The 229,280-nt window shown below is 70.3% G+C and carries 200 protein-coding genes, 5 tRNA genes, 2 pseudogenes and 2 riboswitches (1 of these 209 running past the window's edge); of the genes and pseudogenes, 140 read left to right on the forward strand and 67 right to left on the reverse strand.

The window, feature by feature from the left end; translation table 11 throughout:
- The 3 genes from ACWFRU_RS30935 to ACWFRU_RS30945 form a co-directional block, all read right to left on the reverse strand.
- The coding region (locus ACWFRU_RS30935) for an alpha-amylase family glycosyl hydrolase (protein WP_453691412.1) at positions 1-836 on the reverse strand (836 nt) is incomplete at its 3' end.
- Positions 833-3,034, reverse strand: coding sequence for a maltotransferase domain-containing protein (locus ACWFRU_RS30940; protein ID WP_453691413.1), 2,202 nt, complete (start codon positions 3,032-3,034; stop codon positions 833-835). The genes ACWFRU_RS30940 and ACWFRU_RS30935, both read right to left, overlap by 4 nt.
- Positions 3,035-3,385: 351 nt before the next feature.
- Positions 3,386-4,600, reverse strand: a complete 1,215-nt coding sequence (locus ACWFRU_RS30945; RefSeq protein ID WP_453691414.1) for a S8 family peptidase — start codon at positions 4,598-4,600, stop codon at positions 3,386-3,388.
- 405 nt (positions 4,601-5,005) lie between these two features.
- Between ACWFRU_RS30945 and glgP the strand changes: the two genes are divergently transcribed.
- Positions 5,006-7,636 (forward strand): alpha-glucan family phosphorylase, encoded by a 2,631-nt coding sequence (gene glgP, locus ACWFRU_RS30950; RefSeq protein ID WP_453691415.1) that lies wholly within the window; start codon positions 5,006-5,008, stop codon positions 7,634-7,636.
- Between the two features lie 150 nt (positions 7,637-7,786).
- Here glgP and ACWFRU_RS30955 read toward each other — a convergent pair whose 3' ends face one another.
- The 4 genes from ACWFRU_RS30955 to ACWFRU_RS30970 form a co-directional block, all read right to left on the reverse strand.
- On the reverse strand, positions 7,787-9,421 hold the full coding sequence (locus tag ACWFRU_RS30955) for a M4 family metallopeptidase (RefSeq protein WP_453691416.1): 1,635 nt from the start codon (positions 9,419-9,421) through the stop codon (positions 7,787-7,789).
- A gap of 274 nt (positions 9,422-9,695) precedes the next feature.
- A complete protein-coding gene (locus tag ACWFRU_RS30960) occupies positions 9,696-11,753 on the reverse strand; it encodes a M4 family metallopeptidase (RefSeq protein ID WP_453691417.1) in 2,058 nt (685 codons plus the stop codon).
- Between the two features lie 358 nt (positions 11,754-12,111).
- Positions 12,112-13,944 carry an ABC transporter ATP-binding protein gene (locus tag ACWFRU_RS30965; RefSeq protein WP_453691600.1) on the reverse strand — a complete coding sequence of 611 codons (1,833 nt, stop codon included), beginning with the start codon at positions 13,942-13,944 and terminating at the stop codon, positions 12,112-12,114.
- Positions 13,945-14,030: 86 nt separating this feature from the next.
- Positions 14,031-15,995, reverse strand: coding sequence for an ABC transporter ATP-binding protein (locus tag ACWFRU_RS30970; RefSeq protein ID WP_453691418.1), 1,965 nt, complete (start codon positions 15,993-15,995; stop codon positions 14,031-14,033).
- Between the two features lie 230 nt (positions 15,996-16,225).
- Here ACWFRU_RS30970 and ACWFRU_RS30975 point away from each other — a divergent pair, with 230 nt between their 5' ends.
- The 4 genes from ACWFRU_RS30975 (at position 16,226) to ACWFRU_RS30990 (ending at position 19,818) form a co-directional block, all read left to right on the forward strand.
- Positions 16,226-17,128 (forward strand): ABC transporter ATP-binding protein, encoded by a 903-nt coding sequence (locus tag ACWFRU_RS30975; protein WP_453691419.1) that lies wholly within the window; start codon positions 16,226-16,228, stop codon positions 17,126-17,128.
- Positions 17,125-17,859, forward strand: coding sequence for an ABC transporter permease (locus ACWFRU_RS30980; protein ID WP_453691420.1), 735 nt, complete (start codon positions 17,125-17,127; stop codon positions 17,857-17,859). Before ACWFRU_RS30975 ends, ACWFRU_RS30980 begins: the two co-directional genes overlap by 4 nt.
- A gap of 101 nt (positions 17,860-17,960) precedes the next feature.
- Positions 17,961-19,196, forward strand: a complete 1,236-nt coding sequence (locus ACWFRU_RS30985; RefSeq protein WP_453691601.1) for a sensor histidine kinase — start codon at positions 17,961-17,963, stop codon at positions 19,194-19,196.
- Positions 19,189-19,818 carry a response regulator gene (locus tag ACWFRU_RS30990; RefSeq protein ID WP_453691421.1) on the forward strand — a complete coding sequence of 210 codons (630 nt, stop codon included), beginning with the start codon at positions 19,189-19,191 and terminating at the stop codon, positions 19,816-19,818. Before ACWFRU_RS30985 ends, ACWFRU_RS30990 begins: the two co-directional genes overlap by 8 nt.
- 9 nt (positions 19,819-19,827) lie before the next feature.
- On the opposite strand, the gene ACWFRU_RS30995 is transcribed toward ACWFRU_RS30990, so the two are convergent.
- The 3 genes from ACWFRU_RS30995 to glgX all read right to left on the reverse strand — a co-directional run bounded on the left by ACWFRU_RS30995 (position 19,828) and on the right by glgX (position 24,636).
- Positions 19,828-21,192, reverse strand: coding sequence for an alpha-lytic protease prodomain-containing protein (locus ACWFRU_RS30995; protein ID WP_453691422.1), 1,365 nt, complete (start codon positions 21,190-21,192; stop codon positions 19,828-19,830).
- 73 nt (positions 21,193-21,265) lie between these two features.
- The gene (locus tag ACWFRU_RS31000; RefSeq protein WP_453691423.1) at positions 21,266-22,231 is read right to left on the reverse strand and encodes a LysR substrate-binding domain-containing protein; all 966 of its coding nucleotides are present in this window, start codon (positions 22,229-22,231) and stop codon (positions 21,266-21,268) included.
- 68 nt (positions 22,232-22,299) lie between these two features.
- Positions 22,300-24,636: a glycogen debranching protein GlgX gene (glgX, locus tag ACWFRU_RS31005; protein ID WP_453691424.1), complete on the reverse strand. Its 2,337-nt coding sequence runs from the start codon at positions 24,634-24,636 to the stop codon at positions 22,300-22,302.
- Between the two features lie 221 nt (positions 24,637-24,857).
- On the opposite strand from glgX, the gene ACWFRU_RS31010 reads away from it, so the two are divergent.
- From ACWFRU_RS31010 to ACWFRU_RS31035, 6 genes are all read left to right on the forward strand, one after another.
- On the forward strand, positions 24,858-26,057 hold the full coding sequence (locus ACWFRU_RS31010; protein ID WP_453691602.1) for an Ig-like domain-containing protein: 1,200 nt from the start codon (positions 24,858-24,860) through the stop codon (positions 26,055-26,057).
- Between the two features lie 157 nt (positions 26,058-26,214).
- Positions 26,215-27,459, forward strand: a complete 1,245-nt coding sequence (locus tag ACWFRU_RS31015; RefSeq protein WP_453691425.1) for a L,D-transpeptidase — start codon at positions 26,215-26,217, stop codon at positions 27,457-27,459.
- 42 nt (positions 27,460-27,501) lie between these two features.
- Complete coding sequence (locus ACWFRU_RS31020) at positions 27,502-28,272, forward strand: enoyl-CoA hydratase/isomerase family protein (protein ID WP_363212398.1); 771 nt, start codon at positions 27,502-27,504, stop codon at positions 28,270-28,272.
- 169 nt (positions 28,273-28,441) lie between these two features.
- The gene (locus tag ACWFRU_RS31025; RefSeq protein ID WP_453691603.1) at positions 28,442-29,050 is read left to right on the forward strand and encodes an ATP-binding protein; all 609 of its coding nucleotides are present in this window, start codon (positions 28,442-28,444) and stop codon (positions 29,048-29,050) included.
- A 631-nt stretch (positions 29,051-29,681) separates the two neighbouring features.
- The gene (locus ACWFRU_RS31030) at positions 29,682-30,869 is read left to right on the forward strand and encodes a YncE family protein (RefSeq protein WP_453691605.1); all 1,188 of its coding nucleotides are present in this window, start codon (positions 29,682-29,684) and stop codon (positions 30,867-30,869) included.
- Positions 30,870-30,968: 99 nt separating this feature from the next.
- Positions 30,969-31,523, forward strand: coding sequence for a glycoside hydrolase family 25 protein (locus ACWFRU_RS31035; protein ID WP_453691426.1), 555 nt, complete (start codon positions 30,969-30,971; stop codon positions 31,521-31,523).
- A gap of 8 nt (positions 31,524-31,531) precedes the next feature.
- On the opposite strand, the gene ACWFRU_RS31040 is transcribed toward ACWFRU_RS31035, so the two are convergent.
- The 4 genes from ACWFRU_RS31040 to ACWFRU_RS31055 form a co-directional block, all read right to left on the reverse strand.
- Positions 31,532-32,272 (reverse strand): endonuclease domain-containing protein, encoded by a 741-nt coding sequence (locus ACWFRU_RS31040; RefSeq protein ID WP_453691427.1) that lies wholly within the window; start codon positions 32,270-32,272, stop codon positions 31,532-31,534.
- A gap of 76 nt (positions 32,273-32,348) precedes the next feature.
- Entirely contained in the window at positions 32,349-33,008 is a 660-nt protein-coding gene (locus tag ACWFRU_RS31045; protein WP_453691428.1) for an NADPH-dependent F420 reductase, read from the reverse strand.
- 124 nt (positions 33,009-33,132) lie between these two features.
- Positions 33,133-33,405, reverse strand: coding sequence for a hypothetical protein (locus tag ACWFRU_RS31050; protein ID WP_453691429.1), 273 nt, complete (start codon positions 33,403-33,405; stop codon positions 33,133-33,135).
- A gap of 118 nt (positions 33,406-33,523) precedes the next feature.
- A complete protein-coding gene (locus tag ACWFRU_RS31055) occupies positions 33,524-33,739 on the reverse strand; it encodes an EF-hand domain-containing protein (RefSeq protein WP_363212409.1) in 216 nt (71 codons plus the stop codon).
- 81 nt (positions 33,740-33,820) lie between these two features.
- Between ACWFRU_RS31055 and ACWFRU_RS31060 the strand changes: the two genes are divergently transcribed.
- Entirely contained in the window at positions 33,821-34,480 is a 660-nt protein-coding gene (locus tag ACWFRU_RS31060; RefSeq protein WP_453691430.1) for a GNAT family N-acetyltransferase, read from the forward strand.
- Positions 34,481-34,511: 31 nt separating this feature from the next.
- On the opposite strand, the gene ACWFRU_RS31065 is transcribed toward ACWFRU_RS31060, so the two are convergent.
- The 4 genes from ACWFRU_RS31065 to gcvT all read right to left on the reverse strand — a co-directional run bounded on the left by ACWFRU_RS31065 (position 34,512) and on the right by gcvT (position 38,969).
- Positions 34,512-35,882: an L-serine ammonia-lyase gene (locus tag ACWFRU_RS31065; protein ID WP_453691607.1), complete on the reverse strand. Its 1,371-nt coding sequence runs from the start codon at positions 35,880-35,882 to the stop codon at positions 34,512-34,514.
- Between the two features lie 227 nt (positions 35,883-36,109).
- Positions 36,110-37,369 carry a serine hydroxymethyltransferase gene (glyA, locus tag ACWFRU_RS31070; RefSeq protein WP_453691431.1) on the reverse strand — a complete coding sequence of 420 codons (1,260 nt, stop codon included), beginning with the start codon at positions 37,367-37,369 and terminating at the stop codon, positions 36,110-36,112.
- A gap of 30 nt (positions 37,370-37,399) precedes the next feature.
- Positions 37,400-37,777 carry a glycine cleavage system protein GcvH gene (gcvH, locus tag ACWFRU_RS31075; RefSeq protein WP_453691432.1) on the reverse strand — a complete coding sequence of 126 codons (378 nt, stop codon included), beginning with the start codon at positions 37,775-37,777 and terminating at the stop codon, positions 37,400-37,402.
- Positions 37,778-37,835: 58 nt separating this feature from the next.
- A complete protein-coding gene (gcvT, locus tag ACWFRU_RS31080; protein WP_453691433.1) occupies positions 37,836-38,969 on the reverse strand; it encodes a glycine cleavage system aminomethyltransferase GcvT in 1,134 nt (377 codons plus the stop codon).
- A gap of 36 nt (positions 38,970-39,005) precedes the next feature.
- Positions 39,006-39,116, reverse strand: a riboswitch (glycine riboswitch).
- A riboswitch (glycine riboswitch) is annotated at positions 39,117-39,222 on the reverse strand. It abuts the riboswitch before it with no gap.
- 153 nt (positions 39,223-39,375) lie between these two features.
- Here gcvT and ACWFRU_RS31085 point away from each other — a divergent pair.
- From ACWFRU_RS31085 to ACWFRU_RS31135, 11 genes are all read left to right on the forward strand, one after another.
- Positions 39,376-40,050, forward strand: a complete 675-nt coding sequence (locus ACWFRU_RS31085) for an AAA family ATPase (RefSeq protein ID WP_453691609.1) — start codon at positions 39,376-39,378, stop codon at positions 40,048-40,050.
- A 61-nt stretch (positions 40,051-40,111) separates the two neighbouring features.
- Positions 40,112-40,915 (forward strand): enhanced serine sensitivity protein SseB, encoded by an 804-nt coding sequence (locus ACWFRU_RS31090; protein ID WP_453691434.1) that lies wholly within the window; start codon positions 40,112-40,114, stop codon positions 40,913-40,915.
- A gap of 125 nt (positions 40,916-41,040) precedes the next feature.
- On the forward strand, positions 41,041-41,814 hold the full coding sequence (locus tag ACWFRU_RS31095) for an enhanced serine sensitivity protein SseB C-terminal domain-containing protein (RefSeq protein ID WP_453691435.1): 774 nt from the start codon (positions 41,041-41,043) through the stop codon (positions 41,812-41,814).
- A gap of 354 nt (positions 41,815-42,168) precedes the next feature.
- Positions 42,169-43,173, forward strand: a complete 1,005-nt coding sequence (locus ACWFRU_RS31100; protein WP_453691436.1) for an ABC transporter permease — start codon at positions 42,169-42,171, stop codon at positions 43,171-43,173.
- A gap of 102 nt (positions 43,174-43,275) precedes the next feature.
- Positions 43,276-45,045 (forward strand): ABC transporter substrate-binding protein, encoded by a 1,770-nt coding sequence (locus tag ACWFRU_RS31105; RefSeq protein ID WP_453691437.1) that lies wholly within the window; start codon positions 43,276-43,278, stop codon positions 45,043-45,045.
- Between the two features lie 125 nt (positions 45,046-45,170).
- Positions 45,171-46,172, forward strand: a complete 1,002-nt coding sequence (locus tag ACWFRU_RS31110) for an ABC transporter permease (protein ID WP_453691438.1) — start codon at positions 45,171-45,173, stop codon at positions 46,170-46,172.
- Positions 46,169-47,266, forward strand: coding sequence for an ABC transporter ATP-binding protein (locus tag ACWFRU_RS31115; protein WP_453691439.1), 1,098 nt, complete (start codon positions 46,169-46,171; stop codon positions 47,264-47,266). Before ACWFRU_RS31110 ends, ACWFRU_RS31115 begins: the two co-directional genes overlap by 4 nt.
- 35 nt (positions 47,267-47,301) lie before the next feature.
- Complete coding sequence (locus ACWFRU_RS31120) at positions 47,302-48,534, forward strand: ABC transporter ATP-binding protein (RefSeq protein ID WP_453691611.1); 1,233 nt, start codon at positions 47,302-47,304, stop codon at positions 48,532-48,534.
- 108 nt (positions 48,535-48,642) lie between these two features.
- A complete protein-coding gene (locus ACWFRU_RS31125; protein ID WP_453691440.1) occupies positions 48,643-50,034 on the forward strand; it encodes a M1 family metallopeptidase in 1,392 nt (463 codons plus the stop codon).
- Positions 50,035-50,109: 75 nt separating this feature from the next.
- Entirely contained in the window at positions 50,110-50,778 is a 669-nt protein-coding gene (locus ACWFRU_RS31130) for a trimeric intracellular cation channel family protein (protein WP_453691441.1), read from the forward strand.
- Between the two features lie 72 nt (positions 50,779-50,850).
- Positions 50,851-51,720: a thioesterase family protein gene (locus ACWFRU_RS31135; RefSeq protein WP_453691442.1), complete on the forward strand. Its 870-nt coding sequence runs from the start codon at positions 50,851-50,853 to the stop codon at positions 51,718-51,720.
- 180 nt (positions 51,721-51,900) lie between these two features.
- On the opposite strand, the gene ACWFRU_RS31140 is transcribed toward ACWFRU_RS31135, so the two are convergent.
- The 3 genes from ACWFRU_RS31140 to ACWFRU_RS31150 all read right to left on the reverse strand — a co-directional run bounded on the left by ACWFRU_RS31140 (position 51,901) and on the right by ACWFRU_RS31150 (position 54,513).
- A complete protein-coding gene (locus tag ACWFRU_RS31140; RefSeq protein ID WP_453691443.1) occupies positions 51,901-52,947 on the reverse strand; it encodes a YeiH family protein in 1,047 nt (348 codons plus the stop codon).
- On the reverse strand, positions 52,947-53,516 hold the full coding sequence (locus ACWFRU_RS31145) for a cysteine dioxygenase (protein WP_453691444.1): 570 nt from the start codon (positions 53,514-53,516) through the stop codon (positions 52,947-52,949). Before ACWFRU_RS31145 ends, ACWFRU_RS31140 begins: the two co-directional genes overlap by 1 nt.
- Positions 53,517-53,607: 91 nt before the next feature.
- Positions 53,608-54,513, reverse strand: a complete 906-nt coding sequence (locus ACWFRU_RS31150; protein WP_453691445.1) for a LysR substrate-binding domain-containing protein — start codon at positions 54,511-54,513, stop codon at positions 53,608-53,610.
- Between the two features lie 52 nt (positions 54,514-54,565).
- On the opposite strand from ACWFRU_RS31150, the gene ACWFRU_RS31155 reads away from it, so the two are divergent.
- On the forward strand, positions 54,566-55,555 hold the full coding sequence (locus ACWFRU_RS31155; RefSeq protein WP_453691446.1) for a helix-turn-helix transcriptional regulator: 990 nt from the start codon (positions 54,566-54,568) through the stop codon (positions 55,553-55,555).
- Here ACWFRU_RS31155 and ACWFRU_RS31160 read toward each other — a convergent pair.
- Positions 55,515-56,357, reverse strand: a complete 843-nt coding sequence (locus tag ACWFRU_RS31160; RefSeq protein WP_453691447.1) for an alpha/beta fold hydrolase — start codon at positions 56,355-56,357, stop codon at positions 55,515-55,517. The two genes, ACWFRU_RS31155 and ACWFRU_RS31160, sit on opposite strands and share 41 nt — an antisense overlap.
- 111 nt (positions 56,358-56,468) lie before the next feature.
- Entirely contained in the window at positions 56,469-57,110 is a 642-nt protein-coding gene (locus tag ACWFRU_RS31165; RefSeq protein ID WP_453691448.1) for a TetR family transcriptional regulator, read from the reverse strand.
- A 116-nt stretch (positions 57,111-57,226) separates the two neighbouring features.
- On the opposite strand from ACWFRU_RS31165, the gene ACWFRU_RS31170 reads away from it, so the two are divergent.
- The 4 genes from ACWFRU_RS31170 to ACWFRU_RS31185 all read left to right on the forward strand — a co-directional run bounded on the left by ACWFRU_RS31170 (position 57,227) and on the right by ACWFRU_RS31185 (position 60,542).
- Positions 57,227-57,382 carry a hypothetical protein gene (locus ACWFRU_RS31170; protein WP_453691449.1) on the forward strand — a complete coding sequence of 52 codons (156 nt, stop codon included), beginning with the start codon at positions 57,227-57,229 and terminating at the stop codon, positions 57,380-57,382.
- A gap of 53 nt (positions 57,383-57,435) precedes the next feature.
- On the forward strand, positions 57,436-57,753 hold the full coding sequence (locus ACWFRU_RS31175; protein WP_453691450.1) for a hypothetical protein: 318 nt from the start codon (positions 57,436-57,438) through the stop codon (positions 57,751-57,753).
- 48 nt (positions 57,754-57,801) lie between these two features.
- Positions 57,802-58,965: a cysteine desulfurase family protein gene (locus tag ACWFRU_RS31180; RefSeq protein WP_453691451.1), complete on the forward strand. Its 1,164-nt coding sequence runs from the start codon at positions 57,802-57,804 to the stop codon at positions 58,963-58,965.
- A 344-nt stretch (positions 58,966-59,309) separates the two neighbouring features.
- A complete protein-coding gene (locus ACWFRU_RS31185) occupies positions 59,310-60,542 on the forward strand; it encodes a cytochrome P450 (protein ID WP_453691612.1) in 1,233 nt (410 codons plus the stop codon).
- 6 nt (positions 60,543-60,548) lie between these two features.
- Here the strand turns inward: ACWFRU_RS31185 and ACWFRU_RS31190 are convergent, their stop codons facing one another.
- Positions 60,549-61,226 carry an N-acetylmuramoyl-L-alanine amidase gene (locus ACWFRU_RS31190; protein WP_453691452.1) on the reverse strand — a complete coding sequence of 226 codons (678 nt, stop codon included), beginning with the start codon at positions 61,224-61,226 and terminating at the stop codon, positions 60,549-60,551.
- Between the two features lie 61 nt (positions 61,227-61,287).
- Between ACWFRU_RS31190 and mnmA the strand changes: the two genes are divergently transcribed.
- Positions 61,288-62,424, forward strand: a complete 1,137-nt coding sequence (mnmA, locus tag ACWFRU_RS31195; RefSeq protein ID WP_453691453.1) for a tRNA 2-thiouridine(34) synthase MnmA — start codon at positions 61,288-61,290, stop codon at positions 62,422-62,424.
- A gap of 11 nt (positions 62,425-62,435) precedes the next feature.
- Here the strand turns inward: mnmA and ACWFRU_RS31200 are convergent, their stop codons facing one another.
- A complete protein-coding gene (locus ACWFRU_RS31200) occupies positions 62,436-62,771 on the reverse strand; it encodes a DUF427 domain-containing protein (protein ID WP_453691454.1) in 336 nt (111 codons plus the stop codon).
- A 95-nt stretch (positions 62,772-62,866) separates the two neighbouring features.
- Between ACWFRU_RS31200 and ACWFRU_RS31205 the strand changes: the two genes are divergently transcribed.
- The 17 genes from ACWFRU_RS31205 to ACWFRU_RS31285 all read left to right on the forward strand — a co-directional run bounded on the left by ACWFRU_RS31205 (position 62,867) and on the right by ACWFRU_RS31285 (position 84,911).
- A complete protein-coding gene (locus ACWFRU_RS31205) occupies positions 62,867-63,412 on the forward strand; it encodes an LOG family protein (RefSeq protein WP_453691455.1) in 546 nt (181 codons plus the stop codon).
- Between the two features lie 31 nt (positions 63,413-63,443).
- Entirely contained in the window at positions 63,444-64,133 is a 690-nt protein-coding gene (locus ACWFRU_RS31210) for an SDR family oxidoreductase (protein WP_453691456.1), read from the forward strand.
- The gene (locus ACWFRU_RS31215; protein ID WP_453691457.1) at positions 64,130-65,125 is read left to right on the forward strand and encodes a methionine synthase; all 996 of its coding nucleotides are present in this window, start codon (positions 64,130-64,132) and stop codon (positions 65,123-65,125) included. The genes ACWFRU_RS31210 and ACWFRU_RS31215 overlap by 4 nt, the downstream gene beginning before the upstream one ends.
- A gap of 30 nt (positions 65,126-65,155) precedes the next feature.
- Positions 65,156-67,339, forward strand: a complete 2,184-nt coding sequence (gene ligA, locus ACWFRU_RS31220; protein ID WP_453691458.1) for an NAD-dependent DNA ligase LigA — start codon at positions 65,156-65,158, stop codon at positions 67,337-67,339.
- A 249-nt stretch (positions 67,340-67,588) separates the two neighbouring features.
- Positions 67,589-69,985 carry a putative bifunctional diguanylate cyclase/phosphodiesterase gene (locus ACWFRU_RS31225; protein ID WP_453691459.1) on the forward strand — a complete coding sequence of 799 codons (2,397 nt, stop codon included), beginning with the start codon at positions 67,589-67,591 and terminating at the stop codon, positions 69,983-69,985.
- 122 nt (positions 69,986-70,107) lie between these two features.
- Positions 70,108-70,404 (forward strand): Asp-tRNA(Asn)/Glu-tRNA(Gln) amidotransferase subunit GatC, encoded by a 297-nt coding sequence (gene gatC / locus ACWFRU_RS31230; RefSeq protein ID WP_016642027.1) that lies wholly within the window; start codon positions 70,108-70,110, stop codon positions 70,402-70,404.
- A gap of 5 nt (positions 70,405-70,409) precedes the next feature.
- Positions 70,410-71,915, forward strand: a complete 1,506-nt coding sequence (gene gatA, locus ACWFRU_RS31235; protein WP_453691460.1) for an Asp-tRNA(Asn)/Glu-tRNA(Gln) amidotransferase subunit GatA — start codon at positions 70,410-70,412, stop codon at positions 71,913-71,915.
- The gene (locus ACWFRU_RS31240) at positions 71,912-72,154 is read left to right on the forward strand and encodes a hypothetical protein (RefSeq protein ID WP_361838300.1); all 243 of its coding nucleotides are present in this window, start codon (positions 71,912-71,914) and stop codon (positions 72,152-72,154) included. The genes gatA and ACWFRU_RS31240 overlap by 4 nt, the downstream gene beginning before the upstream one ends.
- A gap of 16 nt (positions 72,155-72,170) precedes the next feature.
- Positions 72,171-73,682: an Asp-tRNA(Asn)/Glu-tRNA(Gln) amidotransferase subunit GatB gene (gatB, locus tag ACWFRU_RS31245; protein WP_453691461.1), complete on the forward strand. Its 1,512-nt coding sequence runs from the start codon at positions 72,171-72,173 to the stop codon at positions 73,680-73,682.
- Between the two features lie 95 nt (positions 73,683-73,777).
- Complete coding sequence (locus ACWFRU_RS31250; RefSeq protein WP_453691462.1) at positions 73,778-75,070, forward strand: SLC13 family permease; 1,293 nt, start codon at positions 73,778-73,780, stop codon at positions 75,068-75,070.
- A gap of 128 nt (positions 75,071-75,198) precedes the next feature.
- On the forward strand, positions 75,199-77,304 hold the full coding sequence (locus ACWFRU_RS31255; RefSeq protein WP_453691463.1) for a phosphocholine-specific phospholipase C: 2,106 nt from the start codon (positions 75,199-75,201) through the stop codon (positions 77,302-77,304).
- Positions 77,305-77,518: 214 nt separating this feature from the next.
- Positions 77,519-79,762, forward strand: a complete 2,244-nt coding sequence (locus ACWFRU_RS31260; protein WP_453691464.1) for an MMPL family transporter — start codon at positions 77,519-77,521, stop codon at positions 79,760-79,762.
- Complete coding sequence (locus ACWFRU_RS31265) at positions 79,731-80,321, forward strand: GNAT family N-acetyltransferase (RefSeq protein WP_453691465.1); 591 nt, start codon at positions 79,731-79,733, stop codon at positions 80,319-80,321. Before ACWFRU_RS31260 ends, ACWFRU_RS31265 begins: the two co-directional genes overlap by 32 nt.
- Positions 80,322-80,356: 35 nt before the next feature.
- Entirely contained in the window at positions 80,357-80,950 is a 594-nt protein-coding gene (locus ACWFRU_RS31270) for a hypothetical protein (protein WP_453691466.1), read from the forward strand.
- A gap of 217 nt (positions 80,951-81,167) precedes the next feature.
- The gene (locus ACWFRU_RS31275) at positions 81,168-81,353 is read left to right on the forward strand and encodes a hypothetical protein (RefSeq protein WP_453691467.1); all 186 of its coding nucleotides are present in this window, start codon (positions 81,168-81,170) and stop codon (positions 81,351-81,353) included.
- A gap of 101 nt (positions 81,354-81,454) precedes the next feature.
- Positions 81,455-84,565 carry a helix-turn-helix transcriptional regulator gene (locus tag ACWFRU_RS31280; RefSeq protein WP_453691468.1) on the forward strand — a complete coding sequence of 1,037 codons (3,111 nt, stop codon included), beginning with the start codon at positions 81,455-81,457 and terminating at the stop codon, positions 84,563-84,565.
- A gap of 79 nt (positions 84,566-84,644) precedes the next feature.
- A complete protein-coding gene (locus ACWFRU_RS31285) occupies positions 84,645-84,911 on the forward strand; it encodes a DUF6191 domain-containing protein (RefSeq protein WP_453691469.1) in 267 nt (88 codons plus the stop codon).
- A gap of 19 nt (positions 84,912-84,930) precedes the next feature.
- On the opposite strand, the gene ACWFRU_RS31290 is transcribed toward ACWFRU_RS31285, so the two are convergent.
- Positions 84,931-86,106, reverse strand: a complete 1,176-nt coding sequence (locus ACWFRU_RS31290) for a PQQ-dependent sugar dehydrogenase (protein WP_453691470.1) — start codon at positions 86,104-86,106, stop codon at positions 84,931-84,933.
- A 126-nt stretch (positions 86,107-86,232) separates the two neighbouring features.
- Positions 86,233-87,225 (reverse strand): aldo/keto reductase, encoded by a 993-nt coding sequence (locus ACWFRU_RS31295; protein ID WP_453691471.1) that lies wholly within the window; start codon positions 87,223-87,225, stop codon positions 86,233-86,235.
- A 97-nt stretch (positions 87,226-87,322) separates the two neighbouring features.
- Between ACWFRU_RS31295 and ACWFRU_RS31300 the strand changes: the two genes are divergently transcribed.
- The 6 genes from ACWFRU_RS31300 (at position 87,323) to serA (ending at position 97,088) form a co-directional block, all read left to right on the forward strand.
- Positions 87,323-88,273 carry a 2-hydroxyacid dehydrogenase gene (locus ACWFRU_RS31300; RefSeq protein WP_453691472.1) on the forward strand — a complete coding sequence of 317 codons (951 nt, stop codon included), beginning with the start codon at positions 87,323-87,325 and terminating at the stop codon, positions 88,271-88,273.
- Between the two features lie 301 nt (positions 88,274-88,574).
- Complete coding sequence (locus tag ACWFRU_RS31305) at positions 88,575-91,508, forward strand: putative bifunctional diguanylate cyclase/phosphodiesterase (RefSeq protein WP_453691613.1); 2,934 nt, start codon at positions 88,575-88,577, stop codon at positions 91,506-91,508.
- Between the two features lie 234 nt (positions 91,509-91,742).
- Positions 91,743-93,590 (forward strand): acetolactate synthase large subunit, encoded by a 1,848-nt coding sequence (locus tag ACWFRU_RS31310; protein WP_453691473.1) that lies wholly within the window; start codon positions 91,743-91,745, stop codon positions 93,588-93,590.
- Between the two features lie 29 nt (positions 93,591-93,619).
- The gene (ilvN, locus tag ACWFRU_RS31315) at positions 93,620-94,147 is read left to right on the forward strand and encodes an acetolactate synthase small subunit (protein ID WP_160507374.1); all 528 of its coding nucleotides are present in this window, start codon (positions 93,620-93,622) and stop codon (positions 94,145-94,147) included.
- 110 nt (positions 94,148-94,257) lie between these two features.
- A complete protein-coding gene (gene ilvC / locus ACWFRU_RS31320) occupies positions 94,258-95,256 on the forward strand; it encodes a ketol-acid reductoisomerase (RefSeq protein ID WP_453691474.1) in 999 nt (332 codons plus the stop codon).
- 227 nt (positions 95,257-95,483) lie between these two features.
- Positions 95,484-97,088, forward strand: a complete 1,605-nt coding sequence (gene serA, locus ACWFRU_RS31325) for a phosphoglycerate dehydrogenase (protein WP_365823957.1) — start codon at positions 95,484-95,486, stop codon at positions 97,086-97,088.
- 53 nt (positions 97,089-97,141) lie between these two features.
- Here serA and ACWFRU_RS31330 read toward each other — a convergent pair whose 3' ends face one another.
- Positions 97,142-98,704, reverse strand: a complete 1,563-nt coding sequence (locus ACWFRU_RS31330; RefSeq protein ID WP_453691475.1) for an MFS transporter — start codon at positions 98,702-98,704, stop codon at positions 97,142-97,144.
- Positions 98,705-98,801: 97 nt separating this feature from the next.
- Here ACWFRU_RS31330 and ACWFRU_RS31335 point away from each other — a divergent pair, with 97 nt between their 5' ends.
- Positions 98,802-99,389 (forward strand): TetR/AcrR family transcriptional regulator, encoded by a 588-nt coding sequence (locus ACWFRU_RS31335; protein ID WP_453691476.1) that lies wholly within the window; start codon positions 98,802-98,804, stop codon positions 99,387-99,389.
- An 8-nt stretch (positions 99,390-99,397) separates the two neighbouring features.
- Here ACWFRU_RS31335 and ACWFRU_RS31340 read toward each other — a convergent pair whose 3' ends face one another.
- Positions 99,398-100,606, reverse strand: coding sequence for a PucR family transcriptional regulator (locus ACWFRU_RS31340; protein ID WP_453691477.1), 1,209 nt, complete (start codon positions 100,604-100,606; stop codon positions 99,398-99,400).
- Between the two features lie 180 nt (positions 100,607-100,786).
- Between ACWFRU_RS31340 and ACWFRU_RS31345 the strand changes: the two genes are divergently transcribed.
- Entirely contained in the window at positions 100,787-101,713 is a 927-nt protein-coding gene (locus ACWFRU_RS31345) for a proline dehydrogenase family protein (protein WP_453691478.1), read from the forward strand.
- A 57-nt stretch (positions 101,714-101,770) separates the two neighbouring features.
- Positions 101,771-103,402 (forward strand): L-glutamate gamma-semialdehyde dehydrogenase, encoded by a 1,632-nt coding sequence (pruA, locus tag ACWFRU_RS31350; RefSeq protein ID WP_453691479.1) that lies wholly within the window; start codon positions 101,771-101,773, stop codon positions 103,400-103,402.
- A gap of 94 nt (positions 103,403-103,496) precedes the next feature.
- Here the strand turns inward: pruA and ACWFRU_RS31355 are convergent, their stop codons facing one another.
- Positions 103,497-104,378, reverse strand: a complete 882-nt coding sequence (locus ACWFRU_RS31355) for an alpha/beta fold hydrolase (protein ID WP_453691480.1) — start codon at positions 104,376-104,378, stop codon at positions 103,497-103,499.
- A gap of 86 nt (positions 104,379-104,464) precedes the next feature.
- Positions 104,465-104,833, reverse strand: a complete 369-nt coding sequence (locus ACWFRU_RS31360; RefSeq protein WP_453691481.1) for a MerR family transcriptional regulator — start codon at positions 104,831-104,833, stop codon at positions 104,465-104,467.
- Positions 104,834-104,907: 74 nt separating this feature from the next.
- Between ACWFRU_RS31360 and ACWFRU_RS31365 the strand changes: the two genes are divergently transcribed.
- Complete coding sequence (locus ACWFRU_RS31365; protein ID WP_453691482.1) at positions 104,908-106,035, forward strand: alkene reductase; 1,128 nt, start codon at positions 104,908-104,910, stop codon at positions 106,033-106,035.
- Here the strand turns inward: ACWFRU_RS31365 and ACWFRU_RS31370 are convergent.
- From ACWFRU_RS31370 to ACWFRU_RS31385, 4 genes are read right to left on the reverse strand one after another with little or no spacing between them, the layout of a single operon-like run.
- Positions 106,014-106,721 (reverse strand): nitroreductase family protein, encoded by a 708-nt coding sequence (locus ACWFRU_RS31370; protein ID WP_453691483.1) that lies wholly within the window; start codon positions 106,719-106,721, stop codon positions 106,014-106,016. The two genes, ACWFRU_RS31365 and ACWFRU_RS31370, sit on opposite strands and share 22 nt — an antisense overlap.
- A gap of 19 nt (positions 106,722-106,740) precedes the next feature.
- A complete protein-coding gene (locus ACWFRU_RS31375; protein ID WP_453691484.1) occupies positions 106,741-107,985 on the reverse strand; it encodes a lysophospholipid acyltransferase family protein in 1,245 nt (414 codons plus the stop codon).
- Positions 107,982-108,845, reverse strand: a complete 864-nt coding sequence (locus tag ACWFRU_RS31380) for a phosphatidate cytidylyltransferase (RefSeq protein WP_453691485.1) — start codon at positions 108,843-108,845, stop codon at positions 107,982-107,984. The genes ACWFRU_RS31375 and ACWFRU_RS31380 overlap by 4 nt, the downstream gene beginning before the upstream one ends.
- Positions 108,842-109,438, reverse strand: a complete 597-nt coding sequence (locus tag ACWFRU_RS31385; protein ID WP_453691486.1) for a CDP-alcohol phosphatidyltransferase family protein — start codon at positions 109,436-109,438, stop codon at positions 108,842-108,844. Before ACWFRU_RS31385 ends, ACWFRU_RS31380 begins: the two co-directional genes overlap by 4 nt.
- Between ACWFRU_RS31385 and ACWFRU_RS31390 the strand changes: the two genes are divergently transcribed.
- Complete coding sequence (locus ACWFRU_RS31390) at positions 109,437-110,042, forward strand: GNAT family N-acetyltransferase (RefSeq protein WP_453691487.1); 606 nt, start codon at positions 109,437-109,439, stop codon at positions 110,040-110,042. The genes ACWFRU_RS31385 and ACWFRU_RS31390 overlap by 2 nt on opposite strands.
- Here the strand turns inward: ACWFRU_RS31390 and ACWFRU_RS31395 are convergent.
- Positions 110,039-111,061: an NADP-dependent oxidoreductase gene (locus tag ACWFRU_RS31395; RefSeq protein ID WP_453691488.1), complete on the reverse strand. Its 1,023-nt coding sequence runs from the start codon at positions 111,059-111,061 to the stop codon at positions 110,039-110,041. The two genes, ACWFRU_RS31390 and ACWFRU_RS31395, sit on opposite strands and share 4 nt — an antisense overlap.
- 101 nt (positions 111,062-111,162) lie before the next feature.
- On the opposite strand from ACWFRU_RS31395, the gene ACWFRU_RS31400 reads away from it, so the two are divergent.
- Positions 111,163-112,125: a LysR family transcriptional regulator gene (locus tag ACWFRU_RS31400; protein WP_453691489.1), complete on the forward strand. Its 963-nt coding sequence runs from the start codon at positions 111,163-111,165 to the stop codon at positions 112,123-112,125.
- Between the two features lie 196 nt (positions 112,126-112,321).
- The gene (locus ACWFRU_RS31405) at positions 112,322-112,450 is read left to right on the forward strand and encodes a hypothetical protein (protein WP_268251300.1); all 129 of its coding nucleotides are present in this window, start codon (positions 112,322-112,324) and stop codon (positions 112,448-112,450) included.
- Here ACWFRU_RS31405 and ACWFRU_RS31410 read toward each other — a convergent pair.
- Positions 112,444-114,054, reverse strand: a complete 1,611-nt coding sequence (locus ACWFRU_RS31410) for a purple acid phosphatase family protein (protein ID WP_453691614.1) — start codon at positions 114,052-114,054, stop codon at positions 112,444-112,446. The two genes, ACWFRU_RS31405 and ACWFRU_RS31410, sit on opposite strands and share 7 nt — an antisense overlap.
- A gap of 151 nt (positions 114,055-114,205) precedes the next feature.
- Between ACWFRU_RS31410 and ACWFRU_RS31415 the strand changes: the two genes are divergently transcribed.
- A complete protein-coding gene (locus ACWFRU_RS31415; protein ID WP_453691490.1) occupies positions 114,206-115,246 on the forward strand; it encodes a 3-isopropylmalate dehydrogenase in 1,041 nt (346 codons plus the stop codon).
- Positions 115,247-115,490: 244 nt separating this feature from the next.
- Positions 115,491-116,588, forward strand: coding sequence for a branched-chain amino acid aminotransferase (locus ACWFRU_RS31420; RefSeq protein WP_453691491.1), 1,098 nt, complete (start codon positions 115,491-115,493; stop codon positions 116,586-116,588).
- 65 nt (positions 116,589-116,653) lie between these two features.
- Here the strand turns inward: ACWFRU_RS31420 and ACWFRU_RS31425 are convergent, their stop codons facing one another.
- Positions 116,654-118,078, reverse strand: coding sequence for a cytosine permease (locus tag ACWFRU_RS31425; RefSeq protein WP_453691492.1), 1,425 nt, complete (start codon positions 118,076-118,078; stop codon positions 116,654-116,656).
- Between the two features lie 162 nt (positions 118,079-118,240).
- Here ACWFRU_RS31425 and ureA point away from each other — a divergent pair, with 162 nt between their 5' ends.
- The 9 genes from ureA (at position 118,241) to ACWFRU_RS31470 (ending at position 129,029) form a co-directional block, all read left to right on the forward strand.
- Complete coding sequence (ureA, locus tag ACWFRU_RS31430) at positions 118,241-118,945, forward strand: urease subunit gamma (RefSeq protein ID WP_453691493.1); 705 nt, start codon at positions 118,241-118,243, stop codon at positions 118,943-118,945.
- On the forward strand, positions 118,942-120,663 hold the full coding sequence (locus tag ACWFRU_RS31435; RefSeq protein WP_453691494.1) for an urease subunit alpha: 1,722 nt from the start codon (positions 118,942-118,944) through the stop codon (positions 120,661-120,663). The genes ureA and ACWFRU_RS31435 overlap by 4 nt, the downstream gene beginning before the upstream one ends.
- Before the next feature lie 42 nt (positions 120,664-120,705).
- The gene (locus ACWFRU_RS31440) at positions 120,706-121,719 is read left to right on the forward strand and encodes an agmatine deiminase family protein (protein WP_453691495.1); all 1,014 of its coding nucleotides are present in this window, start codon (positions 120,706-120,708) and stop codon (positions 121,717-121,719) included.
- Between the two features lie 102 nt (positions 121,720-121,821).
- The gene (locus tag ACWFRU_RS31445) at positions 121,822-122,367 is read left to right on the forward strand and encodes a TetR/AcrR family transcriptional regulator (RefSeq protein ID WP_453691616.1); all 546 of its coding nucleotides are present in this window, start codon (positions 121,822-121,824) and stop codon (positions 122,365-122,367) included.
- Positions 122,368-122,537: 170 nt separating this feature from the next.
- Positions 122,538-123,797 (forward strand): TolB family protein, encoded by a 1,260-nt coding sequence (locus tag ACWFRU_RS31450; protein ID WP_453691496.1) that lies wholly within the window; start codon positions 122,538-122,540, stop codon positions 123,795-123,797.
- Positions 123,798-124,178: 381 nt separating this feature from the next.
- On the forward strand, positions 124,179-125,783 hold the full coding sequence (gene cimA, locus ACWFRU_RS31455) for a citramalate synthase (RefSeq protein ID WP_453691497.1): 1,605 nt from the start codon (positions 124,179-124,181) through the stop codon (positions 125,781-125,783).
- A gap of 62 nt (positions 125,784-125,845) precedes the next feature.
- Positions 125,846-127,207 carry a hypothetical protein gene (locus tag ACWFRU_RS31460; protein WP_453691498.1) on the forward strand — a complete coding sequence of 454 codons (1,362 nt, stop codon included), beginning with the start codon at positions 125,846-125,848 and terminating at the stop codon, positions 127,205-127,207.
- 117 nt (positions 127,208-127,324) lie between these two features.
- The gene (locus ACWFRU_RS31465) at positions 127,325-128,221 is read left to right on the forward strand and encodes an alpha/beta fold hydrolase (protein ID WP_453691499.1); all 897 of its coding nucleotides are present in this window, start codon (positions 127,325-127,327) and stop codon (positions 128,219-128,221) included.
- A 202-nt stretch (positions 128,222-128,423) separates the two neighbouring features.
- Entirely contained in the window at positions 128,424-129,029 is a 606-nt protein-coding gene (locus ACWFRU_RS31470; RefSeq protein WP_453691500.1) for a TIGR03086 family metal-binding protein, read from the forward strand.
- Between the two features lie 199 nt (positions 129,030-129,228).
- Here the strand turns inward: ACWFRU_RS31470 and ACWFRU_RS31475 are convergent, their stop codons facing one another.
- Positions 129,229-129,861 carry a YceI family protein gene (locus ACWFRU_RS31475; RefSeq protein ID WP_453691501.1) on the reverse strand — a complete coding sequence of 211 codons (633 nt, stop codon included), beginning with the start codon at positions 129,859-129,861 and terminating at the stop codon, positions 129,229-129,231.
- Positions 129,862-130,205: 344 nt separating this feature from the next.
- Here ACWFRU_RS31475 and ACWFRU_RS31480 point away from each other — a divergent pair, with 344 nt between their 5' ends.
- The gene (locus ACWFRU_RS31480; RefSeq protein WP_365824017.1) at positions 130,206-131,801 is read left to right on the forward strand and encodes an acyl-CoA carboxylase subunit beta; all 1,596 of its coding nucleotides are present in this window, start codon (positions 130,206-130,208) and stop codon (positions 131,799-131,801) included.
- A gap of 33 nt (positions 131,802-131,834) precedes the next feature.
- Positions 131,835-132,032: an acyl-CoA carboxylase subunit epsilon gene (locus ACWFRU_RS31485; RefSeq protein ID WP_367045167.1), complete on the forward strand. Its 198-nt coding sequence runs from the start codon at positions 131,835-131,837 to the stop codon at positions 132,030-132,032.
- Between the two features lie 195 nt (positions 132,033-132,227).
- On the opposite strand, the gene ACWFRU_RS31490 is transcribed toward ACWFRU_RS31485, so the two are convergent.
- From ACWFRU_RS31490 to ACWFRU_RS31525, 8 genes are all read right to left on the reverse strand, one after another.
- On the reverse strand, positions 132,228-132,812 hold the full coding sequence (locus ACWFRU_RS31490) for a GTP-binding protein (protein ID WP_030361923.1): 585 nt from the start codon (positions 132,810-132,812) through the stop codon (positions 132,228-132,230).
- Positions 132,793-133,386, reverse strand: a complete 594-nt coding sequence (locus ACWFRU_RS31495; protein WP_363212490.1) for a DUF742 domain-containing protein — start codon at positions 133,384-133,386, stop codon at positions 132,793-132,795. Before ACWFRU_RS31495 ends, ACWFRU_RS31490 begins: the two co-directional genes overlap by 20 nt.
- Positions 133,387-133,479: 93 nt before the next feature.
- Complete coding sequence (locus tag ACWFRU_RS31500) at positions 133,480-133,893, reverse strand: roadblock/LC7 domain-containing protein (protein WP_135330751.1); 414 nt, start codon at positions 133,891-133,893, stop codon at positions 133,480-133,482.
- A gap of 10 nt (positions 133,894-133,903) precedes the next feature.
- A complete protein-coding gene (locus ACWFRU_RS31505) occupies positions 133,904-137,116 on the reverse strand; it encodes a nitrate- and nitrite sensing domain-containing protein (protein ID WP_453691502.1) in 3,213 nt (1,070 codons plus the stop codon).
- 340 nt (positions 137,117-137,456) lie between these two features.
- Positions 137,457-138,038: an ATP/GTP-binding protein gene (locus ACWFRU_RS31510; RefSeq protein ID WP_160507410.1), complete on the reverse strand. Its 582-nt coding sequence runs from the start codon at positions 138,036-138,038 to the stop codon at positions 137,457-137,459.
- Positions 138,019-138,423, reverse strand: coding sequence for a DUF742 domain-containing protein (locus tag ACWFRU_RS31515; protein ID WP_363212493.1), 405 nt, complete (start codon positions 138,421-138,423; stop codon positions 138,019-138,021). Before ACWFRU_RS31515 ends, ACWFRU_RS31510 begins: the two co-directional genes overlap by 20 nt.
- Before the next feature lie 119 nt (positions 138,424-138,542).
- Positions 138,543-138,962, reverse strand: a complete 420-nt coding sequence (locus ACWFRU_RS31520) for a roadblock/LC7 domain-containing protein (protein WP_098244998.1) — start codon at positions 138,960-138,962, stop codon at positions 138,543-138,545.
- Complete coding sequence (locus ACWFRU_RS31525; protein WP_453691503.1) at positions 138,963-142,739, reverse strand: nitrate- and nitrite sensing domain-containing protein; 3,777 nt, start codon at positions 142,737-142,739, stop codon at positions 138,963-138,965. It abuts the gene before it with no gap.
- Between the two features lie 575 nt (positions 142,740-143,314).
- On the opposite strand from ACWFRU_RS31525, the gene ACWFRU_RS31530 reads away from it, so the two are divergent.
- From ACWFRU_RS31530 to ACWFRU_RS31565, 8 genes are all read left to right on the forward strand, one after another.
- Positions 143,315-143,515, forward strand: a complete 201-nt coding sequence (locus ACWFRU_RS31530; protein WP_453691618.1) for a hypothetical protein — start codon at positions 143,315-143,317, stop codon at positions 143,513-143,515.
- A 72-nt stretch (positions 143,516-143,587) separates the two neighbouring features.
- Complete coding sequence (locus ACWFRU_RS31535) at positions 143,588-144,376, forward strand: fumarylacetoacetate hydrolase family protein (RefSeq protein WP_451216343.1); 789 nt, start codon at positions 143,588-143,590, stop codon at positions 144,374-144,376.
- Positions 144,369-145,850 (forward strand): glutamate--tRNA ligase, encoded by a 1,482-nt coding sequence (gene gltX, locus ACWFRU_RS31540; RefSeq protein ID WP_453691504.1) that lies wholly within the window; start codon positions 144,369-144,371, stop codon positions 145,848-145,850. Before ACWFRU_RS31535 ends, gltX begins: the two co-directional genes overlap by 8 nt.
- Positions 145,851-146,063: 213 nt before the next feature.
- A tRNA-Gln gene (locus ACWFRU_RS31545) sits at positions 146,064-146,135 on the forward strand.
- A gap of 21 nt (positions 146,136-146,156) precedes the next feature.
- Positions 146,157-146,229: transfer RNA gene (locus tag ACWFRU_RS31550), tRNA-Glu, on the forward strand.
- A 62-nt stretch (positions 146,230-146,291) separates the two neighbouring features.
- Positions 146,292-146,364: transfer RNA gene (locus ACWFRU_RS31555), tRNA-Glu, on the forward strand.
- Positions 146,365-146,392: 28 nt separating this feature from the next.
- Positions 146,393-146,464, forward strand: a tRNA-Gln gene (locus ACWFRU_RS31560).
- A 40-nt stretch (positions 146,465-146,504) separates the two neighbouring features.
- Positions 146,505-146,577: transfer RNA gene (locus ACWFRU_RS31565), tRNA-Glu, on the forward strand.
- Positions 146,578-146,620: 43 nt separating this feature from the next.
- Here ACWFRU_RS31565 and ACWFRU_RS31570 read toward each other — a convergent pair.
- Positions 146,621-147,274 carry a MerR family transcriptional regulator gene (locus ACWFRU_RS31570; protein ID WP_453691505.1) on the reverse strand — a complete coding sequence of 218 codons (654 nt, stop codon included), beginning with the start codon at positions 147,272-147,274 and terminating at the stop codon, positions 146,621-146,623.
- A gap of 133 nt (positions 147,275-147,407) precedes the next feature.
- Between ACWFRU_RS31570 and ACWFRU_RS31575 the strand changes: the two genes are divergently transcribed.
- The gene (locus ACWFRU_RS31575; RefSeq protein WP_453691620.1) at positions 147,408-147,866 is read left to right on the forward strand and encodes a DUF4188 domain-containing protein; all 459 of its coding nucleotides are present in this window, start codon (positions 147,408-147,410) and stop codon (positions 147,864-147,866) included.
- Positions 147,867-147,967: 101 nt separating this feature from the next.
- Here ACWFRU_RS31575 and ndgR read toward each other — a convergent pair whose 3' ends face one another.
- Positions 147,968-148,684 (reverse strand): IclR family transcriptional regulator NdgR, encoded by a 717-nt coding sequence (ndgR, locus tag ACWFRU_RS31580; RefSeq protein ID WP_053137572.1) that lies wholly within the window; start codon positions 148,682-148,684, stop codon positions 147,968-147,970.
- Between the two features lie 180 nt (positions 148,685-148,864).
- Between ndgR and leuC the strand changes: the two genes are divergently transcribed.
- The 4 genes from leuC to ACWFRU_RS31600 all read left to right on the forward strand — a co-directional run bounded on the left by leuC (position 148,865) and on the right by ACWFRU_RS31600 (position 152,224).
- Positions 148,865-150,289, forward strand: coding sequence for a 3-isopropylmalate dehydratase large subunit (leuC, locus tag ACWFRU_RS31585; protein WP_453691506.1), 1,425 nt, complete (start codon positions 148,865-148,867; stop codon positions 150,287-150,289).
- A gap of 5 nt (positions 150,290-150,294) precedes the next feature.
- A complete protein-coding gene (gene leuD / locus ACWFRU_RS31590) occupies positions 150,295-150,888 on the forward strand; it encodes a 3-isopropylmalate dehydratase small subunit (protein WP_453691507.1) in 594 nt (197 codons plus the stop codon).
- A gap of 239 nt (positions 150,889-151,127) precedes the next feature.
- Positions 151,128-151,364, forward strand: a complete 237-nt coding sequence (locus tag ACWFRU_RS31595) for an SCO5555 family protein (protein WP_363212500.1) — start codon at positions 151,128-151,130, stop codon at positions 151,362-151,364.
- Between the two features lie 173 nt (positions 151,365-151,537).
- A complete protein-coding gene (locus tag ACWFRU_RS31600) occupies positions 151,538-152,224 on the forward strand; it encodes an HU family DNA-binding protein (protein ID WP_453691508.1) in 687 nt (228 codons plus the stop codon).
- A gap of 106 nt (positions 152,225-152,330) precedes the next feature.
- Here the strand turns inward: ACWFRU_RS31600 and ACWFRU_RS31605 are convergent, their stop codons facing one another.
- Positions 152,331-152,534: a hypothetical protein gene (locus ACWFRU_RS31605; RefSeq protein ID WP_453691509.1), complete on the reverse strand. Its 204-nt coding sequence runs from the start codon at positions 152,532-152,534 to the stop codon at positions 152,331-152,333.
- A 13-nt stretch (positions 152,535-152,547) separates the two neighbouring features.
- Positions 152,548-153,183 carry a 2-phospho-L-lactate guanylyltransferase gene (cofC, locus tag ACWFRU_RS31610; protein WP_453691510.1) on the reverse strand — a complete coding sequence of 212 codons (636 nt, stop codon included), beginning with the start codon at positions 153,181-153,183 and terminating at the stop codon, positions 152,548-152,550.
- A gap of 159 nt (positions 153,184-153,342) precedes the next feature.
- On the opposite strand from cofC, the gene ACWFRU_RS31615 reads away from it, so the two are divergent.
- The 3 genes from ACWFRU_RS31615 to ACWFRU_RS31625 are packed head-to-tail and all read left to right on the forward strand — an operon-like array spanning position 153,343 to position 156,315.
- Entirely contained in the window at positions 153,343-154,134 is a 792-nt protein-coding gene (locus ACWFRU_RS31615; RefSeq protein WP_453691511.1) for a lysophospholipid acyltransferase family protein, read from the forward strand.
- Positions 154,131-155,141 carry an NAD(P)H-dependent glycerol-3-phosphate dehydrogenase gene (locus ACWFRU_RS31620; RefSeq protein ID WP_453691512.1) on the forward strand — a complete coding sequence of 337 codons (1,011 nt, stop codon included), beginning with the start codon at positions 154,131-154,133 and terminating at the stop codon, positions 155,139-155,141. Before ACWFRU_RS31615 ends, ACWFRU_RS31620 begins: the two co-directional genes overlap by 4 nt.
- 34 nt (positions 155,142-155,175) lie before the next feature.
- A complete protein-coding gene (locus tag ACWFRU_RS31625) occupies positions 155,176-156,315 on the forward strand; it encodes a D-alanine--D-alanine ligase family protein (protein ID WP_453691513.1) in 1,140 nt (379 codons plus the stop codon).
- A gap of 26 nt (positions 156,316-156,341) precedes the next feature.
- Here the strand turns inward: ACWFRU_RS31625 and ACWFRU_RS31630 are convergent, their stop codons facing one another.
- On the reverse strand, positions 156,342-156,824 hold the full coding sequence (locus ACWFRU_RS31630) for a DUF3515 domain-containing protein (protein ID WP_453691622.1): 483 nt from the start codon (positions 156,822-156,824) through the stop codon (positions 156,342-156,344).
- A 26-nt stretch (positions 156,825-156,850) separates the two neighbouring features.
- Positions 156,851-157,084, reverse strand: a complete 234-nt coding sequence (locus tag ACWFRU_RS31635) for an Lrp/AsnC family transcriptional regulator (RefSeq protein ID WP_016642988.1) — start codon at positions 157,082-157,084, stop codon at positions 156,851-156,853.
- A gap of 209 nt (positions 157,085-157,293) precedes the next feature.
- On the opposite strand from ACWFRU_RS31635, the gene ACWFRU_RS31640 reads away from it, so the two are divergent.
- On the forward strand, positions 157,294-158,262 hold the full coding sequence (locus ACWFRU_RS31640) for a thiamine-phosphate kinase (protein ID WP_363212506.1): 969 nt from the start codon (positions 157,294-157,296) through the stop codon (positions 158,260-158,262).
- A gap of 84 nt (positions 158,263-158,346) precedes the next feature.
- Here ACWFRU_RS31640 and rpmB read toward each other — a convergent pair whose 3' ends face one another.
- On the reverse strand, positions 158,347-158,532 hold the full coding sequence (rpmB, locus tag ACWFRU_RS31645; RefSeq protein WP_160507429.1) for a 50S ribosomal protein L28: 186 nt from the start codon (positions 158,530-158,532) through the stop codon (positions 158,347-158,349).
- 218 nt (positions 158,533-158,750) lie between these two features.
- On the opposite strand from rpmB, the gene ACWFRU_RS31650 reads away from it, so the two are divergent.
- The 9 genes from ACWFRU_RS31650 (at position 158,751) to mutM (ending at position 167,858) form a co-directional block, all read left to right on the forward strand.
- The gene (locus ACWFRU_RS31650) at positions 158,751-160,418 is read left to right on the forward strand and encodes a DAK2 domain-containing protein (protein WP_453691514.1); all 1,668 of its coding nucleotides are present in this window, start codon (positions 158,751-158,753) and stop codon (positions 160,416-160,418) included.
- A gap of 79 nt (positions 160,419-160,497) precedes the next feature.
- On the forward strand, positions 160,498-162,690 hold the full coding sequence (recG, locus tag ACWFRU_RS31655) for an ATP-dependent DNA helicase RecG (protein ID WP_453691515.1): 2,193 nt from the start codon (positions 160,498-160,500) through the stop codon (positions 162,688-162,690).
- A 70-nt stretch (positions 162,691-162,760) separates the two neighbouring features.
- The gene (gene rsmD / locus ACWFRU_RS31660; protein WP_453691516.1) at positions 162,761-163,354 is read left to right on the forward strand and encodes a 16S rRNA (guanine(966)-N(2))-methyltransferase RsmD; all 594 of its coding nucleotides are present in this window, start codon (positions 162,761-162,763) and stop codon (positions 163,352-163,354) included.
- Positions 163,355-163,380: 26 nt separating this feature from the next.
- Positions 163,381-163,860, forward strand: a complete 480-nt coding sequence (coaD, locus tag ACWFRU_RS31665) for a pantetheine-phosphate adenylyltransferase (RefSeq protein ID WP_453691623.1) — start codon at positions 163,381-163,383, stop codon at positions 163,858-163,860.
- A 111-nt stretch (positions 163,861-163,971) separates the two neighbouring features.
- Positions 163,972-165,048 carry a cell division initiation protein gene (locus tag ACWFRU_RS31670; protein ID WP_453691517.1) on the forward strand — a complete coding sequence of 359 codons (1,077 nt, stop codon included), beginning with the start codon at positions 163,972-163,974 and terminating at the stop codon, positions 165,046-165,048.
- Positions 165,049-165,181: 133 nt separating this feature from the next.
- On the forward strand, positions 165,182-165,859 hold the full coding sequence (locus ACWFRU_RS31675) for a YceD family protein (protein WP_365824057.1): 678 nt from the start codon (positions 165,182-165,184) through the stop codon (positions 165,857-165,859).
- 2 nt (positions 165,860-165,861) lie between these two features.
- Positions 165,862-166,035, forward strand: a complete 174-nt coding sequence (gene rpmF, locus ACWFRU_RS31680) for a 50S ribosomal protein L32 (RefSeq protein WP_003965982.1) — start codon at positions 165,862-165,864, stop codon at positions 166,033-166,035.
- A gap of 7 nt (positions 166,036-166,042) precedes the next feature.
- Positions 166,043-166,882 (forward strand): ribonuclease III, encoded by an 840-nt coding sequence (rnc, locus tag ACWFRU_RS31685; RefSeq protein ID WP_453691518.1) that lies wholly within the window; start codon positions 166,043-166,045, stop codon positions 166,880-166,882.
- A gap of 112 nt (positions 166,883-166,994) precedes the next feature.
- A complete protein-coding gene (mutM, locus tag ACWFRU_RS31690; protein ID WP_453691519.1) occupies positions 166,995-167,858 on the forward strand; it encodes a bifunctional DNA-formamidopyrimidine glycosylase/DNA-(apurinic or apyrimidinic site) lyase in 864 nt (287 codons plus the stop codon).
- Here the strand turns inward: mutM and ACWFRU_RS31695 are convergent.
- Entirely contained in the window at positions 167,828-168,211 is a 384-nt protein-coding gene (locus ACWFRU_RS31695; RefSeq protein ID WP_453691520.1) for a winged helix-turn-helix transcriptional regulator, read from the reverse strand. The genes mutM and ACWFRU_RS31695 overlap by 31 nt on opposite strands.
- Positions 168,212-168,286: 75 nt before the next feature.
- A complete protein-coding gene (locus tag ACWFRU_RS31700; protein WP_453691625.1) occupies positions 168,287-169,225 on the reverse strand; it encodes a CAP domain-containing protein in 939 nt (312 codons plus the stop codon).
- 132 nt (positions 169,226-169,357) lie between these two features.
- On the opposite strand from ACWFRU_RS31700, the gene ACWFRU_RS31705 reads away from it, so the two are divergent.
- The 4 genes from ACWFRU_RS31705 to ACWFRU_RS31720 all read left to right on the forward strand — a co-directional run bounded on the left by ACWFRU_RS31705 (position 169,358) and on the right by ACWFRU_RS31720 (position 175,751).
- Complete coding sequence (locus ACWFRU_RS31705) at positions 169,358-169,639, forward strand: acylphosphatase (protein ID WP_453691521.1); 282 nt, start codon at positions 169,358-169,360, stop codon at positions 169,637-169,639.
- A 383-nt stretch (positions 169,640-170,022) separates the two neighbouring features.
- Positions 170,023-170,226, forward strand: a complete 204-nt coding sequence (locus ACWFRU_RS31710) for a hypothetical protein (protein WP_135333243.1) — start codon at positions 170,023-170,025, stop codon at positions 170,224-170,226.
- A 302-nt stretch (positions 170,227-170,528) separates the two neighbouring features.
- Complete coding sequence (gene smc, locus ACWFRU_RS31715; RefSeq protein WP_453691522.1) at positions 170,529-174,092, forward strand: chromosome segregation protein SMC; 3,564 nt, start codon at positions 170,529-170,531, stop codon at positions 174,090-174,092.
- A 204-nt stretch (positions 174,093-174,296) separates the two neighbouring features.
- A complete protein-coding gene (locus ACWFRU_RS31720; protein WP_453691523.1) occupies positions 174,297-175,751 on the forward strand; it encodes a sugar porter family MFS transporter in 1,455 nt (484 codons plus the stop codon).
- Positions 175,752-175,795: 44 nt separating this feature from the next.
- Here ACWFRU_RS31720 and ACWFRU_RS31725 read toward each other — a convergent pair whose 3' ends face one another.
- Both ACWFRU_RS31725 and ACWFRU_RS31730 read right to left on the reverse strand, forming a co-directional pair.
- Positions 175,796-176,776 (reverse strand): LLM class flavin-dependent oxidoreductase, encoded by a 981-nt coding sequence (locus ACWFRU_RS31725; RefSeq protein ID WP_453691524.1) that lies wholly within the window; start codon positions 176,774-176,776, stop codon positions 175,796-175,798.
- 107 nt (positions 176,777-176,883) lie between these two features.
- Positions 176,884-178,329 (reverse strand): purine-cytosine permease family protein, encoded by a 1,446-nt coding sequence (locus tag ACWFRU_RS31730; RefSeq protein WP_453691525.1) that lies wholly within the window; start codon positions 178,327-178,329, stop codon positions 176,884-176,886.
- 198 nt (positions 178,330-178,527) lie between these two features.
- Here ACWFRU_RS31730 and ftsY point away from each other — a divergent pair, with 198 nt between their 5' ends.
- A complete protein-coding gene (ftsY, locus tag ACWFRU_RS31735) occupies positions 178,528-179,736 on the forward strand; it encodes a signal recognition particle-docking protein FtsY (RefSeq protein WP_453691526.1) in 1,209 nt (402 codons plus the stop codon).
- A gap of 90 nt (positions 179,737-179,826) precedes the next feature.
- Here ftsY and ACWFRU_RS31740 read toward each other — a convergent pair whose 3' ends face one another.
- A complete protein-coding gene (locus tag ACWFRU_RS31740; RefSeq protein ID WP_453691527.1) occupies positions 179,827-180,489 on the reverse strand; it encodes a bifunctional DNA primase/polymerase in 663 nt (220 codons plus the stop codon).
- 422 nt (positions 180,490-180,911) lie between these two features.
- On the opposite strand from ACWFRU_RS31740, the gene nsdA reads away from it, so the two are divergent.
- The 7 genes from nsdA (at position 180,912) to ACWFRU_RS31775 (ending at position 191,206) form a co-directional block, all read left to right on the forward strand.
- Entirely contained in the window at positions 180,912-182,387 is a 1,476-nt protein-coding gene (gene nsdA, locus ACWFRU_RS31745) for a transcriptional repressor NsdA (protein WP_453691528.1), read from the forward strand.
- Between the two features lie 301 nt (positions 182,388-182,688).
- Positions 182,689-184,056 carry an ammonium transporter gene (locus ACWFRU_RS31750; protein ID WP_453691529.1) on the forward strand — a complete coding sequence of 456 codons (1,368 nt, stop codon included), beginning with the start codon at positions 182,689-182,691 and terminating at the stop codon, positions 184,054-184,056.
- Complete coding sequence (locus ACWFRU_RS31755) at positions 184,053-184,391, forward strand: P-II family nitrogen regulator (protein ID WP_150493276.1); 339 nt, start codon at positions 184,053-184,055, stop codon at positions 184,389-184,391. The genes ACWFRU_RS31750 and ACWFRU_RS31755 overlap by 4 nt, the downstream gene beginning before the upstream one ends.
- A 66-nt stretch (positions 184,392-184,457) precedes the next feature.
- The gene (locus tag ACWFRU_RS31760; protein ID WP_453691530.1) at positions 184,458-186,911 is read left to right on the forward strand and encodes a [protein-PII] uridylyltransferase; all 2,454 of its coding nucleotides are present in this window, start codon (positions 184,458-184,460) and stop codon (positions 186,909-186,911) included.
- 370 nt (positions 186,912-187,281) lie between these two features.
- Complete coding sequence (gene ffh, locus ACWFRU_RS31765; RefSeq protein ID WP_453691531.1) at positions 187,282-188,835, forward strand: signal recognition particle protein; 1,554 nt, start codon at positions 187,282-187,284, stop codon at positions 188,833-188,835.
- A 107-nt stretch (positions 188,836-188,942) separates the two neighbouring features.
- Positions 188,943-190,883, forward strand: a complete 1,941-nt coding sequence (gene ftsH, locus ACWFRU_RS31770; protein ID WP_453691532.1) for an ATP-dependent zinc metalloprotease FtsH — start codon at positions 188,943-188,945, stop codon at positions 190,881-190,883.
- Between the two features lie 35 nt (positions 190,884-190,918).
- The gene (locus ACWFRU_RS31775; protein WP_453691533.1) at positions 190,919-191,206 is read left to right on the forward strand and encodes a LysR substrate-binding domain-containing protein; all 288 of its coding nucleotides are present in this window, start codon (positions 190,919-190,921) and stop codon (positions 191,204-191,206) included.
- A 10-nt stretch (positions 191,207-191,216) separates the two neighbouring features.
- Here ACWFRU_RS31775 and ACWFRU_RS31780 read toward each other — a convergent pair whose 3' ends face one another.
- Positions 191,217-192,080 carry an SAM-dependent methyltransferase gene (locus ACWFRU_RS31780; protein WP_453691534.1) on the reverse strand — a complete coding sequence of 288 codons (864 nt, stop codon included), beginning with the start codon at positions 192,078-192,080 and terminating at the stop codon, positions 191,217-191,219.
- Positions 192,081-192,329: 249 nt separating this feature from the next.
- Between ACWFRU_RS31780 and proS the strand changes: the two genes are divergently transcribed.
- From proS to ACWFRU_RS31870, 18 genes are all read left to right on the forward strand, one after another.
- Positions 192,330-193,760, forward strand: a complete 1,431-nt coding sequence (proS, locus tag ACWFRU_RS31785) for a proline--tRNA ligase (protein WP_453691535.1) — start codon at positions 192,330-192,332, stop codon at positions 193,758-193,760.
- A 261-nt stretch (positions 193,761-194,021) separates the two neighbouring features.
- Positions 194,022-194,618 carry a hypothetical protein gene (locus ACWFRU_RS31790; protein WP_351165389.1) on the forward strand — a complete coding sequence of 199 codons (597 nt, stop codon included), beginning with the start codon at positions 194,022-194,024 and terminating at the stop codon, positions 194,616-194,618.
- A gap of 207 nt (positions 194,619-194,825) precedes the next feature.
- On the forward strand, positions 194,826-195,263 hold the full coding sequence (gene rpsP / locus ACWFRU_RS31795; protein WP_453691536.1) for a 30S ribosomal protein S16: 438 nt from the start codon (positions 194,826-194,828) through the stop codon (positions 195,261-195,263).
- Between the two features lie 2 nt (positions 195,264-195,265).
- Complete coding sequence (locus ACWFRU_RS31800; protein ID WP_030361979.1) at positions 195,266-195,505, forward strand: RNA-binding protein; 240 nt, start codon at positions 195,266-195,268, stop codon at positions 195,503-195,505.
- 83 nt (positions 195,506-195,588) lie between these two features.
- Positions 195,589-196,197: a ribosome maturation factor RimM gene (rimM, locus tag ACWFRU_RS31805; protein WP_453691537.1), complete on the forward strand. Its 609-nt coding sequence runs from the start codon at positions 195,589-195,591 to the stop codon at positions 196,195-196,197.
- Positions 196,197-197,018, forward strand: coding sequence for a tRNA (guanosine(37)-N1)-methyltransferase TrmD (trmD, locus tag ACWFRU_RS31810; RefSeq protein ID WP_453691538.1), 822 nt, complete (start codon positions 196,197-196,199; stop codon positions 197,016-197,018). Before rimM ends, trmD begins: the two co-directional genes overlap by 1 nt.
- 132 nt (positions 197,019-197,150) lie before the next feature.
- Complete coding sequence (gene rplS / locus ACWFRU_RS31815) at positions 197,151-197,501, forward strand: 50S ribosomal protein L19 (protein WP_160507458.1); 351 nt, start codon at positions 197,151-197,153, stop codon at positions 197,499-197,501.
- Between the two features lie 45 nt (positions 197,502-197,546).
- The gene (gene lepB, locus ACWFRU_RS31820; RefSeq protein WP_453691539.1) at positions 197,547-198,266 is read left to right on the forward strand and encodes a signal peptidase I; all 720 of its coding nucleotides are present in this window, start codon (positions 197,547-197,549) and stop codon (positions 198,264-198,266) included.
- Complete coding sequence (lepB, locus tag ACWFRU_RS31825; protein ID WP_453691540.1) at positions 198,259-199,338, forward strand: signal peptidase I; 1,080 nt, start codon at positions 198,259-198,261, stop codon at positions 199,336-199,338. The genes lepB (ACWFRU_RS31820) and lepB (ACWFRU_RS31825) overlap by 8 nt, the downstream gene beginning before the upstream one ends.
- A complete protein-coding gene (lepB, locus tag ACWFRU_RS31830) occupies positions 199,229-200,194 on the forward strand; it encodes a signal peptidase I (RefSeq protein WP_453691541.1) in 966 nt (321 codons plus the stop codon). The genes lepB (ACWFRU_RS31825) and lepB (ACWFRU_RS31830) overlap by 110 nt, the downstream gene beginning before the upstream one ends.
- An 80-nt stretch (positions 200,195-200,274) precedes the next feature.
- Entirely contained in the window at positions 200,275-201,042 is a 768-nt protein-coding gene (gene lepB / locus ACWFRU_RS31835) for a signal peptidase I (protein WP_453691542.1), read from the forward strand.
- Positions 201,032-201,538 carry an NUDIX hydrolase gene (locus tag ACWFRU_RS31840; protein WP_453691543.1) on the forward strand — a complete coding sequence of 169 codons (507 nt, stop codon included), beginning with the start codon at positions 201,032-201,034 and terminating at the stop codon, positions 201,536-201,538. Before lepB (ACWFRU_RS31835) ends, ACWFRU_RS31840 begins: the two co-directional genes overlap by 11 nt.
- Positions 201,539-201,593: 55 nt before the next feature.
- Positions 201,594-201,902: a DUF2469 domain-containing protein gene (locus ACWFRU_RS31845; protein ID WP_003965949.1), complete on the forward strand. Its 309-nt coding sequence runs from the start codon at positions 201,594-201,596 to the stop codon at positions 201,900-201,902.
- 166 nt (positions 201,903-202,068) lie between these two features.
- Positions 202,069-202,446: a YraN family protein gene (locus ACWFRU_RS31850; protein WP_453691544.1), complete on the forward strand. Its 378-nt coding sequence runs from the start codon at positions 202,069-202,071 to the stop codon at positions 202,444-202,446.
- On the forward strand, positions 202,446-204,065 hold the full coding sequence (locus ACWFRU_RS31855; protein WP_453691545.1) for a YifB family Mg chelatase-like AAA ATPase: 1,620 nt from the start codon (positions 202,446-202,448) through the stop codon (positions 204,063-204,065). Before ACWFRU_RS31850 ends, ACWFRU_RS31855 begins: the two co-directional genes overlap by 1 nt.
- Positions 204,066-204,073: 8 nt before the next feature.
- Positions 204,074-205,240 (forward strand): DNA-processing protein DprA, encoded by a 1,167-nt coding sequence (gene dprA, locus ACWFRU_RS31860; protein ID WP_453691546.1) that lies wholly within the window; start codon positions 204,074-204,076, stop codon positions 205,238-205,240.
- Between the two features lie 328 nt (positions 205,241-205,568).
- A complete protein-coding gene (gene whiG, locus ACWFRU_RS31865) occupies positions 205,569-206,411 on the forward strand; it encodes an RNA polymerase sigma factor WhiG (protein WP_365824115.1) in 843 nt (280 codons plus the stop codon).
- Between the two features lie 132 nt (positions 206,412-206,543).
- The gene (locus ACWFRU_RS31870; protein WP_453691627.1) at positions 206,544-207,101 is read left to right on the forward strand and encodes a TetR/AcrR family transcriptional regulator; all 558 of its coding nucleotides are present in this window, start codon (positions 206,544-206,546) and stop codon (positions 207,099-207,101) included.
- 115 nt (positions 207,102-207,216) lie between these two features.
- Here the strand turns inward: ACWFRU_RS31870 and ACWFRU_RS31875 are convergent.
- A pseudogene (locus ACWFRU_RS31875) lies at positions 207,217-207,789 on the reverse strand (peptidoglycan DD-metalloendopeptidase family protein); the annotation flags it as partial.
- Between the two features lie 323 nt (positions 207,790-208,112).
- On the opposite strand from ACWFRU_RS31875, the gene rpsB reads away from it, so the two are divergent.
- From rpsB to ACWFRU_RS31925, 10 genes are all read left to right on the forward strand, one after another.
- Positions 208,113-209,033 carry a 30S ribosomal protein S2 gene (rpsB, locus tag ACWFRU_RS31880; protein WP_453691547.1) on the forward strand — a complete coding sequence of 307 codons (921 nt, stop codon included), beginning with the start codon at positions 208,113-208,115 and terminating at the stop codon, positions 209,031-209,033.
- A 93-nt stretch (positions 209,034-209,126) separates the two neighbouring features.
- Complete coding sequence (gene tsf / locus ACWFRU_RS31885) at positions 209,127-209,963, forward strand: translation elongation factor Ts (RefSeq protein WP_365824119.1); 837 nt, start codon at positions 209,127-209,129, stop codon at positions 209,961-209,963.
- A 185-nt stretch (positions 209,964-210,148) separates the two neighbouring features.
- Positions 210,149-210,910, forward strand: a complete 762-nt coding sequence (gene pyrH / locus ACWFRU_RS31890; protein WP_397714914.1) for a UMP kinase — start codon at positions 210,149-210,151, stop codon at positions 210,908-210,910.
- Between the two features lie 159 nt (positions 210,911-211,069).
- Positions 211,070-211,627 (forward strand): ribosome recycling factor, encoded by a 558-nt coding sequence (frr, locus tag ACWFRU_RS31895; protein WP_365824123.1) that lies wholly within the window; start codon positions 211,070-211,072, stop codon positions 211,625-211,627.
- Positions 211,628-211,661: 34 nt separating this feature from the next.
- Positions 211,662-212,735, forward strand: a complete 1,074-nt coding sequence (locus tag ACWFRU_RS31900; RefSeq protein ID WP_453691548.1) for a phosphatidate cytidylyltransferase — start codon at positions 211,662-211,664, stop codon at positions 212,733-212,735.
- 91 nt (positions 212,736-212,826) lie between these two features.
- The gene (rlmN, locus tag ACWFRU_RS31905) at positions 212,827-213,933 is read left to right on the forward strand and encodes a 23S rRNA (adenine(2503)-C(2))-methyltransferase RlmN (protein WP_453691549.1); all 1,107 of its coding nucleotides are present in this window, start codon (positions 212,827-212,829) and stop codon (positions 213,931-213,933) included.
- Between the two features lie 241 nt (positions 213,934-214,174).
- The gene (locus ACWFRU_RS31910) at positions 214,175-215,272 is read left to right on the forward strand and encodes a thiamine ABC transporter substrate-binding protein (protein WP_453691550.1); all 1,098 of its coding nucleotides are present in this window, start codon (positions 214,175-214,177) and stop codon (positions 215,270-215,272) included.
- Positions 215,248-216,942, forward strand: a complete 1,695-nt coding sequence (locus ACWFRU_RS31915; protein ID WP_453691551.1) for an ABC transporter permease — start codon at positions 215,248-215,250, stop codon at positions 216,940-216,942. Before ACWFRU_RS31910 ends, ACWFRU_RS31915 begins: the two co-directional genes overlap by 25 nt.
- A 41-nt stretch (positions 216,943-216,983) precedes the next feature.
- Positions 216,984-218,018, forward strand: coding sequence for an ABC transporter ATP-binding protein (locus ACWFRU_RS31920; protein WP_453691552.1), 1,035 nt, complete (start codon positions 216,984-216,986; stop codon positions 218,016-218,018).
- An 82-nt stretch (positions 218,019-218,100) separates the two neighbouring features.
- Positions 218,101-218,904 carry a maleylpyruvate isomerase N-terminal domain-containing protein gene (locus ACWFRU_RS31925; RefSeq protein WP_453691553.1) on the forward strand — a complete coding sequence of 268 codons (804 nt, stop codon included), beginning with the start codon at positions 218,101-218,103 and terminating at the stop codon, positions 218,902-218,904.
- A gap of 553 nt (positions 218,905-219,457) precedes the next feature.
- Here the strand turns inward: ACWFRU_RS31925 and ACWFRU_RS31930 are convergent.
- The 6 genes and pseudogenes from ACWFRU_RS31930 to ACWFRU_RS31955 form a co-directional block, all read right to left on the reverse strand.
- A complete protein-coding gene (locus ACWFRU_RS31930; RefSeq protein WP_453691554.1) occupies positions 219,458-220,651 on the reverse strand; it encodes an LOG family protein in 1,194 nt (397 codons plus the stop codon).
- Positions 220,652-220,745: 94 nt separating this feature from the next.
- Positions 220,746-221,150, reverse strand: coding sequence for a VOC family protein (locus tag ACWFRU_RS31935; RefSeq protein ID WP_453691555.1), 405 nt, complete (start codon positions 221,148-221,150; stop codon positions 220,746-220,748).
- Positions 221,151-221,416: 266 nt separating this feature from the next.
- Positions 221,417-222,595, reverse strand: a complete 1,179-nt coding sequence (locus tag ACWFRU_RS31940) for a hypothetical protein (RefSeq protein ID WP_453691556.1) — start codon at positions 222,593-222,595, stop codon at positions 221,417-221,419.
- Positions 222,596-222,807: 212 nt separating this feature from the next.
- Positions 222,808-223,509, reverse strand: a pseudogene (locus tag ACWFRU_RS31945) (ABC transporter ATP-binding protein); the annotation flags it as partial.
- Positions 223,510-223,782: 273 nt separating this feature from the next.
- Complete coding sequence (locus tag ACWFRU_RS31950) at positions 223,783-225,162, reverse strand: aspartate aminotransferase family protein (RefSeq protein ID WP_453691557.1); 1,380 nt, start codon at positions 225,160-225,162, stop codon at positions 223,783-223,785.
- The gene (locus ACWFRU_RS31955) at positions 225,147-225,659 is read right to left on the reverse strand and encodes an Lrp/AsnC family transcriptional regulator (protein WP_363212587.1); all 513 of its coding nucleotides are present in this window, start codon (positions 225,657-225,659) and stop codon (positions 225,147-225,149) included. The genes ACWFRU_RS31950 and ACWFRU_RS31955 overlap by 16 nt, the downstream gene beginning before the upstream one ends.
- A 161-nt stretch (positions 225,660-225,820) precedes the next feature.
- Here ACWFRU_RS31955 and ACWFRU_RS31960 point away from each other — a divergent pair, with 161 nt between their 5' ends.
- Both ACWFRU_RS31960 and ACWFRU_RS31965 read left to right on the forward strand, forming a co-directional pair.
- On the forward strand, positions 225,821-227,260 hold the full coding sequence (locus ACWFRU_RS31960) for a gamma-aminobutyraldehyde dehydrogenase (protein ID WP_453691558.1): 1,440 nt from the start codon (positions 225,821-225,823) through the stop codon (positions 227,258-227,260).
- A 191-nt stretch (positions 227,261-227,451) separates the two neighbouring features.
- Positions 227,452-229,280, forward strand: partial view of an MXAN_6230/SCO0854 family RING domain-containing protein gene (locus ACWFRU_RS31965; RefSeq protein ID WP_453691559.1) — the 5' portion only. 775 nt of this gene lie beyond the right edge of the window; only the first 1,829 of its 2,604 coding nucleotides appear in the window; the start codon lies at positions 227,452-227,454; its stop codon lies beyond the right edge, outside the window.

The following is a 229,280-nucleotide window of genomic DNA, read 5'->3' on the forward strand; positions in this document are numbered from 1 at the left end:
CCGCCGTCTTTGAAGTCGCCGAAGTAGTCGACGACGTCTTCGGGCCATTGGTTGGCCTCGGCGAGCAGGACGGTGTCGGGGTAGTGGGCGTCGATCTCGGCGCGGACGCGTTTGAGCAGGCCGTGGGAGCGGGGGAGGTTTTCGCAGTTGGTGCCCTCTTCGGCGAAGAGGTAGGGGACGGCGTCCAGGCGGAAGCCGTCGATGCCCAGGTCGAGCCAGAAGCGCAGGGCGGAGATGATTTCTTCCTGGACGGCGGGGTTTTCGTAGTTGAGGTCGGGCTGGTGGGAGAAGAAGCGGTGCCAGAAGTACTGTTTGCGCACCGGGTCGAAGGTCCAGTTGGAGACCTCGGTGTCGACGAAGATGATGCGGGCGTCCTGGTACTGCTTGTCGTCGTCCGCCCAGACGTAGTAGTCGCCGTAGGGGCCCTCGGGGTCGCTGCGGGACTGCTGGAACCACGGGTGCTGGTCGCTGGTGTGGTTCATCACGAAGTCGATGATCACGCGCATGCCCCGCTGATGCGCGGAGTCCACGAACTCCACGAAGTCGGCGAGATCGCCGAACTCCGGAAGGACCGCGGTGTAGTCCGACACGTCGTAACCGCCGTCCCTGAGCGGCGACTTGAAGAACGGCGGCAGCCACAGGCAGTCGACGCCCAGCCACTGCAGATAGTCCAGCTTGGCGGTGATGCCCTTGAGGTCACCGATGCCGTCGCCGTTGCTGTCCTGGAAGGAGCGGACCAGGACTTCGTAGAAGACCGCGCGCTTGAACCACTCGGGGTCGCGGTCCTTGGCGGGCGTGTCCTCGAATGTGTCCTGGACGGGCTCGTTGATGATCATGGTGTGGGTGACCCTCCGATCAACGGTGAGGACGGTCGCAGGGTCCCGCTGTGCTCATCCGGGGGGAAATCCCCGGGCCCCCGGCCGACGAGCAACACATGCGCGCCGCCCGGACCAAGGCGCACGTAGTTGGCCCTGCCCCAGTGATAGGTGTAGCCGGTGAGCTCGTCGCGCACCGGCACGGACTCGTGCCAGTGGAGGCCGAGTTCCGGCATGTTCAACGAGACCGTGGCCTCCTGGGTGTGGTGGGCGTCGAGGTTCACGACCACCAGAACCGTGTTCGATCCGTCCTTGCCACCGGCCGTCTTCGAGTACGCGATCACCGATTCCTGGTCGGTTTGGTGGAAGTGCAGGCCACGCAGTCGCCGCAGGGCGGGGTTGGAGCGCCGTACGCGGTTCAGCGTGGTGATGAGGGGCGCGATGGTGGAGCCGGTGCGCTCCGCGGATTCCCAGTCACGCGGGCGCAGTTGATACTTCTCCGAGTTCAGATACTCCTCGCTGTCGGCCCGCGCCGGGGCGTTCTCGCAGAGTTCGTAGCCGCTGTAGACGCCCCAGGTCGGCGCGAGGGTCGCGGCGAGCACCGCGCGGGCCTCGAAGGCGGGGCGGCCGCCGTTCTGCAGGTAGGCGTGCAGGATGTCCGGGGTGTTGACGAAGAAGTTCGGCCGGAGGTAGTGGGCGGTCTCGCCCGCCAACTCGCGCGCGTAGTCCGTCAGTTCATTCTTGGCATTGCGCCAGGTGAAGTAGGTGTAGGACTGCTGGAAGCCGATGGCGGCCAGGGTGCGCATCATGGCGGGGCGGGTGAAGGCCTCGGCCAGGAAGATGACGTCGGGGTCGGTTTCGTTGATGGTGCCGAGGACCTGCTCCCAGAAGACGACGGGTTTGGTGTGCGGGTTGTCGACGCGGAAGATACGCACGCCGTGGTCCATCCAGAACCGCAGCAGGCGTACGGTCTCGGTGATCAGGCCGGGCATGTCGCGGTCGAAGGCCAGGGGGTAGATGTCCTGGTACTTCTTCGGGGGGTTCTCGGCGTAGGCGATGCTGCCGTCGGCGCGGTGCTGGAACCACTCGGGGTGCTTGTCCACCCAGGGGTGGTCGGGGGAGCACTGCAGGGCGAAGTCCAGGGCGACTTCCAGGTGAAGGTCGCGGGCGCGGCGCACGAAGGCGTCGAAGTCCTCCAGGGTGCCCAGGTCGGGGTGGATCGCGTCGTGGCCGCCTTCGGGGGAGCCGATGGCCCAGGGCACGCCCACGTCGTGGGGTCCGGGGGACAGCGAGTTGTTGGGCCCCTTGCGAAAGGTCGTGCCGATGGGGTGGATGGGCGGCAGATAGACGACGTCGAAGCCCATCGCGGCGATCGCCGGAAGCCGCTCGGCGGCGGTGTTGAAGGTGCCCGACGTCGGCGGCTGCCCCTCCCGCACGACGGCACCCTCCGAGCGCGGGAAGAACTCGTACCAGGACCCGAACAAGGCCCGCTCCCGCTCCACCAGCAGCGGCAACCGCTCGGATTCCGTGACGAGTTCGCGCAGCGGATGCGCCGCGAGGACCGCGTCCACCTCCGGGGTGAGGGCGGCGGCAAGGCGGGCCGTGGCGGGGCGTGCCGTGTCGCGCAGGGCCTCGACGGCGGCGCTGAGCGTGGGGCGATCGCTCACCGGGGCCGCGGCCGCGGCGCGTTCATGGAGGCGGGCGCCTTCCTCCAGGACCAGTTCGGTGTCGATGCCCGCCGGAATCTTGATGTGCGCGTGGTGGCGCCACTGGGTGAGGGGATCACCCCACGCCTCGACGGTGTACGTCCAGTGCCCCTCCGCGTCCGGGGTGACGTCCGCGCCCCACCGGTCCGTGCCGGGGGCCAGCTCGCGCATCGGCGTCCATGGCCCGGGGCGCCCCCGCGGGTCGCGCAGGACGACGTTGGCGGCGACCGCCTCGTGCCCTTCGCGGAAGACGGTGGCGGTGACCTGGAAGGTCTCACCCACCACGGCCTTGGCGGGCCGCCGCCCGCCGTGGACGAGGGGTGCGATGTCGAGGACGGGTATGCGGCCGGTGAGGGTGCCGGGCCGGGTAGGGGAGGGGGGCGAATCCCGTGGGTCCGGCGGGTTCTGCTGATCCCGCGCGTCCTGCTGTGGTGCCGGGGGTGTGGGCACTCTTGTGGAGGCCTTTCCCGAGGCTTTTCCCGAGGGCGTCGCCGACGGGCGAGTTGAGGGCATTACCGCTCCTGTCCGCGTTACTTGAGTGGGCGGATTCGGGGTTCTGGAGGGGTTCAGCGACTGCGTGCCGCGCTTGTGGCCGTGACTGAGCCGTGACTGCCGTTCCGAGCCATGACTGCCGTACCGCGTCGTGACTGACCGTACTGAGCCGTGTGCGTACCGGGGGAGCCTTCCCGCCAACTTCGGGTGGGCAATCCGGCGCTTTGTTGCCTACTGATGCGTAAGGCCCCATAACAAGACCGGCGTCCTATCGAGGGTGCTTCGGGATCGCTCAGGAGGCAAGGCCGCACCCGCACACACGAAACCGGCCCCGCCATGTGCGGCGGGGCCGGTTCTGTGCTGCGTCGTGCTCTACGGGTTGTTGACCTGCAACAACTTGTTCGGGGAGCCGAGGCCGGCGCCCGTCACCTTGCCCGGCACCGCCTGGTCGGTCAGTGCCTTGCTCACCTCGGCCGGGGTGGCCGCCGGATGCTCGGCGAGGTGGAGGGCCGCCGCGCCCGCCGCGTGCGGCGAGGCCATGGACGTGCCCGAGATGGTGTCCGTGGCGCTGTCGTCCGTGTTCCAGGCGGAGGTGATGCCGACGCCCGGCGCGAACAGGTCAAGGCCGGCGCCCCAGTTGGAGAAGCTCGCCTTGGCGTCCTTGACGTCGGTCGCGCCGACCGTGATCGCCTCCTTCACGCGGGCGGGCGAGAACAGGAACGCGGGAAGCCCGTCGTTGCCCGCCGCGACCGTGTAAGTGACCCCGGACGCGATGGAGTTGCGTACGGCGGCGTCCAGCTGGGCGTTGGCCGTGCCGCCGAGGCTGAGGTTGGCCACGGCGGGCTTCTTCGCGTTCTTCGTCACCCAGTCGATGCCCGCGATGACCTGCGCGGTCGTACCCGACCCCGCGTCGTCGAGCACCCGGACGCCCACGACGTCCGCCTTCTTGGCGACACCGTGGCTCTCGCCCGCGACGGTCGCCGACACATGCGTGCCGTGGCCGTTGCCGTCCTGCGCCGTGGCGTCGTTGTCGATGAAGTCCCAGCCGCTGCTCGCGCGGCCGCCGAAGTCCTCGTGCGAGGCACGGATTCCGGTGTCGATGACGTACGCCGTCACACCCTGCCCCGACGACTCGGGGGAGGTGTAGGACTGGTCGAGCGGCAGGTTCCTCTGGTCGATCCGGTCGAGGCCCCAGGAAGACGGGTCCTCCTGGGTCCGGTCCAGGGACACGGTGCTGTCCTGGAAGACGGAGGCGACCCTGGGGTCACCCGCGAGCTCCTTGGCCTGTGCCGAACCGGCCTGAACGGCATAGCCGTTGAGCGCGGTGCTGTAGGTGTGACGTATCTTCGCCCCGTACTTCGCGGCGAGGCCCTTGCCCGCCTCCGACGGGGCGGTGGTCCCGCCCTTGAGCGTGACGATGTAACTCCCGCTGATGGAACCGGGCTCACCGGCGCCGAGTATCTCCCCGAGCGGGGGATCGGCGGGATCGGCGTGTGCGGGCAGCGTGATGGCCGAAAGTACCACCGCCGTACTGGCGGCGGTGACGGCCCCGGCCCACCGCAGACGCTTCGTTCGCGACAGAGTCATACGCTGGTTTCCCTCCCCAACTTGACATGCGACTCGCGGAGTTGGAGCGGTCTGTGCCGGATTCCCCGTATCCTCCACGAGCGCCACTTGGCAGCCTCTCGTGCGGCGTGAGGGCCTACAAGACCACACGGCGTGGGGGAATCGGCCATACCGCCCGTGGGGGTGCTGTGAGGGTTGCGCCGATTTCCGGACGGATTCGGGATGCCTCCGACAGGTGCGGGACCACGGGGTGACCGCCGGTAGCACGAGGTCCGTTTTCCGCCGGTCCGGCCCTGGTCAGGCCCCGGTCCGATGTCGGCCGCTTTGCCGTGCGCGTCCGTGCGCCGTGGTTGCGAAGGGGCGGGCACCGCTACCGTCTACGCGTAGGTCGATAGGTAACGCATCCCCCGCAGAGGTGGAGTCGCTGTGAAGGCCATCCGTCGATTCACCGTACGTCCCGCCCTTCCCGAACCCCTCATCCCGCTCTCGGAGCTGGCGCGCAATCTGCGCTGGTCCTGGCATTCCGGAACCCGTGATCTGTTCGAGGCCGTCGACCCCGAGCAGTGGGCCGCGGCCGGGTGCGACCCCGTGCGCCTGCTCGGTGGTGTGTCGCCCGCCCGGCTCGCGCAGCTGGCGGGGGACGAGGCTTTCCTGCGGCGTCTCGGCGAGGCCTCGGAGGGGCTTCGGGAGTACGTCACCGGGGAGCGCTGGTATCAGGAGCAGGCCGCCGAGCGCGGGGGTGAGCTTCCGCGCGCCGTGGCCTACTTCTCGCCCGAGTTCGGCATCACCGCCGCCCTGCCGCAGTACTCCGGAGGGCTCGGCATCCTCGCGGGCGACCACCTGAAGGCGGCGAGCGACCTCGGGCTTCCGCTCATCGGGGTCGGGCTGCTCTACCGGCACGGCTACTTCCACCAGTCCCTGTCCCGCGACGGCTGGCAGCAGGAGACCTACCCGGTGCTCGACCCGAACGAGCTGCCGCTCACCCTCCTGCGCGAGGCGGACGGGACCCCGAGCCTGGTCGCGATCGCCCTGCCCGGCGGACGTTCGCTGCGTGCGCACGTATGGCAGGCGAGCGTCGGGCGCGTACCGCTCCTCATGCTCGACTCGGACGTCGAGGAGAACGACGCGGGCGCCCGCGAGGTGACCGACCGGCTCTACGGCGGCGGCAGCGAGCACCGGCTGCTCCAGGAGATGCTGCTCGGCATCGGCGGGGTGCGCGCCATCAGGACGTACTGCCGGCTGAGCGGGCACCCGGAGCCCGAGGTCTTCCACACGAACGAGGGCCACGCGGGCTTCCTCGGACTTGAGCGGATTCACGAACTGGCGCAAGAGGGGGTGGAGTTCGACGCGTCGCTCGAAGCCGTGCGTGCCGGGACCGTCTTCACCACCCATACGCCCGTCCCCGCCGGGATCGACCGCTTCGACCGTGAGCTGGTGGCCCGGCACTTCGGCCCGGACGCCGAACTGCCCCGCATCGACGTCGAGCGGATACTGCGCCTCGGCATGGAGACGTATCCCGGCGGTGAGCCCAACCTCTTCAACATGGCGGTGATGGGCCTGCGGCTCGGGCGCCGCGCCAACGGCGTCTCCACCCTGCACGGCAAGGTGAGCCGCGAGATGTTCGCGGGCCTGTGGCCGGGATTCGACGCCGAGGAGGTGCCGATCGCCTCGGTCACGAACGGCGTGCACGCCCCGACCTGGGTCGCTCCCGAGGTGTTCCGCCTCGGCGCCCGGCAGATCGGCGCGCAGCGCACGGAGGACGCGCTGTCGGTGGGCGGCTCCGACCGGTGGGACGCGGTCGCCGAGATCCAGGACGCGGACATCTGGGAGCTGCGGCGCGAGCTGCGCGGCCAGCTGGTGACGGAGGTCAGGCAGCGGCTGTACGCGTCCTGGCGTCAACGGGGCGCCGCGAGCGCCGAGTTGGGCTGGATCGACGACGTGCTCGACCCGGACGTCCTGACGATCGGCTTCGCGCGCCGCGTCCCCTCGTACAAGCGCCTGACGCTGATGCTGCGGGACCGCGACCGGCTGATGGAGCTGCTCACGCACCCGGAACGGCCGATCCAGATCGTCGTGGCGGGCAAGGCGCACCCGGCGGACGACGGGGGCAAGCGGCTCATCCAGGAGCTGGTGCGCTTCACGGACGATCCGCGGGTCCGCAACCGGATCGTGTTCCTGCCCGACTACGGCATGGCGATGGCGCAGAAGCTCTATCCGGGGTGCGACGTCTGGCTGAACAACCCCCTCCGCCCCCTTGAGGCGTGCGGGACCAGCGGGATGAAGGCCGCGCTGAACGGCTGCCTCAACCTGTCGGTCCTGGACGGCTGGTGGGACGAGTGGTTCGAGCCGGACTTCGGCTGGGCGATCCCCACGGCGGACGGGGCGGCGACGGACGACGACCGCCGGGACGACCTGGAGGCCGCGGCGCTGTACGACCTCCTGGAGCGCAGGATCACGCCCCGCTTCTACGAGCAGGGACCCGGGGGCCTGCCCGACCGGTGGATCGAGATGGTGCGCCGGACCCTGACCCGGCTCGGCCCGAAGGTGCTCGCCGGGCGGATGGTGCGGGACTACGTGGAGCAGTTGTACGTCCCCGCCGCGCGGGCGCACCGCACGCTGGACGCGGACGCCGCGGCGGATCTCGCCGACTGGAAGGCGCGGGTGCGTGCCGCCTGGCCGCGGGTCGTCGTCGACCATGTCGAGGCCTCGGCGACGGGAGCCACCGCCGAACTGGGGGCCACGGTCTCGTTGCGGGTCCGCGTGCATCTGGGCGACCTGACGCCGGACGACGTGGAGGTGCAGACGATCGCGGGGCGCGTCGACCCCGAGGACGTCATCGCGGAGGCGAGTCCGGTTCCGCTGAAGCCGGTGGGCGGACCCGACGCGGAGGGCCGCCGCCTCTACGAGGGGCCGCTGTCCCTGGACCGCACGGGACCGTTCGGCTACACGGTGCGGATTCTCCCGGCCCACCGGCTGCTGGCAAGCGGGGCCGAGTTGGGGCTGGTCGCGGTGCCTTCGGAGGGGACGGGGGAGGCTGCGGGGGTGTTGTTGCGGTAGGGCGGCCCCGCGGGGCTTTCCCCAACCCCGCCCCTTCCCGAAAACCCGCTCTGGCGCGGCGGCCTTGGTTGCCGTTGATCACCGGCTCCGCCGAGTTCGTCCTCAAACGCCGGACGGGCTGACACATCAGCCCGTCCGGCGTCGGGGGAGCTACTTGACGTTCACGCCCGTCCAGGCCGCCGCCACGCCCTTGGCCTCGGCCGAGTCCGCGCCGTACAGGTCCGTCGCCGCCTTCAAGGTGCCCTCGCGGGCCGCCTTGTAGTCCGTCGTCGTCGTGAAGTACGTCGTCAGGGCCTTGAACCAGATCTTCTCGGCCTTGTCGCGCCCGATGCCCTCGACCTTGGAGCCGTCGGCGGTCGGGGAGTCGTACTTGAAGCCGTTGATCTCCTTCGCGCCGCTGCCCTCGGACAGCAGGTAGAAGAAGTGGTTGGCGATGCCCGAGGAGTAGTGGACATCCACGTTGCCCGCCTCGGCGCTCCAGTTGTCCAGGGAGTTGCCGTCCTTGGAGGGCTTGTCCATGTAGCGGAGCGGCGTGCCGTCGCCGTTGATGTCGATCTTCTCGCCGACCATGTAGTCGGGCACGTCCTCGGCGTTCTTGGCGTTGAACTCGACCGCCGCCGCGAAGATGTCGGAGGTGGCCTCGTTCAGGCCGCCCGACTCACCGCTGTACTCCATGTTGGCGGTCGCGGCCGTGACGCCGTGCGTCATCTCGTGCGCCGCTACGTCCATCGAGGTGAGCGGCTTCTTGTCGCCCTCGCCGTCGCCGTACGTCATGCAGAAGCAGCTGTCGTCCCAGAAGGCGTTGACGTACGCGTTGCCGTAGTGGACCCGCGAGGTCGCGCCCTTGCCGTCGCCCTTGATGCCCTCGCGACCGTGCACGCCCTTGTAGTAGTCCCAGGTCAACTGGGCTCCGTAGGCGGCGTCGACGGCGGCGGTCTGGGCGTCCTCCGGCTTTCCGGTGCCCCAGGTGTCGTCGTCGTCCGTGACGAGCTTGCCCTCGCCGCTCTGGCCGTGGGCCAGGTCGTACGTCGAGTGGCCGCCGCGTGAGTCGTCGGTCAGGTCGAAGCCGCTGGAGCCCTTCTTGGAGCCGACCTCGACGTCGCCGCTGTACTGGCTGTGGCCCGCGCCGTTCTCGATGGCCTGGTACTGGAAGAGCTTCTTGCCCGTGGCCGCGTCGGTGATGACGTGCAGCTTGCTGGGCGTGCCGTCCTTCTGGACGCCGGTGACGACGGTCTCGTGGGCGAGGACCGGCTTGCCGGACGCGGCCCAGACGACCTTGCGCGGGGTCTGCGCGTCGGCCTTCTTGGTGTCGCCCGACTTCGCCGCGGTCGACTCGGCGGACTTCGCCGCCGACTTGGCGCCGACCTTCGCGGAGGTGGACGCGACCTTGATGGTGGCCTTGGCCGCCTTGGTCACGCTCTTGACCGAGCCGCTCTTGGCGGTGTGGACGACCAGGTCGCCGCCGAGGACGGGCAGGCCGTCGTAGGTGCGCTCGTAGCGGGTGTGCGTGGTGCCGTCACGGTCCTTGACGACGTCGCGTACGACGAGCTTCTCCTTCCCGCCGAGGCCGATCTTCTCGGCGGTGGCCGCCTTCTCCGCGTTCGCGTCCTGCAGCAGGCCGGCGCGGGCGGTGGAGGAGAGCGCGACGGGCGCGCCGGAAGGGGCCGCGGCCTGGTCGGGCTGTGCGGAGGCTCCGGTGGTCAGACCGCCGGCGAGGAGTGCTCCGGCGGCGACGGCGGTGGCGATGGCCAGCGTGGAGCGCTTCCGGGATATGTGGGGGGTCACGCATGCTCCTTCTGTGGGGGGCCCGGACGGCGTGGGGAGCTGTCCGGGCTGAAAGATGCGGTGCGGGTGTACAGATGTTCTGTTGTGTCGTGCGAGGGAAGAGTGTCAGTTGGGCCAGGCGCATGTCAGGTACCTGACCGCAGGTTGGCCGGAATTCGTCCGTTGAGCGAAGGTCCATGTACGCAATGCGAACGGGGAGTTGCGCGCATGGCTGCGCCGCTCCGGGGAGTCGATCCACCCGGAGCGGCGCAAGTCGGTGTGTGTGCCTACCGGTTTACGGGAACGTCAGCTTCCAGCTGTTGATGCGGCCGACGTCCTGCGCGGCCACGTCCTGGACCTTCAGCTTCCAGGTGCCGTTGGCCACCTCGGACGAGGCGTTGACCGTGTAGGTCTCCTGGATGTTGTCGGCGGAGTCCGACGAACTCGAGTTCTTCAGGCGGTAGGTCGAGCCGTCCGGGGCCACCAGGTCCACGACCAGGTCACCGCGCCAGGTGTGGACGATGTCGACGCCGACCTTCAGGGCGGAGGGCGCGTTGCCCGTCCGGCCGGTGACGTTGATGGACGAGGTCACGGCCGCGCCGCGGTCCGGAATGGCGACATCGGTGGTGTTCTCGAAGTCCGTGCCACCGCCGCCGCCGGGCCGAGCACCGACGTTGACGCCGGCCCACGCGTGGGCCACCGCCGCGTACTCGGCGCTGCTGGTGCCGTACAGCTCACCGGCCACCGCGAGGGTCCCGGTGCGGGCCGCCGCGTAGTTGGTGGTCGTGGTGAACTTCGTCGTCAGCGCCTTGAACCAGATGAGCGACGCCTTGTCACGACCAATTCCGGTCACGGGCAGGCCGTCCGAGGTGGGCGAGTCGTACGAGACGCCGTTGATCACCTTGGCGCCGCTGCCCTCGCTCAGGAGGTAGTAGAAGTGGTTGGCGACACCGGACGAGTAGTGGACGTCGATGCTGCCGATGCCCGAGTACCAGGAGTCCTTGGACGAGCCGTCCTTGCTCGGCTTGTCCATGTAGCGCAGCGGGGTGCCGTTGCCGCGGATGTCGATCTTCTCGCCGACGTTGTAGTCGCCCACGTCCTGCGCGTTGTTGGCGTGGAACTCCACGGCCGCCGCGAAGATGTCGGACGTCGCCTCGTTCAGGCCGCCGGACTCACCGCTGTACGTCATGTTGCCGGTGGCCGCCGTCACGCCGTGCGTCATCTCGTGGGCCGCCACGTCGATGGACGTCAGCGGCTTGGCGTTGTTCGCGCCGTCTCCGTACGTCATGCAGAAGCAGGCGTCGGACCAGAACGCGTTGACGTAGTTGTTGCCGTAGTGGACCCGCGAGGACGCGCCGACGCCGTCACCCCGGATACCGGAACGGCCGTGCACGTTCTTGTAGTAGTCCCAGGTCAGCGCGGCGCCGTAGTGGGCGTCGGCGCCTGCCGTCTCCAGGTTGGAGGGCAGTCCGTTGCCCCACACGTCGTCGGCGCCCGAGAAGAGCGTGCCGGTGCCGGACGTGGCGCGGTTGAGGTTGTACGTCTTGTGGCCGCCGCGAGCGGTGTCGGTCAGGGTGTAGTTGGACCCCGACTGCGCCGTTCCCAGCGTGACCTGACCGCTGTACTGGGTGTTGCCCGTGCCGTTCTCGATGCCCTGCCACTGGAAGAGCTTCTTGCCGGTGGCCGCGTCCGTGATGACGTGCAGCTCGTTCGGGGTGCCGTCGTGCTGCAGCCCGCCGACCACCGTCTCGTACGCCAGGGTCGGCTCACCCTCGGCCATCCAGACGACCTTGCGCGGCTCGCGGTCCGCGTCGGTCTTCTTCGACCCCTCGGCCTTCGCCGCGCTCAGCGCCTGCTTCTCGGCGGTCGCCGCCTTCACCTCGGCGCTGGTGTCGACGCCCTTGAGCTGCGCCTTCGCGGCCTTGGTGACGCCCTCGGTCTTCCCCGACTTCGCCTCGTCGACCACCAGGTCGCCGCCGAGTACGGGCAGTCCGTCGTACGTGCGCTCGTAGCGGGTGTGCGTCGTGCCGTCGCCGTCCTTGGTGACGTCACGTACGACGAGCTTCTCCTTGGCGCCGAGCCCCAGGTCCTTGGCCGTCTCCGCCTTGGTGGCGTTGGCGTCCTTGAGGAGCGCCGCACGCTGGGCGGGGGTGAGTTTCACGGGCAGGGAACCGGGGTCGGCCTTGCCTATCTTCGCGGCGGCCGGGGCTTTGGACTGCGATATCGCGGGGTCGTCGGCGGATGCCGGGCCCGTCTGGAAGGCCACCGCGACGAGTGCGGCGACGGTGGTCAGGGCGCCCGCGGCGGTGGCGCGTCTGTGGGAGGCAGGTCTGTGAGAGGTGCTTCTCAACACGGACTCCTTCTGCGTGGCCGCGGGATACGCGGCCAGGGGGACCGGGCGGCGCGGTCGTGCCGTCCGGGCAGAACAAGGCAGAACGTGGAGCTGGAATTCAGGGGTCGAGCGGGGTGGTTCCAGGTGTCGCTGGGAATCGAGGGGAAGAGTGGCACTGGCGCGCATTGTTTGTCAGGGGTGCGTCAAGAGTTGGCCGGAAATGGTCCGCTGCCCGGTGGTTCACGTTCGATATACGGAGGGGCCGCCCGAGGTGAGGGGCTCCCGATTGTTCGACGAGAGCCCCGCGCCGCCGGGCCGGAGCGGCGTGGCTGATTCCGTACCCTGTGGCCGGACACGGGAGTCGGCCTGAACTGTTCGGCTAGCCCACCACGCTGTCCCGCCACGCCCGGTGCAGGTCCGCGAACGACCCGCTGCCCTCGATCAGCTCGGCCGGGGTGCCGTCCTCCACGATGCGGCCGTGCTCCATCACGAGCACCCGGTCGGCGATCTCCACCGTGGAGAGCCGGTGGGCGATCACCACGGCGGTCCGCCCGCGAAGCACCGTGTGCATGGCGCGCTGCACGGCCCGCTCGCCCGGGATGTCGAGCGAGCTGGTCGCCTCGTCCAGGATCAGCACCGCCGGGTCGGCGAGCAGCGCCCGCGCGAAGGCGACCAACTGGCGCTGACCGGCGGATATACGGCCGCCCCTCTTGCGTACGTCGGTGTCGTAGCCGTCGGGCAGGGACGCGATGAAGTCATGCGCGCCGATGGCCTTCGCGGCCTGCTCGATCTCCTCGCGGGTGGCGTCGGGGCGGCCGATGGCGATGTTCTCGGCGACGGTCCCGGAGAAGAGGAAGGCCTCCTGGGTCACCATGACGACACCGCGCCGCAGCTCGGCGTTGGCGAGGTCGCGCAGGTCGACGCCGTCGAGCAGGACCCGGCCGTCCGTCGGGTCGTAGAAGCGGGCGAGGAGCTTGGCGAGCGTGGACTTGCCCGCGCCGGTGGAGCCGACCACGGCGACGGTCTGCCCGGCGGGCAGCGTCAGGTCGAAGCGGGGCAGGACCTCGCCGCCGGTCCGGTAGGCGAACCGTACGCCGTCGAAGTCGACCTCGCGGCCCGGGTGTTCGGAGGCGAGGGCGGGCAGTGGCCGGGCGCGGCCCGGGAGCGGCTCGGGTACGGAGGGGGTCTGGGCGAGCAGCCCGGCGACCTTTTCGAGCGATGCGGCGGCCGATTGGTAGGAGTTCAGGAACATCCCGAGGCGGTCGATCGGGTCGTACAGGCGCCGCAGGTACAGCACGGCGGCGGCGAGGACGCCGAGCGCGAGGGTGCCGTCGGTGACGCGGTACGCGCCCCACAGGACGATGCCGGCCACGGCGGTGTTGGCGACGAGCCGGGAGCCGACCACGTAACGCGCCATCTCCAGCATGGCGTCGCCGTTGGCCCGCTCGTGGCGCCGGTTCAGTACGCCGAACTCCGCCTCGTTGGCGCGCTCGCGCCGGAACGCGCGGACCGGGCGGATGCCGTTCATCGTCTCGGCGAACTTCACGATGACGGAGGCGATCGCCGTGGACCGCTCCCCGAAGAGGGGGCCCGCGCGGCGCTGATAGCGGCGTACGAGGAGGTAGAGCGGCACGAAGGACGCTACGGCCATGGCGCCGAGGCTCAGGTCGAGCCAGAGCAGCATCGCCGAGATGTAGACGAAGGACAGGATGACGGTGATCAGCTCCTGCAGCCCTTCGCTGAGGAGTTCCCGCAGGGATTCCACGTCGGTGGTGGAGCGGGAGATGAGCCGCCCCGAGGTGTACCGCTCGTGGAAGTCCACGCTGAGGGCCTGCGCGTGCCGGAAGATGCGTCCGCGCAGATCGAGCAGCACGTCCTGGTTGACGCGGGCGGAGGCCACGATGAACGCGTACTGGAAGCCGCCGGAGGCGCCCGCGCACAGCAGATATCCGATGCCGATGGCGACGAGGGGCCCGTAGTCGTCGGCACGGACGGCCGGCACCCCGCTGTCGATGGCATACGCGACGAGCAACGGCCCGCCCTGCACGGCGGCCTGCTGGAGGAGCAGCAGCACGGCCGCGAGGACGACGCGCCCGCGAAGACGCGAGAGCAGGGACCGCAGCAGGGCGGAGGTGGCGCCGGGCGGGGCGGGAAGAGCATCCCGATCGAAGTCATCGAGGGCCCCACCACCTGCGGCGGGCTGCTCGGTCATCTGCTCGCCGGGGCCGGGGCCGGGGCCGGGGCCGGTGTCGGGGGCTCGGTTCGGGTCCGCCGTCCGTGAGGCCGGTGTCGAAGCGGTCATCGGGCAACCTCCCCTTCCGCGGACGCGGGGCCCGCCTCTGTCCGGTCCCCCGGGGGTGCGGACGAGGCGTCCGTCTCTGTCCGGTCTTTCGCAGGCGTGAACGCGGGGCCCGCATCGGTGTGATCCCTCGCGCCCGCGGGCGCAGACCCCGCTTCCCCCGTCGCGGGAGCGGCCTCCGCCCCCGACATCAGCCACGCGTACTCCGCGTTGCTCCGCAGGAGTTCCTGGTGGGTGCCCACCGCGGTGATCCTGCCCGCGGAGAGCAGGGCGACTCGGTCGGCGAGCAGGACCGTGGAGGGGCGGTGGGCCACCACCAGGGCCGTCGTGTCCCGCAGGACGCGGCGCAGGGCCGCTTCCACCAGGGCTTCCGTGTGGACGTCCAGTGCCGAGAGCGGGTCGTCCAGGACCAGGAAGCGGGGGCGGCCCACCACCGCGCGCGCCAGGGCCAGGCGTTGGCGCTGGCCGCCGGAGAGGCTCAGGCCCTGCTCGCCGACCTGAGTGGCCGTACCCTGCGGCAGGGCGTGGGCGAACTCGGCCTGGGCGACATCGAGGGCGCGCGACAACTCCGCCTCGCCCGCCCCCTCGTCCGCCCCCATCAGGACGTTCTCGCCCACCGTCGCGGAGAACAGCGTCGGCTCCTCGAAGGCGACCGCCACCAGCGTGCGCAGCCGCTCGCGGTCCATCTCCGCGATGTCCTCGCCGTCCAGCGTGATGCGGCCCCCGCTCACCTCGTGCAGCCGGGGCACCAGCGCCGTCAGCGTCGTCTTGCCGCTGCCTGTCGCCCCGACGAGCGCGAGCGTCTCGCCGGGGCGGACGTGCAGGTCGATCCGGTCGAGCGCGGGCGGAGCCCCGGCAGGCGCGTCCGGGTAACGGAACTCCACGCCGTGGAAACGCAGTCCGGTCGCGGTGGAGCCACCCGCGGCAGGGCGGCCGGCCTCCGTGGAGGACTCCGGCTCCGCGTCCATCACCTCGAAGTACCGCTCCGTGGCCGTCGCCGACTCCTGGCTCATCGCGAGCAGGAACCCGATCGACTCCACCGGCCAGCGCAGCGCGAGCGCCGTCGAGAGGAACGCGACCAGCGTGCCCGTGGACAGGCCGCCGTCCGCCACCTGCACCGTCCCCAGGACGAGCGCCGCGCCGATCGCGATCTCGGGCAGCGTCACGATCACCGCGTTGATCGCGGCGAGCAGCCGCGCCTTGGTGAGCTCCGTGCCCCGCAGCGTGTGCGACAGCTCGCGGAACGCCCGCGCCTGACTGCGGTGGCGGCCGAAGCCCTTGATGATGCGGATGCCGAGCACGCTCTCCTCGACGACCGTCGTCAGATCACCGACCTGGTCCTGCGCCCGCCGGGCCACGGCCATGTACCGGCCCTCGAAGTACGCGCCGACGATCATCAGCGGCACCAGCGGGGTCAGCAGCACCAGGCCGAGCGCCCAGTCCTGCGCCAGCAGGATCGCCATGCCGACGACGATCGTCGCCCCGTTCACGACCAGGAACGTCAGCGGGAAGGCGAGGAACATCCGCAGCAGCATCAGATCCGTCGTGCCGCGCGACAGCAACTGGCCCGAGGCCCAGCGGTCGTGGAAGGCCACCGGCAGCCTTTGCAGATGGCGGTACAGATCCGCCCGCATCGACGCCTCCACCGACGCGAGCGGCCGAGCCACCAGCCACCGCCGCAGCCCGAAGAGCAGCGCCTCCGCGACACCGAGCAGCAGCAGGAGCAGCGCCCCGAGCCACACCCCCGCGAAGTCCCCGTCCGCCACCGGGCCGTCCACGAGCCACTTCAGCACGAGGGGGAAGACCAGCCCCGTACAGGACGCGACGACGGCCACAAATGCCGCGCTGAACAGGCGAGTTCGGACTGGGCGCACATACGGCCACAGGCGCAGAAGCGTCCGTACGGCTGACTTTCCGCCCGCTGGATCCGCTGATTCCTTGGGCGGTGCATCTGGTTTCGGCATCAGGAGCGAGCCTACGGATGGCCACTGACAGAACCCACCGAGTTTTGGCCCGTCCATGGTCATCCCCTGGTCCTAGGACCGGGCCGCGCGCGCCTCGGGAGTGGGCCGCGCCCCCTGAAAAGAGGGGCCCGCACCAGCGAAGTCGTACCCCTCGGTCAACCGATCGGCTGATGCCCCTTCGAGCGCGATGGGCGATGCCCCGGCCCCTGCCCACCGGCGAGGCTCGACCCATGCCCATCATCGAAGTGCACGACCTGCGCAAGGCCTACGGCGGACGTCTCGTCGTCGACGGCGTGTCCTTCGCCGTCGAGGAGGGCGAGATCTTCGGCGTCCTCGGACCCAACGGCGCCGGCAAGACCACCACCGTGGAATGCGTCGAGGGGCTGCGCGTACCCGACGCCGGAACCGTCCGCGTCGCCGGACTCGACCCCGTCGCCGACCACGACCGCGTCACGCAGATCCTCGGCGCCCAGCTCCAGGAGAGCGAGCTGCAGGCCAAGCTCACCGTGCGCGAGGCGCTCGAACTGTACGCCGCGTTCTACCCGCACCCCGCCGACTGGCGCCCCCTCGCCGAACGCCTGCGCCTGACCGGCAAGCTGGACAGCCGCTTCGGCAAGCTCTCCGGCGGCCAGAAGCAGCGCCTGTTCATCGCGCTCGCCCTGATCGGGAACCCGAGGGTGGTCGTGCTCGACGAGCTGACCACCGGGCTCGACCCGCGCGCCCGCCGCGACACCTGGCAGCTCATCGAGGACGTACGGGACAGCGGCGTCACCGTCCTGCTCGTGACCCACTTCATGGAGGAGGCCCAGCGCCTGTGCGACCGCATCGCGGTCATCGACCAGGGGCGGATCGCCGCGCTCGACAGCCCCGCGGGCCTCATCAGCCGGGCCGCGGGCTCCACCGTCATGTCCTTCACGCCGTCCGCGCCGCTCGACGAGCGGGAACTCGCCGCGCTGCCACAGGTGGTCTCCGTCGGCCACCGCGACGGCCGCTACACCCTGAACGGCACCGACGCGACCGTCGACGCCGCCATCACGCTGCTCGCCAGACACCGCATCACCGCCCACCAACTCCGGGTCTCCGACGCCACGTTGGACGACGCGTTCCTCGACCTCACGGGGGCATCGGCATGAACGCCGCCGTACTCAGGGCCGAGTTCAGGATCTTCCGTCGCGAGCCGGGCTCCCTCTTCTGGATCATGGCGTTCCCTACGGTCCTCCTGCTGATCCTCGGCTCGATCGCCTCCTTCCGGAAACCCGAGGACTCCCTCGGCGGGCTCAGGACGATCGACGTGTACGTCCCCGTGACGGTGCTGCTCTCGCTGATCATGGCGGGCCTGCAGGCCATGCCGCCGCTCCTCACCGGCTACCGCGAACGCGGCATCCTGCGCCGCATGTCGGCCACGCCGGTCCGGCCCTCCGCCGTGCTCGGCGCGCAGATGGGCATCCACGGCGCCGCCGCGCTCGTCTCGGCCCTGCTCTCCCTGGCCGTGGGTCGCCTGGCCTTCGACGTGGTCCTGCCGCGCCAGGTCTTCGGCTACGCGATCGCGCTGCTCCTCGCCGTCCTGTGCGGGCTCGCGCTCGGCGCCGTGGTCTCCGCGATCTCCCGTACGACGAAGGCCGCGACCGCGATCGGCTCCGCCGTCTTCTTCCCGATGATGTTCTGCGCGGGCGTCTGGCTGCCGGTGCAGGCCATGCCGGACGCGCTCGCCCGGGCCGTGGAGATCACCCCGCTCGGTGCCGCCTCCCAGGCGCTCGGCGAGGCCGCCGCCGGGGACTGGCCCGGCTGGGTCCACCTGGGCGTCCTCGCGCTGTGGACGGTGGCCCTGACGGCCGGTGCCTCGCGCTGGTTCCGGTGGGAGTGACCGGGGAGTGACGGGGGAGTGACGGGAGAGCGGGGATGGGCGTGACCTGGACCGTCGAGGACACTGGGGCGGTGAGCACGAGCACGGCGGACGCCACGAGGATGATCGAGCAGCGGTGGGCCCTCTTCCACCGCTGGGGCCCCTATGCCCTGATGGGCTTCGGCGTCGTCATGTCCCTCGCCACGAGCGGCGTCGTCGGCATGAGCCGCGCCGACTGGTACGTGGCGGGGGCCCTGATCGGAGGGGGGCTCGCGCTCCAGCTCGGGTGGGGCGCCCTGGCCGCCTCCCGCCCCGGCCCCTCACCCGCCGGCACCGGCTACTACGCCCTGCGCTGGGCGATCGGCTTCGTCCTCACCTGGATCAACCCGTTCTTCGCGTTCTACGCCGTCGTCGCCTACTTCGACTCCGAGCGGCTGCTCCCCGCGCGCCTGGTCAAGCCCGGCCTGTTCCTCACCGCCGTCACCATGTCGGGCTCCCAGTCCGGTGGCCTCCCGCCGGACGGCGAGCTCGGCTGGGGCGTCTTCGGCGGGCTGCTCGCGGTGAACGTCGCGCTGCTCGCCGTCTTCGCCCACTTCGCGACACAGGAGGACCAGCGGGCCCGCGACGCCGCCGCCACCATCGTCGAACTGGAGCACGCCAACACCGCTCTCCAGGAGGCCATGGACGAGAACGCCGCCCTGCACGCCCAACTCCTCGTCCAGGCGCGGGAAGCAGGCGTCGCGGACGAGCGGCGCAGGCTCGCCGCGGAGATCCACGACACCATCGCGCAGGGCCTGACCGGCATCATCGCCCAGCTCCAGGTCGTGGCGTCCGCGTCCGACGAGACCCTGGCCCGCGAGCACCTGGGCCGCGCGGCGGACCTGGCCAGGCACAGCCTCGGCGAGGCCCGCCGCTCCGTCCACAACCTCTCCCCGACGGCCCTGGAGCACGACGCGCTCCCCGAGGCGCTGAAGAAGACGGTCGCGGAGTGGTCCGAACGCACCGGCGTCCGGGCCGCGCTCACGGTCACCGGCACCGCCGAGCCGCTGCACGAAGAGATCGAGGCGACGCTCCTGCGGATCGTCCAGGAGGCCCTGTCCAACACCTCCCGGCACGCGGCGGCCACCCGCCTCGGCGTCACCCTCTCGTACATGGACGACGAGGTCGCCCTGGACGTACGGGACGACGGCCGCGGCTTCGACCCGCTCACCCTGGTCCAGCGCACCGGCTCCGGCGGCTTCGGCCTCGACGGCATGCGGGTGCGCGCCGAACGCGTCGCGGGCTCGTTCACCGTCGAATCGGAGCCGGGGCACGGGACCGCGCTGTCGGCTCGCGTACCGTTGGTCCGCCATGGCTGATCCGATCACTGTGCTCATCGTCGACGACCATCCCGTCGTACGGGACGGTCTGCGCGGCATGTTCCGCTCGGACCCCTGCTTCGAGGTGCTCGGCGAGGCGGCCGACGGCGTCGAGGCCGTCGCCCTGGCGGACCGCCTGGACCCGGACGTCGTCCTGATGGACCTGCGCATGCCCGGCGGCAACGGCGTCGACGCGATCGCCGAGCTCAACCGGCGCGGCTCCCGGGCCCGGGTGCTCGTCCTGACCACGTACGACACGGACTCGGACACCCTGCCCGCGATCGAGGCGGGCGCGACGGGCTACCTCCTCAAGGACGCGCCCCGCGACGACCTGTTCACCGCGGTCCGCGCGGCGGCGCAGGGCCGCACCGTCCTGTCGCCCGCGGTCGCCTCCCGGCTCGTCTCACGCGTGCGTGCCCCCGGCAACGAAGCGCTGAGCACCCGTGAACGGGAGGTGCTCGCGCTCGTCGCCAAGGGCACGTCGAACCGTGCGATCGCCGCGGAGCTCTTCATCAGCGAGGCCACGGTCAAGACCCATCTCACGCACATCTACGGCAAGTTGGGCGTCAAGGACCGAGCCGCGGCCGTCGCGACGGCGTACGGCCGCGGCATCCTGAGCTGACCCGAGGGGTCAGGCGCGCTGCCAGAGAGCCGGGGTGTTCGGCGGCTCCCAGCCGGTCTGCGCCTGGTGGCCCTGGAGGCAGCGGTAGGTCGAACCGCCATAGGTGACCGTGTCACCGGGCGCGTAGACCTTGCCCGCGGCCCACGTGCCACCGGGCTCGGGGTCACCGGGGCCGGGGTCGCCGCCGCCCGTGGTCTTCAGCGTCAGGCCGAACTGCTGGAGCAGCGGATTGATCGGCTGGTGGTAGGTCGTCCCGCCGCTGGAGCAGTTGCCGGACCCACCCGAGGTGACGCCCTGCGCCTGGCTGCCGGATATGTAGGAGCCGCCCGAGTCGCCGGGCTCCGCGCACACCGTCGTACGCGTCACGCCGCTGATGGTGCCCTCGGGGTAGGTGACGCTGGTGTTGTGCTGCGAGATGGTGCCGCAGTGCCACCCCGTAGTGGAGCCGGAACGGCAGATCGACGCACCCACCGGGGACTGCGTGGAGCCCCCGACGCCGACCCGTTGCCCGCCCTGGCCCTTCACGTACGGGGTGGCGGTCCACTGGGAGTTGGTGGCGACCCAGGCCATGTCCCTGCCGGGGAAGACGGATGCCTGGAACGTGCCCTGGGCCACCTGGTTGTAGCCGCTGGTCGCGGTGCCGGCCCGCCCGCAGTGACCCGCCGTGGCGAAGCCCTGCTGCGTGCCCTTGGTGATCGGGAAGCCGATGGAACACCGGCCGCCCATGTAGTACGCGTCGCCGCCCACGAGGTCGTACAGCGGGCGCGGCCGTTCCTTGGTCTTCACCACGCGCACGAGGGAGGAGTCGACCCCCGCGGCGGCGACGAGGGACTTCGCGGCGGGGGCGTGCACGGCACGCACCACGATCGAGTTGGACCGCACGTCGACGTACCAGACGGGAGCGTCCCGAGTGGCCGCCTTCTTGGCGGCTCGGTCCAGCTTGGCCTTCGCGGCGTCCAGTTGGCCGGCGGAGTGCGGCACGACCTCGGCCCGTGCGCCGCGGGCCTCGATCGCGCGGACGTCGGAGGCGTCGGTGGTGGCCACGGTGAGGCGCGCCGAGGTGGCACCGTGCACCCAGGCGCCCGCGAAGTCACGGCCGAGCGCGGCCCGCAGGGCTCCCGCGACGGCGCCGGCCTCGGCCTCGTTGACCAGACGGGCCTCGGCCTGCGCCGACGTGAGGCCGAGATCCCGCTGCATGGCCTTCAGGACCTCGGGCGATGTCCTGTCGACGGCGGCGGTCTCGGCGGGGGAGGGTGAGGAGGGTGCGGGGGGACCGGCCTGGGCGTGCGCGGTGCCGGGCAGTCCTGCCAGGACCAGGGCACCGGCGGCGGCGAGGGCCGCTGCCGCGGCTCGTCTGCGGTGGATGGGGAGCACGGGGGATCTCCTCGGTGTCGAGGGCGAGCGGATCGCCCACACCGTAGAAGCCTCAACTGCCCACCAGTAGCTGTCAGCTGACCCCTGGCCCTGACGTTATGGAAGGCGCCGCCAGCCATGCCGTGTAGCTCTCGCTGCGGGCAGTCGCCTCCGCGTGGGCCGCGCGGGCCTGGGCGTACACGGCCGGGGCCGTGGTGTCGGCGCCGGTCGCCGGATGCCAGCCCAGGAGATGGCGCCAGTACAACGGCGATCCCGAGAGGGGGCGGGTCACCACGCCCGGTGTCGGCGGGAACGTCGCGCGGCAGAGCCCCACCGCCCGCCCGACCTGCACCAGGTGCACGCAGGACGCCACGTCCGTCTCGTACACGGAGGACGGCGTGAAACCCGCGCGGGCGCACGCCGCCGTGAAGCAGTCCGCGAAGCAGCCGTCGCCCGGCACGTCCGTCCACGCCTCGTCGGAGAGCAGCGCCAGATCGATCACCCGGCGGCCGGCCAGCGGGTGGTCCGTGGGCAGCATGACGAAGACGGGGTCGCGCGCCACCTCCCGCCACACCAGGAGCTCGTTCTCCGGCGGCGCGCTCGCCCCGCACGTGCCCACCAGCGCGAAGTCGAGGCGCCCGTCGGCCGTGCGGGAGGCGATCTCCCGCTCCGACCACGAGATGTAGGTCGTCACCGGCACCCCCGGGTGCGCGGCGGCGAGCCGGTCCACCAGGGCGCCGAGCAACGGCCCGTGCGTCGCGCCGAGCCGGAACCCCGCGTCGCCCTGCCATGCCGTGGAGAACCGCAGCGCCTCCTCCCGGAGGCCGCTGACCGCGGGCAGCACCACCCGGGCGCGGGCCAGCACGAACTCCCCGAGCGCGGTGGCCCGCACCCCGTGCCGTCCCCGCTCGAAGAGCTCCCCGCCCAAGGCGCGCTCGATCCGCTTGAGCTGCGCGCTCAGGGCGGGCTGCGCGAGCCCCAGCACGGTGGCTGCCTTGGTCAGGCTGCCCGCGTCGGCGATCGCCCGGATCGTCTTGAGGTGCCTCAACTCCAGGTCCATGCGCCGAGCCTGCCCGGTGCGGCGGACCGCGGCAATGGGCAGGTGCGGACCAATGCCCTCGCCCGGAGTCACCCGCCCGCGCCCGCCTCCGCGGCCCCCTCCCGTACCCGCAGCAACAGCACCGACCGCCCGGCCACCGTGACCGCCGTGTCGGCGCGCAGGACCGTGCCGGGCGCCTCCCCCTGCTCCTCCAGGGACGTGTCCACCACCACCTCGTACGCCTGTGCCCACGGCGCCCCCGGCAGCACGAAACTCCCGGCCCGGTCCGCCGCGTGCAGGATCGCGAGGAAGCTGTCGTCCACGACCGGCGCGCCCCGGGCGTCACGCCCCGGGATGTCACGGCCGGACAGATACATGCCGAGCGTCGCCGCCGGCGCGTACCAGTCGCCCTCCGTCATCTCCGTCCCGCGCGCCGTGAACCACGCCAGATCCCGCAGCCCGTCCGCCGAATGCGCACGCCCGGAGAAGAACGCCCGCCGCCGCAGCACGGGATGCCGGTGGCGCAGAGCGATCAGACGGGACGTCAGGTCGAAGAGCGCCGCCCACCCCGGCTCGTCGAGCAGCCCCCAGTCCACCCAGCTGACCTCGTTGTCCTGGCAGTACGCGTTGTTGCTGCCCCCCTGCGTACGCCCCATCTCGTCCCCGGCGACCAGCATCGGCACCCCCGTGGAGAGCAGCAGCGTCGTCAGGAGATTGCGCAGCTGGCGCCGCCGCAGCTCCGTCACCCGCTCATCGGCCGTCTCGCCCTCCGCGCCGCAGTTCCAGGCCCGGTTGTCGTCCGACCCGTCCCTGTTCCCCTCCCCGTTCGCCTCGTTGTGCTTCCGCTCGTACGACACCAGGTCCCGCAGCGTGAACCCGTCGTGCGCCGTCACGAAGTTCACCGACGCGTACGGACGGCGCCCGCCCCACGCGTACAGATCGCTCGACCCGGAGAGCCGGTACCCCAGATCCCGCACATCGGGCAGCGCGCCCCGCCAGAAGTCCCGCACCGCACCCCGGTAGCGGTCGTTCCACTCCGTCCACAGCGGAGGGAAGGCCCCCACCTGATAGCCGCCGGAGCCCACGTCCCACGGCTCGGCGATCAGCTTCACCCGCCGGAGCACCGGGTCCTGCGCGATCACCGCGAGGAACGGGGACAGCATGTCGACGTCGTGGAACGAGCGCGCCAGGGCCGCCGCGAGATCGAAGCGGAAACCGTCCACGCCCATCTCCGTCACCCAGTAGCGCAAGGAGTCCGTGATCAGCCGAAGGACGTGCGGCTGCACCACCTGAAGCGTGTTCCCGCAGCCCGTGTAGTCCGCGTACCGCCGCGCGTCGGACGGCTGAAGCCGGTAGTAGCCGCGGTTGTCGATGCCCTTGAGCGAGAACATCGGGCCCAGCTCGCCCGCCTCCGCCGTGTGGTTGTAGACCACGTCCAGGATCACTTCGATCCCGGCCTCGTGCAGCGCCCGCACCATCCGCTTGAACTCCCCGACCTGCTCACCCGTCGTCCCCGACGCCGCGTACGCCGCGTGCGGGGCGAAGTAGCCGATCGAGTTGTAGCCCCAGTAGTTGCGCAGGCCCCTGCGCAGGAGATGGTCCTCGTGGGCGAACTGGTGGACGGGCAGCAGCTCCACCGCCGTCACGCCGAGCCGCACGAGATGGTCGATCGCCGCCGGATGCGCGAGCCCCGCGTACGTACCCCGCAGCTCCTCCGGAATCCCCGGGTGCAGCTTGGTGAAGCCGCGTACATGGACCTCATAGATCACCGAGTCCGCCCACGGCGTCTTCGGGCGCCGGTCGTCCGCCCACTCGTCGTCCGGCGCGTCGTCGTGCACGACCACACCCTTGGGGACGTACGGCGCCGAGTCCCGGTCGTCCCTGACGGTGTCGGCCACGTGCTGCTGCGGCCAGTCCCGCACATGCCCGTACACCTCGGGCGGCAGCCCGTGCGTCGCGAAGTCGCCGTCCACCGCGCGCGCGTACGGGTCCAGGAGCAGCTTCGCCGGGTTCCAGCGCGCGCCCGTCCACGGGTCCCAGCGGCCGTGCACGCGGTAGCCGTAGCGCTGGCCAGGACGGACGCCCGGCACGAAGCCGTGCCATATCTCGTGCGTCAGCTCGGTCAGCGACGCGCGGGTCTCGGCGCCCCGGTCGTCGAAGAGGCAGAGCTCGACGGCCTGAGCGCCTCCCGCCCACAGCGCGAAGTTGGTGCCCGCGACACCGTCGGGCCCCACCCGGAACCGCGCGCCGAGCGGCGTCGGCGCCCCCGGCCACACGGGCACCGCGCGCGCGAGCGAGGCGGCCCGAGGAGCGGCGCGCGACTGCGTGGACGTCCCGTTCACGACAACGGCCTCCCCGTTCACGGCGGCCGCGCCGGTCCCGCGCCGCCCATCCCGGAGTGCTTCCTGTTCGGCTGCGCTGGACACCCATTCGCCTCCTGCGGCTCGACCCCTGCCGCGTCCCGGCGGCGGTGGCGTACCCGACCGGACGGCACGCGCGGACCCGCGGGTCCGTGCCGTCCTCCCCACTGTTCTGCCCAGCGTGTGCGTCGCACTCACGTTTCCCCAGGAGGGGGACGGTCGTTGGGACGGACGTGAGACAGGTAGCGAGGCGCGCTCGGCGCGCAGGGGCCGCGCTGGCCGCCGTGGTGACATGGGCAGGACTGCTCGCCGGTGCCGCGGGATGCAGCGGCGACGGCGACGGCATCGACAGGCTGATGGGCAAGCCACGGTCGCCCGCCGACGCGATCCGGGTGACGCCCGACGACGGCAGCAAGGGGGTCAAGGGAGACGAGAAGCTCCAGGTCGAGGTCCCCGACGGACGCCTCGAATCGGTGAAGGTCGTCCGCGTGCAGGACGCGCGGGAGCAGACCGTGCCCGGCCGCATCGACGAGGACGGCATGACCTGGAAGCCACTGGACGACAGCGGCCTCGCGCTCGCCGCGAAGTACTCGGTGGACGCCGTCGCCCTCGACGGCCACGGCCGCCGCTCGGCCCGGCACACGACGTTCACGACCGCCGTCCCCGACGAACGCTTCATCGCCTACGTCTCGCCGGAGGACCGCTCCACCGTCGGCACCGGCATGATCGTCTCCCTGGAGTTCAACCAGGAGATCGAGAATCTGGAAGCCGTCCAGCGCGCCATCAGCGTCACCGCGAAGCCCGCCGTAGACGTACGGCCGCACTGGTTCGGCAAGACCCGCGTGGACTTCCGCCCCGAGAAGTACTGGAAGCCCGGCACGAAGGTCACCGTCGGCCTGCGGCTGCGCGACGTCGAGGCCGCCCCCGGCGTCTACGGCCTCCAGGACAAGAGCTTCTCGTTCACGGTCGGCCGCAGCCAGACCTCCCTGGTCGACGCCGCCGAGCACACCATGGAGGTACGCCGCGACGGCGAGCTCCTCTCCACCGTCCCGATCACCGCGGGCGCCCCCAAGACCACCACGTACAACGGGAAGATGGTGGTCACGGAGATGCTGGAGGTGACCCGGATGAACAGCCGCACCGTCGGCTTCGGCGGCGAGTACAACATCCCCGACGTCCCCCACGCGGTCCGCCTGACGACCTCCGGCACCTTCCTGCACGGCAACTACTGGGCCCCGGACGCCCCCGGCAACACGAATGTCAGCCACGGCTGCATCGGCCTGCGCGACGTGAAGGGCGGCAGCTCACAGACCCCGGCGGGGTGGTTCTTCGACCGCACCCTGATCGGTGATGTGGTGGAAGTCGTCAACAGCGATGACAAGAAAGTCGCTCCTGACAACGGCCTCGGTGGCTGGAACATGGAGTGGAAGGACTGGACGGCGCGGCCCGCACCGGAGCCGAAGGCCGAGCCCACGGACCGGCGCTGAGGCAGGGTCCGCACCCCATGCGCAGTTGGGACTGAACAGTGACATTGGCGGGGAGTCATCGGTCAGGGCCGTGTGGTTATCTAGCGCAGGCGCGTGTCTGTGCGCGCTGAGGCACTGGGGTGCGGGCCTGACCAGGCCGTGCGAGGGGAGACACATCTTGAACGGGCGACCGATATCGGGGACGTCGGTTCGTGCGCGGGGGAGCGCACGACGACGGGGGACCAAGGGTCTCTTTGCGGTGGCATCGGGTGTGACGCTGCTGTTGGTCACGGCGTGCGGCGGGGGCGGCGGCTCGGACGCGGGCGGCGACGGCAAGGGCAAGGCGGCCGACAAGAACGCGCCGTCGACGGCGGTGGTGACCATAGCCCCGAAGGACGGCGCCGACTCGGTGGCCACCAGCGGCGCGCTGAAGATAGCCGCCGACAAGGGCAAGCTCTCGCAGGTCAAGGTCGAGGACAGCAAGGGCAATCCGGTCCCGGGCAAGATCGCCTCGGACGGCGCCACATGGACGCCGGCGCACCACCTGGCCGCCTCCACGAAGTACAAGGTCCACGCGATAGCCAAGGACTCCGAGGGACGTGAATCGGCCAAGGACACGTCGTTCACGACGCTGACGCCGAAGAACACCTTCATAGGCCAGTTCACGCCGGAGGACGGCTCGAAGGTCGGCGTGGGAATGCCGTTCTCGGTCCACTTCAACCGCGGCATCACCGAGCCCGAGGCCGTCGAGAAGGCCATCCAGATCAAGACCGAGCCGGCCGTGGACGTCGAGCCCCACTGGTTCGGCAACGACCGCATCGACTTCCGCCCCGAGAAGTACTGGAAGGCGGGGACGAAGGTCACCGTCAACCTCAACCTCGACGGTGTCGAGGGCCGGCCCGGGGTCTACGGCGAGCAGGCCAAGACCCTGAAGTTCACCATCGGCCGCAGCCAGGTCTCCACCGTCGACGCCAAGACGCACCAGATGAAGGTCGTCCGGGACGGCAAGCAGATCAAGAAGATCCCGATCACCGCGGGCGCCCCCGGCACGACGACGTACAACGGCCAGATGGTCATCAGCGAGAAGCTCGCGGTCACCCGCATGAACGGCGAGACCGTCGGCTTCGGCGGCGAGTACGACATCAAGGACGTCCCGCACGCGATGCGCCTGTCCACGTCGGGCACGTTCATCCACGGCAACTACTGGTCGGGCGGCGCCTTCGGCAACACCAACGCCAGCCACGGCTGCATCGGCCTGAGCGACGTGCGCGGCGGCTACAGCAAGAAGACGCCCGCGGGCTGGTTCTTCGCCAACTCCCTCATCGGTGACGTCGTGGTCGTGAAGAACTCCGCGGACAAGACGATCCAGCCCGAGAACGGCTACAACGGCTGGAACATGTCCTGGGAGAAGTGGAAGGCCTGACCGGTCGCCACTCCCGTGCGGGGCACGGCTAACGTGCCCCGCATGACATCTGTGCATCTCGAAGTCGCCGAAGGCGTCGGCACGATCCGCCTCGACCGCCCCCCGATGAACGCGCTCGACATCGCCCTCCAGGACCGGCTCAAGGAGCTGGCCGAGGAGGCGACCCGGCGCGACGACGTACGCGCCGTGATCATCTACGGCGGCGAGAAGGTGTTCGCGGCGGGCGCGGACATCAAGGAGATGCAGGCCATGGACCACACGGCGATGGTCGTGCGGTCCAGGGCCCTGCAGGACTCCTTCACCGCGGTCGCCCGCATCCCCAAGCCCGTCGTCGCCGCCGTCACCGGCTACGCGCTCGGCGGCGGCTGCGAGCTGGCCCTCTGCGCCGACTTCCGTATCGCCGCCGACAACGCCAAACTCGGCCAGCCCGAGATCCTGCTCGGCCTGATCCCCGGCGCGGGCGGTACCCAGCGGCTGTCCCGTCTGGTCGGCCCGTCCAAGGCCAAGGACCTCATCTTCACCGGCCGCATGGTCAAGGCCGACGAGGCGCTCACCATCGGTCTGGTGGACCGGGTCGTGCCCGCCGCCGAGGTGTACGAGCAGGCGCACCAGTGGGCCGCGCGGCTCGCACAGGGGCCCGCGCTCGCGCTGCGCGCCGCCAAGGAGGCCGTGGACGCGGGCCTCGAGACGGACATCGACACCGGGCTCGCGATCGAGCGCACCTGGTTCGCCGGTCTCTTCGCCACCGAGGACCGTGAGCGTGGCATGCGCAGCTTCGTCGAAGAGGGTCCCGGCAAGGCGAAGTTCCTCTGAATTTCCGCCTGGGAGCGATCAGTTGAGGCCGCGTCAGCCAAAGAGTCCCCCGAAGGAGCGGTTTATGCGCGACTTAAGGGAACCTTAAGTCCGGGCGCTCCGAGGCCGTAAGTGATCACCCGTAAGCGGGCAGTCATCGCAGGTCAGTGTGGGTGCGACAGGGTCCCCGCTGCCACTGGCATATGCCTACCCGGCCCCCCGGAACGGATGGTTCCGGGGGGCTTATTCCGTCGGAACGGCCCCGGAACGCGCCGTGTGCGGCCATGATGGGGGCATGGCGGGGCTGGAGGGTATCGAACAGCCGCGGCGACACGGGAGTGCGACCGCGGCGCGCTGGTCGCCGGCGGTCGAGGACGAACACGCGCTCAAAGCGCTCGAGTTGTTCGGCAATCCGACGGACGCGGAGGTTCCGCTGCCGTCGCGCCCGGAGTCCGCCGCCATCGCGCGCAGGCTCGCCCAGGTCGTGGTGCTCCGGCACTGGGGGCTCTCCCCGAAGCTGACCGAGGACGCGGTGCTCCTCACCTCCGAGCTCGTCGGCAACGCCGTGCGGCACACCGGCGCCCGTGTCTTCGGGCTGCGGATGATGCGGCGGCGCGGCTGGATCAGGGTCGAGGTGCGCGACCCCTCGCGCGGACTGCCCTGCCTGATGCCCGTCCAGGAGATGGACCTCAGTGGCCGCGGCCTCTTCCTGGTCGACAAGCTCTCCGACCGCTGGGGCGTGGATCTGCTGCCGCGCGGCAAGACGACCTGGTTCGAGATGCGGGTCGCCGACCGCTGACTGCCGACGGCTGACCGCTTGACCGCCGGCCGCTGGACGCTGGCCGCGGATACGCGAAAGCCCCCGGTCGCCGGTTGTGGCGCTGCGGGGGCCTGCGCGGGGCGCCGCGGACAAAGGGGTGTGGTCCACGGACGCCGTTGACGACCTGAGCCCGGGTCAATGGGGGTCGTGCCTCCGACTATGGCAGACGGGGGCCAGCGATCCAAAAGTCCCATTCCGGGCATAGGGCAACAATCCACGACAGTTCAAAGGTGAATCCTTGGTGAGATGGGACACCTGCCTGGTAAACGCTGGTTAAGTTCGAGCTGTGACAGGTGTTCCGCAAGTGTTCCGCAAGGTGCATCGAGGTGGACTCCCGCCTCCCGGTCCCGACCCGCGGCTCTCGCGTGCGCGCAATAAGCGCCTTCTGCCCTCTTTGCCCATTAAATGGTCGGGTGACCGAGACCGACCGCCGTGGAGCCCTGCGTACGGGCGCGTGCGCGAGCGCGAGCGCGGGATCGGGCGCCGGCCCGAGGCCGACGCCGACGCCCCCGAGGAGATCTCCGGCTGCGCCGAGCGTCCGCGCCGCCTCACCGGCTCGACCGGACCGCCGCGACCCGCGCGCGGTGACGACCACGGAGTTGCTGACCTGATGACCCTGCACCTGAACCTCACCCGGCGCACCGGAGCGGTCGTCGCCGCCGGTGCCGTCGTCGCCGCCGCGCTCGCCGGATGCGGCGGCGAGCCCCGCGAGGACGAAGCCCTCGGTACCAAGGGCATCCAGAAACCCACGAAGCCCAAGGCCGAGGACGGTCTGCCGGGGATGCCGCCCGTCCTCGACCCCAAGGACGTCTACGCGGCCGACCGCCCGGGCAAGCTCTCCCCGGTGGTCAAGGACTTCCCCTCCCGGATCTACGTCCCCAACACCAACTCCAACACCGTCTCGGTCATCGACCCCGAGTCGTACGAGGTCATCGACACGATCGACGTCGGGGTCCAGCCGCAGCACGTCGTCCCCTCCTGGGACATGAAGACGCTCTGGGTCAACAACAACCGCGGTCACACGCTCACGCCCATCGATCCCAAGACCGGCAAGGCGGGCAAGCCGGTCGACGTGCACGACCCGTACAACCTCTACTTCACGCCCAACGGCAAGTACGCCATCGTGATGGCCTCCATGGACCGCGAGCTCGTCTTCCGCGACCCGCACACCATGAAGAAGGTCAAGACCGAACCGGTCAGCTGCTACGGCGTCAATCACGCCGACTTCTCCGCCGACGGCCGCTACTTCATCGTCTCCTGCGAGTTCTCGGGTGAACTCCTGAAGGTCGACACGGAGAAAATGAAGGTGGTCGCCCAGCAGAAGCTGCCCTTCAAGGGTGCGATGCCGCAGGACGTGAAGATCTCGCCCGACGGCAAGACCTTCTACGTCGCCGACATGATGGCGGACGGCATGTGGGTCCTGAGCGGCGACAAGTTCGACAAGCCGAAGCTCCTGCCGACCGGCAAGGGCACCCACGGCCTGTACGTCAGCCGGGACTCACGCGAGATGTACGTGTCCAACCGCGGCGAGGGCACCGTCTCCGTCTTCGACTTCCCCAAGAACAAGCTCACCAAGAAGTGGAAGCTCCCCCAGGGCGGCAGCCCCGACATGGGCGGGGTGTCGGCGGACGGCAACACCCTCTGGCTGTCGGGCCGTTACGACTCCGAGGTCTACGCCATCGACACCCGCACAGGAGTCCAGACCGCCCGCATCCCGGTGGGTGGCGGCCCACACGGCCTCGCGGTCTACCCGCAGCCGGGCCGCTACTCGCTCGGACACACGGGGATCTTCCGCTGAGCAATACGCCTGAGTACTACAACGGTTGACCACCACGGCCACCGGGCACCACAAGGGTAGATCCAGCCGACCTCCCCTCTGCCTTCCAGGAGGCTGCCCGTGCTCAAAGGCATCGACGTCAGCTCGTACCAGTCCACCTTCGACACGGACGGCATCTCCTTCGTCATCATAAAAGCGACGGAGGGCCGCTCGTACGTCAACCCAAGGCTGACGGCACAGACGAAGCGGGCACGGGACGGCGGCTGCGTGGTCGGCTTCTACCACTTCCTGTGGCCGGGGAACATCAAGGCACAGGCGGAGTACTTCGTCAGCAAGTCCCCTGAGAAGTCAGGGGACTTGCTAGCGGTGGACTGGGAGTGGACGGGCGAACACACCCGAGCGAGCAACGCGGAGAAGGACCGGTTCATCCGTGAGGTGAAGAGGCTGCGGCCTTCGCACAGGTGCCTGCTCTACTGCAACAGAAATTTCTGGACCACCTACGACAGCACATCATTCGCCGGCGACGGCCTCTGGATCGCCGACTACGTCACGGCGGGCAAGCCCCGCATCCAGGCGAAGTGGCGCATCCACCAGTACACGTCGACGCCGTTGGACAAGAATGTGGCGGACTTCGCCAGCAAGCAGGCAATGCGGGACTGGGCCACGGTCGACTGACCGTTCGTCTAAGGCTCTTCCGCCGCGAGCGGTTCTTCCCGGAACCGCTTCGCGGGTGGCTGGTTGATGTAATCGTTCAGCAGGCCGAATGTGCGCAGGTGGTCCGGCAGGGCCTCGTACCAGGCGAGCCCGTAGGCATTGCAGTTCGAGCAGACGAGGCCACGGACACACATGCCGCAGCTCCTGCCCACCTTGCAACAGGAGTGGTCGTGATCGACATGCGGGGTCCGCATCCCTGCCTCAGTGATTCCACATATCGCGCAACGCTCGCCCTGGAACCGCCAGAGCTGGTCGAGGAATTCCTTGGTCACGTTGTAGTGACTGAGCCGGACGCGCTCGGAATTGCATGGCTTGCAGTAGGGCCGTAGGGCGCCTGCGCGGTTCACCGCTGAATACGCCGATGTCGGCTTGTTCTCGCCGCATCCGAGGCACTCGACGAACCCGCTCTCGACCATCGCCTGGTAGGTCGCGTTGTCCCTCTTCCTCCGTAGAGGAGCTAACGGGCGCCCTGCGGACTGCTGTTGGTAGTGGCCATTGCACAGGCCCTTGGCCAAGGCGGCCCTCTGGCAGTTGTCGAACCGGCAGTTCCGGTGAATGCCGTCAGTCGTAGTGGTGTGTTGAATACGCGAGAGCGCCTTGCCTCTATGGGTCTGTGTGTAGTGGGTCCGACACATCCCTTTCGTGAAGGCATGCCTGTCGGAGGTCCGGTCGCACGCCCACCCGTCTCCCTTGGCCGAACAGATACGCATGGATCGATCAACGAACCGGGTGGAAGCGGGTCACCTCGGTGCCGTGGAGGGACGCCGAGGTGACACGGCAGTTCGATTAGGCGCGCCACTCCGCCGTGCGTTCCGGGGATGCCTCGGACAGGGCCTTGGTGACTGCTTCCGTGTCCTTGGCCAGGCCGTAGACCGGGGTGCCCGGCTGTTGGCGCCAGGAGTTGTCCTGGCCGCCGTTGTCGACGGTGTCGAAGCCGATCTCGTCGATGAGGTCGCGTACGACCTTCTTCGCGGCCTCGTCGTCGCCGGAGACCGGGAGGGCGACGCGGCCGGGGGTGCCCTTGGGCTGGGGCTTGTCGAGGATGTCCTGGGCGTATGTGCCGTTGAATGCCTTGATGACCGGGTGGCCGATCTGGCGCTCGGTCCAGCGGCTCTCGGTCAGGCCCTCCTCGATCTCGGCGATCTTCCCGTCACGCTGCTGGGGGTAGTAGTTGCCGGTGTCGATGACGGCGGCGTTCTCGGCTGCGCCGTCGAGGAAGCCGGACGGCAGGTTCGGGACGGCCTTCAGCGGGATCGTCACGACGACGACCTGGGCGCCGCGCGCGGCTTCCTCGACCGGTACGGCCGTGGCGCCGGTCTCCTCGACGAGGTCGGTGAGGGTGTGCGGGCCACGGGAGTTCGCGACGGACACGTCGTGGCCGAGGGCCGTGAGGCGACGGGTGAGGTTGCCGCCGATGTTGCCCGCGCCGATGATGCCGATCTTCATGACTGACCCCTCCGGGGGTGGTTCGCCGGTGTCGTGAGGTAACTCGTAACTCGTAACGGAGCCAACCTCCGGAATGGGTGGAGTATTCCGGGCCGGTGTTTCCGGTCGGCTGGATCGGCCTCCCTCAGAGTTTCACCACGAGCTTGCCGATGTGCGTATTGGACTCCATCAGGCGGTGCGCGTCCGCGTAGAAGTGGATCTTCAGGGCCGGCAGCCAAAGGAGCTCCGCGGGGCGCGGGTCGAGCCAGCCGTAGGCGACGACGGTGCCGCCCTCCGGGGTGAGCGCCTGCGCCAGGGGGCGGAAGCCGGGGCCGTGCTGCGGGAGGGCCGCGCGCTCGCCTCCGGCGCCGTGGACGACGTACTGACGAGCGACCGGATCAGCAAATGCTTCGACCACCCGGTGCGGCTTGAGCGCACGGAAGGGCGGTGGAGCGTGCGGGCGGCGCGGCGCGCCCGCTGAACACGCGGGAGGGGCCCGGCGCTCTCGCGTACCGGGCCCCTCCTGCGTACGGCCACTACTTCTTGTTCAGGCTCGCCCAGAACTCGTCGAAGGAGAGGCGCTTGTCCTTGTCGGTGTCCTTGGTGCCGATCACGGCCTCGGCCACCGTCTCGGTGACGTAGAAGTCCCCCATCTTGGCCATGGCCGACTTCCACTCCGCCGCTGTGATGAAGCCGTCGCCGTCCGCGTCGAACTGGTCGAACGTCTTACGCGCTTCCTCGATGTCCGCCACCGGATCCACCCCTTCTTCGTGCATTACTGACGAGGGTCAGGGTATCGGCCGTCCGAGCCCGCGATCACAAGGAGTACGCCCATGGCCAGCACCCCTGCGACGCTCGGCACCATCCTCGACGCGGCGGCCCACGGTCGGTTCCCGCCGCCCGACGGCACGACCACCGTCGTCCCGCAGCCCTGCCACCGCGACGCGGGGGTGCTCGCCTTCACCGCGCACTCGGTGGTCTTCACGGACGAGGACCCGCGGTGGGTGCACGCCACCCTCGCCGCGCTCGACTGCGATCCGCTGGCCGCCACGATGAACCCGCTGTTCCTTGCCGCCTTCCTGGAGCGGACGGGCCGCGCGACGGACACCACCGACCTCCTGACCGTGGCCGACACCCTGCCGGGCGCCCCCGAACCGGCCCTGGACCTCCGCGAGATCGACGACCCCGACCACCCCCGGGTGGCCCGTGCCCGCAAGCGCCGCGACGACGTGCGGGTGTGGGCCTCCGCCGGGGGCGGGGTGCTGGTCCTCGGCCGGGGACTCGCCGGGCGCTGGGAGGCGGCGATCGAGGTCGACGAGGACGTACGCCACCGGGGCCTGGGCCGAGCGCTCGCCCTCGCCGCCCGGCACCTGGCGCCCGGCGCGTCCCACGTATGGGCGCAGCAGTCCCCGGGCAACGCGCGCAGCGTGCGGGTCTTCCAGGCGGCGGGGTACCGGCCGGTGGGCGCGGAGGCGCTGTTCGTGGCGCGCTGAGGGCCTCAGTGGCGGACCCCAGCGGCGGGAATCAGCACTCGATGATGTTCACCGCGAGCCCGCCCCGCGCCGTCTCCTTGTACTTGACGCTCATGTCGGCGCCCGTGTCCTTCATGGTCTTGATGACCTTGTCGAGGGACACCTTGTGGCTGCCGTCGCCGCGCATCGCCATCTTCGCCGCGGTCACGGCCTTGACCGCCGCCATGCCGTTGCGCTCGATGCACGGGATCTGGACGAGGCCGCCGACCGGGTCGCAGGTCAGGCCGAGGTTGTGCTCCATGCCGATCTCGGCGGCGTTCTCGACCTGCTCGGGGCTGCCGCCGAGAACCTCGGCGAGGGCGCCCGCGGCCATCGAGCAGGCGGAGCCGACCTCGCCCTGGCAGCCGACCTCGGCGCCGGAGATCGAGGCGTTCTCCTTGAAGAGCATGCCGATCGCGCCCGCCGCGAGGAGGAAGCGGACCACGCCGTCCTCGTCGGCTCCGGGGATGAAGTTCATGTAGTAGTGCAGGACCGCCGGGATGATGCCCGCCGCGCCGTTCGTCGGGGCGGTCACGACGCGGCCGCCCGCCGCGTTCTCCTCGTTCACGGCCATCGCGTAGAGGGTGATCCACTCCATGGCGCGGGCCTGCGGGTCGCCCTCGGCCCGGAGCTGGCGCGCCGAGTTGGCCGCGCGGCGGCGGACCTTGAGGCCGCCCGGCAGGATGCCCTCGCGGGACATGCCGCGGGACACGCAGGACTGCATGACGCCCCAGATGTCCAGGAGGCCCGAGCGGATCTCCTCCTCCGTGCGCCAGGCCTTCTCGTTCTCCAGCATCAGCGCGGAGATGGACAGGCCGGTCTCCTTGGCGAGGCGCAGCAGCTCGTCGCCCGTGCGGAAGGGGTGCTTGAGGACCGTGTCGTCCGGCACGATCGGGTTCTCGCCGGCCACCGCGTCCTCGTCGACCACGAAGCCGCCGCCCACGGAGTAGTACGTCTTCTCCAGGACGAGGCCGCCCTCATGGTCGTACGCGAAGATCGTCATGCCGTTGGCGTGGTACGGCAGGGCCTTGCGGCGGTGCAGGACCAGGTCCTCGTCGAAGTCGAAGTCGATCTCGTGCATGCCGAGGATGTTGATGCGGCCGCTCGACTTGATCTGCTCGACGCGGTCGTCCGCCGACTCCACGTCCACCGAGCGCGGCGACTCGCCCTCCAGGCCGAGCAGCACCGCCTTCGGGGTGCCGTGGCCGTGGCCCGTCGCGCCGAGCGAGCCGTAGAGCTCGGCCCGTATGGCGGTGGTGTGGGCCATCAGGCCCTCGTTCTTGAGGCGGCTCGCGAAGATGCGGGCGGCGCGCATGGGACCGACCGTGTGGGAGCTGGACGGGCCGATGCCGATCGAGAACAGGTCGAAGACCGAGAGGGCCACGAGAAACTCCAAGAGTGGTTGGTAGACGCCGTTGTCTGCCAGAGCATTCAGCGGCGCGACAGCGCCTCGGTTGAGGGTGGTGGCGGGCGACGGGTGGGCGGTGCAGAAAGCAGGGCGTGAGCCGGGGCATGGGCCGGGGCATGGGCCGGGGCACCGCACTCACTGTCCTCACTGTCCAGTGTGCGCGGTGCCCCGAAGGTCCGTACGAAAGAAAGCGTACGAAAATGCTACAGGTTGGGGTACAGCGGGTGCTTTTCCGCCAAGGCGGTGACGCGGGCCTTCAGGGATTCCGCGTCGAAGCCCGGCTTCAGCGCCTCGGCGATGATGTCGGCGACCTCACGGAAGTCGTCCTCCTGGAAGCCGCGGGTCGCGAGCGCGGGCGTACCGATCCGCAGGCCCGAGGTGACCATCGGGGGGCGCGGGTCGTTCGGGATCGCGTTGCGGTTGACCGTGATGCCGACCTCGTGGAGGCGGTCCTCGGCCTGCTGGCCGTCCAGCTCGGAGTTGCGCAGGTCCACCAGGACCAGGTGCACGTCCGTGCCGCCGGACAGGACGTCGACGCCGACGGCCTTCGCGTCGTCCTGCACCAGGCGCTCGGCCAGGATGCGGGCGCCGTCCAGGGTGCGCTGCTGGCGCTCCTTGAACTCCTCGGAGGCCGCGACCTTGAAGGAGACGGCCTTGGCCGCGATCACGTGCTCCAGCGGGCCGCCCTGGAAGCCGGGGAAGACCGCCGAGTTCAGCTTCTTCGCGAACGCCTTGTCGCGGGCCAGGATGACGCCGCCGCGCGGGCCGCCGAGCGTCTTGTGCGTGGTGGAGGTCACCACGTCCGCGTACGGCACCGGGTTCGGGTGCAGACCGGCGGCGACGAGACCGGCGAAGTGCGCCATGTCGACCCACAGCTTCGCGCCGACCTCGTCGGCGATCCGGCGGAACTCCGCGAAGTCCAGCTGACGCGGGTAGGCGGACCAGCCCGCGATGATCACCTTGGGGCTGTTCTCCTTGGCCAGGCGCTCGACCTCGGCCATGTCGACCAGACCGGCCTCGTCCACGTGGTACGCGACCACGTTGAACTGCTTGCCGGAGAAGTTCAGGCGCATGCCGTGGGTGAGGTGGCCGCCGTGCGCCAGGTCGAGGCCGAGGATCGTGTCGCCGGGCTGGGCGATCGCGAAGAGGGCGGCCTGGTTGGCGGAGGCGCCGGAGTGCGGCTGGACGTTGGCGTACTCGGCGCCGAACAGGTCCTTGATCCGGTCGATCGCGATCTGCTCGGTGACGTCGACGTGCTCACAGCCGCCGTAGTACCGGCGGCCGGGGTAGCCCTCGGCGTACTTGTTGGTGAGGACCGTGCCCTGGGCCTCCATGACGGCGACGGGAGCGAAGTTCTCCGAGGCGATCATTTCCAGGGTGGACTGCTGACGGTGGAGCTCGGCGTCGACGGCGGCGGCGACGTCCGGGTCCAGCTCGTGGAGAGGGGTGTTGAGAAGCGACATCAGGTGGTCCCTAAGGGTCTTCGGGGGGCTTCAGCTGCCGGAGAACTCGGTGTACTCGTCCGCGGAGAGCAGGTCCTTCGGCTCCTCCGAGACGCGCACCTTGAAGAGCCAACCACCCTCGAACGGGGCGGAGTTGACGAGCGACGGGTCTTCCACGACGTCCTGGTTCGACTCGACGACCTCGCCGGTGACCGGCGAGTAGAGGTCGCTGACGGACTTGGTCGACTCGAGCTCGCCGCACGTCTCGCCCGCGGTCACCGCGGCACCGGCCTCGGGCAGGTCGGCGTAGACGACGTCACCGAGCGCGTTGGCCGCGTGCTCCGTGATGCCGACGGTCGCCACACCGTCCTCGACGGCCGAGAGCCACTCGTGCTCCTTGCTGTAACGCAGCTGCTGGGGGTTGCTCATGACCTGAATTCTCCTGTACGCGGGGGAGTGCTGATGGACGAGGCTGTTGTGCGGGGTGTCACTTCTGGCGCTTGTAGAACGGCAGCGCCACGACCTCGTACGGCTCGTGCGTGCCCCGGATGTCCACGCCGACACCCTCACTGCCGGGGGTGGCGTGCGCCGCGTCGACATACGCGATGGCGATCGGCTTGCCCAGCGTGGGGGACGGTGCACCCGAGGTGACCTCGCCGATGACCTTGCCGTCGGCGACCACGGAGAAGCCCGCGCGCGGGACGCGGCGGCCTGAAGCGATCAGACCGACCAGCTTGCGCGGGGGAGCGGCCTCGGCGCGCTCCGCGGCGGCCGCGAGCGCCGCGCGCCCCACGAAGGTGTCGGACTGCGAGGTCTTCTCGAACTTGACGACCCGGCCGAGGCCCGCGTCGAAGGGCGTCAGCTCCGCGGTCAGCTCGTGCCCGTACAGCGGCATGCCCGCCTCAAGACGCAGCGTGTCGCGGCAGGAGAGACCGGCGGGGACCAGGCCCGCGGGCTCGCCGGCCTCCATGAGCGCGTTCCACAGCTTCTCGGCGTCGCCGGGCGCGACGAACAGCTCGAAGCCGTCCTCGCCCGTGTAGCCCGTGCGGGCGATCAGCGCGGGCACGCCCGCGACCGTGCCGGGCAGGCCCGCGTAGTACTTGAGGCCGTCCAGGTCGGCATCCGTGAGTGACTTCAGGATGCCGGGGGACTCGGGACCCTGGACGGCGAGCAGGGCGTACGCGTCACGGTCGTCGCGGACCTCGGCGTCGAAGCCCTCGGCGCGGGCGGTCAGCGCGTCGAGCACGACCTGGGCGTTCGAGGCGTTGGCGACCACCATGTACTCGGGGGTCTCGGGCTTGCCGAGCCGGTAGACGATCAGGTCGTCCAGGATGCCGCCGTCCTCGGCACAGATCATCGTGTAGCGGGCGCGGCCGACACCGATGGAGCCGATGTTGCCGACGAGCGCGAAGTTCAGGAGGTCCACGGCCTCGGGCCCCCGGACCGTGATCTCGCCCATGTGGGAGAGGTCGAAGAGACCGGCCTTGGTGCGCACGGCGTTGTGCTCGTCGCGCTCGCTCGCGTACCGCAGCGGCATGTCCCAGCCCGCGAAGTCGGTCATGGTCGCGCCGAGCGCACGATGCACGGCATCGAGTGCGGTCAGACGGGGGGCAGTACTCATTCGTGGAACTCCCAGGGGCATGACGGGCGAGGTCGATCCTCCCCATCTGTCATCGGAACCTGAGAGGTTCACCACGACCCGTACGTATGAGGGTCATGACTTGCACCTTGGGTGGAGCCGCGCAGGCGGCCCGCTTTTCAGATGTGCCTCGCCCGCGCGGTACGGGGCCTGAGAGATTCAAGGGAGGGACTTGCTCCTTCGGCGCCCCGGTGCGTCGTGCGACGGTCACCGGGAACTCTCCCGCGCGGATTCAAACGGCCTGTATGGAGTTTGCGCGCACATCATTGCACGCGCCTGCGTCACAAGGCAGTGCCAGTCCAGTAATGCTGTTGTGCCGCATTACCTTCTCTTTACACTTGCCGGGGAAGCTGCGGGAAGCAGGTACGTGACCGCTAAGGGGAGGCCGATCACGGTGCGCAGGACGAGTGTCTACGCGACCAACACAGGGGTGGCCCTGCCCAAACAGGCCGCCGCCCCCACCAGGGAGAGCTGCGGCCCCCTGCCGGCGGCCGTCGTCCGCGACCTGCGGCAGCGGACCGGCCACAGCCCGTACCGGCTCACGTTCGGCGAGGGCGATCTGATCGTCGTCTCCGGGCTGCCGGGCAGCGGCAAGTCCACGCTGATGCGCAGAGCCGTCGCCGGCCCCCGCATCGACTCGCAGGACACCCGCGACCGCTGGGCCCGGCGCATGCCGAGCCTCCTGCCGTACGCGGTGTACCGCCCGCTGGTCCGCATCGCGCACTACGCGGGCCTGCGCAAGGCCCTGCGCTCCGGCGAGGGCGTCGTGGTGCACGACTGCGGCACCCAGGCCTGGGTGCGCCGCTGGCTGGCCCGCGAGGCCGCGCGGCGCGGCACCACCCTGCACCTGCTGCTGCTCGACGTGCCGCCGGACACCGCCATAGAGGGGCAGCTCGCGCGCGGGCGCGGCGTGTCGCGGTACGCCTTCGCGCGCCACCGCAGGACGGTCGGCCGGCTCGTCGGCGCCGCCGAGCGCGGCGACCTGCCGCGCGGCTGCGGCTCGGCGGTGCTTCTGGACCGGACGGCGGCCGGGGTGCTGCGGGGGATCGGCTTCGGGGACTGAGCCGCCCGCCGCGTTAGGGTCGTGCCGCAGGCAGAGCGGGACCGATCAGGGGTTAGAAGAGATGGACATTCCGGCGCAGGCGCACGCCCATCCCTACGGAGGATGGCCGGGCAACGAACTCGAAGAGGTGCTCGCGGCATCCCTGGGCACCCCCGGAGCGCCCCGGGCGTCCGCGGGGGCCCGCATCGTCGAGGTGCTCGGCCGCAGCCACGTCTGGGTCCCGCTGCCGAACGGCGGGGGCCCGGACAGCGGCACCCTCGACCTGCCCACGCTGGAGATCGACGGCCAGGCCTATGTCCCCGTCTTCAGCTCCGAGCAGCAGTTCCACCAGGCCACCGGCGGGCGCATGGGCTGCACCGTGGCGCCCGCCGTGGAGTTCGCGCGCGGCCTGCCCCCGCAGCTGGGCATCGCGGTCAACCCGGACGGCACGGTCGGTGTGCCGCTGCCGCCGCCCGCCGTCGCCGAACTCTGCCGCGCCGGGCGCACCCCGCTGGACGGCCCCGCGACCGGCGGCCGCGTACGCCTCTTCGAACCGGACTGGCAGGAGGACCCGGTCGACTTCCTGTCCGCCGCCGCCCGCGAGTTCGAGGCCACCGGCGTCGTCCTGAGCGCCCGCCGCTGCCTGGCCAGCGTCGAGGGCGGTGACCCCGCACTGTTCGTCGGCGTCGAACTGACCTCCTGGGAGGGCAACGAGCGCGAGCTCCCGATGGAAGCCCTGGGCCGCGCACTGGGGCAGTCCCCGGTGGCCTGGCCGGTGAACCTGGTGCTGCTCGACGTGGCCCAGGACCCGGTCGCCGACTGGATGCGCGAGCGCGTCAGGACCTTCTTCGTCCGGACACCGGGACACGAGCACGGACATGTGTAAGGACATGTGCAGGTACGTGTGTGAGGGTGCCGTACGTCAAGTCGGTGTCAGGATCGCCGCATAAGCTGGTTTCATGAGCCGGAGTTCCACCGGGTCAGCGGGTCATCGCGAAGGGGCGGTTAAGGGTGAGTGCGTCGGGCACGGCTGCGGCCGGGCAGGTCGAGCACATGCTGCGCCAGGTGACGCCGGGGCGCTATGACGCCTACGAGGCGCTCCTGCGGGCGCTCGCCGCCGACCAGGTGTGGATGCTGCTCTGGCACGGCCAGGCCGGATCCCCCGACGCCCAGTACGGGAACATGGAGGTCGAGGGCCTGGGTTACGCCCCGTGCGTGACCTCGGCCCAGGAGCTCTCCGCCAGTGGCTGGAACCGCTCGTACGAGGTGGTCGGCGGTCTCGACATCGCCCGCACCCTCTTCCCCGACCACTACGGCCTCTGGCTGAACCCCCACGCGCCCGGCGGCGGTGTCGGCATCCCCTGGCTCGACCTGCGGCGCATCGCCTCGGGCCTCGACCTGCTGCCCGCGGGGCCGCTCAGGCTCACCGAACCGGCCATCGAGATCCCCCAGTTCTACGCCCTGCTCACGCAGAACGCCCACCGCACCCCCGCGGTCCGCTCGCTGCGCCGCGCCTGGGTGCAGCCCGCGCTCGGCGCCCCGTATCTGGCCATCGGTCTCGATGTGTACGACACCTCGCCGGCGTCGGTCGACGGGGTGCGCACGATGATGCAGCAGTCGATCGCCGCGGTCCCCGACGGCCTGCCCGTGTCGACGGTCGCGATGTCCGACCAGTACGACCCGGTGGCCATGTGGCTGCGTGCCAACGCGCGCCCCTTCTACGACCGCGAGGCCCAGCCCGCACCGGCGCCCGCGGGCGGTTACGGCTACCCCGCGCAGTACTGAACCGGCGCCGCGCCCCTCCCCGAGAGGGCCTTGAACCGGCCACCGCGGCTCGTATACCTGCCCTGACCGTCACGATGTCCGTTCTGATGGTGGAGGGGGCCTATGGGCTCCCGTGGCACCTTGCGACCCAACTGCCCCGTGTTCGACCCTCGTTCACGTGCGTCCGGATAACGGAACACCTCGATCAGCATCACGGTTGCGCATCCATTCACCGTCAAGGCTGGTAACAGATCGCGACCCCGATGAAGACTCCCGCACCAGGGGCGCTTCGCCCCTGTGTACGACGGACTGATCACGTCGCTACAGCGGCAAGTGCGGGCCGGTCACCACCGGTTGAGAGGGGTCCCTGCCACGATGACGGCACCATTGCATGACACACCTGCGGACGCGGACCCGACAGCGGACGTCGCTCCCGCAGCTGATGCAGGGGTGAAGAAGGTCGAGGGGCGGTCCCTCAAGCAGATCGCCTGGAACCGCTTGAAGCGGGACAGGGTCGCTCTGGCCGGCGGCATCACCGTGCTCGTCCTGGTCTTTGTCGCCGTCTTCGCACCCCTGATCGTCTCCCTGCTGGGCCACCCGCCCAACGAGTTTCATCAGGAAGAGCTGGAAGACCTGACGAACCTGCCCAAGGGCGCGTTCGGCGGCATGAGTTGGGACTTCCTCTTCGGAGTAGAGCCCAACAAGGGCCGCGACGTCTTCAGCCGCATCGTCTACGGAGCCCGCATCTCGCTCCTGGTGGCGTTCCTCGCCGCCGTGGTGGCCGTGGCGCTCGGCACCTTCTTCGGCATCATCGCCGGTTACTTCGGGGGCTGGGTCGACGCGACGATCAGCCGTGTCATGGACGTGCTGCTCGCCTTCCCGCAGTTGCTCTTCGTGATCTCCCTGGTCTCGGTCCTCCCCGACGACCTGCTCGGCCTCACCGGCAGCGGGGTCCGCATCGCCGTCCTGATCCTGGTGATCGGCTTCTTCGGCTGGCCCTACGTCGGGCGCATCGTCCGCGGCCAGACCCTCAGCCTGCGCGAACGCGAGTACGTGGAGGCGGCCCGCAGCCTCGGCGGCGGTCAACGGCACATCCTCTTCCGTGAGTTGCTGCCGAACCTGATCGCACCGATCACGGTGTACGCGACCCTGATGATCCCCACCAACATCCTCACCGAAGCGGCGCTCAGCTTCCTCGGCGCAGGTGTACGGCCGCCGACGGCCTCCTGGGGCGGCATGCTCCGGGACGCCCTCGCGACGTACGAGCACGATCCGATGTTCATGGTCTTCCCCGGCCTGGCGATCTTCGTGACCGTGCTTGCCTTCAACCTCTTCGGTGATGGGCTGCGCGACGCCCTGGACCCCAAGGGAACTCGGTAAACAGCTCCAACTGGCTTGCCCCTGCCGCAGCGTCAGGTGGCTCTTCCCATGGTTCTCAAGGCAGTCAAAGCCTGGGACCGCGAATCTCGGAGGATGCGAGAAATGCCCACAGGTTCCTCTAAACGACGGTTGACCGCAGGCGCGGCCCTCGTCGTGGCGGCGCTGGTGACCACCACGGCGTGCGGCGGCGGCAGCGACGACGACGACAGCAAGGGCGCCGGCTACAACGCGGCGATCGGCAAGGTCGCGAACAAGTCGGCGAAGAAGGGCGGAACGCTCAAGTTCATCGCCAAGCAGGACCTGGACTCGGCCGACCCGCAGCGTGCCTACTACGGCATGACGTGGGACTTCATGCGGTTCTACACCCGCACGCTGATCACGTACGACACCAAGCCGGGTGCCGCGTCCAACAAGCTCGTCCCCGACCTCGCCGAGTCCACGGCGAAGATCAGCGACGACGGCAAGACCTACACGTACAAGCTGCGTGACGGTCTCACCTGGGAGGACGGCTCGGCGCTGACCTCCAAGGACATCAAGTACGGCATCGAGCGCATCTGGGCGACCAAGGTCATCACCGGCGGTCCCGGCTACCTGAAGTCGACGCTTGACCCGAAGGGCGAGTACAAGGGCCCCTACGAGGACAAGTCGAAGGACAAGCTCGGTCTGAAGGCGATCGAGACGCCGGACGACAAGACCATCATCTTCAAGCTGCCCAAGAAGAACGGCGACTTCGAGCAGATGCTCGCGATGCCGTCGGGCACCCCGGTGAAGCAGTCCGAGGACACCGGCGCCAAGTACACCCAGCGCCCGTTCTCCTCCGGCCCGTACAAGTTCCAGAACTACAGCGCCGGCAAGAGCATCACGCTGGTCCGCAACAATAACTGGAAGAAGTCGTCCGACCCGGTCCGTCCCGCGCTGCCGGACAAGATCCAGGTCACCATCTCGGCGAACCTCGAAGAGAACGACAAGCGCCTGATGGAAGGCGACTACGACATCGACATGAATGGCACCGGCATGACCCAGTCGGGTCGTACCACCGCCATTCAGGACCACAAGGGCAACGTCGACAACATGCAGACGGACTTCGTCCGTTACGTCGCCCTGGTGACCAAGACGAAGCCGTTCGACAACGAGGCCTGCCGCAAGGCCGTCTTCTACGCCACGGACTTCGCGGGCCTGCAGAAGACCCGAGGCGGCCCGGTCGCCGCCGGTGAGATCGCCACCAGCGTCTTCCCGAAGGCCATCAAGGGCCACGACGACTACGACCCGTACGGCATCGCCGAGCGCAAGGGCAAGCCGGACGTCGCCAAGGCCAAGGCCGAGCTCAAGAAGTGCGGCAAGCCGGGCGGCTTCTCGACCAAGGTCTCGGCGCGCACCAACCAGCCGGGCGAGGTGGACGCCGCCACGGCGCTCCAGGAGCAGCTGAAGAAGGTCGGCATCAACGCCGAGGTCGACCAGATCGACGGCGCCGACTCCTCCAGCATCACCGGTTCCCCCGCGGTCGTGAAGAAGCGCGGCATCGGCATGACGATGGCGGGCTGGGGTCCTGACTTCCCGACCGGCCAGGGCTACGCCCAGCCGCTGTTCGACAGCCGCTTCATCAACGAGAACGGCAACTACAACGAGTCGCAGATCGACGACCCGAAGATCGACAAGTTCTTCGACGACGCGATCGCCACGGTCGACCCCGACAAGGCCGGTGAGATCTACACCGACCTGGCCCACGAGATCGTCGACAAGGCCTACTGGATGCCGTTCCTCTACGAGAAGAACATCAGCTGGCGTTCCTCGCGAGTGACCAACGTCTACTCGTCCGCCGCGTACAGCGGTCGCTACGACTACGTCTCGCTCGGTGTGAACGACGCGAAGTAGTAGCAGTCAGTCGCCGTAAGGCCGTCCCACCGCCGAATCCCGCCAGTCCGAAGGGCAGGTGATGGCCCCGGGCGGTGGCCGGGACTCCTCACAAGGGGGTCCCGGCCACCGCCGGGCCGCGCACAGTGCTTGCTTATCTCATCCGGCGCCTGATCGCCGTTGTCATCATGGTGCTGGTCGTACTGCTCGCGACCTTCACCGTCTTCTTCATGCTGCCCAAGTGGGCGGGACAGGACATCGCCGTCCTCTTCGCCGGAAAGTCGTCCGGTGCCGAGCAGCTCGCGGGCATCCGGATCAAACTGGGACTCGACGACCCACTGCTCGTCCAGTTCTGGGACTTCGTCAAGGGCATCCCGATGGGGCGTGACTACGCCAACGGGACCGACGTGACCCACTGCCCGGCCCCGTGCTTCGGATACTCCTTCCGTACCGAGGCACCTGTCTGGGAGACCCTCAAGGACGCCCTGCCCGTCACCGCCGCGCTCGCCGCCGGCGCGTGTGTGCTGTGGCTGGTCGCCGGTGTCGCCACCGGTGTGCTCTCCGCGCTCAAGCGCGGCACCATCTGGGACCGCACGGCGATGATCACCGCCCTCGCCGGCGTCTCGCTGCCCGTCTTCTTCACCGGCATGATCGCGATGGGGCTCTTCGTCCACACCCTCGGCTGGGTGGAGATCGAGGACACCCTCACCACGGAAGACCCGATCAACATCTGGTTCGAGACCCTGATCCTTCCGTGGATCGTGCTCGCGTTCCTCAACGCCGCCATGTACGCGCGACTCACCCGCGCCACCATGCTGGAAGTGCTCGGTGAGGACTACATCCGCACCGCGCGCGCCAAGGGGCTCGGCGAGGCCGTCGTCATCAGGAGGCACGCGCTGCGCTCCGCCATGACGCCCATCCTCACCGTCTTCGGTCTGGACCTCGGTGTGCTCATGGGCGGCGCCGTCCTCACCGAATCCACCTTCAACCTGCCGGGGCTCGGTCTGGAGGCGGTCAAGGCCATCAGCAACAAGGACCTGCCGGTGATCCTCGGCGTCACCTTGTGCGCTTCGCTAGCGATCGCCCTCGCCAACCTCGTCGTCGACCTTCTGTACGCCGTCATTGACCCGCGAGTGAGGCTGGGATGACCGAACTGCACAAGACCGGAGCGGCGGTCGGAGAACCCGTCGCCGATTCGGTCGCCCCCACCGCCTTCCTCGAAGTCCGCGACCTCAAGGTGCACTTCCCGACCGACGACGGCCTGGTCAAGTCCGTCGACGGGCTCAGCTTCAAGCTGGAGAAGGGCAAGACCCTCGGCATCGTCGGCGAGTCCGGCTCCGGCAAGTCGGTCACCTCGCTGGGCATCCTCGGCCTGCACACCGCCGGCCAGTACGGCAGCCGCAAGCCGCAGCTCTCCGGTGAGATCTGGCTGAACGGCACGGAACTGCTCGGCGCGGACCCGGACGTGGTGCGCAAGCTGCGTGGCCGCGAGATGGCGATGATCTTCCAGGACCCGCTGTCGGCGCTGCACCCGTACTACTCCATCGGGCAGCAGATCACCGAGGCGTACCGGGTCCACCACAAGGTGGACAAGAAGACCGCCCGCAAGCGCGCCGTCGAGATGCTCGACCGGGTGGGCATCCCCCAGCCGGACAAGCGGGTCGACAGCTACCCGCACGAGTTCTCGGGCGGCATGCGCCAGCGCGCCATGATCGCCATGGCCCTGGTGAACAACCCCGAGCTGCTCATCGCGGACGAGCCGACGACCGCCCTCGACGTCACCGTCCAGGCGCAGATCCTCGACCTCATCCGCGATCTGCAGAAGGAGTTCGGCTCCGCGGTCATCATGATCACGCACGACCTGGGCGTGGTCGCCGAGATGGCGGACGAACTGCTCGTGATGTACGGCGGGCGCTGTGTCGAGCGCGGCACCGCGGAGAAGGTCTTCTACGAGCCCCAGCACCCCTACACCTGGGGCCTGTTGGGGTCGATGCCGCGCATCGACCGCGAGGAGACGGACCGTCTCGTGCCGGTCAAGGGCTCCCCGCCCAGCCTGATCAACCTGCCGACGGGCTGCGCCTTCAACCCGCGCTGCCCCTACGCCGACATCCCCAAGGACCAGATCACCCGCCGTGAGCGCCCCGACCTGCGTGAGGTCGAGCCCGGGCACTTCACCGCCTGCCACATGTCGCAGGACGAGCGCACCAGGATCTGGACCGAAGAGATTGCGCCGAAGCTGTGAAAGACGACACGAAAGACCAGGCGAAGGGCCAGGAGATGACGATCCCGGCGCAGGCGAAGAGCTCGGTCGAGCCGCTGCTCAAGGTCGACGGCCTGGTGAAGCACTTCCCCATCAAGAAGGGGCTGCTGAAGCGCCAGGTGGCGGCCGTCCAGGCGGTCGACGGGCTCAGCTTCGACGTGCGTCCCGGTGAGACGCTGGGCGTCGTGGGCGAGTCGGGCTGCGGCAAGTCGACGATGGGCCGCCTGATCACCCGTCTGCTCGAACCGACCGCGGGCCGCGTGGAGTTCGAGGGCGTGGACATCACGCACCTGGGCACCGGCAAGATGCGGCCGCTGCGCCGCGACGTGCAGATGATCTTCCAGGACCCGTACTCGTCGCTGAACCCGCGGCACACCATCGGCACGATCGTCGGTGCGCCGTTCAAGCTGCAGGGCGTCAAGCCCGAGGGCGGCCTGAAGCAGACCGTGCAGGAGATGCTGGAGCGGGTGGGGCTCAGCCCCGAGCACTACAACCGCTACCCGCACGAGTTCTCCGGCGGTCAGCGTCAGCGCATCGGCATCGCGCGTGCGCTGGCCCTGCGGCCGAAGCTGGTCGTGGCCGACGAGCCCGTCTCCGCCCTGGACGTGTCCATCCAGGCCCAGGTGGTCAACCTCCTGGACGACCTCCAGGACGAGCTCGGTCTCACGTACGTGATCATCGCGCACGACCTCTCGGTCATCCGGCACGTCTCGGACCGCATCGCGGTGATGTACCTCGGCAAGATCGTGGAGCTGGCGGACCGCAAGGACCTCTACTCCACGCCGATGCACCCGTACACCAAGGCGCTGCTCTCCGCGGTGCCCGTGCCCGATCCCAAGCGGCGCGGCGTCAAGAGCGAGCGCATCCTGCTGCGCGGTGACGTCCCCTCGCCGATCGACCCGCCCACCGGCTGCCGTTTCCACACGCGCTGCTGGAAGGCCACGGAGATCTGCGCGAAGACGGAGCCGCCGCTGATCCCCCTCGCCTCCGGCCACCAGGTGGCGTGCCACCACCCGGAGAACGCCGAGGACCAGCAGCCGGGCGACACCAAGCTGCTGCAGGTCGCCACGGAGGCGATCGAGGTGGTGTCGGTGGTGAGCAAGGCGGAGGAGACGGCCGAGGAGGCCGCGGCCCCGAAGAAGACCGTCGCGCCGGAAACCGCCGTGGCCGCCCCGAAGGGCACCGCCGAGACCGCCTCGAAGGACGCTCCGGAAGCGGAGTCCGAGGGTCAGGGGTCAACTGACAAGTAGCGCCTGATGACTTGGTAAAAATCAGTCACCAGGTCATGTACACGCCCATACGGGAGAGTGCAGAGTCTGCGTGTCCGTCTCACCGGAACACGCGCGAAGGGATGACTCATGGCACTCTCCCGTTCGGCACGTCTGGGGGCACTGGCCACAGCCGCCGCCTCCTTCTGCTTGATCGCCGCCGCACCCGCACCGCACCCCGGCTCGCCCGGCGTCGGCGACCCGTACTTCCCGCTGCTCGGCAACGGCGGTTTCGACGTACGCCACTACGGCCTCGACGTGGGGTACAACCCCGACACCGACCGCCTCGACGGCCGCACCACGATCACCGCGCGCGCCACCCAGAACCTCTCCTCCTTCCACCTCGACCTCCAGAAACTGGAGGTGACGAGGATCGAGGTGAACGGCAGACGCGCGAAGTTCACCCGCGACGGCGACGAGATCCGCATCAGCCCCCGCGACCACCTGCGCAAGCACAAGACGTTCACCGTGATCGTCACCTACGGCGGCGTGCCCGAGCCGCTGAGCGGCCCCATCGTCTTCGGCTCCGACTACGGCTGGATGAAGACCACCGACGGCGTCTTCGTCGCCTGCGAGCCCAACGCCGCCTCGACCTGGTTCCCCGCCAGCGACCACCCCTCGGACAAGGCCGCCTTCGACATCCGCATCAAGGCCCCCAGGGGCCTGACCGGCGTCTCCAACGGCCGGCTCGTCGACAGGTACACCAAGGGCGGGCAGACCGTCGCCCACTGGCGCGAGTCCAAGCCCATGGCGACGTATCTCGCGACCGCGACCATCGGCAAGTTCGACGTGAAGAAGGGCAGGACCCCGGGCGGCACCCCGATCTACGTCGCCATCGACCCCGTCCTGGAGAACAGCAACAACGTCGACGTGTACGGCGTCACGGCCGAGGTCACCGACTACTGGTCGAAGATCTTCGGGCCCTACCCCTTCGAGGAGACCGGCGCGATCGTCGACGACATGCCGCAGGCGGGCTTCTCCCTGGAGACCCAGACCAAGCCGGTGTACTCCGCGATCCGCAGCGAGTCGACCATCGCCCACGAGGTCGCCCACCAGTGGTTCGGCGACTCCGTCACGCCCGCGAAGTGGAACGACATCTGGCTCAACGAAGGCTTCGCGACCTACTCCCAGTGGCTGTGGAGCGAGCACAAGGGCACCCAGACCGCCCGCGAGGCCTTTCTCGCCGGCTACAACTCACGCCCCGCCGACGCGCCCTTCTGGCAGATCGTCGTCGGCGATCCGCAGCGCGACACGATGTTCGCCTCCGCCGTCTACCAGCGCGGCGCCATGACGCTGCAGGTGCTGCGTGAGCGCATCGGTGACAAGGCGTTCTTCAAGCTGCTCCCGGCCTGGGCCGCGCAGCAGCGCTACAGCAACGCCACCACCGCCGAGTTCATCCGGCTCGCCGAGAAGATCTCGGGCAAGCAGCTCGACGCGCTGTTCGAGACGTGGCTGTTCACGAAGGGCAAGCCCGCCCTGTAACCGCCGCGGGCGCCGCTGCCGCCGCGCGGCTCCGCCCTGGTGAGGCCCGTGACGGCGGGCAGGTAAGAATGTCGCGTGATCCAGGATCTGTTCAGTCCCTCCGTCCAGCACGCGCTCGACATCGTCGGGATCTTCGTCTTCGCGATCTCCGGCGCCCTGCTCGCCGTACGCAAGAACTTCGACGTCTTCGGGATCGTCGTGCTCGCCGAGGTCACCGCGCTGGGCGGGGGGATCTTCCGGGACGTGGTCATCGGGGCGGTGCCGCCCGCCGCCTTCGTCGACCTCGGCTACTTCATCACGCCGCTGTTCGCGGCCGCCCTGGTGTTCTTCCTGCACCCGGAGGTGGAGCGCACCCAGCTCGCGGTGAACGTCTTCGACGCCGCGGGCCTCGGCCTCTTCTGCGTCACCGGCACGACCAAGGCGTACGACTACGGCCTCGGCCTCACCGCGTCGGCGGCCCTGGGGCTCGCCACCGCGGTGGGCGGCGGCGTGCTGCGCGACATCATCGCCAACGAGGTGCCCTCCCTGGTGCGCTGGGACCGTGACCTGTACGCCGTGCCCGCCATCGTCGGATCCGCGATGGTCGCGCTCTGCATCAACTACGACATGGTGAACGCCTTCACCAGCAGCCTCGCCGTGATCACGACCTTCGTCCTGCGGCTGCTCGCGCTGCGGTACCACTGGCGGGCGCCCCGGGCCTGGCACCGCCGGTCCACCGCGGTCGAGGTGGAGGAGGCGAGCTAGAGGAAGCGGGTCAGGGGAGCGGCCCGACAGAAAAAGCTACCGCTCAGTAATTACTTGTTGTACGTTGCCGGTATGGCAGAGGCAGCATCCATACCGGCAGCGGTGCCCGCGAGCATCGGCGACAGCGAGTTCGACCGCGACACCGCGGTCACCCGGCGGGAGCCCGGTGTCTACGACATCGATCTCTCCGCGGGCTGGACGATCATCAACGCCGTCAACGGCGGTTATCTCCTCGCGGTCCTCGGCCGCGCGCTCGCGGACGCCTTGCCGCACCCGGACCCCTTCACGGTCTCCGCGCACTACCTGACGGCGTCCCACCCCGGGCCCGCCGTGATCCGCACGGACACGGCACGTGCCGGGCGCACCCTGTCGACCGGGCAGGCCTCGCTCTTCCAGTACGACGAGGAGGGGCGCGAGGTCGAACGCATCCGTGTGCTCGCCTCGTACGGAGACCTGGCGGGCCTTCCCGAGGACGTCCGTACGACGGCCAAGCCGCCGGCGCTGCCGCCGCTGGAGCAGTGCTTCGGCCCCCAGGACGCTCCGGACCACCGGCCGGTGCCCGGCAGCTCCGCGATCAGTGACCGGCTCTTCCTGAAGCTGGACCCCTCCACCCTGGGGTGGGCCCTCGGCCAGCCCTCCGGCAAGGGGGAGATGCGCGCCTGGTTCGGCCTCGCGGACGGCCGCGACGCGGATCCGCTGTCGTTGCTGCTCGCGGTGGACGCGTTGCCGCCGACCGCCTTTGAGCTGGGGATCTCCGGCTGGGTGCCGACGGTTGAACTCACGGTCCACGTCCGGGCGAAGCCTGCGCCGGGTCCTCTCCGGGTCTCGATCACCACGCGGAACCTCGCGGGGGGCTTCCTGGAGGAGGACGCGGAGGTCTGGGACGCGGAGGACCGCCTGGTGGCCCAGTCGCGGCAGTTGGCGCGGGTGCGGTTGGGCTGAGGCCGGGGCGGGTCCCTGCGGGGCTCTCCCCAATCCCACCCCTTCCCGAAGCTGGGGCTCCGCCCCAGACCCCGCTCCTCAAACGCCGGAGGGGCTGAATCTTTCAGCCCCTCCGGCGTTTGAGGAGGGCTCCCGCGCCGAGCGGGTTTTCGGGAAGGGGCGGGGTTGGGGACAAATCCCCTACCCCACCAGCCGCACGCCCCCATACGAAACCCCCGCCACCACCACCCACGCACACAACCCAAGCCCCGCCACCCGCCCCCCGGTTCGACTCAGCGACGGCAGGTCCACCGCCGAGCCCAGGCCGAACAGGGCCGCCGCCAGGAGTAGTTCCTGGACGTGGCCCGCCAGGTCCAGTACGGACCCCGGCACCCACCCCGTACTCCGCACCGCCACCATCACCAGGAACCCGGCAACGAACAGCGGCAGCAGAGGGGGACGTCGACGGGCGGTCGCCCCGCCCGAAGCCGCAGCCGCACGCCCCCGCAAGGCGAACGCCACCCCCGCCACCAGTGGCGCAAGCATCGCCACCCGCATCAGCTTCACCAGCACCGCGTCGCCCAGCGCACCAGGCCCGGCAGCCTGCGCCGTGGCCACCACCTGCCCCACGTCGTGCACACCGGCCCCGGCCCACCGGCCGAACTCCGCGTCGCTCAGCCCCAACGGCCCCTGCAGCAGCGGCAGTACGGCGATGGCGAGCGTCCCGCACAGTGTCACGAGCGCCACTGAGACCGCCGCGTCCCGCTCCTCGTTCTCGGTCGCCTCACTGACCGCGCCGATCGCGGACGCCCCGCATATCGAGTACCCGGTGGCGATCAGGAGCGGCTGGTCGCCGGGCAGTCCCATGCGGCGGCCGAGCCACCACGTCCCGAAGAACGTCGCCGCCACCACCCCGAGCACCATCACCACCGTCGCCCAGCCGAGGCCGATGACATCGTCCAGGCTCAGTTTCAGGCCGAGCAGCACGATGCCGAGCCGCATCAGCCGCTTCCCGGCGAGGGAGAGCCCCGCCTTGCCGGGGCCTCGTACGACCGCGCGCACACCCGGCACATGCGCCGCCGCGAGGCCGAGCGCCACCGCCGCCGTCAGCATCGGCACGGCCGGGATCAGGGCATGCGTCGCCCAGGCCACGGCGACCCCGAGTGCGGCAAGGGCGAGGCCCGGCAGCGGGCGGGGCCCGGGAGGCGCGGCCGAAGAGATCTGCTGACGCTGTCCCAGGAGCGCCATCAGTGGTCGGCCGGCAGTTCGTAGATCCGGCGCACGCTGGTGCCCAGGCGGGAGATGTCCGCGCCGTACACATGGAGCGAGACCGCCCGTCCCGTGCCGCCGTTCCAGACCCGGTGGATGTCACCGGGGGGCGCGAAACCGCACACCGTGCCCTGCCGGTTGACCAGGTCCTCGGTGGCGACGAGCCGGGCACGGGTGTCGGGCGACGCCGGGACGAGGCGGTAGCGCCGCTCGTGTTCCACGCCCTCGTGGACGCCGGTCACGCACCACGAGACGTGGTCGTGGACCGGCGTGTGCTGGCCCGGCAGCCAGACGATGCCGACCACCGAGAAGCTGCCGTCGTGCTCGGCGTGCAGCAGATGCTGACGGTAGCGCTCGGGGTCACCGGAGCGTTGCTCGTCGGTGAGGAGGTCGGCGGCGCCCAGGTGCGGCGCGAGTCGTTCGCCGACCAGGTACGCCGTCAGGTCCGGCGGAAGCCCCCGGCCGACGGCCTCGCGTACGCCGGAGACGAGGGCGTCCAGACGCCCGGTGGTGCGGGCCGCTCGGTACGCGGTGGTGGAGGCACTCATAGGGGCAGCGTCCTGCCGCCCTTCCATCACGTCCAACGACAGTTTCTAAGCCACTCCCCAACTTTTCCTTATGGATGGGGAGCGGGTCGCCTCAGCAGCCCACGCGGTTCGCCGCGACCGCCTTCAGCTCATCGAGCACCAGCGCCGTCGCCGGAATCCGCAGATGCTCCCGCAGCGCGTACGCCGAGACCTGCCGCCGTGACGCCGGGTCGAGGGCGCGGCCCGTCACCTGGCGGTGGCGCAGGAAGTCGAGGACGAGCCCCGGCATCATCGCGATGCCGAGGCCCTCGGCGACCAGGCTCTGGATGACGAGGTTGTCGTCCGTGGTGAAGGCGATGTCGGGGGTGAAGCCCTGCTCGGCGCACTCGTGCAGGAAGTTGGCGCGGCAGCGCAGGCAGCCCGCGATCCAGCGCTCGCCCGCCAGGTCGACGAGCCGGACGGAACGGCGCCGGGCCAGTGGGTGCCGGGACGGCATGAGGACCGTCAACTGGTCCTCCATCAACGGGATCTCCACCACCTCGTCCGGTACGTCCTCGTGCAGGCCGGGATAGTGGAAGGCCAGGGTGACGTCGCAGTCGCCGTCCACCAGACGCTGGAGGGATTCCGGCGGTTCGTTCTCCTGGAGTTCGACGCGCACCCCGGGGTGGCTCGCGGCGAGGCGGGAGAGGGCCTCGGGGATGAGGGTGGCGTTGGCGCTGGGGAAGGCGCAGATGCGGACGCGGCCGGTGCGCAGGCCCGTGATGGCGTTCATCTGCTGCTGGGCGGCGTCGATGTTGCCGAGGATGATCCCCGCGTGCCGGGACAGCGCCTCGCCCGCCTCGGTCAGCCGCATCCTGCGGCCGACGCGGGTGAACAGGACCGTGCCGACGGACCGTTCGAGCGCCTTCATCTGCTGGGTGATCGCGGGCTGCGTATAGCCGAGCGAGCGGGCGGCGGCGGAGTAGGAGCCGGTCCGGACCACTTCATGGAATGACCTGATGTGCCGGGAATCGAACACTCCTGAATCATAAGCATGATCCGCGGAGGGCCGACAGGCCATCCTTGACCGGGTGAAATCCGACCGGCTGCTCTCGATCCTGCTGCTGCTCCAGACCCGCGGGCAGGTCCCCGCCCATGAACTAGCCGACCGCCTCGAAGTCTCCGTACGCACCATCTACCGCGACATCGAGGCGCTCTCCGCCTCCGGTGTCCCGGTCTACGCGGAGCGCGGGCGGCACGGCGGCATCGCGCTCCTGCCCGGCTTCCGTACGGACGTCACGGGGCTCACGGCGGACGAGTCGCGCGCGCTGTTCATCCTGGCCGCGCAGGGCGCGCACGCCGCGCTCGGGCTCGACGAGGCGCTCGGCTCCGCGCTGCGCAAGGTCATGGCGGCGCTGCCCGCACCGCACCGCCCGGCCGCCGAGCTGACGAGCCGGCGCATCCTCGTCGACTCGGCGCGCTGGATGCCGGGACCCCACGGATCGGATCCGGTCACCGTCGATCTCGACGTACTGCAGGACGCCGTCTTCAGTGACCGGCGGCTGCGGCTGCGCTACCGGCACAGCGGCGACGCGGAGCCGAGCGCCTACACGGTCGATCCGTACGGCCTCGTCTCCAAGGCGGGCGTCTGGTATCTGGTCGCCGACCGGCGCGGCTCCCCGCGGCTCTTCCGCGCCGACCGGGTGCGGGCCGCGACCCTCACGGACCAGCCCGTCCGGCGCAGACCCGGCGTCGAACTGGCCGATGTCTGGGGCGTCCTGAAGCGCCAGGTCGAGGACCGGCCGGTCGGCGTGGCCGTGACGGCGCGGGTCGCGCGGGACCGTTACGCCCAGTTCCTGCGCCTCAAGGGGCAGTTCCTGAGCGCGCCTCCCGAGGACGACGGGAAGAGCGAGTGGATCACTGTCCGGCTCGGGTTCGGTGACATCGGTGACGCGCGCACGCTGCTCCCGTTCGCCGCGAGTGTGGAAGTCCTGTCGCCGCCCGAGGTCCGCGCCGAGCTGGCGGGCGCCGCGGCCGCCGTCAGTGACCTGTACGCAGGAAGCGGCTCAGCTCGCCGGTGAGTTCGGCGGGCGCGTCCTCCTGTACGAGGTGTCCCGCGCCCTCGATCAGGCGCAGCTCGGCGCCGGGGATCAGCTTGGCGAGTTCATGGCCGCGTTCCACCGGAATCCAGGTGTCGTCCGTGCCCCAGCAGATGAGGACGGGCAGGTCCAACTCCCCGTAGCGTCCCTGGACTTCGTCCGTGTACCGCTGGTCGTTCTGCTCGATCTGCCGGTAGAACGCGGGCCTGCCCTCCTCGGTGCACCAGGGCTCGACCAGGCGGTCGAGCACCGCCGGGTGCAGGCCGCGGTGGCTCGCCGAACCGACGTACTCGCGCACGAGTGCCTCGTGCAGGGCGGGCGGCAGCTGGGCGAAGACGTCGGCGTGCGCGCCGAGCAGGCGGTAGGTGGGGGAGCCCCAGGGGGCGAGGGCCACCGGGTCGACGACCGCGAGACGCTCGTAGCGGGCGCCGTGCAGGAGGTGGGCGCGCAAGCTGACGCAGCCGCCGAAGTCGTGGGCCACGACCGTCGGCCGGTCGAGACCCCAGTGGGCGAGGAGTTCGGTGAGGACGCGGGCCTGCGCGGCGAGGGAGACGTCCTGTCCCGAGCGCATCTCGGAGGCGCCGTAACCCGGTAGGTCCCAGGCGTACACGCGGTGCTCGCGGGAGAGCGCGCGGGCCACGCCCCGCCAGACGTACGAGGAGAAAGGGGTCCCGTGGACCAGGACGACGGGCGGTGCGTCCGTGGGGCCGAGGGCGGTCCAGCGGACGGCGCCGGTCGGTCCCGCGAAGGTCTGGTCGAGTGTCCAGTCGCGATCGGTCGTCATGACCGTAAGGCTAGTAGCTCCTTACGAGGGTGTCGAGACAAGCGTGTCGGGACACGCGTGGCGAGGCAAGGGGGGCGAGGCTCGTGGCCGTCGGCCGTGCCGCGTCCCCGGTCACTGCTCGTCCAGCCAGTGCCGCCGCCCGAGCGCGACCAGGCGCAGTCGCCTGCGCGCGCCCGCCGCCACCTGTTCCTCGGTGCCGGGCGCCGCCTCCAGGAGGGCGGACGCGGTCATCACCATGTGGTCGACGTACATCCTGGCCAGCATCAGGAGATCGTCGTCGTCCCAGCCCGCGGACGTCGGCTCCAGGGCGAACTGGGCCTTCACCTCCTGGGCGAACAGGGTGAGTTGATCGCCTATCGCGGACCGTACGGCCTGTACCCCGCCGTGCTGCTCGCGCGCGATGAAGCGGACGTGCGCCGGATGTGTGCGCACATAGGCGACGATCAACTCGACCGTGGCCGCGATGCGTTCCTCGCCGTCGCTGTCCGCGCCGCTGTCGCCGGTCGCCGCGAGGAGCGAGACGAGTGTGGTGTGCAGGCTGCTCAGCGCCTCCTCGACCAGCGCCACACCCAGGTCGGCCATGTCGTGGAAGTGCCGGTAGAAGGCGGTGGGGGCCACGCCCACGGCACGGGTGACCTCGCGCAGTCCCAGGCTGCTCAGGCTCTGCTCCTCGAGGAGCTGGAGCGCCGCGTCGAGGAGTGCCTGCCGGGTTTTCTGCTTCTGGGCCTGCCGGATGCCGAGAGTGTGACTCATGCCATGCAGTTAACAACTGTTCTCCGGGATTGGAAAGCCGGAGAGGCGGTACTCTCTATGTCAGTGAACAGTTGTTACCACAAGCGTTCACCGAAGTTCCCGACGAGAGGCATCCCATGTTGTTCCTCGTAGCCGCCCTCCTGCTGCTCGGTGTCGCGATGGGCTCCGTGGCCCACGCGCCGCTCCCCGTCAGCCTCGTGGCCGCCGTCGTGATCGGCGTGTGGCTGATGGTGTTCGCGATCCGCGAGCGACGCTCGCGCCGTCACTTCTGAGCGCGCCACCGCGTTCCTGACCGATCCGCACGGCCCCTGAAAGGAGTCGCACCATGGCACTCACGACCACCAGGCCCAAGGCTGCTTCCGACGCCGGCTCCACCTCTCCCGCCTCCGCCCCCGCCCCCACCGGCCGGCGCGACACCGACGGCATGGCCGTCGCCTCGTTCGTCCTCGGGCTGCTCGGGCTGCTCGTCCTGAACCTCTTCCTCGGCCCGATCGCGATCGTCCTCGCGAGCATGGCGCTCCTGCGGGGGACCAGCCGAAAGGGCCGCGCGATGCTCGGGCTCGGGCTCGGTGTGGCCGATCTCGTCGTCCTCGCGGTGCTGATGGCCATGGACAACACCGTGTCCTGGGGTCTCGCGGGCTGACACCGCTTGGACGCGGGGCCCGGCGAGGCTCGTAGAATCGTGCCCACCATGGCCTACCTCGACCACGCAGCGACCACTCCGATGCTCCCGGAGGCGATCGCGGCGATGACCGCCCAGCTCGCCGTCACCGGCAACGCCTCCTCACTGCACGCGGCGGGGCGGCGGGCGCGTCGCACCGTCGAGGAGGCCAGAGAGACGCTCGCCGAGTCGCTCGGCGCGCGCCCCAGCGAGACCGTCTTCACCGCGGGCGGCACCGAGGCCGACAACCTCGCCGTGAAGGGCCTGTACTGGGCGCGGCGCGACGCCGACCCCGCGCGGACCCGCGTCCTCGCCAGCCCCGTCGAGCACCACGCCGTCCTCGACGCCGTGCACTGGCTCGGCGAGCACGAAGGCGCCACCGTCGAATACCTCCCCGTCGACGCGTACGGCCGCGTGCACCCCGAGGCGCTGCGCGAGGCGATCGAGCGCGACCCCGACGACGTCGCCCTCGCCACCGTCATGTGGGCCAACAACGAGATCGGCACCGTCCAGCCGATCCGTGAACTGGCCGACGTGGCGGGGGAGTTCGACATCCCGCTGCACGCCGACGCGGTGCAGGCCTTCGGCCAGCTCCCCGTCGACTTCGGCGCGTCCGGGCTCGCCGCGATGACCGTGTCCGGGCACAAGATCGGCGGCCCCTACGGCATCGGGGCGCTGCTCCTGGGCCGCGAGTACAGCCCCGTGCCCGTGCTGCACGGCGGCGGGCAGGAGCGTCATGTGCGCTCCGGGACGCTCGACGTGCCCGCCATCGCCGCGTTCGCCGTGGCGGGGCAGCACGCCGCCGGGCAGCGTGAGTGGTTCGCCCGGGAGATCGGCGGCCTGCGGGACGACCTGATCACCGCGGTGTGCGCGGAGGTCCCCGGCGCGATCCTGGGCGGCGACCCGGTCGACCGGCTGCCCGCGAACGCGCACTTCACCTTCCCCGGCTGCGAGGGGGACTCCCTGCTGCTGCTGCTCGACGCGCAGGGCATCGAGTGCTCCACCGGCTCGGCCTGCACGGCGGGAGTGGCCCAGCCGAGCCACGTCCTGCTCGCCACCGGCACCGACCCGGACCTGGCCCGCGGCACGCTCCGTTTCTCCCTCGGGCACACCTCGACCAAGGCGGACGTGGCCGCGGTGGCCCAGGCGATCGGTCCGGCGGTGGAACGGGCGCGGACGGCGGGACTGAGCTGAGCCGGGAGCTGCCCGCTGTGAGACCTGCTCGCTGTGAGACCTGCCCGCTTGCAGACCGGCCCGCTTCAAGACCTGCCCGCTTTACGGCAGTACGTGATGAGGCTAACGCCGGACTGCGCTGACCTCCCCCTGAGTTGATGCCGGTTTCGGCCGCTATAGGCCGGACAGGCGCGGGAGCGGGCGACGAGGCCCACAGCCCGTCGATCTATGCTTGCCGCTCGCGAGTCCGCTCCGCGCGTTCGGGGCCGCACGACAACCCCCTCTTCGGGGCTGCACGACCACCCCTCCTGGAGTTCACATTGAAGGCGAACCTCCGCTCTCGCATCGCCGCGCGGCTCGGACGCATGTACCTCTCCCGGATCCAGCGGAACGGGATCAGCGCCTCCACCATCTCGAAGCTGCCGGAGCCCCTGCTCGCGCCGATGCGCCGCGACGGGCTCGACCCGGTCGCAAGCCTCACCGAGCACCAGGCGGAGCAGCCGATATCCAAGGTGCCGCTGCCGTTCGGCATGGACGCCTGGGTGGTCACCGGCTATGACGAGGTGAAGGCGGTCCTCGGCGCGACCGACGGCTTCAGCAACGACTTCATGAACCTCGCGGGCAACGCCGGAGTGGTCGACGACCACCACCCCGGCGGCCTCGGCTTCAGCGACCCCCCGGTCCACACGCATCTGCGCCGCATCCTCACGCCCGAGTTCACGATGCGCAGGCTGCGCCGCCTCACGCCCAGGATCGAGGCCATCGTCGAGGAGCGGCTCGACGCGATGGAGGCCGCGGAAGGGCCCGTCGACCTCGTCCAGGCCTTCGCGCTGCCGATCCCCTCCCTGACGATCTGCGAGCTGCTCGGCGTGCCCTACGAGGACCGCCACGACTTCCAGCAGCTCGCCATGGAGCGCTTCGACCTCTTCGGCGGCGCGACCGCTCCCTTCGGCGCGATATCCGCCTCGCTCTCCTACTTCCGGGACGTCGTCAAGAAGCAGCGCGAGAACCCGGGCGACGGACTGCTCGGCATGATCGTGAAGGAGCACGGCGACACGGTCGGCGACGAGGAGCTCGCCGGACTCGCCGACGGCGTCCTCACCGGCGGCTTCGAGACGACCGCGAGCATGGTGGCCCTCGGCTCCCTGCTCCTCCTGCAGCACCCGGAGACCGCCGCGCGGCTGCGCGAGGACGACGGGGCGGCCGCACCCTTCGTCGAGGAGGCGCTGCGCTACCTCACCGTCGTGCAGGTGGCCTTCCCGCGCTTCGCCCGCGAGGACATCGAAGTGGCCGGCGTACGCATACCCAAGGGCGACCTGGTCCTGTGCTCCCTGAGCGGCGGCAACCGCGACGCCAAGTACACCCCCGACGGCGGCGGTTTCGACCCGCACCGCAAGGCCTCGGGTCACCTCGCCTTCGGCTACGGCATCCACCGCTGCATAGGCGCCGAGCTGGCCCGCATGGAGCTGCGCGCCGCGTACCCGGCCCTCGTGAAGCGCTTCCCCCAGATGCGGCTCGCGGTCGCCCCCGAGGACCTCTCCTTCCGCAAGCTGTCCATCGTGTACGGGGTGGAGTCGCTGCCGGTGCACCTGCGCTAGGTCACCTCATTCGAGGGCCGCGCGGGCCTTGGTGACGAGCTTCAGATAGCGATCCCAGTCCCAGTGCGGCCCCGGGTCCGTGTGGTCCGTGCCCGGCACCTCCACGTGCCCGATGATGTGCTCGCGGTCCACCGGGATGTCGTACCGCTCACAGATGCCCGCCGTCAGGCGCGCCGACGACTCGTACATCGCGTCGGTGAACGAGGACTTCTTGTCGACGAAGCCCTCGTGCTCGATGCCGATGCTCCGTTCGTTGTAGCTCTTGTTCCCCGCGTGGAACGCCACGTCCAGCTCGCGGATCATCTGGGCGACGTGCCCGTCCTTGCGCACCACGTAATGGGCCGCGGCGCCGTGGCCGGGGTCCTTGAACACCCTCAGCGCCGTCGCGTACCCGCCCTGGACGACGTGGATGACGACCATGTCGATGCCGTAGTCGTCGGGGCGGTCCGCGCGGCGCCAGTTGTAGTCGGACGCGGCTATCCACTGCGCGCCCTTGGCGTCGACCTCGCCCTCCTTGCGCTTCTTCACCACGCCGGGCATCCGCCACCACAGGCGCCCCAGCTCGTCCGACGCGAGCACGGCCGTGCCGACGGCCGCCGCGGCGCCGCCGATCAGGAGCGTCCGCCGGTTGACGCCCCGGCGCCTCTGGCCCTGCTCCGCTGTCGAGTCCTGTTCGTCCCCCATGTGATCGTCAACGCTTACTCACGGGCGGCTGGTTCCCGCGGGCCCGTACCCTGTTAGAGCTATGACTGAGAACCGGACCCCGCAGCACCCCCGCCCCCTCCGCGTGCTCGCCGCCATGTCGGGCGGCGTGGACTCCGCCGTCGCCGCCGCGCGCGCCGCCGAAGCCGGGCACGACGTGACCGGAGTGCACCTGGCGCTCTCGGCGAACCCGCAATCGTTCCGCACGGGCGCGCGCGGCTGTTGCACCATCGAGGACTCCCGCGACGCCCGCCGCGCCGCGGACGTCATCGGCATCCCGTTCTACGTCTGGGACCTGGCCGACCGCTTCCGCGAGGACGTGGTCGAGGACTTCATCGCCGAGTACGAGGCGGGGCGCACCCCCAACCCGTGCCTGCGCTGCAACGAGAAGATCAAGTTCGCCGCGCTCCTGGACAAGGCCCTGGCCCTCGGCTTCGACGCGGTCGTCACCGGCCACTACGCCACGGTCGTCGTGAACGAGGACGGCACGCGCGAGCTGCACCGGGCCTCAGACATGGCCAAGGACCAGTCCTACGTCCTGGGAGTCCTGGACGACCGCCAGCTCGCCCACGCGATGTTCCCCCTCGGTGACACGCTCACCACCAAGGAGGAGATCCGCGCGGAGGCCGAGGAGCGTGGCCTCGCCGTCGCGAAGAAGCCCGACAGCCACGACATCTGCTTCATCGCGGACGGCGACACCCAGGGCTTCCTCGCGGACCGCCTGGGCAAGGCGGAGGGCGACATCGTCGACGCCGACGGCAACAAGCTGGGCACCCACGAGGGCGCCTTCGGCTACACCATCGGCCAGCGCAAGGGCCTGCGGATCGGCACCCCCGCCCCCGACGGCAAGCCGCGCTACGTCCTGGACATCTCCCCGGTGCACAACACCGTGACGGTGGGCCCGGCGGACGCGCTGGACGTATCGGCTCTGACCGCCATCAAGCCCCGCTGGTGCGGCGCGGCTCCCACGGGGCCCGGCACGTACACCGCGCAGCTGCGGGCGCACGGCGGCGAGACGCCGGTGCGCGCCGAGCTGGTCGACGGCACGGAGCTGCGCGTCACCTTCGACGAGCCCGTACGCGGCGTGGCCCCCGGCCAGGCGATCGTGCTCTACGACGGCACGCGCGTGGTGGGGTCGGCGACGATCGCGACGACGGAGCGGGTCACGGCCGCGGCCTGACCCCCCGCCTTCTACTTCACTGCTTCTACTTCGTAGAAGCAGAAGTGGTCCTTGATCTCGGCCACCGCGTCCTTCGGCTCCGGGTAGCCCCAGACTGCGTCCTTGCCGTCCTCGGCACCCGGCAGGGACCAGTAGGACGCCGTTCCCTTGAACGGGCAGTACGTGGTCGTGTCCGAGGGGGTGAGGAGGTCGGTGCGTACGTCCTCCGGAGGGAGGTAGTACCGCACCGGGTAGCCCGTCTCGCGCAGGAGCAGCGGGCGGCTGCTCTCGGCCACGACCTGGCCGTCCCGCACCACCCGTACGTGATCGGTGCCCTGCTCGATGGTGATCTTGTGCCCTGCTGTCACCGTGTTCTCCTTCTGTGCTCGATCAGGCTGTGAGCCATCAGGCTCTGTGAACGGCCGCGTCCCGCCCAGTCTGTGCCGGATCGTACGGTGAGGCCATGAACATCTGCGTCTTTCTCTCCGCGGCCGACCTTCCCGAGCGCTACACCCGCCCCGCGCGCGAGTTCGCCGAACTGCTCGGGAAGGGCGGCCACACCCTGGTGTGGGGCGGTTCGGAGAGCGGTCTGATGAAGGTCGTCGCCGACGGGGTGCACGAGGCGGGCGGGGGGCTCGTCGGGGTCTCGGTGGACTTTCTCGCCGCCAAGGCGCGGGCTGTCACCGCGCCCGACGAGATGGTGATCGCGCGTGACCTCGCCGAGCGCAAGGCGCTGCTCCTGGAGAAGTCCGACGCGATCGTGATCATGGTCGGTGGTACCGGCACGCTGGATGAAGCCACCGAGATTCTTGAGCTGAAGAAGCACGGCAAGCACACGAAGCCCGTGGTCCTGCTGAACTCGGCGGGGTTCTACGACGGCCTGAAGGAGCAGTTCCAGCGCATGGAGGACGAGGGCTTCCTGCCGGTTCCGCTGACCGGCCTCGTCTTCTTCGCCGAGGAGCCCGTGGGTGCCCTCGCCTACCTGGAGGAGAGCATGGGCACGCGCTGAGCCGTACCCGCCGGGGTGCGACGATGGGCGCATGGCAACACATGTGATCACCGGGGCCGGCTCCGGCATCGGCGCGGCCGTGGCCCGCCGCCTCCACGCACGCGGCGACGCACTCGTCCTGCACGCACGGGACGCGGGCCGTGCCAAGGAACTCGCGGCGCAGTTCCCCGGGTCGTCCACGCTCGTGGGCGACCTCTCCGACCCGGACAAGCTCTCCTGGGCCTTCGGCCACCAGTCGCTGCCCGAGCGGGTGGACTCGCTGCTGCACATCGCGGGCGTCGTCGACCTGGGCCCGGTCGGCGACCTCACCCCGAAGACCTGGCGCCACCAGCTCAACGTCAACCTCATCGCCCCCGCCGAACTGACCCGGCACTTCCTGCCCCAACTGCGTGCCACCCGGGGCCACGTGGTCTTCGTGAACTCCGGCGCCGGTCTGAGCGCGAGCCCCGCCTGGTCCGCCTACGCCGCCTCCAAGCACGGCCTCAAGGCCCTCGCGGACTCCCTGCGCGGCGAGGAGCACGCGAACGGCGTCCGTGTCACCTCCGTCTACCCGGGCCGCACGGCGAGCGCCATGCAGGCCAAGGTCCACCAGCAGGAGGGCAAGGAGTACGTCCCCTCCCGCTTCATCGACCCGGAGTCCGTCGCCACGACGATCCTGATGGCCATCGACCTGCCGCGCGACGCGGAGGTCAACGACCTGACGGTGCGGCCCGGACAGTGAACGCGATCAGTTGGGGCCCGGCCACCGGCATCGGGTCCATGCCCGGTGGTGACGCCCGCGAGGCCGCGAAGACCGTCACCGGCAGTTTCGAGGACTTCCCGTATCTGGCCGAGCTGCCCGCGCGAGGGCCCGGCGCCGACATGATCGGACGGACCGCCGGACTGCTGGTCGAGCTCTACGCGCGCGTGGAGCCCAGCGGCTGGCGGATCGGCGACCGGCCGGGCCGCGACACGCGCCGAGCGAAGGCCTGGCTCGGCGAGGACCTGGACGCCCTGGAGGAGTTCACCCAGGGGTACGAAGGGCCGGTCAAGGTGCAGGCCGTCGGGCCGTGGACGCTGGCCGCCGCCCTGGAGCTGAAGAACGGCGAGGCCGCGCTCTCCGACCCCGGCGCCTGCCGTGACCTGGCCGGATCGCTCGCCGAAGGCCTGCGCGCCCACCTCGCGGACGTACGCCGCCGCATCCCCGGCGCCCAGGTCGTGCTCCAGCTCGACGAGCCCTCGCTCATCGGCGTACTGCGCGGGCACATCAAGACCGCGAGCGAGTACCGCACCCACCGCGCCGTGGACCGCCAGCTCGTGGAGAGCACCCTGCGGGAGGTGCTCGGTGTGCACGACGGGCCCGCCGTCGTGCACTCCTGCGCGCCGGACGTGCCGTTCGCGCTCCTTCGCCGGGCCGGCGCCGACGCGATCTCGTTCGACTTCTCGCTGCTCACCGAGCGTGACGACGAGGCGATCGGTGAGGCCGTCGAGGGGGGCACGAAGCTCTTCGCCGGTGTCGTGGCGGGCGTGGACGGCCCATTGTCAGACCCTGCCGGTAGCGTCATGGGTGTCAGGACGTTGTGGCGCAGGCTGGGGCTGAATCCGGGTTCTCTCGCGGAGTCGGTCGTGGTCACTCCGTCGTGCGGCCTCGCGGGGGCTTCTCCCGCGTACGCACGCGCGGTGCTCGCCCACTGCGCCCGGGCGGCGAGATCACTCGCGGACAACCCTGAGTAATTGGGTATGACGTAACGGGAGGATGTAACGGTGGCTGTCGAACAGCAAGGCTCTGTGCCCGCCGAGGCACGGGATCAGCATGCCCAGCTGGCCGAACAGATCGAGGAGCACCGCTTCCGGTACTACGTGAACGATCAACCGGTCGTCAGTGACGCCGAGTTCGACAAGCTCCTGCGCTCGCTTGAGGCCCTGGAGGAGGAGTACAGCGAGCTGCGCACGCCCGACTCGCCCACCCAGAAGGTCTCCGGGGCGTACGAGACCGAGTTCACCTCGGTCCAGCACCGCGAGCGCATGCTCTCCCTGGACAACGCCTTCGACGACGCGGAGCTCGCCGCCTGGGCCGACCGCGTCGGCAAGGAGGTCGGCACCGGCGACCACCACTTCCTGTGCGAGCTGAAGGTCGACGGCCTCGCCGTGAACCTCACGTACGAGGACGGCAAGCTCACCCGCGCGGCCACCCGCGGCGACGGCCGCACCGGCGAGGACATCACTCCGAACGTCCGCACGATCGCGGACATCCCGGACCGCCTCAAGGGCGACAAGATCCCCGCCCTGGTCGAGATCCGCGGCGAGGTCTTCTTCCCCATGGAGAAGTTCGAGGAGCTCAACGCCCGCCTGGTGGAGGCCGGTGACAAGCCCTTCGCCAACCCGCGCAACGCGGCGGCGGGTTCACTGCGCCAGAAGGACCCGCGCGTCACCGCCACCCGCCCGCTGCACATGGTGGTGCACGGCATCGGCGCCCGCGAGGGCTTCGACATCGACTGCCTCAGCCACGCCTACGAACTCCTGAAGGCCTGGGGCCTGCCCACCGCCCAGCACAACAAGGTGGTCCAAGGGCTCGACGGCGTACGGGACTTCATCACGTACTTCGGCGAGAACCGCCACTCCGTCGAGCACGAGATCGACGGCGTGGTCGTGAAGCTGGACGAGATCCCGCTCCAGGGCCGCCTCGGCTCGACCTCGCGCGCGCCCCGCTGGGCGATCGCCTGGAAGTACGCCCCCGAGGAGGTCAACACCAAGCTGGTGAACATCCGCGTGGGCGTCGGCCGCACCGGCCGCGTCACGCCGTACGCCCAGGTGGAGCCCGTCACGGTCGCGGGCTCCGAGGTCGAGTTCGCGACCCTGCACAACCAGGACGTGGTGAAGAAGAAGGGCGTCTTCATCGGGGACACGGTCGTCCTGCGCAAGGCGGGCGACGTCATCCCGGAGATCCTCGGCCCGGTGGTGGACCTGCGCGACGGCACCGAGCGCGAGTTTGTGATGCCCGCCGAGTGCCCCGAGTGCGGGACGGCGCTGCGGCCCATGAAGGAGGCCGACATCGACCTCCGCTGCCCCAACGCCAAGTCCTGCCCCGCCCAGTTGCGCGAGCGTCTCTTCTACCTGGCGGGCCGCAAGAGCCTGGACATCGAGAACTTCGGGTATGTCGCGGCGGCGGCGCTGACCAAGCCCCTCGAGCCGTCACAGCCGCCGGTCCTGGACGAGGGCGACATCTTCGACCTCACCATCGAGCGCCTCCTGCCGATCAAGGCGTACGTACTGGATCAGGACAGCGGTCTGCCCAAGCGGGACCCGAAGACGGGCGAGGAGAAGATCGCCACGGTCTTCGCCAACCAGCAGGGCGAGGCCAAGAAGAACGCCCTGGCCATGCTGGAGAACATCGCGGCGGCCAAGGAGCGCCCGCTCGCGCGGATCATCACGGGCCTCTCCATCCGGCATGTGGGCCCGGTCGCCGCCGAGGCGCTGGCCCGCGAGTTCCGGTCCATCGACCGGATCGAGCAGGCCACGGAGGCGGAGCTGGCCGCGGTGGAGGGTGTGGGCCCGACCATCGCCGCCTCCCTGAAGCAGTGGTTCGAGGAGGACTGGCACCGGGAGATCCTGCGCAAGTGGCGGGCCGCCGGGGTCCGCATGGAGGAAGAGGGCGGGGGCCAGGACGAGGGGCCGCGACCGCTCGAAGGCCTCACCGTCGTCGTGACCGGAACGCTGGAGCACCACACGCGGGATGGCGCAAAAGATGCGTTGCAGAGCCGGGGAGCGAAGGTCACCGGTTCCGTTTCGAAGAAGACCGCATTCGTGGTCGTGGGCGACAACCCCGGCTCGAAGTACGACAAGGCGATGCAGCTCAAGGTTCCGGTTCTCAACGAGGAAGGCTTCGCCGTCCTGCTGGAACAGGGACCGGACGCGGCGGCGGAAGTCGCGCTTCCGACCGAGGAGTAGCGGTTGAAGGCCACCCGTTCAGCGCATACCAGATGCATACGGGTGGCCGGGTCGCATTCGGGCAACCGTTGTGGACCGCTGCCCGTGGAAGCCTTCTGCGGCCTACTGTTGAGGTGTGCGCCTGCCGTGCCCCGCTGCGATTGGGGTATCCCCTGCTCATAGGGAGCACGGGGAAGGAGTTTCAGACGCGGCTGACTTCTGGAGCGAGTCCGCGTGGCTTGGGCACCGCCGGCTGTGAGAGGGACGGGAATGGAACCGACCGAGAGCGCCGCACCGGACTCCCGGCTGCGCGCGCGCCTGCGGCGCGGACCGGGCGCGTGGCTCAGCGGACGCAGAGCGGCACGGGAGACGCAGGAAGTCGAGAGAGGACGCTCCGCCGTCCCGAGCACCCCAGTTGAGCGGCGCGAACGCGCATGGAGCACCGTCGGCGGGTACGGCACGCAGGAGCTCGGTGTCGGCGAGAGCGCGGGTGGACGGGACGCGGGGCCCTGCTCCACCCAGACCGGCGTCGAGGGGCGGCGCAGGCCGCTCTGGCGCGGCGCCGAGGCGCACGGCCCGGACGACGGATCGAGCGAGCGGGACCCCTGGCCGGTGCTTCCGGTTGTCGTCGTGACGCTCGCCGCGGTGGTGCTCGGCACGGGCTTCTTCCACGCGTTCACCGGACGGGGCGACCTGTTCCCCTCCGGCACGGTCGGCTGGTCCCTCGCCGTCCTCACGGGCCTCATCGTCGGCCATCTCGTGGCGCTCGGCCGCGACCGCTGGTGGGGCGGCACGGGATCGGGCGGCGCGCTCACGGTCGCCGTCCTCCTGCTGTACGGCTGGGTGCCCGCCGGAATGGTCAGCCTCACCGTCGTCGTCCTCGTCGGCGTCGCCCGCCGCCACCGCTGGCGCCAGGGCATCCTGCACGGCGCGGTCGACATCCTCGGCATCGGCGCGGGCGCGCTCGCCATGGCCGCGTTCGGCACCGCCCCGACGACGGAGTCGCCCTGGCTGCCCGAGACCTGGGACCTGTACTCCGCCCCCGAGGTGGCCCTCGCCGCCGCGGCGTACCTCGTGGTCACCCGTGTCCTGCTCTGGTACGTCCACGCGCCGCGCACCGGCGCCCTGCCCACGGTCACCCGAACGGCCCTGGTCCGCCAGGGACTCGTCGGCGTCGCGCTGCTCGGCATCGCGCCGCTGATCTGCGTGGTCGCCGCCTCGACGCCCATACTGCTGCCGCTGTTCGCCATCCCCCTCGTCGCGCTCGACTCGACGCTGTGGATAGCGCGGGCCAGGGCCGAGGAGCAGCTGCGCGACCCGCTCACCGGCCTGCCCAACCGCCAGTGGCTCCTCGAACGGACCTGGACGGCACTGGACGACGCCGAGCGGATCGGGGCCCGGTCGGCCCTGATGCTGATCGACATGGACCGCTTCCGGTCGGTGAACGACACCCTCGGTCACCTCGCGGGCGACCGTTTACTGCTGCAGATCGCCGACCGGCTGCGGCTCGCCCTGCCGCGCGGTGCGGAGGCCGCGCGGCTCGGCGGTGACGAGTTCGCCGTCCTGCTGCCCGTCGCCGACTCCACGACGTCCGCCACCCGCGTGGCACGGTCCCTGGTCGCCGCCCTCGGCTCACCCCTCGACCTCGACGGCCTGACGCTGGTCCTGGAGGCCAGCGCCGGGCTCGCCGTCTTCCCCGACCACGCCATGGACGCCGAAGGGCTGCTCCGCCGGGCGGACGTCGCGATGTACCAGGCCAAGCGGGACCGCACGGGCGTCGAGGTGTACGAGTCCAAGCGGGACTCCAACACCCCCGACCGCCTCGGCCTGTTGGGCGATCTGCGCCGGGCGCTCGACGCGGGCGACGTGGAGCTCCACTACCAGCCGAAGGTCCAGTTCGACGGACGCGTGGCGGGCCTCGAGGCGCTGGTGCGCTGGGTGCACCCCGAGCGCGGGAAGGTGCCGCCGGACGAGTTCATCGCCATAGCGGAGTCCTCCGGCCTCATGCCTCACCTCACGGAGTACGTCCTGGAGACGGCCCTCTGCCAGGTGGCGAAGTGGCAGGCGATGGGCCTCAAGGTCCCCGTCGCGGTGAACGTCTCGCCGCGTGACGTGCACACGCCCGGCTTCGCGGGCGCCGTCGCCGCGCGCCTGGCCCGCCACGGCGTCCCCGCGGGAGCGCTCCAACTGGAGATAACGGAACACGTCCTCCTGGAGGACCCGCAGCGGGCCGCGGACACCCTGGCCGGACTGACCGGCCACGGCGTCAAGATGTCGCTCGACGACTTCGGCACGGGGTACTCCTCCCTGGTGCACCTGCGGCGGCTGCCGGTGAGCGAACTGAAGATCGACCGCTCGTTCGTCGCGCGCCTGGCCGTCGACAACGAGGACGCGGAGATCGTCCGCTGCACGGTCGACCTCGCGCACTCCCTGGGGCTGCTCGTCGTCGCCGAGGGCGTCGAGGACGACGAGACGTGGGAGCGGTTGCGCGACCTGGGGTGCGACGCGGTGCAGGGGTGGCTGGTCGCCGCCGCGATGCCGCCGGACGAGACCACCGCCTGGCTGCGGGCCAGAGGCTCCCGCGGGTGGCGCCGCCCCGTCGACGTCGCCGCCGAGGAGGCGGCCGCCGCGGCGGAGGCCGAGGCCGGGGCCGACATCGCGAAGTAGGCCGGGCGGGCCCCGCGAGAAGGCGGCCCGGCCCGGCCGGGGCAATCCGTTTCACGGGCACGGGGTGCGGCCCCATAGGATTGGGGCCACAAACCACACACTCACCCCCAGAGGATCGCCGCATGCCTGGCATTACGCGCGAGGAGGTCGCCCACCTCGCCCGCCTAGCACGTCTTGAGCTGAAGGACGAGGAGCTCGACCACTTCGCCGGACAGCTCGACGACATCATCGGCGCGGTCGCCCGCGTCTCCGAGGTCGCCGACCAAGACGTACCGCCGACCTCCCACCCGCTGCCGCTGACGAACGTCATGCGCGCGGACGAGGTCCGTCCGTCGCTCACCCCCGAGCAGGCGCTCTCCGGCGCCCCGGCCCAAGAGCAGCAGCGTTTCAAGGTGCCGCAGATCCTGGGGGAGGACTAACCACCATGACGGACAGCAAGATCGACATCATCAGGCTCACCGCCGCCGAGATCGCCGCGAAGGTCGCCTCCGGCGAGCTGACGGCCGTCGAGGTCACCGAGGCCCACCTCGCGCGCATCGACGCCGTGGACGAGAAGGTGCACGCCTTCCTGCACGTCGACCGCGAGGGTGCGCTCGCGCAGGCCCGCGCCGTCGACGCCAAGCGGGACAGCGGCGAGAAGCTCGGCCCGCTGGCCGGCGTCCCGCTCGCGCTCAAGGACATCTTCACCACCGAGGGCGTACCGACCACGGTCGGCTCCAAGATCCTCGAGGGCTGGATCCCGCCGTACGACGCGACCGTCACGCGCAAGCTGAAGGCCGCCGACGTCGTCATCCTCGGCAAGACCAACATGGACGAGTTCGCCATGGGGTCCTCCACCGAGAACAGCGCGTACGGCCCCACCGGCAACCCCTGGGACCTCACCCGCATCCCCGGCGGCTCCGGCGGCGGCTCGTCCGCCGCCCTCGCGTCGTACGAGGCCCCGCTCGCCATCGGCACGGACACCGGCGGCTCCATCCGCCAGCCCGCGGCCGTCACCGGCACGGTCGGCGTCAAGCCCACCTACGGCGGCGTCTCGCGCTACGGCATGGTGGCGTTCTCGTCCTCCCTCGACCAGGGCGGGCCCTGCGCCCGTACGGTCCTGGACGCGGCCCTCCTGCACGAGGTCATCGCCGGGCACGACGAGCTCGACTCGACGTCCATCGACGCCCCGGTCCCGGCGGTCGTCGAAGCGGCGCGCAACGGCTCCGTACAGGGCATGCGCGTCGGCGTCGTGAAGCAGTTCGCGGGCGAGGGCTACCAGGCCGGTGTCGTCCAGCGCTTCGAGGAGTCGGTCGCCCTGCTCAAGGAGCTCGGCGCCGAGATCGTCGAGCTGGACTGCCCGTCCTTCGACCTGGCGCTCTCCGCGTACTACCTGATCGCGCCCTCCGAGTGCTCCTCGAACCTCGCGCGCTTCGACGCCATGCGGTACGGCCTGCGGGTCGGCGACGACGGCACGAAGTCCGCCGAGGACGTCACCGCGCTCACCCGCGAGGCGGGCTTCGGCGACGAGGTCAAGCGCCGCGTCATCCTGGGCACGTACGCGCTGAGCTCCGGCTACTACGACGCGTACTACGGAAGCGCCCAGAAGGTCCGCACGCTGATCACGAAGGACTTCGAGAAGGCCTTCGAGCAGGTCGACGTCATCGTCTCGCCCGCGACGCCCACCACCGCCTTCCCGATCGGCGAGCGCGCCGACGACCCGATGGCGATGTACCTCGCGGACGTGTGCACCATCCCGTCGAACATGGCGGGCAACGCCGCCATGTCGCTGCCCTGCGGTCTCGCGCCGGAGGACGGCCTGCCCGTCGGACTGCAGATCATCGCCCCGGCCATGAAGGACGACCGGCTTTACAAGGTCGGCGCTGCCGTAGAGGCCGCCTTCGTGGAAAGGTGGGGTCACCCGCTGCTTGAGGAGGCACCGTCACTATGAGTCCTATGACTGCCAAGGCCCAGGGCTTCAAGAAGTCCAAGCCCGGCGCGTACCTGTCGATGGGCACCACCGCCTTCGGCGCGATCTCGGTCGTCAAGCAGGCCAGGCTGGCCCGCAAGGAGAACGACACGCTCCGTCTCATCGACGCCGCTGTCTCCGCCGCCGCCATCGTCACCGGTCTTGCTCTGCTCTATCGCGAGCTGAAGAAGCTCGGCGACGACGACGTCCTGCTGGGTTGAGAGGGAAAGTTTCACCGTGACTGTCACGACTGACCTGGTGTCGTACGAGGATGCCCTCGCGACGTACGACCCCGTCATGGGCCTTGAGGTCCATGTCGAGCTGGGCACCAAGACCAAGATGTTCTGCGGCTGCTCCACCGAGCTGAAGCAGGACGCCAACAGCCAGACCTGCCCGACCTGTCTCGGACTGCCCGGCGCGCTGCCGGTCGTCAACGAGATCGGCGTCGAGTCCGCCATCAAGATCGGTCTCGCGCTGAACTGCGAGATCGCCGAGTGGTGCCGCTTCGCCCGGAAGAACTACTTCTATCCGGACATGCCGAAGAACTTCCAGACCTCCCAGTACGACGAGCCGATCGCCTTCAACGGCTATCTGGACGTCCAGCTGGAGGACGGCGAGGTCTTCCGCGTGGAGATCGAGCGCGCCCACATGGAGGAGGACACCGGCAAGTCCACGCACGTGGGCGGTGCGACGGGCCGTATCCACGGCGCCTCGCACTCGCTCCTGGACTACAACCGCGCCGGCATCCCGCTCATCGAGATCGTCACCAAGCCGATCGAGGGCGCGGGCGAGCGGGCTCCCGAGGTCGCCAAGGCGTACGTCGCGGAGCTGCGCGAGGTCATCAAGGCGCTCGACGTGTCCGAGGCCCGGATGGACAAGGGCCAGATGCGCTGCGACGTGAACCTCTCCCTGCGGCCGCACGGCCGCGAGGAGTTCGGTACGCGCTCGGAGACGAAGAACGTCAACTCGCTCCGTTCCGTGGAGCGTGCGGCGCGCTTCGAGATCCAGCGTCACGCGGCCGTCCTGAACAGCGGCGGAACGATCGTCCAGGAGACCCGTCACTTCCACGAGGAGGACGGCTCCACGACGTCGGGCCGCATCAAGGACAACGCGGAGGACTACCGGTACTTCCCGGAGCCCGACCTCGTGCCGGTGGCCCCGGCCCGTGAGTGGGTCGAGGAACTGCGTGCCGGTCTCCCCGAGATGCCGCGCGTGCGCCGCAACCGGCTCCGCGAGGAGTGGGGCGTCTCGGAGCACGACATGCAGTCGATCCTGAACGCCGGTGCCGTCGACCCCATCGTCGCCACGATCGAGGCGGGCGCCGATTCGGCGGCCGCGCGCAAGTGGTGGATGGGCGAGCTGTCCCGTAACGCCAACGAGACGGGCCGGTCCCTCGACGAGCTGCCGGTCACCCCGGCGCAGGTCGCCAGGGTCGCCGAGCTGGTCACCAAGGGCGACCTGAACGACAAGCTGGCGCGCCAGGTCTTCGAGGGTGTCCTCGCGGGCGAGGGCACGCCGGACGAGGTCGTCGAGAAGCGCGGCCTGAAGGTCGTCTCGGACGAGGGCGCGCTGTCCACTGCCGTGGAGGAAGCGATCGCCGGTAACCCCGGGGTCGCGGACAAGATCCGCAGCGGCAAGGTCGCCGCGGCCGGCGCGCTGGTCGGCGCGGTCATGAAGGCCACCCGGGGCCAGGCGGACGCGGCCCGCGTCAAGGAACTGATCCTTCAGAAGCTGGGCGTGGAGGGCTGAGCCCTCTCGCCGGTACGGCCTGAACCGCCGTTTCGCGGCGGATCTGCCCCGCCCACCCACCCGATTGCCCCGGAGTGATCGAGTGGGTGGGCGGGGTGCTGTTCGCCCCCCCACTGGGCCACGGAGCGTCCCCCCTGAACACCGTCACCGCCGAAATCCTCTCCGTCGGCCTGCTTCTCGCTGTGCTCGCGTTCGCCGTCATACGGCCCAAGAAGTGGCCGGAGGCCGTCGCCGCGCTGCCCGCCGCGGGGATCGTCGTGGGGCTCGGGGCCGTCTCGCCGGAGCACGCGCTCGCCGAGGTCCAGAGTCTGCTGCCCGTGGTCGGGTTTCTCGCCGCTGTGCTCGTGCTCGCGCAACTCTGCGCGGATGACGGGCTCTTCGCCGCCGCCGGGGACCTCGTCGCCCGGATCTGCGGCGGGCGGACCCGGACGCTGCTCGGCGGGGTCTTCGGGGTGGCCGCGGCGGTCACCGCCGTGCTCAGCCTCGACGCCACCGTCGTCCTGCTCACGCCGGTCGTCTTCGCCACCGCGGCCCGCGTCGGGGCGAGGCCGCGCCCGCACGTCTACGCCACCGCCCATCTGGCCAACTCGGCGTCGCTCCTACTGCCCGTCTCCAACCTCACCAACCTCCTCGCCCTCACCGCCAGCGGTCTCACCTTCACCCGGTTCGCGTTCCTGATGGCATTGCCCTGGCTGGTCGCGATCGGCATCGAATACCTCGCCTTCAGGCGGTACTTCGCCGCCGATCTGGACGCGGGCGCCCTTGAGCCCAAGGAGGCCGAGCCGACCCCCCTGCCGGTCTTCACGCTCGTCGTCCTCGGGCTCACGCTCGCCGGGTTCGTCGTCACCTCGCTGGCCGGAGTCGAACCCCTGTGGGCCGCCCTCGCCGGAGCCGCGGTGCTCGCGGTCCGTGCGCTCCTGCGACGACGTACGAGCGCCACCGCTCTCGTCCGCTCCGCGAGCCCGCTGTTCTGCCTGTTCGTGCTCGCGCTCGGCATCGTCGTCAAGGCGGTCGTCGACAACGGCCTCGGCTCCGGGATCGAGTGGATTCTGCCGGACGGCGCCTCGCTGCCCGCCCTCCTCGCCATCGCGGGCCTCGCCGCCGTGCTCGCCAACCTCATCAACAACCTGCCGGCGATCCTGGCGCTGCTGCCCGCCGTCGCGCCCGCGGGCCCCGGCCCCGTCCTCGCCGCCCTGATCGGCGTCAACATCGGCCCGAACCTGACGTACGTCGGCTCGCTGGCCACCCTGCTGTGGCGCCGCATCCTGCACGACCACGGCACGGACGCCGAGTTGGGGACCTTCACCCGCCTCGGCGTGCTGACCGTGCCCCTCACGCTGGCGGCGTCGACCGTCGCGCTGTGGGCGGGGCTGCTGATCGGCGCCTGAGCCCCGGGCATCCGTTCATACCGACTTCGTCCCCAAGTCTTCACACGGATACCGGACTTCACTAGCGTCCCGCCGAGTAGGCCAATGGATCAGCGGAGAACCATTGGCCGTCGACTGGAGGTCGTTACGTGTCCCCCGAGATTTCGCGCAGGCGACTGATGGCGGTCGGCGGTGGCGCGGTCGGCGCCGCCGCCGTCGGATCCTTCCTGCCGCCGTCGTTGCAGCAGGCACTGGCGCAGGACCGGCACAAACCCGGCAGCGGCGGGCTCGACTCGATCGAGCACGTCGTCATCCTGATGCAGGAGAACCGGTCCTTCGACCACTACTTCGGCGCCCTGCGCGGCGTACGCGGCTTCGGCGACCGCAACGCCGTCCGGCTCCCGAGCGGCAAGTCCGTGTTCGAGCAGCCCGGCGCCCTGCGCACCGTCATGCCCTTCCCGGTCCGGGAGGCCGCCGCCGCGCAGAAGAAGGACCTGCAGTACATCGGCGCCCTCGACCACTCCTGGAGCGGCGGCGCCAAGGCCTGGCACGACGGCTGGAACGACGGCTGGATCACCGCCAAGACCGCCGCGACGATGGCGTACTACACGCGCGACGACATCCCGCTGCACTACGAACTCGCCGACACCTTCACCGTCTGCGACGCCTACCACTCCTCCGTCCACACCTCCACGAGCCCCAACCGCAACCACCTGTGGAGCGGCAAGACGGGCTACGAGGCGAACGGCAAGCGCGCCGTCGGCAACGACGCGTACGACGAGGGCAAGCACCCCGGCTACGACTGGGGGACGTACGCCGAGCGGCTCGAAAAGGCGGGCGTGAGCTGGCAGACGTACACGGAGTGGGAGAACTTCACCGACAACCAGATCGAGTTCTTCACCACCTTCAAGGCCATCGCCCGCAAGGTCCTCGCCAAGACCGGCCTCACCTTCATGGAGGCCTTCTACGCCCAGGTGCGCGACGCCAAGGACGAGGCCGAGCGAGCGAAGCTGCTCGCCACCCTGGAGGAGGGCGTCGCCACCCTCACCAAGGCGGAGAGGTCGCTGTTCGAGCGCGGCCTGCGGCGCGTGCCCACCGGCAAGCTCGCCGAGGAGTTCGCCAAGGACGTCGCGGGCGGCAAGCTGGCCAAGGTCAGCTACCTGGTGCCGTCCGCCCTGGACTCCGAGCACCCCAGCGTCTCCTCGCCGATCCACAGCGCGACCATCGTCTACAAGGTCCTGGACGCCCTCGCCTCGCACCCCGAGGTCTGGCGGCGTACCGCCGTCTTCATCAACTACGACGAGAACGACGGCTTCTTCGACCACGTCCCGCCGCCCGTGCCCGGCGGCGACAGCGCCGAGGAGCGGGAGGAGCGCTGGGACGGTAAGCCGACCGGCCTCGGCGTGCGCGTCCCCATGCTCGTCGTCTCGCCGTGGACCGTCGGCGGCTACGTCACCTCCGAGGTCTTCGACCACACCTCCGTCGTGCGCTTCCTGGAGAAGTGGACCGGCGTCAAGGAACCCAACATCGGCGCCTGGCGCCGCAAGGTCACCGGCGACCTCACCGGCGCCTTCGATTTCCGGCGCGGCCACCGGCAGCCCGAGGTCGAGCAGCCCGGCGCCATCCCGGAGTTCAGCGGCCGCTGGTCGCCGCAGCCGCCTCTCAAGCAGTCCATGCCGGTCCAGGAGCCGGGCACCCGCCGCGCACGCCCGCTGCCCTACCAGCCCGACGCGTACGTGAAGCCGGGGCGCGACGGCGCCCTCTCCGTGCGGCTGCGCAACGGCGGCCGCTCCAGCGTGCACTTCGCGCTCTACCCGTACGCCGGTGAGTTCGCGGTCCCGCAGCATCAGGACGTCGTCCGCGAGGGTTCCTGGACCGTGCCGGTGGCCAAGGACGCGTACGCCTTCACGATCACGGGGCCGAACGGCTTCCGGCGCGAGTTCGCGGGAGGCAAGGACGGCGGCGCGCAGCTCGCCTCCGCGATCACCCGCCGCGAGCTCCACGTGACCCTGGCCAACCGGGGCCGCAAGGAGCTCGTCTTCACGGTCAAGCCGCTCGGGTACGTGGACGAGGGCGACGTCAGGAAGCGGACCAGGATCGTCCGGGTGAAGGCGGGCAGCAGCCGCACGATCGCCTGGCAGACGGACGACGAGCACGGCTGGTACGACTTCCAGGTCACGTCCGCGGGCGAGCCCGCCTTTCGGCGCCGTCTGATGGGGCACATAGAGAACGGACGCGCGAGCGTATCGGGCTGAAGCCCTCACTTCTCAGGGTGTGCGAGGTCCCGGTGGGGCCTCGCACACCCTTTGTGCTCTTGTGAGGAAACCCACGAACCGGACCAACGATCTTAAGGCCCTGTCAAAGTGTCTCTGGCGCACATGTCGCCGCTCATACGTTCTTTGCGGGCTGTTCAGTTCATTCACGGCTGTTCCCGATAAAGATCCACGAACCACCCCAGGGAGCAGGTCAGTGGCAGCACTCGCACGGTGGTGTGTGAAGCACCGCCTCCTCGCAGTACTGCTCTGGCTCATCGCCCTCTCCGGTGCCGCGAGCGCCGCGGCGCTCGCCGGTTCCGCGTACTCGAACGACTACGAGGTGCCGGGCACCGAGTCCGGCCGGGCGACCGAGCTCCTGAACGAGGGGTTCGAGGGGCTCGGCGGCGACAGCAACACCGTCGTCTGGCGGACCGAGGCGGGCACCACGGTGCGCGCCGCCGACGTCGAGCAGACGATGACCGGCACCCTTGACCGCATCGAGGGCATGCCGGCTGTCGCCTCCGTCAGCAGCCCGTACGGACAGCACGGCGCCGCGCAGATCAGCGGCGACGCGCGCATCGCGTACGCGACCGTCACCTTCCACGAGCAGGCCGACGCCATCGACAAGGCGGACGCGCAGGCCCTCGTCGACGCCGCGAAGGCCGCCGACTCGGACCACCTGGAGGTGGAGCTCGGCGGCAGCGCCGTCGCGCTCACCGAGTCCAAGAGCGCGCAGACCGCCGAGATCGTCGGCGTCGCCGTCGCCGCCGTGGTGCTCTTCCTCGCCTTCGGGTCGCTCGCCGCCTCGATCCTGCCCATCGCCACGGCGCTGGTGTCGGTCGGCACGGCCTACGCGGGCATCGTGCTGCTCGGGCATGTCATGACCGTCGCGGACTTCGCCCCGATGCTGGGCACCCTGATCGGGCTCGGCGTCGGCATCGACTACGCGCTGTTCATCGTGACCAGACATCGCAAGGGCCTCAAACAGGGCCTTCCGGTGGCCGTCGCCGCCGAGCGGGCGGTCGCCACCACCGGGCGCGCGGTCGTCTTCGCGGGCGCCACCGTGTGCATCGCGCTGCTCGGCATGCTCATCCTGCGGCTCAGCTTCCTCAACGGCGTCGCCATCGCGGGCTCGCTGACCGTGCTCCTCACGGTCGCCGCCTCGGTGACCCTGCTGCCCGCGCTCCTGTCCTGGATCGGGCCGCGCGCGCTCAGCCGCCGCGAACGGCGCGCCCTGGCCGAACACGGCCCGGCCCCGGAGCTGCCCACCGGCCTCGCCGCCCGCTGGTCCGCCTTCGTCGAGCGGCACCCGAAGCTGCTCGGCGGCGTCGCCGTCGCCGTGATGGCGGTGCTCGCCCTGCCCACGCTCTCCCTCCACCTGGGCACCTCCGACCAGGGCAACAACCCGGCGTCCGCCACCACCCGGCAGGCCTACGACCTGCTCGCGGACGGCTTCGGCCCCGGCGTGAACGGCCCCCTCACGCTCGTCACGCACGTCGACGGAGCGGGCGACCGCCTCGCCCTCACCAACCTCGGCGACACGCTCGAATCGACCCAGGGCGTCGCCTCCGTCAGCCCCGTCACGTACGGCGCCGACGGCACGGTCGCCCACGTCACCGTCGTACCGGACTCGTCCCCCCAGTCGCAGCGGACCAGCGATCTCGTCGACCGGCTGCGCGACGACGTGCTGCCGCGGGCCGAGGCCGACACCTCGCTGGACCTGCGGGTCGGCGGTGTCACGGCGAGCTACGACGACTTCGCGGAGATCATCGTCGGCAAGCTGCCGCTCTTCGTGGGCGTGGTCATCGGGCTCGGCTGCGTCCTGCTCCTTCTCGCCTTCCGGTCCATCGGCATCCCCCTGAAAGCCGCCGCGATGAACGTGGCCGCGGTGGCGTCCGCTTTCGGGGTCGTCGTCGCGATCTTCCAGTGGGGCTGGGGGAGTGAGCTGCTCGGCCTCGGCTCGGCCGGACCGATCGAACCCTTCCTGCCCGTGATCATGGTGTCGGTCCTCTTCGGGCTCTCGATGGACTACCAGGTCTTCCTGGTCAGCCGGATGTACGAGGAGTGGCTGGAGACCGGCGACAACCGGCGGGCCGTCCGCGTGGGCCTCGCCGAGACGAGCCGTGTGATCAACTCCGCCGCGGTCATCATGATCTCGGTCTTCCTCGCCTTCGTCCTGAGCGGCGACCGGGTCATCGCGATGTTCGGCATCGGCCTCGCTGCCGCGGTCGCGCTCGACGCCTTCGTCCTGCGCACCCTGCTCGTGCCCGCCCTGATGCACATGCTCGGCGGCGCCAACTGGTGGCTGCCGCGCGGCCTCGACCGCCTGCTGCCGCGCATCAGCATCGAGCCGCCGGAATGTCGTTCGAGTAATTCCGTCCCCGGTGCGAGGATCCCCGTACTGCCGGACGGACTGAAGGAGCGGGATGTTCGCGATATCGCTGGGCGAGGGCGCTGAGCTGCGGCCCATCGAGCCGTGGCAGGCAACGGAGTTCCTGGAGCACGTCGAGCGTGCGCGGGAGTACGCGGGGCCCTGGGTGCCCCTGACCGTGCGGGTGAAGGACCTCGATTCGGCCCGGGAGCTGCTCCAGATGTTCGCCGACCGGCAGGCCGCCGACACGGGCCGCCTGTACGGCATCTGGCTGGACGGCACGCTCGTCGGGGGAGTGCTCTTCCGGATCTTCGACACGGCCATGGAGAGCTGCGAGGTGGGCGTGTGGCTGGAGCCCTCGGCCGCCGGGTGCGGTCTGATCACCAGGGCGAGCCGGGTGCTCATCGACTGGGCCGTGGACGAGCGCGGCATGCACCGCGTGGAGTGGCTCGTGTCCACGGCGAACAACCCCAGCATCGCGGTCGCCAAGCGGCTCGGCATGACCAAGGACGGGGTGCTGCGGGAGAGCTTCCCCTGGCAGGGGGTGCGGCACGACATGGAGGTGTGGTCGGTGCTCGCCTCGGAGTGGCGCACCGCGCGCGAGGCGCGTGAGACGGCGGGTGCCGGGGGCTCGGCGGCTCGTTAAGAAAGCTCTCAGACTCCGTCCGTACGGTGCGGGGCATGGGAACTAAGACAGAGGACGAGACCACGGCCGAGGCGGCCGCGAAGCCCGCGGAGCCGGAGGCCGCGGCCACCGGGGACACGGCGGACACGGCGGACACCAAGGACGCCACGAAGGTGGACGCCACCAAGGCGGACGCCGTCGAGGCCGATGACGCCGACGAGCTCGTCGTGGTGGAAGAGGTCGCCCCGGCCAAGTCCACCGGCGTGTTCCAGGGTGCCGCGGCCGTCGTCTCCGCCGCTCTCGGCGTGATCGGCCTGTCCGGCGGCTGGCTGGGCACGGTCGCCGCGGCGCGCTCGAACATCGTCGGGCAGCTGGAGACCAAGCAGTCGGCGAGCGTCGCCGACCAGATCCAGGCCCTGTACGGCGACTCCTGGCAGGTCACGGCGCTGATCGCCGGCGCCTTCGCGCTCGCCGCGCTGGTCGTCGGGTTCGTCGTCCTGGTCAGGCCCGCGTTCGGTGCGCCCGACCAGGTGCAGGCGCCGTGGATCAAGTCGGTCGCGTGGGCGGGCGTCGCCCTGGGCGTCATCGGCCTGCTCCTTGCCATCGCCAAGTACTCGGACCTGATCTACGGGCTGCCGTCGGCGAGTTGACGGCGGGCTAGGTACTCAGGACGCCGGAGGGGCTGCATCGCAGCCCCTCCGGCTTTTTGCGTGCCTGGGGAACGAGAGCCCTAAGGCCCCTTCCCACCCTCCTAAGGCCCCTTGGCCCCTCAAGATGCGGCACTCTCCCGATGTGCCACCCCTCCCTGGCAGACGAAAGTAGCGGTCAGAAGGAAGACAGCAACCACTCAGAAGCCAGGGAGTTCTCATGTTCGAGTACGAAATGCACCAGCTGCGCGCCGCCGAGCTCGCCCGCGAGGCCGACCGCCGCCGTCTCCTGCGCGAGGCCCGCGAGGCCAAGGCGGCCCGCACCGCCCGCCGTTCCGCCCGCCACGGAACCGAGGGGCGGGTGAGCCCGGCCCCATGGAGAAGCCTCTTCTCCCGGGCCGCGTGATGCGGGCGGCGGGGGCGCGCGGGGCGCCGGCTGGAGCGGCGCCCGGAGCGGCCGTCTCTGCCCTCGGGATATCCGCTGCCACCGAGCACTCACCCTGTGCAATGCTCACCGCTGTGGAGACCAGGTCCGTAAGCCCCGTGTTCGTCGGCCGTTCCGACGAGCTGGGCGTACTGAAAGACGCGCTCGCCCGTGCCAAGGGGACGACCCCCGGCACGGGCGAGCCGCAGGCCTTGCTGCTCGGCGGCGAGGCCGGCGTCGGCAAGACCCGCCTCATCGAGGAGTTCACCGCGGCGGCCTGCGCCGAAGGCGCCGTCGTCGCCCTCGGCGGCTGCGTCGAGATCGGTGCGGACGGCCTGCCCTTCGCCCCCTTCTCCAGCGCCCTGCGCTCCCTGCGCCGCCAACTGCCCGACGAGGTGGACGCCGCTGCCGCCGACCAGGAGGGCGAGCTCGCCCGGCTCCTGCCCGAACTCGGCGAGGCGCCGCAGCGCCGCCGTGGCACCGACGCCCAGCACGACGAGGAGGGCATGGCCCGCCTCTTCGAGCTGACCGTCCGCCTCCTGGAGCGTCTGGCCACCGACCGCACGGTGGTCGTCGCCCTGGAGGACCTGCACTGGGCCGACGCCTCCACCCGCCACCTCCTCGCCTATCTCTTCCGCACGCTGCGCAGCGGCCGCCTCGTCGTCGTCGCGACGTACCGCGCCGACGACATCCACCGCCGCCACCCGCTGCGCCCGCTCCTTGCCGAACTCGACCGCCTGCGCACGGTGCGGCGCATCGAACTGTCCCGCTTCAGCAAGAGCGAGGTCGCCCGCCAGATGGCGGGAATCCTCAGCGCCGAGCCCGCGCAGAAGCTGGTGGACGACATCTTCGAGCGCTCGGACGGCAACGCCTTCTTCGTCGAGGAGCTCGCGGTCGCCACGCACGGCGGCAGCTGCGCCGGCCTCACGGACTCCCTGCGCGATCTCCTGCTCGTACGCGTCGAGGAGCTGCCCGAGAACAGCCAGCGGGTGGCCAGGATCGTCGCCGAAGGCGGCTCGACCGTGGAGTACCCGCTGCTCGCCGCGGTCGCGGGCCTCGCCGAGGACGACCTGATCGAGGCGCTGCGGGCCGCCGTCGGCGCCAACATCCTGCTGCCGTCGCCCGACGGCGACGGCTACCGCTTCCGGCACTCCCTGGTGCGCGAGGCCGTGGGCGACGACCTGCTGCCCGGCGAGCGCTCCCGGATCAGCCGCCGCTTCGCCACGGTCCTGGAGGCCGACCCCTCGCTCGTCGCCGCCGACCAGCGCGCCGCCCGCCTCGCCAGCTACTGGTACCACGCACACGACGCCGCGAAGGCTCTCCCCGCGGTCCTGCGGGCCTCCGTCGAGGCCCGCCGCCGCTACGCGTACTCCGAGCAACTGCGGCTCCTCGAACGGGCGATGGAGCTGTGGGACGACGCACCCGAGGACATCCGCCTCGCCCTGCGCCCCCTCGACTACGCCGAGGTCTACCCTCCCTGCGGCTGCGACCCCGCCACCACCCCCCTGCGCTACCTCGACCTCATGGCGGAGGCAGCCGTCGCGGGCCGCCTCTGCGGGGAGCGGGAACGCGCCCTGAAGATCACCAAGCGCGCGCTGCGGTTCCTGGAGGACGAGCAGGACCCCCTGCGCGCCGCCTGGTTCTGGATCCAGCGCTCCCGGCTCACCTCGACGCTCGCCCGCGGCGACGGCTGGGCGGAGATCGCCACCGCGCAGGACCTGGTCCGCGGCCTCCCGCCGTCCGAGGTGCACGCCGAGGTCCTCACGAACGTCGCCTCCTGGGGCATGCTCCACAACCCCGGCGCCGAGACCCTGGCCGCGGCCCAACGCGCGGTGGAATACGCCCGGATGGTCAAGGCCGAGGAGACCGAACTCAACGCCCGGCTCATCCTCGGCGGCCTCATGGTCGACGCGGGCGACGTCGAACAGGGGCTCGCGGAGATGTACGAGGTGAGGGACCGCTGCATGGCGCCGCCCGGCCTCGTCTCCCGCATCCCGCACATCCACGTCAACCTGCCGTCCGTGCTCGAAGGGGCGGGCCGCTCCCTCGAATCCCTGGAGGTCAGCGAGCAGGGCCTCGCGCTCTGCCGGAAGTACGGCCTCACGGACACCGAGAGCTGGGTCCAGGTCAACAAGGCCGAAACCCTTGTCTCACTGGGGCGTTGGGACGAAGCGGTCGACGCTTCCGAGGCCGCCCGCCGCGGCGCGCTCAGCGTCAAACCGCGGGGCGGCGCGGCCCTGCAGCTCACCTCTGTCGCCCTCGGCCGCGGTGACACGGCCGAAGCCGCCGCCCAACTGGCCACGGCCCGCGCCCACTACGGCTCCCACGACCTGATGCCGCAGTACTCCCTGCCCATGGTCACCGCCGCCATCGGCATCGCCGCCGCCGACCCCGACCGCGCGGCCGGAGTCGCCGAGGCACGCGCCGAGCTCGAACGGGCCCTGGCCGTGGGCTTCCCGCCCGGCACCCAGCGCTACACCTGGCCCCTGCTGCTCGCCGCCGCCACCTCGGAGGCCGATACGCGCGGCCTGCCCGCCGCCGAACCCGGCCGCGCCGAGACCGTCGACAGCATCCGCCGGGTCGCCAAGAACCTCCCCTCGCCCGTGCCGGTCTGGGTCGCCCACGAGAAGTGGGTCCGCGCGGAACTCCTGCGGGCCGAGGACCGCGACACCCCCGCCGACTGGTCCGCCACGGTCACCGCGTTCGAACCCCTCGGCCGCCCCTACGACTTGGCGCGGGTCCGCCTCCGCCTCGCCGAGTCCCTCCTCGCGACCACCGCGGGGACGGGCACCGAAGCGGATCGCGAGCGGGCCGCCGGGCTGCTGCGACAGGCCCTCGAGACCGCCGAAGGACTGAGGGCCCGGCCCCTCGCCGAGGCCGTCGCCGGGCTCGCCCAGCGTGCCCGCCTCGTCCTGAACGACGACGGTCACCCCACCGCGGGCCCCCACCTCACGCCGGTCGACCCCGCCGAGGCACTCGGCCTCACGAGCCGGGAGCGTGACGTGCTCCGCCGCGTCGCCGCGGGCCGCAGCAACCGGCAGATCGCCGAGGAGCTCTTCATCTCCCCGAAGACGGCGAGCGTCCACGTCTCCAACATCCTCGCCAAGCTGGGCGTGGCCGGCCGGGGCGAGGCGGCGGCCCTGGCCCACCGCCTGCGCCTGTTCCCCGCGGACCGCGCACAGTCCCTGGGCTGACCTGCGCTTTCCCGCCCCCGGTGGGTTTCGCGGCCGCTCGCTTACGCTGGAAGGAGGAACCCGGCCGCCAGGAGGCGCAGTGTTCAACCCGATCGAGCTGTTCCAGCCCGGCCGCAAACACACGGACGACGAGCAGAAGCGGCTGGAGCTGAGCCGGGTCGACGTGGCCGACGGCGACCCGAGCCGCGGCCCCATAGACCTGACCTCCGGCAAGGTGGTGGTGAGGGTCCCGCAGCAGCCGACCCAGGAGCCCGCCGACGCAGCCGTCACGCCCCCGGACCCCGTGCCGGGCACTGCGGCGAACCCCGCGTCGGACACCGCGTCGGACACCGCGCACGAGCGCTAGCCCCGCGCCTACATCGCCCCTACTTCACCTTCACCTCAAGAATCTTGTCGTCCCCCTTCTCCGGGGTGCCCCGGGAATCCGTTTCGTTCGTCACCAGCCACAGCTTGTCCTTGCCCGCGGCGACGACCGTGCGCAGGCGGCCGTGCTTGCCCTCCAGGAAGGACTGGGGCTCCACGGTGCCGTCCACACCGCGAACCGGGATGCGCCAGAGGCGCTCACCGCGCAGGCCCGCCATCCAGATCGACCCCTCGGCGTAGGCGATGCCGCTGGGGGAGGCCTCCGAGGTCTTCCACTGGGCCACCGGGTCGTCGTACCCCTCCTCGTCGCCCTTGCCCTCGACCTCCGGCCAGCCGTAATTGCCGCCGGCCTTGATTTCGTTCAGCTCGTCCCAGGTGTCCTGGCCGAACTCCGCCGCCCAGAGCCGCTTCTCCTCGTCCCAGGCCAGCCCCTGCACGTTCCGGTGGCCGTACGAATAGACGGGGGAGTCCTCGAAGGGGTTGTCGGGGGCCGGGTCGCCGTCCGCGGTCAGGCGCAGGATCTTGCCGCCCAGCGACTTCTTGTCCTGGGCCAGACCTGTGTCACCCGTCTCGCCCGTGCCCGCGTACAGCATCTTGTCCGGGCCGAAGGCGATCCGGCCGCCGTTGTGGACCACGCCCTTGGGGATGCCCTTGAACACCGTGTCGGGCGCGCCCAGTTGCTTGCCGGAGGGCTTCTTCTCGTCGTACAGCATGCGGCTGATGCGGTTGTCCGACTCGGTGGTGAAGTACGCGTAGACCATGTGATCCGATGCGTACGAGGGAGAGAGGGCCAGGCCCATCAGGCCGCCCTCGCCTGCGGGGGAGACACCGGGGACCGAGCCCAGCTCCGTCTTCTTGCCCGTCTCGCCGTCGACGCGGGTGATGGTCCCCTCGTCGCGCGAGGACACGAGCAGGTCCCCGCCCGGCAGCGGTGCGAGGCCCCACGGTGACTTCAGGTCCTCGGTGAGTGTCTTGGTGACCGACGCCGAGCCCTTCTTCGGAGGGGCGTCGCCGGCGCGCGGCTTGCCCGAGGGCGTCCCCTCCGGCCCCTTCGACTTCGCAGGGCTCGACTCGGCGCTCTTTCCGTTGTCCGGCGTGTCCGAGCCCCCGGACGAGCAACCGGCCGTGAGCACGAGGGCGGCGGCAGCCAATGCGGCCGTGACAGCAGTCCGTTGCACGATCAGGTTCCCTTCGACGCAGCGCTTCTACTGTTCATACACCGCTCGGGCCCCGCAGGTTCCCAACCTTGCTCCACCGTCTCGCGACCGCAAATGCGGCGAGCGGACGTCATCGCCGAGCGGACGTCACTCCCACGATCCCATCGCCGACGGCAGCGCCGCGATCTCGGCCAGGTCCGCCCCGGTCAGCCGTACCCCCGCCGCCCCCGCGTTCTGCACCGCCCACCGCTCCCGCTTGGCCCCCGGGATCGGCACCACGTCGCGGCCCTGCGCGAGCACCCACGCCAGCGCCACCTGCGCCGGGGTCGCCCCGTGCCGCTCGGCCACCCGGCGCAGACCCACCACCAGCGGCTGGTTGGCGGCCATCATCTCGGCGGTGAACCGCGGATGCCGGGCCCGCAGGTCGTCCGGCTCGAAGCCCTGCCCCGGCGTCAGCGTCCCCGTGAGGAAACCGTTCCCCAACGGCATCGCCGCCAGGAAGCCGATCCCGCGCGCCGCACACCACGGCAGCAGCGCCTCCAGGGCCTCGCGCGACCACACCGAGAGCTCCGCCTCCACCGCGCTGACCGGAAAGACCTGCTGGATCCGCTCCAGCTGCCGGATCGTTCCCTCGTGCAGCCCCCTGCCCTCGCGCCGCGAGGCCCGCGCCCCCACCGCGCACAGCCCGAGCGCCCGCACCTTCCCGGCGGCGACGAGCTCGGCCATCGCGCCCCACGTCTCCTCGACGGGCACCTCGGGGTCGGCGCGGTGCAACTGGTACAGGTCGATCGTCTCGGTCTGCAGGCGCCGCAGCGAAGCGTCGCAGGCCCGCTTCACATAACCGGGGCGGCCGTTGGCCACGATGTGCTGCTCGCCCACGAGCAGCCCGCACTTGGTGGACACGAAGGCCTCGGCCCGCCGCTCCTTCAACGCCCTGCCCACAAGGAGCTCGTTGGTGAACGGCCCGTACATGTCCGCGGTGTCGAGCAGGGGCGAGCCCTGGTCGAGCGCGGCGTGCACGGTGCGCAGCGACTCCTCGCCCCGCTGCCGCGAGCCGGTGTACGCCCAGCTCATCGGCATGCAGCCGAGCCCGACCGCACCCACCTCGAGCGCTGCCGCGCCGATCGTCCTGCGGTCCACCTGGCCGTGCCCTCCCACCTCATGTCCGAGCGGCCCCCAACGTAACCTCTGCCTCCCTCCACGCGGCGTGCGGCCTCCGCGCATTAGCCTCCTGACCATGACGACAGATGTATGGCTCCCCTATGCCGAGGACGAGATCGAAGGCCTGCCCCGGGCGGCCGAAGCGGGGATCAACTACCGCTTCTGGGACGGCGGCCCGGACTTCCCCGCGGACCCGGCCGACTGCGCGTTCTACGTGGTGCCCTATCTGAAGGGTCCGGAGATCGCCGTACGGCCGCTGCCGGAGATGACCTCCGTACGCGTCGTGCAGACCCTCTCCGCGGGCGTCGACCAGATGCGGTCCGGGCTCCAACACCTGGCGCCCGGCGTGCGGTTGTGCAACGCCAAGGGAGTGCACGAGGCCAGCACGGCAGAGCTGACGCTCGCCCTGGTCCTCGCCTCGCTGCGGGGCATCCCCCGGTTCGTGGAAGGGCAGCGGCAGGAGGACTGGCGGTCCGGCTTCTATCCGGCGCTCGCCGACAAGTCCGTGCTGATCGTCGGATACGGATCGATCGGTTCCGCCATCGAGGACAGGCTCACCCCCTTCGAGTGCGCGCGGGTGGCGCGCGTCGCGCGCTCTGCCCGTGCCACGGAGCGCGGCCCCGTGCACCCGCTCGCCGAACTGCCGTCGCTGCTGCCCGACGCCGACGTGGTCATCCTCTCCACGCCCCTCACCGACACCACCCGAGGCCTGGTGGGCGCCGACTTCCTGGCCCGCATGAAGGACGGCGCGCTGCTCGTGAACGTCGCGCGCGGCCCCGTCGTCGACACCAAAGCGCTCCTGGTCGAACTGGAGAGCGGCCGGATCACCGCCGCCCTCGATGTGACCGATCCGGAACCGCTGCCCGCAGGTCACCCCCTGTGGCAGGCTCCTGGAGTGCTCATCAGCCCGCACGTGGGCGGATCGACCTCCGCCTTCCAGCCACGCGCCAAGCGCCTGCTCGTCGCGCAGCTGACCCGTTACGTGGCCGGGGAACCCCTCGGCAACGTCGTCCTCACGACCGAGTAGGCGACCACACCAAGGTCACTCAGGGACCGTTCGAGCACACTCCGCACCTGTTTGTGTGCGCCCCGTGTCCACAACACCTCCGCCAGTCACGGAGCGTAGAGAAGCTATGTCCCTGAGTGACGAGACTGGTGTATCGTCCCGACAGGGGCTGCGCCGTGGAGAGTTCGTCGGCGCCGGGGACGAGACAGCAGACGCGAGGGGGGCGACGGGCGATGGACGGCCAATGGGCGAACCATCCGACGCGGCGAGGCCGCCGACGACGACTCTCACACGCACCGGCTCCACGGATCAGGGCGGCCCGGTGAGCACCCGCCCGTCACCCGCCACCGCTCTGGAGGGCGGCGGAGGGCTGACGGCGCCGATGCCGCCCGGATCGCCGCTGACCCGGCGCCCCGCCTCCGGCGCGGGCCTGGCCTCGCAGATCGCACTCCTCGTGCTCTGCGGCGGGTATGCCACCGGGGCCGCGTTCGGCTGGGGATCACCCCGCGCCGCCCTGATCATGGGCGACTTCGGTCTGAGCATCGCGGCGGCGGCCGCCGCGGTCTCCTGTTTCCGCTACTCACGCACCCGTCGCAGCCGCTTTCGACCCGCATGGCTGCTGTTCGCGCTCTCCTCCGCGATGGCGGCCCTGGGCAACGGCGTATGGGGCTGGTACGAGGTCGTGCTCGAGCAGCCGGTGCCGAGCCCCGGCCTCGCCGACCTGTTCTTCCTCTGCTTCGCGCCGCCCGCCATCATCGGCCTGCTCGTGCTCGCCAAGCGCCCGGTGACCAAGGCCGGTTGGGTCTGCCTGGGCCTTGACGCCTGGCTCATCGGCGGCTCACTGCTCACGCTCTCCTGGAGCCTCGCGCTCGCGCACACGGCACAGTTCGAGGGCCAGAGCGTCGCCCACGCGGCGCTCTCGCTCGCCTATCCGCTTCTCGACATCGCGCTGGTCAGCATGGTCCTCGCGCTGCACTTCAGACGTTCGTCCGCCAACCGCACGGCGGTGAACACGGCGATCGGCGCCCTCGCGCTGACCGTCATGTGCGACGCGATGTTCACCTCGCCCCTCCTGCACGCCAGTTACCGCTCGGGGCAGATGCTGGACGCGGGCTGGTTCGCCGGCTCCCTGCTCCTCGCGTACGCACCCTGGGCGGTGCCCTGGCACAAGCAGGGGGACGACGCGCAACAGCACGCGCGCGTGCGGCGCGACGAAGGCCCCAAGGACGCGCGGTCCGCCCCCACCCGGCCCATCGCCGGCTCGCTGGCGGCGCTGACGCCCTATCTGGCCGCCGCCGTCTGCACGTTGGGAATCCTCTACAACGTGCTCAGCGGCCGCAGCGTGGACGAGGTGGTCCTCTTCACCGCGGGCACGGTCGTGCTCGCCCTGGTCGTGCGCCAGGGCATCATGCTCCTGGACAACATCACCCTCACCCAGGAACTGGCCCAGAAGGAGAACCACTTCCGCTCCCTGGTCCAGGGTTCGAGCGACGTCATCATGATCGCCGCACCGAACGGCATACTCCACTACGTCAGCCCGGCCGCCTCAGGGGTCTACGGCCGCGAGGCCGAGGAACTCGTCGGCTCCGAACTGGCCTCGCTCATGCACCCCGAGGACCTGGGCCGCGTGGTCCACGAAGTCCGCAGATTCCTCACCGCGAACCCCGCCGAAGAGCCCACGACCCGTATCGAGTGCCGCTTCAAGTCCGGCCACGGCGACTGGCTGAACGTGGAGTCCACGGTCAACCGCCACCAGGGCGGACTCCTCTTCAACAGCCGCGACGTCACCGAACGGGTCCGCCTCCAGGCGCAGTTGCAGCACAACGCCGAGCACGACCCGCTCACCGACCTGCCCAACCGCTCCCTGTTCACCCGCCGGGTGGGCCAGGCGCTCACCGGCCGCAGGGTCACCGACCGGGGCACGGCCGTGCTCTTCATCGACCTGGACGGATTCAAGGCGGTCAACGACACCATCGGCCACCAAGCAGGAGACGAACTCCTGATCCAGGCGGCCCGCCGCCTTCAGGAGGCCGTCAGGTCCGGGGATTGCGCGGCCCGGCTTGGCGGCGACGAATTCGCCGCGCTCATCGTGGGTGACGGCACCCGCGACCAGGCCGCACGCGAGCAGCACATCTACGAACTGGCCGACCGTCTCAGAATCACCCTCTCCCAGCCCTACGCGATCGACGGGAACGACGTACGCGTGGCGGCTTCCATCGGCGTGGCCTTCGCCGAACCAGGTATCGGCGCGGGCGAACTCCTGCGCAACGCCGACCTCGCGATGTACCGCGCCAAGGCCGCCGGAAAGGGCCGCGTCGAGCTGTACGCACCCCAGATGCAGGCCGACGTCGTGCGCAAGGCGGAGCTGGCGACCCGGCTGCGCACCGCCCTGCACGACGGCGAGTTCGCGCTGCTCCACCAGCCGGTGGTCTCCCTGGACGACGGACGCATCACCTCCGTCGCCGCCCAGGCGCGCTGGCGCTCGGCGCAGGGCATCCTCTTCACGCCCGCCGAGTTCCTGCGCGTGGCCGACTCCTCGGACGCCCAGGAGGGCGCCCGCACCGCCGAGCTGGGCCGCTGGATGATCGAGGAGGCCGTCCAGCAGGCCGCCGAGCGCGGCCGTACGGGTCATGCGACGCCCGTCGCGGTCCGGATCAGCGCGCGGCGCCTCCTGGACCGCTCCATGCCGATGGGGTCCATCGAAGCGCTCCTCACGCGGTACGGACTGCCCTCCGGGGCGCTCATCATCGAGCTCGCCGACAGCGACCCGCGGGTATCGCTCGACGACCTGGAGCGCAGGCTGACCTCCCTGCGCAGGCTCGGCGTACGGATCGCCCTGGACGGCTTCGGGAGCGGCTATGCCGCCATCACCGCACTGCGGCGGCTCCCCGTCGACGTACTGAAACTGGACCGCAGCCTCATCGAGGGCGTCGTCGAGTCCGCGCGGCTGCACAAGATCACCTCTGGTCTGCTGCGCATCGCCACCGATCTGGGGCTGTGCTCGGTGGCCGACGGGGTCGACCTCCCGGAGCAGGTCATCGCCCTGCGCGCGATGGGCTGCACGCACGGGCAGGGCATGGCGTTCTCCGGTCCGCTCGACGAGTACCGCCTGCGCCGCGCGCTGTCGATCGGGCGGTATCCCGTCCCGCACGGGCCCGCGGAGCCGGTCCTCGCGGGCGGCCCGCCGGTGGCGTACGGAGGAGGTGTCGAGTCCTTCGCCCGCTCACATAATGAGACCCCCGTCCCACCTACTTGACAGGCACAGTGCGCCGGGGAGAGGGTCAATGCCATGCGCACCCGAATTCTCGTACTTGGAAAGCGCGTCGGCTGAAGCTGGGAATCACCGGTCCGAACTCCGGAATCCCCGCAACCCGCTCCGACGCGCTCCCCTCGCTTGCCTCACGGCACGAGGGGTTTTTTGTTGCACAGGCACCTGCCAAATCCCCGCAAACACCCCGCAAAAACCCTCAGCTTCGAGAAGAGAATGCCGATGACCGAGCAGGCCACCGGGGCCCACCATCCGCAGCCGCGGCCCCGATCCTCAGGACAGCAGTCCGCCCCCGTCGAGCACGTCACGGGTGCGAAGTCCCTCATTCGTTCTCTCGAGGAAGTCGGGGCCGACACGGTATTCGGCATTCCCGGCGGCGCCATCCTTCCCGCGTACGACCCGATGATGGACTCCACCCGCGTCCGTCACGTCCTGGTCCGTCACGAGCAGGGCGCGGGCCACGCCGCCACCGGTTACGCGCAGGCCACCGGCAAGGTCGGGGTGTGCATGGCGACGAGCGGCCCCGGTGCCACCAACCTCGTCACCCCCATCGCCGACGCCCACATGGACTCCGTCCCGCTGGTCGCGATCACCGGCCAGGTGGCCTCCAAGGCGATCGGCACGGACGCCTTCCAGGAGGCGGACATCGTCGGCATCACGATGCCGATCACCAAGCACAACTTCCTGGTCACCAAGGCGGAGGACATCCCGGCGACGATCGCGGAGGCCTTCCACATCGCCTCCACGGGCCGCCCCGGCCCTGTCCTGGTCGACATCGCCAAGGACGCGCTCCAGGCGCAGACCACCTTCCAGTGGCCGCCCACCCAGGACCTGCCCGGCTACCGCCCGGTGACCAAGCCGCACGCCAAGCAGATCCGCGAGGCCGCCAAGCTGATCACCACCGCCAAGCGGCCGGTGCTCTACGTCGGCGGCGGCGTCATCAAGGCCCAGGCCACCGCCGAGCTGAAGGTCCTCGCGGAACTGACCGGAGCGCCCGTCACCACCACCCTGATGGCGCTCGGCGCATTCCCCGACAGCCACCCGCTGCACGTGGGAATGCCGGGCATGCACGGTGCGGTCACCGCCGTCACCGCGCTGCAGAAGGCCGACCTGATCGTCGCCCTCGGAGCCCGCTTCGACGACCGCGTCACCGGCAAGCTGGACAGCTTCGCGCCCTTCGCGAAGATCGTCCACGCCGACATCGACCCGGCCGAGATCGGCAAGAACCGCGCCGCCGACGTGCCGATCGTCGGAGACGCCCGTGAGGTCATCGCCGACCTGATCCAGGCGGTCCAGGCCGAGCACACCGCCGGGGTGCAGGGCGACTACTCCGCCTGGTGGGCCGACCTCAGCCGCTGGCGCGACACCTACCCCCTCGGCTACACCCAGCCCGAGGACGGTTCGCTCTCCCCGCAGCACGTCATCGAGCGCGTCGGCCAGCTCGCCCCGGAAGGCACGATCTTCGCGGCGGGCGTCGGCCAGCACCAGATGTGGGCCGCCCACTTCATCCAGTACGAGAAGCCCGCCACCTGGCTCAACTCCGGCGGCGCAGGGACGATGGGGTACGCGGTCCCGGCCGCGATGGGCGCCAAGGCCGGAGCCCCCGACCGCACGGTCTGGGCGATCGACGGCGACGGCTGCTTCCAGATGACCAATCAGGAACTCACCACCTGCGCCCTGAACAACATCCCGATCAAGGTCGCCATCATCAACAACGGCGCCCTCGGCATGGTCCGCCAGTGGCAGACGCTGTTCTACAACCAGCGCTACTCCAACACCGTGCTGCACAGCGGTCCCGAGGACATCGGCCCCAACAAGGGCACCCGCGTCCCGGACTTCGTGAAACTGTCGGAGGCGATGGGCTGCGTGGCGCTGCGCTGCGAGCGCCCCGAGGACCTCGACAAGGTCATCGCCGAGGCCAACGCCATCAACGACCGCCCCGTCGTGGTCGACTTCATCGTCCACGAGGACGCCCAGGTGTGGCCGATGGTCGCCGCCGGCACCTCGAACGACGAGGTCATGGCCGCCCGCGGGGTCCGCCCCGACTTCGGCGACAACGAAGACGACTGAGACCGGACGCGAAAGAGAGACCACGAGTCATGTCCACCAAGCACACGCTCTCCGTCCTGGTCGAGAACAAGCCCGGTGTCCTCGCACGGATCACCGCCCTGTTCTCCCGCCGCGGCTTCAACATCGACTCCCTGGCCGTGGGCGTCACCGAGCACCCCGACATCTCACGCATCACCATCGTCGTGAACGTCGAGGACCTGCCGCTCGAACAGGTCACCAAGCAGCTCAACAAGCTCGTCAACGTCCTGAAGATCGTCGAACTGGAGCCGGCCGGCGCCGTGGCGCGCGAACTGGTCCTCGCCAAGGTCCGCGCCGACAACGAGACGCGCTCGCAGATCGTCGAGATCGTCCAGCTGTTCCGCGCCAAGACCGTGGACGTCTCGCCCGAGGCGGTCACCATCGAGGCCACCGGCTCCAGCGACAAGCTGGAGGCGATGCTCAAGATGCTGGAACCCTTCGGCATCAAGGAACTCGTCCAGTCCGGCACCATCGCCATCGGCCGCGGCTCCCGCTCCATCACGGACCGCAGCCTGCGGGCGCTCGACCGCTCGGCCTGAACCAACCGCCCCGATGCGCCGGTCCCGCCCGTATGGCGAGACCTGAAAACTTTCTTCCCCCCGCCCGCCGTACGGTGGGTCGCAACACCAGCACACATAGGAGATTTCCAGTGGCCGAGCTGTTCTACGACGACGACGCCGACCTGTCCATCATCCAGGGCCGCAAGGTCGCGGTCATCGGATACGGCAGCCAGGGCCACGCCCACGCGCTGTCGCTCCGTGACTCGGGTGTCGACGTCCGCGTCGGTCTGCACGAGGGCTCCAAGTCCAAGGCCAAGGCCGAGGAGCAGGGCCTGCGCGTGGTGACTCCCTCGGAGGCCGCCGCCGAGGCCGACGTCATCATGATCCTGGTCCCGGACCCGATCCAGGCCCAGGTCTACGAGGAGTCCATCAAGGACAACCTCAAGGACGGCGACGCGCTGTTCTTCGGTCACGGCCTGAACATCCGCTTCGGCTTCATCAAGGCCCCCGAGGGCGTCGACGTCTGCATGGTCGCCCCCAAGGGCCCGGGCCACCTGGTGCGCCGTCAGTACGAGGAGGGCCGCGGCGTTCCGTGTATCGCGGCCGTCGAGCAGGACGCGACCGGCAACGGCTTCGCGTTGGCTCTCTCGTACGCCAAGGGCATCGGCGGCACGCGTGCGGGCGTCATCAAGACGACCTTCACCGAGGAGACCGAGACCGACCTGTTCGGCGAGCAGGCCGTGCTCTGCGGTGGCACCGCGGCGCTGGTCAAGGCGGGCTTCGAGACGCTGACCGAGGCCGGTTACCAGCCGGAGATCGCGTACTTCGAGTGCCTCCACGAGCTGAAGCTGATCGTGGACCTCATGTACGAGGGCGGCCTGGAGAAGATGCGCTGGTCGATTTCCGAGACCGCCGAGTGGGGCGACTACGTCACCGGCCCGCGCATCATCACGGACGCCACCAAGGCCGAGATGAAGAAGGTCCTCACCGAGATCCAGGACGGCACGTTCGCCAAGAACTGGATGGACGAGTACCACGGCGGTCTGAAGAAGTACAACGAGTACAAGACCGCGGACTCCGAGCACCTCCTGGAGACCACCGGCAAGGAGCTCCGCAAGCTGATGTCCTGGGTCAACGAAGAGGCCTGAGGCACCCGGAAAACGCCGGAGGGGGCGATCTCCCTCCGGCGTTGTCCACCTCGTCCAGCCACGGACGAGTGATCCTTCCGCGGAGGCGTAAGACGGCCTCCCTCGCGCCACTAGACTGCTTTCAATATTCGCGTCGGGCCCACAGCGTCGTGCGTCTTCCACGCGGCTAAGCGACACCGCATGCGGCCGTCGGGACGGCCGTCCGCATTGGACTTGTGAGGACTCACGTGAGCACTGCTGCCAACGGCAAACCGGTCGTACTCATCGCTGAAGAGCTGTCGCCCGCCACTGTCGACGCCTTGGGCCCGGACTTCGAGATCCGGCAGTGCAACGGCGCGGACCGCGCCGAGCTGCTGCCCGCCATCGCCGACGTCGACGCGATTCTGGTCCGCTCCGCGACCAAGGTCGACGCCGAGGCCATCGCGGCCGCCAAGAAGCTGAAGGTCGTCGCCCGCGCGGGCGTGGGCCTGGACAACGTGGACGTGTCCGCCGCCACCAAGGCCGGCGTCATGGTGGTGAACGCACCCACCTCGAACATCGTCACCGCAGCCGAGCTCGCCTGTGGCCTGCTCATCGCCACCGCCCGCAACATCCCCCAGGGCAGCCAGGCGCTCAAGGCCGGCGAGTGGAAGCGCTCCAAGTACACGGGCGTCGAGCTCGCCGAGAAGACCCTCGGTGTCGTCGGCCTCGGCCGCATCGGTGCTCTTGTCGCCCAGCGCATGAGCGCCTTCGGCATGAAGGTCGTCGCCTACGACCCGTACGTGCAGCCCGCGCGTGCCGCGCAGATGGGCGTCAAGGTCCTCACGCTCGACGAGCTGCTCGAGGTCTCGGACTTCATCACCGTGCACCTGCCCAAGACCCCCGAGACGGTCGGTCTGATCGGCGACGAGGCCCTGCACAAGGTGAAGCCGGCCGTCCGCATCGTCAACGCCGCGCGCGGCGGGATCGTCGACGAGGAGGCGCTGTACTCCGCGCTGAAGGAGGGCCGCGTCGCGGGCGCCGGTCTGGACGTGTACGCGAAGGAGCCCTGCACGGACTCCCCGCTCTTCCAGTTCGACCAGGTCGTCTGCACGCCGCACCTCGGTGCCTCGACGGACGAGGCGCAGGAGAAGGCCGGTATCGCCGTCGCCAAGTCCGTGCGCCTCGCGCTCGCGGGCGAGCTGGTCCCGGACGCCGTGAACGTCCAGGGCGGCGTCATCGCCGAGGACGTGCGTCCCGGCCTGCCGCTCGCCGAGAAGCTCGGCCGCATCTTCACCGCCCTCGCGAGCGAGGTGGCGGCCCGCCTCGACGTCGAGGTGTACGGCGAGATCACCCAGCACGACGTGAAGGTGCTCGAACTGTCCGCGCTCAAGGGCGTGTTCGAGGATGTCGTCGACGAGACCGTGAGTTACGTGAACGCGCCTCTCTTCGCCCAGGAGCGTGGCGTCGAGGTCCGCCTCACCACGAGCTCGGAGTCCCCGGACCACCGCAACGTCGTGACGGTGCGCGGCACGCTCACCGGCGGCGAGGAGATCTCGGTCTCCGGCACGCTGGCCGGCCCGAAGCACCTGCAGAAGATCGTCGCCATCGGCGGGTACGACGTGGACCTGGCGCTCGCCGAGCACATGGTCGTCCTGCGGTACGCGGACCGTCCCGGTGTCGTCGGCACCGTCGGCCGCGTCCTCGGCGAGGCCGGCATCAACATCGGCGGCATGCAGGTCGCTCGCGCCGACGTGGGCGGCGAGGCGCTGGCGGTCCTGACCGTGGACGACACCGTGCCGCAGGCGGTGCTGAACGAGCTGGCCGAGGAGATCGGCGCGGAGTCCGCGCGCGCGGTGAACCTGACCGACTAGGGCACCCCGAAGCATCGGCCGCCGGTACATCACCGGCTCCGCCGCTTTCGTCCTCAGACGCCGGACGGGCTGGACATCTCCAGCTCGTCCGGCGTTTGCCGTGCGGGCTCGGACCGCCGCAGTGCCGCCGACGCCAGTACCGCCGACGCGAGCAGCAGCACCGCCCCCGCGAGTGCCGCGACATGCATCCCGCTCGTGAACGCCTCCCGTGCCGTGTCGAGCAGGGCGGCAGCCGCCTTGTCCGGCATCTCCTGCGCCACGGCCAGCGCGCCGCCGAGCGTCTCGTGCGCTTCGGTTGGGGCCGTTTCCGGGATCTCGTTCCGGTAGACCGCGTTGCCGATGGAGCCGAGCAGGGCCATGCCGAGCGCGCCGCCGAACTCCTGGCCCGTCTCCAGGAGCGACGAGGCGGAGCCCGCCTTCTCCGCCGGGGCCGAACCCAGGGCCAGATCGGTCAGTTGCGAGCCGACGATCACGGCGCCGCAGGCGAGGAGCCCGGCCGCCGTGAGGACCGTCCACATCGAGTCCGTGCCGGTCAGGGTCAACAGGCCGAAGCCGCACGCCGAGACGACGAAGCCGGACGAGACGACGTGGGCGCGGTTGATCCCGCGCTGCACCATGGCCGTGGCGACCGGAGCGGCGAAGCCGATCAGGACCGAGGGGAGCAGGGCCCACAAGGCGGCTTCCATGGCGCTCTTGCCGAGGACCGACTGCAGATACTGGGTGGTGAAGTAGGCCGAACCCATCATCGCCAGCGTGGAGACGAGGTTCAGGAGGACGGCGGGGGCGAAACCGCGGCCCCGGAACAGCGCGGGTGAGATCAGCGGGGACTCCGTCGTGCGCTGGCGGTGCACGAAGAGGGCGGCGAAGACGAGTCCGACGGCGAGCGACGCGACGTACACGGGATCGGGACCCTCGGCGGCGATCTCCTTGACGCCGTAGACGACGGGCAGCACTGCGGCCATGGACAGCGGGACGCTCAGCAGGTCGAACCGGCCCGGCCGCGGGTCCTTGGACTCCGGGATGAGGACCGGGGCGAGGAGCAGGAGCAGCACCATCGCGGGCAGGTTGACCAGGAAGACCGAGCCCCACCAGAAGTGCTCGACGAGGATGCCGCTCATCACGGAGCCGAGCGCCACCCCGGCGACCATCACGCCGGACCAGATGCCGATCGCCTTCGCGCGCTGCCCGGCGTCGCGGAACATGGTGCGGACGAGGGCCATCGTGGACGGCATCAGGGTCGCGCCGCCGATGCCGAGGACCGCGCGGGCCGCGATGAGCAGCTCGGCGCTGTCCGCGTAGGCGGCGGTCAGGGAAGCCGCGCCGAAGGCGAGCGCCCCGAACATGAGCAGCTTGCGGCGGCCGATGCGGTCGCCGAGCGACCCCATGGTCATGAGCAGTCCCGCGAGGACGAACGCGTAGATGTCGAAGATCCACAGCTGCTGGGTGCCGCTCGGCTCCAGGTCGGCGCTGATGGCCGGGATGGCGAAGTAGAGGACCGAGACGTCCATCGAGACCAGGAGCAGCGGCAGCATCAGGACGGCGAGAGCGGTCCATTCCTTGCGGCCCGCGCGCTCGGGGACCGCCGAATTCGTTTGGTCGTGCGTCGAGTTCGTCATGACGAGGACTGTACGAGTGTCTTATACGTCTGTCTAGTACGACTGTATAAAACGTGCGTCTAGTACGGGCGTATGGACGGGCGGTACGCTGGCACGCATGGGACACCGTGAGGATCTGCTCGAAGGCGCCAAGCGCTGCCTGCTGGCGAAGGGCTTCGTGAGTACGACGGCCCGCGACATCGTGAAGGAGTCGGGCACGAACCTGGCGTCGATCGGCTACCACTACGGGTCCAAGGACGCGCTCCTCGTGGAGGCGTTCATCGCCCTGGTCGAGAAGGCCGGCGCCGGCTCGGACGACGTTCCCGCCGGAGAGGTAGCCGGTGCGAAGGGCGGCTCGTTGGAGCGCTTCGAGCAGGTCTGGTCGAACATCCTGCGCGACTTTCCCCAGTCCCGCTCCATCTGGATGCTGACCTTCGAGGTCATCACCCAGGGAGAGCGCCTCGCCGGGGTGCGCGACCTGCTGGTGAAGGCGCAACGGGAGGGCCGGAGCGGGCTCGCCGCGGCCTTCACCGGGATCGAGGAGAGCGGCATCCCCGACGACGTGGTGGAGACCGAAGGGCGCTTCTACACGACCCTGCTCAACGGCCTGATGGTGCAGTGGCTCTTCGACCCGCGGTCGGCGACCACGGCCGAGCAGCTCACCGAGGGAATGCGGCGGGTCATGGGGCGGGCGTCGGAGGACTGACGCGGCCGCTAGAGCCGGGACGCCTTCAAAACCATGTGCAGAAGCAGGCGGTCCTCGCCGTCGTCCAGGTCCAGGGTCGTGAGCTGCTCCACGCGCGAGAGGCGGTAGTAGAGCGTCTGGCGGTGGATTCCCAGCTCCGCCGCCGCTCGGCCCGCCTGGCCCGCGCAGTCCAGGAACACCTCGGCGGTGCGGGCGAGTTCGCGATGGGCGGGGGAGAGCAGGGCGCGGGCCGCCGGGTCCTGTGCCGCCTCCGCGGGCAGGGAGGTCAGGAGGCGGTAGGGGCCCACCTCCGACCACTGGGCCACGGGAGCGAAGCGGGGTTCGGCGCGGGCCGCGCGGGCCGCCGTCGACGCCTCCCACCAGGCCGCGCCCAGCTCGTCCAGGCCGTGGCGGGCGTTCGCGATGCCCGCCGCCGCGTCCTTCGCCCCGTCCAGGAGCCGCATGGCGGCCGACACCGCCGGGGTGGGTACGTCCGCCGAGCGCAGCCGGACCAGGACCGCGAGGCTCTGGCCCGCCGTGCCCCAGGGAACCGTGCACAGGGCCGTCGCCCCCTGCACCGTACGGACGGAAGGGGCGGAGTCCGGGTCGGCATTGGGGTATCCCCTGCTCGAGCGAAGCCGAGAGCTTGGGGAAGGCCAGGGGGCCACGCACACCACCGTGTGCAGGCCCTCGCCGCGCGGGCCGAGTGCCGTGCGTAGGTCTGCCACGGCCATGTCCCGCTGCCAGCCGCGCTCGGCGGTCAGGACGGCCCGGAACTCCCGGGTCAGATCGGCGCCCGCCTGCACCTCGTCGGCCAGCAGCGCGCCGATGCGGGCGGCGACCTCCATGGCGGCGGTCAGCTGGGCGTCCGTGGGCCCCGGATCGTCGTCGAGCAGCCATACGTAACCCAGGGCGAACCCCCGATGCCGTACGGGAAGGCAGATCCGACCGCGGTGGACGCCCGCCTCCGGAGTGGGCGGGATACGGACCGGCCCCGTCGCGCGCGTGATGCCGAAGCTCTCGAACCAGGTGCGGACCCCCGCCGTCGAGCGGCGCGTGAGGATCGAGCGGGTGCGCACCGGGTCGAGCGCCGCCGCGTCGAAGTCGCTGTCGCCGCCGCTGTCGTGCGCGCCGAAGGCGATCAGCTCGAAATCGCGGTTCTCCAGCGTCGCGGGCGCGCCGAGCAGGGCTGAGATCTCGTCGACCAGTTCCTGGTAATCGCCTTTCACGCTGTCCATTCTGACGTAGTTCGCCCCCCGCTTCAGACAGATGTCTGAGATCCAGGGCACGGATGCGTGACAGGTGTCGATGGCCCCGGATCGGAGGGATCCTTAAGTTTCACGGTGGTTCTCCGTGCCGTACCGCTTCGTTCCGCATATCCAGGTACGGCCCCGTTTCTACTCTCCGTGGAGGTGCCCGTGCTGGGTCCCGTGATCCTCGCCGCGTCGCGCAGCGACCAGATGCGCCGCTTCGTCTCTGCGGCCCCGGGCACCAAGCAGGTTGTAAGCCGCTTCATCGCGGGTGAGACCGTGGACCAGGTCGTGCCGATCATCACGGACGCCGCCGACAAGGGCCTCGAGGTCACCCTCGACGTCGTCGGCGAGGACATCACCACGCCCGAGCAGGCCGCCGCCGCGCGCGACGCCTACCTGGAGCTCGTCGAGCGCCTCAAGGACCTCGGCCTCGGCACCAAGGCCGAGATGTCCGTCAAGCTGTCCATGTTCGGCCAGGCGCTGGAAGGCGGCCACGAGCTCGCCCTCGCCAACGTCCGCCCGGTCGTCGAGGCCGCCGCCGCCATCGGCACCACGGTCACCCTGGACGCCGAGGACCACACCACCCTCGACTCGATGTTCGCCATCCACGAGGAGCTGCGGAAGGACTTCCCGCAGACCGGCTGCGTCATCCAGTCCTACCTCTTCCGCACCGAGGACGACGCCCGCCGCCTGGCCGCCGCGGGCAGCCGCGTCCGCATCGTGAAGGGCGCCTACAAGGAGCCCGCCGAGGTCGCGTACCAGGACAAGGCCGAGATCGACAAGGCGTACGTGCGGATCATGCGCATCCTCATGGAGGGCGACGGGTACCCGATGATCGGGTCCCACGACCCGCGTCTGATCTCCATCGCCCAGGAGCTCGGCCGCCGTGCCGGGCGCAAACTGGACGAGTACGAGTTCCAGATGCTGTACGGCATCCGCAGCGACGAGCACCTGCGGCTCGCGGCCGAGGGCCACCGGATGCGCGTCTACACCGCCTACGGCACCGACTGGTACGGATACTTCATGCGCCGCCTCGCGGAGAAGCCGGCCAACCTGCTCTTCTTCGCCCGCTCCATCCTCACCAAGGGCTGATTCCCCACAAGGGCTGAGCTCCCTTTCCCCCGACCCCCCAAAGGAGATACGGAACTCATGGACGCCGTCACCCAGGTCCCCGCGCCGGTCAACGAGCCGGTGCACGGCTACGCGCCCGGTTCGCCGGAGCGTGCCCGCCTCGAGACCAAGCTCAAGGAGCTCTCCGAGAACCCCATCGAGCTGCCGATGACCATCGGTGGCGTCAAGCGCCTCGGTGGCGGTGAGCCCTTCAAGGTCGTGCAGCCGCACAACCACCAGGCCGTCATCGGCACCGGCCGCGGCGCCACGCAGCAGGACGCCCAGGACGCGATCGACGCCGCCCTCGCCGCCGCCCCGGCCTGGCGCGCGATGTCCTTCGACGACCGCGCCGCGATCATCCTGCGCGCCGCCGAGCTGCTCTCCACGACGTGGCGCGAGACGCTCGCCGCCTCGACGATGCTCGGCCAGTCGAAGACCGCCCAGCAGGCCGAGATCGACACGCCCTGTGAGCTCATCGACTTCTGGCGCTTCAACGTCAAGTACGCCCGTGACCTGCTCGCCGAGCAGCCCCCGGCGAACGCGACCGGCGTCTGGAACCGCCTGGACCACCGCCCGCTCGAGGGCTTCGTCTACGCGATCACCCCCTTCAACTTCACCGCCATCGCGGGCAACCTCCCCACCGCCCCGGCCCTCATGGGCAACGTGGTCGTGTGGAAGCCGTCCCCGACGCAGACGCACGCCGCCGTGCTGCTCATGCAGCTCCTGGAAGAGGCCGGTCTGCCCAAGGGCGTCATCAACCTGGTGACCGGTGACGGCAAGGCCGTCTCCGAGGTGGCCCTGACCCACCGCGACCTGGCGGGCATCCACTTCACCGGCTCGACCCCGACCTTCCAGCACCTGTGGAAGACGGTCGGCGAGAACATCGCCAACTACCGCACCTACCCGCGCCTGGTCGGCGAGACCGGCGGCAAGGACTTCGTCGTCGCGCACCCCAGCGCCGACCGCGCGATCCTCAAGACGGCCCTGACCCGCGGCTCCTTCGAGTTCCAGGGCCAGAAGTGCAGCGCCTCGTCGCGTGCGTACGTTCCCGCCTCGATCTGGAACGACGGCTTCAAGGAGGAGTTCGCGGCCGAGGTCGACGGCATCAAGATGGGTGACGTCACCGATCTGTCGAACTTCATCGGCGCCGTCATCGACGAGCGCGCGTTCGCCAAGAACAAGGCGGCCATCGACCGCGCCGCGGCCGACCCGACCTGCACGATCGTCGCGGGCGGCACGTACGACGACTCGGTGGGCTACTTCGTCCGTCCGACGGTCGTCGAGTGCTCGGACCCGGCCAACGAGGTCTTCACGACCGAGTACTTCGGCCCGATCCTGGCGATCCACGTCTACGAGGACGACAAGTACGAGGAGATGCTGACCCAGATGGAGTCGGCGTCGGACTACGCCCTCACCGGCTCGGTCATCGCGGGCGACCGTGCCGCGGCCGCGTACACGATGGAGAAGCTCCGCTACGCGGCGGGCAACTTCTACATCAACGACAAGTCGACCGGCGCCGTCGTCGGCCAGCAGCCCTTCGGCGGCGGTCGCGCGTCCGGCACCAACGACAAGGCCGGCGCCCCGCAGAACCTGCAGCGCTGGACGCTGACCCGCGCCATCAAGGAGACGCTGGTCCCGCCGACGGACTACACGTACCCGCACATGGGCTGACGCCCACCCCGGGGCCTCGGCCCCCCTGAACCCCGCCCCCGACCTGGGCCCCACCCCGGTCGGGGGCGGTGCTGTCTCACCGGGGCGGTGCTGTTCACCGGGCCTGTGCGTCGAGGCGCCGGGTCAGGAAGTCGTCGATCAGTCCGGCGATCTGCGCCGCGTGGGTCTCCAGGGCGAAGTGGCCGGCGGGCAGCAGGTGCACCTCGGCCTCCGGCAGATCGCGGAGGAAGGCGACGGCGCCGCCCCGCACGAAGATCTCGTCGTGGGCGCCCCAGGCCGCGAGCAGCGGGACCTGGGAGGCGCGGAAGTACTCCTGGAACGCGGGGTAGAGCTCGATGTTGCTGCCGTAGTCGCCGATCAGGGAGAGCTGGATCTCGTCCTGGCCCTCGCGCGCCATCAGCGCGGCGTCGTGCAGCCAGGCGTCGGGGCTGACCAGGGTCGGGTCCACGACGCCGTGCGTGTACTGCCACTTGATGCCTTCGAGGGAGCGGATCTCCCGTACGGGCGCGGCGGTCTTCTCGTTCGGGTCCGCGATGTAGGCGAGCACGGGCGCCCAGGCCTCGGTGCCCAGGCCCTCCTCGTACGCGTTGCCGTTCTGCGTGACGATCGCGGTGACGCGCTCGGGGTGCGCGAGGGCCAGGCGCAGGCCGATGGGTGCGCCGTAGTCCTGGACGTAGAGCGCGAAACGCGTCAGGCCCAGCTTCTCGGTGAACTCCGCGGTGAGGTCGGCGAGTTCGGCGAAGGAGTACGTGAAGTCGTCCGCGGACGGGGTGGCGGAGCGGCCGAAGCCGAGGTGGTCGGGGGCGATGACGCGGTAGCGGTGGGCCAGGAGCGGGATGAGGTCGCGGAACATGTGCGAGCTGGAGGGGAAGCCGTGCAGCAGGAGGAGGACGGGGGCGTCGGCGCGGCCGGCCTCCCGGTAGGCGATCTCGTGGCCCCGGACGGTGATGGAGCGGTGATGCGTCCTGTTGCTCATCTCTAACCCCTCAAGCGCGTTTTGATGGTTGCCTCGGAGATGAGTAGAGCACGCGTCGACATAACCAGTCAACGCGCTTTAAAGGGTTAGGCGTTGCTCTTCCCCGCCGCCGCGGTGATCACCTCGTCCAGCACGTCCCTGGCCCGCAGCAGCTCCTCGACCATGCCGTCGATCCGTGCCCGCTCCACCGAGAGCTCCTCCACCAGCCAGGGCGTCGCCTTCTCCGACGGGCCGCCGTCCTGGTCCCGCATGCAGGGCAGCAACTGCACGATCTTCGCGCTGCACAGGCCCGCCGCGAACAGCTCCTGGATGTGGACGACCCGGTCGACCGCGGACTCCGGGTAGTCGCGGTGGCCGCCCGGTGTGCGCTCCGCGTGCAGCAGGCCCTGCTTCTCGTAGTAGCGCAGGGACCGCTCGCTCACAGCGGTACGCTTCGCCAGCTCGCCGATCCTCATGTCACGCGTACCTCCGCACTTGAAGTACCTCCGCACTTGAATCTGACACCGGTGTCAGCTTCTACCGTTCCGGCATGACGAACACCAAGCTCCTCACACCGTATTCCGCCCCCACCGCCCACGGCCTGCGCCTGCCCAATCGCATCGTCATGGCCCCCATGAGCCGCCACCGCGCCACGGAGGACGGCACCCCGCTGCCGGTGGTCGCCGACCACTACGCCCAGCGCGCGAGCGCCGGTCTCATCGTCACCGAGGGCATCTGGCCCAGCAGCCGGGGCCAGAGCGGCTGGCGCTTCCCCGGCCTGGAGACCGCCGCGCACATCGAGGGATGGCGGCGGGTCACCGAGGCCGTGCACGCCGAGGGCGGCCGCATCTACGCCCAGTTGATGCACGGCGGCAGGCACGGACACCCGCTGTCCCGGATCGACGAGGACGTTCCCGCGGCGCCGTCCGCCGTACTCGTCGACCCGAGCCGTGTCCACGTACGCGACGGCGCCAAGGCCGACCCGGTCACCCCGCGCGAGATGAGCGTCGACGAGATCCACACGGCGGTCCGGGACTTCGCCGACGCCGCCCGCAACGCCATCGCGGCGGGCTTCGACGGCGTCGAACTGCACGGCGCCAACAGCTACTTGATCCACCAGTTCCTCGCGGACAACTCCAACCTCCGTGACGACGAGTACGGCAGGAACACGATCGCCGACCGCATCCGCTTCGCCGTGGAGGTCGTCCGCGCGGTCGCCGACGCCATCGGCGCCGAGCGCCTGGGCCTGCGCCTCTCGCCGGGCAACCCGCAGTTCGGCATGGCGGAGGCGGACCCCGGCCCCGTCTACCGCGCGCTGCTCGACGAGATCGACGGCCTGGGCCTCGCCTACCTCCACCTCACCGACAACGACCGCTACCCGGCCCTCACCGACCTGCGCCCCCACTGGCACGGCACCCTCATCGGCAACGTCGGCGAGAACGGCGACCCGACCACGCGGGAGGCGGGCGAGGCGGTCCTGGCCGCGGGCCTGGCGGACCTCGTCTCGTACGGCCGTGCCTTCATCTCCAACCCCGACCTTCCGGAGCGGTTCGCGGTGGGCGCGCCGCTCCAGGAGATCGACGCGAAGCACCTCTACACCCACGGTGCCGAGGGCTACACCGACTACCCGTCCCTCAAGAGCCTGTTGGTCTCCGCTCAGACCTCCACGAGCACCTGATCAAGGGACTTCCGCACGAGGTCGGGGACCCGGCAGTCCGGTGCCGGATAGCCCACGGGGATCACCGCGAACGCCTTCTCGTTCTCCGGCCTGCCGAGCACCTGCGACAGGAACCGCATCGGGCTCGGCGTGTGGATCAGCGCGGCGAGGCCCGACAGATGCAGCGCGGACAGCAGCATCCCCACCGCGATGCCGACCGACTCGTCGACGTAGTAGTGCTTGTGCTTGGTGCCGTCCTCGCCCAGCCAGTAGCGCTGCTGGAAGACGACGACCAGCGCGGGCGCGTCCGTCAGATGCGGCTTCACCTCGTCCGTGCCGAGCGGGCGCAGGGCCGCGAGCCACTCCTCGCCCAGACGCCCGTCGTACGAGACGCGCTCCTCGTGCTCGGCGGCCTCGCGGATACGGCGGCGCACCTCGGGGTCCTGGACGAGGACGAAGGTCCACGGCTGCTGGTGCGCCCCGGACGGCGCGGTCGCCGCGCACGCGATGGCGTCCCGCACGACCTGCGCGGGCACGGGGTCCGGGGCGAACTGCCGCACCGTGCGGCGCTCTCGCATCCGCTCGCGCAACTCGGCGGACCGGGACAGGGACTGGGACTCGGGCATGCGCTCGGGGCGGTACGGAACGGAGCGGTAGGGCTCGCCGTGGATGGGGGTCCAGGGCCGTTCTGCGGTCTCGTCAGCCATGGTCCCGAGTGTGCCCCGGTCAGCTCCATCCCGTCACGATCAATGAGAGCCCCAGCGTGAATCCGCCCCCCAGCAAGGCCAGATACAGCCCGTAGAACCGCCGCAGCCTGTGGACGAGGAACCCGAAGGCCCCGAAGGCGAGGCCCACCGTGAGGGTGCGGGAGCCGCGGGAGAGTGCCGAGTGGGCCAGCCAGTCGTGCGGCGCGATGTCGGCGCGGCCCGCCTCGCGTGCGTACACCTTGAAGGGGATGCCGTTCCAGGGCTGGTGGCGGACGGCCGCCGCGCCTTCGGCGGCGAGTTCGGCGCGTATCTCGGCGCGCATCCGGTCCGTGGTGAGCGGGTGCGGCAACTGTGTCCCGGACGCGGCGAGTTGGAGGGCGAGAAGCCCGCCCGCCAGGCTGCCCGCAAGGGCGGCCAGGGACAGTTTCAGGGCCCGGCGCGGCACTGCCACGCAGGCGATGGCGAGGAACAGCTCCGGCATCAGGGGCCAGCTCAACGCCTCCGCGAAGGCCCAGAGAAAGCCGAGCGCGAGCCCGCCGCGGGAGGCCGCTACCGCCGCGACGCGCTTGCGCGCGGGGGAGTCGGCGAGGGGCTCCTCCGTCGTACGGCGACGCAGTGCGGCCACCGCGTCGCGAGCCTCCTCAGGGGTGGCCGAAGCGGGCAGCGGCTCACCGACGGCGACCCGCACCAGGGCGGGGCGGAGCCTGCCGTGCTTGGGCAGCAGGCGGTCCGTGCCCGCGATGGCGACCGGCACCACGGGCACGTCCGCCTGCCGGGCCAGGACCAGGGCGCCCCTGTGGAAGGCGCCCAGCTCGCCGTCCCTGGCGCGGGTGCCCTCCGGGAAGAGGACCACGGCCGCGCCCGCGCGCAGGGCGTCCGTGTGGTGCAGGAGGTCCTCCATGCCGCCTCCGGTACGGCGCACGGGGAACCCGGCGGCCAGGCGGCTGCAGACGCGGCTGCGCCAGCGGGAGGCGAACCAGTAGTCGGCCGCCGCGCCGATCGCCGGGGCGTGGCGGGCGTCCAGTGCGGCGAGCAGGGCGGCGGTGTCCGCGTGGGAGGTGTGGTTCGCCACGACCACGCAGCCGCCGGGCGGGAGTTGACCGCGCCGCTCCACGCCTCCGGTGAGGGTGAGCAGCGTCCACCAGAGGGCTCGGCGGACGCGGGCCGCGCCACGCTTCGGGCGCCGTCGGTCACCGGCTCCGCCGCGTTCGTCCGCGGCAGCCGGACGGGCCGGACGGGCCGGATGCTTCGTACGGGTCCTCACAGCGTCACCACCATCGTCAGCAACAGCGCGACCAGCAACGAGTCGATCCGGTCGAGCAGGCCGCCGAACCCCGGCAGCCAGCTCCCCGCGTCCTTCACGCCGGCCTCCCGCTTGACCATCGACTCCAGGAGATCCCCGAGCACGCAGCCGACGAGCACCGCGGCCCACAGCACCGGGGAGAACGCGCCGACCGCGACCAGCGCGGCGGCAGTCGCGGCGGCGGCTCCCGCGACGCCCGCCCAGGTCTTGTTGGGGGAGAGGGGCGAGAGCGGCCGGGACAGCAGCCCCCTGCGGCCGAGGGCCGTACCCCCGCACCACGCCCCCACATCCCCGAACGCCACCGCGACGCCCACCGCCACGGCCGTGTCGCCGAGCAGCACGAGACCGCTCAGCGAGACCGGAATCCAGAGCAGCCCGAAGGCCGTACGGCTCGCCCGCGTGAAGCCCTGCGCGCCGTCCCCGGCGAAGAGGGCCACCCCGGCGGCGGCGATCAGCAGCGCGCCCGCCGTCCGCAGGTCGAGGGCGCCGGGCGCGCCCCAGGCGATGCCCGGCACCGCCACGGCCGACACCGTGAGCACGGCCCGCTCGCCCCGGGGGAGCCCCGCCATGCGCGCGTACTCGCCCACGGCGACCACTCCGAGCCCGGCCGCGAGCGCGAACGCCCCCGCCCCGCCGAGGAAGAACGCCCCGAGGAAGAGCGGCGCGGCAAGCGCCCAGGTACGCCACCGCTTGCGCAGCTCGGCCCGCATCCGCACCCGCGAGGGCAGCGCGGCGACGGCCACCCCGCCGACGCCGAGCACCCCGGCCACCACGGGCACCGCACGCCCGGCGGCCTCCCCGGCGATGAACGCGGCGCTCATCGCCGGCCCCCCGCGGGAGCTTGGCCCAACTCCCGCCACAGCCGCGCGAATCGCAGCCCCGCCGTCAGTGCCGAGCCCGCGGCGATCACCACGAGCACCGGCACGAACCACCCGCTGGCCGCCGCGAGGACCACGAGGGCGCAGCGCTCCGTCTTGCCGACCGGGCCGCCGTTCAGGCGGGACGCGCCCGCCGCCGCGCCCGCGAGCGACACCCAGGAAGGGAGCGTCGCAGCCAGACCCGCCGTCGCCATTAGCCACAGCGGGGCCTGCGTCAGGAAGCCCGCGAGCATGACCAGGTCGGCTGCCCGGTCGCCCAGTTCGTTCAGGAGCGCGCCACGCCGCGTCGTGCGGCCCGTGTCACGGGCCAGCGCTCCGTCGAGGTTCGCGAAGGCGAGGCGCGCGGCGAGCAGCACGGCCACCGGGAGCGCCGCGAAAGGCACCGGCAGCCAGGCGAGCGCCGCCGCCGCGCCCGCCGCGCAGAGCACACCCGCCGCGGTGAGGGTGTCGGGCGACACCTCGCGGCGGGCGAGCGCGCCGCGTACGCCGGACAACCGGTCCGCGTACCAGGGCTTGAGAGCGTAGAGGCCGTTCATGGCACTGACTCTGCCGCCGCCCCGCCGCGGGGAAATCGGCGTGCGTACTCAGATATGGCCTGAGTACGGTGGAGAGGTGACCACGCTGCGTACGGCCCACACCTGCGACCTCGACCCGGACGAACTCCGCGCCGCCCGCACCCTGATGGACGAGGCGTTCGACGGGGACTTCAGCGACCAGGACTGGGAGCACGGCCTCGGCGGCATGCACGCCCTGGTGCACGACGACTCCGGCCTCCTCCTCGCGCACGGCTCCGTGGTACAGCGCCGCATCCTGCACGACGGCCGTTCGCTGCGCGTCGGTTACGTCGAGGCGGTCGCCGTCCGCCCGGACCGGCAGCGCCGGGGCCTGGGCGGGCAGGTGATGGGCGCCCTGGAGCGGGTGATCGACCGGGCGTACGTCCTGGGCGCGCTCTCCGCCTCGGACGAGGGGGAGCGGCTCTATCTCGGGCGTGGCTGGCAGCGGTGGAAGGGCGCGGTCGGCACCCTCGGCCCGCAGGGCGTGGTCCCCATGCCGGACGAGGAGCCCCCGTTCCTGTGGGGCGCCGACCTCGACCCGGCGCACGAACTCCTCATCGACTGGCGTGACGGGGACGTCTTCTAGGCGGTTTCCAGGCGCTTTCCAGGCGCCTTCTGGGCTGAGACGATGATCTTGCCGAGGTTCTCGCCCCGCAACATCCCCAGGAACGCGTCCACGATGTTGCCGAAGCCCTCCACCACGGTCTCGTCGAGCCCGACGCGCCCGCTCTGCAGATGCGGCACCACGAACTCGTACAACTCCTCCCGCACCGGGTAGTGGTCGCGGACCAGGAAGCCCTCCATGCGCAGGCTCTTCTCGACGATGTCGGGCAGGTTGCGCAGGGCGTACGGCGTGCCGGTGCTGTTGTACTGGGCGATCGTGCCGATGCGGACGATCCGTCCGAACTCGCGCAGCGAGGAGATCGCCGCTTCCAGGTGTTCGCCGCCGACGTTGTCCATGTAGAGGTCGATCCCGTCGGGCGCCGCCTTCGCGAGCAGCTCGGCCGTCGGGCCCGCGTGGTAGTCGAAGACCTCGTCGTAGCCGACGTGTTCGGTCAGGTACGCCGCCTTCGCCGCCGTGCCCGCGCTGCCGACGAGCCGCCCCGCGCCCATCAGCCGGGCGAGCCGCCCGGTGGCCGTGCCGACGCCGCCGCCCGCCGCCGAGACGAACACGTCCTGGCCCGCGCGGAGTTCGGCGATGCGGGTGAGGCCGACGTACGCCGTGAGGCCCGTGCCGCCGAGGATGCTCAGGTGCGCGGAGAGCGGTACGCCCTCGAAGCGGGGGACGGAGCGTGCCTCCTCGGGGGTGACGACGGTGTGCGTGCGCCAGCCCTGCCGGTGGAGGACGATCTCGCCCTCGGGGAGCGCGGGGTCGCGGGACTCGATGACGCGGCCGAGGGTGCGGCCCTCCATGGGCGCGTTCAGGGCGAAGTCCCCGTCCATCATTTCGCGGTGGTAGGGGTCCACCGACCAGTACAGGTTCTCCACGAGGGCGGTGCCCGGCGTGGGTTGGGGCAGCGCCGACTCGACGAAGGCGAAGTGGTCGCGGGTGGGGAAGCCGTGGGGGCGGGCGGTCTGGTGCACGGTGAGCGCGGTCTCGGTCATGGCGGTGACCGTACGGAGGAATGCGGGGGCCGGGGAGAGGGTTGCGCTCATGGAACGGCCCGAACCATGAAGAGCCCTCATAGAAGCAGGTGGGACCCCCGATGAGCGCTGCCGGAACGCCGAACACCGGACCGCCGTACGCCGGAACGCCGAACGCGACCACCCTCGCCACCGACCTGGCCCCGCACGAGCTGCGCATCCTCGTGGCCGTCGACCGCGAGCGCGGGTTCTCGGCGGCGGCCGAGGCGCTCGGGGTGACCCAGTCCGCCGTCTCGCACTCCATCCGCGGCACGGAACGCAAGATCGGGGCGGTCCTCTTCGAGCGCGGTCGCAAGGGCGCGACCCCGACCCCGGCCGGCGCTGCCGCCGCCGCCCACGCCCGCCGTGTCCTGCGGCTCCTGGACACCCTCGCCGCCGAGGCCCGCGGCGCCGTACGGGGCACGGTCACGGGAGTGCTGCGCATCGCCGCGTTCCGCAGCGTGGCCCTGTATCTGCTGCCGCCCGTCCTGGAGCGGCTCACCGCCCGCCATCCCGGCATCGAGCCACAAGTGCGCGTGGTCCGCGAACTGGGGGCCGGGACCGCGGGCGAGGTCGCTCAGGGGCGGGCCGACGTGGGCATCGCGACGATCGGGGCGACCTCGCCGGTGCCCGCCGGGCTGATCGGTGACGTCCTCATCGAGGAGCCCTACTCGCTGGTGCACCCGGCGGGGCACCCCGACCCGCGCTCCCTGCCCCTCGTGGACTGGCACGAGAACTGCGGCTCCTACACCCGGCAGTGGTGGGCCGGACAGGACTGGATCCCGAAGGCGACGGTGCTGACCGAGGACGACGGAGCGGTGCTCTCGATGGTGAGCAGGGGTCACGGCATGGCGATCATGCCCGCGCTCTCGCTGAACGGAGCACCCGACGGAATCGAGATCACCGATCTCGGTCCGGAGCGCCCGTCGCGTTCCGTGGGCTACGTCACCACGCCTGAGCTGGCCTCCACGCTCGCCGTGCAGGCTCTCATCCGCGAGCTCAGAGCCGCCAAAGGAGGGGCAGGCAAGGAAGGCCGTCTCAGATAGTAGGAAGTCCGAGTAATTGTGGAGACAGACGCTCCGTCCTCGCTTAGCTTTGTAGGAGCCGAACGTCTCGCTCGATCAAGCGAATGGCGGTCGTGAGCCGGAGCCCCGTGCAGGCAACCCCTGTGGCTCCGTCGCTCCCCGCCTCTCCGGCGTCTCGCAGTACCAGTACCCCCTTCCCTCAAGGAGTGGATCTCCCATGGCCGAGACGACCGCACGCCGAGTCCGCCACGCCTCCCGTACCAGCGATTCCGACCGCAGGAAGGCCGCCGCAGCCCTGCAGCGCGCCCTCGACCGCAGGGACAACGGCGGCGAGACGGGTCACTGAGCCCCGCGCATCACCTCGAAGTGGTCCACGCGCTCACCGCTCTCGGCGAGCGCGGAGACCGACAGCTTCGGGCGGGCGCCGGCCGTCACCTCCACCGCGAGGAACGAGAAGCCGGTGTACCGCACCCGTGACCACTCCACCGTGTCCGGGTCCCGCCGGCGCGACCTGGTCCAGTGGAACGTCCGGATCGCGTCCCGGTCGTCTGCGTGGCCCTCGTAGCTGTCCTTCACGCCGTCCGGGAAGTCGTAGAGGTCCTTGCCCGCGCCGCCCGCGGTGACGTACACGATGCCGTCGCGCGTCGGATCGGTCGACGCGCCGACCGGCACGGGCTTGCCGACCTCGCCGCCCTTGACCGCGTCGGTGCGCTCGTAGACGTGGTTGTGGCCGTTGATCACCAGGTCCACCTGGTGCTTGGTGAACAGCTCGAGCCACGCGTCGCGCACCCCGCCGTCGGACCCGTGCCTCGCGGTCGAGTACACGCAGTGGTGGAAGAAGACCACGACGAAGTCGACGGTCCCGTCCGCCCGCAGCTCGCCGAGGCGCTTGTCCAGCCACGCCGTCTGCTTGCCGTCCGTGTAGCCCTTGTTGGCCGGGATCTCGTACGAGACGTCGTTCGCGTCGAGCGCGACGACGCCGACATTGCCGTACGTGAAGGAGTAGACGCCCGGCGCCTTCTCGGGGTCGAAGCCGTTCTCGGGGAGCGACCAGCGGGCGGACTGGCCGCCGTAACCGTTCGGCGAGTACCACGCCTCCATGTCGTGGTTGCCGGTCGTCACCATCCAGGGGACCGACTTCGCCACGGACTCCGTCTGCGCGAGGAAGGTGTCCCACACGCGGGCGTCGTACGTGTCGGACTCCTTGCCGTGCCCGGTGCTGTCCGCGTAGCAGATGTCGCCCGCGTGCAGATGGAAGGACGGATTCTGGCCCAGGATCAACTGGTCGTTGGCGAGCGCGTGATAGCTGACGCCCTGGTCGCCGAAGGCCGTGAACACGAACCTCTCCGCTGTCGCGGGCGCCGTGCGGAAGGAGCCGATCGTCGCCATCCGCTCGGGCGACGCCGGGTCGAAGCCGTCGTGGCCGACGCCGTAGTAGTACGTCGTGCCGGGCCGCAGGCCGTCGAGCGCCGCGTGCAGGTAGTACTGCTCGACCGCGGGCAGCTTCTTCGACAGGGACGGGGTGTGCAGGTCACGCACCTCCGCCTCGATCTTCCGGCTCAGTTCCCAGGGCTGCAATCCCACCCGCAGATAGGGGGACTTGACCGCGAGGGGCACCTGCCAGGAGACCCGCATCTGCGTCTTCGGGTCGGCCCCGAAGGCGAGATGCCGGGCGAAGGGCGCCACCAGCCTGCCGTCGACCTTGACCGGCGCGGACGGCGCGGACGTCGTGGTGAGGGGGCTCGACGCCGACGCGCTCTCGCCGTGGGCGCTGCCCGCGCCGCCCGAGCTGCCCGCGAGCAGGCCGATGCCGCCGGCCGTCCCGGCCGCGGCGAACGAACCGGCGAGGACCTTGCGCCGGGACAGCCTCTTGCGCAGGTACTCGTGCTGCTCCGGCATGCTCATCCCGGCCGCGAGCCGCTCCGGTATGCCGACGTTGGGGGTGTCCATGTCCATACAACTTCCCGGTGACTCCCAACTCCCGCCAGGCCTGCGGGTGAAGGCCGGGTGGCCATGTGGTGACGCACCCATGGCGTGACCAGGGGTGTCCGCATGCCGGACTGCGAGTGTCATCCCGTGGGACGACGCGTACGCTGCTGGCATGTCTCGCAGCATCAATCTCGCAGTGATCCCCGGTGATGGAATCGGCCAGGAAGTCGTGGCCCAGGGGCTCAAGGTCCTCAATGCCGTCCTCCCGCAGGATGTGAAGCTGGAGACCAAGGAGTTCGACTTCGGCGCCAAGCGCTACCACGCGACCGGTGAGACCCTCACCGACGCCGACGTCGAGGCCCTCAAGCAGTACGACGCGATCCTCCTCGGCGCGATCGGCGACCCCTCGGTCCCGTCCGGCGTCCTGGAGCGCGGCTTCCTGCTGAAGCTCCGCTTCCTCTTCGACCACCACGTCAACCTGCGGCCCTCGAAGCTGCTCCCGGGTGTGGCGACCCCGCTCAAGGGCCAGCCCGAGATCGACTTCATCGTCGTACGGGAAGGAACCGAGGGCCCGTACACGGGCAACGGCGGCTCGATCCGCACGGGCACCCCGCACGAGGTCGCCACCGAGGTCTCCGTCAACACCGCCTTCGGTGTGGAGCGCGTGGTCCGTGACGCCTTCGCCCGCGCCCAGGCCCGCCCGCGCAAGAAGCTGACGCTGGTCCACAAGAACAACGTCCTCGCGTACGCCGGTCACCTCTGGACGAACGTCTTCAACGAGGTGGCGAAGGAGTTCCCGGACGTCACCACCGACTACATCCACGTCGACGCCGCGACGATCTACCTCGTCACCGACCCGGGCCGTTTCGACGTGATCGTCACCGACAACCTCTTCGGCGACATCATCACCGACCTCGCGGCCGCCGTCTCCGGCGGCATCGGCGTCGCGGCCTCGGGCAACATCAACCCGAGCCGCGAGTTCCCGTCGATGTTCGAGCCCGTGCACGGCTCCGCGCCGGACATCGCGGGCCAGGGCAAGGCCGACCCGTCGGCCACCGTCCTGTCCGTCGCGCTGCTCCTGCGTCACCTCGGCTACGAGGACCAGGCGGCGCGCATCGAGACCGCGGTCTCCGCGGACCTCGCGGAGCGCGGCGACACGGTCCGCACCACCGAGCAGATCGGCGACGCGCTCGCCGTACGAGTAGCCGGCTGACCCGGCGGCTCACCCTTTTGCACAGAAGCCGCCGGGTCTGGTTCACCACCCGGCGGCTTCTCGTATGCGGCTCCGGGTGCCACCATCGACCCCTGGGCCGCATTCACGCTGTTTCTTCCTCGGCGCCACGCGAGCGATAATCGAACGTGGGGCCGCGGAATGCAGGGTTACTCGGACGTCCTAGTACGACAGGTACTGGCGTGAGCGCGGTCCGTCACCATCACACCGTGAAGGACTAGTACTCATGACGACGACGCCGACACCCACGATCGAGCTCAAGCCCACCTCGAACCCGCTGTCCAAGGCGGAGCGCGAGGCGATCCTGGCCAACCCCGGGTTCGGCCGCCACTTCACCGACCACATGGTGACGATCAAGTGGACGGAGGGGCGCGGCTGGCACGACGGCCAGCTCGTGCCGTACGGCCCGCTCTCCCTCGACCCGGCGACCAACGTCCTGCACTACGCGCAGGAGATCTTCGAGGGCCTGAAGGCCTACCGGCAGCCCGACGGCTCGGTGGCCTCGTTCCGCCCCGACGCCAACGCGCGGCGCTTCCAGCGCTCGGCGCGGCGGCTCGCGATGCCGGAGCTGCCGGTCGAGACGTTCATCGAGGCGTGCGACGCGCTGGTGAAGGCGGACAAGGCGTGGGTGCCGGCGCACGGCGGCGAGGAGTCGCTCTACCTGCGGCCGTTCATGATCGCCAGTGAGGTCGGCCTGGGCGTGAAGCCCGCCAACGAGTACCTCTTCATCGTCATCGCCTCGCCCGCGGGCGCGTACTTCCCCGGTGGCGTCAAGCCCGTCTCCATCTGGCTGTCGGAGGACCGCGTGCGCGCCGTCCCCGGTGGCGTGGGCGACGCCAAGACCGGCGGCAACTACGCGGCTTCCCTGCTCGCGCAGGCCGAGGCCGCGGAGAAGGGCTGCGACCAAGTCGCCTACCTGGACGCCGTGGAGCACAAGTGGGTCGAGGAGCTCGGCGGCATGAACCTGTACTTCGTGTACGGGGACAAGATCGTCACGCCCACCCTGACCGGTTCGCTGCTCGCCGGGATCACCCGCGACTCGCTGCTCACGGTCGCCCAGGACCTCGGCTTCAAGTCCGAGGAGGCGCGGATCTCGATCGACCAGTGGCAGGCGGACACGGCCGAGGGCACGCTGACGGAGGTCTTCGCGTGCGGCACGGCCGCGGTGATCACCCCCGTGGGCACGGTCAAGTGCCGCTCGGGCGAGTGGACCCAGAGCGGCGGCGAGCCGGGCCCGGTCACGATGAAGCTGCGCGAGGCGCTGCTCGACGTGCAGCGCGGCACGTCGGAGGACAAGCACGGCTGGATGCATGACCTCGGCTGAGGGCTTGACCCAGTAGGAGTGGAGGCCGGGCCCGGAAGCAGAACTTCCGAGCCCGGCCTCCCGCGTTACGGCGTCGGCACGCTGATCGCGGGTTCAGCCGCCGGTTCGGGCGCCCCCCGGCGTTCCAGGGCTGCGTACGCCACGCCCCCCATCACCCCCGACAGCAGGAAACTGCAGTCCACCCCGCCGGTGAGGGAGAGCAGCGGCCCCTCGTAGGAGGGGAGCGAGACCGCCGCGAGGCCGACCACCGCGCCCAGCGCCCAGCTCACCGTCGCCGGGATGTTCCAGCCCGCGCGGTACCAGTAGATCCCGCCCCGGGAACGGCGGTTGAATACCTGGAGTGCCTCCGCGTCGTACGCGCCCCCGCAGCGGACGAAGCCGATCAGGGTGATCACCGCCCACGGTGTGCCGATGGCGGTGAGGAGGAGCACGAAGGACGTCATCGCGTCCTGCGCCTCCCACGCGTAGTGCCCCACGAACACGCACCCCGTGGCGACCACCGCCACGGTGTACGTCGCGCGGGCCCGCGACGCCCGCGGCAGGATCGCGTCGAGGTCGAGGCCCATCGAGTACAGCATCAGGCCCGCGTTGCCCACCGAACCCGCGGAGGCGGCCAGGAGGAGCGGGACCAGATACCAGCCGGGGGCCGCCGATACCAGCGGCCCGGCGTAGTCGAGCGCCGCCCCCGCCGCGTACGCCGTGAACGTGCCGAAGAGCTGCGGGACGAGGAGCCCGGCGAGCAGGCCGACCCACGACGCGCGCAGCACCGCGCGGGAGCTGTGGCGGGCGGGGGAGACGTAGCGCGTGTAGTCGCCCAGGAGCGTGATGAACGCGATCGGGCCGCTCAGGCCCGCCGCCACCAGGGCGAGCAGCCACGTCGGCCAGAACGAGCCGAGGAGGTAACCGCCCGCCTCGGGGAGCGGTGACGTCGTGAAGTCGGGGGCGTAGGCCACCGCCCCGAGGATCAGGAGCGCCGTCATGCCGACCGCGAGGAAGCGCGAGAGGCGCAGCAGCACCCGGTAGCCGTAGACCGCGCCCGCCACCGTGGCGGCGGCGAGGAGCGCGTACACGAGCCCGTACGAGAGACCGCTCGCGGGAAGTCCCGTCAGGCGGTGCAGTACGCCCACCATCACGTCGCCGCCGATCCAGAGCGTCAGCGCGGTGTAGCCGAGGGACAGGAGCAGGCCGACGACGGAGCCGACAAGGCGGCCCCGCACGCCGAACTGGGCTCCGGAGGAGGTGGAGAGGTTCGTGCCCGTATTGAGCGAGACCAGGGCCAGGGGCGCGGTCAGGGCCGTGCCGATGACCGTGCCCGCCACCACCGAGGTGACGGACGCCCACCAGCCGAGGCCGAACGACACCGGCAGCCAGCCGAAGACGATCACCCCCAGGCAGAGGTTGGAGCCGAGCAGGATCGAGATGAGATCGCGGGGGCCGCTGTTGCGTTCCCCGTCCGGGATGGTGTCGACTCCGCGCTGTTCTATCGGCATGAGGGTGCCCCTGACGCTCGATCGTGGCCGCCTGCGCACACAGGCTGCCGGACGACTGTTTGAGTGCCGCTCAATGTGACCTGAGTCAAGCTCGCACGTCAATGTTTCCGTCGGATCAATCTCGTGGTTAGAGTGGCGTTCAAATGATGGAGGTGTGGTGGCGTGCGGCTTACCCCCACGGAACGCGACCGGCTGCTGCTCTTCGGGGCCGCCGAGCTGGCCAGGGCCCGCAAGGCGCGCGGCCTCAGACTCAACGTCCCCGAGGCGACCGCGCTGATCGCGGACACGGTGTGCGAGGCGGCCCGCGACGGGGCCAGGCTCGCCGAGGCGATCGAACGGGCCCGCTCGGTCCTCGGGCCCGACGACGTCCTGCCGGGCGTCGCGGATGTGGTGACCGAGGTGCATGTGGAGGCCGTCTTCGACGACGGGTCCCGGCTCGCGGTCGTCTCGCAGCCCATCGGGGCGGGGCTCGGCAGTGAGGCGCCGGGGGCGTTGCTGCCCGGCCCCGAGCACCTGGACCCCGCGCCCGTGGCGACGATCGCCGTGCGCAACACGGCCACCGTGCCCGTCTCCGTGACCTCGCACTTCCACTTCTTCGAGGCCAACCCCCGCCTCGACTTCGACCGTTCGGCCGCCTACGGCATGCGGCTCGCGGTGCCCGCCGGGTCCTCGGTCCGTTTCGGGCCCGGCGAGAGCGCCGAGGTCGGGCTCGTGCCGATCGGCGGCGAACGGATCGCGATCGGATTCGCCGGTCTCGTCGACGGGCCGCTGGACGCGCCGGGCGCCCGCGAAGAGGCCCTGCGCCGTGCCGTCGCCTGCGGCTACCTCGGCATACCGGAAACGACTGAGCAGGAGGTCGAGCGATGAGCCGCCCCGGAGGCCACCCCGCCGAACCGCGCCGCCTCACCCCGTACGAGTACGCCGCCACGCACGGCCCCCGGGCCGGCGACCGCGTCAGGCTCGGCGACTCGGGCCTGACCGTCCGGGTGGAGTCCGACGCGCAGAAGTACGGCGAGGAGTTCCTCGCCGGGTTCGGCAAGACCGCCCGTGACGGGCTGCACCTGAAGGCCGCCGCCGTCCGCGAGACCTGTGACGTCGTGATCAGCAACGTGCTGGTGATCGACGCCGTACAGGGCATCCGCAAGGTGTCGGTCGGCATCCGCGAAGGCCGAATCCACGCCATCGGGCGGGCCGGCAACCCGGACACCCTCGACGGGGTGGACGTCGTGGTCGGCACCGGCACGTCCATCGTGTCGGGCGAGGGGCTCATCGCCACCGCCGGAGCCGTGGACACCCACGTCCACCTGCTCTCGCCGCGCATCATGGAGGCCTCGCTCGCCTCCGGCGTCACCACGCTCATCGGCCAGGAGTTCGGGCCCGTGTGGGGCGTCGGCGTCAACTCGCCCTGGGCGCTGAAGCACGCGTTCAACGCCTTCGACGCCTGGCCGGTCAACATCGGCTTCCTGGGCCGGGGTTCGTCCTCGCACGACGCCCCGCTGATCGAGGCGCTCGCCGAGGGCGGGGCCTCGGGCTTCAAGGTGCACGAGGACATGGGCGCCCATACGCGCGCGCTTGACACCGCGCTGCGGGTCGCCGAAGAGCATGACGTGCAAGTCGCCCTGCACAGCGACGGGTTGAACGAGTGCCTCTCCGTGGAGGACACCCTGAAGGTGTTGGAGGGGCGCACCATCCACGCCTTCCATATCGAGGGCTGCGGCGGCGGGCACGTGCCCAACGTGCTGAAGATGGCGGGTGTGCCGAACGTGATCGGCTCCTCCACCAACCCCACGCTGCCCTTCGGGCGCGACGCCGTTGCCGAGCACTACGGCATGATCGTCTCGGTCCACGACCTGAAGACCGACCTGCCGGGCGACGCGGCCATGGCGCGCGACCGCATCCGCGCCGGGACGATGGGCGCGGAGGACGTGCTGCACGACCTGGGCGCCATCGGCATCACCTCGTCCGACGCGCAGGGCATGGGGCGCGCGGGCGAGACCGTACGCAGGACCTTCGCGATGGCCGGGAAGATGAAGGCCGAGCTCGGCCCCATGGAGGGCGACGGCGACGGCGACGACAACGCGCGCGTCCTGCGCTACATGGCCAAGCTGACCATCAACCCCGCCATCGCCCACGGCCTCGCCCACGAGGTCGGCTCCATCGAGGTCGGCAAGATGGCCGACATCGTCCTGTGGCGGCCCGAATTCTTCGGCGCCAAGCCGCAGTTGGTCCTGAAGTCGGGCTTTCCCGCCTACGGGGTCGTGGGCGACCCGAACGCGGCGACCGACACCTGCGAGCCCCTCGTCCTCGGCCCGCAGTTCGGCGCGTACGGCTCGACGCCCGCCGACATCTCGGTGGCCTTCGTCGCCCAGGCGGCCGTCGACCAGGGCAACGACAAGATGCCGACCCGGCGGCGCCGCGTCGCGGTGCGCGGCACCCGCGGCATCGGGCCCGCCGACCTGCGCCTCAACTCCCGCACCGGCTCCGTCGACGTCGACCAGCGCTCCGGCCTGGTCACGCTCGACGGCGACCCGGTCCGGTCCGAGCCCGCCGACTCGGTCTCCCTCAACCGCCTGTACTTCCTCTAGCCCTTCCGACCCTTCCCGCAGCCCTTTCCAGTAGGGATCACGATGACCTTCCGCATGCCCGCCGAGTGGGCCCCGCACGAGCGCACCTGGATGGCCTGGCCCGGCCCCAACCCCACCTTCACGAACGAGCGCGAGCTCGCCGAGGGGCGGGCCGCCTGGGCGGGCGTCGCCCGTGCCGTACGCCGCTTCGAACCCGTCACGATGGTCGTCGGCACCGGGCAGAGCGAGTCGGCCCGCGCGCTGCTCGGCCCCGGCATCGAACTGGTCGAGCGCGATCTCGACGACGCGTGGATGCGGGACATCGGCCCCACCTTCGTACGCGACGGCGATCAACTGGCCGCCGTGGACTGGACGTTCAACGGCTGGGGCGGCCAGGACTGGGCCCGCTGGGAGCACGACGCGAAGATCGCCCGCCATGTCGCCGACCTGGCCGACGTGCCCGTCCACTCCTCGCCCCTGGTCAACGAAGGTGGCGGCATCCACGTCGACGGCGAGGGCACGGTCCTGCTGACCGACACCGTCCAGCTCGACCCGGGACGCAACCCCGGCCTGACGCGCGAGCAGGCCGAGGAGGCGGTCCACGCCCGCATCGGCACGCACAAGGCGATCTGGCTGCCGCGCGGCCTGACCGGTGACTACGGGCAGTTCGGCACCCGGGGCCACGTCGACATCGTCGCCGCCTTCGCCGCGCCCGGCGTCGTCCTCGTCCACGCGCAGCAGGACCCCGCGCACCCGGACTTCGAGGTCAGCAAGGAGATCATCGGGGTGCTGCGCGGGCAGACCGACGCCCGGGGCCGCGCCCTGCAGATCGTCGAGGTGCCCGCGCCGACCGTCCTGGCCGACGACGAGGGCTGGGTCGACTACTCCTACATCAACCACTACCTCTGCAACGGCGGCGTCGTCCTGTGCGCCTTCGACGACCCGCGCGACGAGATCGCGGCAGGCATCTTCCGCCGACTCTTCCCGGAGCGGACCGTGACGCTCGTGGACGCCCGTACGATCTTTGCCGGGGGTGGTGGCATCCACTGCATCACCCAGCAGCAGCCGAAGATCTAGCTCACAAGAGCTGGCGTCACACGAATCACCGCAGGAGTCCCCGTGGCCGAGGCCGCCCGCCGGAAGAACGCACCACCGCGCGAGGACGTGCTTGCCGCCGCCATGGAGATGATCGCCGAGCGCGGCCTGGAGAAGCTGACCATGGCCGCGCTCGGCCGCGAGGTCGGCATGAGCAGCGGCCACCTCCTCTACTACTTCCGCACCAAGGACGAACTGCTCCTGCGCACCCTGGAGTGGAGCGAGTCCGCGCTCGGCGCCGAGCGCGGCCGGCTGCTCGCCCGGCAGGGCACGGCCCGCGAGCGGCTCGACGCGTACGTCGACCTGTACGTCCCCGACGCCCCCGGCGACCCCCACTGGACGCTCTGGCTGGAGGTCTGGAACCGCTCCCTGAACGCCGACGACGACGAGCGCGACCGGCAGGCCGCCATCGAGAGCGCCTGGCACCGCGACCTGGTGGCGCTGCTCGCCGAAGGCGTGTCCCGGGGCGAGTTCCGCGCCCTGGACCCCGACCGGTTCGCCGCCCGGCTGCGGGCGCTGCTCGACGGCTTCTCCATCCATGTGGCGATCGGGCTGCGCGGCACGGGACGTGACCAGATCCTGGCCCACGTACGGGAGTTCCTGGACGGAGCGCTCGGCCCAGACACGTAAGACCCAGAAACTCCCGTCTAGGTTGTACGCATTTCTGCGGATTGTGTGTTTCCTGGTGGTGCGCTTGTATCCCTGTGGGCCCTCGGTGACGGTCCTGCGCCGACCTCGCACGCACCGAACCGGGGAAGTCCGTCCGCACGGAACTCTGAGCAACCACGGGGGAATCGACCATGCACAGCACCAAGCGCCGCGCCGCCCTGGCCGCCGCCGCACTCGTCGCGGCGGTCACCGCCACGACGCTGCCCGCCGCCTTCGCCGCACCCGCCGCCGACGCGCCCCGCACCGAGGGCATCAGCGTCACGGCCGGGGGCAAGGCCGCCGACGACCGCTCGGCGGGGGCCGTGATCAGCCGGAACGGCAGGTACGCCGCCTTCGACTCCGCCGCCGCCGACCTGGCAGCGGGCGACACAGGCGGCCTGAACGACATCTTCGTACGCGATCTGCGCACCCGGAAGACCGAGCGCATCGCCCTCGAAGGACGCGACGTCAGGAGCCCCTCACTGAGCGCCGACGGGCGGTACGTCGCCATGATCACCAGTCCGGCGGACGCCTACTCGGTGACCGACGTCCGGCTCTACGACCGCAGGACCAAGAGGTTCGAGCGCCTCGACGTCGAACTGCCCGACGGCTACCCCGGGGACAGCGCGGGCGGCGTCTCCCTGAGCGCGAACGGCCGCTACGCCGTGTTCAGCGCGGACGGGCCGCAGTTCGACGGCACTGCGGTCTTCCTGCGCGACCGGAAGACCGGCACCACCGAGAAGGTCAGCCACCCGTACACGGGCGGCGACGGGGAGCGCGACGCCCACTCGCCGACCGTCAGCGACGACGGCCGCCGCGTCGCGTACGCGACCTCCTTCGTCAACGGCCCGCGCGGCGACGACTGGAGCGACCTCTGGGTGCGCGACCGCGAGACCGGCAAGGTGACGCAGGCCGACCGTTCCCACGACGGCTCCACGACCGAGAAGGAGTCCCTCGCCCCGTCCATCAGCGGCGACGGCCGCACCGTCGTCTTCGAGTCCCGTGACACCCACCTCGTCCCGAACGACGACGACGGCGCCTGGAACGTCTTCGTGCACGACCTCGCGTCCGGCGAGAACCAGCGCGTCCACGGCACCCAGGGCGGCCCCGGCCAGGCCTACACCCGCTCGCCCGCCATCAGCGCCGACGGCCGGTATCTGACGTTCACGTCGGAACTCACCGAAGCCGGCGCCGAGTACGGCAAGGAGTGGCCCGTCTACCTGCGCGACCTCAAGAAGGGCGGCACCACGCTCGTCACGCCGGACACCACGGGCGGCACGGCCTCGGCGCAGGTCGCACCCGGCGGCATCTCGGCGGACGCCCGCCGCATCGCCTTCCTCAGCGGCGACGCGACCTTGCTGAGCGGCGACACCAACGACGGCTACGACGCCTTCGTGCGCCACGTGCGCTGACGCCTCACCGTCACGCGGGCGGCGCGCCCCACGCGCCGCCCGCGTCGACGTCGCCCGCGTCGAGGTGTCCTATGACGTCCACGTACGCCCGCATCGTGAGACGGGGCAGCGCGGTGTGTGCGGGCTGTGGCAGGCTGCCACCGTGCTCTCGTTCGCCATGATTATTGGCAGCAGGCGCGCCGGTCCGCAGTGACCGTCTCGTACCACCATGTACGGGCGGACACCGTCGTCTCTCAGACCCGCGCGCAAACCTCTCGTACCCACGAGGGGTTTTTTCGTTTCCTGGCCCAACATCAGCCGGACGCGGAGCGCGGGGGATCATTGAGGCGGTGGAGCCGGTCATTCCGGTAGACCGAGATCCGACACAGGAGCCAGATCAGCATGACGGAAACCAGCACACCCGACGATTCGTTCCACGTCTTTGACACCACGCTGCGCGACGGCGCGCAGCGCGAGGGAATCAACCTGACCGTCGCGGACAAGCTGACCATCGCCCGGCACCTGGACGACTTCGGCGTGGGCTTCATCGAGGGCGGCTGGCCGGGCGCCAACCCCCGCGACACCGAGTTCTTCGCCCGCGCCCGACAAGAGATCACCTTCCGGCACGCCCAGCTCGTCGCCTTCGGCGCCACGCGCCGCGCCGGTGGCTCGGCGGCCACGGACCCGCAGGTCAACGCCCTGCTCGAGTCCGGCGCCCCGGTCATCACGCTTGTCGCCAAGGCCCATGACCGGCACGTCGAGCTCGCCCTGCGCACGACCCTGGAGGAGAACCTGGAGATGGTGCGCGACACCGTTTCCTACCTCCGTGACCAGGGGCGGCGCGTCTTCGTCGACTGCGAGCACTTCTTCGACGGCTACCGCGCCAATCCCGAGTACGCGAAATCCGTCGTCCGCACGGCCTCCGAGGCGGGCGCCGACGTCGTCGTCCTGTGCGACACCAACGGCGGCATGCTCCCCGCCCAGGTCCAGGCGGTCGTCGGCACCGTCATCGCCGACACCGGCGCACGGCTCGGCATCCACGCGCAGGACGACACGGGATGCGCGGTCGCCAACACCCTCGCCGCCGTCGACGCCGGCGCCACCCATGTGCAGTGCACGGCCAACGGCTACGGCGAGCGGGTCGGCAACGCCAACCTCTTCCCCGTGGTCGGCGCCCTTGAGCTCAAGTACGGCAAGCAGGTCCTGCCCGAGGGCGCGCTGCGCGAGATGACCCGCGTCTCGCACGCCATCGCCGAGGTCGTGAACCTCACGCCCTCCACCCACCAGCCGTACGTCGGCGTATCGGCCTTCGCCCACAAGGCGGGCCTGCACGCCTCCGCGATCAAGGTCGACCCGGACCTCTACCAGCACATCGACCCGGACCTGGTGGGCAACCGCATCCGGATGCTCGTCTCGGACATGGCGGGGCGCGCCTCCATCGAGCTCAAGGGCAAGGAGCTCGGGATCGACCTGGGCGACGACCGGGCGCTGGTCGGCCGGGTCGTGGAGCGGGTCAAGGAGCGCGAGCTCAGCGGATACACGTACGAGGCCGCCGACGCGTCCTTCGAGCTGCTGCTGCGCGAGGAGGTCGAGGGCCGGGCGCGCCGCTACTTCCGCGTCGAGTCCTGGCGGGCCATCGTCGAGGACCGCCCCGACGGCACGCACGCGAACGAGGCGACCGTGAAGCTGTGGGCCAAGGGCGAGCGCATCGTCGCCACGGCGGAGGGAAACGGCCCGGTCAACGCCCTCGACCGCTCGCTCCGTGTCGGCCTGGAGCGGATCTACCCCCAGCTCGCCAAGATGGAGCTGGTCGACTACAAGGTCCGCATCCTGGAGGGCAAGCACGGCACGTCGTCCACGACGCGGGTGCTGATCTCCACCAGCGACGGTGACGGCGAGTGGTCCACGGTGGGCGTGGCGGAGAACGTGATCGCGGCGTCGTGGCAGGCGCTGGAGGACGCCTACACCTTCGGTCTGCTGCGGGCGGGCGTCGAGCCGGTGGAGTAGCCGCCGTAAAGGGGGCGTCCCCGGACCGTCCGTCGGGGGCTCGGCTGAGTTAGCTTCGAAGTATGAGCAATGGGACGAAGCGAATAATTGTCGCGCTGTCCGGGATGCTCCTGTCCCTGGGTGCCGTGTCGTTCACGGCGGCGCCCGGGGCCGCGGCCGCCACCGGTGTCCCGGCTGTGGCCGACGCCTGGGAGAAGAGCCCGGTGTACGTGGATCCGGCCGCCTCGGACCAGCTGTCCGGGGCCGAGGCGGATGCCATCGCGGAGAAGATCAAGGACGCCGACAAGCCCGTGTTCGTGGCGGTGCTGCCCGCGGACTTCCCCCAGCAGGACCTCTTCCAGAAGCTGCGCACCGAGACCGGCGTGACCGGTGTGTACGGCATACGGCTCGGCGACGCGTTCGACGCCAAGGCCGATGAGCAGGTGCTGAGCAAGGCGGCCGTCTCGAACCTCGTCACGACGTACGGGGACGAGGGCGACACCAAGACCCAGCTCAACGCCTTCGTCGACCAGGCGGTGAAGGACGCCCGCGGCTCGGCGCCGGCTTCCTGGGACGCCGGCGGCTCCGACGGCGGCACCCCCGTCGGTGCGCTGATCGGCGTCGGCGCGGTGCTCGTCGCGGGCGGCGGCGCCACGTACGCGGTGGTGCGGCGCAACCGGCGGCGCAAGGCCGAGGAACAGCGCGTCGCCCTTGAGAAGTTGCGGGTCGTCGTGGACGAGGACATCACGGCGTACGGCGAGGAACTTGACCGGCTCGACTTCCACCCCGCCGAGGCCGGCGCGGACGACGCGATGCGCACGGACTACGAACGGGCCCTCGACTCGTACGAGAAGGCCAAGTCGTTCATGGCGGCGGCGCGGCGCCCCGAGGAGGTACGGGCCGTCACCCAGTCCCTGGAGGACGGCCGCTTCTCGCTCGCCCTGCTCGCCGCACGCCGTGAGGGCCGCCCCCTGCCGGAGCGCCGCGCCCCCTGCTTCTTCGACCCGCGGCACGGCCCTTCCGTGAAGGACGCCCAGTGGGCGCCGCCGGGCGGCGCCGAGCGGACGGTCCCGGTGTGCCTGGCGGACGCGACGCGCCTCGCGGACGGTGAGGAGCCGATGTCCCGGACGGTGGCCACGGAATCGGGGGAGCGGCGGCCGTACTGGGAGGCGGGCCCGGCGTACGGACCCTGGGCCGGCGGCTACTTCGGCGGCGGCATGCTGCCGGGCCTGCTGGTCGGCACGATGCTGGGCAGCATGATGGCGAGCCCGGCGTACGCGGCGGACTACGGCGGCGGTTACGGCGACTTCGGCGGGGGAGCGGGCGCCGGGTACGAGGGCGGGGACTACTCGGGCTCGGACTTCGACCCCGGCGACTTCGGGGGCGGCTTCGGGGGCGGGGACTTCGGCGGGGGCGGCGGGGACTTCGGGGGCGGAGGGTTCTAGGCGGTTCCGGCGAAGCGGGTCTGGCAGGTCGGACCTGGCGGGTTGACGGCGCAAGGTTGCTGCGAGACGATACGTTTCGTCTTATAGAAACTCCCGTGGTTACGGAAGGTCACCCCCATGAAGCAACAGCGGCAGCAGTACGTCGAAGCGGCCCCCGGCATCCGCCTGTGGACGGAGCGGCGAGGCGAGCCCGACGCCCCCGCGCTGCTCCTGATCATGGGCGCCCAGGCATCAGGCCTCGGCTGGCCCGACGCCCTGGTCGACGAGCTCGCCGAGCGGCATCAGGTCATCCGCTACGACCACCGGGACACAGGACGCTCCACGACCGCCTTCGACGAACACCCCTACCCCATAATCGACTTGGCGCGGGACGCCGTGGCCGTCCTGGACGGCTGGGGAGTGGAGCGTGCGCATGTGGTGGGCATGTCCCTCGGCGGCATGCTGACCCAACTGGTCCTCGCCGACCACCCCGAGCGTGTCCTCAGCGCCACGCTCATCGGAACCTGCGCGCTCAGTGAGACCCCGTACGTGGCACCGGACGGAACCAGCGTCCCCGTGGCCGAACTCCCCGGCATCGCCCCGGAAGTCCTGGAGATGTGGTCCCGCCCGGTCGAGGACAGGGGAGTCGAGGCCGAGCTGGACCGCAGGGTGGAGCACTGGCGCGTCCTGAACGGCCGCCGACTCGACGTGGACGACGCGTACTTCCGCGACCTGGAGCGCCGGATCATCGAGCACACCGGCACCCATGTCGCCTCCACCGCCCACGCCAGGGCCGACGACTCCCACATGCTCCGCACCGGCGAACTGGCCGGCACGAAGGTCCCCACGCTGGTCATCTCCGCCCCGGCCGAGCCGGTGTTCCCGCCCCCGCACCCGCACCATCTGGCCCAGGTCATCGGCGGCGGCAGCGCGCACGTGGTGGAGATCCCGGGCATGGGCCACGCGCTGCCCCCGGCGGTCCAGGGCCCGCTCGCGAAGGCGATCCTGGCCCACACGGAGTCCGTGCGCCCCTAGAGCTCCAGCGGCCGTACCGCCGCTCCGCCGCCGCGTGCCACCAGCCCGGCGGCGAGGGTCCGACCACACGGGAGGGCGGCGGACACGTTATGCCCGAACTGCCAGCCGTTTCACGTGCGCGACGCTGGAAGCTGGACCGCGCTGCAGGGCAAGGTGAGACCTGGCCGGACGGCGGCGCAGTCCACGAAGGGGAGAGGTCGACGTGAGCGAGCACGGCACGACGAACACCAACTGGGCCATCCTCGACGACGCACACGCGGCACTCCGCGCGGCCGTTCGGGGCGTACCGGACGGGGACTGGGAGCGGCCGACGCCCTGCGCGGAGTGGAACGTCACGCAGGTGCTGCAGCACGCCGCGGGGGACCAGCTTGGCTACGCCTCGGCCCTCACAGGAGGCCCCGGCCCCGCGGAAAACCCCTTCGCGCCCTCCGGCAAGCTGACGGATTCCCCCGAGGCCCTGCTCGAACCGGCGCTCGCGGCGGCGGCCGAAGCCTGGGCGGCGGTCGACGAGGGGGCTCAAGAGGTACGGGTGCCGCTTCCGCCCGGCGTCATGACGGCCACCCTCGGGGTCGGCGCCTGCGCACTGGACGCGGCGGTCCACGCCTGGGACATCGCGATGGCCACCGGCCAACGTTCCCCGCTCAACGACGAGTTGGCCCGCCCCCTACTGGACGTGGCCCACCAGATCGTCGAACCACTCCGCGCTTTCGCTTTCGCACCGCCGGTCGAGCCGGATCAAAACACAGCACACAAAGGCGAAGCAGCCGCCCTACTACGCTACTTGGGCCGCAACCCAACGTGTCCCTGACGCCCCCACCCACTCCAGGTCGCAGCCGAACCAGCCCGCCCCACCCACTCCAGGTCGCAGCCGAACCAGCCCGTCCACCCACCCCAAGTCGCGGACGAAACGAACCCACCCACCCATCTCACCCCTGTACTCGGGGTAATCGGGTGGGTGGGTGGGCAAGCATCCGTCGCGAAGCGGCGGCCCAGAACACACCAGAGGCTCAGGAGCCAGAACGAATCGCGGAGATGTCAAAGCTCAGCTTGATCTTGTCCGAGACCAGCACCCCGCCCGTCTCCAGCGCCGCGTTCCACGTCAGGCCCCAGTCCGAGCGCAGGATCTCCGCCTTGCCCTCGAAGCCGACCCGCTCGTTCCCGAAGGGGTCCGTGGCGGAGCCGTTGAACTCCAGGTCGATGGAGAGCGGCTTCGTGGTGCCGAGGATCGTCAGGTCACCGGTGATGCGGTAGTCGTCGCCGCCCAGCGCCTCCGCCTTCGTGGAGCGGAAGGTCATCTCGGGGAACTCGTCGGTCTTGAAGAAGTCCGCGCTCTTCAGGTGGCCGTCACGGTCGGCGCTGCCGGTGTCGATGCTCTCCATCTGTACGTCGATGGAAGCCGTCGACTGGCCCGGGTCCGTGCCGTCCAGGTGCAGCGTGCCGGCGACGTCGGTGAAGGAACCCTTGACGTTCGTGACCATGGCGTGGCGGGCGACGAAGCCGATCGACGTGTGCGAGGGGTCGATCGTGTAGTCGCCGGTCAGCGCGGCCAGCTCCGGGTTGACCGGGGCGACGGCGGTGGCCGTGGCGGAGGAGTTCGCGGAGGAGGTGGCGGTTTCGTTCTTGCGGCCGAAGAGACCCATGACTGCTCCTTGGGGACGAGCTGCGAGCGGGAGGCCCGAGCTGCGAGCTACGGGGGGATGAACCTGTTGAATGTTCAACGAGATTGACTCTAACGCGATTCAGTTCAACATTCAACCTATAGCTTTGAGTGACGCGCCAGTCACCCGCGGCACCCACGCCCCACTCACCCTGTGAGCTGTCTCTCACGCACCCCTTTGTGGAATCCCTACAGCCGCAGACCGCCCTGAGCAGTCACTTCGCGCCCACGGCGAAGGGCTTCTGTTCGGGGGTGCCAGGAAAACGGGCCGGAGACTGTGCAGAGTCGACGGTCCGTTTCTCTAGGTGCACTTCGTAAGGTCACTACATGACCGTTTTGGACGACACCGCTTCTTCTCCCGAAGGCGAGCCCACCGACGCACGCGGCCGCGTGGCCGAGCTGCACGCGATCCGTGCCGAGGCGCTGCGCGGGCCCAGCGAGAAGGCGACGAAGGCCCAGCACGCCAAGGGCAAGCTGACCGCACGCGAGCGGATCGAGCTGCTTCTGGACGCGGGGTCGTTCCAGGAGGTCGAGCAGTTGCGCCGGCACCGGGCGACCGGTTTCGGCCTGGAGGCGAAGAAGCCGTACACCGACGGTGTCATCACCGGCTGGGGCACGGTCGAGGGCCGCACGGTCTTCGTGTACGCCCACGACTTCCGCATCTTCGGCGGCGCGCTCGGCGAGGCCCATGCCACGAAGATCCACAAGATCATGGACATGGCCATCGCGGCTGGTGCCCCGCTGGTCTCCCTGAACGACGGCGCCGGCGCCCGTATCCAGGAGGGCGTCTCCGCGCTCGCCGGATACGGCGGCATCTTCCAGCGCAACACCAAGGCGTCCGGTGTCATCCCGCAGATCAGCGTGATGCTGGGCCCGTGCGCGGGCGGCGCGGCCTACAGCCCGGCCCTGACCGACTTCGTCTTCATGGTCCGCGAGACCTCGCAGATGTTCATCACCGGACCGGACGTGGTCCGCGCGGTGACCGGCGAGGAGATCAGCCAGAACGGCCTGGGCGGTGCGGACGTGCACGCCGAGACGAGCGGCGTCTGCCACTTCGCGTACGACGACGAGGAGACCTGCCTCGCCGAGGTCCGCTACCTCATCGCGATGCTCCCCTCGAACAACCGCGAGAACCCGCCCACCCACGACTCGGACGACCCGGCGGACCGCCGCTCGGACGTCCTGCTCGACCTGGTCCCGGCCGACGGCAACCGCCCCTACGACATGGCCAAGGTCATCGAGGAACTCGTCGACGACGGCGACTTCCTGGAGGTCCACGAGCGCTGGGCGCGCAACATCATCTGCGCCCTGGCCCGCCTGGACGGCAAGGTGGTGGGCATCGTCGCCAACCAGCCGCAGTCCCTGGCCGGTGTCCTGGACATCGAGGCCTCCGAGAAGGCGGCCCGCTTCGTCCAGATGTGCGACGCCTTCAACATCCCGATCGTGACCCTCCTGGACGTCCCCGGCTTCCTGCCGGGCGTCGACCAGGAGCACGGCGGGATCATCCGGCACGGCGCCAAGCTCCTGTACGCGTACTGCAACGCCACCGTGCCGCGCATCTCGCTGATCCTGCGCAAGGCCTACGGCGGCGCCTACATCGTCATGGACTCCCAGTCCATCGGCGCCGACCTGACCTACGCCTGGCCCACCAACGAGATCGCGGTGATGGGCGCCGAGGGTGCCGCCAACGTCATCTTCCGCCGGCAGATCGCGGCGGCCGAGGACCCCGAGGCCATGCGGCAGAAGATGGTCAAGGAGTACAAGGCCGAGCTGATGCACCCCTACTACGCCGCGGAGCGCGGCCTGGTCGACGACGTCATCGACCCTGCCGCCACCCGCGAGGTCCTCATCAGCTCCCTCGCGATGCTCCGCAACAAGCACGCAGACCTGCCGTCGCGCAAGCACGGCAACCCCCCGCAGTAATTCCTGCAGTAGCCCACAAGGAGAACGCTGCACATGAACACTCCCGACATCCGCGTCGAGAAGGGCCACGCCGAGCCCGAGGAGGTCGCCGCCATCACGGCGATCCTGCTGGCCCGTAGCGCCGCCGCCACCGCGCAGGCCCCCACGCCCCGCCGAGGCCGCGACAAGGCCGGCTGGCGCCGCCTGGAGCGCTCGCCCGGCTTCCGCGCCCCGCACAGCTGGCAGGGCTGAGCCCCGGCCGCCTGACACACGCCTGGGCCCCCGCTCCTCCGAGCAGGGGCCCTTTGCGCTGCTGGGCATGGGGTGGGTGGGCGGGAAGACTCGCCGCGAAGCGGCGGCCAGTCCGGGACGCACCCGCAGACAACGGCGAAGGGGCCTCGCACCAACTGGACGGTGCGAGGCCCCTTCACGTACAGGCAAGGACAGCTAACGGAGCCGAGCCATCAATGCGTGCTCCACGAGCGTGATCAGCGCGCTCTTCGCGTCGGCGCGATGCCGCGCGTCCGTCGTGATGATCGGGGTGTCCGGGCCGATCTGCAGCGCCTCGCGCACCTCGTCCGGCGTGTACGGCTGGTGGCCGTCGAAGCCGTTGAGGGCGATGACGAAGGGCAGGCCGGAGTTCTCGAAGTAGTCGACGGCGGGGAAGCAGTCGGCGAGCCTCCTCGTGTCGACCAGGACCACCGCGCCGATGGCGCCGCGCACGAGGTCGTCCCACATGAACCAGAAGCGGTCCTGTCCGGGTGTACCGAAGAGGTACAGGATCAGGTCCTGGTCCAGGGTGATGCGGCCGAAGTCCATGGCCACCGTGGTGGTGGTCTTGTCGCCGGTGTGGGTGAGGTCGTCGATGCCCGCGGAGGCGGACGTCATGACGGCCTCGGTGCGCAGCGGGTTGATCTCAGAGACCGCCCCGACGAACGTGGTCTTGCCCACGCCGAAGCCGCCCGCCACCACGATCTTCGCGGAGGTGGTGGAGCGAGCTGTTGCTCCGCCGCTAGAGCTTGCGAAGTCCACTGAGCACCCTTTCGAGCAGTGTCACGTCTGGCTGGCCGCCGGCGGACTCGTCGCCGCCAGGCTGATGGATGGCGACAAGTCCGGCCTCCGCCAGGTCGGCTACGAGGATTCGGGCGACGCCGAGAGGAATGGTGAGAAGTGCCGAGATCTCAGCGACTGACTTGATCTCGCGGCACAGATTGCAGATCCGCTGATGCTCGGGCAACTGGCCCTGCAACTGGTGCGGTTGCGCGGTGGTGTGCACCAGCGCCTCGATGGCGAGCTGGTACCGGGGCCTGGTGCGGCCGCCCGTCATGGCGTACGGGCGCACCAGGGGGTTGCTCGCAGCGGGCGCCGACTCGGGCGCGCGTCGCTGTGGTTGCACTGGCTGGATCCTGGGGGTGTGAGGCTGCTCGTACGGGCTCTGGCGGGGGCCCGGCTGCTGCGGCTGCTGGTAAGGCCTGCGGTGCTGGCTGGGCGCGGAGGGGAAGTTGTATCGGTTGGGCGCCCCGTCGTGCGGTCCCTGCCCCTGGCCGTGACCAGGCGACCAGTTGGCCGATGACGAACCGTCCGGGGGTGTTCCTGAGCCTGCCACGTACTCCTCCTCCGACTGTGCCGGGCACCATCATTCTGGAGCCGCGTCCCGAAACCTTACGGCCACGGGACGCGAAAACGCACCGTACGTCTACTAGTTGAGAAGGCTCCCCTGCAGCTCCGCACGCAGGTCCGGCGTGAGTACGGTGCCGGCACGGTCGACAAGAAGTGCCATCTCATACCCAATGAGGCCGATGTCCGCATCCGGGTGGGCGAGGACGGCCAGCGAGGAGCCGTCAGAGATGGACATGAGGAAGAGAAATCCTCGCTCCATCTCCACAACGGTCTGGGTCACGGAACCGCCCTCGAAGATCCGGGAGGCCCCGGCGGTGAGGGAGGTCAGACCGGATGCGACGGCCGCGAGCTGGTCGGCCCGGTCGCGGGGGAAGCCTTCGGACATCGCCAGAAGGAGTCCGTCGGCGGAGACCACCACCGTGTGGGACACCCCAGGGGTGTTGTCCACGAAGTTGGTGATCAACCAGTTCAGGTTCTGCGCCGCCTGGCTCATCGGGCTCACACTAACGCTCCTGGTTGTAGGTGCTGTCAGGGCCGAGGCCCTGGCCATTCGTGGTGTCACTGCCTGCGCTGCGTCCCCGCTGGACGCCGCGGCGCAGGTTGCTCAGCCGACCCCGAACGTCCTCGGGGTCGCGGGAGACCTGAGGGCCGCCCTGTGGGGTCTGTTCCGCCGTGCCCTCGACCAGATTGGCCTTGGGCACCCGCTTCGGGAGACCGGACGGGGTGACGCCACCCGCCTTGGGCTCCTTCAGCGACTCGGCGCGCAGCCAGCGGTCGTCGTTGGAGGACGAACGCCAGTTGCTCTCGCTGTTGCCGACATTGTTCCCGAACGCGTCGCCGGTGGTGTTCCCGAACGCGTCACCCATCGGGGCCGATGCGCTGTCGTTGCCCGTCGCACCGGTGGATCCGCGGCGCGGGAGGCCCGCGGCGGTGGTGTCGTGGACAGTGGACGGGACCGGTCCGGGACGCTCGAAGCCTACGCGCTCGGCGCCGTTCGCGGGAGCCGCCGGACCGGATTCCGGTTCCGGGGCGTACTCGGCCTGATAGGCGCCCGTGTTGTTCTCGTATCCGTCGTTCGACGGCCAGTCGTCCTGGTGAGAGCGGTCGGGGTAGGCCGCGAACGGCTCGGAGACGGCACCCGTACGAGCGGCGTGATCGTCGTGACCGGCCTCCGTATAGGGGGCGTCCTGGTAGCCCTCGCGCGCCGGGTAGTACGCGTCGTCGTACGCGGGCTGCGCGGTCTGGCCCTGGTTGTACTCGTCGTACGCCGGGGCCTGCTGGTCGTATCCGGGCTCGTAACCGCCCTGCTGCTGCTCGAAGCCCTGCTGCTGCGGGGATATCTCGTCGCGGAAGAGCGGACGGCCGTCGCCGGACTGCGCCTGCGCCTCCAGAGCGGCACGCCGCTCCTCGCGCATCAGCGAACGGCCTACGGGGTCGAGGTCCGCGGGCTCGACGGCGTCGCCGTTGTACCGGCTGTCGTCGAAGCCCAGTTCGGCCGCCGTGCGCATCGGCTGGTGGTTGAACGCGGGCTGCTCCGGGGCCTGCTGCTCCGGCATGATCGAGGAGACCGTGAACTCGGACTCGGGCTGCTGGTCGCCGCCGCCACCGTGCGTGATCCCGTCGGGGAGCATGACCAGCGAGGTCGTGCCGGCCTGCTCGCCCGAGGGGCGCAGCTGGACGCGGATGCCGTGCCGGTCGGAGAGGCGGCCGACCACGAACAGACCCATGCGCTGGGAGATCGCGGCGTCCACCGTCGGCGGGTTGGCCAGCTTGTGGTTGATGTCCGCGAAGTCCTCGGCGGTGAGGCCGATGCCCTTGTCGTGGATCTCGACCATGATGCGGCCGTCGGGAAGACGGGTCGCGGTGACGCGGACCTTGGTCTGCGGCGAGGAGAACGTGGTGGCGTTCTCCAGGAGCTCGGCGAGCAGGTGCACGAGGTCGGTCACGGCGAGGCCGTGGATCTCGGCCTCCGGGACACCGGAGAGCTCGATGCGCTCGTACTGCTCCACCTCGGAGGAGGCGGCGCGCAGGACGTCGACCAGCGGGACCGGCTGGTCCCAGCGGCGGCCCGGCTCCTCGCCGGAGAGGACCAGGAGGTTCTCGCCGTTGCGTCGCATACGGGTCGCCAGGTGGTCCAGGCGGAAGAGGCTCTCCAGCTGGTCCGGGTCGGCCTCGTTGTTCTCCAGGTCGGTGATGAGGGTCAGCTGGCCCTCGATCAGGGACTGGTTGCGGCGCGAGAGGTTGGTGAAGATCGCGTTGATGTTGCCTCGCAGCAGTGCCTGCTCGGCGGCGAGCCTGACGGCCTCGCGGTGCACCTGGTCGAAGGCGCGGGCGACCTCGCCGATCTCGTCCGTGGAGGAGATCGGGATGGGCTGCACGCGGGTGTCGACGCGTCCGGGGTCGGTGCGCGAGAGCTGGTCGACCAGCATCGGCAGGCGCTGCTCGGCGATGCCGAAGGCGGCCGTACGCAGCTGGCGCATCGCCTTGGACATCTGGCGGGCCATCATCCCGGCCAGGATGAACGCGGCGAGCAGCGCGATCACGACGATGGCGCCGGTGATGTACGCGTTGCGCTGGGCGTCGGCTGCGATGTCCGACGCCTCGGTCACCGCCTTGTCGGCGAGGTCGGACTCGATGGTGCGGTACGCGTCGAACTTGGCGGACGTCGTGGCCCACCAGGCTTCCTTGGTGACGCCCTTTCCGGCGAGGGTGACGCGGGCGCTGGGCTGCGTGCTCGGCAGCGTCGCGATGGCAGAGACCATGTCCTCGGCGGACGGCGGCGGGACGAACGTCTTGCCCTGGGCCTTCGCGTCGGCGGCGGCCTGCTTGGCCTTCTTCTCGCCGTCGGCCTTCAGCTTCTTCTTGGCTGCCTCGAGCTTGGCGACGTCCTCGGGGGTGCCACCGCCCGTGTACTCCTCGATGGCGATGCCCTCGAGGTAGGCGTACGAGGAGAGGGCGACCTTCTGCTTGCCGAAGTTGCTCGCGGAGGGACCCGGCTTGACCAGCAGGTGCATGCCGATGGAGCGCTCCAGGGAGAGCGCGGCCTTGGTCAGCGAGATGGCGTAGACGGTGCGGCCGTAGCTGGTGATGTTTCCGGTGCCCAGACCGAGTTCGTTGGCGAACTCCATCAGCGGGTGCTGGATGCCGACGTAGGCCTCTTCGGTCTGCGCGCCGGGGAGCTTGGAGGTGTACGCGGCCTGGCGCAGGGACTGGAGACCCGGCTCCACCTTGTGGAAGCCGTCGAGGCGGCGCTTGAGGCCTTCCTTCTGCGGCATGTTCTCGGCGGCGGCGTCGAACTCCTCGGCGGCCTTGTCGGTGGCCTTGCGGGCCTTCACGACGGCCGGGGCGTTCTTCTCGCCGCGCAGCAGCGGGGCGGCGGAGATGTCGCGCTCTTCGATGAGGCGGTTGCCGTAGTTCAGCGAGGCCTGCACGAGGCGGGCCGTGTTCTCGGCGTCCTGCGCCTCGCTCCAGGTGTCGATCGAGCCCTTGACCTGGAAGCCGCCCATGACGAGGCCGACGAGCACGGGTATGAGGAGGATCGCGTTCAGGCGGGTCGGCACGCGCCAGTTGCGCGGGGACATTCTGCCGCCGGAGGGTGCCGGCGGTTCCATGCCCTGCACATCGGCGGGGGACGCCGCTGTGCGCGGCGGCGGGGTGAAGTTGCCCCGCGTGTCCCGCGTCTGCGGCGGTGCGGGGCTCGTCTTGCTTCGCCTCACTCGACCAACAACCTCTCGGCGGCGGGACCTACACCGGTCCCGCTGTCGTCTCCAAGGCCCGTGCTACTGGGCAGTTCAGCGCATTCCAGCACGTCAGGGGGTCCTCTACCAAACAGTGGGAAGGGCAAGTTCCGAGTGGTGTAAGCCTCAGATAAAACGGTCAAAAAGAGCGAGCCCCGCCAAAAGGCGGGGCTCTTGTGCGCGCAGCGACACCGAATGACCGCGACGCGTGGCGGCGCCCGGCGAATTCTCTGTCGAAACGTTATGAACAGAGCGGTCATCCGTGTCAAAAGACACAGACCACTCAGTGGAATCTACGGCAACTGCCGTACGCCCTCGTCTACTTGAGGCGGGCCATAAGTGCGTGTTCAACCAGTGTGATCAGGCCACTCTTTGCGTCCGCACGGTGTCGTGCGTCCGTGGTGATGATCGGTGTGTTGGGACCGATCTGGAGAGCTTCGCGCACTTCATCGGGGGTGTACGGCTGGTGGCCGTCGAAGCCGTTGAGGGCGATGACGAAGGGCAGGCCGGAGTTCTCGAAGTAGTCGACGGCCGGAAAGCAGTCGGCGAGACGGCGGGTGTCGACGAGCACGACGGCGCCGATGGCGCCGCGTACGAGGTCGTCCCACATGAACCAGAAGCGGTCCTGTCCGGGTGTACCGAAGAGGTACAGGATCAGGTCCTGGTCCAGGGTGATGCGGCCGAAGTCCATGGCCACCGTGGTGGTGGTCTTGTCGCCGGTGTGGGTGAGGTCGTCGATGCCCGCGGAGGCGGACGTCATGACGGCCTCGGTGCGCAGCGGGTTGATCTCAGAGACCGCCCCGACGAACGTGGTCTTGCCCACGCCGAAGCCGCCCGCCACCACGATCTTCGCGCTGGTGGTGGAGCGGCCTCCGCCGCTGCTAGAGCTTGCGAAGTCCACTGAGCACCCTTTCGAGCAGTGTCACGTCTGGCTGGCCGCCGGCGTTCTCGTCGCCGCCGGGCTGGTGAATGGCGACGAGCCCGGCCTCGGCCAGGTCGGCCACGAGGATTCTGGCCACGCCGAGCGGCATGGAGAGCAGAGCGGAGACCTCGGCCACCGACTTGACCTCGCGGCACAGGTGGCAGATGCGCTGGTGCTCCGGGAGCAGCCCCATCAGCTGCGCCGGGTCGGCCGTCGTGCTCACCAGCGCCTCTATCGCGAGCTGGTAGCGGGGCCTTGTCCGGCCGCCGGTCATCGCGTAAGGACGCACCAGCGGCTGGTCGCCTTCATAGCCGTACGACGCCTGAGAGCCGTACGGTTCGTGAGAGGCGTTGGGCGGGGTCATGGATCCTCCGGGCGGGACAGCAGGTGGTCTGCGTGCCGTCTGATAGAGCCGGTGGGGGGCACCAGGTTGGCCGGACGGTGGTCAGTACGTTCGGTCGGTGGGGCGGCCGATGAAGAGAGCTAGTGCAACAGGCTGCCCTGCAGTTCGGCGCGGAGGTCCGGGGTCAGGACGGCGCCCGCGCGGTCCACGAGGAGCGCCATCTCGTAGCCGACGAGGCCGATGTCGCACTCGGGGTGCGCGAGCACGGCGAGGGACGAACCGTCGGAGACCGACATGAGGAAGAGGAACCCCCGCTCCATCTCCACCACGGTCTGGGTGACGGCGCCGCCCTCGAAGATCCGCGAGGCCCCGGCGGTGAGGGAGGTCAGCCCGGAAGCGACCGCGGCCAGCTGGTCGGCGCGGTCACGCGGGAAGCCCTCGGACATCGCCAGAAGGAGGCCGTCGGCGGAGACCACGACGGTGTGGGACACCCCGGGGGTGTTGTCCACGAAGTTCGTGATCAACCAGTTCAGATTCTGTGCCGCCTGGCTCGGACTCAACTAACGCTCCTGCTGGTGAGTGGGGAAGCTGCCGGTCTGGCCGGTACCGGCCTGGCGACCCTGCTGGATGCCCCGACGGAGATTCGTCAGCCGGCCGCGCACGTCGTCGGGCGCACGCGAGACCTGCGGACCTGTGCTGTCCTGCTGCTGCTGAGCGGTGCCCGCGACGAGGTTGGCTCGCGGGACGCGGCGCGGCAGGCCGGATGTGGTGACGCCACCGGCGGACGGCTGCCGGACGCGCTCGGCCTGGCGGCCCAGCTCGTCGTTGGGCGAGGTGCGCCAGGAGGCGGCACTGCCGTTCGTGACGTGGCCGCCATTCCCGCCACCGGTTCCGGCCGAGCGCTGCGGCGCGGCCGGGTTGCCCGGCTGCTGCGCCTGCGGCCTCGACGGAAGGGGCGACGAGGACGACGACGGCTGCTGCCGCTGCGGACGCTGGGGCTGCTGCTGCTCGGGAGCGCCGCCCTGGGGCTGCTGCTGCCCTTGCTGCTGCTGTTGCTGCTGGAACCAGTTGGTCTCCAGCGTGTCGAACAGCGGGGTACGGCCGTCACCGGGACCGGCGGGCGGCAGCTCGTCCGGCTGCGAGGGCCGTACGGGCTGCTGGGGCTGCTGGGGCTGCGGCGGCACCGGCGGAATGCCGAGCTGGTCGCCCTGGCCCTGGCCGGGGTTCTGCCCGCGCCGGGGCGCCCCGCCGTTGTAGCCGGGAGCGCTGGTGCCCGGACGCTGGAACTGGTTCGTGCTCGGCTGGTTCGTGCTCGGCTGGTTCGTGCCCGAGGAGGAGTCCTGGCCACCGAAGACGTCCGGACGGACGAACTGACCGGTGCCCTGCTGGCTCTGACCCTGCAGCCCCTGCTGGCCCGCGTTCTGCGGCGAACCCGTGCCGGGCGGCGGCCCGTTGAAGTCCGGTCGCGCGAACTCGGCGGTCGAACCGGGGCCTTGCGCGGCACCGGCCGAGGGGTGCGGGAACTGTCCGGTGGACTCCGGCTCCTCATGCCCGCGCGGGGTGTCGAACGGCTCGCGCGCTATCTGCGGCTGCGCGTTCTCGTCGCTCCAACTGGGCACGCGCGGCTGCGGGTTGCCCCCGGGAAGCTCGGCACGCGGACCACCGCGCGGCGGGAGCTGCGGCCTGCGGCCCTGGTTCCCGGCGTCGTTCGCGGAGGGGTTGGCCGGAGCCGCGGGGTTCGCGGGCCCCGCGGGGTTCACCGGGTTCGTACGCTGCTGGGGCACCGGAGGCTGCGGCGCGGAGGCCGGACCGCGGCCACCGCCCTGCCCGCCACCGAAGAGGCTGCCACCGGTCGAGGCCGGGGCACCGGCGCCCTGTCCGGGCGGCCCCTGGCGGGGAGGCTGCTGACCGGACGGCGGGCCCGCCGGAGCGGACGGCGAACCGTTGCGCGGACCCGGTCCCGCGTCACGCGAGGGCAGCGCCGCACGCGGCCCCGCACCCGTGACCTGACCACGGGGCGGACCGGCACCGAGCCTGCCCTGGGATCCCGCCGAGCCAGGAGCACCGTTCCCGGGGGCGCCGTTGCCGGCACCGACTCCGCGGCGCGCTGCCGCGGCACCCGCGGACGCCTGCGCGGCGACGGGGCCACCGCCCTGGCCGGGGCCGGGCGCACCGGGCTTGTTCGGCGCCTTCTTGCCGCCCTGGGCGACATCGATGGGCAGCATGACGAGCGCGGTCGTGCCGCCGGAGTCCGAGGGACGGAGCTGGATGCGGATGCCGTGGCGCTGCGACAGACGGCCGACCACGAACAGACCCATGCGGCGCGAGACCGAGACGTCCACGGTGGGCGGCGAGGCGAGCCGCTCGTTGATCGCGGCGAGGTCCTCGGGCGACAGGCCGATGCCGGTGTCGTGGATCTCGATCAGCACACGGCCGTCGGGCAGCGCGTGACCGGTCACCTTGACCTTGGTCTGCGGCGAGGAGAACGACGTCGCGTTCTCGAGCAGCTCGGCGAGCAGGTGCACGAGGTCGTTGACCACGCGTCCGGCGACCTCGGTCGTCGGGACCGCGGAGAGCTCGATGCGCTCGTACTGCTCCACCTCGGACGCGGCGGCACGCAGCACGTCGACGAGCGGGACGGGCCGGGTCCAGCGACGGCCGGGCTCTTCACCGGCGAGGACGAGGAGGTTCTCGCCGTTACGGCGCATGCGGGTCGCGAGGTGGTCGAGCTTGAAGAGCGAGGAGAGCTGGTCGGGGTCGGCCTCACGCGACTCCAGCTCGGAAATAAGGGACAGCTGGCGCTGGATGAGGCCCTGCGAACGGCGCGAGAGGTTGGTGAACATCGCGTTGACGTTGCCCCGGAGGAGCGCCTGCTCGGCGGCGAGGCGGACGGCCTCGCGGTGCACGTCGTCGAAGGCCGCGGCCACCTGGCCGATCTCATCCCGGGAGTGCACACCGACGGACTCGACGGAGGTGTCGACGTCCTGCGGGTCGGCCTCGGAGAGCTGCTTGACGAGCTCGGGCAGCCGGTCCTGGGCGACCTTGGTCGCGGTGTCCTGAAGGCGCCGCAGCGAGCGGATCATGGACCGGGCCACGACGAAGGCGCCGACGAGCGAGACACCGAGGACGAGCAGGATCAGCGCACCGTTGAGGATGGCGGCCTGCTCGGACTCGTTGCGCAGCTCGCGGGCCTTCTGCTCCATCTCGTTGAGCAGCGTGAGCTCGATCTTGGACATCGCGTCGATCTTGGTGGTGTCGGCGTCGACCCAGTCCTTGTACGACCGCTTGTCCTGGAGCTTGATGCCGCCCTCCTGCTCAAGCACACGCTTGGCGTAGGAGTCGGCCTCCTTGATGGAGGAGTTGCCGCCGTCGATGGGCTTGGTCAGCTCGTCGGGATTGCCCGAGTAGATGCCCTTGAAGGCATCCAGTTCGGAGTTCTCCTTGTCGAGCGCGGACCAGCCGTAACGCCGGTCGGTCTCGGAGATCTTGCCGAACGTGCTGTCGCTCGCCGGGAGCGAGGCGGCGATCACGGCGCGCTGCACCGAGGCGTACTCCTTGGCGGAGGAGAAGGCCGTCAGGGCGCGGGTGCGCTGGATCATGTCCGGGTTGCTGGTCGCCTGCGCCATGTCCGAGGACAGGGTGAGGAGCTGCTCGATGAGCTGGCTGTAGGCGTCGACCGTCTGCGACGTGGAGTTCTCGTCGTCGTAGGCGTTCTTGCGTACGTCATTGATCTTCTGGAGCTGCTGGGTGATCTCGACGGTGTTCGCGCGGACGCCGAGGAGGCCCTTGTCGCCGTCGGTGTTGTCGAGGTCCTGCGTCTCCTGCAAGAAGCGGTTGTAGGCACGGTCGGTCTTCTGCCGGGCGCCCTTGACCACGTAGTCCGAGGAGTTCGCGCCGTGCGCGAGGGGGCCTGCCGAGCGGTCGCGCTCCTCCTGGAGCGCGGAGGCCAGCTCGGTGGCGCGCTTGGTCATGTCGGTCAGCAGCTTCATGTTGTTGAGCTGCTCGATCTCGTCCATGGACTCGTTGATGCGCAGCGCGCCGAGGGAGGTCGCCGTGATCACGGGGAGCGCGAGCAGCGAGACCAGTCGGGTGGAGATGCGCCAGTTGCGCAGGGCTATTCGCGAGCCGGGCCCGGTGGGCGACTTCACGGTGCCCGTCGTGCCGCCCGATGACGCGGTGGCCGTGGGCAGGCTCACGCCGCCGGCTCCGCGGCCGGTCTCGCCGGACGGTACCTGTCCGGGGTTCTGGGCGTGCTGGGCCGAGGAGCCGCGGTCGGTCCCGCCGCGCTCCGGCTCTGCCGCAGCGCTGCTGCCATCCCTCTTGAAACGTCCCTGCACTAGCGTCGCAACCTCTGGACCAGGCGTCCCTCCGCACAAACGGCGGGACGGTGTCGGCGTCGTGGGGCGCAGAACGCCCCATGGTGGTCGTGAGTGACCGGCGCTGGCTCCCCTTTCCCGCCGCCACTCGGCGCTGCGTTGCGCCCCTGCGCGCCGGTTCGATCCCGCGGCGGTCCCGGGAATTCCAGCACAGTGCAGGATCTCCAACAAGGCCCGTGTGCCGCGCCGCGACCTCCGTGACTGGGCGTGAGTGGCGCGTCACGAGACGTAGAAAGTGATCTGGGGCAAAACGGACCATAAGACCCAGTAAAGCTCTGGCCGACGGGTGTCCCAGTGTTCATGATCGGGAGCGGAATGATGGCTTCAGTGGCGCAATGTCCGATTCCAACAAGGCCTTCACGGGCCTGAATTGACCCTTTTGCCCGCTACCTCGTGAGCAAACTCACATGAAGATCAAGGCCTCATCCAGGCTTTGGGCGGGAATTGGATGTTTAGCCTGACGCTTTACAGGGATGGCGAATCCGACAACCGGCGTCCACCACGTGGCGCCTCAACTGACAGGGCACGAACAGCAGATGAAGACCGTCAAGTCGGCGATGTTCCGCAACATAGCCAACCCGCGCCGCACCACCCTCGCCCACCTCACGGACGCACAGGAGGTCGCCCCGGCCGCCGAGCAGCCGGACCACGCGACGGAGCTCCCGGCGGTGACGGCCAACCCGAAGCGCACGATCCTGATGGACGCGCCGGAGCAGCCCGTCCCGGCAGCGGGTTAATACGGGAGGCCGGCCCCCCTTGCCGCGTTAGCCTGGGGTGTCAGTTTTTCCCTCCAGCAAAGGGCACCGCTCTTGCGCATCGCCAGGTTCTCCATCGACGGCAACGTCGCCTTCGGCGCGGTCGAGGGCGAAAGTCCCCCCGGAACGACCGACGGGCTCGTCCTCGACATCATCAAGGGCATCCCGTTCGCGGACTTCGAGCTCTCCGGCACCAAGGTCCCGCTGAGCAAGGTCAGGCTGCTGCCTCCGGTGCTCCCCAACAAGGTCGTGGGCATCGGCCGCAACTACGCGGACCACGCCAAGGAACTCGGCAACGAGGTCCCCGACGTCCCGGTCGCCTTCTTCAAGCCGTCCACCTCGGTGATCGGCCCCGGTGACGCCATCGCGTACCCCTCCTTCTCACAGGAGGTGCACTACGAGGCCGAGCTCGCCGTGGTCATCGGCCGCATGTGCCGCGAGGTCCCGCGCGAGCGCGCCCGTGACGTCATCCTCGGCTACACCTGCGCAAACGACGTCACCGCGCGTGACGTGCAGCAGCGCGAGAAGCAGTGGGCCAGGGCCAAGGGCTTCGACAGCTCCTGCCCGCTCGGCCCCTGGGTGGAGACCGACCTCGACCCCTCCGACCTCACCATCCAGTGCACGGTCAACGGCGAGCAGCGCCAGCTGGGGCGTACGACCGACATGGTCCGCTCCGTCGAGGACCTGATCGTGCACATCTCCGAGGCCATGACGCTGCTCCCCGGCGACGTCATCCTCACGGGCACCCCGGCAGGGGTCGGCCCCCTGAACGTCGGCGACGAGGTCGCCGTCACCATCGAAGGCATCGGCACTCTCACCAACAAGGTGATCAAGCGTGGCTAACGCGACCCCCGTACGCGTACGGTTCTGTCCCTCGCCGACCGGCAACCCCCACGTGGGCCTGGTCCGCACCGCTCTCTTCAACTGGGCCTACGCCCGGCACAACGAGGGCTCCCTGGTCTTCCGCATCGAGGACACCGACGCGGCCCGCGACTCGGAGGAGTCGTACGAGCAGCTCCTGGAAGCGATGCGCTGGCTGGGCTTCGACTGGGACGAGGGCCCCGAGGTCGGCGGCCCGCACGCGCCGTACCGCCAGTCGCAGCGGATGGACATCTACCAGGACGTCGCCGCCAAGCTCCTGGACTCCGGCCGCGCGTACTACTGCTACTGCTCCACGGAGGAGCTCGACGCCCGCCGCGAGGCCGCCCGCGCCGCCGGCAAGCCGTCCGGTTACGACGGCCACTGCCGCGACCTGACCGCCGAGCAGCGTGCCGCGTACGAGACGGAGGGCCGCAAGCCCATCGTCCGCTTCCGCATGCCCGACGAGGCGATCACGTTCACGGACCTGGTCCGCGGCGAGATCACCGTCCAGCCGGAGAACCTCCCGGACTACGGCATCGTCCGCGCCAACGGAGCACCGCTCTACACCCTGGTGAACCCGGTCGACGACGCCCTGATGGAGATCACCCACGTCCTGCGCGGCGAGGACCTGCTCTCCTCGACCCCGCGCCAGATCGCCCTCTACAAGGCGCTCGCGGACCTGGGCGTCGCCAAGGAGACCCCGGCCTTCGGCCACCTCCCGTACGTCATGGGCGAGGGCAACAAGAAGCTGAGCAAGCGCGACCCCCAGGCCTCGCTCAACCTCTACCGGGAGCGCGGTTTCCTCCCGGAGGGCCTCCTTAACTACCTGTCCCTCCTGGGCTGGTCGTTCTCCGCGGACCAGGACGTCTTCTCGATCGAGGACATGGTCGCCAAGTTCGACCTCGCGGACGTGAACGCCAACCCGGCCCGCTTCGACCTGAAGAAGGCCGAGGCGATCAACGCCGACCACATCCGCATGCTGGACGTGAAGGCGTTCGCGGCGGCCTGCGAGCCGTGGCTGCGGGCCCCGCACGCCAACTGGGCCCCCGAGGCCTTCGACCAGGCCGCGTGGGAGGCCATCGCCCCCCACGCGCAGACCCGCATCAAGGTCCTCTCCGAGATCACGGAGAACGTGGACTTCCTCTTCCTGGAGGAGCCCGTCGAGGACGAGGCGTCCTGGACGAAGGCCATGGGCAAGGGCGACCCTGCCGCCCTCCTGACCACGGCCCGCGCCAAGCTCGACGCCGCCGACTGGTCGGACCCGGAGTCCCTCAAGAACGCGGTCCTGGCCGCCGGCGAGGAGCACGGCCTCAAGCTCGGCAAGGCCCAGGCCCCGGTCCGCGTCGCCGTCACCGGGCGCACGGTCGGCCTGCCCCTCTTCGAGTCCCTGGAGATCCTGGGCAAGGAGAAGTCGCTGACCCGCATCGACGCTGCCCTGGCGAAGCTGGCCGCGTAAGCAGGCACGTACAGCAGCGGGAAGGGCCCGGAAGTCGCCACGACTCCCGGGCCCTTCCCGCTGTGCCGGCTGCCCCCGAAGCTCCACGGCGATACCCGTTTTGGAGCGCCGTCCACCTTCGGGTAATGTTCTTTCTGCGCCGCCCGAGAAGGCCGAAAGGTCCGACCAGGAAGCGCAAGTCGAGCAAAACCCCCCCGAGGGGTTGCGTATCGATGGCCTATGGTGTAATTGGCAGCACGACGGTTTCTGGTTCCGTTAGTCTAGGTTCGAGTCCTGGTAGGCCAGCTCGCAGAGCTTATCTGCAACGCCCCCGTTGTGTAGCGGCCTAGCACGCCGCCCTCTCAAGGCGGTAGCGCCGGTTCGAATCCGGTCGGGGGTACAGATCCTTCCCATGGAAGCAGTCCGGGTCGCACCCACTGCAGCCGATGCAGGATCGCTAGGGCCCCCGTTGTGTAGCGGCCTAGCACGCCGCCCTCTCAAGGCGGTAGCGCCGGTTCGAATCCGGTCGGGGGTACGCAGTGTCTAGCTGGTCTAGACCACAGTGGGCTATGGTGTAATTGGCAACACGACGGTTTCTGGTTCCGTTGTTCTAGGTTCGAGTCCTGGTAGCCCAGCGCAGTACAGCAGGACAGAGCAGTACCGCAGGAAAAGCTAGCCCCCGTTGTGTAGCGGCCTAGCACGCCGCCCTCTCAAGGCGGTAGCGCCGGTTCGAATCCGGTCGGGGGTACAGAGACGAAGGGGCCTTCCCGTAAGGGAGGGCCCCTTCGTCGTTACGCCGAAGTCCCTTGCCCGAAGCGGTGGTTGGACTCCTCCGCCTGGGCGATCCGGCGCAGCGCGAGCAGTACCGGCTCGTACAGCACGGTGAGCGCGACGGCCGCCTGCAACTGCTCGTCCGGGGACTCGTACCGCTCGATCAAGTCCAGGTCGGCGACGGCCAGTTGACGTCCGGCGCGCGCGTAGGGCGCCAAGTCCTCGACGGAGCACGGGTATCCGAGCCTGGCCAGGGTGGTGACCGCGGTCACCAGCATTCCGTAAGCCGGCGACTGGGCCCCGTAGGCCTGGGCGTACTCCCAGTCGAGCTGTTCGAGCAGCGCGTCGACGGTGCGCCGCGCCTCCTCTGCTTGCGCGTCGTCCTCGGTGGACTCGGGTCCGTGGGGGAGCGCCCAGACCGCCGTGCCCAGACGGGAGTTGTGGTCCAGGGAGTCATCCTCCAGGGCGGTGAGCACCTCCCTGGCCGACGCGATCGGAACGCGCCCCACCTGGATGAGTGCCCGGACGAGGCGCAGCCGCTGGAGGTGCTTCTCGTCGTACTCGGCCTGCGTGGCCGTCACGCGGCGGCCCGGCGCGAGCAGCCCCTCGCGCAGGTAGTACTTGATCGTGGCCGTCGAGACCCCGCTGCGCGTGCTGAGCTCCGCCAGTCGCATCGGCTCGCCCCTTCTGTTGGTTCTGTCTTGCGCTCCCCCTTGGGGAGTGGCACTATCCAAGCATGGATAGTCAAGCTATCCAACGCTCTCAGAAGGGGGAACCATCGTGAGCACCAAGCCGATCGAAGGACGCATGACCGCCGACGCGCAGGGGCCGGTCACCGTCTTCAACATCGGGATGCGCATCAACAACTTCCGGGCCGTGCGCAGCTGGTGGCCCGTCTTCCGGGCGATGCCCCGGATGCTCAAGGAACTGTCGCGGGACCCGGGGAGCGGCATGCTCGGCTACCAGCTGCTGCTCGGCAATCCGCGGGTGTTGTACGTCGTCCAGTACTGGGAGTCGCCGGAGAAGCTCCTCGCCTATGCGTCCGAGCAGGGCAAGGAGCACCGGCCTGCCTGGGCCGCCTTCAACCGGCGGATGCGGGAGGGCAAGGGGAAGGTCGGCTTCTGGCACGAGACGTATGTCGTGCCGTCCGGGGCGCATGAGGCGGTCTACATCAACATGCCGGAGTTCGGCCTGGGCAAGGCCATCGGCGTGGTGCCGGTGGGCCGCCGGGGGGAGAGGGCCGCCGACCGGCTCAAGCCGGCCTGAGGCGCATCCCGAGGACGTACGGAAAAACGCCCGGGGGGCAGCCGCGGCGTTGAGGCGGCCCCTCGGGCGTTTCTGCGTGCTTAGGGCGGGAGCGCTGCGGGTCAGCCCGTGCGGCGCAGGGCCTCGGACAGGCGTCCCGCGGCGTCGATGATGGCCTGTGCGTGCATCCGGCCAGGGTGGCGGGTCAGGCGCTCGATCGGTCCGGAGACCGAGACGGCGGCGACCACGCGGTTCGACGGACCGCGCACGGGGGCGGAGACGGACGCGACGCCCGGCTCCCGCTCGCCGATCGACTGGGCCCAGCCCCGGCGGCGTACGCCCGAGAGGGCCGTGGCCGTGAAGCGGGCGCCCTGGAGTCCGCGGTGCAGGCGCTCCGGCTCCTCCCAGGCCATCAGGATCTGCGCGGACGAGCCCGCCTTCATCGTGAGCGTCGAGCCGACGGGGACCGTGTCCCGCAGGCCCGAGAGGCGCTCGGCCGCCGCGACGCAGATGCGCATGTCGCCCTGGCGGCGATAGAGCTGCGCGCTCTCGCCCGTCACGTCGCGCAGGTGCGTGAGGACCGGGCCCGCCGTGGCGAGCAGGCGGTCCTCGCCGGCCGCCGCCGCGAGTTCCGCGAGCCGCGGGCCGAGAATGAAACGGCCCTGCATGTCGCGCGCCACCATCCGGTGGTGTTCCAGTGCCACGGCGAGACGATGAGCCGTGGGTCGTGCGAGTCCGGTGGCCGCGACCAGCCCCGCGAGGGTGGCCGGACCGGACTCCAGGGCGCTCAAGACGAGAGCCGCCTTGTCGAGAACGCCGACGCCGCTAGAGTTGTCCATGCGTCGATACTCGCGTCTCACTCTGTGAAACGCAAGTTCAATTTTCGATGGAACACGTCACCCTGTACGTGCGATCCGCGGACCAACGGAAAGCGGTCCACGCGCGGCACGAGGGGTACGGGCGTGGACGAACAATTCTCTAGTTGGGCCGGCCCAACACAGCCGGTCGGAGGGAAAGCGATGGGTAGGACACTCGCGGAGAAGGTCTGGGACGACCACGTCGTCCGGCGCGCCGAAGGCGAGCCCGACCTCCTCTTCATCGATCTGCACCTGCTGCACGAGGTGACGAGCCCGCAGGCCTTCGACGGCCTCCGCCAGGCAGGCCGCCCGGTGCGGCGCCTCGACCTCACCATCGCCACCGAGGATCACAACACCCCGACCCTCGACATCGACAAGCCCATCGCGGACCCCGTCTCGCGGGCGCAGTTGGAGACGCTGCGCAAGAACTGCGCCGAGTTCGGCGTACGGCTGCACTCGCTGGGCGACGTCGAGCAGGGCGTCGTCCACGTGGTGGGCCCCCAGCTCGGCCTGACCCAGCCCGGCACCACCGTGGTCTGCGGCGACTCCCACACGTCCACGCACGGCGCCTTCGGCGCGCTGGCGTTCGGCATCGGCACCTCCCAGGTCGAGCACGTCCTGGCCACGCAGACGCTGCCGATGGCCCGCCCGAAGACCATGGCCATCACCGTCGACGGCGAACTGCCCGACGGCGTCACCGCCAAGGACCTGATCCTCGCCATCATCGCGAAGATCGGCACCGGCGGCGGCCAGGGCTACGTCCTGGAGTACCGCGGCTCCGCCATCGAGAAACTCTCGATGGAAGCCCGCATGACCATCTGCAACATGTCGATCGAGGCCGGTGCCCGCGCGGGCATGATCGCCCCCGACGCCACCACCTTCGACTACATCGAGGGCCGCGACCACGCCCCGAAGGGCGAGGAGTGGGACGCGGCGGTCGCGTACTGGAAGACCCTGAAGACGGACGACGACGCGGTCTTCGACGCCGAGGTCTACATCGACGCCACCAAGCTCGCGCCGTTCGTCACCTGGGGCACCAACCCGGGCCAGGGCGCGCCGCTCTCGGCACAGGTCCCCGACCCTGCTTCGTACGAAGACGCCTCGGAGCGGTACGCCGCCGAAAAGGCCCTGGAATACATGGGGTTGACCGCCGGGCAGGCGCTGCGCGACATCAAGGTCGACACCGTCTTCGTAGGTTCGTGCACCAACGGCCGCATCGAGGACCTGCGCGCGGCGGCCTCCATCGTCGAGGGGCGCAAAGTCGCCGACGGCGTACGGATGCTGATCGTCCCCGGCTCGGTCCGGGTCGCCCTGCAGGCCATCGAGGAGGGCCTGGACAAGGTCTTCGTCGCCGCGGGCGCCGAATGGCGGCACGCCGGCTGCTCGATGTGCCTGGGCATGAACCCCGACCAACTGGCGCCCGGCGAGCGCTCCGCGTCGACCTCCAACCGCAACTTCGAGGGCAGGCAGGGCAAGGGCGGCCGCACCCATCTGGTGTCGCCGCAGGTCGCCGCCGCCACCGCGGTGACGGGCCACCTCTCCTCGCCCGCCGACCTGACCGACGCCCCTGTCACCGCCGGAGTCTGAGAGCCATGGAAGCATTCACCACGCACACCGGCCGGGCCGTTCCGCTGCGCCGCAGCAACGTCGACACCGACCAGATCATCCCCGCCCACTGGCTGAAGAAGGTCACCAGGGACGGATTTGAGGACGGGCTCTTCGAGGCCTGGCGCAAGGACGGCGAGTTCATCCTGAACAAGCCCGAACGCCAGGGCGCCACGGTCCTGGTGGCAGGCCCCGACTTCGGTACGGGCTCCTCGCGCGAGCACGCCGTCTGGGCGCTGCAGAACTACGGCTTCAAGACCGTCATCTCCTCGCGCTTCGCCGACATCTTCCGCGGCAACTCGCTGAAGAACGGCCTGCTCACCGTCGTGCTCGACCAGCGGACCGTGGACGCGCTCTGGGAGCTGACGGAGGCCGACCCGCAGGCCGAGATCACCGTTGACCTGCAGGATCGCCAAGTCCGCGCCCAGGGAGTCACCGCCGACTTCGAGCTCGACGAGAACGCCCGGTGGCGTCTTCTGAACGGCCTGGACGACATCAGCATCACGCTCCAGAACGAGCCGGACATCGCCGCCTACGAGGCCGGGCGACGCTCGTACAAGCCGCGGACCGTGCAGGTCTGACACCCCCGCAACACCCTGGTGTACCCCCAATCGTGGACGGTTGGGGGTACATCTGTGTCCGGGCCCCGAAGGGGGAGCGCTGACCTGAACGGGTGGTCTCAACTCCCTTGTTCCGGACGGAAGAAGAGGCTTGAAATCCCCTTGTACTCCGTCCGACCGGGTACCCTCAGAAGGGCGCCGGATGTGGGTAGTTACCCCCTGCGGAGGCGACAACTCGCCCCAGATGGCACAATCGGTGCATGGAACGTGACAGCCAACTCGAGCTCTACGGGCTTGTTGCGGACCAACTGAAGGAAGCGCACTCAAGGGTGCGTGCACTGCAAGTCCCGGAGGGCGTACGGATGGCGCTGACCCGGAAGCTGCTGGTCATTACGGCCGCGGCCAAACACGATCTCGCCGATGCGGCAAGGCGTCTGGAGCGATTGATGGCGTCCCTCGACGAAGCTGAAGAGGGCCGATTCCCCGAAGATGCCTGAGCCACAAGGCTCAAACGGCCCTTCGAGGAACCTTCGAGGAACTCATGGACAGCCGAGTTCGTTGCGGCACAAGGGTGATTAGCCCGTTTCGTGTTTGATTTGCGGTATATATCTGCCTAACGTGCGAAAAAGCCTGGCGAATACGCTCGGGCGAGGTCTCCGAAGGGGAAGACGTGAACAAGGCGCAGCTCGTAGAAGCGATTGCCGACAAGGTGGGTGGCCGCCAGCAGGCCGCCGACGCCGTGGACGCGGTTCTGGACGCAGTCGTCCGTGCCGTGGTCAGCGGAGACCGTGTTTCGGTCACCGGGTTCGGCTCGTTCGAGAAGGTTGACCGTCCGGCCCGTTACGCCCGCAACCCGCAGACCGGGGAGCGCGTTCGGGTCAAGAAGACCTCGGTTCCGCGCTTCCGCGCCGGTCAGGGCTTCAAGGACCTGGTGAGCGGCTCGAAGAAGCTCCCGAAGAACGACGTCGCGGTCAAGAAGGCGCCCAAGGGCAGCCTTTCGGGCGGCGGCGCCTCGGCGACCGTCAAGAAGGCCGCGGCCAAGAAGGCCACCACCGCCAAGAAGGCGACGGCGAAGAAGGCCACCACCGCCAAGAAGGCCACCGCCAAGAAGACGACGGCGACGGCGAAGAAGGCGGCCACGGCCAAGAAGGCCACGGCCAAGAAGACGACGGCGACCGCCAAGAAGGCGGCCACGGCCAAGAAGGCGACGGCCAAGAAGGCCACCCCCGCCAAGAAGGCCACCGCCAAGAAGACCGCGCCGGCCACCAAGAAGGCCACCGCGAAGAAGACTGCTCCCGCCAAGAAGTCGACGGCGCGCAAGACCACCGCCAAGAAGGCGACCGCCCGCAAGAAGTAAGGGCACAAGGGCACTCACGCGCCGGGCCGGGCTCCCCGCTGGGAGCCCGGCCCGCGGCGTGTGCGGGGGCTTTTCGGAACGCCGGTACGCCGGTACAGCCAGTACGTCAGAACGTCTGGAGCGTCACCAGAGTGATGCGGCGCCCCTCGCCCTCTCCCTCGACCTCGATCCGCACCCGCTGGCCGGGCCTGAGCAGCCGCAGGCCGCCCGCGTCGAACGCCGGGGGATCGAAGGGCACCGGAGTGCCGTCGTCGAGCAGCACGCTGCCGCTGCGGGTCTCGGGGTCGTACGTGTACGCGGTCGCCTGCATGGGGGAAGCGTACTCAGTCGGCGATCAGCAGCCTCGCGGCAGCCGCCGCCGTGCGCGGCCCCACGCCCAGCGCGAGGGCGGCCCGCAGGTCGTCCCCGGTGTCCACGTCCTGGCGTACGGAATCGACGTCGTCGAGCGGAAGTTCCACCGCCCCCGAGGCCGAGTGCCGGGAACGGGACGCCGCGCCGAATGCCGGACGCAATTCGATGCCGGGGGCGGCACAGAGCAACGTCGTACCGATTCCGGCGGAATCCGCGAGGAAAGAACGCGGAAATCGGGCCGCGCCGTCGAGTACCCGGGCCAATTCCAGCGGGCGCAGTGCGGGGAGATCGGCATTCAGCGCCGCGACGGCCGTTCCGGGCCGCACGGAGCGCACGTCCGCCGCCCCGTGCGCCAGGGCCGCGTTGAGGCCCCCCGCGGGCTCGTCACGGACGATCCTGGCCCCCAGCGCCGCCAGCTCGCGCCCGGCGAGGCCGTCGTCCGTGACGACCACCACATCCCGGACCGCGGGGCAGGCCACCGCGGCGGCCACGGTGTCCTGCGCGAAGGCGAGGGCGAGGCCGGGGCGCAAGGTGTCGCCCGTGGTGGCGGTGAGCCTGCTCTTGGCGCGCTCCAGCGGTTTCAGGGGTATCACCAGGGTCCACTGCACGGGTGGCGGCTCCGTCCTTCGCGTCGGGCCCATTGTGACCTGCTGGGCGGGGCACTACCGGGGCCGGGCTCCTGGGGCGGGCGTACGGTGTTCTCGACAGACAGACAGCCTGGGGCGACACTTGTGCGGCCGACCAGGTTCATGGAGGAAGGTGTCCGAGTGTCCCGCCGCAGAATCGGCTTCTGGTACCGCCTGGCCGCGGTCATCGCAAAACCGCCGCTGGTGGTTCTGTTCAAGCGGGACTGGCGTGGAATGGAGCACATTCCGGCCGACGGTGGATTCATCACGGCGGTGAATCACAACTCGTATATCGACCCGCTCTCGTACGCGCATTTTCAGTACAACACCGGACGAGTGCCCCGTTTCCTGGCAAAGGACGGCCTTTTCAAGGACGGCTTCGTCGGCAAGGTCATGAAGGGCACGGGCCAGATCCCGGTCTACCGCGAGACCACGAACGCGCTCGACGCCTTCCGTGCCGCGGTCGACGCGATCGAGCGCGGCGAGTGCGTGGCGTTCTACCCCGAGGGCACCCTCACCAGGGACCCCGAGATGTGGCCGATGACCGCCAAGTCCGGTGCCGCGCGGGTCGCCCTGCGGACCAAGTGCCCGGTGATCCCCGTCGCCCAGTGGGGCGCCAACCTCGCGCTTCCCCCGTACAGCAAGAAGCTCAGCCTCTTCCCGCGCAAGAAGCTCCAGGTGCTCGCGGGCAAGCCGGTCGACCTCTCGCGCTTCTACGACAAGGAACCCACGCCCGAGGTCCTGCGGGAGGTGACCGAGGAGATCATGGCCGGGGTCACCGAACTCCTCGAGGAGATCCGGCAGGAGAAGGCCCCCGCGGTTCCCTACGACCCGCGCAAGGCGCGGCTCGCGCAGCGCCGCAAGGCGACCGGCCCGAGCGGTTCAGGCGTCCCCGAGAACACCCCCGAGAACACCACGGAGGACAGCAAGTGACGAACCCGGTGAGGGCCGCCGTCTTCGGAACCGGATCGTGGGGTACGGCCTTCGGCATGGTGCTCGCCGACGCCGGGTGCGACGTCACCCTGTGGGCCCGCCGCGCCGAGCTCGCCGACGCCGTCAACTCCTCGCACAGCAACCCGGACTACCTCCCCGGCGTCGAACTCCCGCAGAACCTCAGGGCGACCACCGACCCGGCCGAGGCCGCGGCCGGCGCCGACTTCACCGTGCTCGCGGTGCCCTCGCAGACGCTGCGCGGCAACCTCGCCGAGTGGGCGCCGCTGCTCGCCCCCGACACCGTGCTCGTCTCCCTCATGAAGGGCGTCGAACTGGGCTCCGCCATGCGGATGAGCGAGGTCATCGAGGACGTCACGAAGGTCGCCGCCGACCGCGTCGCCGTCGTCACGGGCCCCAACCTCGCCCGCGAGATCGCCGCGAGGCAGCCCGCCGCCGCCGTCGTCGCCTGCCGCGACGAATCGATCGCGCGACGCCTCCAGACCGCCTGCCACACCCCGTACTTCCGCCCGTACACGAACACGGACGTCGTCGGCTGCGAACTCGGCGGCGCCGTCAAGAACGTCATCGGTCTCGCCGTCGGCATCGCGGACGGCATGGGCCTGGGCGACAACACCAAGGGCTCGCTCATCACACGCGGGCTCGCCGAGACCACCCGCCTGGGCATGGCGATGGGCGCCGACCCGCTGACGTTCTCCGGACTCGCGGGCCTGGGCGACCTGGTGGCCACCTGCTCGTCGCCGCTCTCGCGCAACCACACCTTCGGCACGAACCTCGGCAAGGGCATGACCCTCGAGGAGACCATCGCGGTCACCAAGCAGACCGCGGAGGGCGTCAAGTCCTGTGAGTCCGTGCTCGATCTGGCCCGCAGGCACGGCGTCGACATGCCCATCACCGAGACGGTCGTGGGCATCGTGCACGAGGGCACACCCCCGGTGGTCGCCCTCAAGGAACTGATGTCGCGCAGCGCCAAGCCCGAGCGCCGCTGACTCTCCCCGGGTCAACGGGTACCCTCAAGCCGATATGAGCAGCGAGAACCTCCCCCAGAGCCCCAAGCCGCGTGTGGCCGTCGTGTTCGGCGGCCGCAGCTCGGAGCACGGCATCTCGGTCGTCACGGCGGGCGCCGTACTGCGTGCCATCGACCGCACCAAGTACGACGTCCTGCCCATCGGCATCACGACGGACGGCCGCTGGGCCCTGACCGCCGACGATCCCGACCGCATGGCGATCACCGACCGGCAGGTGCCCAACGTCGACGCGCTGGCCGAGTCGGCCGACGGCGGTGTGGTGATGCCCCTGGACCCCGGCAACCGCGAGGTCGTCTACAGCGAGCCCGGCTCCGTGCCCAAGGCGCTCGGCGAGGTCGACGTCGTCTTCCCGATGCTGCACGGTCCCTACGGAGAGGACGGCACCCTCCAGGGACTCCTGGAGCTCTCCGGAGTGCCCTACGTGGGCGCCGGAGTGCTCGCCTCGGCCGTCGGCCAGGACAAGGAGTACATGAAGCGGGTGTTCACCTCCTTCGGTCTCCCCGTCGGCCCGTACCTGGTGATCCGCCCGCGCGAGTGGGACCGCGACCAGCAGGCCGCCCGCAAGAAGATCGCGGAGTTCGCCGGCGAGCACGGCTGGCCGCTGTTCATCAAGCCCGCGCGCGGGGGCTCTTCGATGGGCATCACGAAGGTCGACTCCTTCGAGGGCCTCGACGAGGCGATCGAGGAGGCCCGCCGCCACGACCCCAAGATCCTCGTCGAGTCGCTGCTGCGCGGCCGCGAGATCGAGTGCGGGGTCCTGGAGTTCGAGGACGGGCCGCGCGCGAGCGTGCCCGCCGAGATCCCTCCGGTGCAGTCGCACGACTACTACGACTTCGAGGCGAAGTACCTCGACTCGACGCCCGGGATCGTGCCCGCCCCGCTGACGCCCGAGCAGACCGCCGAGATCCAGCGGCTCGCGGTCGACGCCTTCGAGGCCACGTCCTGCGAGGGCCTGGTGCGCGCGGACTTCTTCCTCACCGAGGACGGGTTCGTCATCAACGAGATCAACACGATGCCGGGCTTCACGCCCATCTCGATGTACCCGCAGATGTGGGAGGCGAGCGGCGTCAGCTACCCCGAGCTGGTGGACCGCCTCGTCCAGGCGGCCCTCAACCGGTCGACGGGGCTGCGCTAGCACCCTCCGTAGCGGGCGCTGAGGCGCTAGGCGATCCCCTTGGGGATCGTCTTCTTGACGGGGGCGGCGAAGTCCGTCAGCGGGCTCACGCCGCTCCCCGCGCGCTCCTCGGGCAGCGTGATCTCCACGTACGCCTTGCGCAGCGTGGACGTGAAGCGGAACGAACCGTCTTCCCGCTGCTCCATCAGCCAGTTGACGCCGTCAGCCGTCACGCCGTCCGCCTCGGGGTCGTTCATCTTCGGCGGTCTGGAGACACCGCAGCGCAGTATGATCGCCGGGTCTCCCCACCCGGCGGTCAGCTCCGACTTCGGCTCGGGATCAACCCGCTCCAGACCGTCCACCTTCTTCGGCAGCCGCTTGTCCAGGTTCCGGCACAGTTCGGTGACCTTGCCGTCCGGGGTGGGAACCGCGGCCTGCACCGCTTCGTCTGCTGAGGAGCAGCCCGCGGACGCGATCAGCAGTGCGAGGGCGGGAGCGGAGACGAGACAGCGGCGCCGGCGACGGGAAATCTTCACCGGCCAAGGGTAGACGGGGGCTACAGGTGCACGACGGGGCAGGTCAGGGTCCGGGTGATGCCGTCCACTTGCTGGACTTTGGCGACCACCATGCGGCCGAGTTCGTCGACCGTGTCCGCCTGGGCGCGCACGATGACATCGTAGGGTCCGGTCACGTCCTCGGCCTGGATCACTCCTGGGATCTTGCCGATCAGCTCGGCGACGGTCGACGCCTTGCCGACCTCGGTCTGGATCAGGATGTACGCCTGTACCACGGAACCTCCAGGGCGGCCACGAGGATCATGTGGGGAGAAGGGACGCCACGGTACCGCGTCGCCGCTTCCCACGGGGAGACCCGGGGGAGCTGTGGCGCGCACATCGCGGTGGACGGGCAACAGAAGTTGACGGTCATATCGACCGTACCTATGACAGTGACGGCTCGCGACCGCAAGCCGAGCAGCGTGAAAGGGCATGGTGAGTCCCGGTGAAGGGAACCGTCGGCGAGTTGGGGGAGTTCGGGCTCATCAGGGAACTCACGTCCCGGCTCACCTCCACCCCGGCCGTCCGGCTCGGCCCGGGCGATGACGCCGCCGTCGTGTCGGCCCCCGACCGCAGGGTCGTGGCGAGTACGGACATCCTCCTGGAGGGGCGGCACTTCCGCCGCGACTGGTCGACCGCGTACGACGTGGGCCGCAAGGCCGCCGCGCAGAACCTCGCGGACATCGCCGCCATGGGCGCCGTACCCACCGCGCTCCTGCTCGGCCTGGTCGTGCCCGCCGAACTCCCCGCGAGCTGGCCCACCGAGCTCATGGACGGCCTGCGGGACGAATGCCAGGTCGCGGGAGCGGCGGTCGTGGGCGGCGATGTCGTACGGGGCGACACGATCACCGTCGCGATCACCGCGCTCGGCGATCTGCGCAACCACGAGCCGGTCACGCGCGCGGGCGCTCAGCCCGGCGATGTCGTCGCCGTCACCGGCTGGTTGGGCTGGTCCGCGGCCGGGCACGCGGTGCTCTCGCGCGGCTTCCGCTCACCGCGCGCCTTCGTGGAGGCCCACCGCAGGCCCGAACCGCCGTACCACGCGGGCCCCGCGGCCGCCGGACTCGGCGCCACCTCGATGACGGACGTGAGCGACGGGCTCATCGCCGACCTCGGCCACATCGCCGACTCCAGCAAGGTGCGCATCGACATCCGCTCCGGAGACGTCGACGTGCCCACCCAGATGAACGACATCGGCCAGGCCGTCGGCGTCGACCCGCTGCAGTGGGTGCTCAACGGCGGCGAGGACCACGCCATCGTGGCGACGTTCCCGCCGGACGTGAAGCTGCCCGCCCGCTGGAAGGTCATCGGCGAGGTCCTCAACCCCTCGGCCCTGCCCCAGGTGACGGTCGACGGCGCCCCCTGGACCAGCAAGGGCTGGGACCACTTCGGGGACAACGGGGACGTGGAGTGAGCACCTGAGCGAGGGCACACGAAAGAGCCGGTCCCCCGAGGGGGACCGGCTCTTTCAGCAACCGACTAGGTGGCCGCGCTGACGTCAGCGCGAGACCTTGCCGGCCTTGATGCACGAGGTGCAGGCGTTGAGCCGCTTCGGCGTCCCGCTGACCACGGCACGAACGCGCTGGATGTTCGGGTTCCAGCGACGGGACGTACGGCGGTGAGAGTGCGAGATGTTGTTGCCGAAGCTCGGCCCCTTGCCGCAGACGTCGCAGTTGGCAGCCACGGGTCACTCCAAGACTTCAGATGCACTTACGGGTAATCCCGGCATGCCGGGATCAGTGCAATGATCGTGGGTGGCGTTGCCAGGAGGATTGGCCCGACGGGTATCGGGCAACCGGAGCAGCATACAACGACTGCTTCGGTAGAACGAAACTACCATGTCTCGCCCCGGCCCCGCCCCGGGCCTTTCGCCCTTCCCGGTCTACGCTGCGTCCATTCCGGATGCCCTTAGGAGGCGAGCAGGTGCCGCAGAACCTCGACGCCGTCGCGGTGCGCGCCTGGTGCGGCCTCGCTCTGGACGCCCTGGGAAGGGCCCGCGAGGAGATCGACGCGATCAACGTCTACCCGGTCGCGGACGGAGACACCGGAACCAACCTCTATCTGACCGTGGAATCGGCGTCCCAGGCGGTCGACGCCGCCTTCACCGGCCTGGACCCGACCCACCCCACGCTGGCCGAGGCCGCGCGGGCGATGGCGCACGGAGCGCTGATCGGGGCCCGCGGGAACTCGGGCACGATCCTCTCGCAGCTCCTGCGGGGAATGGCGCAGGTCCTGGGCGGCGACCGTGACACTGATCACGCCGACGGCCCGGCGCTGGCCCTCGCGCTGCGCCGGGCCGCCGAGGCGGCGTACCAAGCGGTGGCCCACCCCGTGGAGGGCACGGTCCTGACAGTGGCCGCCGCCGCTGCCGACGCGGCCTCGGGCGCCGAGGGCGACTGCGGGACGGTGGCGCGGGCCGCGTACGACGGTGCGTGCCGGGCGCTGGACGCGACGCCGGAGCAGCTCGCGGTGCTCGGCCGTGCGGGAGTGGTGGACGCCGGGGGACGCGGGCTCGTGGCGGTGCTAGGGGCGCTCGTGAGAGCCCTGTCGGGCGGGACGCTGCCGCCGAGAGCCGCCTCCGCGCGGACGGCCGAGAGCGCGGGCGGCGCCGCCGTCGAGTGCCAGGACGCCCCGGCTGACGGTGCGGCCCCCGCCTTCGAGGTCATCTACCTCCTGGAGGCCGACGACACGGCCGTGGACCGGCTGCGGACGCGCCTCGACGGGCTCGGGGACTCGCTCGTCGTCGTCGGCGGCGACGGCCTGTGGAACGTCCACGTCCATGTGGACGACGCCGGTGCCGCCGTCGAGGCGGGCGTCGAGGCCGGGCGGCCCCACCGCATCCGCATCACGCACTTCGGGGTGGGCGACGCGCACACCGCGGGCGCCGCGCAGCCGCCCCGCGAGCGGGTACAGCGCGGGATCGTCGCCGTCGTGCCGGGGGAGGGGCTGGCCGGGCTCTACGCCGACGCCGGCGCGACCACCGTGCCCACGCGCCCCGGGGAGCCGCCCGCCAGCGGCGAGCTCGTCGAAGCGATCAGGCGGGCCCACGCGCGCGAGGTGGTGCTCCTGCCGAACGACGCCGAGCTGCGCCACACCGCGGCGGCCGCTGCCGAGCAGGCCCGCACCGAAGGGGTGCGGGTCGCGCTGATCCCGACGCGGTCCGCGGTCCAGGGCATCGCGGCGCTGGCCGTGCACGAACCGGGCCGCCGCTTCGACGAGGACGTCGTCGCGATGACCTCGGCGGCCGGCGCGACGCGGTACGCCGAACTGGCCGTCGCCGAACGGCAGTCGTGGACCATGGCGGGCATCTGCCAGGCCGGGGACGTCCTCGGCCTGATCGACGGCGACGTCGCGTTGATCGGCGACGACACCACGCGCACCGCACGGTCCGTCCTCGACCGGATGCTGGCGGCGGGCGGCGAGATGGTCACGCTGGTGCTCGGCGACGACGTGCCCGACAGCCTCGGCGACGACCTGGAGAAGCATGTGCGCGAGGTGCACCTGGCGGTCGACACGGTGGTCTACCGCGGCGGACGCCAGTCGGCCCTGCTGCTGATCGGCGTGGAGTAGCCCTGCCCTCGGCGTTCCTGACGTTCCTGACCAGCGGATTTCGGGGACGTACGCCGAATTGTCAGTGGTGTGGTGTGCAATGGATCTCGTGCCCGCGCTCGAAGAACCCCTGAAGAAAGTGGTCGGTCCCGCCACCGCGAAGGTGATGGCCGAGCACCTGGACCTGCACACGGTCGGCGACCTGCTGCACCACTACCCGCGGAGGTACGCGGAGCGGGGCGAGCTCACCCGCCTCGCCGACCTCCCGCTGGACGAGCACGTCACGGTGGTCGCCCAGGTCGCATCGGCGCGCATCCTGACGTTCAACGGCGGCCGGGGCCAGCGCCTCGAAGTGACGATCACCGACGGCAGCGGCCAGCTCCAGCTCGTCTTCTTCGGCCGCGGCATCCACAAGCCGCACAAGGACCTGCTGCCGGGCACGCGCGCGATGTTCGCGGGCAAGGCATCGGTCTTCAACCGCAAGATGCAGCTCGCACATCCGGCGTACGAACTCCTCAAGGGCGACGCCGATGAGGCGGTCGACTCCTGGGCGGGCGCCCTCATCCCGATCTATCCGGCCACGGCGAAGCTGGAGTCCTGGAAGATCGCCAAGTCGGTCGACGCGGTGCTGCCCAGCGCCCAGGAGGCGGTCGACCCGCTGCCGCCGAGCCTGCGCGACGGACGGGAGCTGATCCCGCTCCCCGAGGCGCTCCTGAAGATCCACCGCCCGCAGACCAAGGCGGACATCGAATCCGCCCGCGCCCGCCTGAAGTGGGACGAGGCCTTCGTCCTCCAAGTGGCCCTGGCCCGCCGGAGGTTCGCGGACGCGCAACTCCCCGCGACCGCCCGCCGCCCCCGCGAGGGCGGCCTGCTCGACGCCTTCGACGCCAAACTGCCCTTCACCCTCACCGAGGGCCAGCAGAAGGTCACCAAGGAGATCTTCGACGACCTGGCCACCGAACACCCGATGCACCGCCTGCTCCAGGGCGAGGTGGGCAGCGGCAAGACGATGGTCGCCCTGCGCGCCATGCTCGCCGTCGTGGACGCGGGCGGGCAGGCCGCCATGCTCGCGCCGACCGAGGTTCTGGCGCAGCAGCACCATCGGTCGATCACCGAGATGATGGGCGAGCTCGCCGAGGGCGGCATGCTCGGGGGCGCGGACCAGGGCACCAAGGTCACGCTGCTCACCGGCTCCATGGGCGTCGCGGGCCGCCGTCAGGCCCTGCTCGACCTGGTCACCGGCGAGGCCGGGATCGTCATCGGCACGCACGCGCTGATCGAGGACAAGGTGCAGTTCCACGACCTGGGCCTGGTCGTCGTCGACGAACAGCACCGCTTCGGGGTCGAGCAGCGCGACGCCCTGCGCGGCAAGGGCAAGCAGCCCCCGCACCTCCTCGTCATGACGGCCACGCCCATTCCGCGCACGGTGGCGATGACGGTCTTCGGCGACCTGGAGACCTCGGTCCTCGACCAGCTCCCGGCCGGCCGTTCACCGATCGCCAGCCACGTCGTGCCCGCCGAGGACAAGCCCCACTTCCTGGCGCGCGCGTGGGAGCGCGTGCGCGAGGAGGTCGAGAACGGCCACCAGGCGTACGTGGTCTGCCCCCGGATCGGCGATGAGGACGACGACCCGAAGAAGGCCAAGAAGAAGGCCGAGGAGGAGGCCACCGCCGAGAAGCGGCCCCCGCTCGCCGTCATCGAGGTCGCCGAGCAGCTCGCCCGCGGACCGCTCAGCGGCCTCAAGGTCGAGGTCCTGCACGGCCGCATGCAGCCCGACGACAAGGACGCGGTGATGCGCCGCTTCGCCGCGGGCGAGACCCAGGTCCTGGTCGCGACGACGGTCATCGAGGTCGGTGTGAACGTCCCGAACGCCACCGCCATGGTGATCATGGACGCCGACCGCTTCGGCGTATCGCAGCTGCACCAGCTGCGCGGTCGCGTCGGCCGTGGCTCGGCCCCCGGCCTCTGCCTCCTGGTCACCGAGATGCCGGAGGCCAGCCCCGCCCGCGGCCGCCTCGGGGCGGTGGCCGCCACGCTCGACGGCTTCGAGCTCTCCCGGATCGACCTGGAGCAGCGCCGCGAGGGCGACGTCCTCGGCCAGGCACAGTCCGGTGTCCGCTCCAGTCTGCGCATGCTCGCCGTCATCGAGGACGAGGAGATCATCGCCGAGGCCCGCGAGGAGGCCGTCGCGGTGGTCTCGGCCGACCCGGATCTGGAGCACCTGCCCGAGCTGCGCACCGCCCTGGACGCCCTCCTGGACGACGAGCGCGAGCAGTACCTGGACAAGGGCTGACAGGCGGCGCGGGCGCCGGGGCTGAGAGACTGGGGCCGGACCACCCGTACGTACACCGACAAGGACTCAGATGACCCGCGTGATCGCCGGTGTGGCCGGCGGACGTCGCCTCGCCGTCCCGCCGGGAACCGGCACACGGCCCACGACCGACCGCGCACGCGAGGGCCTGTTCTCCACCTGGCAGGCCCTGCAGGGCACGCTGGACGGCGCACGCGTCCTCGACCTGTACGCCGGGTCCGGAGCCATCGGCCTCGAAGCGCTCTCGCGCGGCGCGGGCCACGCCCTGCTCGTCGAGGCTGACGCCCGCGCGGTGCGCACCGTCCGGGAGAACGTGAAGTCGATCGGCCTGCCCGGCGCAGAGGTCAGGGCGGGCAAAGCGGCCCAGATCATCCAGGGCGGCGCCCCCACCACCCCGTACGACCTGGTCTTTCTCGACCCTCCGTACGTCGTCACCGATGACGATCTTCGCGAGATACTGCTCACACTCCGCGCGGGGGGCTGGCTCACGGACGATGCGCTCGTCACCGTTGAACGCAGTACCAGAGGCGGAGAATTCAGCTGGCCCGACGGCTTCGAAGCACTGAGGTCCCGTCGCTACGGCGAAGGCACGTTTTGGTACGGTCGCGCCGCCTCTACGTGCGACGACTCAGTGATCGCGCCATGACCGGACCGGAGAGCGAGGGAGTTCAGTTGCGCCGCGCCGTCTGTCCGGGGTCCTTCGACCCCATCACCAATGGACACCTCGACATCATCGCCCGCGCCTCCAGGCTGTACGACGTGGTGCATGTCGCGGTGATGATCAATCAGTCGAAGAAGGGCCTGTTCACCGTCGACGAGCGGATCGAGCTGATCCGCGAGGTGACGGCCGACTTCGGGAACGTCGAGGTCGAGTCCTTCCACGGTCTCCTCGTCGACTTCTGCAAGCAGCGCGACATCCCGGCCATCGTCAAGGGTCTGCGCGCGGTCAGCGACTTCGACTACGAACTCCAGATGGCCCAGATGAACAACGGCCTCTCGGGCGTCGAGACCCTCTTCGTGCCCACCAACCCCACCTACAGCTTCCTGTCCTCCTCGCTGGTCAAGGAGGTCGCGGCCTGGGGCGGCGATGTCGCCCACCTGCTGCCGCCGGTGGTCCACGAGGCGCTGGCCGAACGCATCGGCAAGAAGTGACGGCCCCCCCGGGCGAACTGACAGCCCGTCACCCGGTGTCGGACGGCCGTCGACTGGCCTTACAGTCGTGCCGTCCGTCTCCAACCAGCTGTAGAGAGTGGCGAGCACACGGTGGACGTGCAGAAGAAGATCGACGAGATCGTCGACGCGGTCGGCAGTGCCCGGTCCATGCCGATGTCGGCCTCGTGCGTGGTCAACCGCGCCGATCTGCTGTCGATGCTCGAAGAGGTGCGCCAGGCGCTGCCCGGCTCCCTCGCCCAGGCCCAGGAGCTCATCGGCGGCCGCGAGCAGCTCGTCGAGCAGGCTCGCCAGGAGGCGGAGCGGATCATCGAGTCCGCGCACGCCGAGCGCGGTTCGCTGATCTCCGACACGGAGGTCGCCCGCAACTCCCAGGGCGAGGCCGAACGCATCCTCGCCGAGGCCCGCCAGGCCGCCGAGGAAGTCCGCGCCGAGGCCGACGACTACGTGGACAGCAAGCTGGCCAACTTCGAGGTCGTCCTCACCAAGACCCTCGGCTCGGTCGGCCGCGGCCGCGAGAAGCTCCTCGGCACCGGACCCGGCCTCGACGAGCAGGGCTACGAGGACGAGGACGCCCCGCAGCGCAGCCACGACCCCGAGACCCTGCGCCGCGACGCCGACGCGTACGTCGACGCCAAGCTCGGCGCCTTCGAGGCGGTCCTCGCCAAGACCCTGGAGGCGGTCGGCCGCGGCCGCCAGACCCTGCACGGCCGTGCGCCAGCCGACGACCTCGCGGGCCTCGCCGACGGCGGCCTCGGCCCCCAGGCGCACACCACGGACGCCGAGTACCTCGCGGGCCTCACCGACCCGACGGCTCCCGCGGCCCCCGCCGCCCCCGCGGCGGCCCCGCAGCCTCCCCAGGCGCCCCCGCAGATCCCGGCCCAGCAGCCGTACGCGCCGCCCCAGCAGGAACCGGACCCGTACGCGTACCAGCAGCAGGACCAGTACGGCTACCAGCAGCAGTACGCCCAGCAGGACCCGTACGGCTATCAGCAGCAGGACCCGTACGGCTACGCGCAGCAGGGGTACGACCAGACCCAGCAGCAGGGGTACGCGGAGCCGCAGCAGCAGCAACAGCAGCAGGCGCCCGGGGTGCTCGACGAGACCAGCCTCTTCGACACCGGCATGATCACGGCAGAGCAGCTGCGCCAGTACGAACAGGGCCGCTGACGCCGGGTCCGCGGCCCTCGCGGGACCGGATTGGGCCGAGAGCGAAAGGTCCAGTATCCTGGTTCTTCGGTCGCGCGTACGTCCGCGATCCAGGCTGCCCGGCTGACGAGCGAAGCTCGTTTTGGGGCGGCCCTTGAACTTCCAGGATTCGAAAGCAGGAAAAGCCCTGAGTGCTCGCCTTGACCACCGCAACCCACTCGTGTTCGACACACACGAGCTGGGTCGGCGTCCCGGTGCGCTGCAGCGGCTGACCCGTTCCGTCGAAGCGCCCGGTTCGCCGGCCGTCCTCGGCATCGAAGGGGTCATCGGAGTGCCGGCAGGCGCTCCGGTCGAGCTGAAGATCCGCCTTGAGTCGGTCATGGAAGGGGTGCTTGTCACAGGCACCGCCCGTGCGTCGGCCGAGGGGGAGTGCGTAAGGTGTCTGGAGCCGCTGAAGCTTGAGGTGGAAGCGGATTTCCAGGAGATGTTCTCGTACCCTGACGCCGACGACCGGGGCCGCACCGCGGAACCGGCCGACGACGCCGAGGACGACGAGGACAGGCTCTATCTCGAGGACGGCTTGTTCGACCTCGAGCCTGTGCTGCGTGATGCGGTGGTGCTCGCACTGCCGATGCAGCCGGTGTGCCGGGACGACTGTCCGGGTCTGTGTTCCCAGTGTGGAGCGCGGCTCGCGGACGACCCGGACCACCACCATGACGCCGTCGACATTCGTTGGGCGGCATTGCAGGGACTCGCCGGGACCATCCAGGACGGCGAGAAGGACGACGTGAGCGGCGCCGAAGCCGGCGTCGACGAGAAGCAGGAGAAGTAGCCGTGGCTGTTCCGAAGCGGAAGATGTCGCGCAGCAACACGCGCCACCGCCGGTCGCAGTGGAAGGCTGCGGTCCCCACCCTGGTTTCGTGCGAGCGTTGCCAGGAGCCGAAGCTGCAGCACATCGCGTGCCCGAGCTGCGGCACGTACAACAAGCGCCAGGTCCTCGAGGTCTGAGCGGCTGGTGAGAGGCACCGTGTCTAGCCACAAGATGGCGGAAGACGCCAACGCTGAAAAGGCTGCAAACGCCAAGAAGCAGGCGGAGAACACGGCCTCGTCCCACACGCTTTTGGAAGGGCGGCTCGGGTACAAGCTCGAGTCCGCCCTTCTGGTGCGTGCACTGACCCACCGTTCGTACGCGTACGAGAACGGCGGTCTGCCGACGAATGAGCGGCTCGAGTTCCTCGGGGACTCGGTGCTCGGTCTCGTCGTCACGGACACGCTCTATCGCACCCACCCCGACCTGCCCGAAGGCCAGCTGGCCAAGTTGCGGGCCGCGGTGGTCAATTCGCGTGCGCTGGCGGAGGTCAGTCGTGGCCTCGAACTCGGCCTCTTCATCCGGCTCGGCCGGGGCGAAGAGGGTACGGGTGGCCGGGACAAGGCATCCATCCTCGCCGACACCCTTGAAGCGGTGATCGGCGCGGTCTATCTGGACCAGGGTCTGGACGCGGCGGGCGAGCTGGTGCACCGGCTCTTCGACCCGCTGATCGAGAAGTCCTCGAACCTGGGCGCGGGCCTGGACTGGAAAACCAGCCTCCAGGAGCTCACCGCCACCGAGAGCCTCGGCGTTCCCGAGTATCTCGTCACGGAGAGCGGCCCGGACCATGAGAAGACCTTTACTGCTGCCGCCCGCGTCGGAGGCGTCTCGTACGGCACCGGCACCGGCCGCAGCAAGAAGGAAGCGGAGCAGCAGGCCGCGGAGTCCGCGTGGCGCGAGATTCGCGCTGCCGCGGATGCGCGGACAAAAGCGGTGGAAGCCGCTGCCGCTGAGGTTGACGGGGCCTCCGAAGCTCCGTCCGCCTGACAAGCGCTTTACTGTTGGTGCCGGTCGCCTTTTGGCGGCCGGCACCAGCCTTTTTCGCCGCTTCGCGGCGGGTTTCCCACCCGCCCGCCCGTCACCCGGAGTCAAGACCCCCATGCCCGAACTGCCCGAGGTAGAAGTCGTCCGGCGTGGGCTCGAGCGGTGGGTGGCTCATCGCACCGTCGCCGATGTCGAGGTGCTGCATCCGCGTGCCGTGCGGCGGCATGTCGCGGGCGGTGACGACTTCGGGCTCCGTCTGAAGGGGCACCGGGTCGGTACGGCGATGCGGCGCGGGAAGTATCTGTGGCTGCCCGTCGAGGACAGCGGCACCTCGATCCTCGCCCATCTCGGCATGAGCGGGCAGCTGCTCGTCCAGCCCCAAGAGGCGCCCGACGAGAAGCACTTGAGGATCCGCGTGCGGTTCGCCGACGCGCTCGGCACCGAGCTGCGCTTCGTCGACCAGCGGACCTTCGGCGGGCTGTCCCTGCACGCGAACACCCCCGACGGACTGCCGGACGTCATCGCGCACATCGCACGCGACCCGCTCGACGAGCTCTTCGACGACGCGGCCTTCCACGATGCGCTGCGCCGCCGGCGTACGACGATCAAACGGGCCCTGCTCGACCAGTCGTTGATCAGCGGTGTCGGCAACATCTACGCGGACGAGGCCCTTTGGCGGTCGAAGCTGCACTACGAGCGTCCCACCGCCACGTTCACCCGCCCGCGCACGGCCCAACTCCTGGGCCACGTAAGGGATGTGATGAACGCGGCGCTGGCTGTAGGCGGCACGAGCTTCGACAGTCTGTACGTGAACGTGAACGGCGAGTCCGGGTACTTCGAGCGGTCGCTCGACGCCTACGGACGTGAGGACGAGCCGTGCCGCCGCTGCGGTACGCCGATGCGCCGCCGCCCCTGGATGAACCGCTCCAGCTATTTCTGCCCGCGCTGTCAGCGGCCGCCGGTCGTCCGCCTGTCGTAGCGGTCGCGCGCTTCGAGCACGCCGTCCATCCTGCCTTCCACGAAGTGGATGAGGTTCATCAGGCGGTCGGTGATCTCGCGGCCCAGCGGGGTCAGCTCATAGTCCACCCGCGGCGGGTTCGTGGGCTGCGCCTCGCGGTGCACCAGGCCGTCGCGCTCCAGCGCGTGCAGGGTCTGGGACAGCATCTTCTCGCTCACGCCGTCGACCCTGCGGCGCAGTTCGTTGAAACGGAACGTGCCCTCGTGCAGCGCGCCCAGGGTGAGCGCGCCCCAGCGTCCGGTGACGTGCTCCAGGGTGCCGCGCGAGGGGCACTGCTTGGAGAACACGTCGTACGCCAGGTCCTGGGAGTCCATGCAGCCAGCATACTCCCGCGCAGCGCTGAATCACGGGTTGCGCTAACCAGAAGTTAGCGCAACCGGTGGCGTGCCTCAGAAGCCGAAGTCCTGCGTCCACCACGGGCCGCCCGGCGCGAAGTGCGCGCCGACGCCCAGGGTCTTGTAGTCGCAGTTGAGGATGTTGGCGCGGTGGCCGGGGCTGTTCATCCAGGCGTCCATCACGGACTGCGCGTTGGCCTGGCCCCGGGCGATGTTCTCGCCGCCCAGGTCCGATATCCCGGCCTTCTCGGCGCGGTCCCACGGGGTCGCGCCGTCCGGGTCGGTGTGGTCGAAGAAGTCGCGCTCGGCCATGTCCGAGCTGAAGTCACCGGCGAGCGCGGCGAGCGCGGCGTCGCCGCTCACGGGGGAGCAGCCCACCTTGGCCCGCTCCTGGTTGACCAGGGTGAGCACGTCCGCCTCGGCGACGCTCTCCGCGGAGGGGGACTTCGAGCCGGTGGACGGCGGGGTCTTGGTCTTCTCGGCAGGCCCCCGCGAAGGGCTCGGAGGCGTCGGCCTTTCCTTCTTCTCGTCGGTCCGGGGCGCGGGCGCCTTGGACGACGGCTTCTTCGACGGCTCGGCCGAAGGCTTCTCGGAGGTCTGCGAGGGGGAGGGGGCCGGGGCGTCCGGGCGCTCGGAGCCGCGGCTCGGCGGGGCCGACTCGCGCTCGGCGGTGCCCGTGTCGCCGCCCTGGGGCGACACCTCGCTGGGAGTCGTGGCGGCACGCACCTTGTTCGAGTCGCCGCCACCGCCCAGGGAGTAGTTGTCGGCGCCCGGGATCAGGCCGGAGGCGACCGCCACGGCACCCATCGCCACGGCTGCCGAGACCCCGAGCAGGCCGGTGCGCACCGGTGCGGCACGGCCCTTGCGGCGATGTGACACGGTGGCGGGGCGGGGCTCCGGGACGCCGGCGTGCCCGCCCGCGTATGTGTCGGAGACCCCAGTGGCGCGGCCGGTGGCGGCTGCCCCTGCGCCGGAGCGTCGGTGGCGTCCCATCTCCTGGCCTTCCTCGTCCTCAGCGGTCAACGTGGCTCACCCATACGAGTGAGGCTCATCGAGTCGGGACTGTACGCGATGGCGCATGGGGACGAAGTGCTCCGAGAGCAATTGGCCGGTTAGCGTGCACCCATGAACGAAGAAGTCAGAGTCACGGCCTGGGTGCGTGGCCAGGTGCAAGGCGTGGGTTTCCGCTGGTTCACGCGGGCCAAGGCTCTGGAGATCGGGGGCCTGAGTGGTTTTGCTCTCAATTTGGAGGACGGCCGTGTGCAGGTCGTCGCCGAGGGTTCCCGTGCGGGTGCCCAGGGACTGCTCGACTGGCTGCGCACGGGCGACACACCCGGCCGCGTCGACGGTGTCACTGAGATCTGGGACACTCCCCGCGGCGTCTACGACACCTTCGCGATTCGCTGACGGAGAGCTGTCCGGCGGGCCGGTTCCCCTGGGGCCGTGGCAACTGCCCGGGGTAGAAAACACCTGGTGGTTGCCAAGAACGCCCCGTCGTGGCAGGCTCCCGGGTGAAGGATGATCGACACGCCCTCAGGGCCCCGCAGCAGAGGCAGCGCCGCCGTTTCAACGGCCGCAGGCCCCCGGGTTGCCCGCCAATACGGGGCGTGATCGTGTTGACCGTCAAACTTTTTGGTGAGACTCTGGAAGCCCCGCGCACCTTAGCTGTTTGGCATGTGAGAACGGCCCGGCAAGACCAGCAAGAACAACGAGTGCCAAGCACCGCGGGTGCGATTCCCTCACGACCCACACCGCTTCGGTCGGTCACTCATTGTGGAGGACCATCCATCATGGCAAAGGCGCTTCTCGGTTACGTCGGCGGTTCCGACCCGCGACTTCTCGCCGAGATGCGACGGCTCCAGCAACGCGTCCAGGACCTGGAATCTGAGCTCGTGAAGATCCAGGCCGAGAACGACGCGCTCGCGGCTGCCGCTTCTCACGAATCGCTCCTGGAGAGCATCGACGTACCCCAGGCGGAGCCTGCGCTCACCTGACCACCACTTTCAGCAAGGCGCTCATCTCACACGACCGTGCGTAACGCCTCTTCGCGTCACGCGTGCTCCGGTCTGTGCGATGCCTGTTTACGCATGTGGTCAGGCTGCCCATGTCAGCCGCTTGTCCAGATCTGCAAGGGACGCTTCGGCGTCCCTTCTTTCTTGTCGCCGCTGGCCCGTTTCCGTTACAGCTGATGTGCCCTGCATGTTCCTGGGTGAAACGGTGAAAAGGAAGGTGTGGCGCGCAGCGCCCCGTTGGAAGGGCGGTGGTGGGAGACGGGTGGGAGGTAGAGTCCGGCTGCGTGCACCTCAAGGCCCTGACACTGCGCGGTTTCAAATCCTTCGCGTCGGCGACGACGCTGAAGTTCGAGCCGGGCATCACCTGCGTCGTCGGACCCAACGGCTCCGGCAAGTCCAACGTCGTGGACGCGCTGTCCTGGGTCATGGGCGAGCAGGGCGCCAAGTCGCTGCGCGGCGGCAAGATGGAGGACGTCATCTTCGCCGGTACCACCGGGCGCCCGCCGCTCGGCCGTGCCGAGGTCTCCCTCACCATCGACAACTCCGACGGCGCGCTGCCCATCGAGTACGCCGAGGTCACCATCACGCGGATCATGTTCCGCAACGGCGGCAGCGAGTACCAGATCAACGGCGACACCTGCCGGCTGCTCGACATCCAGGAACTGCTCTCCGACTCCGGCATCGGGCGCGAGATGCACGTCATCGTCGGACAGGGCCAGCTCGACGGCGTCCTGCACGCCGACCCCATGGGCCGCCGAGCCTTCATCGAGGAGGCCGCGGGCGTCCTCAAGCACCGCAAGCGCAAAGAGAAGGCGCTGCGCAAGCTCGACGCGATGCAGGCCAACCTCGCCCGCGTACAGGACCTGACCGACGAACTGCGGCGGCAGCTCAAGCCGCTCGGCCGGCAGGCCGCCGTGGCGCGCAGGGCCGCCGTCATCCAGGCCGACCTGCGCGACGCCCGCCTGCGGCTGCTCGCCGACGACCTCGTCCGCATGCGGGACGCGCTGAAGACCGAGGTCGCCGACGAGGCGGAGCTCAAGCGGCGCAAGGACACCGCCGAGGCCGAGCTGAAGAGGGCGCTCCAGCGGGAGGCGGAGCTGGAGGACGAGGTGCGCCGCCTGACGCCACGGCTCCAGCGGGCGCAGCAGACGTGGTACGAGCTGTCGCAGCTGGCCGAGCGGGTGCGCGGCACGGTGTCCCTTGCCGACGCCCGGGTCAAGAGCGCCACCGCCGCGCCCCCGGAGGAGCGGCGTGGCCGTGACCCCGAGGACATGGAGCGCGAGGCCGCGCGGATCCGCGAGCAGGAGGCGGAGCTCGAAGCCGCCCTGGAGGCCGCGGAGCACGCCCTGGAGGACACCGTCGGCCACCGTGCCGACCTGGAGCGGGAGCTGGCCGTCGAGGAGCGCCGCCTCAAGGACGTGGCGCGGGCCATCGCCGACCGGCGCGAAGGCCTCGCCCGGCTGCACGGCCAGGTCAACGCGGCGCGCTCGCGGGCGGGCTCCGCGCAGGCCGAGATCGACCGGCTCGCCCTGGCACGTGACGAGGCGGGGGAGCGCGCGGTCGCCGCCCAGGAGGAGTACGAGCAGCTGAAGGCGGAGGTCGACGGGATCGACGCCGGTGACGCGGAACTCGGCGAGCGGCACGACGAGGCGAAGCGTTCCCTCACCGAAGCGGAGGGCGCGCTGACCGCTGCCCGGGAGGCGGCCACCGCCGCCGAACGCAAGCGCGCCGCGGTCGCCGCCCGGCACGAGGCGCTCGCGCTCGGCCTGCGGCGCAAGGACGGTACGGGGGCGCTGCTCGCTGCCAAGGACCGCCTTACGGGGCTGCTCGGTCCCGCGGCCGAACTGCTGTCGATCACCCCGGGGCACGAGGTCGCGGTCGCGGCGGCGTTCGGCGCGGCGGCGGACGCGATCGCCGTGACCACACCTGCGTCGGCGGCGGAGGCCATCCGGCTGCTGCGCAAGCAGGACGCGGGGCGGGCCGCGCTGCTCCTCACGGGGGCGCCGGACGCCGGCCCCGGTGACGTACGGCGGGAGGGGTCCGAAGGGCCGCCCCTGGTCGCCGAACTGGTGCGAGGGCCCGAGGAGTTGATGCCTGCGGTGCGGCGGCTGCTGCGGGGGATGGTCGCCGTCGGCACCCTTGAGGACGCCGAGGACTTCGTCTACGCCCACCCGGAGCTCACCGCCGTCACCGCCGAGGGCGACCTGCTCGGGGCGCACTTCGCGCAGGGCGGGTCGGCCGGAGCGCCCAGCCTGCTCGAAGTACAGGCATCGGTCGACGAGGCCGCGGCCGAGCTGGAGCAACTCGCCGAGCAGTGCGGGGAGTTGGCGCACGCCCAGCGGGAAGCGGGTGAGCGGCGCAAGGAGGTGGCCGCGCTCGTCGAGGAGTTGGGGGAGCGCAGGCGCGCCGCCGACCGGGAGAAGTCGGCCGTGGCCCAGCAGTTGGGCGCGCTCGCCGGGCAGGCCCGCGGCGCCGCGGGCGAGGCCGAGCGCAGTGCCGCCGCTGCTGCGAAGGCCCAGGAAGCGCTGGACAAGGCGGTCCAGGACGCGGAGGAGCTGGCCGAGCGGCTCGCCGTGGCGGAGGAGGCTCCGGTCGAGGAGGAGCCCGACACCTCGGTGCGCGACCGGCTCGCCGCCGACGGGGCCAACGCGCGGCAGACCGAGATGGAGGCCAGGCTCCAGGTGCGTACGCACGAGGAGCGGGTCAAGGGCCTGGCGGGACGCGCCGACTCGCTGGACCGGGCCGCGCGCGCCGAACGCGAGGCACGCGCGCGTACCGAGCAGCGCAAGGCCCGGATGCGGCACGAGGCCGCGGTCGCCGAGGCCGTCGCCCGTGGCGCGCGGCAGTTGCTCGCGCACGTAGAGGTGTCCCTCGTACGCGCGGAGGAGGAACGTGCCGCCGCCGAGCACGCCAAGGAGGTGCGGGAGCGGGAGCTGACCGCCGAGCGGGGCCAGGGGCGCGACCTCAAGGCGGAGCTCGACAAACTGACGGATTCAGTCCACCGCGGTGAGGTACTCGGTGCCGAGAAGCGGCTGCGGATCGAGCAGCTGGAGTCCAAGGCACTGGAGGAACTCGGTGTGGAACCGGCAGGACTCGTCTCCGACTACGGCCCCGACCAGCTCGTGCCGCCCTCCCCCGCGGCAGAGGGCGAGGAGCTCCCCGAGGACCCGGAGCACCCGCGCAACCGGCCCGTGCCCTACGTCCGCGGTGAGCAGGAGAAGCGGCTGCGGTCAGCCGAACGGGCGTACCAGCAGCTCGGGAAGGTGAACCCGCTGGCCTTGGAGGAGTTCGCCGCGCTGGAGGAGCGTCACAAGTTCCTGAGCGAGCAGCTCGAGGACCTGAAGAAGACGCGGGCCGACCTCCTGCAAGTGGTGAAGGAGGTCGACGAGCGTGTCGAGCAGGTCTTCACCGAGGCCTACCGGGACACCGCCCGTGAGTTCGAGGGCGTCTTCTCGCGGCTCTTCCCGGGCGGCGAAGGCCGGCTCATCCTGACCGACCCCGACAACATGCTCGCCACGGGTGTCGACGTCGAGGCACGCCCGCCGGGCAAGAAGGTCAAGCGGCTCTCGCTGCTCTCCGGCGGTGAGCGGTCGCTGACCGCCGTCGCGCTGCTCGTCTCGATCTTCAAGGCGCGGCCGAGTCCCTTCTACGTGATGGACGAGGTCGAGGCCGCGCTCGACGACACCAACCTGCAGCGGCTCATCCGGATCATGGAGGAGCTGCAGGAGGCCTCGCAGCTCATCGTGATCACGCACCAGAAGCGGACGATGGAGGTCGCCGACGCGCTGTACGGCGTGTCCATGCAGGGTGACGGCGTCTCGAAGGTGATCAGTCAGCGGCTCCGTTAGCCGCTCGCAGGCTCACTCCGTCACCGCATCTCCATAACTTCAAGACTTGAACGAACCACGCCTCAGGGGTGCCTGAAAGTCACAGGAACCCAGGTATTGACTTCGAAACTTGAAGGCATAGTCTCTGCAACGTTGCTTTTACCTTCAGGTGGTGGGCGGCGTGAAGTTGTGCGCCACTTGAAGTGCTCACCCCCACCCCCGGCGATGTTGCCGGTGGCCCGAGGAGTCCATGTGACCAGCACAACGAAGGCGCCGCAGCCCGGCCACGGCAGAGAGGCCCAGCCGGACCATCTCGGCCATGTCATCTTCATCACGGCGGCCGCCGCGATGGGTGGCTTCCTGTTCGGCTACGACAGTTCGGTGATCAATGGCGCCACCGTCGCCATCCAGCACCGATTCGACGTCGACGCCAACATGCTCGGCTGGATCATCGCCACCGCACTGCTCGGCTGTGCCGTCGGTGCCGCGATCGCCGGCCGTATCGCCGACCGCATCGGCCGCATCCGCTGCATGCAGATCGCCGCCGTCCTCTTCGCGGCGAGCGCCGTCGGTTCGGCCCTGCCGTTCGCGGCGTGGGACCTGACGATGTGGCGCTTCATCGGCGGCATCGGCATCGGCATGGCGTCCGTCATCGGCCCGGCCTACATCGCCGAGGTCGCGCCGCCCGCCTACCGAGGCCGCCTCGCCTCGTTCCAGCAGGCCGCGATCGTCATCGGCATCGCCGTCTCCCAGCTGGTCAACTGGGCCATCCTGAACATGGCGGACGGTGACCAGCGCGGCAAGCTCCTCGGCCTCGAGGCCTGGCAGCTGATGCTCGGCGTCATGGTCATCCCGGCCGTCCTCTACGGCCTGCTCTCCTTCGCGATCCCCGAGTCGCCGCGCTTCCTCATCTCGGTCGGCCGCAACACCGAGGCCAAGAAGGTCCTCGGCGAGGTCGAGGGAACCAAGATCGACCTCGACGCCCGCGTCGACGAGATCGAGGAGGGCATGCGCCGCGAGCACAAGTCCTCGTTCAAGGACCTGCTCGGCAAGGTCGGCTTCCTGCCGATCGTCTGGATCGGCATCGGCCTCTCGGTGTTCCAGCAGCTCGTCGGCATCAACGTGATCTTCTACTACTCGAACCAGCTGTGGCAGTCGATCGGCAAGGACCCGAGCAGCTCGTTCCTGTACTCGTTCGAGACGTCGATCGTGAACATCGTCGGCACGGTCATCGCGATGATCTTCGTCGACCGCATCGGCCGCAAGCCGCTGGCCATCATCGGCTCGGCCGGCATGGCGCTCGCGCTCTTCACCTGCGCCTGGGCGTTCTCCTACCGCACCGGCACCGGCGACAACGTCTCGCTGCCGGACGCGCAGGGCCTGACGGCGATCATCGCCGCCAACTTCTTCGTGCTCTTCTTCGCCCTCTCCTGGGGCGTGGTGGTCTGGGTGCTGCTCGGCGAGATCTTCCCGAACCGCATCCGCGCCGCGGCGCTCGGTGTGGCGGCGTCGGCCCAGTGGCTCGCCAACTTCGCGATCACCAAGACCTTCCCGAGCATGTCCGAGTGGAGCCTGACCGGCTCGTACATCATCTACGGCGCCTTCGCCGTGATCTCGATCCCCTTCGTCATGAAGTTCGTCCAGGAGACGAAGGGCAAGACCCTGGAGGAGATGGGCTAATCCCCGCTGCCCCTCCTCTGAGGAAGCTGCCCCGGTTCAAGGACCTATTCCTTGAGCCGGGGCAGTACGTTTTCGCAGAAGTGGTGCAGGCTGCGCCAGCCCTCGTCGACCGGCATCCCGCCGGAGAGCGGGTGCAGCACGAGATTGGCCGCGCCACCCCGCACGTACGCCACGCACTGGTCGGGCGTCAGGACGCGGTAGACGCCCTCGGCGCGCAGCTCCTCGACCGTCGTGGCGCTCGACTTCACCGCCGAGCGGATGTCCTTGGACTGCCAGGAGGCGTACGTACGGGCCTCGTGCAGGAAGTGCTCGCCGTGCTCGGCCCAGGTGCGGTCCGGGTCGTCCGCGATGTGCAGGAGCGGGGTCTCGGCGGCGGGCATCATCGTCCAGCCCTCGGTGCCGTACTCCGCGAGGCGTTCGTTGTAGTACGCCTCGAGCTCCGGCAGATGGGCGCTGGGGAAGAACGGCAGGCCGAGCCGGGCCGCGCGCCGGGCCGCCGCCTGTGAGGAGCCGCCGACCAGCAGCATCGGATGCGGCTGGGTGTACGGACGGGGAGTGACGCGCGCGGTGCGCCCGCGGAACTCGAAGGGCTCGCCCGTCCACGCCTGCAACAGGGTCTCCAGGAGCTCGTCCTGGAGCCTGCCGCGCCGCTTCCAGTCGACGCCGAACGCCTCGTATTCCTCGGGCCGGTAGCCGATCCCCGCCACCGTGACCAGGCGGCCGCCGCTGAGCAGGTCGAGTACGGCGATGTCCTCGGCGAGCCGCAGCGGATCGTGCAGCGGGCCGATGATCGCGGAGACCGTGACCGCGATGCGCCGGGTCGCGCCGAAGACCGCGCCGGCGAAGGTGAAGGGCGAGGGCAGCCAGTTGTTGCCGACGCCGTGGTGTTCCTCGGTCTGCACGGTGGAGATGCCCCGGTCGTCCGCGTACGTGGCCATCTCCAGGGCGGCCTTGTAGCGCTCGCTGAGCGAGGAGGGTGTGGCATCCGGATCGACGAGGTTGAAGCGTACGACTGTGACGGGCATGGAAACGTCCCCCTTCACCGTGTGCGGGCGAAGAGGGACGTTAGGTGATGCGGTGTCAGATGACCAGGGTCCGGGGCCAGTTGCTCCGGATCGGGCCGGGCGCGGCCTCAGGCCGAGACGAGCTCCGTCTCGCCGCCGCCCTTGCCCTCGGGGGCCTCGACGGCCGGGGTCCTCGGGAGGACCGCGTACAGCGCCGCGGCGATGAGGATCGTGGCCAGCCAGCCCAGGCCGTTGCGGCCGACCCAGGACGTGGCGAGCGGGCCGCTGAACCAGTCCACCTTCGTGAAGAGCAGGCCCACCACCAGCGCGATCGCCCACGCCGCCATGGCCTGCCAGGCGAAGCCCGCCTTGTACCAGTAGGCGCTGGTGCGCTTGGTGTCCATCAGCGCCTCGCCGTCGTACGTCTTCCTGCGCAGCATGTCGATGCCGAAGACGCCGATCCAGGCGGAGAACGCGACCGCGAGCAGGGTCAGGAAGGAGATGAACGAACTGATGAAGCTGGTGGCCACGTTCATCAGGAGGTAGCCGAAGATCAGGCTGATGAGGGCGTTGATGGACACCGCCCACGTGCGCGGGACCTTGATGCCGAGCGTCATGGCGGTGAAGCCCGCGGAGTACATCGACATCGAGTTGATCAGGAGCATGCCGATCAGGGCCATCAGCAGGTACGGCACCGCGATCCACGTCGGCAGGAGCTGGCCGAGGAAGGAGACCGGGTCCGAGGCCTTCGACAGGCTCGGCGTGCTGACCGCCATGACGGCGCCCATCAGGACCATCGGTACGACGACGATGCCGGCGCCGCCGACGGCGTTGCCCACCAGGGCCTTGTTGGAGGCCTTGCGCGGGAGGTAGCGCGTGAAGTCCGGGCCGGTGGGGACCCAGCTGATGCCGCCCGCGGCGATCACGCCGACGCCCGCGACCATCGCCGACGTGGAGCCCGCCGACTGCGAGAAGACGTCCGACCAGGGGGTGTTGGCCACCAGGTAGACGAGGACGAGGACGCTGAACGCGCCGAAGAGGTACGTCGCCCAGGTGTTGCAGATGTGCAGCACCTTGCGGCCCAGGCCGCTGATGACGAACGTGGCGGCGACGAAGGCGATCAGCGTCACGACCGTCAGCCACGTGCTGGACTTCACGCCGAAGCAGATGTCCAGGACGGTGATGATCGCGTACGCGCCGGTCACCGCGTTGATCGTCTCCCAGCCCCAGCGGGCGATCCAGATCAGCGAGCCAGGGAAGAGGTTGCCGCGCTGGCCGAAGACGGCGCGCGAGAGCGTCATGCCGGGGGAGCCGCCGCGCTTGCCCGAGATGGAGATCAGACCGACCATGCCGTAGCTCAGGACGGGTGAGACGAGGGCGACGACCAGGGCCTGCCAGAAGTTCAGGCCGTTCGTCACGATGAGGCCCGCGCCCATGGTGAGCAGCAGGACGCTGATGTTGGCCGCCACCCACGTGGGGAACAGCTCGCGGGCCTTGCCCGTGCGCTCGGAGTCGGGGACGGGCTCGAGGCCGCGTGTCTCCAGGGCGCCTTCGTTTTCGGCGGTGGTGCTCATGGGGTGGGGTCCGTGCCTCTCGCTCGGATCGCAACGCCGCGATCCGTCCGTGGGGGTGATCGCGTTGGACTCTACGCGCGTTGATGCGGAGAGCTCCATCGTACTTTAGTCCGAGTAGTGCCCTCTATGAGCTTATGTTCTTTGGAGGAAGCTACAGCCTGAGCCCTTGTTGCCCCCATGGCTGATACTGGGTGGGTTATGGAAATCGTCATCCTTGCTGTAGTCATCGCCGTGGTCGTGATCGGCGCGCTCGGCGGGCTCGTGGTCGGCAGCCGCAAGAAGAAGCAGCTGCCGCCGAAGGCCCCGTCGTCCACGCCCACCATCACCGCTCCTCCGGCCGAGCCGCATATCGGCGACGAGGCCGAGACGCCGCGCGACGAACCGCGCCGCACGATCGAGGAGGTGGAACTTCCGCTCACCGGTCCGTCGGCGCCGCCCGCCGTCGTCATCGAGGAGCCGGCCGCCCCGGAGGTCGAGACCCCGGAGCCCACGGCAGGTCGCCTGGTCCGTCTGCGCTCGCGCCTCTCGCGCTCGCAGAACGCACTCGGCAAGGGGCTGCTCACGCTCCTCTCCCGCGAGCACCTGGACGAGGACACCTGGGAGGAGATCGAGGACACGCTCCTCACCGCCGACGTCGGCGTCGCGCCCACCCAGGAACTGGTCGAGCGGCTGCGCGAACGCGTCCGCGTGCTCGGCACCCGTACCCCCGACGACCTGCGCACCCTGCTGCGCGAGGAACTCGTGGCGCTCGTCGACCCGGACCTCGACCGTACGGTCAAGACCGAGTCGGGCCTGGAGACGCCCGGCATCGTGATGGTCGTCGGCGTGAACGGCACCGGCAAGACCACCACCACCGGCAAGCTCGCCCGCGTCCTGGTCGCCGACGGCCGCTCCGTGGTCCTCGGCGCCGCGGACACGTTCCGCGCGGCCGCCGCCGACCAGCTGCAGACCTGGGGCGAGCGGGTCGGCGCGCGCACGGTCCGCGGCCCCGAGGGCGGCGACCCCGCGTCGATCGCCTTCGACGCGGTCAAGGAAGGCATCGCGGAGGGCGCCGACGTCGTCCTCATCGACACCGCGGGCCGCCTGCACACCAAGACCGGCCTGATGGACGAGCTCGGCAAGGTCAAGCGCGTCGTCGAGAAGCACGCGCCGCTCGACGAGGTGCTGCTCGTCCTGGACGCCACGACCGGGCAGAACGGCCTGGTGCAGGCGCGGGTCTTCGCCGAGGTCGTCGACATCACCGGCATCGTCCTGACGAAGCTGGACGGCACGGCCAAGGGCGGCATCGTCGTCGCGGTCCAGCGCGAGCTGGGTGTGCCGGTGAAGCTGGTCGGGCTCGGCGAGGGCGCGGACGACCTGGCGCCGTTCGAGCCCGAGGCGTTCGTCGACGCGCTGATCGGCGAGTAGCCGCTCGGCGCCCGGGCGCCACGCACGAAAAGAAATGCCCCACCCCGGGGTGCAGCCGGGGTGGGGCATTTCGTGTGCGGGCGCCGTCCGCTACGCCGGTGAGCGATGGGCCACGTACGCCAGGGTCCCTAGGACGAGGCGGGCCTGGGGCGGGTGTGTCGCCGAGTCCAGGTCCGGGGCGCGGAGCCAGCGGACCGGGCCGAGGCCCCCGCGGTCGGAGGGCGGGGCGGTGATGTGCGTGCCGGGGCCCAGGCCGTGCAGGTCGATGCCGGCGTCGTCCCAGCCCATGCGGTAGAGCAGCTGGGGGAGTTCGGCGGCGGCGCCGGGGGCCACGAAGAAGTGTGCGCGGCCCTCCGGGGTGGCGGCCACCGGGCCGAGCGGCAGGCCCATGCGCTCCAGACGGACCAGGGCCCTGCGGCCCGCCGCCTCGGCCACCTCGATGACGTCGAAGGCGCGGCCCACGGGCAGCAGTACGGCGGCGCCCGGGAACTGGGCCCAGGCCTCGGTCACTTCGTCGAGCGTCGCCCCGGCGGGGACCTCGGGGGCGAACTCCAGGGGGTGGGCGCCGGGGGCGGCGCAGTCGGCCGCGCCGCAGGAGCAGCGGCCGTCCAGGGCGCGTGCGCCGGGGACCGCGGCCCATCCCCACAGTCCGGTGTACTCCGCCACCGCGGTGCAGTCCGACGTGCGGCCGCGCCGCCGTGAACCGGTGCGAGGCTTGTCGGTTCCCCGGATGCCGCCGATCGTGAAGCCCATGCCCCCTCCAACGGGTCGAGCGCGGTGTGGTTACGTGACGGAATCGGATCGTGACCCTGTGCTTTTGTGTGGCGCCCGGTGCCCCAAGGGGGGTGCGCCCGGTCATACGCGCCCCGAAGTGCTCCCTTCCGCCCACCTTCGGTCGTCCACTGTCAAGTCAATCGCTTGTCGCGGCCCGGGAGTTCATTCGAAGGGGTGGCGAATGGTGGCGTTTCCGCGATCGCCCTCGCCGGAGGGGTGATCGTAGGATTACTTTCAGTGCACGGACCCTGAGTGGCGTGCACTCGTGGGTATGCCGGAGGCAAGTCGGTTTCCTGTTCGATGGGTGACGTTCTCCGGACGGAGAGCCGCGCCGCGCGGCATTCTGGTAGGGCTTGGCGTTGGGTCCGCGCGTAAGTGTCTTGAGGGATGGGGGCGTTCCAGTGGGCGGCAATGGCGGAAGTGGTGCGAACGCTGAGAAGCGCCCCAACGAACTGCTCAATTCCTGGTTCGTGCGCAGCGGCTGGTCGAAGGGCGAGCTGGCACGCCAAGTGAACCGCAGGGCGCGGCAGTTGGGCGCCCACCACATCTCCACCGACACCTCACGGGTACGGCGCTGGCTGGACGGCGAGAACCCCCGCGAGCCCATCCCGCGCATCCTCTCCGAGCTGTTCTCCGAGCGGTTCGGCTGCGTCGTCGCCGTCGAGGACCTCGGGCTGCGCGCCGCCCACCAGTCGCCGTCCGTCTCGGGTGTCGACCTGCCCTGGACCGGGCCCCAGACCGTCGCGCTCATCAGCGAGTTCTCGCGCAGTGACCTGATGCTGGCCCGGCGCGGCTTCCTCGGCACCTCGCTCGCGCTCTCCGCCGGTCCCTCCCTCATCGAGCCCATGCAGCGCTGGCTGGTCCCGGGGCCCACGGCCCCGGCCGTCGACCCGGAGCCGCCCACCCCGTCCCGCAGGCCAGGCAAGCTCTCCAGGGCGGAGCTGGACCTCCTGGAGTCCACGACCGTGATGTTCCGGCAGTGGGACGCGCAGTGCGGCGGCGGGCTGCGGCGCAAGGCGGTCGTCGGCCAACTGCACGAGGTGACGGACCTGTTGCAGGAGCCCCAGCCGGAGGCCACGTCCAAGCGGCTCTTCAAGGTCGCGGGCGAGCTGGCCGAACTGGCGGGCTGGATGAGCTACGACGTCGGTCTCCAGCCCACCGCCCAGAAGTACTTCGTGCTTGCCCTGCACGCCGCGAAGGAAGCCGGCGAGAAGCCGCTCGGTTCGTACATCCTCTCCAGCATGAGCCGCCAGATGATCCACCTCGGACGGCCCGACGACGCGCTCGAACTGATCCACCTCGCGCAGTACGGAAGCCGTGACTGCGCCAGCCCGCGCACCCAGGCCATGCTGTATGCGATGGAGGCCCGCGCCTACGCCAGCATGGGCCAGCCCGGCAAGTGCAAGCGGGCCGTGCGCATGGCCGAGGACACCTTCGCCGACGCCGCCGACTTCGACGAGCCCGAGCCCGACTGGATCCGCTTCTTCTCCGAGGCCGAGCTGAACGGCGAGAACGCCCACTCGTTCCGTGACCTGGCCTATGTGGCGGGACGCAGCCCGACGTACGCCTCGCTCGCCGAGCCCGTCATGGAGCGCGCCGTCGAGCTCTTCGGCAAGGATTCCGAGCACCAGCGTTCGTACGCACTGAACCTCATCGGGATGGCCACGGTCCACCTGCTCCGGCGCGAGCCCGAGCAGAGCACGGTCCTCGCGGGCCAGGCCCTGACCATCGCCAAGAAGGTGCGCTCCGAGCGGGTCAACACCCGCCTGCGCAAGACCGTGGACACCGCCGTGCGGGACTTCGGCGACATCGCCGAGGTCGTGCAGCTCACCGACCAGCTGGCCGTCGACATGCCCGAGACCGCGGAGGCGGTCTGACCGCGCCCCACCAGAACTCCGGCCGTGGCCGGTCCATCCCGAACTGCCCGACTCGGCTCCCCCACGCCAGGTCAATCGGATGGCCGCCGCGGCCGGTTTTTTCCGTGTGCGCAGGGTATGAAAACGCGCCCCGCCTGACCCGGCAGTTCATGGACGCGTAACACGCACGACCTCTTCGTCACTGCGGCGAAACATCGAGGGGCGCCCCCTGAAACGGCGCTGGGCCAATCTCATGGCGCATAACGGCCCACCCCCTCTTGCCCCGCCCGCACGGGCCGCATACGACGACGAGGAGACGCCGATGCCCCCAGGCATCACGATCGCCGCAGACGCCCCGCAGCTGTCTGCCGCCAACACAGGGTTCATGCTCATCTGTTCCGCCCTGGTGATGCTCATGACGCCGGGACTCGCCTTCTTCTACGGAGGCATGGTCCGCGTCAAGAGCACACTGAACATGCTGATGATGAGCTTCATCAGTCTGGGGATCGTCACCATCCTCTGGGTGCTGTACGGCTTCTCCATCGCGTTCGGCACCGACCACGGCAGCCTCATCGGCTGGTCGTCCGACTACGTGGGCCTCAGCGGCATAGGACTCACCGAGCTGTGGGACGGCTACACCATCCCGGTCTACGTCTTCGCGGTCTTCCAGCTGATGTTCGCGATCATCACGCCCGCGCTGATCAGCGGTGCGCTCGCCGACCGCGTGAAGTTCACCGCCTGGGCGCTGTTCGTGGCGCTGTGGGCCACGATCGTCTACTTCCCGGTCGCGCACTGGGTGTGGGGCACGGGCGGCTGGGCCTTCGAGCTCGGCGTCATCGACTTCGCCGGCGGTACGGCCGTGCACATCAACGCCGGCGCCGCCGCGCTCGGCGTGATCCTGGTCATCGGCAAGCGCGTCGGCTTCAAGAAGGACCCGATGCGGCCGCACAGCCTGCCGCTCGTCATGCTCGGCGCGGCCCTCCTGTGGTTCGGCTGGTTCGGCTTCAACGCCGGATCGTGGCTGGGCAACAACGACGGCGTCGGCGCGATGATGTTCCTGAACACGCAGGTCGCCACCGCCGCGGCCATGCTGGCCTGGCTCGCCTACGAGAAGATCCGGCACGGCGCGTTCACCACGCTCGGCGCCGCGTCGGGCGCCGTCGCGGGGCTCGTCGCGATCACCCCCTCCGGCGGCTCCTGCTCGCCGCTCGGCGCGATCGCCATCGGCGCCATCGCCGGTCTGCTCTGCGCCATGGCCGTCGGCCTCAAGTTCAAGTTCGGCTACGACGACTCCCTCGACGTCGTCGGTGTCCACCTCGTCGGCGGTGTCGTGGGCTCGCTGCTCGTCGGCTTCTTCGCCACCGGCGGCGTCCAGTCCGACGCCAAGGGCCTCTTCTACGGCGGCGGCCTCGAACAGCTGGGCAAGCAGGCCGCCGGTGTCGGCGCCGTCCTCGTGTACTCCATGATCGCCTCCGCGATCCTCGCCTTCCTGGTCGACAAGACCATCGGGATGCGGGTCAGCGAGGACGAGGAGGTCTCGGGCATCGACCAGGTGCAGCACGCCGAGACCGCGTACGACTTCAGTGGCGCGGGCGGTGGCACGGCGCCCCGTACCGCCGCCGTGCCCGGCGCACCGGCCCAGGACGCCGGCAAGCCCGCGAACGAGAAGAACAAGAGGGTGGACGCATGAAGCTCATCACCGCGGTCGTCAAGCCGCACCGGCTCGACGAGATCAAGGAAGCACTCCAGGCCTTCGGCGTCCAGGGCCTGACCGTGACCGAGGCCAGCGGCTACGGCCGCCAGCGCGGCCACACCGAGGTCTACCGTGGCGCGGAGTACACCGTCGACCTCGTGCCGAAGATCCGCATCGAGGTCCTGGTCGAGGACGACGACGCCGAACAGCTCGTGGATGTCGTGGTCAAGGCCGCCCGGACCGGCAAGATCGGGGACGGCAAGGTGTGGAGCGTCCCGGTCGACACGGCCGTCCGGGTACGGACCGGCGAACGCGGGCCGGACGCGTTGTGAGCTCTGTCGGCAGAGCTGAGCCGACAGGACTGAGCGGAACTGAGCGGGACTGACAGGAGCTGCTGGGTGACGAGTGTGGACGTACGTACTGAATCGGACTCGGAAGACTCCGGACCCAGCGGCTACGCGGCGGCCCGGCTGCGCCTCCTCCAAGGGGAGGCGCGGTCCGGGCCGCCGCGCCGTTCGGCCCTCGCCGACCTCACCGACGACTGGCTGACCGGCCTCTTCAACGCCGCGGGTGCGCCACGGGGGGCCGCACTGGTGGCCGTGGGCGGGTACGGCAGGGGCGAGCTCTCGCCGCGCAGCGACCTCGACCTGCTGTTGCTGCACGACGGCAGCGCGGACGCCGGTGAGGTGGCGGCCCTCGCGGACCGCGTCTGGTACCCCATCTGGGATCTCGGGCTCGCGCTCGACCACTCCGTGCGCACGCCCGCGGAGGCGCGCAAGACCGCGGGCGAGGACCTCAAGGTGCAGCTGGGGCTGCTCGACGCGCGGCATGTCGTGGGGGATCTCGGGCTGACCGCCGGGCTGCGCACGGCGGTGCTCGCCGACTGGCGCAACCTCGCGCCGAAGCGGCTGCCCGAGCTGCGCGAGCTGTGCGAGGAACGGGCCGAGCGGCAGGGGGAGTTGAGCTATCTCCTGGAGCCGGATCTGAAGGAGGCCCGGGGCGGCCTGCGGGATGCGACCGCCTTGCGGGCCGTCGCCGCCTCCTGGCTGGCCGACGCGCCTCGCGAGGGGCTCGCCGATGCCCGGCGGCGACTCCTCGACGTGCGGGACGCGCTGCATCTGTCCACGGGGCGGGCCACCGACCGGCTCGCGCTGCAGGAACAGGATCAAGTCGCCGCGGAACTCGGCCTGTTGGACGCCGACACTCTGTTGCGACAGGTGTACGAGTCCGCGCGCACCGTCTCGTACGCGAGTGACGTGACGTGGCGCGAGGTGGGCAGGGTGCTGCGGTCCCGGTCCGTGCGGCCTCGGCTGCGGGCCATGCTGGGAGGCGGCAAGGGGGCGGTCGCCGAGCGTTCGCCGCTGGCCGAGGGGGTCGTGGAGCAGGACGGGGAGGTCGTCCTCGCGCGGGCGGCCCGGCCCGAGCGGGACCCCGTGCTGCCGCTGCGTGCCGCCGCGGCAGCGGCCCAGGCGGGGCTGCCCCTGTCGCTGCACGCGGTGCGCAGGATGGCCGCCGCGGTGCGCCCGCTGCCCACGCCGTGGCCCGCGGAGGCCCGGGAGCAGCTGGTGACGCTCCTCGGAGCCGGGCGCCCCACGGTCGAGGTGTGGGAGGCGCTGGAGGCCGAGGGGCTCATCACCCGGCTGCTTCCGGACTGGGAGCGGGTGCGGTGCAGGCCGCAGCGCAACGCCGTGCACACGTGGACGGTCGACCGGCATCTGGTGGAGACGGCGGTCCAGGCCTCGGAACTGACCCGGCGCGTGGGACGGCCCGACCTGCTCCTTGTGGCCGGGCTGCTGCACGACATCGGGAAGGGCTGGCCCGGGGACCACTCGGAGGCCGGGGAGATCATCGCCCGTGACGTCGCCGCCCGGATCGGCTTCGACCGGGCCGACGTGGCGGTCCTCGCGACCCTCGTCCGGTACCACCTGCTGCTGATCGAGACGGCCACGCGTCGTGATCTCGACGACCCGGCCACGGTACGGGCGGTGGCGGACGCGGTGGGTTCGACCGGGACGCTCGAACTGCTGCACGCGCTCACGGAGGCGGACGCGCTGGCCACCGGCCCCGCCGCCTGGTCCGCCTGGCGGGGTTCGCTCGTCGCCGACCTGGTGAAGCGCGTCGGGGCGGTGCTGTCGGGGGAGGAGCCGGAGAAGGCGGAGGACATCGCTCCCACCGCCGAGCAGGAGCGCCTCGCGGTGGAGGCGTTCCGTACGGGCGGACCGGTGCTCTCGCTGCGGGCGCAGACGGAGGCAGTCGCCGCCGAGGAGTCGGCCGGGGACCCGGAGCCGCTGGGCGTGGAGCTGGTCATCGCGGTGCCGGACCAGCCGGGCGTGCTGTCCGCCGTCGCCGGGGTGCTCGCCATGCACCGGCTCACGGTACGGACCGCGGAGCTGCGGGGGGTGGGGCTGCCGTCCGGTCTCGAGGACTCGGTGCTGCTGCTCAACTGGCGGGTCGCCGCGGAGTACGGCTCCCTGCCGCAGGCCGCGCGGCTGCGGGCGGACCTGGTGCGGGCCCTGGACGGTTCACTGGACATCGCGGCACGGCTTGCCGAGCGGGATGCCGCGTACCCGCGGCGGCGGGGAACGGTCGCGCCGCCGCCCCGGGTGACCGTGGCCTCGGCGGGCTCCCGCCTCGCGACGGTGATCGAGGTGCGGGCCCAGGACGCGCCGGGCCTGCTGCACCGCATCGGCCGGGCGCTGGAGTCGGCGGGCGTGGAGGTGCGCAGCGCCCACGTCTCGACCCTGGGGGCGAACGCGGTGGACGCGTTCTACGTGACAGGGGAAGGGGTGCCGCTGCCGGGGGAGCGGGCTGCGGGGGTGGCGCGGGCGGTGGAGGAGGCCCTGCGGGGGTAGGGGCGTCCCCCGCCCACTTCTCCCGTGCGGTTCGCCCACCCCTGCTGCCGCACGTGTTCCCCGACCGTCCCCTGGCGCTGCGGGGCAATCGGGGGTGGTGGGAAAGCTTGTTCGTGCAGGGGTGGATGCGGGGTGAACGAGCGGGTGGGTGGGAAAGGCCTGTTCGGTGGGCCCGGTGCCGGGTGGCGAGAGGGAGGGGCACGCCCCGCCCCGGGGTGCACGAGCCCCGCGCACACGAGCCCCGCGATACTGCGGGCCCGCCCGCCCGGCGGGACAGATACCCTGGAGGGCGACCTGTCCGCCCTCCCCCAAGCTCGCGGCTTCGCCCGAGCAGGGGGTGCCCCCATCAACCCGAGGATTCGCGACCGCCGTGTTCGACACTCTCTCCGACCGCCTCGCAGCGACATTCAAGAACCTCCGGGGCAAGGGCCGCCTGTCCGAGGCGGACATCGACGCCACGGCGCGCGAGATCCGCATCGCCCTGCTCGAGGCGGATGTCGCCCTCCCCGTCGTCCGGGCCTTCATCAAGCAGATCAAGGAGCGGGCCACCGGGGCCGAGGTCTCCCAGGCCCTGAACCCCGCCCAGCAGGTCATCAAGATCGTCAACGAGGAGCTCATCGGCATCCTCGGCGGCGAGACGCGACGCCTGCGGTTCGCCAAGAACCCGCCGAGCGTCATCATGCTCGCCGGTCTGCAGGGTGCCGGTAAGACCACCCTCGCCGGAAAGCTCGGCCTCTGGCTGAAGGGGCAGGGCCACTCGCCGCTCCTGGTGGCGTGTGACCTGCAGCGTCCCAACGCCGTGAACCAGCTCTCCGTGGTGGCCGAGCGCGCGGGCGTCGGCGTCTACGCCCCGCAGCCGGGCAACGGCGTGGGCGACCCGGTTCAGGTCGCCAAGGACTCGATCGAGTTCGCCAAGACCAAGCAGTACGACGTCGTCATCGTCGACACCGCCGGCCGCCTTGGCATCGACCAGGAGCTGATGCAGCAGGCCGCGGACATCCGCGACGCCGTCAGCCCGGACGAGGTCCTCTTCGTCGTCGACGCCATGATCGGTCAGGACGCCGTCAACACGGCGGAGTCCTTCCGTGACGGCGTCGGCTTCGACGGCGTCGTCCTGTCGAAGCTCGACGGTGACGCCCGTGGTGGCGCCGCCCTGTCGATCGCGCAGGTCACGGGCCGCCAGATCATGTTCGCCTCCAACGGCGAGAAGCTGGACGACTTCGACGCGTTCCACCCGGACCGCATGGCGTCCCGCATCCTCGGCATGGGCGACATGCTCACGCTGATCGAGAAGGCCGAGCAGACCTTCTCCCAGCAAGAGGCCGAGAAGATGGCCTCCAAGCTGGCGAGCAGCAAGGGCAAGGACTTCACGCTCGACGACTTCCTGGCCCAGATGGAGCAGGTCCGCAAGATGGGCAGCATCAGCAAGCTGCTCGGGATGATGCCCGGAATGGGGCAGATCAAGGACCAGATCAACAACCTGGACGAGCGGGACGTCGACCGCACCGCCGCCATCATCAAGTCGATGACGCCGGCCGAGCGCCACGAGCCGACCATCATCAACGGCTCCCGTCGCGCCCGTATCGCCAAGGGTTCCGGCGTCGAGGTCAGCGCCGTCAAGAACCTGGTCGAGCGCTTCTTCGAGGCCCGCAAGATGATGTCGCGGATGGCCCAGGGCGGCGGAATGCCGGGTATGCCCGGGATGCCGGGCATGGGTGGCGGCCCCGGCAAGCAGAAGAAGAAGCAGAAGCAGGCCAAGGGCAAGCGGAAGTCGGGCAACCCGATGAAGCGCAAGCAGGAGGAGCAGGAGGCCGCCGCCCGCCGCGAGCAGGCGGCCCAGGAAGGCGGCGCCTTCAACCTCCCCGCGGGCCAGCAGGGACAGAACTTCGAGCTGCCGGACGAGTTCAAGAAGTTCATGGGCTGACCTCGCCCGCTGTCGTACGCCGCCTGGGGCGCCCCTCTGCCGTGAGGGGTGCCCCAGGCGTTTTCGGAGCGGATGCCCGGCCCCGGTTTGTGTCGTAGCGTCCGGATATGAGCAACCCTGTGCCGCCGCGCCAGGCGCCCGACCAGCCATGGCGCTCCGAGGGCGCGCCTCCGCCCGCGCCCACACCACCGCCGAAGAAGAAGATGCCGGGCGGGTGGGGCGGACTCATCCTCACCGCGCTCATCGTCTATCTCATCGCCAACCTCGTCCTCTCGTTTTTCAACGACGGCGACGAGCCGACGATCTCGTACACGGAGTTCAGCAAGCAGGTCGACTCCGGGAACGTCACGAAGATCTACTCCAAGGGCGACGCGATCCAGGGCCAGCTCAAGAAGGAGCAGGAGAAGCCGGGTGACGCGAAGGGGAAGTACACCAAGTTCATCACCCAGCGGCCCGCCTTCGCCGACGACAAGCTCTGGGACGACCTGACCAAGCACGACGTCACGGTCACCGCCGAGCCCGTCGTCCAGGAACGCAGCTTCCTCTCCAACCTCCTCATCTCGCTCGCCCCGATGCTGCTCCTGGTCTTCCTGTGGATCTTCATCGCCCGGCGGATGAGCGCGGGCATGGGCGGCGGCGCGGGCGGCATGCTGGGCCGCAAGGCCCCGCCCAAACCGGTGGAGCTCGAACCCGGCGACAAGCGCACCACCTTCGAGGACGTGGCGGGCATCGACGAGGTCGAGGGCGAGCTCAGCGACGTCGTCGACTTCCTGAAGAACCCCGCCGCCTACCGCGAGATGGGCGCCAAGATGCCGCGGGGCGTGCTGCTCGCGGGCCTACCGGGCACGGGCAAGACGCTGCTCGCGCGGGCTGTCGCCGGTGAGGCCGGGGTGCCCTTCTTCTCGGCGTCCGCGTCCGAGTTCATCGAGATGATCGTGGGCGTCGGGGCGTCGCGCGTACGTGAACTCTTCGCCGAGGCGAGGAAGGTCGCGCCGTCCATCATCTTCATCGACGAGATCGACACCATCGGGCGGGCGCGCGGTGGCGGCAGCGGGATGGGCGGCCATGACGAACGCGAGCAGACGCTGAACCAGATCCTCACCGAGATGGATGGTTTCTCCGGCTCCGAAGGCGTCATCGTCCTGGCGGCCACCAACCGCGCCGACATCCTGGACCCCGCCCTGACCCGCCCCGGACGCTTCGACCGGGTCGTCACCGTCAGCCCGCCCGACCGGGGTGGACGCGAGGCCATCCTCAGGATCCACACCCGTGAGATCCCGATGGCGGACGACATCGACCTCGCCCAGGTCGCCCGTACGACACCGGGGATGACCGGCGCCGAACTCGCCAACCTCGCCAACGAAGCCGCATTGCTCGCCGTCAAGCGGAAGCAGAAGAAGGTGACGCAGTCCGACCTCTCCGAAGCGCTCGAGAAGGTCCAGCTGGGTGCCGAGCGGCCGCTGGTCATGCCCGAGGAGGAGCGGCGGCGCACGGCGTACCACGAGAGCGGACACGCCCTGCTCGGCATGCTGCAGCCAGGCGCCGACCCGGTCCGCAAGATCACCATCGTGCCCCGGGGGCGCGCGCTCGGCGTCACCCTGTCGACGCCGGACGCCGACAAGTACGCGTACACGGAGGAGTATCTGCGCGGCCGCATCGTCGGCGCCCTGGGCGGCATGGCGGCCGAACAGGTCGTCTTCGACACGATCACCACGGGCGCCGAGAACGACCTCGAACAGGTCACCAACATCGCCCGCGGCATGGTCGGCCGCTGGGGCATGAGCGAACGCGTCGGCAGGCTCTCGGCGCTGCCGGGCGACGCCCAGCAGGCCTACGGGCTCTCGGCCGCCCCCGTCACCCTCGACACGATCGACCACGAGATGCGGCGGATCGTCGACGAGTGCTACGAGAGCGCCTGCCGACAACTGAGGGACCACCGTGGCCAGTTGGACGACCTGGCGTCCGCACTCCTGGAGAACGAGACGCTGGAGGAGGAGACGGCCTACCGGGTCGCCGGCATCACACGGCTCACCAAGGACACCGACTAGACCGCTCCGGTTACGAAGCGCCCCCGCGGCTCGCCATGGGCGTGCTCGACCGCGCCTGCGCGCAGGCCGGCATCCGGCCCCGTGTCGCCTTCGAGGCGGCCGCTCCGCAGGTCCTTGTGCAACTCGTCGTCCGCGGGATGGGCGTGGCCGTCCTTCCCGCTCTCGAACCCCGTACGGCGGCCGCGTACGGACTGCGGACGCTGGAGATCACCGATCCCCGGGCGCGCGGCAGGATCGCCCTGGCCTGGCGCACGGACGGACCCGCGAGCCCGGCGGCCGGGGTGCTGCTCGACCGCCTCCGGACGGCGCTGGGCACCGGTTAGGCGTGCGCCCCTATCGCGTACGCGCGATCAAGTACCGGAACACGTTCGGCATCCACACCGTCCCGTCCCGCCGCTTGTGCGGGTGCAGGGCCTCCGTCAGTTCCTTGTCGACCTGTACCTGATCGGTCGCGCCCACCGCCGCGTCGAAGAGCCCGGTGGAGAGCAGGCCGCGGACCGCGCTCTCGGTGTCCGCGTACCCGAAGGGGCATGCGACGCGTCCCGAGCCGTCCGGCTTGAGGCCCGCCCGCTGGGCGACCTCCTCCAGGTCGTCACGGAGCGCGGGGCGCCAACTTCCCGTACTACGGAGAGGGTCGGCGAGCTTGGTCGCCACCTTCAGTACAGAAGAGGTCGTGCAGCGCTCCGGCGGACCCCAGCCGACGAGCACCACGGGGGTGCCGTGCCCGGTCAGCGGGACGGTGGACTCCAGGAGGCCGGAAAGGCCCTCGGAGTCGCCCGCCACACAGCCGATCGGCTGGAACGCGGTCACCATGTTGAAGAGGGGAACATCCGGCCCCGAGACGTCGGCGGGTCCTCCCTCGACGAGCCGGGCGCCGCCGTGCCGCTGTGTGTCCGAGGCCGTCTCCGGCAGCAGGCGTTCGCGCGCCAGGGCGAGCCGTTCGGGCGCCGAGGGGTCGACGCCGGTGACCGACGCGCCCCGGGACTCCGCCATCAGGAGGGCGAGCCCGGAACCGCAGCCGAGACCGAGAAGTCGTGTTCCGCCGCCCACGTCGAGTCGTTCGTACACCGCCTCGTAGAGCGGGACCAGCATCCGTTCCTGGATTTCCGCCCAGTCACGCGCGCGTGCGCACCGGTCCACGCCGCGCGGGTTCGTGCCCGCGCGGGGGAGGTGCGGCTGCGCGAGTGTAGGTGACATCGAAAGCGCCCCAATCCGCCGAGAGTTGCTGGAGTGTCGTATTCAAACGGTTCGTCCGCCCCCGTGCAGTGCGCTCGCACTCCCCCCGTATGCCAGAGAACTCCGCATCCGTCGCGGCGTCCAGAGGTTGTGGGGCAATGCTTGCGTGCCACCGTCGTGCGCCCCCCGAAGAAGCCCCCGAGAAACCCCGGGGAAGCCCCGGAGAAATTCGCTGCACGCGCTCCAGAGGCCCGCCGTACCATGCGCGCCATGGCTAAGGCACCCGTACTCACGCCCCGCGCGGAAGACTTTCCGCGCTGGTACCAGGACCTGATCAACAAGGCCGAGCTGGCCGACAACGGTCCGGTGCGGGGCACCATGGTGATCCGACCGTACGGCTACGGCCTGTGGGAACGCATGCAGCGGGACATGGACGCCCGCATCAAGGAGACGGGCACCCAGAACGCGTACTTCCCTCTCCTCATCCCCCAGTCGTACCTGACCAGGGAGGCCGAGCACGTCGAGGGCTTCGCCCCCGAACTGGCCGTCGTCACGCACGGCGGGGGCAAGGAGCTGGAGGAGCCGGTCGTCATCCGCCCGACCTCCGAGACGATCGTCAACGAGTACTTCGCCAAGTGGGTGCAGAGCTACCGCGACCTGCCGCTCCTGATCAACCAGTGGGCCAACGTGGTCCGTTGGGAGCTGCGGCCCCGGCTCTTCCTGCGGACGTCGGAGTTCCTCTGGCAGGAGGGCCACACGGCCCACGCGACGTACGAGGAAGCACGCGACTTCGCGGCCCGCATCCACCGTGACGTCTACGGAGCCTTCATGCGGGACGTCCTCGCGATGGACTTCGTGCTGGGCCGCAAGACCGCCGAGGAGCGCTTCGCGGGGGCCGTCAACACCCTCACGCTCGAAGGCATGATGGGCGACGGCAAGGCCCTCCAGCTCGGCACCAGCCACGAACTCGGCCAGAACTTCGCCAGGGCCTTCCACACGCAGTACCTCTCCAGGGAAGGCAGGCAGGAACTGGTCTGGCAGACCTCCTGGGGCAGTACGACAAGGATGATCGGCGCCCTGGTGATGATGCACGGCGACGACAGCGGCCTGCGGGTCCCGCCGCGCCTCGCACCGGTCCAGGCCGTCGTCCTCGCCGTCAAGGGCGACGACGCGGTGCTCGCCGAGGTCCGCGAGATCGGCGACCGCCTCAAGGCCGCCGGCGTACGCGTCCAGGTCGACGACCGCACGGACATCCCCTTCGGACGCCGAGCCGTCGACTGGGAGCTCAAGGGAGTGCCGGTGCGCGTCGAGGTCGGCCCGCGCGACCTGGAGAACCGCACCGCGATGGTGGTCCGCCGGATCGTGGACGAGCACAGCCGGGGAGGCAAGGAGCCGGTCGCGATCGACTCCCTGACCACGCTGCTGCCCACCCTCCTCGAAGAGGGTCAGCAGCTCCTCCTTGACCAGGCCCGCGCACGGCGGGAGGCCCACACCGCGGACGTCACCACGGTGCGGGAAGCCGTGGAGGCCACGGCCGCCGGCGGCTGGGCACGCATCCCCTGGGCCACGCTCGGCCCGGAGGGCGAGGCGAAGCTCGCGGAGCACTCCGTGTCCGTACGGTGTCTGGTCACGGAGGACGGGGCGGTGCCGGACGCCGATGAGACCCCGGGTAACGTCGCCGTGGTGGCCCGCGCCTACTGACGCGGACGCCTCCGGTACCGGCGCGCTCGTTCTCGGCTCGTACGCCTGCCGGGTCAACACGAGTCCCGGTGTGCGCGCTTCTTCTACGCGCCGGGGCGTACGCGCCACTACGTACCGGCTTGCCATGAGCTGCGAGGCTTCTGGGCAGATCAGCGCACCCGCCCTCGTCCGGACGCATCAATGACAACTGACGGGTACGTGCAAATTATTTGGGATGCCCCGGAATGGAACCCCTGGGCATCCCGGCTCGTTGTTCACGACGTGAGCACGACACCACCTGTTCTCGCCGCAGAGCTGGCACAGGCGTGGGCCGATATTCAGCGGCACCACCCCGAGCTGCCCGATCTTGCCGCGCCCGAATCCCTGATCGGAGAGTCGTCGTCCGCCTGCGGCGCCGAACTCTCCTTCGAGCGACTGCTCCACGAGGCAGTCCATGGCATCGCCGCGTCACGCGGCGTACGCGACACCTCACGCGCGGGCCGCTATCACAACCGCAGATTCCTCGCGATCGCCGAGGAGCTGGGCCTCGACCACCCCGAGGAGCCGCATCCCAGCAGCGGCTTCTCGCTGGTCACGCTCAACCCCGAGGCGCGCAAGCGCTACCGCCCGACGATCGAGCGGCTCCAGCGCGCCCTCAAGGCGCACACCGCGGCGACAGCCGCCGACACCGCACGCAGCTTCCGGGGCCCGGCCGCCCGGCACGGCTCCTCCGGGGGCGGCGTCCGCGTCAAGGCGGTCTGCGACTGCGGGCGCAACGTCCGCGTGGTCCCCTCGGTGCTCGCCCAGGCGCCCATCGTCTGCGGCGGCTGCGGCAAGCCCTTCCGCATCCCGGAAGTGGTCGGCGCCGCCGCGGGCTGACGGGCTGAGCTGGGGATGCGTCGTGGGGGCGCCCGGACCGGGTTCGGACGCCCCGGCGGCGTATGGCACAATGGCTAGCTGTACTCGACAGCCGCATAGGAACCCTCTCGCCTCCGGCTGACGCGTCCATCGGGCACCCCGAGTACCGCAACCCCACGTGGCATCTCGTTGTGCCCAACCACGTCAAGACCAGGAGACACCACTCCAGTGGCAGTCAAGATCAAGCTGAAGCGTCTGGGCAAGATCCGTTCGCCTCACTACCGCATCGTCGTCGCCGACTCCCGTACCCGCCGTGATGGTCGGGCCATCGAGGAGATCGGTCTGTACCACCCGGTGCAGAACCCCTCGCGCATCGAGGTCGACTCGGAGCGCGCGCAGTACTGGCTCTCCGTCGGCGCTCAGCCGACCGAGCCGGTCATGGCGATCCTGAAGCTCACCGGTGACTGGCAGAAGCACAAGGGCCTGCCGGCCCCGGCGCCGCTGCTCGTCGCGGAGCCCAAGGACAAGCGCGCCGCGTTCGAGGCCTTCACCAAGGGCCTCGAGGGCGACGAGGCGAAGGGTGAGGCCATCACCCAGAAGGCCAAGAAGTCTGACAAGAAGGCGGACGAGGCCAAGGCCGAGTCCACCGAGTCGACCGAGGCCTGAGCATGCTCGAGGAGGCTCTCGAGCACCTCGTGAAGGGCATCGTCGACAACCCCGACGACGTGCAGGTCGCCTCGCGCAACCTGCGCCGGGGGCGTGTGCTCGAGGTCCGGGTCCACCCGGACGACCTCGGCAAGGTGATCGGCCGCAACGGCCGTACCGCACGCGCTCTGCGGACCGTCGTGGGCGCCATCGGCGGCCGCGGTGTCCGCGTCGACCTCGTCGACGTGGACCAGGTTCACTGAACCACAGGTAGCACCGGCACGGGCCGGGGAGGGCTTCTGGGCCTTCCTCGGCCCGTAGTCGTCTGCAGACACAGGAGAAAGCAGTGCAGCTGGTAGTCGCGCGGATCGGCCGCGCCCATGGCATCAAGGGTGAGGTCACCGTCGAGGTGCGGACCGACGAGCCGGAGCTGCGGCTCGGCCCCGGCGCCGTGCTCGCCACCGACCCCGCCTCCACGGGACCGCTGACCATCGAGACCGGCCGGGTGCACAGCGGCCGCCTCCTGCTGCGCTTCGAGGGCGTACGCGACCGCACGGGCGCCGAGGCGCTGCGCAACACGCTGCTCATCGCGGAGGTCGATCCGGAAGAGCTTCCGGAGGACGAGGACGAGTACTACGACCACCAGCTGATGGACCTCGACGTCGTCACCAAGGAGGGCCTCGAGGTCGGCCGGATCACCGAGATCTCGCACCTGCCCTCGCAGGACCTGTTCATCGTGGAGCGCCCCGACGGCAGCGAGGTGATGATCCCCTTCGTGGAGGAGATCGTCACGGAGATCGACCTGGAGGAGCAGCGGGCGATCATCGACCCGCCGCCCGGCCTGATCGACGACCGCGCGGTGATCGCCTCGGCCAGGGACGACGAGGAGCCCTCGGACGAGGAGCCCTCGGACGAGGAGCCCTCTGGCGAGAGGCCCTCGGGGGACGAAGCCTGATGCGGCTCGACGTTGTCACGATCTTCCCCGAGTACCTGGAACCCCTGAACGTCTCCCTCGTCGGCAAGGCACGCGCGCGTGGACAGCTCGACGTGAACGTGCACGACCTCAGGGAGTGGACGTACGACCGCCACAACACGGTCGACGACACCCCCTACGGCGGCGGCCCCGGCATGGTCATGAAGACCGAGCCCTGGGGCGCGGCCCTCGACGACGTACTCGCCGAGGGGTACGAGGCGGGGGCGCACGGGCCCGTCCTGGTCGTTCCCACGCCCAGCGGGCGGCCCTTCACCCAGGAACTCGCCGTCGAGCTCTCCGAGCGGCCCTGGCTGGTCTTCACGCCCGCGCGCTACGAAGGCATCGACCGCCGCGTCATGGACGAGTACGCGACCCGGATGCCGGTCTACGAGGTGTCGATCGGCGACTACGTCCTCGCGGGCGGCGAGGCGGCCGTCCTGGTCGTCACCGAGGCCGTGGCCAGGCTCCTGCCCGGAGTCCTCGGCAACGCCGAGTCCCACCGCGACGACTCCTTCGCGCCCGGCGCCATGGCCAACCTCCTCGAAGGGCCCGTCTACACGAAGCCCCCGCAATGGCGCGGGCACGGCATCCCGGACGTGCTGATCAGCGGCCACCACGGCAAGATCGCACGCTGGCGCAGGGACGAGGCGCTGCGGCGCACGGTCCGCACAAGGCCCGATCTGATCGAGCGCTGCGACCCCGCCGTCTTCGACAAGAAGGACCGCGAGATGCTCTCGATCCTGGGGTGGCGCCCGGGTCCCGACGGCCGATTTGGGCGAGACCCCCAGGCCGTGGAAGAATAGGCCGCTGCTGTACGTCCAGCGTGCGCCCCTGCCACAGGGGGAACGACGCCCGCCCGACGCGAACAGCTATCGAATCCTCATCACGAACTTCCCGCTGATGACCTGTGGCATCAGTGAAGAAAGCAGACGATCATGGCTAACCTGCTCGACTCCGTCGACAGCGCTTCGCTGCGCACCGACATCCCGGCCTTCCGCCCGGGTGACACCGTCAACGTCCACGTGCGCGTCATCGAGGGCAACCGCTCCCGTGTCCAGCAGTTCAAGGGCGTAGTCATCCGTCGCCAGGGTGCCGGCGTGCGCGAGACCTTCACGGTCCGCAAGGTCTCCTTCTCCGTCGGCGTGGAGCGCACCTTCCCGGTGCACACCCCGATCGTCGAGAAGATCGAGCTCGTCAGCCGCGGCGCCGTGCGTCGCGCGAAGCTGTACTACCTCCGTGAGCTGCGCGGCAAGGCCGCGAAGATCAAGGAGAAGCGCGACAACTGAGCTCGCGCACGGGTCCACAGCGGAGCCGGATAGCATCTGGCCCCGATGGACACCGAAGCACAGCACACGGAGCGCGACCGCTCCTCCCCACCCACTGATTCCCCGAGCGCCGAGCGCGAGGGTGAGTCCGAGGGGACGGAGGACCGGTCGCGCTCCGCTTTTGTGTCGTTCGTGTCCTGGGTGCCCGGCGGCAGAGCCACCCTGACCCTGCTGTTCTGCATGGTGTCCCTGCTGCTCGTCAGCACCTTCGTGATGCAGCCCTTCCAGATCCCCAGCGGCTCCATGGAGCCCGCGTTCCGGGTCGGAGACCGGGTACTCGTCAACAAGTTGGCGTACCGTTTCGGTTCCGAGCCGCAGCGAGGTGACGCGGTCGTCTTCGACGGCAGCGGCTACTTCGGAGATGCCGACTACATCAAGCGGGTCGCAGGGGTGGGGGGAGACCGGGTGGTCTGCTGCGACAAGCGGGGGAGGATCAAGGTGAACGGCGAGCCCGTCGACGAGCCGTACCTGTACCCGGGGGACGCCCCCTCGAAGTCGCGCTTCGTCGCGGTCGTGCCCGAAGGCAGCCTGTTCCTCCTCGGTGACCACCGCAGTGACTCCAGTGACTCCCGCGACTACTTGGGCATGCCCGGCGGCGGCATGATCCCCGTCGACTCCGTGATCGGCAGAGCCGACTGGATCGCCTGGCCGATCGGCCACTGGACCTCCCTGGAGCGTCCCGACAGCTACGCGCGCGTGCCGGCACCAGGCGGCGCGCATGGGTAACCGCGGACGGACCCGCCCCGCCAGTCACCGGGCCGACACCCGGCTGCCCACCGGCTCCCGGCCCACCAGCGGTCCCGTACTGCCCGGAAGGGCCGAGCGGCGCAAGCTCGCGCGGAAGGTCAAGCGGCGCAGGCAGCGCTCGGCGATCAAGGAGATACCTCTCCTCATAGGCGTGGCGCTGCTCATAGCCCTGGTCCTGAAGACCTTCCTGGTGCAGGCCTTCGTGATCCCTTCGGGCTCGATGGAGCAGACGATCAAGGTCGGCGACCGCGTACTCGTCGACAAGCTCACCCCGTGGTTCGGTGCCAAGCCGCAGCGCGGCGATGTCGTCGTCTTCGAGGACCCCGGCAACTGGCTCAAGGACGAACAGACCAAGAAGAAGGACGACCCCGTAGGCGTCAAGCAGGTCAAGGAAGGCCTCGCCTTCATCGGCCTGCTTCCCTCCGACAACGAACGCGACCTGATCAAGCGCGTCGTGGGCGTCGGCGGCGACACCGTGAAGTGCTGTGACAAGAACAAGAAGCTCATGGTCAACGGAGTCCCCCTCACCGAGCCCTACATCAACCCGGGGGACGAGCCCTCGTCCTTCGAGTTCGAGGTGAAGGTCCCCGAGGGGCGGCTCTTCGTCATGGGTGACCACCGCTCCGACTCGGCCGACTCCCGTTTCCACCGCACCGAGAAGTTCAGCGGCACCGTCTCCGAGGACAGCGTGGTGGGCCGCGCGCTCGTCATCGCCTGGCCCTTCGACCACTGGCGCAAACTGGAGGAGCCCGAGACGTACGCGTCGGTGCCCGACGCGCGTGCGGGGTCGGACACCGCCCTTGGCCCGTCGCATAGGGTGGCCCCAGGCGATCGATACGGATTGACCGGACTCCCGACCCCTGCGGAACTCCCGCTCGTTATGGGAGTGGTGGGCCTGCATCGCATCAGGAGCGGGCAGCGGCACGGACTGAGGAGTGGATGTGGGGGATGTGGCGGTCGGCGCACGGTCCGGACACGGTGGGCCCGAGGAACAGCCGGGTCGTACAGACGAGCCGGAGGCCGCGGCGGACGGCGTGAGCCCCGGGAATGATCCCGAGGGAGCCAGTCCCGCACCCGGCGAGCCGGACGGGAAGCAGACCAAGGAGGCGAAGAAGCCCCGCTCCTTCTGGAAGGAGCTTCCCCTCCTCATCGGCATCGCGCTGATCCTGGCCCTGGTGATCAAGACCTTCCTGGTGCAGGCGTTCTCGATTCCCTCGGACTCGATGCAGAACACACTCCAGAAGGGCGACCGCGTCCTGGTCGACAAGCTGACCCCGTGGTTCGGCTCGGAGCCCGAGCGCGGCGAGGTCGTCGTCTTCAGGGACCCCGGCCACTGGCTGGACGGTGAGCCGACGCCCGACCCGAACGCGATCCAGCGGGTCCTCGGCTGGGTCGGCCTGATGCCGTCCGCCGACGAGAAGGACCTGATCAAGCGCGTCATCGCGGTCGGCGGCGACACGGTGGAGTGCAAGGGCACCGGACCGGTGAAGGTCAACGGCAAGGCGCTGAACGAGCCGTACGTCTTCGAGGGCAACACCCCGTGCACCGTCGACGACCAGGGCGGCCAGTTCAAGCTCACCGTCCCGGCAGGCAAGATCTGGGTCATGGGCGACCACCGGCAGAACTCGCTGGACTCCCGCTACCACCAGAACCAGCCCGGCGGCGGCGCCGTCCCCGTGGACAACGTCGTGGGCCGCGCCATCGTGATCGCCTGGCCGCCCACCCGCTGGGCGACGTTGCCCAAGCCGGACACCTTCGACCAGCAGGGCATCAACGCCGCCATGAGCGCGGCGCCGGCGGCCCTCGGGCTCGCGGGTGCGGTGCCGGTCGTGCTCTGGCGCCGACGCCGGCTGACGGTGGCTGCCGCGCAGGCCGCGAGGGTTTCTGGCGGAGGTACCGCCGGGTAGGGTGCCGTCCCAGATCACGGATCTTCCGCGCTCCTGTTCGTAGGAGCGCGGGGTCGTCTCCGAGACGGGGGAGCACTGGGATGAGCAGGACACAACGTACGGACGAGGGCCACGGGCGGCTCGGCAGCGTGCTGTCGGGACTGGCCGTGGCCCTCGGCTGTGTGCTCTTCCTGGGAGGCTTCGTCTGGGGCGCCGTCCTGTATCAGCCCTACACCGTTCCCACCGGGTCGATGACGCCGACGATCGGCGCGGGCGACCGGGTCCTGGCGGAGCGGATCGACGGCAGCGAGGTGCGCCGCGGTGACGTCGTCGTCTTCCGGCAGGCGAGCTGGGGCGACCTGCCGATGGTCAAGCGGGTCGTCGGCGTCGGCGGGGACCGCATCTCCTGCTGCACGGACGGCAAGCTGATGGTCAACGGCAAGCCCGTCGCAGAACCGTATCTTCCGAAGGGCGCGGGAGCCGCGGCCACCGGAATCCCGGCCACCACGGTCCCCAAGGGCAACCTCTTCCTGCTCGGTGACGAGCGCAGCGGCTCCCTGGACTCCAGCGTGCACCTGGGCGACTCCAACCGCGGCTCCGTGCCGCGTGGCGCGGTGGAGGGGCGGGTCGACGCGGTGGCCTGGCCGTCGGAGCGGTTCGGGACGCTGGAGCGCCCCGAGGGCTTCGCGGACATGCCGGGCGGAATCTCTGACCCCGGGCCGGTGCGGCTCATGGTGTGGTCGGTGGTGGTCGGTGCCGTCCTCGTCTTGGGCGGCGCGGCGTACGGGCCGGTGGCCAAGCGGCTGCGGCGCGGGCGCGGGCGTCCGCGCAGCCGCGACCGCTCGGCGGAGAGCGCCCATGTCGGCTGAGGAGCCGCAATCGGGGGCGCTGCGCAGGGTCGCGCGGGTGGTGCTGCTCGACCCGCAGGACCGCATCCTCCTGTTGCACGGCCATGAGCCGGAGGACGCGGCGGACGACTGGTGGTTCACGCCGGGCGGCGGTCTGGAGGGCGACGAGACGCATGAACAGGCCGCGCTACGTGAACTGATGGAAGAGACGGGCATCACCGAGGTCGAGCTCGGCCCCGCCCTGTGGCAGCGGGTCTGCTCCTTCCCCTTCGCCGGACGGCGCTGGGACCAGGACGAGCGGTACTTCCTGGCGCGTACGTCGCAGACGTACACGCGGGCCGCGGGGCTGACGGAGCTTGAACGGCGGAGTGTCGCGGGAGCGCGATGGTGGACGTGCCAGGAACTGACCGAGGCACATGAGACGGTGTATCCGACCAGGCTCGCCGAGTTGCTTCGCAGGCTGCTCGACGAGGGTCCTCCGAGCCGGCCCGAGACCCTCGACACGGAAATCGTGTAGAGGCTCCAGGGGCTGACGCACAATAGGGGGACGCACGGCTGAAGGGGAACATGCCATGAGCGCCGAGGACCTCGAGAAGTACGAGACCGAGATGGAGCTGAAGCTCTACCGGGAGTACCGCGATGTCGTCGGTCTGTTCAAATATGTGATCGAGACCGAACGGCGCTTCTACCTCACCAACGACTACGAGATGCAGGTGCACTCGGTCCAGGGTGAGGTTTTCTTCGAGGTGTCCATGGCGGACGCCTGGGTGTGGGACATGTACAGGCCTGCTCGATTCGTGAAGCAGGTGCGTGTCCTCACGTTCAAGGACGTGAATATCGAGGAGCTCAACAAGAGCGACCTCGAACTGCCGGGCGGCTGAGTTCAGCGCTCGGTCCAGTGACCAGCCCAGTGCTCGGTTCACCACTCGGTTCACCGCTCGGTTCACTGTCACGGGTGAGCGGGTTATCCACAACGCGTGAGTCGTCCACCAAGATCCACAGCGCTCGGGGCTGAGTCCCAGAGTGGGTGTCGGAGGTGGTTCCGACATGAACGCACGTGGGGCACTTGGGCGGTACGGCGAAGATCTGGCCGCGCGGCGGCTGGGCGAAGCCGGGATGACGGTCCTGGAGCGCAATTGGCGCGGTGGCAGGACCGGCGAGATCGACATCGTGGCCATGGACGGCGAAGCGCTGGTCGTCTGTGAGGTCAAGACGCGCAGGGCCGCCCTGGTCGGCTCGGGGATCTACCAGCACCCGATGGCCGCCGTGGGCCAGGCCAAGGCGGAGCGGCTGCGGCGTCTCGCCGAGCGCTGGATCGACGAGCGTGGCGGCCCGCCGCCGGGCGGGGTGCGGATCGATCTCGTCGGCGTCCTGGTCCCGCGCCGCGGGGCACCTGTCGTGGAGCACGCGCGGGGGGTGGCCTGATGGGATTCGCGCGTACATGTTCCGTGGCCTTGGTGGGCGTCGAGGGCGTGGTCGTCGAGGTGCAGGCCGACCTGGAGCCGGGGGTCGCGGCGTTCACGCTGGTCGGGCTCCCGGACAAGAGCCTGACGGAGAGCAAGGACCGGGTCAGGGCCGCCGTGGTCAACTCCGGAGGGGAGTGGCCGCAGAAGAAGCTCACGGTGGGCCTCAGTCCGGCGTCGGTGCCCAAGGGCGGCAGCGGTTTCGATCTCGCGATCGCCTGCGCGGTGCTCGGTGCGGCGGAGCGGATCGACCCGCGGACCCTCACCGACATCGTGATGATCGGCGAACTGGGGCTCGACGGGCGGGTGCGGCCGGTCAGGGGAGTGCTGCCCGCGGTTCTCGCGGCGGCCGACGCGGGCTATGAGCAGGTCGTCGTCCCGGAGTGCACCGCGGCGGAGGCCGCGCTGGTGCCCGGGGTCTCGGTGCTCGGGGTGCGCAGCCTGCGGCAGCTCATCGCCGTGCTGACCGATGAGCCGGTGCCGGAGGAGGAGCCGGACGAGCCCGGGCGCCCGGACCCGATGCTCGCGGGGCTCTGCGTGCCCGGGACCGGTGTGGGCACGGGGCTCAGCGGCGGTCTGGACGACGCCCTCGCCCTCGACCTCGCCGATGTCGTCGGCCAGACCTCGGCCAGGACCGCCCTGGAGGTGGCGGCGACGGGCGGGCACCACCTCTTTCTGCAGGGCCCGCCGGGCGCGGGAAAGACGATGCTCGCGGAGCGGCTGCCGGCGATCCTGCCCCGGCTGACCCGGGAGGAGTCCTTGGAAGTGACGGCCGTCCACTCCGTGGCGGGCATGCTGCCCCCGGGCAAGCCGTTGGTGGACACCGCGCCCTACTGCGCGCCGCACCACTCCGCGACGATGCAGTCGCTGGTGGGCGGCGGCAAGGGGATCGCGCGGCCGGGGGCGGTCTCGTTGGCTCACCGCGGGGTGCTTTTTCTCGACGAGGCGCCGGAGTTCAGCGGCCAGACCCTGGACTCCTTGCGCCAGCCCCTGGAATCCGGGCATGTGGTGATCGCTCGCAGCGCGGGAGTGGTGCGTCTGCCCGCGAAGTTCCTGATGGTGCTCGCCGCCAACCCCTGTCCTTGCGGTCGGCACACCCTGCTGGGTGACGGCTGCGAGTGCCCGGCGTCCATCATCCGCCGTTATCAGGCGCGGCTGTCGGGACCGCTGCTCGACCGGGTCGACCTGAAGGTCGAGGTGGAGCCCGTCACCCGCTCCGAGCTGGCCGGTCACGGCACTCCCGGGGACTCCACGCAGACGGTCGCCGACCGGGTGCGCGCCGCCCGGGAGCGGGCGGCGGCCAGGCTGACCGGCACCGGCTGGCGCACGAACAGCGAGGTCCCGGGACACGCGCTGCGCACGCGATGGCCCGCGGAGCCGGGCGCCCTGGACGCCGCCGAACTCGACCTGGAGCGAGGCTTCCTGACGGCGCGGGGGCTCGACCGCGTCCTGCGGGTCGCCTGGACCGTCGCGGACCTCGCGGGGCGGGACCGGCCCGGGGTTCAGGATGTCGCCCTCGCGCTGCAGTTGCGTACGGGGGTCTCGCGGGGAGTGCCGATGGCGATCGGGGCGCTGACATGACCGCTGACATGACAGCTGACCAGGGCGGCACCCCGGAGGAGGAACGGCTGGCAAGGGTCGCCCTGACGCGCGTCCTCGAACCGGGGGACGCGGTGGGAGGGCGGTGGTTGCGCGAGACCGGGGCCACGGAAGTGGTGCGGCGGCTCGTCGAGGGGGAGGGACGGCTGGCCGGGGTGACGCCGGCGAGGTGGGAGGGGTTGCGGGCGCGGGCCGTGCGGGCGAGGCCTGGGCGGGACCTGGCGGTGGCGCGGGACGCGGGGGTGCGCTTCGTGTGTCCGGGGGAGTCGGAGTGGCCCGCCCAGCTGGACGACCTCGGGGACGCGCGACCCGTGGGGCTATGGGTGCGGGGGCAGCCCAGCCTGCGGATATGGGCGCTGCGGTCGGTGGCCGTGGTCGGCGCGCGGGCCTGTACGGAGTACGGGGCGCACATGGCGGCCGGTCTGGGTGCGGGGCTGGCCGAGCGGGGGTGGGTGGTCGTGTCGGGCGGTGCCTATGGGGTGGACGGTGCCGCGCACCGGGGGGCGCTGGGGGCCGGTGGGGCCACGGTCGCGGTGCTCGCGTGCGGGGTCGATCAAGCCTACCCGCGCGGGCACGCCGAGTTGCTGAGGAGGATCGCGGAACAGGGGCTGCTGGTCGGGGAGTTGCCGCCGGGGGACCATCCCACGCCGAGCAGGTTCATCCTCCGGAACCGCGTGATCGCCGCTCTCACCCGGGGGAGTGTCGTCGTCGAGGCCGCCTACCGCAGTGGTGCGCTCGCCACGGCGCGCAGTGCCCAGGAGCTCGGACGGTTCACGATGGGGGTGCCGGGCCCCGCGACGAGCGGTCTCTCGGCGGGGGTGCACGAACTGCTGCGGCGGGACGGAGTCCTGGTGACCGACGCGGCGGACGTCGTCGAGCTGGTGGGTGACATGGGCGAGCTGGCCCCGGAGCGGCGCGGGCCCGTCGTGCCGCGCGATCTGCTCGCCCCGGACGCCGCGCGCGTCCTGGCGGCGGTGCCCGGCCGGGGGAGTGCGTCACCCCGGGAGATCGCACTCGGGGCGGGCACGGTGGTGGACGCGGCGATCGGTCGGCTGTACGAGTTGCGCTCTCTCGGGTTCGTCGAACGACACGGCGAGGGCTGGCAGTTGACACGCCAGGCGATTGTGTCGGTCTCGCCGGAGGGAGACGGTTCGTGACCGACCGTGTTCGGCCGTCTGGATGAACCCCCGATGCCCTTGGGAATGCCCGCAGTTGACGCTTCAAGCTCGTCACGGACGGCGACGGGAGGTACTCGGTGGGGCGCCCAGCGGAACGTATCTGCGTACGCGGGATCCCCCGCTGTTCGCACACTGCGACACTCCAGTCACGCTACGCTCACAAGGATTCCGACGCGGACAGGCAACCACAGGCAAGCAGACGGACAACCTCATTCACTTCACGCAAACTCACCACCTCGCGGGCGCGGGCGAAACCACCGGCTCGCACGACCTCACCGGTTCACGGCAGAACGGCTCAAGGCAACAAATGCCCCAGCACACCTCAGGGTCCGATCGGGCGGCGGCTCCTCCCGCCGCCCGGAGCGGCGAGCGGGAGCGGCCCCCCGCCCCCTCGTCGCTGGACGAGCTGTGGCGTTCGTACAAGGACACGGGGGACGGGCGGCTGCGCGAACAGTTGATCCTGCACTACTCGCCGCTGGTGAAATATGTGGCGGGCCGGGTCAGCGTGGGCCTCCCGCCCAATGTCGAGCAGGCGGACTTCGTGTCCTCCGGGGTGTTCGGTCTGATCGACGCGATCGAGAAGTTCGACATCGAGCGGTCCATCAAGTTCGAGACGTACGCGATCACCCGCATCCGTGGCGCGATGATCGACGAACTGCGCGCGCTCGACTGGATTCCCCGGTCCGTGCGGCAGAAGGCGCGCAACGTCGAGCGGGCCTACGCCACGCTCGAGGCGCAGTTGCGGCGTACTCCGTCGGAGGGCGAGGTCGCCCACGAGATGGGCATCGCCATCGAGGAACTGCATGCCATTTTCAGCCAGTTGTCGCTGGCGAACGTGGTGGCCCTCGAAGAACTCCTGCACGTCGGCGGCGAGGGCGGCAACCGGCTGAGCCTGATGGACACCCTTGAGGACACCGCGGCAGACAACCCCGTGGAGGTCGCCGAGGACCGCGAGCTGCGGCGGCTGCTCGCGCGCGCGATCAATACGCTGCCGGAGCGGGAGAAGACCGTCGTGACGCTCTACTACTACGAGGGTCTGACGCTCGCCGAGATCGGCAACGTGCTCGGCGTGACGGAGAGCCGGGTGAGCCAGATCCACACGAAGTCGGTGCTCCAGCTGCGGGCGAAGCTGGCGAGTTTCGGCCGCTGAGCGCGCTGAATCGTCCCTGCCCCCGGCATGTGCCGCGCGACCGGGGTGTGGGGTTTCGCGGGGTGGAGCGACTCCCGTCCGGGCGGTCACGTCCGTAGAGTGGAGGGCGTGCCAAGGATTCGAGCGGCCTCTGTGGCCGAGCACCGGTCGATGCAGCGCGGCGCCCTCCTGGACGCCGCGCGGTCCCTGCTGTCCGAGGGCGGTACGGAGGCGTTGACCTTCCCCGCCCTCGCTGAACGCACGGGGCTCGCGCGGTCGTCCGTGTACGAGTACTTCCGGTCGCGTGCCGCGGTCGTGGAGGAGCTGTGTGAGGTCGACTTCCCCGTCTGGGCGGCGGAGGTCTCCGCCGCGATGGAGGGCGCCGACTCCGCCGAGGGCAAGGTCGAGGCGTACGTCAGGCGGCAGCTCGATCTGGTGGGGGACCGGCGCCACCGGGCCGTCGTCGCGATCTCCGCGGCCGAGCTGGACGCGGGCGCGCGCGAGAAGATCCGGGCCGCGCACGGAGGGCTCGTCGCCATGATCGGCGAGGCGCTGCGCGAGCTGGGGCACGCCGAGCCACGGCTCGCGGCGATGCTCCTGCAGGGTGTCGTGGACGCGGCGGTGCGGCGCATCGAGCTGGGCGCCGCCGAGGACCCGTCCGCCATCACCGAGGCGGCCGTGACCATGGCCCTGCGGGGTGTGCGGGGCTGAGCCCTCGCACGTCGATGCCCGGCAGCGGGGCATCCCGTCCCCCTGACCCATCCTCTGCCCCGCCACCTGCCCCGCCCGGCAGAAGGCCTGCCCACAGCGGGACCGGCCGCAGGAACGGCACATCGATCACCGGCAGCAGGCGGGCTGCGCCGCGTCGCAGCAGCCACGGCGGCAGCAGCGACAGCGGGTCCAGATACGCCTCGCCCCTCAGCAGCCCCCAGTGGAGACAGCTGTCCCGGCAGTGGGCGCGGGGCGGTTCCAGCACCCCGAGCGTCGCGCCCGCAGCCACCTCGGCGCCCTTCTTGACCGTGGCCCGCACCGGTTCGTACGTCGTGCGCAGGGGTGGATCACCCGTGCCCGTCAGCGTCACGGCGACCACACCCCGTCCCGCCACCCGGCCCGCGAAGGAGACCTTGCCCGCGACCGCAGCCCGGACCACCGAGCCCGGCGGCGCCGCGAGGTCCACGCCCCGGTGGCCCCGGCCGTACTCCGTCGCCGGGGGCTCCCAGCCCCGTACGACAGCGGGCCGCACCCCCACCGGCCAAGCGCGGCCGACCTTCGGCACCGGCTCCCGAGCCACCTCTGACACCGGCTCCCGAGCCACCTCTGACACCGGCTCCCCGGCAGCCCCGGCGGGCACTGCCGCCACGGTGATCAATGCCACGCACAGCAGCACCGGACCCAGCATCGGACGCAGTACCGCACTCAGGCTTCTTCGCATGTGAGACATGCCAGAACCGTCCCGCGCCGGGCCGCTCCGCGGGGATCATGGCGCGGATCTGTGGATGACCAGCCGCTTGTGGACAGCGGCGTCACCCGCTGCCTCGCGGGTCCCGTACACTTCTTGTGGCGATCCGGGTCACCGGGTCGACTTCGCACGCCCCGACATCAGGCCATCAAAAGCCAGGTGCCAGCGCCTCTCGGTCCTTTGTGGCAAGGCGCATCGCGGGCGTCAGGCGCGTCTGCCGTCCGGCGGACGCGGCACAACCGAGAACACCAAGGAGTACGGCCATGGCCGTCGTCACGATGCGGGAGCTGCTGGAAAGCGGCGTCCACTTCGGTCACCAGACCCGTCGTTGGAACCCGAAGATGAAGCGCTTCATCTTCACGGAGCGCAACGGCATCTACATCATCGACCTGCTCCAGTCGCTGTCGTACATCGACCGCGCCTACGAGTTCGTCAAGGAGACCGTCGCCCACGGCGGCACGGTCATGTTCGTCGGCACGAAGAAGCAGGCGCAGGAGGCCATCGCCGAGCAGGCGACCCGCGTCGGCATGCCCTACGTGAACCAGCGCTGGCTGGGCGGCATGCTCACCAACTTCTCGACCGTCTACAAGCGCCTGCAGCGCCTGAAGGAGCTCGAGCAGATCGACTTCGAGGATGTGGCCGCGTCCGGCCTCACCAAGAAGGAGCTGCTCGTCCTCTCCCGCGAGAAGGCCAAGCTGGAGAAGACCCTCGGCGGTATCCGCGAGATGTCCAAGGTGCCCAGCGCCGTCTGGATCGTGGACACCAAGAAGGAGCACATCGCGGTCGGCGAGGCCCGGAAGCTCAACATCCCGGTCGTCGCCATCCTCGACACCAACTGTGACCCCGACGAGGTCGACTACAAGATCCCGGGCAACGACGACGCGATCCGCTCCGTCACCCTGCTCACCCGCGTGATCGCCGACGCCGTCGCCGAGGGCCTCATCGCCCGTTCCGGCGTCGCCACGGGCGACCAGAAGCCGGGCGAGAAGGCCGCCGGCGAGCCGCTCGCCGAGTGGGAGCGCGACCTGCTCGAGGGCGAGAAGAAGGCCGACGAGCCGAAGGCCGCCGAGGCCGAGGTTCAGAAGTCCGCCGAGACGGAGAAGGCCGCCGACGCCGAGCAGGCCGAGGCCCCCGCCGAGGTTGCTGCCGCCGAGGCCCCCGCCGCGGAGACCGAGCAGGCCTGACCTTCACAGGTTCGGTAGTTGACGGCGGGGGCCCACAGGCCCCCGCCGTTCACCCGTAGATCTTTCAGACCTCCGAAAGAGAATTCCAGGATCATGGCGAACTACACCGCCGCTGACGTCAAGAAGCTCCGTGAGCTCACGGGCGCCGGCATGATGGACTGCAAGAAGGCGCTCGACGAGGCCGACGGCAGCGTCGACAAGGCCGTCGAGGCCCTGCGCATCAAGGGCCAGAAGGGCGTCGCCAAGCGCGAGGGCCGCTCCGCCGAGAACGGCGCCGTGGTCTCCCTCATCGCCGACGACAACACCTCCGGCGTGATCGTCGAGCTGAAGTGCGAGACGGACTTCGTCGCCAAGGGCGAGAAGTTCCAGGCCGTCGCGAACTCGCTGGCCGCGCACATCGCCAAGACGTCGCCCGCCGACATCGCCGCGCTGCTCGCCTCCGAGATCGAGGCCGGCAAGACCGTCCAGGCTTACGTCGACGAGGCCAACGCCAACCTCGGCGAGAAGATCGTCCTGGACCGCTTCGCCCAGTTCGCGGGCACGTACGTCACCGCGTACATGCACCGCACCATGCCCGACCTGCCCCCGCAGATCGGTGTTCTGGTCGAGCTGGACAAGGCCGACGCCGACCTGGCCAAGGGCATCGCCCAGCACATCGCCGCCTTCGCGCCGAAGTACCTCTCCCGCGAGGACGTCCCGGCCGAGGTCGTCGAGTCCGAGCGCCGCGTCGCCGAGGAGACCACCCGCGCCGAGGGCAAGCCCGAGGCCGCGCTGCCCAAGATCGTCGAGGGTCGCGTCAACGGCTTCTTCAAGGAGGCCACCCTCCTCGGTCAGCCGTACGCGCTCGACAACAAGAAGTCCGTCCAGAAGGTCCTGGACGAGGCCGGTGTCACCCTGAAGCGCTTCTCGCGCATCAAGGTCGGCATCTGAGTCCGTACCGCGATCGACGGTAGACCCCGCTAGGGTCGACAGCGGTCGCCCGCGTACCCACGCGTACGCGACGTACGACCGCAGGATCTGACGAGGAGGCCATTGCCGAGCATGGGATGCGAACGACACCCCACCGGCAGTGGCCTTCTTCGTATGTGCGCCGAGCAAAAAGAAGCGAGAACTCCATGACCACCAAGGCCGACACAAACAGTGGCGACGATAAAGTCCCCGGTCGTTTCCTGCTGAAGCTCTCCGGTGAGGCATTCGCCGGCGGGGGCGGCCTTGGCGTCGACCCCGATGTGGTGCACGCGATCGCCAAGGAGATCGCCGCGGTCGTCCGGGACGGTGCCCAGATCGCGGCCGTCATCGGCGGCGGCAACTTCTTCCGTGGCGCGGAGCTCCAGCAGCGCGGCATGGACCGTGCCCGCTCGGACTACATGGGCATGCTCGGCACGGTCATGAACTGCCTCGCCCTCCAGGACTTCCTGGAGAAGGAAGGCATCGACTGCCGCGTGCAGACCGCCATCACGATGGGCCAGGTCGCGGAGCCATACATCCCGCTGCGCGCCGTACGGCACCTGGAGAAGGGCCGTGTGGTCATCTTCGGCGCCGGCATGGGCATGCCGTACTTCTCCACCGACACCACCGCGGCCCAGCGCGCCCTGGAGATCGACGCCGAGGCCCTGCTCATGGGCAAGAACGGCGTCGACGGGGTCTACGACTCCGACCCCAAGACCAACCCGGACGCGGTGAAGTACGACGCGCTCGGCTACGGCGAGGTCATCACCCGCGACCTGAAGGTCGCCGACATGACCGCGATCACGCTGTGCCGCGACAACAAGCTGCCCATCCTGGTCTTCGAGTTGCTCTCCGCCGGCAATATCGCGCGTGCCGTCAAGGGTGAGAAGATCGGCACACTCGTGGGCGACGAGGGCACCCGCGCCTGATCTCGCGGCGCCCCCCGAGGGCCACGAGGGATGGACAAAGCCCTGCCGGTCGGACACGGTGCAGGGAAAGAGACGCGACGCAGCCGACACCCCATGGACTCCCCCTACTTCACCGTGTGGGGGCGCCCCCAGCCCACTCACAACACGCAGGAGCAAGTGGTGATCGAAGAGACCCTCCTCGAGGCCGAGGAGAAGATGGAGAAGGCCGTCGTGGTCGCCAAGGAGGACTTCGCCGCGATTCGCACAGGCCGTGCGCACCCGGCGATGTTCAACAAGATCGTGGCCGACTACTACGGCGCCCTTACGCCGATCAATCAGCTGGCCTCGTTCTCGGTGCCCGAGCCGCGGATGGCCGTGGTGACCCCGTTCGACAAGAGCGCGCTGCGCAACATCGAGCAGGCGATCCGCGACTCCGACCTCGGCGTCAACCCCGGCAATGACGGAAACATCATCCGAGTGACGTTCCCCGAGCTGACGCAGGACCGCCGCAAGGAGTACATCAAGGTCGCCAAGACCAAGGCCGAGGACTCCAAGATCTCGATCCGCTCCATCCGCCGCAAGGCGAAGGAAGCGATCGACAAGGCGATCAAGGACGGCGACATCGGCGAGGACGAGGGCCGGCGCGCGGAGAAGGAGCTCGACGACACCACCGCGAAGTACGTCGCTCAGGTGGACGAGCTGCTCAAGCACAAGGAAGCCGAGCTGCTCGAGGTCTGAGGGCTCGTGGTCTGAGGACTGAGGAATCCGATCCGTGAACGACTCTTCCTGGGGGGCGCCTCCCAGAGCCGGGTACTGGGGGCCGCCCGACCAGGGCCCTGCTCAAGGGGCTGCCCCGGCAGGTCCCGCGTACGATGCGCATGACGCCCTGTATCCAGCAGAGACGCAGCCCATGCCCATCGTGCCTGACATGCCTGAAGTACCCCAGGAGCCCATGCCCAGCGCATCACAGCCCGCCCCCGAGGCGCCGCGAGCGCCTCACGCGCCCAAGGCGCCTCAAGCGCCGCAGAAGAAGAGCGCGGGCCGTGATCTCGGGGCGGCCATAGGAGTCGGCGTGGGGCTCGGCGCGGTGATCGTCGCGTCGCTCTTCATCGTGAAGGCCGTCTTCATCGGCGTCATAGCGGTCGCCGTCGTGGTCGGTCTCTGGGAGCTCACCTCGCGGCTCCAGGAGCGCAAGGAGATCAAGGCGCCGCTGGTCCCGCTGGCGGTGGGCGGCGCCGCGATGGTCGTCGCCGGGTACGTCCGCGGACCCGAGGGCGCCTGGGTCGCCATGGCGCTCACCGCGCTCGCGGTGCTCGTCTGGCGGATGACCGAGCCGCCCGAGGGCTATCTGAAGGACGTCACGGCGGGCGTCTTCGCGGCGTTCTACGTCCCGTTCCTCGCCACCTTCGTGGCGATGATGCTCACCGCGGACGACGGTGCGATGCGGGTGCTCACGTTCCTGCTCCTGACCGTGGTCAGCGACACCGGGGCGTACGCGATCGGCTGGCGCTTCGGCAAGCACAAGCTCGCCCCGCGCATCAGCCCCGGCAAGACCCGCGAGGGCCTGGTCGGCGCGGTGACGTTCGCGATGGCGGGCGGCGCGCTGTGCATGGAGTTCCTGATCGACGGCGGCACGTGGTGGCAGGGTCTGCTCATCGGCCTGGCGGTCGCCGCGAGCGCGACGCTCGGGGACCTGGGCGAGTCGATGATCAAACGTGACCTCGGCATCAAGGACATGGGCACGCTGCTGCCGGGCCACGGCGGCATCATGGACCGCCTCGACTCCCTGCTGCCGACCGCACCGGTGGTCTGGCTGCTGCTCGTGATCTTTGTCGGATCGGGCTGATCTGCGGTTTCGTGCGTGAAGTACACGTGAGGGGCTCGTCGTCCACAGGGCGGCGGGCCCCTTGCCGTATGTCTGCGACACTGGGTGGACCATGCCTGTACCTGGAGAACTCACCTTTGTCGCGCCCCGTGGGGCCAAGAAGCCGCCGCGGCATCTCGCTGACCTCACGCCTGCCGAGCGCAAGGAAGCCGTTGCCGCCGTCGGCGAGAAACCGTTTCGCGCCAAGCAGCTCTCGCAGCACTACTTCGCGCGGTACGCGCACGACCCGGAGCAGTGGACCGACATCCCCGCCGGTTCGCGCACGAAGCTCCAGGAGGCGCTGCTTCCCGAGCTGATGTCCGTCGTGCGGCACATCAGCTGCGACGACGACACCACCCGCAAGACGCTGTGGCGCCTCTTCGACGGCACGCTCGTCGAGTCCGTGCTCATGCGCTATCCGGACCGCGTGACGATGTGCATCTCGTCGCAGGCCGGGTGCGGGATGAACTGCCCGTTCTGTGCCACGGGGCAGGCCGGGCTCGACCGGAACCTGTCGACCGCCGAGATCGTGCATCAGATCGTCGACGGGATGCGCGCGCTCCGGGACGGGGAGATCCCCGGTGGGCTCGCGCGGCTCTCCAACATCGTCTTCATGGGCATGGGCGAGCCGCTCGCCAACTACAACCGCGTCACCGGGGCCATCCGCAGGCTCACCGACCCCGAGCCGGACGGCGTGGGGCTGTCGCAGCGTGGCATCACCGTGTCGACCGTCGGGCTCGTGCCCGCCATCCACCGGTTCGCCGACGAGGGCTTCAAGTGCCGCCTCGCCATCTCGCTGCACGCGCCCGACGACGAGCTCCGCGACACCCTCGTACCCGTCAACACGCGGTGGAACGTGCGTGAGGTGCTCGAGGCCGGATGGGAGTACGCCGCCAAGTCGGGGCGCCGCCTCTCCATCGAGTACGCGCTGATCCGGGACATCAACGACCACGCATGGCGCGGTGACCGCCTCGGGCGGCTGCTCAAGAACAAGCCCGTCCACGTGAACCTGATCCCGCTGAACCCGACGCCGGGCTCGAAGTGGACGGCATCGCGGCCGGAGGACGAGAAGGCCTTCGTGAACGCCATCGCCGCTCACGGGGTACCTGTCACGGTTCGTGACACCCGTGGCCAGGAGATCGACGGGGCGTGCGGTCAGCTCGCCGCGGCCGAGCGTTAGTCTGGCCGGAACACAACTTCACAGCCAACTGCATAGCCGGAACGCATCTTCATATTCCGACAGGGGAGCGCCACAGCGCTGAGAGTGCGGCAGCCAAGGACAGGTTGGCCGCAGACCCTCTGAACCTTGCCCGGGTCATTCCGGGTAGGAAGTTCGGACATCACTCAAGCTGTTGCGCCCTGCCCGCGGACCCTACGGTCCGCGGGCAGGGCCGCGTCTCTTCCTGGTCACTCCAGGAGGAATGAACTCAGTGAGCACCACCAAGAAGGTCACGGTCACCGCGGTCGCGGCGGCCATCGGGCTCGTCGCGCTCTCCGGGTGCGGCAGCTCGTCCGACAGCGGCGACAAGGCCGCCGACTCCAAGAGCGTCACGCTGGTCAGCCATGACTCCTTCAACGTCTCCAAGGACGTACTGAAGGCATTCGAGAAGAGCTCCGGCTACAAGGTCAACGTCCTCAAGGACGGGGACGCGGGCGCCGCCGTGAACAAGGCGATCCTGTCGAAGGACAACCCGCAGGGAGACGTCTTCTTCGGCGTCGACAACACCCTGCTCTCGCGCGCGCTCGACAACGACCTCTTCCAGTCGTACGAGGCCAAGGGCTCGGAGAAGGTCGGGTCGGAGTTCCGGGTCGATGGCGACAAGCATCGCGTCACGCCCGTCGACAGCGGCGACATCTGCGTCAACTACGACAAGAAGTACTTCGCCGACAAGGAGCTGGCGCCGCCGAAGTCCTTCGCGGATCTGGCCAAGCCCGCCTACAAGAATCTGCTGGTGACGGAGAACGCCGCGACCTCTTCTCCCGGCCTCGGCTTCCTGCTCGGCTCGGCCGCCGAGTACGGGGACGGGGGCTGGCAGGGCTACTGGAAGAAGCTCAAGGCCAACGGCGTCAAGGTCGTCGACGGCTGGGAGCAGGCCTATAACGAGGAGTTCTCCGGGTCCGCCGGCGGCAAGAAGGCCAAGGGCGACCGGCCGCTCGTCGTCTCCTACGCCTCCTCGCCGCCCGTCGAGGTGCTCTACGCCAAGCCGCAGCCCAAGGAGGCGCCGACCGGCGTCGCGAAGGGCACCTGCTTCCGGCAGGTCGAGTACGCGGGGCTGCTGAGCAACGCCAAGAACGAGAAGGGCGGCAAGGCGCTCCTCGACTTCCTGATCGGTGAGAAGTTCCAGGGCGACATGCCGCTGAACATGTTCGTCAACCCGGTGCGGGAGAACGTCGAGCTGCCCGAGCTGTTCGTCAAGCACGGCGTGAAGATCGACGACCCGCACACCATGGACCCGAAGAAGATCGCCGACAACCGTGAGCAGTGGGTCAAGTCGTGGACCTCGCTCGTACTGAAGTAAAGGGTCCCCGTAGGTCCCGTACGGGGTTCTCGCGGGGGAGTGCGGCGCGGCTCGGTCTGATGGCCGTGCCCGTCGCCTTCTTCGCGGTCTTCTTCGCCTATCCGGTCGCCGCGATCGTCGCGCGCGGCCTGAAGGTGGGCGGTCAGTGGCAGTTCGGGCGGATCGCGGACGTCGTCGGGCAGCCCGACGTCCGGCACGTGCTGTGGTTCACCACCTGGCAGGCGCTCGCCTCGACCGCGCTCACGCTGCTGATCGCGCTCCCCGGCGCGTATGTCTTCGCGCGCTTCGAGTTCAGGGGCAAGCAGGTGCTGCGGGCGGTCGTCACGGTGCCGTTCGTGCTGCCGACGGTCGTCGTCGGGACGGCGTTCCTCGCGCTGCTCGGCAGGGGCGGGCTGTTCGACGAGATGTGGGGCGTACGGCTCGACACGACCGTGTGGGCCATTCTGCTCGCGCACGTCTTCTTCAACTACGCCGTCGTCGTACGGACGGTCGGCGGGCTCTGGTCGCAGCTCGACCCGCGCCAGGAGGAGGCCGCGCGGATGCTCGGCGCCTCGCGGTGGACCGCCTGGCGGACGGTGACGCTGCCCGCGCTCGGCCCCGCCGTCGCCGCTGCGTCCCTCATGGTCTTCCTCTTCACCTTCACCTCCTTCGGGGTCGTGCAGATCCTCGGCGGACCCGCGTACTCGACGCTCGAAGTCGAGATCTACCGGCAGACCGCCCAGCTCCTCGACCTGTCGACGGCCGCCGTCCTGACGATCGTGCAGTTCGCGGCGGTCGGCCTGATCCTCGCCGTGCACGCGTGGACCGTGCGCCGGCGCGAGACCGCGCTGCGGTTGGTCGACGCTGCCGCCGTGGCCCGGCGGCCGCGCGGCGCGGGGCAGTGGGCCCTGCTCGGCGGGGTGATGCTGACGGTCGCCGTGCTGATCCTGCTGCCGCTCGGAGTGCTGGTCGAGCGGTCGCTGAGCGGGCCGGACGGCTATGGCTTCGCGTACTTCAGGGAGCTGACGTCGGCGGAGGGCGGGGCGTTCCTCGTCCCGCCGATCGAGGCCGTCTGGAATTCCCTCCAGTACGCGCTGGCCGCCACCGCCATCGCCCTGGTGATCGGCGGGCTCGCGGCGGCGGCGCTCACCCGGAAAGCCGGGCGCCTGGTGCGTGGCTTCGACGCGCTGCTGATGCTGCCGCTCGGGGTGTCCGCGGTGACGGTCGGCTTCGGTTTCCTGATCACGCTGGACGAACCGCCGCTCGACCTGCGGTCGACGTGGATTCTGGTGCCGCTCGCGCAGGCCCTGGTGGGTGTGCCCTTCGTCGTACGCACCATGCTGCCCGTCCTGCGCGCGGTGGACGGACGGCTGCGTGAGGCGGCCGCCGTGCTCGGGGCGTCGCCGCTGCGGGCGTGGCGGGAGGTCGACCTGCCGATGGTGCGGCGGGCGCTGCTGATCGCCGCCGGGTTCGCGTTCGCCGTGTCCCTGGGGGAGTTCGGCGCGACCGTCTTCATCGCGCGGCCGGACAACCCGACGCTCCCGGTCGCCGTGGCGCGGCTCCTGGGGCGGGCCGGGGAGCTCAACTACGGGCAGGCGATGGCACTTTCGACGATCTTGATGGTGGTGTGCGCGGTGTCGCTGCTGCTGCTCGAACGGCTCCGTACCGACCGGACGACTGGGGAGTTCTGATGGGTGCAGGAGAGGGTGCGGGTGCAGAAGAGGGTGCGGGTATGGGGTTGCTGACGTTGGTGGATGCGACCGTGCGGTTCGGGGGGCGTGCCGTGCTCGACGGTGTCGGTCTCGCGGTCGACGAGCACGAGATCGTCTGCGTGCTCGGGCCGAGCGGCAGCGGCAAGTCGACGCTGCTGCGGGCGGTCGCCGGGCTCCAGGACCTCGACGGCGGGCAGGTCCTGCTGGACGGCCGTGACCAGCGGGGCGTGCCCGCGCACAAGCGTGGGGTCGGCCTGATGTTCCAGGACCACCAGCTGTTCCCGCAGCGCGACGTGGCAGGCAATGTCGCCTTCGGGCTGCGGATGCACGGGGCTTCGCGGGGCGAACAGGCCGACCGGGTGGCCGAGTTGCTCGAACTCGTGGGGCTGCCGGGGGCGCAGCGGCGGGCCGTCGCCTCGCTCTCGGGCGGCGAGCAGCAGCGGGTCGCTCTCGCGCGGGCGCTCGCGCCGAGGCCGCGGCTGCTGATGCTCGACGAGCCGCTCGGGCAGCTCGACCGCTCGCTGCGGGAGCGCCTTGTCGTCGAACTCCGCGAGCTTTTCGACGAGTTGGGTACGACGGTTCTTGCGGTCACGCATGACCAGGGCGAGGCGTTCGCGCTCGCGGACCGGGTCGTGGTGATGCGGGACGGGCGGATCGCACAGTCCGGTACGCCGCTTGAGGTCTGGCGGCAGCCGGTGGATGAGTTCGTGGCGCGGTTCCTGGGCTTCGACAATGTCGTCGACGCGACGGTGGTCGGTGAGGTGGCTGATACGGCCTGGGGGAAGGTGCCGGTGCCGGTGCCTGGGGACGCGGGTGCGGATGGTGGGCGGTGCCGGTTGCTGGTGCGGCCGGCCGGGGTGCGGCTGGTGCCCGTCGACGAGGGGCTGCCGTGTGTGGTGACGGCGCGGACCTTCCGGGGTACGCATGTCGCCGTCCATCTGGAGCCTCGGTCCGGGCCGCGGCTTGAGGCTGCCTGTGCGTTGCGGGATGCGCCTGGGGTGGGGGAGTCGGTGGGGGTTGTGTTTGATGTGGGGGATGTTGTGGTTTTGGGCTGAGGGAGGGGCGGAAGGCGCGGAATACCTGCGGTGGGCGTTAATCGGGTGTGTGTTGTGCGGGGGGCTGCCTAGGGTCTCGTGCATGACAACGTTGAAGTACGAGCGCCACTGTGCCGAAGTCGTCGTTCAGCTGGGCCTGTTGAGGGAGACGCTGGTCGGGGCGGATCTGTCGGCCACCGTGCCGACCTGCCCTGAGTGGACGCTGGGGCACCTCGCCCGGCACGTGGGGGGCGCCGTGCGCTGGGCCGCGCGGCTGGTGGCCACCCGGGCCACGGAGGACATTCCGGAGGAGGACGTCCCCGGAATCCACGGGCCGGAGGGGGACGATCCCGCGGCTCTCGACGCGTGGCTGGCGGAGACCGCCGAGTTGGTCGCGGCGGCGTGGGTCGGTGTGGACGCCGATACCCCGGTGTGGTCCTGGTCCGATCAGCATCATGCCGGGTTCTGGGCGCGGCGCATGACGCATGAGGTGGCTGTTCATCGGGCCGATGCGGCTCTTGCCGTGGGCGTGCCGTATGTGGTCGCGGCGGATGTCGCCGCCGACGCGATTGATGAGTGGCTGGAGATCGTGCAGTTCGTGCAGCGGAATGAGGTGGGGGATTCCGCTGGGGAGTTGTGTGCGGGGGTGCTCGGTGAGGGGCGCAGCATTCATCTGCACGCGACTGATGGGGTGCCGTCGTTGGATGCCGAGTGGCTCATCGAGTTCGGGGCGGAGGGGTTTGCTTGGCGGCGTGGGCATGAGAAGGCGACGGTTGCTTTGCGGGGGCCGTTGACTGAGGTGTTGCTGGCGTTTTATCGGCGGCGGGGTTTGGACGGTGGGGGTGTGGAGGTTTTGGGGGAGCGGGAGTTGATGGATTTCTGGTTGGAGCGGGCGTCGTTCGGGTGATTTTTCCCCAACCCCGCCCCTTCCCGAAAACCCGCTGGGCGCGGGGGCCTTGGGGGCGGGCGGGTCGGGTTCCGCGCGGAGGCCTTGGCTGCTGTGATCACCGGCTTCGCCGAGTTCGTCCTCAAGCGCCGGACGGGCTGGAGGGGGCGTCGGTCGGTTGGAAGGATCGCCGGACGGGCTGGATTGACCGCCGGTCAGGTGGGTGAACGCTGGGCGGGTTGGAGGGTTCGCCGGTCGGTGGGGGTGCACCGGGTGGGCTGGGTGGTTCGCCGGTTGGGTGGATGGTTCGCTGGGTGGGTGGGGCTTGTGCGCGGCGGCTTTGGGCGCTGTCGTCACCGGCTCCGCCGAGTTCGTCCTCAAGCGCCGGACGGGCTGGGTTGACCGCCGGTCGGGTGGGCGAATGCCGGATGGGCTGGAGGGTTTGCCGGTCGGTTGGAAGGTTCGCCGGGCGGGCTGGATTGGCCGCCGGTCGGGTGGGCGAATGCCGGACGGGCTGGAGGGGGGCGCCGGTTCGTTGGAAGGTCTGATGGGTGGGTGGGGAATTGTGGGTCGTTCAGCTGCCTGTCGTCAGTGATGACAGTGTTGCCGGGGCCTCCTCCACCCTGTCCACCAAGGCGATCCTTGGTTCCATCGAGCGGCCTTGGGCCAAGGCCTGGAGCAGGGGCCAGGCCGGGAGGTCCCTTGTCCAGTGCGTGTGGTTCACCAGGATCATCGGGGTCGGTTCGCCGCGCGACTCGTAGTAGTTCGGCGTAGCAGCGTCGAAGATCTCCTGGAGCGTGCCCGCCGCGCCCGGCAGGAAGATCACGCCCGCGTTCGAGCGGGCCAGGAGGCCGTCCTCGCGGGTGGCGTTGGCGAAGTACTTGGCCAGGTGCGTGGCGAAGGCGTTCGGCGGCTCGTGACCGTAGAACCACGTGGGGATGCCCACCGACGCGCCGCCGGACGGCCACCGCTCGCGGACGTCGAACGCCGCCCGCGCCCACTCGGTGACCGAGGGGGTGAAGGACGGTGCCTTCGCGAGGAGTTCGAGCGCCTCGTCCAGCATCTCGTCGCGGAAGACGGACGCGTACGCGCCCAGGTTCGCCGCCTCCATCGCGCCGGGTCCGCCACCGGTGGCGACCGTGAACCCGGCGCGGGCCAGCGAGCGGCCGAGCCGGGCGGCGCCCTCGTACTCCTCCGTGCCGCGGGCCATCGCGTGACCGCCCATGACGCCCACCACCCGCGCGCTGACGAGCAGTTCGTCGAGGGCGTCCGAGACCGAGTCGTCGTGGATCGCCCGGAGCATCGACGAGAAGACGTCGCCGTCCGCCTTGGTCTCCTGGAACCACGCGTACGCGCCGGCGTCAGGAGTCGCCTCGTACCCACCCTCGTGGAGTCCCGCGAAGAGTTCGTCCGGCGTGTAGAGAAGACCGCGGTACGGGTCGAACGGCAGGCCGGGGACGGGTGGGAACACCAGCGCCCCTGCGGTCCGCATCGCGTCCACCGCGCTCTGCTCCATCGCGCACCCGAGGAACACGGCGCCCGTGGCGTCGCAGTCCCGCAGCACGGACGTACGCGCCATCAGGTCTATGGCCTGGACGCGGCATCCGGCGAGCGAGCCGCCCGCGGCGATCTCGTCGAACTCCGCGAGCGACTCGATCTCGCGGTCGCTGCCGGGGAGCCGGGGGGATGGTCCGTGGGCGAAGGAGGGTGTGGGGGTGGAGGTGGGTGTCGAGGTGGGCGTGGGGTCGGGCTTGGGAGTTGGTTGCATTCGGCCATGCTAGGGACGCAGTCCGGGCGGTGGGGCTTGACCCTTAACCTCAGCCCCGCACCCCGCACCCCGGCCCTGCACCCCGGCCCCCACCTCAGCCCTGCACCTCGGACTCGTCCATCCACATGATTTCCCAGGTGTGGCCGTCCAGGTCGTCGAAGGCGCGGCCGTACATCATGCCGAAGTCCTGCGTCTTGCCCGCCGTGCCACCGGCCGCGACGGCCTTGTCGACCAGCTCGTCGACCTTCTCGCGGCTCTCGGCGCTCAGACAGAGCAGCGTCTCGCTCGTCGTCCGCGCGTCCGCGATCTGCTTGTCGGTGAACTGCTGGTAGTGCTTCTTGCTCAGCAGCATGGCGATGATCGTGTCGCTGATCACGACACAGGCGCAGTCGTCCGTCGTGAACTGGGGGTTGATCGTGTAGCCGAGCTCCGTGAAGAACTTCTTCGAGCTGTCGACGTCGTTCACGGCGAGGTTCACGAAGATCATCTGCTGGTACATGAGGTGTCTCCCGATGCTGTGAGGTGCACGCGAGGGCCGAGCGAGTTCTGCGCGAGTCTGCGCGGACACCGCGTGATGCGTGCGTCGTTCCGTGGCTTACGGAGGGGTAGACGCACGTTCGACGCGGAACTCATCGCCCCTCGCGGAACTTTTTTCCCAGGAGTTCGACCAGGGCTCCGCAGCAGCCGATCAACAGCCCCTCAACAGCCCCTCAACAGCCCCTCAACAGCCCCTCAATAGCTCCTCAACAGCTCCTCAGCAGCCCCTCAGCCCGTCAGCGGCAGTGCCGCCAGCTGCGCCACCACCCACGTCAGCGGGCCGAACACCGCCGCCAGCGCGCCCGCCCGCAGCGCCGCCGTACCGCGCAGCATCGACGTCGGCGCCCCCAGCTGGAGCAGCGCCGATGTCGTGTCGGAGCGTGCGTGCTTGGCCTCGACGGCGGCCGTGGCCAGCGTGAGCACCGCGCAGCCCGCGACGAGCAGCGAGCCGAGCGCGGTCAGCGGACCGACGTCAGGCCGGTCGCCGGAGTAGAGCGTGAGCCCGGCGTACGCCGCGGAGCCCACCACGCAGAGCACCCCCAGCGGCCGCCCGATCCGCCGGGCCTCCTCCTGCAGCCCGCGCCCGGCCAGGAGCCGCACCGCCCCGGGCCTGGCCGCCTGGAGAATCCGGCCGCACAGGTACGTGAGGCCGGGCCCCGCCAGGGCGAGGCCCACCGCAGTGATCGCCCATCCGGCGAGCACACCCGCGGGGCTGCCGGTCAAGCCGCCCGGCAGTGTCAGGTTCGAGGTGCCGGGTGCGCGGCTCGCGTACGCCTCGACGGCGAGGCCCGCCGCGAGGAGCGCGATGCCCCAGGGCAGCCCGCTCGGCGGGGCGGCGGGCGCGTCCGGGTCCACGGGTTCCTTCCGCTCGGTGCCCGGCTTGCTGTGGCGCTTGGTCGTCCGGGGGCGCAGGACGGCCGCGCTCGCGGCGGACGCGGTCAGCGGCACCAGGGCGAGCAGGGTGAGCGCGGCGGCGACGGGCAACGGCTGCCCGGCGGCGAGCAGTTCGGAGGCGGCGCCGTCGAACGGCAGGCCCGTCAGATCGCCGCGCAGGTGCAGGAAGAACAGGAGCGCCACCATCGAGCCGAGCGTGCACGCGACGGCCGTGGAGATCGTGGCGAGGACCGTGAGCCTGGCGGGACCGAGCCCCACCGCGGAGAGTCCGGAGCGCGGTTTGGTCGCCGGGTCGGTGCGCGCGACGGTGACGGCGAAGTACACGGTGGCGGCGATCGGCGCGACGCACCAGGCGAGCCGCAGCACGGCCCCGCCGGACGCGTCCGGGTGGCCCATCGCGTACCCCAGCGTGCACAGCAGCAGGAAGCCGGTGCCGGCCGAGGCCGCGGCCACGAGCAGCCTGCGCAGCTGGACCAGGGGGCGGGCCCCGCGGGCTAGACGGAGAGCGAGCACGCGGCCCGGCCTTCCGCGTCGTCGGACTCACCCTCGGCGGAATCGGAGGCACCAGAGGCCCCAGAGGCCCCAGAGGCCCCAGAGGCAGCAGGGGAAGCAGAGGAAGCGGAGGCAGCAGCGTCGGTGTCGGCATCCGCGTCATCCCCCGCCTGCCCGCCTCCCTCGGCTGCTTCCCCCGCGTCCCCCACGTCTCCCGTATCCCCCGCCGCGACCTCCCCCGCCCCCGGCAAATGCACCGTGTTCACGCGGCGGCCGTCGAGCAGGGTGACCGTGCGGTCGGCGAGGGTGGCGATCTCCGGGTCGTGCGTGGCGAGGACGACCGTGATGCCGTGCGAGCGGGCCGCGGTCGTCAGCGTGCGCAGGACGTGGGCGCGGTCGGCGCGGTGCAGCGGTGCCGTCGGCTCGTCGGCGAAGATCACGGACGGCATGGTGACCAGGGAGCGGGCGATGGCGATGCGCTGGCGCTGGGCCTGGAGCAGCGCGTGCGGCCGCTTGCGGGCGCAGTCACCGATGTCGAGGCGGTCGAGCCACTCCTGGGCCGTGGCCTTGGAGGCCCGGTGCGACGAGCCGCGCAGCATCAGCGGCAGCGCGACGTTCTCCCGGGCCGTGAGCTCGGGGACGAGGTGCGGCTCCGGGTCGATCCAGCCGAAGCGGTCGCGGCGCAGGCGTTCGCGGATGGCCGGGCTCATCGTGTGTACCGGCGTGCTGTTGAACCAGACCTCGCCCTGCTGGGGCAGGAGCTGGCCGGAGAGACAGCGCAGAAGAGTCGTTTTGCCGCTGCCGCGCGGGCCGGTGACGGCGAGGATCTCGCCCTCGCGGACACCGAGGGATACGCCGGTGAGCGCGGGCGAGCCGTTGTGCGTGACGTGCAAGGCGCGTGCCCACAGCACGTCGTTGTCCGGCGGGGCCACCATCACGTACACCTCGGTTCAGATCAGTTTGCCTCCCCCGTACGGGGGAACGAAGGCGGGGCCGATCGGTCACTGGGCACGCTAGGGATCCAGGCCGTGCTGCCTGGAAACGACGCGGCCCGGGGGCGCCCGTTCTCACTCGAACGGGCGCCCCCGGGGCCGGTATTGATCACTCGATCACACTATGGGTCCCTGTGGAGCCGTAAGGGACTCCATGGGTTCCCGTAATCCTGGGTTCCCGTAATCCTGGGTTCCCGTAATCCTGGGTTCCCGGGATCAGAGCTTCGTCCACGCCTCCGTGAGGACGTGGCGCAGGATGCCCTCGATCTCGTCGAAGGTCTCCTGGGTGGAGATCAGCGGCGGGGCGAGCTGGACGACCGGGTCGCCACGGTCGTCGGCGCGGCAGTACAGGCCGTTCTCGTACAGCGCCTTGGAGAGGAAGCCGTACAGGACGCGCTCGGTCTCCTCGTCGTTGAACGTCTCCTTGGTGGCCTTGTCCTTCACGAGCTCGATGCCGTAGAAGAAGCCGTTGCCGCGGACGTCGCCGACGATCGGCAGGTCGTGCAGCTTGCGCAGGGTCTGGAAGAACGCGTCCTCGTTGTCGAGGACGTGCTGGTTGAGACCCTCCTTCTCGAAGATGTCGAGGTTGGCGAGGCCGACCGCGGCGGAGACCGGGTGGCCGCCGAAGGTGTAGCCGTGCAGGAAGGTGTTGTCGCCCTTGTAGAACGGCTCGGCGATCTTGTCCGAGACGATGCAGGCGCCGATCGGGCTGTAGCCCGAGGTCATGCCCTTGGCGCAGGTGATCATGTCCGGGACGTAGCCGAACTTGTCACAGGCGAACATCGTGCCGAGGCGGCCGAAGGCGCAGATGACCTCGTCCGACACGAGCAGCACGTCGTACTTGTCGCAGATCTCGCGCACGCGCTGGAAGTACCCGGGCGGGGGCGGGAAGCAGCCGCCCGCGTTCTGCACCGGCTCCAGGAAGACGGCCGCGACCGTCTCCGGGCCCTCGAAGAGGATCTCCTGCTCGATCTGGTCGGCGGCCCAGCGGCCGAAGGCCTCGGGGTCGTCGCCGTGGATCGGGGCGCGGTAGATGTTCGTGTTCGGCACCTTGTGCGCGCCGGGGACCAGCGGCTCGAAGGGGGCCTTCAGGGCGGGCAGACCGGTGATGGACAGGGCGCCCTGCGGGGTGCCGTGGTAGGCGACCGCGCGCGAGATGACCTTGTACTTCGTGTGGTTGCCGGTGAGCTTGTGGTACTGCTTCGCCAGCTTCCACGCGGTCTCGACCGCCTCGCCGCCACCGGTGGTGAAGAAGACCTTGTTGAGGTCGCCGGGCGCGTGGTTGGCCAAACGTTCCGCCAGCTCGACGGCCTTCGGGTGGGCGTAGCTCCACACCGGGAAGAAGGCCAGTTCCTGCGCCTGCTTGTACGCCGTCTCGGCGAGCTCGTGACGACCGTGGCCCGCGTTGACCACGAACAGCCCGGAGAGGCCGTCCAGGTACTTCTTGCCCTTGTCGTCGTAGATGTAGGTGCCCTCGCCACGCACGATGGTGGGCACGGGTGCGTTCTCGTAGTCCGACATGCGGGTGAAGTGCATCCACAAGTGGTCGTACGCGGTTTGGCTGAGGTCCTTGCTCACGGCTATCGGGTTCCCCACATATAGGTCTGCTTCTTGAGCTTCAGATAGACGAAGCTCTCGGTGGAGCGCACGCCGGGGAGGGCGCGGATGCGCTTGTTGATCACTTCGAGAAGGTGGTCGTCGTCCTCGCAGACGACCTCCACCATCAGGTCGAAGGAGCCCGCGGTCATCACCACGTACTCACACTCGGCCATGGCCGTCAGCGCCTCCGCGACGGGGTCCAGGTCACCCTCGACGTTGATGCCGACCATCGCCTGGCGCCGGAAGCCCACGGTGAGCGGGTCCGTGACGGCGACGATCTGCATCACGCCCTGGTCGAGCAGCTTCTGGACGCGTTGGCGCACGGCCGCTTCGGACAGGCCCACGGCCTTGCCGATGGCGGCGTACGGACGGCGTCCGTCCTCCTGAAGCTGTTCGATGATCGCCAGGGAGACGGCGTCGATGGGAGAAGAGCCGTTCCCGTGTCGGGAACTACTGGAATCTGCGCTGCGACTGGCCACGACCCCATGGTGCACAGGAGTCGACAGTTCCGCAAGGTCAGATCGATGAAATTCGTTGTCTGAAGCTTCAATCGTCACGGATTTCGCAGTTCTGGGGCTCCGGGTATGTTGAAAGCGTCGGTACACCGACTAGGGTGGGTGTCTCATCCACTGGACATCTGACTGGAGGGCCGGAAGTGACCACCGAGCTGCGCCGTCTGCGTAACTACATCAACGGAGAATTCCGGGACGCCGCCGACGGCCGGACCACCGAAGTGGTCAACCCCGCCAACGGCGAGCCCTACGCCACCGCGCCCCTGTCGGGGCAGGCCGACGTCGACGCCGCGATGGAGGCGGCCGCCGCCGCGTTCCCCGCCTGGCGTGACCTGACGCCCGCCGAGCGCCAGAAGGCCCTGCTGAAGATCGCCGACGCCTTCGAGGAGCGCGCCGAGGAGCTCATCGCGGCCGAGGTCGAGAACACGGGCAAGCCGACCGGCCTCACGCGGTCCGAGGAAATCCCGCCCATGGTCGACCAGATCCGCTTCTTCGCGGGTGCGGCCCGGATGCTCGAGGGCCGCGCGGCCGGCGAGTACATGGAGGGTCTGACCTCCATCATCCGCCGCGAGCCGATCGGCGTCTGCGCGCAGGTCGCGCCCTGGAACTACCCGATGATGATGGGCGTATGGAAGTTCGCCCCGGCGCTCGCCGCGGGCAACACCGTCGTCCTCAAGCCCTCGGACACGACCCCCGCGTCGACCGTCCTGATGGCCGAGATCATCGGCTCGATCGTCCCCAAGGGTGTCTTCAACGTCGTCTGCGGCGACCGTGACACCGGCCGCGCGATGGTCGAGCACAACACCCCGGCGATGGCCTCCATCACCGGCTCCGTGCGTGCCGGCATGCAGGTCGCCGAGTCCGCCTCCAAGGACCTCAAGCGGGTCCACCTGGAGCTGGGCGGCAAGGCGCCGGTCGTCGTCTTCGAGGACGCCGACCTCGCCAAGGCCGTCGAGGACATCTCCATGGCGGGCTTCTTCAACGCGGGCCAGGACTGTACGGCCGCCACGCGCGTGCTCGTCCACGAGTCCATCCACGACGAGTTCGTGACCGCGCTCGCCAAGGCCGCGGCCGACACGAAGACCGGCCAGCCGGACGACGAGGACGTGCTCTTCGGCCCGCTGAACAACGCCAACCAGCTGAAGCAGGTCTCCGGCTTCATCGACCGCCTTCCGGCGCACGCCAAGGTCGAGGCGGGCGGTCAGCGGGTCGGCGAGAAGGGCTTCTTCTACGCCCCGACCGTCGTCTCGGGCCTGAAGCAGGACGACGAGATCATCCAGAACGAGGTCTTCGGCCCGGTCATCACCGTCCAGTCCTTCACGGACGAGGAGCAGGCCGTCTCGTACGCGAACGGTGTGGACTACGCCCTGGCCTCCTCGGTCTGGACGCAGAACCACGCGCGCGCCATGCGGATGTCCAAGGTCCTCGACTTCGGCTGCGTCTGGATCAACACGCACATCCCGCTGGTCGCGGAGATGCCGCACGGCGGCTTCAAGAAGTCCGGCTACGGCAAGGACCTCTCGGCCTACGGCTTCGACGACTACACGCGCATCAAGCACGTCATGACGTCGATCGAGGGCTGAGCCCGCACGACCCAGGACCGCTCGGGCCTCCGCTAATTGAATGGCCCGGCCCAGCCGCCCCCGCGTACCGTCAGGAACGCGGGGGCGGCTCCGTGGTGTGCTTCCTTCTTTCTCATCTCTGCAAAAGATCCGTAGCGCACCCACTCCCCGCCCCCGCCTTTCTGTACTTCCGGGGGTGCGACCTGATGGTGATGACGACGACGGCTGACGACCTCGCCGGGCTGCTGCTGCGGCGCCGGCAGAGCGTGTACGTGCCCTCCGGCGCCGGGCGGTCCGCCGAGACCGCCGCCGCCGTGGTCGTCCTCGAGGCCGAACTCGCCGACCGCGGGCACCTGCTGACCGCGCCGCTGCGCCGCGCGCTGACCGGGCTCTGCGTCGCCGACCTCGCCGCGACCGGCATGAAGCTGCTCGCCGACGTCGACGCGCTGATGGGCTCCGACCGCCGGCATGCCCCGCTGTTTCGGCGCTTCCCGGACGAGATCGCGTACCAGCCCGCGTACGACCGCTACACCTCCCTCGTCGTCGAACACCTCGCCGCCCAGCCGCACCAGCCCTGCATGAACTGCGCGGGCACCACGGCGCGCGTCCGTGCGCTCAAGCCGTGCGCGCATCTGCTGTGCGACGACTGCCACCGCAAGGAACTGGACACGGGCTGCTGCGACGACTGCTGCGTCTGGTACGCCTGCCCCATCTGCGAGAACCGCTACGAGACCGACGGGCCCACCAACCCCTGGCTCGACACCGGGGCCGGCCGGGGCGGTGACGGCGGCGAGATCCTGCGCGCGCTGTGCCTCGCGGCGCCGGGGGATGCCGCCGCCGAGCTCGCCGCCCTGCTCGCCCGGCGTACGCCGCTGAACCCGCAGGACCACGACGACCTGGTGCTGCTTCTCGGGTACGCGGACCCCGCCGACGCCGCCGACTGGCTTCCGGCCGAGATCCCGCTGCGCGAGAGCAAGGCGCTCGCTCTCGCGCCGCTGCTCGACGTGCCGGACGCGCGCCCGCTGGTCATCCGGCACGCCGACACCGCCACCGACGTCCTTCGCATCCTCGTCGTACGGTCCGGGGGCGACCCCGACCTGCTCGAACTGCCGCGCCTGCGCGGGCTGCCGCGTCCCCTGCGCCGTGAACTCCTCGCCCTGCTCGACGGGTTCGATCTGCGGCGGCTCGCCGAGGACATGGACCGCCACCCGCGCGCCTGGAAACGCGTCGGCGAAATCCTGCACCCCTTCGAGCAGGCCCACCGGCACGCGCGCGTGGCGCTCGCCTTCGCCGTCCTGCGCGGAACCCGCCTCGGCGACAGCGCACTCTCCGAGGTGCTGCTCGCCGAAGCCGCACGCCATGAGGACGTCCGTATCGAGGGCGACCGGCTGCGGATCTCCACCTGGCAGGGCCGGGTCGAGGAGGCCATCGGCCGCTGGGACACCACCGCCGCGGCCGGACTGCTGCGCGAGCGCCCCGGTGAACTCCTGCGCCGCCTGGACCTGTTGCTGGCCCGCTCGGGCGCCGCGACCCTGCCGGAGGCGGTGGCCGACGCGCTCGCGGACGCGCTGCCCCGCTCCGGACCCGGGCCGCTGCTCGGCGCGTACGGCCCCATGAAGGTCCGCGCCGAGCCGGGGCACCGGCGCGTCTTCTTCCCGCGCGGACGCGTCACCCAGGCGTACGCGGTCGACGACGACCGGCCGCCGCTGCCGTCCCGGGTGGCGGGGCGCGCCGGTGAGCTGATCGAGGCGGAGGCGGTGCGGCGGCTGGCCGCGGGGGAGGGCGAGCGGTACGAGGTCGCGGTCCTCGACGCCTCGCTCGACGACCTGCCGGTGCCGTTCGCCGAGCGGGCCTCCGCCGCCTCGCTGGTCGCCGTGCCGCGCGGCAGCTCGCTGCCCATGCCCGCGGACAGCGAGAAGGTGCGGCTCTTCCTGCACTGGCTGCAGCCCAAGGGCGTGCGCGTCGACCTCGACCTGTCCGTCGCGCTCTACGACGACCTGTGGCGTTTCGTCGGGCTGTGCGACTACACGCATCTGACGTA

The sequence above is a fragment of the Streptomyces sp. NPDC055099 genome (genome assembly GCF_053607685.1).

What these genes read in the sequence shown, in the direction of transcription:
- ACWFRU_RS31625 (WP_453691513.1), top strand. Translation starts at nt 155,176, where the DNA reads ATGAGCAGCGAGAACCTCCCCCAGAGCCCCAAGCCGCGTGTGGCCGTC.
- ACWFRU_RS31340 (WP_453691477.1), bottom strand. Translation starts at nt 100,606, where the DNA reads ATGGACAGCGTGAAAGGCGATTACCAGGAACTGGTCGACGAGATCTCA.
- ACWFRU_RS31920 (WP_453691552.1), top strand. Translation starts at nt 216,984, where the DNA reads ATGGGGTTGCTGACGTTGGTGGATGCGACCGTGCGGTTCGGGGGGCGT.
- ACWFRU_RS31930 (WP_453691554.1), bottom strand. Translation starts at nt 220,651, where the DNA reads ATGCAACCAACTCCCAAGCCCGACCCCACGCCCACCTCGACACCCACC.
- ACWFRU_RS31020 (WP_363212398.1), top strand. Translation starts at nt 27,502, where the DNA reads ATGACATCTGTGCATCTCGAAGTCGCCGAAGGCGTCGGCACGATCCGC.
- lepB (WP_453691540.1), top strand. Translation starts at nt 198,259, where the DNA reads ATGGGTAACCGCGGACGGACCCGCCCCGCCAGTCACCGGGCCGACACC.
- ACWFRU_RS31695 (WP_453691520.1), bottom strand. Translation starts at nt 168,211, where the DNA reads ATGGACTCCCAGGACCTGGCGTACGACGTGTTCTCCAAGCAGTGCCCC.
- ACWFRU_RS31720 (WP_453691523.1), top strand. Translation starts at nt 174,297, where the DNA reads ATGTTGCCGGTGGCCCGAGGAGTCCATGTGACCAGCACAACGAAGGCG.
- ACWFRU_RS31425 (WP_453691492.1), bottom strand. Translation starts at nt 118,078, where the DNA reads ATGCCGATAGAACAGCGCGGAGTCGACACCATCCCGGACGGGGAACGC.
- leuC (WP_453691506.1), top strand. Translation starts at nt 148,865, where the DNA reads ATGGGTAGGACACTCGCGGAGAAGGTCTGGGACGACCACGTCGTCCGG.
- ACWFRU_RS31725 (WP_453691524.1), bottom strand. Translation starts at nt 176,776, where the DNA reads ATGCCCGTCACAGTCGTACGCTTCAACCTCGTCGATCCGGATGCCACA.
- ACWFRU_RS31335 (WP_453691476.1), top strand. Translation starts at nt 98,802, where the DNA reads ATGGGACACCGTGAGGATCTGCTCGAAGGCGCCAAGCGCTGCCTGCTG.
- rplS (WP_160507458.1), top strand. Translation starts at nt 197,151, where the DNA reads ATGGCTAACCTGCTCGACTCCGTCGACAGCGCTTCGCTGCGCACCGAC.
- ACWFRU_RS31060 (WP_453691430.1), top strand. Translation starts at nt 33,821, where the DNA reads ATGGCCAGCACCCCTGCGACGCTCGGCACCATCCTCGACGCGGCGGCC.
- ACWFRU_RS31225 (WP_453691459.1), top strand. Translation starts at nt 67,589, where the DNA reads ATGGAACCGACCGAGAGCGCCGCACCGGACTCCCGGCTGCGCGCGCGC.
- ACWFRU_RS31855 (WP_453691545.1), top strand. Translation starts at nt 202,446, where the DNA reads ATGGGATTCGCGCGTACATGTTCCGTGGCCTTGGTGGGCGTCGAGGGC.
- ACWFRU_RS31355 (WP_453691480.1), bottom strand. Translation starts at nt 104,378, where the DNA reads ATGAGCAACAGGACGCATCACCGCTCCATCACCGTCCGGGGCCACGAG.
- rsmD (WP_453691516.1), top strand. Translation starts at nt 162,761, where the DNA reads ATGACCCGCGTGATCGCCGGTGTGGCCGGCGGACGTCGCCTCGCCGTC.
- ACWFRU_RS31420 (WP_453691491.1), top strand. Translation starts at nt 115,491, where the DNA reads ATGACGACGACGCCGACACCCACGATCGAGCTCAAGCCCACCTCGAAC.
- ACWFRU_RS31100 (WP_453691436.1), top strand. Translation starts at nt 42,169, where the DNA reads ATGACGGCACCATTGCATGACACACCTGCGGACGCGGACCCGACAGCG.
- ACWFRU_RS31840 (WP_453691543.1), top strand. Translation starts at nt 201,032, where the DNA reads ATGTCGGCTGAGGAGCCGCAATCGGGGGCGCTGCGCAGGGTCGCGCGG.
- glyA (WP_453691431.1), bottom strand. Translation starts at nt 37,369, where the DNA reads ATGTCGCTTCTCAACACCCCTCTCCACGAGCTGGACCCGGACGTCGCC.
- ACWFRU_RS31515 (WP_363212493.1), bottom strand. Translation starts at nt 138,423, where the DNA reads ATGACCCCGCCCAACGCCTCTCACGAACCGTACGGCTCTCAGGCGTCG.
- ACWFRU_RS31270 (WP_453691466.1), top strand. Translation starts at nt 80,357, where the DNA reads ATGGGAACTAAGACAGAGGACGAGACCACGGCCGAGGCGGCCGCGAAG.
- rpsB (WP_453691547.1), top strand. Translation starts at nt 208,113, where the DNA reads ATGGCCGTCGTCACGATGCGGGAGCTGCTGGAAAGCGGCGTCCACTTC.
- ACWFRU_RS31485 (WP_367045167.1), top strand. Translation starts at nt 131,835, where the DNA reads ATGAACACTCCCGACATCCGCGTCGAGAAGGGCCACGCCGAGCCCGAG.
- ACWFRU_RS31460 (WP_453691498.1), top strand. Translation starts at nt 125,846, where the DNA reads ATGAGCAATGGGACGAAGCGAATAATTGTCGCGCTGTCCGGGATGCTC.
- ACWFRU_RS31910 (WP_453691550.1), top strand. Translation starts at nt 214,175, where the DNA reads ATGAACTCAGTGAGCACCACCAAGAAGGTCACGGTCACCGCGGTCGCG.
- ACWFRU_RS31040 (WP_453691427.1), bottom strand. Translation starts at nt 32,272, where the DNA reads ATGCGTATCTGTTCGGCCAAGGGAGACGGGTGGGCGTGCGACCGGACC.
- ACWFRU_RS31030 (WP_453691605.1), top strand. Translation starts at nt 29,682, where the DNA reads ATGACCCTGCACCTGAACCTCACCCGGCGCACCGGAGCGGTCGTCGCC.
- ACWFRU_RS31440 (WP_453691495.1), top strand. Translation starts at nt 120,706, where the DNA reads ATGACCTTCCGCATGCCCGCCGAGTGGGCCCCGCACGAGCGCACCTGG.
- lepB (WP_453691542.1), top strand. Translation starts at nt 200,275, where the DNA reads ATGAGCAGGACACAACGTACGGACGAGGGCCACGGGCGGCTCGGCAGC.
- ACWFRU_RS31175 (WP_453691450.1), top strand. Translation starts at nt 57,436, where the DNA reads ATGGCACTCACGACCACCAGGCCCAAGGCTGCTTCCGACGCCGGCTCC.
- gcvT (WP_453691433.1), bottom strand. Translation starts at nt 38,969, where the DNA reads ATGAGTACTGCCCCCCGTCTGACCGCACTCGATGCCGTGCATCGTGCG.
- ACWFRU_RS31415 (WP_453691490.1), top strand. Translation starts at nt 114,206, where the DNA reads ATGTCTCGCAGCATCAATCTCGCAGTGATCCCCGGTGATGGAATCGGC.
- ACWFRU_RS31365 (WP_453691482.1), top strand. Translation starts at nt 104,908, where the DNA reads ATGACGAACACCAAGCTCCTCACACCGTATTCCGCCCCCACCGCCCAC.
- ACWFRU_RS30980 (WP_453691420.1), top strand. Translation starts at nt 17,125, where the DNA reads ATGAACGCCGCCGTACTCAGGGCCGAGTTCAGGATCTTCCGTCGCGAG.
- ACWFRU_RS31280 (WP_453691468.1), top strand. Translation starts at nt 81,455, where the DNA reads ATGCTCACCGCTGTGGAGACCAGGTCCGTAAGCCCCGTGTTCGTCGGC.
- ACWFRU_RS31570 (WP_453691505.1), bottom strand. Translation starts at nt 147,274, where the DNA reads ATGCGACTGGCGGAGCTCAGCACGCGCAGCGGGGTCTCGACGGCCACG.
- ACWFRU_RS31800 (WP_030361979.1), top strand. Translation starts at nt 195,266, where the DNA reads ATGCTCGAGGAGGCTCTCGAGCACCTCGTGAAGGGCATCGTCGACAAC.
- ACWFRU_RS30990 (WP_453691421.1), top strand. Translation starts at nt 19,189, where the DNA reads ATGGCTGATCCGATCACTGTGCTCATCGTCGACGACCATCCCGTCGTA.
- ACWFRU_RS31780 (WP_453691534.1), bottom strand. Translation starts at nt 192,080, where the DNA reads ATGTCACCTACACTCGCGCAGCCGCACCTCCCCCGCGCGGGCACGAAC.
- ACWFRU_RS31595 (WP_363212500.1), top strand. Translation starts at nt 151,128, where the DNA reads ATGGAACGTGACAGCCAACTCGAGCTCTACGGGCTTGTTGCGGACCAA.
- ACWFRU_RS31775 (WP_453691533.1), top strand. Translation starts at nt 190,919, where the DNA reads ATGGGCGTGCTCGACCGCGCCTGCGCGCAGGCCGGCATCCGGCCCCGT.
- ACWFRU_RS31145 (WP_453691444.1), bottom strand. Translation starts at nt 53,516, where the DNA reads ATGAGTGCCTCCACCACCGCGTACCGAGCGGCCCGCACCACCGGGCGT.
- ACWFRU_RS31390 (WP_453691487.1), top strand. Translation starts at nt 109,437, where the DNA reads ATGGCACTGACTCTGCCGCCGCCCCGCCGCGGGGAAATCGGCGTGCGT.
- ftsY (WP_453691526.1), top strand. Translation starts at nt 178,528, where the DNA reads ATGGAAATCGTCATCCTTGCTGTAGTCATCGCCGTGGTCGTGATCGGC.
- whiG (WP_365824115.1), top strand. Translation starts at nt 205,569, where the DNA reads ATGCCCCAGCACACCTCAGGGTCCGATCGGGCGGCGGCTCCTCCCGCC.
- ACWFRU_RS31410 (WP_453691614.1), bottom strand. Translation starts at nt 114,054, where the DNA reads ATGGACACCCCCAACGTCGGCATACCGGAGCGGCTCGCGGCCGGGATG.
- ACWFRU_RS31240 (WP_361838300.1), top strand. Translation starts at nt 71,912, where the DNA reads ATGAGTCCTATGACTGCCAAGGCCCAGGGCTTCAAGAAGTCCAAGCCC.
- ACWFRU_RS31185 (WP_453691612.1), top strand. Translation starts at nt 59,310, where the DNA reads ATGTACCTCTCCCGGATCCAGCGGAACGGGATCAGCGCCTCCACCATC.
- ACWFRU_RS31275 (WP_453691467.1), top strand. Translation starts at nt 81,168, where the DNA reads ATGTTCGAGTACGAAATGCACCAGCTGCGCGCCGCCGAGCTCGCCCGC.
- ACWFRU_RS30975 (WP_453691419.1), top strand. Translation starts at nt 16,226, where the DNA reads ATGCCCATCATCGAAGTGCACGACCTGCGCAAGGCCTACGGCGGACGT.
- ACWFRU_RS31730 (WP_453691525.1), bottom strand. Translation starts at nt 178,329, where the DNA reads ATGAGCACCACCGCCGAAAACGAAGGCGCCCTGGAGACACGCGGCCTC.
- ACWFRU_RS31705 (WP_453691521.1), top strand. Translation starts at nt 169,358, where the DNA reads ATGAACGAAGAAGTCAGAGTCACGGCCTGGGTGCGTGGCCAGGTGCAA.
- ACWFRU_RS31360 (WP_453691481.1), bottom strand. Translation starts at nt 104,833, where the DNA reads ATGAGGATCGGCGAGCTGGCGAAGCGTACCGCTGTGAGCGAGCGGTCC.
- lepB (WP_453691539.1), top strand. Translation starts at nt 197,547, where the DNA reads ATGGACACCGAAGCACAGCACACGGAGCGCGACCGCTCCTCCCCACCC.
- ACWFRU_RS30985 (WP_453691601.1), top strand. Translation starts at nt 17,961, where the DNA reads ATGATCGAGCAGCGGTGGGCCCTCTTCCACCGCTGGGGCCCCTATGCC.
- ACWFRU_RS31170 (WP_453691449.1), top strand. Translation starts at nt 57,227, where the DNA reads ATGTTGTTCCTCGTAGCCGCCCTCCTGCTGCTCGGTGTCGCGATGGGC.
- ACWFRU_RS31140 (WP_453691443.1), bottom strand. Translation starts at nt 52,947, where the DNA reads ATGGCGCTCCTGGGACAGCGTCAGCAGATCTCTTCGGCCGCGCCTCCC.
- ACWFRU_RS30940 (WP_453691413.1), bottom strand. Translation starts at nt 3,034, where the DNA reads ATGCCCTCAACTCGCCCGTCGGCGACGCCCTCGGGAAAAGCCTCGGGA.
- gatC (WP_016642027.1), top strand. Translation starts at nt 70,108, where the DNA reads ATGCCTGGCATTACGCGCGAGGAGGTCGCCCACCTCGCCCGCCTAGCA.
- ACWFRU_RS31605 (WP_453691509.1), bottom strand. Translation starts at nt 152,534, where the DNA reads ATGCAGGCGACCGCGTACACGTACGACCCCGAGACCCGCAGCGGCAGC.
- ACWFRU_RS31125 (WP_453691440.1), top strand. Translation starts at nt 48,643, where the DNA reads ATGGCACTCTCCCGTTCGGCACGTCTGGGGGCACTGGCCACAGCCGCC.
- rlmN (WP_453691549.1), top strand. Translation starts at nt 212,827, where the DNA reads ATGCCTGTACCTGGAGAACTCACCTTTGTCGCGCCCCGTGGGGCCAAG.
- ACWFRU_RS31135 (WP_453691442.1), top strand. Translation starts at nt 50,851, where the DNA reads ATGGCAGAGGCAGCATCCATACCGGCAGCGGTGCCCGCGAGCATCGGC.
- pyrH (WP_397714914.1), top strand. Translation starts at nt 210,149, where the DNA reads ATGACCACCAAGGCCGACACAAACAGTGGCGACGATAAAGTCCCCGGT.
- ACWFRU_RS31370 (WP_453691483.1), bottom strand. Translation starts at nt 106,721, where the DNA reads ATGGCTGACGAGACCGCAGAACGGCCCTGGACCCCCATCCACGGCGAG.
- ACWFRU_RS31310 (WP_453691473.1), top strand. Translation starts at nt 91,743, where the DNA reads ATGACCGAGCAGGCCACCGGGGCCCACCATCCGCAGCCGCGGCCCCGA.
- ACWFRU_RS31090 (WP_453691434.1), top strand. Translation starts at nt 40,112, where the DNA reads ATGGACATTCCGGCGCAGGCGCACGCCCATCCCTACGGAGGATGGCCG.
- ACWFRU_RS31115 (WP_453691439.1), top strand. Translation starts at nt 46,169, where the DNA reads ATGACCGAACTGCACAAGACCGGAGCGGCGGTCGGAGAACCCGTCGCC.
- ACWFRU_RS31465 (WP_453691499.1), top strand. Translation starts at nt 127,325, where the DNA reads ATGAAGCAACAGCGGCAGCAGTACGTCGAAGCGGCCCCCGGCATCCGC.
- ACWFRU_RS30970 (WP_453691418.1), bottom strand. Translation starts at nt 15,995, where the DNA reads ATGCCGAAACCAGATGCACCGCCCAAGGAATCAGCGGATCCAGCGGGC.
- ACWFRU_RS31740 (WP_453691527.1), bottom strand. Translation starts at nt 180,489, where the DNA reads ATGGGCTTCACGATCGGCGGCATCCGGGGAACCGACAAGCCTCGCACC.
- ACWFRU_RS31265 (WP_453691465.1), top strand. Translation starts at nt 79,731, where the DNA reads ATGTTCGCGATATCGCTGGGCGAGGGCGCTGAGCTGCGGCCCATCGAG.
- ACWFRU_RS31480 (WP_365824017.1), top strand. Translation starts at nt 130,206, where the DNA reads ATGACCGTTTTGGACGACACCGCTTCTTCTCCCGAAGGCGAGCCCACC.
- ilvN (WP_160507374.1), top strand. Translation starts at nt 93,620, where the DNA reads ATGTCCACCAAGCACACGCTCTCCGTCCTGGTCGAGAACAAGCCCGGT.
- ACWFRU_RS31210 (WP_453691456.1), top strand. Translation starts at nt 63,444, where the DNA reads ATGGCAACACATGTGATCACCGGGGCCGGCTCCGGCATCGGCGCGGCC.
- pruA (WP_453691479.1), top strand. Translation starts at nt 101,771, where the DNA reads ATGGACGCCGTCACCCAGGTCCCCGCGCCGGTCAACGAGCCGGTGCAC.
- ACWFRU_RS31530 (WP_453691618.1), top strand. Translation starts at nt 143,315, where the DNA reads ATGAAGACCGTCAAGTCGGCGATGTTCCGCAACATAGCCAACCCGCGC.
- ftsH (WP_453691532.1), top strand. Translation starts at nt 188,943, where the DNA reads ATGAGCAACCCTGTGCCGCCGCGCCAGGCGCCCGACCAGCCATGGCGC.
- cimA (WP_453691497.1), top strand. Translation starts at nt 124,179, where the DNA reads ATGACGGAAACCAGCACACCCGACGATTCGTTCCACGTCTTTGACACC.
- ACWFRU_RS31750 (WP_453691529.1), top strand. Translation starts at nt 182,689, where the DNA reads ATGCCCCCAGGCATCACGATCGCCGCAGACGCCCCGCAGCTGTCTGCC.
- ACWFRU_RS31385 (WP_453691486.1), bottom strand. Translation starts at nt 109,438, where the DNA reads ATGAACGGCCTCTACGCTCTCAAGCCCTGGTACGCGGACCGGTTGTCC.
- ACWFRU_RS31925 (WP_453691553.1), top strand. Translation starts at nt 218,101, where the DNA reads ATGACAACGTTGAAGTACGAGCGCCACTGTGCCGAAGTCGTCGTTCAG.
- ACWFRU_RS31500 (WP_135330751.1), bottom strand. Translation starts at nt 133,893, where the DNA reads ATGAGCCAGGCGGCGCAGAACCTGAACTGGTTGATCACCAACTTCGTG.
- trmD (WP_453691538.1), top strand. Translation starts at nt 196,197, where the DNA reads ATGCGGCTCGACGTTGTCACGATCTTCCCCGAGTACCTGGAACCCCTG.
- ACWFRU_RS31395 (WP_453691488.1), bottom strand. Translation starts at nt 111,061, where the DNA reads ATGACCGAGACCGCGCTCACCGTGCACCAGACCGCCCGCCCCCACGGC.
- ACWFRU_RS31445 (WP_453691616.1), top strand. Translation starts at nt 121,822, where the DNA reads ATGGAGATGATCGCCGAGCGCGGCCTGGAGAAGCTGACCATGGCCGCG.
- mutM (WP_453691519.1), top strand. Translation starts at nt 166,995, where the DNA reads ATGCCCGAACTGCCCGAGGTAGAAGTCGTCCGGCGTGGGCTCGAGCGG.
- ACWFRU_RS31000 (WP_453691423.1), bottom strand. Translation starts at nt 22,231, where the DNA reads ATGGACCTGGAGTTGAGGCACCTCAAGACGATCCGGGCGATCGCCGAC.
- recG (WP_453691515.1), top strand. Translation starts at nt 160,498, where the DNA reads ATGGATCTCGTGCCCGCGCTCGAAGAACCCCTGAAGAAAGTGGTCGGT.
- ACWFRU_RS31935 (WP_453691555.1), bottom strand. Translation starts at nt 221,150, where the DNA reads ATGTACCAGCAGATGATCTTCGTGAACCTCGCCGTGAACGACGTCGAC.
- ACWFRU_RS31845 (WP_003965949.1), top strand. Translation starts at nt 201,594, where the DNA reads ATGAGCGCCGAGGACCTCGAGAAGTACGAGACCGAGATGGAGCTGAAG.
- ACWFRU_RS31380 (WP_453691485.1), bottom strand. Translation starts at nt 108,845, where the DNA reads ATGAGCGCCGCGTTCATCGCCGGGGAGGCCGCCGGGCGTGCGGTGCCC.
- ACWFRU_RS31405 (WP_268251300.1), top strand. Translation starts at nt 112,322, where the DNA reads ATGGCCGAGACGACCGCACGCCGAGTCCGCCACGCCTCCCGTACCAGC.
- ACWFRU_RS31205 (WP_453691455.1), top strand. Translation starts at nt 62,867, where the DNA reads ATGAACATCTGCGTCTTTCTCTCCGCGGCCGACCTTCCCGAGCGCTAC.
- ACWFRU_RS31330 (WP_453691475.1), bottom strand. Translation starts at nt 98,704, where the DNA reads ATGACGAACTCGACGCACGACCAAACGAATTCGGCGGTCCCCGAGCGC.
- ACWFRU_RS31165 (WP_453691448.1), bottom strand. Translation starts at nt 57,110, where the DNA reads ATGAGTCACACTCTCGGCATCCGGCAGGCCCAGAAGCAGAAAACCCGG.
- dprA (WP_453691546.1), top strand. Translation starts at nt 204,074, where the DNA reads ATGACAGCTGACCAGGGCGGCACCCCGGAGGAGGAACGGCTGGCAAGG.
- ACWFRU_RS31400 (WP_453691489.1), top strand. Translation starts at nt 111,163, where the DNA reads ATGAGCGCTGCCGGAACGCCGAACACCGGACCGCCGTACGCCGGAACG.
- ACWFRU_RS31300 (WP_453691472.1), top strand. Translation starts at nt 87,323, where the DNA reads ATGACGACAGATGTATGGCTCCCCTATGCCGAGGACGAGATCGAAGGC.
- ACWFRU_RS31105 (WP_453691437.1), top strand. Translation starts at nt 43,276, where the DNA reads ATGCCCACAGGTTCCTCTAAACGACGGTTGACCGCAGGCGCGGCCCTC.
- ACWFRU_RS31120 (WP_453691611.1), top strand. Translation starts at nt 47,302, where the DNA reads ATGACGATCCCGGCGCAGGCGAAGAGCTCGGTCGAGCCGCTGCTCAAG.
- leuD (WP_453691507.1), top strand. Translation starts at nt 150,295, where the DNA reads ATGGAAGCATTCACCACGCACACCGGCCGGGCCGTTCCGCTGCGCCGC.
- ACWFRU_RS31575 (WP_453691620.1), top strand. Translation starts at nt 147,408, where the DNA reads ATGACCGCCGACGCGCAGGGGCCGGTCACCGTCTTCAACATCGGGATG.
- gcvH (WP_453691432.1), bottom strand. Translation starts at nt 37,777, where the DNA reads ATGAGCAACCCCCAGCAGCTGCGTTACAGCAAGGAGCACGAGTGGCTC.
- ACWFRU_RS31190 (WP_453691452.1), bottom strand. Translation starts at nt 61,226, where the DNA reads ATGGGGGACGAACAGGACTCGACAGCGGAGCAGGGCCAGAGGCGCCGG.
- tsf (WP_365824119.1), top strand. Translation starts at nt 209,127, where the DNA reads ATGGCGAACTACACCGCCGCTGACGTCAAGAAGCTCCGTGAGCTCACG.
- ACWFRU_RS31700 (WP_453691625.1), bottom strand. Translation starts at nt 169,225, where the DNA reads ATGGGACGCCACCGACGCTCCGGCGCAGGGGCAGCCGCCACCGGCCGC.
- ACWFRU_RS30965 (WP_453691600.1), bottom strand. Translation starts at nt 13,944, where the DNA reads ATGACCGAGCAGCCCGCCGCAGGTGGTGGGGCCCTCGATGACTTCGAT.
- ACWFRU_RS31755 (WP_150493276.1), top strand. Translation starts at nt 184,053, where the DNA reads ATGAAGCTCATCACCGCGGTCGTCAAGCCGCACCGGCTCGACGAGATC.
- mnmA (WP_453691453.1), top strand. Translation starts at nt 61,288, where the DNA reads ATGACTGAGAACCGGACCCCGCAGCACCCCCGCCCCCTCCGCGTGCTC.
- ACWFRU_RS31180 (WP_453691451.1), top strand. Translation starts at nt 57,802, where the DNA reads ATGGCCTACCTCGACCACGCAGCGACCACTCCGATGCTCCCGGAGGCG.
- ACWFRU_RS31710 (WP_135333243.1), top strand. Translation starts at nt 170,023, where the DNA reads ATGGCAAAGGCGCTTCTCGGTTACGTCGGCGGTTCCGACCCGCGACTT.
- ACWFRU_RS30945 (WP_453691414.1), bottom strand. Translation starts at nt 4,600, where the DNA reads ATGACTCTGTCGCGAACGAAGCGTCTGCGGTGGGCCGGGGCCGTCACC.
- proS (WP_453691535.1), top strand. Translation starts at nt 192,330, where the DNA reads ATGGCTAAGGCACCCGTACTCACGCCCCGCGCGGAAGACTTTCCGCGC.
- ACWFRU_RS31435 (WP_453691494.1), top strand. Translation starts at nt 118,942, where the DNA reads ATGAGCCGCCCCGGAGGCCACCCCGCCGAACCGCGCCGCCTCACCCCG.
- ACWFRU_RS31045 (WP_453691428.1), bottom strand. Translation starts at nt 33,008, where the DNA reads ATGAAGATCGGCATCATCGGCGCGGGCAACATCGGCGGCAACCTCACC.
- ACWFRU_RS31650 (WP_453691514.1), top strand. Translation starts at nt 158,751, where the DNA reads ATGCCCTTAGGAGGCGAGCAGGTGCCGCAGAACCTCGACGCCGTCGCG.
- ACWFRU_RS31475 (WP_453691501.1), bottom strand. Translation starts at nt 129,861, where the DNA reads ATGGGTCTCTTCGGCCGCAAGAACGAAACCGCCACCTCCTCCGCGAAC.
- ACWFRU_RS31450 (WP_453691496.1), top strand. Translation starts at nt 122,538, where the DNA reads ATGCACAGCACCAAGCGCCGCGCCGCCCTGGCCGCCGCCGCACTCGTC.
- gatA (WP_453691460.1), top strand. Translation starts at nt 70,410, where the DNA reads ATGACGGACAGCAAGATCGACATCATCAGGCTCACCGCCGCCGAGATC.
- ACWFRU_RS31850 (WP_453691544.1), top strand. Translation starts at nt 202,069, where the DNA reads ATGAACGCACGTGGGGCACTTGGGCGGTACGGCGAAGATCTGGCCGCG.
- ndgR (WP_053137572.1), bottom strand. Translation starts at nt 148,684, where the DNA reads ATGGACAACTCTAGCGGCGTCGGCGTTCTCGACAAGGCGGCTCTCGTC.
- ACWFRU_RS31160 (WP_453691447.1), bottom strand. Translation starts at nt 56,357, where the DNA reads ATGACGACCGATCGCGACTGGACACTCGACCAGACCTTCGCGGGACCG.